We start from the raw sequence: 228203 nt of genomic DNA, 5'->3' as shown, positions 1-228203 counted from the left end.
CATGGATTTCGAAGCACCGATCATAGTCTTCCTGGCGGTGGTCGCGCCGATCTGGATCATTGCGCACTACGCGACGCGCTGGCGGGCCACCAAGTCGCTGTCGACCGACGAAGAGCAGCTGCTTGAAGAGCTCTGGAAGAGCGCCGAGCGCATGGAGCAGCGGATCAACTCATTGGAGCGCATCCTGGATGCGGAGGTAACGGACTGGAGGAAAAAGCTATGACCGGGTCGCCGCAGCGCCCCACCCGCCTCTATCGCAACCGCGCGCGCGGCAAGGTGACCGGGGTCTGCGCCGGTCTTGCCGACTACTTCGGCATCAGCACTTTCATAGTGCGGCTGGTCGCGGTGATGGCGCTTCTGATGTTCACCTTTCCGACCCTGGTCTGTTATTTCCTGGCGACGATCCTGATCGATCCCGCACCGGAATTCACCTATCATTCGGAAGAGGAAAAGGAGTTCTGGCGCCAGGTGCGCCTGAAGCCCAGCGAATCCCTCTCCCGCCTGCGGCACAAGTTCCGCGATCAGGAACAGCGCGTCCGCAGCATGGAGGCCTTCGTGACCTCCTCAGAGGCACGGCTCCACCGGGAGTTCCGGGAGCTTTGATAAAGGGCGCGCCGGCAAACGGCGCCGCCATCATCGGGAATGTATAGTCATGAGACGTCCAAGACGCGGCGGGGTCGCCGCCCTGGCGGTGATTCCGCTCAGCCTGCTGGCCCTGTTCGGATACTTCATCGCAACCTTCGAGGGGCCGCTCCTGCCGGGGGACGTGGCGCCCCCGGCGCCAGCGCCGGCCATCCGCCTGAGCGATGCCGATACGCAGCGCCTTGGCTGGGATCCGCGCGGCCTCGACGCCGCCTTCGGCTATACGGCCGGCTTGAGCAGCGATACCTTGATGATCGTCACCGAGGGTGAAACGGTCGCGGCCTTCGGCGATCTTGAAAAGCCGCGGCATCTTCATTCCATCCGCAAGGCCGTGCTGTCTGCCCTGGTCGGCCAGCATGCCGGGACAGGCGGCCAGCAGATTCCACTCACCGCGACACTGGCGGAACTGGGGATCGATGATCGCCCGCAGCCGCTGACCGCGTTGCAGAGCCAGGCTACCGTCCTGCACCTGCTGAAGTCCCTTTCAGGGATCAATCACGCCGCCGCGGCCGAAGAGGGGCTGCTGGCCGAGAAAAAGCGCCGCCTGGGCGAGGGCGAGAACCCGCCGGGAACGATCTGGGCCTACAACAACTGGGACACCAACGCCCTGACGACCATCTTCGAGGCGCGCACGGGGCTTTCGGTGGCCGAGGCTTTCGCGACCGGGATCGCCGAGCCGCTCGGCCTGCGCGACCATCGCGCCGGGGCGATTACCTATATCGCGGCGCCGGCGCTGTCGCAGCACCGGGCGGCGATGTTCCATATGTCCGCCCGCGATCTCGCGCGCTTCGGTGCGCTTTATCTCAACAAGGGTGTGGTCGACGGCACGCAGGTGCTGCCGGCAGCCTGGATCGAGCGCATCGCCGTCGATTTCACGGAAACCGGCAACGCGGGCCTGCGCCAGGGACACGGCTATCTATGGTGGGTTCCAGGGCCGGGAACGGATCTGCCAAAAGGCACGTTCTGGGCCTGGGGCTTTGGCCAGCAGGCGCTTTTCGTCGTGCCCGAATGGCGCAGCGTCATCGTGCATCAGGCTGATACGGATGAGCTTCTGAAACGCTTTTTCAGCCTGGTCAGGGATAAGAAGTTGAACCCGGAGACAGCGATCGGGCAGCTTGCGTTTTCCTGTCTTGAGCCGAATGACGGCAGCATCGAATTCTGTGCCGAGCACCGCCTCATACTGCGCCGCGAATTCGCGGAACTGATTTCGTTGATCGCCGCTGCCCGCCTTGGGCAGGAAGAGTCTCAGTCTTCGTCGGCGGCGTGGCGTACCAGGGAATAGACCAGGATCTGGCTGACGTTGGCGCCGTCTTCGGAAAGCGGCAGCAGGATCACGAACTCGCATCGCAAGGCGCCGCGGGGGGTTTTGAACTCAAGCAGTTCGAACAGGAAACGGCCTTCGCGGCGGACCAGCTCGTAGGTATCCGTGACGGCTTCCAGGCTGGGCCCGAAGTAACCCTCGCTTACCAGCTTCCCGGTCGGGTCGTGGCCGCGGATCTGGACCTCCTCGGTGCCCACCACGCGATACCGCAGAATACCGTTGCCCCGGTCATCGACACCTTCGACGTCGATCAACAGCAGGCTCGGCAGATGATGGACCACCTTGGCCGGATCGAAATCTGCCCGACAGGGCATGCGGCGGTCACCGCGCAGACCGTCCCAGTAGTGGAAAATCTCCGCAATCCGTTCCGGGCAATGGTCCAGGAAGGCGCGGCTTGTGCTGCGCGCCGGCAGACCGTGCCGGATTCTGTGAAAGTCCTCGTTTAAAGTCACGCCGCAACCGGCCTTTGCATGCTGCTCAAACGAAATCTCCGCCCTTGTTTCCTTTGCAAAGAGAAACGGATGTACCCGCCCCTATAAAGTGCAAGAAACAAACAAAAACACGCGTTGGATGAAATTATATATCCCTGGTGGATATAATCAGCCAACAAATACTCCCATAGGGAACTTATATCATCCGACCCTAAACACAGTTTCGCCACTACGGGAACTAATTGTCACCTGTTTTTGCTTTTGGCTCAAGAGTCGCTGCTGGAGAGGATTGTCAGGTGTTGTCCGCTTTGGAATCGGGAAGTCACAGGCGCCGGTGGGCATTTGCAAGGATTGCAGCGGGACCGCAACCGGGCCGGTCCTTTTTCTATCCCGGAAATGCCGCAAATCCGCCACAGTCGGCGATCAACCTGCCGGGACTGTCGCGCCGGTGCCGGGTTTCCTTTCACCGTTCCTTATCGGCGTTTTCTGTCGGGGGTTCCTTATGTCTTTGATCGCGCGGCTTGCTGTCCGCTTCGGGTTCTGCTTTGGTCCGCCGGGCTCTATGGTGTCTTCTGGAACAGGGCACTTTGCGCAGGGATCTGCTGGGGTGATCTGATTTAATGAACCAGATTGAACAATGGGACGCCTTATGGGCAGCTTTAACACGCTCTAGGCATTAAACAGGCACACGAACCATGCAAGAAACCATCGCCCTGGTGGACGATGACCGTAATATCCTGGCGTCGGTTTCCATCGCCCTGGAAGCCGAGGGCTTCAAGGTGCGCACCTATAACGACGGCGCAGAGGCGCTGCGCGGTATTGCCGCCAGCCCCGTCGATCTGGCCGTCCTGGACATCAAGATGCCGCGGATGGACGGCATGGAGCTGTTGGGCCACCTGCGTAAGGCCTCGAACCTGCCGGTGATCTTTCTGACCTCCAAGGACGATGAGATCGACGAGGTTCTCGGCCTGCGTATGGGGGCCGACGACTACATCACCAAGCCATTCTCGCAGCGTCTGCTGATCGAACGGATTCGCGCTCTGCTGCGCCGCGAGAAGGGTGGCGACGACGGCGTTCCGGGAAGCGCGGGGGCCGAGGCGCCGATCCTGCGCGGCGATCTGACGTTGGATCCGGCACGCCATCTCTGCACATGGAAGGAAGGGCGCGTCAATCTGACGGTGACGGAGTTCCTGATCCTGAAGGCACTGGCGCTGCGCCCGGGTCATGTGAAGAACCGCGATCAACTGATGGATGCCGCCTATGGCGAGTCGATCTATGTCGATGACCGCACCATCGACAGTCACATCAAGCGCCTGCGTAAGAAGTTCCGCGATGCCGACGACGACTTCCAACAGATAGAGACGCTCTATGGCGTCGGCTATCGCTACCGCGAGCAATAGCCCCGGCGTCTTGCCGGGCCGGGGCTTTCGGGCCCCCGGGCCGGGAAGAACCGGCCGGGCGGTAAGGCGAGCGCGCGCCTCGATGTGTTGTGTCCGACCCGGCCTGTGCCCATGACGGCGGAAAGCGAAGAGAAGCCGGGCCTCGGCCTCGGCCGCTGGTTCGCCAGAACAAAGCCGCGGCAGGCCTCGAAGGGCGTGGGGGCGGAAGCTACCGTTCCCCGGCCGCTGCCGCGCCGGCGGCGGCGTTGGCGCTCACCCCTCACAAGGCGCATTCTGACCATCAACGTCCTGGTGCTGCTGATACCGGTGCTCGGTCTTCTCCATCTCGACCAGTATCGCCAGAGCCTGATCGCCGCAGAGCTCGATGCGCTGCGGATTCAGGGCCGGGCCTTCTCCCTTTCCCTCGGCAGCACGGCGGTGGTCGCCACCCAGGTCGGCGACGAACAGCTGTTGCCGGAGGTGACGCGCAACCTGATGCGGGTGCTGCTGGTGGATACCGGGGTCCGGGCCAGGATCTTCGCCCGTTCCGGTGATCTGCTGGCGGACAGCTTTATCCTCAGCGGACCGGGCGGAAAGGTACAGGTCATGGCCCTGCCGCCGGAGAAAAAGGGCGGCCTCAGCCTGCTCGGCCGCCTTTATGAGGCCGCTTTGAAATGGGTCTCCGGCAACGACGACTTCCCGCCCTACCGCGAGGAGCGTGTCCAGAAGGCGGCGGACTATGGGGAGGTCGGCGGCGCCCTGGCCGGCGACAGCCCGGGCATGGTGCGGGCCGACCGCCAGGGACGGCTTGTCCTGTCGATTGCCGTGCCGGTGCAGCGCTATCGCCAGGTTCTGGGTGCTCTCATGCTGTCCAAGGACGGCGCCGACGTGGACGAGGCGGTCGACGACCGGCGCCGCGACATCCTGATCGTCTGCGGGCTGGCCTTTGCCGTGACGGTGCTGCTGTCGTTTTACCTGGCGGGTACCATCGCCCGGCCCATCCGCCGCCTCGCCCAGGCCGCGGACTTGGTGCGCTATGGCAAGGGGCGGCAGTACGAGATTCCCGACTTCCGGCGCCGCGGCGACGAGATCGGCGACCTCTCAGATGCCCTGCGCTCCATGACCGAAGCCTTATGGAACCGGATGGATGCGATCGAGGCCTTTGCCGCCGACGTGGCGCATGAGATCAAAAATCCCCTGACATCGCTGCGCAGCGCGGTGGAAACCGTGGCCCGGATCGAAGATCCGGATCAGCAGCGGCGCCTCATGTCGATCATCCTGGACGACGTCCACCGCCTCGACCGGCTGATCAGCGATATCTCCGATGCCTCGCGCCTGGATGCCGAACTGTCAAGAGCACAGACCGAATCGATCGATGTCGGTGAACTTCTGCGGGCACTTGTGTCGCTGCATCAAGCCGTGGATGCCGAGCAGGGGCCGCGATTTACGCTGGATTTATTGGATCACCAGGATCTGCGGGTCCCAGGGCTTGAGGATCGCCTCGGGCAGGTTTTCCGCAACCTGATCACCAATGCGATCACTTTTTCGCCGCCGGACGGCCAGATCAGACTGGCGGCGCAACGCCAGGGCGAGGATATCGAGGTTTCCATCTGCGACGACGGTCCGGGGATTCCCGAGGGCAAGCTGGAGGCGGTTTTCGAACGGTTTTACACCGAGCGTCCGGCGGGGGAGAAGTTCGGCACCCATTCCGGGCTTGGCCTGTCGATCTCGAAACAGATTGTCGAAGCCCATGGCGGCACCATCGAGGCGGAAAACCGGTGCGACCCCGACGGTACGGTGCGGGGTGCCTGCTTCGTGGTGACCTTGCCGGCCGAATAGTCCGGCCCGGCCGATTATCCGGACTGGTTCTGCTGTTGGGGATTAGGGGGCTGAGGAACCGATATGGCCGAAAACCTGCACGCCACCACCGTGGCCCTGGGCGACTGGGCCGTCGCCCTCTGCGGGCCGCCGGGGGCCGGCAAGTCCGAGCTGGCGCTGCGCCTCATCGATCAGGGCGCCGTGCTGGTCAGCGACGACCAGACCCTGTTGGAGCCAAGGGACGGCCGGGTGATCGCCTCTGCGCCGGAGAGCATTGCCGGCAAGCTCGAGGTTCGCGGCCTGGGGATTGTCGAAATGCCGTTCCGTGCCGCGGCGCCGCTTGCCCTGCTGGTTGACCTGCGCCCTGAAGCGCAGATCGATCGGCTGCCCGAAATAGAACGGCGCGCGGTCTGCGGCATCGGGCTTCGGCGTATCGCCCTGGACCCGGATAGTCTTTCCGCCCCTGAAAAGCTGCGGCTTGCCCTGCGCGATGAGGCTGCGCATATATTGCGCGCGGCAGCGGTTGAAACGCCGCCGCCGGACGCCTTCCCGAAAGCCGGCAAAGCGGAGACCGATCGACCTGTGAGTGAGGAAACGCTGATTGCGGCGGAGAGGGCGGAGACCGCCGGCCTGCGCCTGGTGCTGGTGACGGGCATGTCCGGGGCCGGGCGTTCGACGGCCCTGAAGGTTCTTGAGGACGAGGGCTACGAAGCGATCGACAACCTGCCTCTCAGTCTGCTCGATGCCGTCGTCGGAGAGGTCGGGCTGAAGCGCCCGATCGCCGTTGGGGTCGATATCCGCACCCGTGATTTCGCCGTCGCGCCGGTTCTCGAACAGCTCGATGCCCTGACCGGCGACCGGCGCTTCGCCACCACGCTGCTGTTCGTCGACTGTGAGGACGAAGTTCTCGGGCGGCGCTTTACCGAAACCCGACGGCGTCATCCCCTGGCCGAGGACCGCCCGGTTGCCGACGGCATTGCCGCGGAGCGACGCCTGGTCGCCCCCTTGCGCGAGCGCGCGGACCTGATGATCGATTCCTCGCGCCTGACCCCGGCGGACTTCCGGGCTCAGGTTTTGGGGCATCTCGATCTGGGTTCCGGCGGCGGCATGGCGGTTTTCGTGACGTCTTTTTCATTTCGCCAGGGCCTGCCGCGAGAGGCGGATCTGGTGTTTGACGTGCGCTTTCTGTCAAACCCGCACTACGACCCCGACCTGCGCCCCTTATCGGGCCGCGATGATGCCGTGGCCGCTTTTGTCGAGAAAGACCCGGGCTTTGCCCCCTTTTTCGATCATCTGACGGGGATGCTGGAACCTTTGCTGCCGCGCTATGAGCGGGAAGGCAAAAGCTATCTCACCATTGCCGTCGGCTGCACCGGCGGCAGACACCGTTCGGTTTTCACAGCAGAGCGGCTTGCCGCATGGTTGGGCGAACAGGACCGGCGGGTACATCTCGGTCACCGCGATATTGCGCGCGACCCGCAGCGCGCAGCCGGCAAGGCCTGAGCGGGTGGTGATACTTCAGGCAGCGCACGGGAAACTTGCGGTTGAGATAAAACGTTGACCGTGGCTTTGCTTCGGACCCTTATCATGACAATAAGGGGTGCATCGCCGGATACAAGCGGCGGCAGCAAGACGAAGCGGCACAGTTCGGCAGGGAGCAGAGGATGATCGGTCTTGTCTTGGTAACCCATGGGCGTCTCGCGGTGGAGTTCGTTCAGGCCCTGGAGCATGTCGTCGGTCCGCAGGACAACGTGGCGGCCATATGCATCGGCCCGGAGGACGATATGGAGCAGCGCCGCCAGGACATCATCGATGCGGTCGCCGCTGCTGAGCAGGGCGATGGCGTGGTGCTTTTGACGGACATGTTCGGCGGCACGCCGTCGAACCTTGCAATCTCCGTTCTCGACAAGGGCCGGGTGGAGGTCATCGCCGGTATCAACCTGCCGATGCTGATCAAATTGACCGGCCTGCGCAGCACCGCCAATCTGGCGGAGGCCGTGACCCAGGCCCAGCTTGCCGGCCGCAAGTACATCAACGTTGCCTCGCAGCTTTTGGAATCGGACAAAGACTGATGGACAAGCCGGCCCAGGCGCAGGGTATCCCCACGGCAGAGACCGTCCGGCGCCGCCTGACCATTCAAAACCAGAAAGGCCTGCACGCCCGGGCGGCGGCGAAGTTCGTCAAGCTTGCTGAGACCTTCGACGCCCAGATCACCGTCATCAAGAACGACACGCGGGTTTCCGGCTGTTCGATCATGGGGTTGATGATGCTGGCGGCCGGCCCCGGTTGCGATATCGATGTGGAGGCAGAGGGCTTTGGCGCCGTCAATGCGGTGGAAGCGCTGTCGCGCCTGATCGACGACAAGTTCGATGAAGACGGATAGCAAGAGCCGGCGGCGCGGCCAGGAACAGGTTTTCGAGGGACTGGGCGTCTCCCCCGGGGTCGGTATCGGCCCCGCCTATGTCCGTGAGGCCGGCGATCTGCATGTGCCGGAGTATCAGATTCCGGTCAGCCGCGTCAGCCGCGAGAAGAAGCGCTTTGCCGAGGCAACCGCCAAGGCGATCCGTCAGGTCGGCAAGCTCAAGGCCAAGTCCCTGGGCATCCATGGGCTGGCGGCCGAGGAGTTGGGCTACCTGCTGGATGCGCATCTGCAGATGCTGAAGTCGAGCCGCCTGATCGGCGGCATCGAAGCGCAGATCGGCAAGGACCGGCGCAATGCGGAATCGGCGGTGATGACCGAGATCTCGGCCATCGCGCAGGACTTCGCGGCGATGGAGGACGCTTATCTGAGCGCCCGGGCCGATGATGTGCGCGAGGTCGGCCACCGTATCCTGCGCAATCTGACCGACACCGCCTTCCGGGGTTTTACGGGCCTGGAAAGAGACAGCATTGTCATTTCGGAGGAGATTTCGCCGGCCGACACCGCCCTGATGGACCCCCGCGAGATCGCTGGGTTTGCCTGTATTCTGGGGGGCGCCGAAGGGCACACGGCGATCATGGCGCGCTCGCTGGGCCTGCCCGCGGTGCTCGGCGTGCCCGGTCTCATTCCGGCCATCAAGACGGGCGACGTGCTGATCGTCGACGGCAGCAACGGGTTGGTCATCGTCAATCCCACCGCCAAGCGCCAGGCCGCCTATCAGCGCCGCCTGAAGGACATGGCGCGCGAGGTGCGCTCGCTGGCGCGTCTCAGGGACATCCCGGCGGAGACCCGCGACGGCCAGCGCATCACGCTGGAGGTCAATCTGGAATTGCCCCGCGAGGTCGACCAGGCGGCCCTGGTCGGTGCCGAAGGGGTCGGACTGCTGCGCACCGAGTTCATGTACATGAACCGCGACGATCTGCCGGGCGAGGACGAACAGTACGCGGCCCTGGCGGAGATCGTCCGTACCATGCGGGGCCGCCCGGTTACGGTACGCACCCTGGATGTCGGCGGCGAGAAGCTTGCCTCATCGCTGGGTGATCACCTGGCTGAATCCCAGAACCCGGCGCTCGGTTTGCGGGCCATTCGGCTGTCGCTGAAGGAACCCAAGCTGCTGCGCACCCAGCTCGCGGCCATTTTGCGGGCCGGCGCCCACGGCCCGCTGCGCATCCTGCTGCCGATGATTTCCAATCCCGGCGAAGTCATTGCGGTGCGCAAGGAGCTCGACAAGACGGCCCGGCGCCTGCGCCGCCGTGACGTTTCCATTGCCGATCCCCTGCCGCCCCTGGGGGTGATGATCGAGGTGCCGGGCGCCGCCCTGGCGGCGGATTCCCTGGCCCAGACCTGTGACTTCTTTGCCATCGGCACCAATGACCTGACCATGTACACCCTGGCGATCGACCGCAGCGAGGAACAGGTCGCCTATCTCTACAATCCCCTGCATCCGGCGGTGTTGCGCCTCATCCAGTTTTCCGTGGAGGCGGCGCTTCATGCCAGAATCCCGGTTTCCGTCTGCGGTGAAATGGCGGGCGATCCACGCTTTGCAGCGCTGCTGGTCGGCCTTGGCGTGCGCGAGCTGTCGATGACCGCAAAGGCGCTGCCGCGTGTCAAAAGTCGGATCCTGGGTCTGGATATGCAGGCCGCCGGCCGCCGGGCGCGGATGATCATGGATCAGGTGGACAGCGGGCGCATCGCCACTCTGCTTGACGACTTCAACGATACGGTGGTGTGAGGCATCGCCGGGCGCATCGCTGGGTAGCTTTGCAACAGCTGCCGCGTGACCTTGCGGCGGCGTCCTTTCGCTGTTAAACGGACCGCTCTATTCGCCAGACAGCAGGTTGCTGGCTGTGCTTCGTCATGATTGGCGGAGCGGTTGCGGAGGGTGGCAGACGCCACTCTGGCATTTTACGAAGGCAAGCACGCAAGAAGGAAAGACAGCATGGCCGAATTCACCGATTACCAGGTGGCCGACATCTCTCTCGCAGACTGGGGCCGTAAGGAGCTGGATATTGCAGAGACCGAGATGCCGGGTCTCATGGCGCTGCGCGAGGAATATGGTGCGTCCCAGCCCCTGAAGGGCGCGCGGATCGCCGGTTCGCTGCACATGACCATCCAGACGGCGGCCCTGATCGAGACCCTGACGGCGCTGGGCGCCGATGTGCGCTGGGCTTCCTGCAACGTGTTCTCGACCCAGGACCATGCGGCTGCGGCCATCGCGGCCAGCGGCGTCCCGGTCTTTGCATTCAAGGGCGAAAGCCTTGAGGAATATTGGGAATTCTCCCATCGCATCTTCGAATGGGGCGACGGGGGCACGCCGAACATGATCCTGGACGACGGCGGCGACGCGACCTTGCTGATCCATCTCGGCATGAAGGCGGAAAAGGACATTTCCGTTCTCGACAATCCGGGCAACGAAGAAGAAGAGGCGCTGTTCGCCGCGATCAAGAAGCGGGTGGCGGAAAAGCCCGGCTGGTACAGCGCCCTCGGCGCCGCCATCCGCGGTGTGACCGAGGAAACGACGACGGGCGTACACCGCCTCTACGAGATGCAGAAGAGCGGCACCCTGCTGTTTCCGGCCATCAACGTGAATGACTCCGTCACCAAATCGAAGTTCGACAACAAGTACGGCTGCCGCGAAAGCCTGGTCGACGCCATCCGCCGGGGTACCGACGTGATGATGGCCGGCAAGGTCGCCGCCGTGGCCGGTTTCGGCGATGTCGGCAAGGGTTCGGCCGAATCCCTGCGCTCTGCCGGTTGCCGCGTGGTGGTGACCGAGGCCGACCCGATCTGCGCCCTGCAGGCGGCGATGGAGGGCTTTGAGGTCGTGACCATGGAGCAGGCCGCCCCCCAGGCCGACATCTTCGTCACCGCGACCGGCAATGTGGACGTCATCACCGTCGACCATATGCGCGAGATGAAGGACCGGGCCATCGTCTGCAACATCGGCCACTTCGATTCCGAGATTCAGGTCGGCGCGCTGCGCAACTTCAAGTGGGATAACATCAAACCCCAGGTGGATCAGATCGAATTCCCCGACGGCAAGAAGATCATCCTGCTGGCCGAAGGACGGTTGGTGAACCTGGGTGTCGCCACCGGCCATCCCAGCTTTGTCATGAGCGCCTCCTTCACCAACCAGGTGCTGGCGCAGATGGAGCTTTGGGCCAATGCCGAGAAATACGGCAAGACCGTCGCGGTCCTGCCCAAGCATCTCGACGAGAAGGTTGCGGCCCTGCATCTGGAGAAAGTCGGCGCCACGCTTACTAGGCTCTCGCAAAAGCAGGCCGACTACATCGGCGTCAATGTCGCCGGGCCGCACAAGCCGGAAGCCTATCGCTACTGACCTTCTGCCGATGGGCGGATTGGCGGGTGCCTTCACAGGGCGGCTTTGCGGCTTGCCTTGCCGCTCTGGCCGCTTGGGCTTAGACTCCCGTGCCGTGACAGGGGCCACGACAGTCCGCCGGCGCGTCCGGCCTAGCAGACATCCGATACGGGTCAGCCGAAATTCGGCGCCGCGCTGCCGGTTCCGTTCGACCTCGTGCAGAAAGCATTTTGGGTCCAGAGGGCGTTTTGGCTGAGTTTCTGGAAACGCTCTGGCCGGCGGTTGCGCTGGCCGTTGTGCTTGCGCTGGGGGCGGCTCTGGCGGCCAGCCTTTGGCAGCTTCGGCGCATACGCGGCCAGCTGGAAAACAGCCGGGCGACCGCGGATACAACCCGAAAACAGGTTGCGGCCCTGACCGCGGAGCTGTCCGCATCTCCCTGGCCGCGTCTTCTGCTGATGCCGCCGGGCGGCGCGGAGCAGCGCCAGCCCGATGCGGCGGCCGTGGCCACCTTGCTGGGCCTGGATGCGCAAAACCAGGTTGATCTGTCGTTGCTCCTCGAACGTCTGGAAGAGCTTTCCCGATCCAGGCTGGAGTCGGCCCTGGAGGACCTGGAGCGCCGGGGTACCGCGTTTGATTTCCGGGTGCGCTTGCGCGATACCGCGCGCCTGTTGCGCCTGCGGGGCCAGCAAGCTGTTTCGGCGGGGTCGGAGACTGAGCCCGCCTCGGTAATCTGGCTGGAAGACGTCACCGAGGTGGCGGGCCAGGAGGCGGCGGTGAAGGCGCGCGCCAAACACCTGCGTGCGGTTCTGGACGCTCTGCCTGTCGCCTTGTGGCTGCGCGACGAAAGCGGCACGCTGGTGAACTGCAACCGCGCCTATGCCACGGCCGTCGACCACAAGGTTGTGGAAGTGGTCGACAGCGGGGCTGAATTTCTGGGCAAGACTAAGGGCGCCGCGGCGCGGGCGCTGGCCGAACAGGCGCGCAGCTCCGGCGAGGCCTGCAGCGAAACCCACCATGTGGTGATCGATGGCGCGCGCCGCCTGATGGAGATCTGCGAGCTGCCGTTCGGCGAGAAGGGCACCCTCGGTTTTGCCGTCGACCGCACCCAGCTGGAGGAAGTGCAGGCCGAACTCGGCCGTTACATCCGGGTTCAGTCGGAAATGCTGGAGAATCTTTCAACCGCCATCGCGATCTACGGCCGCGATCTGCGTTTGATGTTCGCCAATACGGCTTATGCGCGGCTTTGGGACATTGACGAGGGCTTTCTGCAGAGCAATCCCCATCTCGGCGACGTGCTGGAAGCGCTGCGCGAGCGGCGGCGCTTCCCCGAATACCCTAACTTTCCCGCCTACAAACGCGAGATTCTGCAGAAGTACGCCACCCTGATCGCCCAGGAAGAGGAGTTGGTCCACCTGCCCGACGGCTCGACCCTGCGCATGGTGATCACCCCGCATCCCTTCGGCGGCGTCCTGACCTCCTATGAGGACGTGACCGACCGCCTGGCGCTGGAGCGCAGCTACAACACCCTGACGGAGGTGCAGCGCGAAACCATCGATAACCTGCACGAAGGCATTGCGGTCTATGGCGCCGACGGCCGCCTGAAGCTCTTCAATCCCGGCCTCTGCAGCATCTGGAACCTGGATCCCGATTACCTGCGTGGCGAACCGCATATCCGCGACGTGCTGCCCCAGGCCCGAGACCTCTTCCCGGTGGCCGACGAGGATTGGGACGACTTTGCCACCCGGGTCGTGGCCCGCACGACCGAACCCGATACCCGTAGCGGACGGCATGAACGCACCGACGGGGCGGTCGTTGACTGGGCCCAGGTGCCGCTTCCCGACGGCGGTGTGCTGTTCAGCTTCATCGACGTGACCGACACGATCCGGGTCGAGCGGGCGCTGATCGAACGTAACGAGGCGCTGGAGACCACCGACCGCCTGAAGTCGGAGTTCATTGCCAACATCTCCTACGAGCTGCGCACGCCCCTGAATGCGATTATCGGTTTCGCCGAGGTTTTGGAGAACCAGTTCTTCGGGGCCCTGAACGAACGCCAGATGGAATACAGCGAGGCGATCGTCAAATCCTCGCAGCAGCTGATCGCACTGATCAACGACATCCTCGACCTGGCGTCCATCGAAGCCGGCTACCTGCATCTCGACCTGCAGCCGACCAATGTCTTCACCCTGCTGGAATCGATCTTCACCCTGGGCCGCGAGCGGGCGCATAGCCGCGAAATAGATCTGCGTCTGGATTGCGCGGAAGATACCGGCGAGCTGCTGGCGGACGGGCGGCGCCTGCGTCAGGCGATGTTCAATCTGCTGTCCAATGCCCTGAAGTTCACCAAGGAAGGCGGCGTTGTCACCATTGCCGCGCGGCGCGAAGAAGGCGAGATGCTGTTTGTCGTGACCGACACCGGGATCGGTATCCCCCGCGAAGACCAGGAGCGGGTCTTCGGCAAGTTCGAACGCGGCACCCGCGACAACCGCCAGGCCGGCGCCGGGCTCGGCCTGTCTCTGGTGAAGAGCCTGATCGAACTGCATGGCGGTGAGATCGAAATGGAGTCCGAGGTCGGCGGCGGCACCAAGGTCACCTGCCATGTGCCCATCACCGATCCGCCCGTCGCCCCTTTGCCGACCCCTGACGACGGCGAGACAGCCCCCCGGGACGTCGCTTAAGCCGCTGGAGCGGGCCGGTGCCGCCTAAACCGAAAAGAGTCTAGCTTTGCGCGGACTGCGGAACGCCCCTGGTGGTCGAATACTCCCAATGCAGCGCTTCGTCCGGATAGACCAGGGGGCGGATGGCGTGCGCTGCCATGGCGGCTTCCGAAAAGCCGGAAAGAATAAGCTTCAGCTTGCCGGGATAGACGGCGATATCGCCGACCGCAAAGATCCCCTTGGCGGAAGTTTCGCTGGTCGCGGGTTCGACGGTGATATGCTGGTGATCCAAGTTCAGGCCCCAGTCCGCGATCGGCCCCAGGTTCATCGAGAGCCCGAAGAAAGGCAGCAGCACATCGGCGGGCAGCGCTTTCTTATGACCTTCCAGGTCGGCGACTTCGACCGCCGTCAGCTGACCCCCGCTGCCTTGGAGCCCCGCCAGCTGATAGGGGATGACCAGGTCCAGCTTTTCGCTCTCCGCCAGGCGGTGCAGGCGGTCGATGGACTCTGGCGCGGCGCGGAACTTGGGCCGTCGGTGCACGACATGGATCTTTTCCGCCAGCTCGGCGAGCGACAGGGCCCAATCCACCGCCGAATCCCCGCCGCCGGCGATGACGATGCGCTTGCCGCGAAAGTCCTCGCGGCGCTGCACCAGATAGTGGACCGATGTGCCCTCGTAATCCTCGATGCCGGTCAGGGGCGGGCGGTTGGGTCCGAAGGCGCCGCAGCCGGCGGCGATGATCACCGCCGCGGCGTCGATCTCGGTTCCCTTGGCGGTGGTCAGCCGCCAGCGGCCTGTCTCGCTCTGGCTGAGGGCGGTGACCTGCTGGCCAAGGTGATAAACCGGCTCAAAAGGCGCGGCCTGTTCCGTCAGGCGATCGATCAGTTCCTGCGCCATGACCCGGGGATAGCCGGGAATATCGTAGATCGGCTTTTCCGGATAGAGCGCCGCGCACTGGCCGCCGATGACATCCAGGCTGTCGACGACATGGCAGCGCATCTTCAGCATGCCGCACTCGAAAATCGCGAACAGGCCGACCGGCCCGGCGCCGATGATCGCCACATCCGTGGTTTGCAGGTTCGACGGCAAAGGGGTCTCCCGGTTGCGTCTGGGTGGGGGTGTTGCTTGTCGGCTAAGATGGCGGTCGCCCAACGGCTTGACAAGCGTTGCCGGGCGCTGGGTCCGCAAGGGGGGCGCGACGGTTGCCGCCGGCCACCGGGCTCGGTAAAAAGCGCCTCATGGTAACCGCGACTCCGCCTCTTTCCGTCCTGGATCTGCCGCTGCCGACGCCTGGCGACACCGAAGCGCTGGGGCGCCGCCTTGCGAAGCTGCTCCGCCAGGGTGACGTTCTGGCGCTGCACGGCGACCTGGGGGCCGGCAAGACCGCCCTGGCGCGGGCCCTGATCCGGGCCCTTCCCGGGCCCGAGGGTGCGGCGGACGAGGAGGTGCCGAGCCCGACCTTTACCCTGGTGCAGACCTACGACCGCAGCCCGGCAGCGGTCTGGCACTTCGATCTTTACCGGATCGAAAGCCCGGAAGAGGTCTATGAGCTGGGAATCGAAGAGGCCCTGGCGGAGGGAGTCACCGTGATCGAATGGCCGGAGCGTATGGGCGGGCTGCTGCCGAAGGATCGCCTGGATGTGACCCTGAGCTATCAGGCGGACGGTTCCGGCCGGAATGCCCGTCTGCAGGCCACCGGCGACTGGCCGGCGCGTCTGGCGGAGATGCAGCGATGAGCGATGCCCGGGAGGATCTTTGCCGGCGGTTTCTGGCCCAGGCCGGCTGGGATAGGGCCGAGCGCCGGGTCCTGGCGGCCGATGCCTCCTTTCGCCGCTACGACCGCCTGAACCGCGACGGAGAACCGGCGATTCTGATGGACGCGCCGCCGCCCCAGGAGGACGTGGGCGCGTTTCATCATATTGCCGGGTTACTGCTGGACATCGAGATGAGCGTGCCGCGCCCGCTTGCCTTGGATCGCGAGGCCGGTTTCCTGCTGCTGGAAGACTTCGGCGACCGCACCTTCACCCGGGCGCTTCAGGAGGGCGCGGACGAGGGCGAACTCTATCGCCTGGCGGTCGATACGCTGATCGCCCTGCACCAGCGCTGGTGGCCCGACGTTGCCGGCCTGCCGATCTACGATGAACAGCGTTTTCTCGATGAGGTGGCGCTGCTGACCGACTGGTATTTGCCGGCGGTGACCGGCAGGCAGACGCCCGCCGCGGTCCGCGACGCTTATCTGGAGATCTGGCGCGAACTGGTGCCGGTCATGCTGTCGGTCCCCCAGAGCCTCGTCCTGCGCGACTATCATGTCGACAATCTGATGATCCTGGAGGGCCGCGAGGGCGTGGCGCGCTGCGGTCTGCTGGACTTTCAGGACGCGGTCCTCGGCCCGGTGAGCTACGATCTGGTCTCGCTGCTGGAGGACGCGCGGCGCGATGTGTCGCCTGAACTGGCGGCGGAGATGCTGGCGCGCTACCGCGCCGCCTTCCGTCACATCGACCAATGGTCCTTTGCCGCCTCTTATGCCGCGCTCGGCGCCCAGCGCAACGCCAAGATCATCGGTATCTTTACCCGGCTCTGCCACCGCGACGGCAAGCCCCATTATCTGCATCACATTCCGCGGGTCTGGCGGTTGCTGGAGGGCGATCTTCAGCATCCCGCCCTGGCGCCGCTCAGCGACTGGTTCGCGCGCGAGATACCGTCTGACCTGCGGTCGGTTCCTGAGGAGAAGAAGACAGAATGACGGGCATAGCAGAATGACCGGCTTCCCCAAAACCGCCATGGTGCTGGCCGCGGGCCTGGGCCAGCGCATGCGCCCGATTACCGACACGCTGCCCAAGCCCCTGGTGCCGGTGCGCGGCCGGGCGATGCTGGATACCATTCTCGATCGCCTGGAAAACATCGGTATCGCCCAGGTCGTGATCAATCTCTACTATCTCGGCGAGATGATCGAACAGCACCTCAACGCGCGCAAATCCCCTCCGGCGGTGTTCTCCCATGAGGACGATCTTCTGGAAACCGGCGGCGGCGTGCGCAAGGCGCTGCCCCTGCTGGGCGGCGATGCATTCTTTGCCCTGAACGGCGATGTCTGCTGGCTCGACGGTCACACCCCGGCCCTGGAACGTCTGGCGGCGGCCTGGGACGAGGACGAGATGGATGCTCTGCTGCTGCTCCATCCTACCGCCTTTGCCCTGGGTTACGAGGGCGCCGGCGACTATGTGATGGACCCGGAGGGCCGGCTGCGCCGGCGGCGCGAGCGCGAAGTCGCGCCTTTCCTCTATGCCGGTATCCAGATCCTCCACCCGCGGCTGTTCGAGGGCGCGCCCGAAGGTTCCTTCTCGCTCAATAAGCTTTATGACAAAGCGCAGGAGGCGGGACGCCTCTGGGGCATCCGTCATGACGGCGAGTGGTATCATGTCGGCACGCCGGAGAGTCTGCGCGAGGTCGAGGACGCGCTGCATCACCTCGGCCGCTTCTCGGCACAGACCTGATCCGCTTTTCGACATGAAACCGCCCGGCCCTGCCGTCTTCACCATTCCGGCCGGGCAATCCTTTGTCGATGCTTTGGCGCAGGGCCTGCTCGCGCGCTTTGGCGGCCAGCCCGAGGGGCTTGCCGAGGCTACCGTCCTGCTGCCCACCCGCCGGGCCGCGCGGTCCCTGCAGGAGGCTTTCCTGCGCGCCTCCGGCGGGCGCCCGCTGTTGCTGCCACGGATGCTGCCCCTGGGCGACCTCGATCCCGATGAACTGCTGTTCGAGGCCGGCGCTGAAAGCGCCGGTGCCGGCGACGCGGCGCTGCCGCCGGCGATCTCCGGCCTTCAGCGTCAGCTTCTGCTCGCCGCCTGCATCCAGGTTCACAGCCGCAACCTGGCGGCAGACAGCGGCCTAACAGTCCTGAACGAGGACCAGGCGATCCGCCTGGCGGCGGAGCTTGCACGTCTGCTGGACCAGGTCGAGACCGAAGGTCTCGATTTCACCGCCCTGGCCGGATTGGTGCCGGAGGACTATGCCGCCCATTGGCAGATCACCCTGCAGTTCCTCACCATCGTCACCGAGCAGTGGCCGGCAATTCTGGAAGGGCTGGGCGCGATCGATCCCGCCGAGCGCCGCCGCCGCCTGGCGGAGCAGCAGGCCGCGGCCTGGCGTGCCAGGCCACCCGGCGCGCCGATCATTGCCGCCGGCTCGACCGGATCGATCCCGGCGACCGCGGAACTGCTGGCCGCCATTGCCGACCTGCCGCAGGGCGCGGTCGTGCTGCCCGGCCTGGATCTGGACAGCGATGCGGAGACCTGGGCCGAGATCCAGCGCGACGTCGGTCATCCGCAGTTCGGCCTCGCCCAGTTGCTGAACCGTCTGGCGCTGCCGCGCGAGGCTGTCGGTCTCTGGCAGGTGGCGGATGACGGCACAGCCGTGGGATCGAGCCCGGCGAGGGCGCGCTTCGCCAATCTGGCCCTGCGCCCGCCCGGCGGCACCGCCCGCTGGCACGAGGCCCTGCCGGGCAGCGAGCATGACGCTTTTTGCCAGGCCCTCGACGGGGTGGCGCGGATCGATTGCGCGGATCCCGGCGAGGAGGCCCTGGTCATCGCCCTGATCCTGCGCCGGGCGATCGAACAACCGGGCCGGACTGCCGCCCTGGTCACGCCGGACCGGGATCTGGCGCGCCGGGTTGCGGTCAATCTGCAGCGCTGGCGGGTGTCTGTGGACGATTCGGCGGGCATGGCCCTGGCGGCGACGACGCCGGGGCTGTTCCTGCGCCTGACCGCCCGGATGATGGCCGAGGAACTGGCGCCGGTGCCGCTGCTCGCCGCCCTGAAGCATCCTTTGGCGGCTTGCGGGGCCGACCCCGCCACCTTCCGCCGCCATTTGCGCGGCCTGGAGACGGCGGTGCTGCGCGGTGCGCGCCCGGCCCCCGGCCTGGCGGGCCTGCGCAAGGCCCTGGCGGCCAGCAAGGCCGGCGACGCGCTGCTGCCCTGGTTCGACGACCTGGCCGATCGTCTGGGCCCCCTGGCGGAAGCGATGCAGCATCGTGAGGCTTCCCTGGCCGATCTGGTCGAAGCCCACATGGCCGTTGCGGAGGCCCTCGCGGAGAGCGATGCGGAAAGCGGTGCCGAACGGCTCTGGGCCGGCGAGGCGGGTGAGGCCGCGGCGCTTTTTGCCGCCGAGCTGCAGGAGGCCGCCGCCGCGGCGCCGCCGCTGCGCCCGCGGCGCTATCCGGCGGCGCTCGAGGCATTGATGGCCGGCCGCGCGGTGCGGCCGCGCTTCGGCCTGCATCCGCGCCTCGCCATCCTGGGGCCCTTGGAGGCCCGGTTGCAGCATGCCGATGTGCTGGTACTGGGGGGGCTGAACGAAGGCACCTGGCCGGCGGAGGTGGAGGCCGGGCCCTGGCTCAGCCGCCCCATGCAGACCGCCTTCGGCCTGCCCCTGCCGGAGCGGCGCATCGGCCTGGCGGCGCACGATTTCTATCAGGGCTTCTGCGCCCGCCAAGTCTATCTGACCCGCGCCCAGCGCGTCGAGGGCACGCCCAGCGTGGCGGCGCGCTGGCTGCGCCGCATCGATGCGCTTTGCGACGGGCTCGAACTCGGCGTCGATCTGCATCGCGAGGAAGCCGCGCTGCGCGGCTGGGCCGCCGCCCTGGACGAACCGGCAGAGGTGGTGCGTATTGCAGAGCCCGCGCCGCGCCCGCCGCTGGCGGCGCGGCCGCGCAAGCTTTCGGTCACGCGGATCGAAACCTGGATGCGCGATCCCTATGCGCTCTATGCCCGGGAGATTCTGAAACTCCGCCCGCTCGATCCGCTGGATGCCGACCCCGGCGCGGCGGAGCGCGGCACCCTGGTTCATGAAGCGCTTGAGCAGTTTCTTCAGGCCTATCCGGGCCGCCTGCCCGCCGATGCGCTCGACAGCCTGCTGGAGATCGGCGCCCAGACCTTTCGCCCGATCAGCGCCAAGCCCGGCGCCTTTGCCTTCTGGTGGCCGCGCTTCGTCCGGGTGGCCGGCTGGTTTGTTGCAACAGAGTTGGAGCGCCGCGCCGATGTCCGCCAAAGCTTCGTCGAGACCGAAGGGCATCTGATCCTGGATGCGCCGGGCGGTGAGTTTCGTCTGACCGCCAAGGCAGACCGCATCGATCATCTGGGTGACGGCAGCCTGGTGATCATCGACTACAAGACCGGCGCGCCGCCCACGGCGAAGGCGGTGGAGGCCGGCTTCGCCCCGCAGTTGCCGTTGGAGGCCGCCATCGCCCTGCGGGGCGGTTTCGCGGCCCTGCCGCAGGTCTCGGTGAGTGCGCTGGCCTTCTGGCGGCTGTCCGGCGGCACCCCGGCGGGGGAAGTCCTCTCGGCGGGCCGGACCGATCCCCGGGTTCTGGCGGAAGCGGCGCTGGACGGCCTGACCGAACTGGTCGCCGCCTTCGACGACCCTGAGACGCCCTATGCCTGCAAGCCGCGGCCCGAACTGGCACCGCGCTTCAACGACTACGATCATCTGTCGCGCATCGCCGAGTGGTCGGTGGAAGCGGAGGGGTCATGACCCTCTCGGCGAAAGACCCCTTGGCCAAAGATATCGTCGCCCGGGCCTCGGCGGCACAGCAGCAGGCGGCGGACCCCGGCGCCTCGGTCTGGGTTTCCGCCTCCGCCGGCAGCGGCAAGACCAAGGTGCTGGTCGACCGGGTGCTGTCGCTGCTGCTGACCGGCAGCGAGCCCGGCAAGGTGCTCTGCCTCACTTTCACCAAGGCGGCGGCGGCGGAGATGGCCAACCGCCTGTCGGACCGCCTGGCCGGCTGGGTAACGGCGGAGGAGGGCGCGCTGCGCACGACGCTGGAAATCCTGCTGGGAAGCAAAGCAGATGACGCGATGCTGCTGCGCGCCCGCGCCCTCTTTGCCCGGGTGCTGGATACCCCCGGCGGTATCAAGATCCTCACCATCCATGCTTTTTGCCAGTCGCTGCTCGGGCGCTTTCCGCTGGAAGCCGCGGTGGCACCTCATGCGCAGGTTCTCGACGAGCATGAGGCGGCGGAGCTGTTGGAAAGCGCCCGTTTGGAAGTGTTGTCCCATGCGCTGGAGGGCCAGGGGCGCCTCGCCGATGCCATCGGCATTCTGACCGCCCACCTGCAGGAGGAGCGTTTCGGCGAAGTGCTCGGGCAGTTGATGCATGAGCGCGGCCGCCTGGCCGAACTGTTCGCCGCCAGGGGCGGCGTCGACCGCCTGATCGAAGCGATCTTCGGCTTTCTGGGGGTGGAGCCCGGCGAAACGCCTGACGCGGCGCAGGCCAGGGCCGCCGCCGAGGGCGCGTTTGACCGCAGCGGGCTGAGACTCGCGGCGGAGGCCTGGAGCAAGGGGACAGCGGCGGAGCAAAAAAAGGCGGCCCCGCTTTTCGCCTGGCTGGCGGCGGAGGATGCCCTGCGTGCCGAGACCTTTGAGGAACACTGCGGCCTCTTCCTCACCAAGGACGGCCAGCCGCGCCAGCGGCAGCTTACCAAGAAACCGGCGGAAGCTTTTCCCGGCGCGCTCGAAGCCCTGCAGAACGAAGCGGAACGTCTGGCCCTGGTGGCGCAGCACTGCAATGCCGTCACCGTGGCCCAGGCGACCGGCGCCCTTCTGATCCTGGGCGATGCGATCATCGCGGCCTACCAGCGCCACAAGCAGGCGCGCGTCCTGCTCGACTACGACGACCTGATCCACTTCAGCCTCCGGCTGCTGGAACGCCAGGGCGGCGTTTCCTGGGTGCTGTTCAAACTGGACGGCGGTCTCGACCATATCCTGGTGGACGAGGCGCAGGACACCAGCCCGGAACAGTGGCGTATCGTCGAATTGTTGACCGGCGATTTCTTCAGCGGCGCCGGCGCGCAGGATGAAGGTGATGCGCCGCCGCGCAGCGTCTTCGCCGTCGGCGACCCCAAGCAGTCGATCTATTCCTTCCAGCGCGCCGACCCCGCCGCCTTCCAGGCCATGCGCCTGTTGTTTCAGGAGCGCGCGCAGCAGGCCGAGCGGCGCTGGCGGCCGGTATCGCTGGCGGTTTCCTTCCGCTCGACCGAGGCGGTTCTGGGCCTGGTGGACGCCGTCTTCGCCAACCCGGCGGCGCAGGACGGCGTCCTGTTCGGCGAGAGTGAGATCCGCCATGCCGCCGCGCGTCATGGCCAGCCCGGCCTGGTCGAGGTCTGGCCGCCGGCCCCCCCGGCAGAGGAAGAGGAACTGGCACCCTGGTCGCTGCCGTTGCTGCGCGGCGGAGAGAGCCCGGCGCCCCTGCGTCTCGCCCGCCTCGTGGCCTATCGCATCTGGTACTGGACGCAGAGCGCGGAGGGCGCCACGGACCCGGCCTGCAGCCTCGCCGCCAAGGGTCGGCGCATACAGCCCGGCGACGTGATGATCCTCGTCAGGCGGCGCAACGCCTTTATCACCGAGCTGGTGCGCGAGCTGAAGAACCGCGGGGTTCCGGTCGCCGGCGTGGACCGCATGCGCCTCGGCGAGCAGCTGGCGGTGATGGACCTGGTGGCGCTTGGCCGGGTATTGCTGCTGCCGGAAGACGACCTGACCCTGGCCGCGGTGCTGAAGAGCCCGCTGGTCGGCCTCAACGAGGATCAGCTTTTCGCCCTGGCCCATGGTCGCGGCAAGGCGAGCCTTTGGGACCGGCTGCGCCGCTTTGCCGAGGGCGGAGCGCCTGACCCCGACCCGGCCTTTGCCCGGGCGCGCGATTTCCTGGCCGATCTTGCGGCGCGGGCCGATTTCGTTGCGCCCTTTGAACTCTACTCCGCGCTGCTGGGCGCCGGGCGCGGGCGCGAAAAACTGCTGGCGCGTCTGGGCCCCGACGCCGCCGACCCGATCGAGGAGTTTCTCTCGCTTGCGCTGGCTTACGAGCGCGAGAACACCGCCTCTCTGGAGGGCTTCCTTCACTGGCTGATGGCCGGCGATCTGGAAATCAAACGCGATCTGGAACAGGCCCAGGGGGCGGTGCGTCTGATGACGGTGCACGGCTCCAAAGGCCTGGAGGCCCCGGTGATCATTCTGCCCGATACCCTGCAACTGCCGCGCGGCGGCGACGGACTGCTCTGGGTGGACGACGGGGTGGCGGCGGCGCCCTTGTCGATCTGGCCGGTGAAGCGCGACTACGCCCTGGACGCGCTGGAGGCCGCCCGTAGCGAACAGCGGCTCGCGCGCGAACAGGAATACCGCCGGCTGCTCTATGTCGCCCTGACCCGCGCCGAGGATCGCTTGTATGTCTGCGGCTGGCAGACCAGGAAAGCGGCGCCGGACGGGAACTGGTTCCAGCTCGTGGCCTCTGCCATGGAGGTCCTGACCGATGGTGGTGCGACCGGCGGCGGTTCTGCCGAAGCCGTGGATTTCGACTTTACCGGTGAGGTCGACGAGGGATGGTCCGGGCCGGGCTGGCGCTACAGCCTTGGATCACCGGAGGCCCGATTGCCCGCAACGGCGGCGGCCGAGCCGCTGCTGGAATCAAAGGATGAACCCGCGCCTCTGCCTGCCTGGGCCCGCGAAGCCGCCCCGGTGGAGCCGGCGCCGCCGCAGCCGCTGGCGCCCTCGCGGCCCAGCGAAAGCGAACCGCCGGTGCGCTCCCCCCTGGTCGGATCCGGCGCTGAAAGGGACGATGGGCAGCGCTTCAAGCGGGGCCGGCTGATCCACCGTCTGCTGCAGACGCTGCCGGATCTGGCGGTGGCGGATCGCCCCGCTGCCGGCCAGCGTTTCCTGGCCAGCCCGCTGCACGACCTGGGTTCCGCCGAGGCCGAGACGATCCTGACCGAAACCCTTGCGGTGCTGGATGATCCGGCCCTGGCCCCGCTTTTCGGGCCTGGCAGCCGCGCCGAGGTCCCTCTGGCGGGCCTGGTCGAGGGCCTCGCCGGGCCGCAGGTGATTTCGGGGCAGGTGGATCGCCTTTTGATTGAAGATAGGACAATTTCCCTGGTCGACTTCAAAACCCAGCGGCCGTCGCCCCGGACACCCGAATCGGTGCCCCGGCTTTATCTCAGGCAAATGGCGGCTTACCGCGCGCTTTTGCAGAAAATCTATCCCGGTCGGGCGATCCTTAGTTACCTCTTGTGGACCGATCAACCTCGGCTCATGCAACTCAGCGATGCGCTGCTGAAGGGTCACGCGCCTTGACGCTCGGTCCTGTCGCTCCCTACATTGTCGGCCAAGGCAAAAGCGATTCCGGGGCCTCTAGAACGGTCCCGCCGCGTCACCGCTAAGGGGTGTTTCCATGACAACGACAACGACCACAACGATGACCAACGACGGGGCCTTCGAGCAGGATGTGCTACAGGCGCAAGGCCCTGTTCTTGTGGATTTCTGGGCCGAATGGTGCGGCCCCTGCAAGATGATTGCACCGGCGCTGGAGGAGATCGCCAGCGAAATGGATGGCCGCGTTACCGTTGCCAAGCTCAATATCGACGACAACCCGCATACGCCGCAGAAATACGGCGTTCGCGGTATCCCGACACTGATGCTGTTCAAGGACGGACAGGTCGCCGCGACCAAAGTTGGCGCGGTCGGCAAAAGTCAGTTGATGGAATGGGTTGAATCCGTCGTCTGACACCCTATCTGTATTGGAGTGTTAAAGAGACACGTTAAGCTCCCAAATACGGTTTTCCCAAGTGTACGTTCAGTGGCCCCGTCGTCCCCCCGGCGGGGCCACTTCTTTTGTGCACACCCTTTCTTCATCACCGGCGGGTCAGGTTGGCCTTGACAGCAAGCGGGGGAGTGACGAAGGTCCGCGCTCGCTTTTTGGGTTTCAGGATCAAGGGGTAAGGATCGGCCGTGGGGAAAGCCAAGTACGACTGTTTGAAATGTCCGGGCTATTGCTGTTCCTATCCGAACATTCATGTGAAGCCCAAAGACATCAAGCGGCTGGCCAAGCACTTCGACCTTTCCAAGGAAGAGGCGCACAAACGCTTCACCAAGAAGGGTTACAAGGAAGAGGGTCAGAAGAAGGCGCCGCGGGTGTTGCGCCACCAGAAGGAAGAGCACTTCGGCAGCATCTGCCGTTTCTTCGATACCGATGAGCGCCGCTGCACGGTCTATGAGGCACGGCCCGAGATCTGCCGCGACTTTCCCGGCCGCAAACGCTGTGGCTACTACGAATTTCTGAAGTTCGAGCGCGAAGCCCAGGAAGATCCCGACTTCATCGCGGTCACCAACAACAACGACTGAGCGTCTGTCGTGCTGCCTTGAAGCGCTGCCTCGAAGAGGGGCCGCGTTTCACCCAAGGCAACCACATCTTCCATCATCCCGGACTTGATCCGGGGTGACGCGTAGAGAGGTGACGGACGCCGTGCGACGAACAACAAATCAGTTGCTGCGCAGGACCTGTCCGCTGTCGGTCTCGGTGCGGGTGCCGTCGCGCAGGGCGAACTGGCCGTTCACCAGTACATGGGCGATGCCGCTGGCATAGCGCCGCGGCTCCGCCAGATCGAAGTGGCTGGCGATCGCCTGATCATCGAAAACCGTGATGTCGGCGAAGCTGCCCTTTGCCAGCCGGCCGCGGTCTTTCAGGCCCAGCCTGTCCGCCGGCAGGCCGGTGAGACGGCGCAACCCTTCTTCCAGTGACAGGACTTTCTCTTTGCGGACATAGTGCTGCAGGAAACGGGCGGCCCAGCCGTAACCGCTCAGCGAGCCGATGGAGTGTTTCAGGCAGCCGTAGGGCGCCAAGGCCAGGGTGTCGGAGATGACCGCGCAGTCGGTACCCGAAAGCGCCAGTTTGATGTCGTCGTCGGAAAAGGAATGCGAGGTCCACATCAGGTGGTTCATCGCCTCGCCCTCTTCCTCCAGAAGCAGGTCCAGCGCCGCATCGTAGGGGTCGCAGTTTCGCAGGCTGGCGATCTCCGCCAGGCTCCTGCCGACCAGGTCGTGGTTGGCTTCCGACTGCATCACAACGATCTCATCCCAAAGGCCGGCGCTGACCAGGCGCCACATCGGGCGCGGATTGCGTTTGATTTTCTCGCGGGTCTCGCGGTCCTTCAGCCGGCCGCGAACGGCCTCAAGCCCGCCTTCCTGCGCCCACTGCGGCAGGATGGCCAGGACGCGCGTATGCGACCAGTCGTGCGGAATGACGTCGCAGGCGACATCGACACCCTGGCGCCTGGCGCGCTCGATCATTTCCAGGCTGTGTTCCATCGCGTGATCGGGAGCGCCGTACTTGGGTTGGATGTGGGAGATCTGCAGCCGCGCGCCCGACACCCGCGCCGTTGCCATGGCTTCGCCGAAACCCAGGTCGTAGAAGATATCGCGGTTGCGCACATGGGTGGCATAGAGCAGGTCCTTGGCCGCCGCCTTCTCGCAGAGCCGGGCCAGTTGATCGGGCGTGGCCAGGCTGCCGGGCCAGTACTCGAGGCCCGAGGAGAAACCGTAGGCGCCCTCGTCGAGGCTCTGTTCCAGCAGCAGGGCCATGGCCTCGACCTCCTCGTCGCGGGCCGGCCGCAGGGCGTCGCCCAGCACCGCGCGGTGAATCGTACCATGGCCGACGAAGGCGGCCACGTTGACGCCCAGCGGTTTGCCGGCGAGGTGATCCAGGTATTCACCGAAACTCAGCCAGTCGGCCTCTACCGCGCCGGGCAGGAAGCCGGGAGACATCAGTTCGACGTCCCGGCGGCTGCGCGCGGGCGCGCAGGAAACGCCGCACTGGCCGACCACCTCTGTGGTGACGCCCTGGTGTACCTGGCTCTCGGCGCGGCCGTTGGCCGCCAGGGTGAAGTCGGAATGGGTATGCAGGTCGATGAAGCCGGGCGCAACCGCCAGGCCGGCGACGGAGATGCGTTGCGCGGCGGTGCTTCCCGAGAGATCGCCGATTTCGGCGATGCGCTCGCCGCGGATGCCGATGTCGGTTTCAACGCCGGCTTTGCCGTTGCCGTCGAAGACCAGGCCGCCTTCCAGAATCTTATCCAGCATCTCTAGGATTCTCTCATTGGTTCTTGCGCGCTCTTAGTAGGCTGCGACGCCGTAGACCGCATCGGGCAGCCAGAGGGTGGCCTCGGGAATGAAAATCATGAACAGCAGGCCCAGCACGTAGGCCAGGATGAACGGCAGGACCGCCACCGATATGCTTTCGATGCTGATCCCGGAGATCCGCGAGGCGACATTCAGGTTGCCGCCCAGCGGCGGGGTCAGGAAACCGATCTCGCAGGTCATCACGGTGAAGACCCCGAACAGCACCGGGTCGACCCCCAGGCTCTGAACCAGCGGCAGGAAGACCGCCGTGAAGAGAATGATCTGCGCCAGCGATTCCATGAAGGTGCCGATGATGATGTAGAAGATGCCGATGAACATCATGATCAGGATCGGACTGGAGGTGACGCTGGTGATCGCCGCTTCCACCGCCGTCGGCACGTCGTAGAAGGCCGAGAGCTGCCCGAAGGCAAGGGTGGGTGTCAGCAGGATCAGCAGGCCGGCCATCAGGGCGGTGAAGCGCAGGCTCTCCAGGATCTTTTTCGCGGTCAGTTCCTTGTAGACGAAGCGCCCGACGAAGAGGGCGTAGAACACGGCGACGGCGGCCGCTTCGGTCGGTGTGAAGGCGCCGCCGTAGATGCCGCCGAGGATCAGCACCGGCGCGCCGATGGCCCACTTGCCGGCCCAGAGCGCCTGCAGGAAGGGCGTCCAGGAAAAGGCGTCGCCCGAGCCGCCGTAACCCCTGCGCCGGGCGATGATGTAGGTGGTGATCATTAGGAAGATCGTCACCACGATGCCCGGAACGACGCCGGCGAGGAACAGGCGGGGGATCGAGGTTTCCGAGACCAGGCCGTAGATGATCATCAGGTTGCTGGGCGGGATCACGCTGCCCAGCGCCCCGGCGGAAGCGGCGATGGCAGCGGCAAAGGGCGTCGCGTAGCCGTCGCGCCGCATCGCCGGAATGGTGACCGAACCGATGGCCGCCGTGGTGGCCGGGCCGGAACCGGACAGCGCGGCGAACAGCATGCAGGCAAAGACCGTGACCAGGCCGAGGCTGCCGCGATAGGCGCCGACCAGGTTGGTGGCGATGGAAATCAGGCGCGTGGCCATGCCGCCGACCTCCATCAGGCGCCCGGCCAGCACGAACAGCGGAATGGTGAGCAGCGGAAAGGGCGTCAGGCTGGTGTAGCCGGTCTGCGCCATCAGGGTATAGGGGATGTCGATCAGGAACAGCGCCAGGATGGTGCTGACCCCGACGGCGGCGAACAGCGGCACGCCGATCACGGTGAGCACCGTGAAGACCAGGGCGATGATCAGCAGTTCGTTCATCGCCCGGGGCCCCCGGCGTTCAGCCCCTCTGGCGGTTTGTGATCATGCTCCGGTCGCATGCCCGGTACGCCGCGGCGTCCGCCGCGCCACCAGCCGATATAGAGCTGGATCAGCCGGACGATCATCAGCGTGTAGCCGATGAAGACGATGGACTGCGGATAGAACTCGTTGATGCCCAGGCGCGGTGTGGTCGAGGTATAGGTCCAGAGCACGCCGAGGTATTCGATGCTGATGTTCACCATGAAGAGCGAAAAGCCGAGCCAGATGGCATCGGCCAGAACCACGACCGCCGTCGCCGCCTTCACCGGCAACAGCATCACGCCGGCCATGATGCGGATGTGGAAGCGTTCGCGCACACACAGCACCGCGCCCATATAGACCGCCCAGACCATGGCGATGGCGGCAACTTCCTCCGACCACTGCAGGGCCGAGTTGAAACCGTAGCGCATGATGACCTGCAGGAAGACGCAGGACGCCATGACCGCGAGGCCGAGGCAGGAAAGCGCCTCTTCGAAATGCCGCTCGATGAGATGCAGGCCGCGTTTAATCACGCAGGTGCCTCCGCTCAGTCGCCCGTCAGTCGGGGATGAAACCGTTGTTCTGGAAAAGACGGGCGGGAGCGCCGAAGCGGCAATCCCGCCCGAGTTTCATCGACAGGGATACTATTGGGCCGCCGCCTGGATCTCGTCGACCAGGGCCTTGAACTCGTCACCCCGGTCGGCGGCGAACTGCTGCTGCACCTTCTGCGCCGCGGCGATGAAAGGCGCGCGGTCGGGCCGCGTGACCGTCATGCCGCCTTCGTTCGAGAGCCAGCTGCGGATCGACTCGATCTCTTCCAGCTTCACCTTGGTGTGGAACTCGCCGGCTTCCTTGGCGGCGCGCAGGACGGCGGCCTTCTGGTCGGCGTCGAGCTTTTCCATCAGGCGGTTGGAGGCGAAGATCGGTGCGAAGCCGGCGAAGTGATCCAGGATGATCAGGTGCTTGGCGAACTCGAAGAACTTCATCTCGCGGATCACCGAGGTGCCGTTGTCGCCACCGTCGATGGTGCCGGTCTGCAATGCCGTTGGGGTTTCCGACCAGGCCAGCGGCACCGGCTCGGCGCCGAAGGCCTCGAAGGTCGCCAGCATCACCTCGTTCTTGGGCACCCGCAGCTTCAGGCCGGCGAGATCCTCGATGGTGTTCACCGGGCGGCGGGAGTTGAACATGTCGCGATAGCCGGGCCCGCCGAAGGTCAGCAGGTGAACGCTGGTGTCGGCCTGCAGCTTGTCGCGGATCTTCTGGCCGACCGGGCCGCCGGCCACGGTCAGCAGGTGGTCGGTATTCTGGAAGATGTAGGGCAGAACGAAGACGTCCATCAGCGGCCAGTGCGGCGAGACGTTGTTCTGGGAAATGAAATAGGCGTCTACGGTGCCGAGCTGGAGGGCCTTGAAGGCATCGTCCTCGGTGCCGATCTGCGCGCAGCAGCGCAGTTTCACGTCGACGGAACCGTTGGAGTAGCTTTCGGTCAGTTCCTCGAATTTCTTGGCCAGGATACCGTAGTCGGAATCCAAAGGCGTCGCCCAACCCAGGTTCAGCGTGACCTTTTCAGCGGCCCGGGCCTTGTCGGCGGGCGCCAGAGCCAATACGGCAGCGGCCAGAGCGCCAAGCGTCGCGGCGCGCGTTAATCCCCTGATCATGATGATGCTCCCCGTTCTTTTTCAGGTTTATGACGAAAACCATAGCGGGGCTATGTTGCTGCGTATAATAGTAATCAGGCCTCTATTGATACCGGAATTGCATCATGCACATCGGGATGCGCCATATCCGCTACTTCGTCGCGGTTGCCGAGGAGCTGCATTTCCGGCGCGCGGCGGAGCGCCTGAACATCAGCCAGCCGGCCCTCAGCCGGGCGATCCGCCATATCGAGACCGAGGTCGGCGTGCAGTTGTTTGAGCGCAGCAACCGCCATGTCGCCCTGACCTATGCCGGGGCCAACTTCCTGCGCGGCTGTTCCACGGCTTTGACGTATATGGACGGCGCCATCGATCAGGCGCAGAAGGCGACGACGGGGGAGAAGGGCCACCTGGTGATCGGCTACACCGACATCGCCATCGCCGGGCGCCTGCCGCAGATCCTGAAGTCGTTCCGCCAGCGCTATCCGGAGGTGACGCTGGAGCCGCGCCACGACTATACCGAGGCCCAGTTGAAGGACCTGGAAGCCGGCGCGCTCGATTTCGGCTTCGTCACCGGGCCGATGCTGCAGCCGGGGCTCGACAGCCTGGCGGTGCAGCATGATGGCTTTATCGTGATCCTCTATGCGAGCCACCCCCTGGTGAAGGAGCGGGAGATCGCGCTGGACGCCCTGGCCGGCGAGCCCTTCGTCCTCGGCACCACCTCCAACTGGACCTACTACCACGACCACCTCTACCGCCTTTGCCGGGACGCCGGTTTTCAGCCCGACGTGGTGCAGACGGCGTCCAACAGCGAGGGGATTTTCGGCCTGATCGCCTGTGAGATGGGCATCTCGATCCAGGCCAAAGCCATCGAGAATTGCCTGCGCCGGGGCCTGGAAACCCGGCCCCTCAAAGACTGCGCCGTCACGGTGCCGACCCTGGCGGCCTGGAACCGCGAGACCCTGACCCCGGTGAAGCAACGCTTCATCGACCACCTGGCCGAACAGGCGGAAGACCTCGTCGGCTAAGGAACGGTTTTATCCAACAAGATACTTTTTTGGTCATCCCGGACTTGATCCGGGATCCATCGTTCCGTTTGCGTGGTCTTTGCCGGTCAGCACCGTGACGGTCGCCGGCATGGACCCAGGATCAAGTCCGGGGTGACGACCGGGGATAGTGGTCGCAACGGGGCCTTCTGAAAGCGTTCTAGCCGTTGTCGGCCAGGATCTTTCCTGCGAGATAGAGGGAGCCGCAGATCAGGATGCGGCCAGGTGCTTGCGCCGCGGCGACGATGGCGCTGAGCGCCTCGGTGACGGAGGTTGCCGGGACGGCTTCAAAACCCGCCGTCGCCGCATGCTGTGCCGCTGCCTCGGCGCTCAGGCTGGCCGCTTCGCCGGGGATCGTCACGGCCTGCAGGTTCGCGGCCAGGGGCGCCAGGGGCCGCAGGAAGCCTTCTGCGCCCTTGGTGTTCAACATGCCGTAGACCAGATGCAGGGGCCGGTCGCGCCAGCCCGCCAGCGCTTCTGCCAGGGCCGCCCCGGCAGCCGGGTTGTGGCCGCCGTCTAGCCAGACTTCCCAGCCCGGCGGCAGCATCGTCGCCAGCGGCCCCTCGGTCAGGCGTTGCAGGCGGCCGGGCCAGCTTGCCCCGGCGATCCCGGCGGCAAGGGCCCGGCCGTCCAGGCCGAAGCCGGGGAGCTGGCTGGCGCAGGCAACGGCCAGGGCGGCGTTGGCGATCTGATGCGGCCCGCGCAGGGACGGCGCCGGAAGGTGGCGAACGCCGTTCGCATCCTCAAAACGAAAGCCATCTTTGGTTGCTGCAAAGGTCCAGTCGCGGCCATGAATGTGCAGGGCTGCGCCGACCGCGGCCGCCCTTTCTTCGATGACCGCCAGGGCCTCGGCTTCCTGCGGGGCGACGACGCAGGTGACGCCGGGCTTCAGGATGCCGGCCTTTTCGCCGGCGATGGCGGCCAGGGTGTCGCCGAGAAACTGCTGGTGGTCGAGGGCGATGGGGGTGATCGCCGTAAGGGCCGGGCGGTCGATCATATTGGTGGCGTCCAGCCGCCCGCCGAGCCCGGTTTCCAGCAACAGGATATCGGCACCCTCTTCGTTGGCGGCATCTTCGGCGAAGGCCAGGAAGGCGGCGGCGGTGGTGACCTCGAAGAAGGTGATGGGTTCCGGTCCGTTGGCGGCCTCGCAGCGCTCCAGCAGGGCGATCAGCGCCGCCTCGTCGATGAGGCCGGACGCCAGCCGGATGCGCTCGTGGAAGCGCACCAGATGGGGTGATGTGTAGGCCTGCACGCGCTGGCCGCCGGCCTCCAGCATGGCCCGCAGGAAGGCCAGCAGCGATCCTTTGCCGTTGGTGCCGGCAACGTGGACCACCGGGGCCAACCGTTGTTCCGGATGGTCCAGACGTTCCAGCAGCCGCTCGATTCGACCGAGCGAGAGGTCGATGACCTTCGGGTGCAGCCGGGTCAGGCGTTCCAGGACCCTGTCGCTGGTTGTCATGTCACAGGTGATATCGGCGGGTCTTCGTACAGCGCAGCGTGCCGTCAGCTACGGGCGTCGCTGCCCTCTTCCGACGGCAGGGGCGGAATTTCGGGCGTGACCTCTTCCGCCGCCTCCGCACCCCCGCCGCGCGGCAGGACCACCACCTCGGCGCTTGGCGTCTTGTCGCGCAGCAACTTTATGATCCGTGTCAGGGTGTCGCGCAGTTCGGCGCGCGGCACCACCATATCCACCATGCCATGTTCCAGCAGGTACTCGGCGCGCTGGAAACCCTCGGGCAGGGATTCGCGGATGGTTTCCTCGATCACCCGCTGTCCGGCGAAGCCGACGATGGCGCCGGGTTCGGCCATGGCCACATCGCCCAGCATGGCGAATGAGGCGGAGACGCCGCCGGTGGTCGGGTCGGTCAGGATGACTAGGTAAGGCAGGCCCGCTTCCTTGACGATCTCAACCGCGGCGACCGAGCGCGGCATCTGCATGAGGGAGAGAATGCCCTCCTGCATGCGCGCGCCGCCGGAGGCGGGAACGACGATGAGGGTGGCTTCCTGCAGTACCGCCAGGCGCGCCGCCGCCAGCAGGCCTTCGCCCACGGCGATGCCCATGGAGCCGCCCATGAAGGCGAAGTTGAAGACCGCGATCACGCTGGGCTGGCCGCCGATATCACCGTGGGCGACGATGATGGCTTCGTCGCCGCCGTTCTTCGCCTGCGCCTCGCGCAGGCGGTCGGTATAGCGTTTGCGGTCGCGGAACTTCAGGGGATCCAGCGGCACGTCCGGCAGTTCGATGGTCTTGAAGGCCCCCTCGTCGAACAGCATTTCCAGGCGCCGGCGCGCCGGAATGCGCATGTGATAACCGCAGTGCGGGCAGACCCTGAGGTTCGATTCCAGCTCGCGATGAAAGATCATCTGGCTGCAGCTGCTGCACTTTTCCCAGAGGTTATCGGGCACGTCCGGCTTGGTGACCAGGGCGCGGATCTTGGGCCTGACGTAGTTGGTGATCCAGTTCACAAACGAACCCTCCAGACTGATGCGGCGTTAAGCCGCCCGGTTGCTGCGCACGCCGTTGGACAGCGATTCGACGAAAGCCAGGACCTTGGCGACCAGTCCCGGCTTGGCTTTGCCGTGGTCGTCCAGCTCCGCCTTGATGGCATCGACGATGGCGGAGCCGACAACGGCGGCGTCGCCGGCCTGGGATATCGCCGCTGCGGCTTCGGGCGTGCGGATGCCGAAGCCGACGGCGATCGGCAGATCGGTGTGGCGGCGCAGGCGCGCCACCGCCTCGCGGACATGATCCACCGGCACGGTCTTGGTGCCGGTGATGCCCATGATGGAGACATAGTAGACGAAGCCGCTGGTGTTGTTCAGCACCGTGGGCAGGCGCTTGTCGTCGGTGGTCGGCGTTGCCAGGCGGATCCAGTGGATACCGGCCTTCAGCGCCGGCAGGCAAAGCTCTTCGTCTTCCTCCGGCGGCAGGTCGACCATGATCAGGCCGTCGACGCCGGCTTCCTTGGCATCGCTGACGAAGCGCTCCACGCCATAGATGTAGATCGGGTTGTAGTAGCCCATCAGGATGATCGGCGTCGCATCATCGCCGGCGCGAAAGGCGCGCACCATGTCCAGGGTTTTGGCCAGGGTCATACCGGCGTTCAGGGCGCGCAGGCTGGAGGCCTGGATCGTCGGGCCCTCGGCCATGGGGTCGGAGAACGGCATGCCCAGTTCGATCAGGTCGGCTCCGGCGCCGGGCAGGCCCTTCACCAGTTCCAGCGCCGTTTCAGGGTCGGGATCGCCAGCGGTGACGAAGGTGACCAGGGCGCCGCGGCCCTCGGCCTTCAGGTCGGCGAAGCGCCGCTCGATCCGGCTTGGCGCGCTCACAGTTTGACCCCCAGCGCCTCGGCGACGGTGAAGACGTCCTTGTCGCCGCGCCCGCACATGTTCATGACCAGCAGCGCGTCGCGGTCCATCTGCGGCGCCAGCTTGCAGACATGGGCCAGGGCATGGGCCGGCTCCAGCGCCGGGATGATGCCCTCGATGCGAGAGCAGAGTTGAAAGGCTTCCAACGCCTCGCTATCGGTGGCGGAGACGTATTCGGCGCGGCCGGTATCGTGCAGCCAGGAATGCTCCGGGCCGATGCCGGGGTAGTCCAGCCCGGCGGAGATCGAATGAGCATCGGTGATCTGGCCGTCGTCGTTCTGCAGCAGGTAGGTGCGGTTGCCATGCAGCACGCCGGGCCGCCCGCCGGTCAGCGAAGCGGCGTGTTCGCCGGTCGGGATGCCGTGGCCGGCGGCTTCGACACCGACGATGCGCACATCCTTGTCGTCCAGGAAGGGATGGAACAGCCCGATGGCGTTGGAACCGCCGCCGATGCAGGCGACCAGCGCGTCGGGCAGGCGCCCTTCGGCCTCCATGATCTGCTCGCGCACCTCTTGGCCGATGATCGACTGGAAGTCGCGCACCATGGCCGGATAGGGGTGCGGCCCCGCCGCCGTGCCGATGATGTAGAAGGTGTTCTCGACGTTGGCGACCCAGTCGCGCAGGCCGTCGTTCATGGCGTCCTTCAGGGTGCCGGTGCCGCTGGTCACCGGCCTGACCTCGGCGCCCAGCAGTTTCATGCGGAACACGTTGGGGGCCTGGCGCTCGATATCGGTGGCGCCCATGTAGATCACGCAGGGCAGGTCGAAAAGGGCGCAGAATGTGGCGGTGGCGACGCCGTGCTGCCCTGCCCCGGTCTCGGCGATGATGCGGGTCTTGCCCATGCGCCGCGCCAGCAGGATCTGGCCGAGCACGTTGTTGGCCTTGTGGGAGCCGGTGTGGTTCAGCTCGTCGCGCTTGAAATAGACCTTCGCGCCCTTATCGTCCGCGGCGTCCTTGCGCAGCTCCGCGGTCAGGCGCTCGGCGAAATAGAGCGGGCTCGGCCGGCCGACATAATGCTTGGCGTAGTAGTCGTATTCCGCCTGATAGCTCGGGTCCTGGCGGGCGGCGGTATAGGCGCGCTCGACGTCCAGGATCAGCGGCATCAGGGTTTCGGCGACGAAACGGCCGCCGAAAAGGCCGAAATGGCCGGTCTCGTCCGGACCGGCGCGGAAGGTGTTCAGCGTTCCCATGGGGGACGTCCTGTCCTTGTTCGCGGAGTTTATCGTTGATTAAGGGCGGACTTTGCCCGATTAGCGCCGCCGCTGCAATGCCCCGCGCCGGGCGCCGGGCAGGCATATTGTCGCCCGACAAAGCCGCCTAGAGCGCCTTAGCGGCGGCCAGGAAAGCCCTGATTTTCTCAGGGTTTTTCCGGCCCGGCGCGTCTTCGACGCCGGAGGAGATGTCGAGTGCCGGGGCACCGGTCACCGCCACCGCCTCGGCCAGGTTGTCCGCCGTCAGGCCGCCGGCCAGCATCCACGGCAAAGGCCAGGTTTTGCCGGCCAGAATCGACCAGTCGAAGCTGAGGGCATTACCGCCGGGCAGGGTGTTTTTCATCTCCGCCGGCGGCTTGGCGTCGAACAGCAGGCGATCGACCACGCCGAGGTAGGGCTCGACCGCCGCCAGATCGCTTTCCTGGTGCAGTTTCAGCACCTTCATCACCCTGACGCCGAAGCGCGCCTTGATTGCCGCCGCCCGTTCCGGCGTTTCGCTGCCATGCAGCTGCAGCAGGTCCAGCGGCACCTCTTTCAGGATGGCTGCGATGGTGGCGTCGTCGGCATCGACCAGCAGGCCGGTCTTCACGATGCCCTCCGGCACCAGGGCGGCCAGGGGCGCGGCCTGCTCCGGCGTCACCGAGCGTGGGCTGGGCGGATAGAACACCAGGCCGACGAAGGCAGCCCCGCCCGTCACCGCGGCGCTCATCGCCGCCGGTGTCGAGATCCCGCAGATTTTCACATCAACGCTCATGGTCGCGGATTAGGGCGGGCGAGGGCTGGCAAGTCAATGGGAGTTAGTCGAAGCGCTCCAGGATTTTCTTTTGGTTAAGGGACCAGCCGGTCAGGTTGCTGAAGGCATGGACGAAGGCGGCGGAGCCGACGGCGTAGAAGATGTAGATCAGGGTCTGTTCGGCGACCAGACCGAACCAGAACGGCCCTCCTCCGGCCTCGGGGGTTTCGAGTTGGGTCAGCACATCCGGAAACATCGTAGCCGTGACGACGCTTCCGATGACGGCGATACCCAGAAACGGGGCGGCGACGATCATGACAACCGCGAGCAGACGAAGGCCATTGTCTTTGGTGCTACGCCAGGACTCCCCAAGGCGGCCGGTTTCATCGATCGCAATCCACAAGAACGCGAAGCCGAGACGGACGTTCAGATAAAGGGCGAAGATGTAGAGCAGAATGACCGCAGCCATTTGAGCCAAAAGCATTCCATGGGCGGTTGATGCGGTGTCCTCTGTGCCGGTCGGCTGTTCCAAGGTGAGCATTGCGGGAATGAAGGCGAGGCCCAGCAGCCATGCATAGCCCAGGTAGGCAAGTAGTCTTGCACCCGGTCGGGGTAACAGGCGAGGCCGGGTTTCGGCTGACTGCAGCATCAGGTGCCGATACCAGGCCAGCTCGAAGAGCGCGACGATCAGGATATCCAGTGCGCTGTGCAAGATCGTGAAGCCCTGCCCTTCCGGCGCATCGGCAAATGTGGCTGCGAGAAGCAGCGAAAGCGCAAAGGGCAGTGCCGCTGCCGTCAGAAAGGCCCTGAGATTGCGATAGGTTTCGCTGTATCCGGCCTTCGCGGTTTGCCAGATCGGCAGTTTGGTCGGGGGCGATAACTCGGTCGTCGACATGGTTACTCAAAGCGCTCGATGATGCGCCGGTCGGGGGCCGGGACCCAGCCGGTACAGCTGCGAAAGGCGATGGCGAGCAGGGCCAGGAAGGCGCCTTGATGCAGGAAGATCGAGAAGTGATAGAAGCAGAAGACGACGAGTTGCCAGAGCGGTTCGTCGGACCAGGCCGGACTGTAGTACCAGACCAGCCAGGGCCCCAGCACGGCGATGGCTGCGATGAGGAACAGCCGCCCGCCCTGGCTTTGGGTGTGGCGCCAGGCATCGGCGAAGCCGTAGGTCTCGTCCACCGCGATGGCCGGCAGCACGAAAGACAGCCTCAGCTGGATGTAGAACAGCGGCAGGTAGGCCATCCAGTAGATCAGGTCCGCGAAGGGGTTCTCTCCCGCCGCGGTGTCGTCGGCGAAGTCCGTGTTCTGTCCCTCGGCGCCGTTCGCGCCGCTGCCGGTCTCCAAAGCGTACTGCAGAAAGACCAGCGGCAGGGTGATGAGTGACAGCAACAGGCTGTATTTGAAAAAGCGGCGATGCCGTTCGTCGAAGTCGGAGAAAACCGCGAAAGGCGTCTTGTTGTCCCCCAGCAGCAGAAGGCGCAGCCAGGAGACCCCCAGCAGGGTCATCGGCAGGGCCAGGAAGAGGTACCAGAGAACATAGGCAAACAGGGGATGCAGCTGGCCGCCCGCCAGGAACAGGAAGAAGATCGAAATCACCGTCGGCAGGCCGAGGCGGACCGCCAGGCCCGAAGCCCGGCGATAAAGCGTGGCGTAGAGTTCAACGATGGTTGCCGAGACCGGCAGGGCGCCAACAGCCTCTTGCGGGGGTTCGTTACTGATCATTCAAAACGTTCCAGCACCTCCTGGCGCGGGCCGCCCCAGCCGCTCAACTGGGCGTAGGCCTTGGCGAAGGCTGCGACGATCAGCCCGAAGGTGACGTACTGAACCACGACCGAAAAAATCGTCGCCGGCGCGGCGATAAGGGCGAGGGTCACCAAATCCAGCCCGCCGTCAGCGGTGATCAACGACAGGCCCGGCTGGTCCAGGTTGGTGAACACAAGGCCACCCAGGAACGCACCGCCGATCATCACCGACACGATAACAGGAATAACGATCAGGATCATCGCGATGTAGAGCTTAAAGCCGCTGCCGCGGGTCAGGCGCCAGGAACCGAGCAGGCCCAGTTTCTGGTCCAGCGTCACGGCGGGGAACACCAGGGCCAGCCGGGCGGAGAAATATAGCAGGATCAGATAGAGCAGGAAGCTTGCGGGCAAAAGCCAGAGGACCTGTGTTGCGCCACTTTCCAGTTCCATACCGGGTGCGAAACCGCCGGTCAGGAATGCCGTTCCGACGGCGGCGATCACCAGACCCATGATCGGCAGCATGATCAGCAGCATATGGGCCAGGATATAGCCGAAATAGACTCCGGTCCGCCGGCCGAACAGCGGTTTCGGGATGGCGCCGCTCCTGGGCCCGACCAGCACGATGCGGCCCCAGGCAATCCCGAAGATCACCAGGGGAAGCAGACTGAGAAGCTGCACACCGATGTCCAGGACGACATGGGTGTCTGCAACGAACACGCCGAGTACGCCAATCACGAGGCTGAGGAAAAAAGGCAGGGCCGCTGCTTTGCAGAGCGGCCAGAACTGGCCGAAAACGGCGCGGTAGGCACTGCTTACGGTCGCCGCGATGCCCAAACCGGGCAAGGCAACCGCTGTTTCCTGATCGGACACCTTTGTCTTCCCCCGAAGATGCGCTTCTCCAACCAGAACGATAACAGGGGCACTCTCGTTCGACCAAGAGAAAGGAAACGGCGGCCGGTGCCGCTTCGACGTAAGTTGAAAAGACTCTAGTCGTCGTCTTCGCGCGGGGGCACGGCCATGGGAACGCTGCCCTGGGGCGGCACCCAGCCGGTGCAGGTGCGAAAAGCGATGCAGAGCAGCGAGAACAGCACCGCGAAGGAGAGGAAATTCGCTGCGGCCGAGATCAGGTTGAAGATGATCACGGCGATGGCGGAGGGGGCCTCTGCCGGGCTGCTGCCCGGCGCGGGCTCCGGCGGGAAGCTCTCGCCCGGTGCCGGCAGTTGCGGCATGAGCTCCGCGATGGAGATGCCGAAAAGGGTTTGGATCAGGAAGACGGTCAACATCAGCTGCGCCACGGCGATGGGCAGGCCGGCGGCAAAGAGGGCGGCGGTGATCCGAAAGCCCTGCCCCGCCGTGTGCTTCCACGACAGGCCGAGGCCATAGCCCTCCTCCGCCGCCACGGCGGGGAAGACGAAACCCAGCCGGGCCAGGACATAGAGAATGCCCAGGAAGACCAGCAGGAAAACCAGCGCGATCCCCGGTCCGACCTGATCCGGCGCGCGCACCAGACCCAGGATCGCGGCAAGAAAGGAACCGATGACGGTGAGCGGCAGCATCATCACGATCATAATCACGAAGATCATCAGGCCGTTGCCGAAGAAGCGCCAATGCACGTCGCCCCAGCCCAGGCTGCGCGTCGGCAGTCCCTGCGGGCCCAGCAGCATGACGCGACACCAGTTGACCCCGAAGTGGCTGGTGGCGGCGAGGCTGACGAGGATCATGAAGAAATTGACGAGACCGCTGTTCGGCAGGGCCAGGGAAATCAGGGAGGCCGCCAACAGCATGACGAAGGCGCCCTTGGCCGCCTGGGCGACCAGGCCGATCTGACCGAAGACCGAGGCGAAGCTGGCGACCACCGTGGCGGCAACCGGCAGGTCGGCCACGGCGCCGGTGGGCGGGCCCGAGGGAGAGGGGTGTTGAGACGTCATTGCTTAGTCTATCAGTGCCCCGCTCAGATCGCCGGCGATGCGCTGGGCGGCGGCCAGAGGGTCGTCCGCCGCGATAATCGGACGGCTGATGACCAGGTGGTCGGCGCCGGCGGCAACCGCTTCTTCCGGGGTCATCACCCGCTTCTGGTCGTCGCTTGTCGACCAGGACGGACGGATGCCCGGCACCACCAGCAGAAAATCGGGTCCGCAGGCCCGGCGCAGGGCCTCGATCTCCCGGGGCGAGCAGACCACGCCGTCCAGGCCGCTGTCCTGGGTCAGGCGGGCGAGACGCAGAACCTGTTCCCCGGCCGGGCCGCGCTGGCCGACTTCTTCCAGGTCCCGGGCGTCCAGGCTGGTCAGCACCGTGACGCCGATGACCTTGGGCCGTTCAGTCCCCAGATCCTCGGCGGCTTCCCGCGCGGCCTGGGCGGCGGCCTGCATCATGGCGCGCCCGCCGGAGGCATGGACGTTCAGGATGGCCGGGCGCAGGTGGACGGCGGCACGTACGGCGCCGGCCACGGTGTTGGGGATGTCGTGGAACTTGAGGTCCAGGAACAAGGGCGCACCGCCGGCCACCAGACGTACGCCGTCGGGCCCCTGGGCGGTGAACAGCTCCTTGCCGATCTTTATGCCGCCGACGGCGCCGGCGAGCGATTTCGCGAGCGCCGCGGCGCGTTCGATATCGGGGGTATCCAGGCCGACGAAGATGCGATCCTGCGGTGCGATGGTCTTGCGTGTCGTTTTCGTTGTCATGTTCGTTGTCATGGGGCTCTAACTAGCAGAGCCGGGGCGGCGCTACCAGAGGCAGGCGGGGATGATCGCGAACTTTGGCATCAGACCTCCGAAAGACCTTCCCGGCGGCCCTCGGCCCAGTCGCGAAAGTCCTCGTAGGGACGCTCCCCGATGGCCGTTTTGGCCAGTTCCTCGCCCATCAGGGCGCCGAATTTGAACATATGGCCGCTGCAGCCGCCGATCACCGTCACACCGCCGTTGCGCTCCGTCACGAAGCGATCATCGGGCGATACCGCATAGGGGCAGACCTGGCCCCGCAGAATCCTGTAGTCGTCGAAGTCTTTCAGCAGGGGCCGGAAGGCGGCGGCGACCTCGGCGGCCTCCGTCTCGCCCAGCGGGTCGAGACGGTCGGGGTCGCCGGGCCGGCGGTGCTTCCCGGCGCCGAACTTCAGTTCGGTACCGGCAACCGGCGGGGCGGCATAGATGTCGACCTCGTTCAGCAGGTGCACCATGGCCGGGGCGGCGGCCCAGGCCTCAGCCTGGCTCTCCGGCGGCTCCAGGTAGGCGACCACCTGGCGATGCGCCACCGCGCGGCGCGCCAGTTCGGGAAACAGCTTGGCGGTCCAGGCACCGGCGGTGACCACGATGGCCTCCGCCGACTCGCGATTGCCGTTTTCCAGGGTGACGCAGCCGGCGCCGGGATCGACGCTGACAATCCGGTGTTCCGCCCGCAGGCTGACCCCGCGATGCTGCAGATAGCGGACCAGCGCCTCGACGATGCGCGAGGCGAAGAGCAGGCCGCCGCGTTGGTTGAGCAGGCCCCAGGCCTGCGCCGGCACGGTCATGAAGGGGCAGCGCGCTTCAATTTCCTTGGCGTCCAGGGTTTCGTAGCCGAGCCCAAGCCGGTCCAAAGTGAGGCGCGAGAGGTCGGCCCAGTCGTTCGCGGCGGTGGAGACAGCCAGGCTGCCGATCTCGGCATAGTGGGATTCGCCCAGGTCGTCCCACAGCCGGCTCCAGGCCTTGAAGGCGTCGACCACCATGGCGCAGTAGCCCAGTTGGTCGGCATAGGGCAGGCGGATCAGGCGATGCTGGTCGTAGGAGGCGCCGGCCGTCTGCGGCAGGGGGCCCTGTTCGAGAAGGACCGGGTCGTGGCCCTGGCGGACCAGTGCCCAGGCGGTCGAAAGGCCCACTATTCCGCCGCCGACGATCAGGACTTTCATGACGGCTCCTCTTTACCGGCGTTCATAGACCAGTTGGGCGGCCGCCAGGTCTTCGATCGCCGTGCCCACTGACTTGAACAGGGTGATCTGGTCATAGTAGCGCCGTCCGCTGCGCTCCCCCCGGGTCAGTTCGAACAGATCGCCGGCGATATCCTCTTCGCTCAGGACGCCGGCCTCTATCGCCTGCAGGATGTCGCCGGCCTCGCTCATCCCGCCGGCGCGGGTGTCGACGAAGACGCGGGCCCGTTCCACTGCCCGGTCGTCGCTTTCGCGCATGTCCGGCCGGAAGGCCCCGACCAGATCGACGTGTTGGCCGGGCTGCAGCCAGTCGCCGCAAACCAGTGGCTGGTGGCTGAGGGTCGCACAGGAAATCACATGGGCGCCGCCGACGGCGGCTTCAAGGTCGTTGGTCGCTTCGACCCGAAAGTCGCGGCGGTTCAGGCGTTTGGCCAGCTTGTCGGCTTTGTCGAAGTCACGCCCCCAGATCAAAACGTTGCAGATCGGCCGCACCGCCGCATGGGCCATGATCAGTTGCGGCGACATGGCGCCGGTGCCGATCATCAGCAGCCGCTCGCTGTCCGGCCGCGACAGGTAGCTGGATGCCAGGGCCGAGGCTGCCGCGGTGCGCCTGACCGTCAGGGTCGGGCCGTCGATAAGTGCCAGGGGCGAGCCGGTCTTGCCGTCCAGCAGAACGTAGATGCCCATCACCGCCGGCAGGCTTTTTTCGCCGTTGTCGGGAAAGATGGTCACCATCTTGATCCCGATGTGACGATCGACCTGCCAGGCCGGCATCAGCAACAGGGTCGCGGTGCTCGCGCCGCCGGTTTCAACGTCGTGGTGGTGGCGCACCGGCACTTCGAAGTCCCGGCGAAAGGCCTGGCGCAGCCGTTCGATCAGGCTGGCATAGTCAAGCGCGGTCTCTACCTCCGCCGCGGAGATGATCCGCATCACCGTCCGCCGGAAGCGGCAGGCAGCCTTGGGGTCTGATCGGCCGATGTCGGGGCGCTCAGAGCCGGTGGTGGGTTGTGGCCCGCGGTGGTGTGGGGCCTTGCGGTGGCATGGCTGCGTTTGAGGCTTTCCAGCTCCCGCTCCAGAACCGCGGCGCGCTGTTCGGCATGGCGGGCCCGCGCCCGTGCCATACCAAAGCGCAGCCACATCAGGAATGCGCCGACGAGGAAACCAAACAAAAGGCTGAGGAGGACCACCAGGGAGAAGGGCAGCGACTGCTTGAGTTCGAACGGCCAGAAGTCAATCACCACAGGCGCGCGGTTGGCGACCGTAAAGATGATGAAAACCGCCGTCAGCGGCAATGTCAGGATCCAGAAAATGTACCGCACGTCAGCGCCACTCAGCAGGTTAGAACTGAAGTCGAATCAGATTAGACCAAGCGGCGCCGCTTCGCGAGGCTTGTTGTGACAGCCGTCCCGTCACCGGGAGCGGCACGGCCGGCGGCTGAGCTTGGCCTGGAGCAGATCCCGGTCGGATGGAATCGCCAGAGGCGATCCATCGACGGGGTGAATCTGCTCTAACTGTTTAATGTCGATCGGATTCACATGTTTTGACGCAACCACACAGTGGTTCCGTCAAAACATGATCCGATCTAGTCCTGCCGCCCGTTCAGGCGCTCGCGCAACTGCTTACCGGTTTTGAAGAAAGGAACGTGCTTCTCCGAGACGCTGACCGCGGTGCCGGTGCGCGGATTGCGTCCAACGCGCGCTTCGCGCTTTTTCACCGAGAAAGCGCCGAAGCCTCTGAGCTCTACCCTGTCCCCCCGGGACAGGGCTTCGGAAATCTCGTCAAAGATCGTCGTGACAATGCGTTCCACATCGCGGTGATAAAGATGCGGATTCAGATCGGCAATGTGCTGGATCAGTTCTGATTTTGTCATAGCGACATCGTTCCCCTCCCGACCTTGCTTCGATCGGGCGTCCCCTGTCCGTTTGCCTCCCGCAGCTCACCGACCCCCGCCGCTTGTGTCCCAGGGGCATCATTCCCGTTTCTGCCCCGGTGCGGCGGTTGGCCTGCGCTGCCCTTAATTGGCCGTAAAACGATGGTTCCGACCTCAAGTGCGGGAAACGTTGCCAGAGGAAGGCGCGGGCGTCAAGTGTAAGCCTTTCAGAACAAACGTTTTTTGCTTCGCCTTCCATTCTCTTTCCGGCGCTGAGAATCAGGCAACAAAAAACGGCCCGCCGAAAACTCGGCGGGCCGTATTCTGAAGACCTGAACAGTCGTTGCCGAAGCGGATCAGCTGTCCTTGTTTTCTTCCTGATCGTTGCCGTCATTGCCGTCGGTGTCACGCTGACGGGCGGCTTTGGAAAAGGCCGCGCCCAGGATATCGCCAAGGCTTGCACCGGACTCGGTGGAGCCGTACTCGGCCACCGCTTCCTTTTCTTCGGCGATCTCGCGCTGTTTGATCGACAGGGCGATCTTGCGGGTCTTCGGGTCGATCGCCGTGATCCTGGCGTCGATCTTCTCACCCACGGCAAAGCGGCCGGGCTGCTGCTCGCTGCGATCGCGTGACAGCTCGGCTTTGCGGATGAAGCCGATGGCGCCGTCGCCGATCTGGACTTCCATGCCGTTTTCCAGCACCTGATGAACGGTACAGGTGACGACATCGCCGCGCTTCAGGTTTTCGGTCGAACCGGCAAAAGGATCGTCGCCCAGCTGCTTGATGCCCAGGCTGACGCGCTCTTTGTCCACGTCGACGTCCAGCACCTTAACCTTCACGCTGTCGCCCTTGTTGTACTGCTTGACGGCGTCTTCGCCGGACAGGTTCCAGTCCAGATCGGACAGATGGACCATGCCGTCGATCTCGCCGGGCAGGCCGACGAACAGGCCGAACTCGGTGATGTTCTTGATCTCGCCTTCCAGCTCGCTGCCCACCGAGTGGTTTTCCAGGAAGCCTTCCCAGGGGTTGGAGCCGCACTGCTTCAGGCCCAGGCTGATGCGGCGCTTCTGCTCGTCCACGTCCAGAATCATGACCTCGACCTCCTGAGAGGTGGAGACGATCTTGCCCGGATGGACGTTTTTCTTGGTCCAGCTCATCTCGGAGACGTGGACCAGGCCCTCGATCCCGGCTTCCAGCTCCACAAAGGCGCCGTAGTCGGTGATGTTGGTGACGCGGCCGGTGAACTTGGTGCCCACCGGGTATTTGGCGGCAACGCCTTCCCAGGGGTCGGCTTCCAGCTGCTTCATGCCCAGGCTGATGCGCTGGGTTTCAGAGTTGAAGCGGATCACCTGCACATTGACCTGCTGGCCGATGGACAGCACCTCAGTCGGGTGATTGATGCGCTTCCAGGAGATATCGGTGACGTGCAGCAGGCCGTCGACGCCGCCGAGATCGACGAAGGCGCCGTAGTCGGTGATGTTCTTCACCACACCCTGGAGGACCTGGCCCTCCTTCAGGTTGGCGACCAGCTCAGAGCGCTGCTCGGCGCGGGTCTCTTCCAGCACGGCGCGGCGCGAAACCACAATATTGCCGCGGGAGCGGTCCATCTTGAGGATCTGGAAGGGCTGTGGCGTACCCATCAGGGGGCTGACGTCGCGTACCGGGCGAATGTCGACCTGGCTGCCGGGCAAAAAGGCCACGGCGCCGGAAAGGTCGACGGTGAAGCCGCCTTTGACGCGGCCGAAAATGGTTCCGGTGACCCGATCGTTGCTGTCGAAGGACTTGGCAAGCTGTGTCCAGGCCTCTTCGCGCTTTGCCTTCTCGCGGCTCAGCATGGCTTCGCCGTTCTTGTTCTCCATGCGCTCGAGGTAGACTTCCACCTCGTCGCCGGCCTTCAGCTCCGGCAACTGGCCGGCCTCGGCGAATTCTTTCAGGGCGACGCGCCCTTCCGACTTCAGGCCCACATCGACGACGGCGGTATCGCCTTCAATCGCGATGATGGTGCCACGAAGGACTTTGCCTTCAAGGGAGTCGTCAGTGCCAAGGGATTCATCTAGGAGGGCGGCAAAGCTCTCAGTCGCTGCCGCGGCGGTCTCGCTGGCCAATTCAGCCATTCGGGTCGTCCTTTCTCTATTTCTGCACTATCCAGGCCGGGCGGTTGTTCCGCCGGTCTTCCCGGGACCATCCCGGGCACTCAAAAAACAATCCTGCAGTCCCTGCCCCAAGCGATAGGGCTTTCTTTGTGATCCGGGCCCGCTATCCGGGCGGAGGTCTTTCGCCCGCTTGCTCGGGACTTACTCAGTCCCGCTCCCCGGGCCGCCCTGCCGGGCGATTTCCGCCATCGCGGTGGCAAAAACCCGATCCGCATCCATCTCGCTTGTATCGAGCCGCATCGCATCATCTGCGGCTTTCATCGGGGCGGTCACCCGCCCGCTGTCGCGGGCATCCCGCTCGCGCAAGTCCTGCAAAACGCGGGCGTATATACTCTCCTCGCCCCGTTCTAGCAACTCTTTATGGCGCCGCAGGGCCCGGGCTTCCATGGAAGCGGTTAGGAATAGTTTCACGTTGGCGGCGGGGCAGACCACTGTGCCGATGTCGCGGCCGTCCAATACCGCACCGGTCTTGCCGCCCGGGGGATGTTCGGCGAAGCGCCGCTGAAAGGCCAGCAAAACCTCTCTCACGGCTTGGTTTGCCGCCACTTTGGAGGCCGCCTGCCCAACATCCTCGCGGCGCAGGTCGCTGCGTTCCAGGTCCGCCGCCGCCAGGTCTTCGGCGGCCTGGATTGCCAGATCCCGGTCTTCCGGGTTGCCATTGCCGGCCAGAATCTTCGCCGCCACCGCCCGGTAAATCGACCCGGTATCCAGATAGGCAAAATCCAGGGCCTCGGCCAGGCGCCGTGCCAGGGTGCCCTTGCCGGCCGCCACCGGTCCGTCGACGGCGATGATCATGCGGCCGGCCTCCGGCCCGGCGTTTCGTCCCGGCCTGGCTTTTCGTCAAGGATGCCGAACTCAAAAATCGCTTCAGACATCGGTCAGTTTCGCGCCCAGGTCCTGCATCAGCTTGGTGAAGTCGGGAAAGGAAGTGGCGATGGGCGTGGCGTCGTCGATCTGTACCGGCCGTTCGCTGGCCATGCCGAGGACCAGGAAGCTCATGGCGATGCGGTGATCCAGTTCGGTCTGGATCGGCTGATTGTTGCCGCCGGGCGGGCGGCCGTTGACCCCCTCGACCGTCAGGCTGTCGGGCCCTTCTTCGATCTCGAGGCCGCAGAGATTGAGGCCTCTGGCGACGGTTGCCAGGCGGTCGCTTTCCTTCACCCGCAGCTCGCCCAGCCCCTTCATGACCGTGCGCCCCTTCGCGGCGGCGGCGGCCATGGCCAGGACCGGGTACTCGTCGATCATCGAGGGCGCGCGCGCCGCCGGGACCTCCACGCCCTCCAGCGGCCCGCCGCGCACCAGCAGGTCGGCGACCGGCTCGCCGCCCTCTTCGCGGGCATTGGTGATCTCGATATCGCCGCCCATTTCCTGAAGGGTGGTCAGCAGGCCGCTGCGCTGGGGGTTCATGCCGACGCCGATGAGCCGGGTTTGCGAGCCCGGCAGCAGCAGCGCGGCGACCAGCGGAAAGGCGGCCGAGGAAGGGTCTGCCGGTACCCTGACCGGACGCCCGGTCAGTTCCGGCTGTCCGCTGAGAACGATCTCGCTGGCCATGCAGCCCTCGATTTCGATCTCGCTACGCCGGATTGTGGCGCCGAAATAGGCCAGCATCCGCTCGCTGTGATCGCGCGTGGCCTCCCGCTCGACGACCCGCGTATCCCCGGGGGCGTTCAATCCGGCCAGCAGAACCGCCGACTTTACCTGGGCCGAGGGCACCGGGAGCTCATAGTCCAGGGGCAGGGGGTCGCGGCTGCCGACCACGGTCAATGGCAGGCGTCCGCCGGTTCGCGCGATGAATTCGGCGCCACAGGCGGCCAGCGGATCGGTCACCCGCGCCATGGGCCGCCCGCGCAGAGAGGCGTCGCCGGTCAGCACCGCGGTCAGCGGGTGGCTCGCCAGGATGCCCAGCAGCAGGCGCGCGCCGGTGCCCGAATTGCCCATGTCGATCACGTTGTCCGGTTCGCCCAGTCCACCGACACCGCGGCCCCAGACGTGCCACTGCCCGTTCTCGTCGCGCTCGATCTCGGCGCCCAGCGCGCGCATCGCCGCGGCGGTACAGAGGACGTCCTCACCCTCCAGCAGCCCGTCGATGGTGGTTTCACCGACAGCCAGTCCGCCCAGCATCAGCGCGCGATGTGAAATCGACTTGTCGCCGGGCAAACGTAGGGTACCGGACAGTGCCTCTGTCGGCTGGGCGGTCATGGGTTTCAAAAGGTTCGTTCCTTGCTTGCGATAAGTTCGGTGGCGCCGCTCCGCTTTAGCGCCAGCCGCCGGCCACCCAGGCCTCTCTATTACCGGGCCCTGACGAATTACCTTTTGACAGCGATGCACGATCATGGCAATTGCCAAGCCTTGGCCTATGAACATTAAGATCCTTGGAGGTTGCGCTGGTGGCTAATCCGAAATGGGGGACCAAGCGCATTTGCCAGAGTTGTGGAACCAAGTTCTACGACCTGATGAAGTCGCCGATCACCTGCCCGTCCTGTGCGGCGGTGTTTGATCCAGAAGCTCTGCTGAAATCACGCCGTCCGCGGGCTGCGGCAAAACCCGATCCGAAGCCGAAGCCTGTTGCCAAGCCGGCGCCGGCCGAAGAGGAGGACGCCAAGACTGAGGATGCCGAGATCGATGTGGAGGATGCCGAGGCCGACGCTCTGTTGAAGGAGGCCGCCGGCGACGACGATGACGATGACGTCATCGAAGACACCTCGGACCTGGGCGAAGACGATATGAGCGACGTCGTGGTCGAGAAGGAAAAAGACGACAGCTGAAGGCAGGAACGCGGTTTTTCCCGAGGCGCGGCGGCAGGCTGCGTTGTCCTGCCGGCCGCCGGGCGCCCGTGACTTTTTCCTTGCCTTGCGGGGGCGGGGTACCTAATTTCCCGCCGATCACCCCACCGGCGGCAGACGTGTCCGGGAATTCGGGGTTCCCTTTGGGGCCGTAGCTCAGTTGGGAGAGCGCTACAATGGCATTGTAGAGGTCGTCGGTTCGATTCCGTCCGGCTCCACCAGTTTTTCAAAACCCCCGGGTATCGCCCGGGGGTTTTGCTTTTTGGCGACCTCTAAGGCAGCGGAACCCTCAGGACCACCGAGAAAAGGCCGTAGAAACCCGCCAGCAGGGCGCCGCCGGCCAGCAGATGCAGGGCCAGCGCCTTCAGCCCCATGCGTTCGCGGTAGGTGATGACGCCGACGGCCAGCAGGCCCAGGGCGGCGGCGGGCATGAAACCCAGCGGTTTCAGCAGCAGCGCCCAGGCCAGCAGGGTGATCGACAGGCCGACAAGGCGTGGCCATTCAAGGCCGCTCCAGACGCTCTGCTGCTCCGCTGCTTTGCCGCCGCGCAGTACCACCCGCAGGGCCAGCGCCAGGGCCGCGATAATCAGGACGATGGCGGCGGTGGTCGGGAAGACCGCCCCCAGTTCGGACATCTCACCGGTCTGCGAGAGCGCATAGGCGCCGAGCGCCAGGGCGATGCCGGCGGCGATCAGGTTGCTGGTTCTGTTGCCCAAAGTCTCCATATCAGGTGGTTCCCGCCGCTGTCCGGCGCGCCCGCCAGGCCACGATGAAGGGCCAGCCCAGGGTCAGCAGGGTCAGGGCGATGATCGCGAGCGAGATCGGCCGCCCGAAGAACATCGCCGGGATGTTGCCCTGGGCGCCGCCGATCAGCCAGGCCTGCACGAAGCCGGCCTCGGCAATGGGCCCCAGGATCAGGCCGAGGACGATGGGCGAGGCCTGCAGGCCGATGCGCGCCAGCAGCCAGCCGACCAGGCCGAGCCCGACCATCATCAGCACGTGCACCGTATTGGCCTCGATGGCGTAGGCCCCGATCACGGTGAGCAGGGCGATGCCGGGCGCCAGGGCGGTCTTCGGCACGGAGATGATGAGGCGGAAGGCGTAGCGCCCGACCACCAGGCCGGTGGGCAGCATCAGGATGGTGGCGATGATAAGCCCGATGACGAAGGTGTAGACGATATCGGCCTGCTGGGTGAAGAGCTGCGGGCCGGTGCGGATGCCCTGAACCAGCAGGGCGCCGAGAATGATGGCGTCCGGCGGGGTTCCGGGAATGCCGAGCACCAGGGTGGGGATGAAGCCGCCCCCGACCGTGGCCGAATTGGCGGCTTCCGAGGCGATGACCCCGTCGGTCGCCCCCTTGCCGAATTGCTTGCTGTCTTTGGAGGTCCGTTTGGCCTCGGTGTAGGCGACGAGACCCGCGACCGAGCCGCCGGCCGCCGGCAGGATGCCGACGGCGGTGCCGATGACGGCGGAGCGCACCAGATTGAACTTCGAGCGCCAGACCGCGCCCAGCGCCTCGATCAGGCGGAAACCGGCGATCTGTTCGCTGCGGCGCTCCAGGTGCGCTTCCGGCCGGATCACAAGGTCGATCAGGACCGGAATGCAGTAGAGCCCGATCATCGCCGGGATGATCGGGATGCCGCCCAGCAACTGGGTCTGTCCGAAGGTGTAGCGCACGTCGCCGCCGACGACCGCCGATCCGACGGTGGAGAGCAGCAGGCCGATGCAGCCGCCCATGAGGCCCATCAGGGTGTGGCCCGCCGACAGGGTGGCGATCAGGGAGAGGCCGAAAATCGCCAGCCAGAAATACTCGACCGGCCCGAAGGCCAGCGCGATCTGCGACAGGGGTGGCGCCAGGAACAGCAGCGCCAGGGCACCGACCAGACCGCCGACGACCGAGGCGAGGCAGGAAAGCGTCACCGCCAGATCGCCGTCGCCGCGCTTGGCCATGGGAAAGCCGTCCATGGCGGTGGCGATGGCCGCCGGGGTGCCCGGGGTGTTCACCAGGATGGCGGCATAGGCGCCGCCGTAGATGGCCCCGGTATAGACCGCCCCCAGCGCGATCAGGCCGGAGGCCGGGTCCATGGTGAAGGTGAAGGGCACCAGAACGGCGACCGCCATGGTCGCCGAGAGGCCGGGCAGCGCGCCGATGATGGTTCCCGCCAAAACGCCGCAGAGGGCGAGGGCGAGATTCAGCGGCGACAGGGCCGCTATCAACGATTCCAGCATCGGCGCGCTTCCGGTGCTTCCCGGGTTCGGGACCGAAGGTTACTTGGCGGCCTTCAGTGCCTCAATCGCGGAAGCGTACTCCGCACGGCGGTCGGCGATGAACTGGTCGACCTTGTCGTGGGGGATGTCGGTCACGACGTAACCATTCTCCTCCAGCTTCTTCTTGAAGTCCGGATTGGCGTTGATCTGGCCGATGATGTCGGAAACCTTCTGGCGCACTTCCTGCGGCGCGTCCTTCGGCAGGGTGACCCCGCGATAGGCGCCGGCGACATAGTCGAAGCCCAGTTCCTTGAAGGTCGGGACGTCGGGATAGGCCGCCACCCGCTCTTCGGTGGCGATCGCCAGCACGCGCACCTGATCGCCGGCCTTGATGCCCTGGGTGGTGTAGCTCATGGCCGCCTTTACCTGGCCGCCGAGCAGCGCCGCCATGGACGGGGCCGAGCCCTTGAAGGGAATGTAGGTCGACTTGGTGCCCATCATCTGGTCGAAGCGCACGGTGGCGAGGTGATTGGCCGAGTTGGTGCCGGAGCCGGAGAAGGTGGTGGCGCCTGGGTTGGCCTTGGCGTCGTCGATCAGATCCTGCAACGTCTGGTAGGGGCTGTCGGCCCGCACCAGGATCGCGTCAGGTGTGTAGTGGAAGACGAAGGCGGGTTTCACGTCCTCGGTCTGATAGCCCACGTCCTTCATCGAGGGCTGCAGGATGGCGTGGGGAAAGTTCACGTTCATGATGGTGTAGCCGTCGGGCTCGTAGCCGTTCAACTGGGCCCAGGCCGTGGCGCCGCCGGCGCCGGGCTTGTACTGGATCACCACATCCTGTCCGGCGACATCCTTGAAATAGCCTTCCTGGAAGCGCGCGGTCACGTCGGACTCGCCACCGGGGTTGTAAGGAATGATGTAGGTAACCGCCTTCGTCGGATAGTCTGCGGCGTTGGCCGTCTGGACCGCGCCGAGAAGCACGACGGCCGATGCCGCCAGAGTCAAAAGTCGCTGCATTGCATAACCTCCCGTTTCATATGCCTTGTTGTTTTTCTGCGGCGAATGCTAGTGGGCAGGCGCTTGCAGATTGAGAAGAATTTATTGAACAATCACTTTGAAGAAAACAAGCCTTTCCGTTCCTTTCCCGGGTCATTCATTCATGGAACTTAAGCAATTGCGCATATTCCTGGCGGTCGCCGAGGAGCTGCACTTCGGCCGCGCCGCCGAGCGCCTGCACATGGCCCAACCGGCCCTTTCGGCCCAGGTGCGCGGCCTGGAGGATGAACTCGGCGTGCGCCTGTTCCTGCGCACCACCCGCCGGGTCAGCCTGACCCGCGCGGGGGAAAGTTTCCTGCCGGAGGCGCGGGCGACCCTGGCTCAGGCCGAAGCCGCCGCCGCCGCGGCCCGTGCGGTGGCCGGCGAGGGCGCGGAACTGCTGAAGGTCGGCGGTGTCGATTCGGCGACGGCGGGTCTTCTGCCGCAGGTGGTGCGGCGCTTCCGCCGCGACTATCCGGAGGTCGAGATAAAGGTCAATGAAATGCTCTCGGCCCCGGCGCTGCACGCTTTGTCGAACCGGCATCTGGACATCGCTTTTGTGCGGATCTGGCCGAAAGACAGTCATTTGAAGGCCCGCCATGTCCTGACCGAGCCTATTGTGGTGGCCCTGCCGGCCGACCATCGCCTGGCGTCGCGCAAGACGGTGCCGGTGGCGGAGATCGCCAAGGAACCTCTGGTGATCCCGGCCCGTTCCCACCGCCCGATCCTCTTCGATGTCATCCACGATTACTTCCGCAGCCGCGGGCACGAGCCGCGCATCCTGCAGGAAGCCAACGAACGGCATGTGATCATCGCCATGGTGGCGGCCGGGCTGGGTCTTTCCTTGGTGCCGCAGTGGGTTACTCAGTTTCAGCGCGACGACGTGGTCTATCGGCCACTGCAGGATGGCGGCCCGCTGGTCGAGGTCTACGTCGTCTGGCGCGACCGCGAGGTGATGCAGAGTGCTTTGGCCTTTCTGGACTACCTGCCCGGCCAATCCGCCGATTGATCACAATCCGCGATCAATCGCGGCGATTGGACAGACAGCCGGTCCTTCGCTACCCAGGAAGCATGTTTCCGGACTTCAAAGATTTCGACCTGCCCGGCGAGGGGGCGACGATCCACGGCGTCATCGGCGGGTCGGGCCCGGCGCTGCTGCTGCTGCACGGCAATCCCCAGACCCACGCCATGTGGCACAGGATCGCGCCGTGCCTGGCGCGCGACTTCGCCGTTGTGGCCACCGACCTGCGCGGCTACGGACGGTCTTCCAAACCGCCGAGCGATGCTGACCATGCCCCCTATTCCAAGCGCGCCATGGCGCAGGACATGGTCAGGGTGATGGAGCAGTTGGGCCATGAACGCTTTCTGATCGGCGCCCATGACCGCGGCGCCCGCGTTGCTCATCGCCTGGCGCTCGACTGGCCGGCGCGGGTGGAACGCCTGGCGCTGCTCGATATCGCGCCGACGCGCGAGATGTATCGCCGGACCGACGAGGCCTTCGCCCGCGCCTATTGGCACTGGTTCTTCATGATCCAGAAGGCGCCGCTGCCGGAACAGATGATGGCCGCCGATCCGGAGGCCTTCTGGCGCTGGCGCTGCGGGGCCGGCGCGGCGGGCATGACGCCTTTCACAGCAGAAGCGTTGGAAGATTATCTCGCGGCCTTTCGCGATCCGGCGACCATCCATGCGACCTGCGAGGATTATCGGGCCTCGGCCGGCATCGATATCCGTCATGACGACGAGGACGGCGGGCGCAGGCTCGCCTGTCCGCTGCTGGCCTTGTGGAGCGCCGAGGGTGCCGTCGACCGCTGTTTCGATGTGCTGGCGCTGTGGCGCGAGCGCGCCGAGGATGTCCGGGGCCGCGCCTTACCCGGCGGGCACTATCTGGCCGAAGAATGCCCCGATCTGGTCTATCAGGAACTCCATACTTTTTTCAGTGAGGCAGAGCGATGAGCGAGCGCAAATACCGCATTGCGGTGATCCCCGGCGACGGGATCGGTGGGGAAGTCATCCCGGTCGGTCAGCGGACCGCCGAGGCGGTGGCGGCCAAGCACGGCTTTGCCATCGAGTGGCAGGATTTCGACTGGTCCTGCCGGCGCTATGCCGAGACCGGGCGCATGATGCCGGAGGACGGCATCGCGCAGGTGAAGGGTTTCGATGCGATCTATCTCGGCGCCGTCGGCTGGCCCGGCGTCCCCGACCACGTCTCGCTCTGGGGCCTTTTGATCCCGCTGCGCCGGGAACTCGATCTCTACGCCAACGTGCGGCCCGTGCGCCTGCTGCGCGGCATGACCTCGCCGCTGGCCGGTCGCGGCCCGGAAGACATCGATTTCATCGTGGTGCGCGAAAACGTCGAGGGCGAGTACTCAGAGGTCGGCGGGCGTCTTTATGACGGCACCGACCACGAGATGGTCTCGCAGCTCTCGATCTTCACCCGCCGCGGCACCGACCGCATTCTCGACTATGCCTTCGAACTGGCGGCCAAACGCAAACGTAAGCACGTGACCTCGGCGACCAAGTCCAACGGCATCGTCCACACCATGCCCTATTGGGACGAGCGCTTCGCCGCCGCCTCCGCCCGACATCCCGACATCGCAACGGCGCAGTACCACATCGATATCCTGACCGCGCACTTCGTCCAGCACCCGGACTGGTTCGACGTGGTGGTCGCCTCCAACCTCTTCGGCGACATTCTCTCCGACCTCGGCCCGGCGGTCGCCGGCTCCATCGGCATCGCCCCGGCGGCCAACCTGAACCCGACCCGTGAATTCCCCTCGCTCTTCGAGCCGGTCCACGGCTCGGCGCCGGATATCGCCGGGCAGGATGTCGCCAACCCCATCGCCGCGGTCTGGACCGCCGCCATGATGCTGGACCACCTGGGCGAGGCGACGGCGGCGGCGGAATTGGAAGCGGCCATCGAGACGGCCCTGGAGGATCCCGCGACCCGTACCCGCGATCTCGGCGGCACCGCCGATACCGTGGCCTGCGGCGAGGCGGTGCTGAAGGCGCTGGCCTGACCATCCTGAACGGAGGGTTGTGTCGGTAGAATGGCGGCCGAACCTGTTTGGATCTTGACCTTCTAGCGGTGGGAAGCTCTAAGGAACTGACTGGTGATTGAGCAAGGCGGTGCGCCCCGGCGTGCCGTAGAACTGGGGGCCGGGCAACGCATGAAACTTCTTACATCGCTGCTGCGTGCCTTGGCATGCCTTGCCGTTGTCTTCGTGGCCGTTGTCTTCATGGTCGTTGCCGCCGATCCGGTTTTCGCCCACTCCAAGGGCCCGAAGGTCACCCCGGCCGACGGCAGCGAACTGGCCGTCGCGCCCGAGGTGCTGACCTTCTCTTTCCCTAAGGCGGTGCGTTTGACGGCGGTGCGTCTGTTCGACAGCGACGACAGCGAAATCACCCTGCCGGGCAAACGCGACATAAGCGCCGCCAGCGAGAGAAGCATCGCCCTGCCCGCGCTTGGCGCCGGGCGCTACCGGGTGCTGTGGCGGGCGCTTTCCGCCGATGGCCATCCGGTTGACGGTGAGTTCGGCTTCACCGTCGCGCCGGCCAACTGAGGTTGGTCGGGAAGCCGGTCGCGCAAGATGCCTGACTTCGCCCTTTCCCCGGTCGAGGGATTGAGTCTGGCAGCGAAGATCCTGAGTTATGCCTTCGCGCTGGCGGCGGTCGGCACACTCGCCTTCATCGATGCTTTTCGAGGCTTCCTTCTCGACCCTGAAGTCGCCACCTTGAAGCGGCACCTGACGGTGCTTGTTGCCGTTGCCTTGCTGGCTTCGCTTGCCGGCCTCTTTGCGACGGTGGCGTTGTTGAACGGCCTGGGCCTGGCCGGCGGGTTCGATGCCGAGCTCTGGTCCCTGGTGGCCGGCACGGCGGCGGGCGATGCTGTCTGGGTCCGGCTGTTGGGCCTCGCCGTCCTGCTGCCCGGCCTCGTGTTTGCGCGCCTGCGTCTGCCTGCCGCTGTGCTGGGTGGCCTTGCCGTGGCGGCGTCCTTCGGGTTTGTCGGTCATGTGCAGGATGATCAGCATTCCTTCCTGCTCCACGCGCTGCTTATGCTGCATCTGCTGGCCATCGCTTTTTGGATCGGCAGCCTCTGGCCGCTGTGGCGCCTGGCGGCAGCCCCGGACCGGGAACGGGTGGCGGCGGTGATGGAGCGTTTCGGCAGGCTGGGAGTCTATTTTGTGGCCTGCCTGCTTGCTGCCGGGATTGTGCTGACCTGGTTGCTGCTTGATGGATTCCTGCCGTTGTTCACCACGTCTTATGGCTTGATGCTCTTGGCCAAGCTGGCGCTGGTCGGCGGTCTGCTTCTGTTGGCGGCCTTGAACAAGTGGCGCCTTGTGCCCGTCCTGGCGGCTGCTGACGCAGGTGCCGGCGTCAGGCTGCGTCTCTCGATCACGGCTGAAATCTGCCTTGTCGCCGCGATCCTGTCGGTAACCGCTTTGCTGACCTCTGCTTTCTCGCTGGCCTGAAGAAGTCTTTTCAAGGCAAAGGCTTGACCTTCCCCCTGCTGGAAAGTGGAGCCTGCGGAGGTCGTTGCCGGTAAGTGGATGCGCGCTGTTATGCCGAAGGAAATCCGTTGGGTCGTTGTCGGTCTTGCCCTCATTTTGGGCGGTGTCGGCATGGCGGCGCCTTTGCTGTTCCAGGGCGGCGGCGAGGCTTCGGGTATCGATCCGGCGGACACCGCGAAGCTGGCGCTTGGTCGGCAGATCTATGACGCCCAGTGCGCTGTCTGCCACGGGGCCGGCCTGGAGGGACAGCCCGATTGGCGCCAAAGGCGCGCCGACGGGCGCCTGCCGGCGCCGCCGCATGATGAGACGGGCCACACCTGGCATCATCCCGACGCGCAGCTTTTTGCCCTCACCAAATACGGTCCCGCTGCGATAGCCGGCGGCAGCTATCAAAGCGACATGCCGGCCTATGAGGGCGTATTGAGCGACGATGAGATCTGGGCCGTGCTGTCCTACATCAAGAGCCGCTGGCCGCCGGCCGTTCAGGCCCGTCACGACCAGATCACTCAAGCGTCCCGGCAGTAAAGCACCCTTGCTGACCGATGCCGCCCGCCCGCGATATTTTGTTCCCCGCGACACCTTGTCCCGGTGAGCGGATCGGGTGCGGGGGTTAAACTCCCCTGGAACAGTGAGGAACGGGCGGCGGAAGGCCGCTCATCGGATCTTGCGATCCCTGGGTAATAAATGACGCTTGCGACAAGCAGCGCCCGGTCTTTGCGGCCGGCGCTTATCAAACGCCGTGCGGTGGCCGTCGTCGCGCTGTTGCTTGTCGTGCGCCTGCTGCTGCCGTGCTTTCCGGCGCAGGCCGGCACCGGCGGCGACGACGCCTTCTACATCCTCTGTACGCCCAACGGCTTTGTCGATCTGCGCAGTCTCTATCCGCAGGAGGACGGCTTTGCGCCGCAGACGCAGGAAGAGCGCCAGCAACCGACGCCAGCCGACGGCAATGTCTTCCAGGCCTGTTCCGGGTTCTGCGGACTGTCTGTCCCCTTACTGGCCGCCGAGCCTGCCTTTGCCTCGCGACCGCTTCTTGCAGGTCTGCAGCGTCTTGCGGTTCGCGACAGCGAAAACCTTCCAACCTTTGAGCGGGGTTATGATCTCGCCGCAAGGGCTCCTCCGGCTTTCCCCAGCTGATCTTTCATTCTCAAACACACATCAGCTTCGGCGGCCCCGGCTTTCGTCAAAGGGCCGCCGTCAAAGGAAAGTCCTCTCATGGAAAAAGCAGTCCCTGCACTGGGCCGTCCGCTGACAGCGGAAAAGTCCGATGAACCCGCTTCCTTCGCCAGGAAGTTCTATGTCGCCGCCTGGCGCTGGCACTTCTACGCCGGTCTCTTTGTCGTGCCCTTTCTTCTCATGCTTTCGATTACCGGCCTGATCATGGTCTATTTCAACTCGGTGGAGACGCGCTTTGGCGAGCGCCTCTATGTGATACCGCAGGGGGAGATGACCTCCGCCGTCGCCCAGGCCCAGGCCGCGGCGGCTCTCTATCCGACCGGGGCGGTTGCGCAGTACATGCCGCCCCCGGCGGCTGATCGCAGTGCCCTGATCAACGTAAAGGTCGACGGGGTCAGCATGATCGTCGCGGTCGATCCCTACACCAACATGGTCCTGAACGCGGTCGAAAAGGATTCGACCTGGTTTTACTTCGCCAGCGATATCCACGGCACCCTGCTGATCGGCGATCTCGGTGATCGCCTGATCGAAATCGCGGCGGGGCTGGCCATCGTTCTGATCGTCACCGGCCTCTATCTCTGGTGGCCACGTGACGGCAGCGGCTTTGCCCGTGTCCTGATCCCGCGGCTGAGCGCGCGGGGCCGCGCGCTCTGGAAGGAGCTTCACGTCACCCTCGGCTTCTACATCTCGATCGTGATGGTCTTCTTCCTGATCTCCGGCCTCGCCTGGGCCGGCATCTGGGGCGGCCAGTTCGTCCAGGCCTGGAGCACCTTCCCGGCCGAGAAATGGGACAACGTGCCCCTGTCGGACGAAACCCATGCGACCATGAATCACGGCGCCCTGAAAGAGGTACCCTGGGGCTTGGAGCAGACGCCGCTGCCGCTCTCCGGTTCCGAGGCCGGGGTGACCGGAATCCCGGAAGGCACGCCGGTCAACCTGACCAGTGTCGAGGGCCTGGCGCGGGCGATCGGTTTCGACAAGCAGTTCCGCATCAATCTGCCGGGCGATGCCACCGGGGTCTACACCGTCTCGGCGGATTCGATGGACGGCGATACCGAAACCCCGACCGGCGACCGCACGGTGCATATAGACCAGCATAGCGGCAAGGTCCTGGCAGAGGTCGGCTTCGAAGATTATGGGCTGGCGGCCAAGGCGATGGCGGTGGGCACCGCATTGCATCAGGGCGACATGGGGCTGTGGAACACGGCGCTGAATGCCCTGTTCTGCCTCAGCGTGATCTTCCTCTGTGTCAGCGGGGTGGTTATGTGGTGGATGCGCCGTCCCAGCGGTGTCCTGCGTCTCGCGGCGCCGCCGCTGCCCGCCAACCTGCCGCTATGGAAGGGGGCGGTTTTCATCATGCTGCTGCTGTCTCTCGCCTTCCCGCTGGTCGGCCTGACCCTGCTGGCGGTGCTGGCTTTCGACGTATTGATCCTGTCGAACATTCCGCCGCTCAAACGGGCATTGCAGTAGGTTCAGGCATGGGGCGGGCCTGGCGGTCCGCCCCGTCCTATCGCGATTTCCAGACGGCCAGGTCGTGGGCGGCGATTTCCGGGCCGCCGAGCAGGTAGTCCGCGCCTTCCGGCGCCGGGGCCGGCAACGGCCGGTCGCCGTAGTTGAAGGCGAAGGTGAGGTCACCGAGGCGGCGCAGGCGCAGGGCCTCGTCGAGACGCTGGATCGCCAGGCCGTTCTCCTCGGCCAGGGCGGCCAGGTAATCGGTGAGGAAGGCCTCCTCCGGCCAGAAGCCGAGATAGTGGCAGCGGTCCTGTGTCATCGCCGCCGCCTCGCCGTCCTGGAAGCTGGCGACGCTCTCGGCCGTCTTGCTCTCCAGGCGCTCGCGCCAGAGGCCGACGGGATAGGTCTTGTTGGCCCAGGTCAGTTGGTCCTGCACGCTGGGCGGCAGGCTCTCGACCCGGCTGACCTGCAGGTCGATGAGCGCACGCAGGTCGCCCGGCGGCAAACCGCCGGGTATCTGGAAGCTCGCGGTCTTGGAGCCGCTGCGCGGGCCGAGAACGACGGCGGCGCTGCTGGCCTTGAGAGCTGTCACCGCCGCCTCGCTGACGATCGGCAGGCTGGGGGCGACCACCAGGGCGTAGTCCTCCAGCGGCGCCCCTGCCGGCAGGATATCGACATCGAGGCCGAGGCGCCTGATGCAGCGGTAAAACATATGGGCCAGAGCCATATAGTCGAAGCCGCGCCCCTGGGGCTGGATCTGAAAGGTCCAGACCGCTTCGTAGTCGAACAGCAAGGCCACCGGCGCGCGCCGGCTTTTGGTGTGGTGTCCGTCGAGAACCGTCATCTCCCCGCTCACCTGCCGGGCTTCCTCGCCGCCCTGGTCGAGTGTTCCGTCGGGCCGGTTCAGGCCGGCGTGCATCTGCTCCTGCGCGAAGGGTGCCTGGCGCCAGCGAAAATAGGACACCACCTCGGCGCCGTGGGCGAGCGCCTCCCAGGTCCAGAGCCTGACCATGCCGGCGGCGGGCGCCGGGTTGAAGTCGGCCCAGTTCACCGGGCCGGGCTGCTGCTCCATCACCCACCAGCGCGCCGTTCCCATGCCGCGGCAGAGATCGTGATGAAACGCGGCAACGTCGGGCTGGCCGGAGCGCGCCCAGCGCGTCTTGTCTTCGGCGGGCATGGGCAGGCGCTGGTCGGTATGGCCCAGGGGATAGCTGTCCCAGGAGGCGACATCCACGTCCCGGGCGACGGCGTAGTGATCGAACTCGGTGAAGAAGCCCATAAAGTTGTGCGCCAGAAAACGGCCCGGCGAAAGGCGACGCAGGATCCCCACCTGCAGGCGGTTGTAGTCTGCCACCTGGTCGGAGGCGAAGCGGCGGTAGTCCAGCAGATGCGAGGGATTGGCCGGGGCGAGCGTCAGGATGGGCAGGTCGACTTCCGCGAAGCCGTTGTAGGTCTGGCTCCAGAAGGCCGTGCCCCAGGCGTCGTTCAGGGCCGCGATGGTGCCGTAGCGCTGTTGCAGCCATTGACGAAAGGCGGCCAGGCAGTGCGGTGTGTAGGACAGCACCGAGAGATGGCAGCCGTATTCGTTGTCGATCTGCCAGCCGGCGACGGCGGGGTGCTCGCCGTAGCGGTCCCCCATGGCCTCGACGATGCGCCGGGTTTCCTCCCGCCAGGCCGGACTTGAAAAGCAGTAGTGGCGGCGCGAACCGAAGCGCCGCACCCGGCCCTCTTCGTCGCTCGGCAGGATGTCCGGGCGCTCGTCGACCAGCCACTTGGGCGGCGTTGCCGTAGGGGTGCCGAGCACCACTTTCAGGCCGGCCGCCGCCAGGGTTTCGATGGCGCGGTCCAGCCAGCCCCAGTCGAAGGCGTCGCGCCGTGGCTCCATCAGGCTCCAGGCGAATTCGCCGATGCGCACATAGGTGATGCCGAGTGCCGCCATGGCGGCGGCGTCATCAGCCCAGACGTTCTCCGGCCAGTGTTCGGGGTAGTAGCAGACGCCAAGCATTTGCACTCAGACCTTTTCCAGATGTAACAGGGTTGTTTTCAGATGCAACGGGGCTATGGACCCTGCCTGTGATGGTCGAACAGGAAACTGCCGTCCGCGCCGTCCAGGCGGACAAAGGATTGCGGCATGGTCGTCGTCAGCCTTTTGTGGCGCCCAGGGTGAGCCCGGCGATGAAATGGCGCTGCATGGCAAAGAACATAATCACCGGCGGCAGGGCTGCAACCAGGGAGCCGGCGGAAATCAGCTGCCAGGACGCGACCCACTGTCCGCGCAGGGCCGCCAGGCCGACGGTGACGGGGCGGACCTCGTCGCTCTGCACCAGCACCAGCGCCCAGAAGTAGTCGTTCCAGATGAAGGTGAAGACCAGCACCGCCAGGGCGGCGCAGGCGGGGCGTACCAGCGGCATGACCACATGCCAGAAGACTTCGATCTCGGTGGCCCCTTCGACCCTGGCGGCTTCGATCAGCTCATGCGGCAGAGCCTGGATAAAATTGCGCATGAACAGCGTGCAGAAGCCGGTCTGAAAGGCGATGTGGAACAGGATCAGCGACCAGTAGGTGTCGTACATGCCAAGCTGCACCATCAGATCGCGCACCGGGATCATCAGGATCTGGAAGGGGATGAAGTTGCCGGCGATGAACATGGCGAAGAGCAATACGCTGCCCGGAAAGTTGTATTTGGCGAGCGCGAAACCGGCCATGGCCGAGATCGCCACGGTGATGGCCACCGTCGGCAGGGTGACGATGACGCTGTTCATCAGATAGAGGCCCATCGGCGTCGCGGTAAACACCGTGGTGTAGTTCTCCAGGATCTGCCACTCCGTCGGCAGGCCCCAGTAGTTGCCCTGGGTGATGTCGCTCAGCGAGCGCATGGACGTCAGCATCACGGCGGCCAGCGGCAGCAACCAGATGATAAGGGCGATCGGCAGGGAAATCCTGTAACCCCAGGCAACGGCGGGCGGTGCTTTCTGGATGGCGGTCGGGAACATCAGCCGCTCCTGCTCTCTTGTTTCAGCATGCGGTACAGGAAGAAGGCGATATAGACGTCCATGATCAGGAACAGGATCGTCGCCACCGCCGCGCCGTAACCCATGCGGTAATTGAACAATGACTGTTCGTACATGTAGTAGGCCAGGACGGTCGAACTGCCGAAAGGGCCGCCGGCGGTCATGATGGCCACCAGATCGAAGCTCCTGAGGGCCCCGATCACGGTCACCACCACGGCGATGAAGGTCGCCGGGCGCAGCTGCGGCAGGATGATGTGATAGAGCATCGACCAGCCCTTGGCGTTGTCGATGCGGGCGGCCTCGATCACCTCGCCGTTCAGGTTGTTGAGCCCGGTGAGGTAGAGGATCATGCAGTAGGCGGTCTGCGGCCAGAGCCCGGCGATGACGATGCCGTAGGTGACGTAGCGCTCGTCCGAGAGGACCGGTATCGGGTCGCCCCCGAACAGCGTGGTGATCTCGCTGAGCAGGCCGAAGCTGGGATCGTAGAACCAGGCAAAGACCAGGCCGACCACCACCTGGCTGATGACGAAGGGAAAGAAGAACAGCGATTTGACGAGACGGATGCCCCAGACCTTCTGGTTCAGGTAGAGCGCGATGGCGAGGCCGATGACCGGCGAGAGCATGAAGAGCGCCAGCCAGATGACGTTGTTCCAGAGCGCCACGTAGAACAGTTCGTCGTCGAAGAGTTCGACGTAGTTGGCCAGCCCGACCCAGACCTTGTCGCCCAGGCCGTCCCACTCGTGGAAGCTGACCCAGATGCTCTGGAGGATCGGATTGACCACGAAGAGCAGGAACATGAAAAAGGCCGGCGCCAGGAACAGAAAGGGCGCGATCTTCGTCTGGTTGCGATACCAGTAGGAACCTCTGCCACGAAGTTCGATCGGGTCTGCCTGGGCGCTCATTTCCCCCTCCACAGGCTGGGTAGGTTTGCGGCCGGGGCGGGTGTCGGGCCCGTCCCGGCCGAACAGGCTACTTCTTGAAGATCCGCTGCCGCGACTTTTCCAGTCGGGTCAGTATTCTGTCGAGACGGTCGGGCTTGACCATGAATTCCTGGAAGCCCTGCATGCCGAGCTTGGCCATCTCCGGGTCTGTGTCGCGGTCGTAGAACTGTGCCAGCCCCTCAGAGGCGGACAGCATCTTGAACCCGGCCTGCAGGAAGCGGTCGTCCTTTACCGTCGCGTCCTTGTTGGGCGGCAAGCGCTCCAGCACCTTGTTCATCGCCGTTTGATTGTCGGCCCGCGCAACGAAAGCCAGGAACTTGCGGGCGTCTTCCTTGTTCTGCGCGCGCGCCGGAATATGCACCGTGTCGATCGGTGCATCTTCATACATCGGTATATCCGGATTGATCACCGGGAACTGGAAGAAAGCCATCTTGTCGGCGATTTCCGGCGGGAAGAAAGGGACGAAGAAATTGCCGATGAGATACATCGCCGCCTTGCCCTGGAAGATGAAGGGCTGTGCCTCCTGCCAGGAATAGGTGGCGTGGTTCTCCAGGAAATGCCCGGCCTCCACCATCTCGCCCCACTTGGCGAAGACCGCGCGCACCCGGTCGTCGGTGTAGGGCACTTTGCCGTCGGTGAGTTCAAGATGGAAAGGCAGGCCGTTGACGCGCATGTTCAGGTAGTCGAACCAGCCGCCCGCCGTCCAAAGGTATTTGGTGCCGATGGCGATCGGCGTGATGCCGGCTTCTTTCAGCTTGCCGTTCACCACCATGAACTCGTCCCAGGTCGTCGGCGCGCTCAGGCCCAGGTCGTCGAAGATGTCTTTACGGTAGTAGACGCCCCACTGGTAGTAGCTCCAGGGCACGCCGTACTGCTTGCCCTCGATGGTCATCGCCGAGAGGCTGGAGGCCATCGCCTCCTTCAGGCCGTTGGTCTGCCAGACGTCGCTGACTTCCTCCAGCAGGCCGCGGTCGACGAAGGCCTTCATGCGGTTGCCGGCAAACCAGGTGATGACATCGGGCGCCTGGGAGGACAGGAAGTTGCGCACGGAGGTCTTGAAGCCTTCATGGTCGAAGACGTTCAGCTTGACTTCGACATCCGGGTTCTCCGCTTCGAAGCGCTCGATCAGTTCCTCGAAGGCTTGTTTGGGGGCCGGATCCGACGTTCCGGCATTGATCACCAGGGTTCCGGCCTCTGCCTGAAGCGGCTGGGCCAGAAGTGCGAAGTTGAGAGCGAGGGCGCCGACGAGAACCGCCAGCCGCCGCGAGAAGCATGTCACCTTAGTTCCTCCCAGTATTAATTTTTTTCCCGTGCCGCACCTCAGAGGGAGCCGGTTACGCGCAATGGTAGACTCTTAGCGAAGGCCTGCATATGGCCTTCTTGGTTTTTCCACAGGGGCGAATCTGTGGCATTGCGGCGCTTTTTCCCCCGTAAATCGCCGTTGGATCCCGACCAAATCTCTGACAAACAACGCTTCGCGGCTATCGTTCCACTTGAGTTCAGATACGTTTTCGCAAAGCCATCACAATTCCGTCACTTTCGCCAACTATCGTATGCGCAGCTTTGAAAGATTCGGGCTGTGGCCGGCGGATCGAGAACCCGGAACCGCACAGACCGAGGATGTGTTTTTCTGCCCGCGTGCCGTTCGGCGCGTGTTCGATCCCCTCCTTGCCGCCGATGGTTCGAGAGCGCGTTGCGCTGGTGGGTGGCGGTTGAGCATCCACCCTGTGAGCTTGCCCAACCTGTGAACTTGTACGGACCGGACCCACATTTGTGGCTCCGGTCTTTTTTTCCTTTGCCTTCTGTGGGACGCTTTGCGTCTTCATCGGCTTTCACGTTTGTTTTTTCCGGTCTGCCGCAGTGAGCCGAGGTCTTCCGGTGCAAAGAGCAGTGTCATGTCCCGCATAGTTGTCGACAGCAGCCCCTGGCAGACTGCGCCGCGTGCCCTGCCCAGGGGACAGGCGGTTTTTGCCATTGGCGATGTCCACGCCCATGCCGAGCACCTCTGGATGCTGCATGAGCGGATCAGCGGTATCATCGCGCTCGAACATGGTGACAGCGAAGTCTCGGTCGTCTGGCTTGGCGACTACATCGACCGCGGTTGGGAGCCGTTGCAAACCCTGGACCTGGTCGCCGCCGGCCTGGGCCAGCCCGGTGTCACGGAGATCAGGCTGATGGGCAACCATGAGCGCTACCTCATCGACGCGGTAACCGGCCTGGATCTTTCTCTACCGCGTATGCTCCATTGGTGGCGCTATGGCGGTGAAGAAACCCTGAAGTGTCTGGCGCCGGAGGCCGAGATCGAAAATCCCGAGTCTGTCGGTGCGGCCCTCAAGGAGTCCCTGGGAGAGGGGAGAATCAGGTTCCTTCAGGCATTGCCCCTGCAGCATCGCATCGGCGACTACGTTTTCGCCCATGCCGGACTGAATCCGGACCGTCGCCTTGACGAGCAGGAAGAAGAGGATCTGCTGTGGATCCGCGAACCCTTCCTGAGCGGCTTCGATTGGCCGCATCCGGTAACGGTCGTGCATGGCCATACGCCGGAAGGGCCGGTGGCCCTACCCCATCGTATCGGCATCGACAGTGGTGTCTTTGCCAGTGGGTCTCTTTCGGCGGTGGAGCTGCACGGAGATGGCCTGCGGTTCCTGACGACGCGCATAGAGCGCTAGCGGCGGCGCCGGTTCTCGCGGCCTGTCAGACGCCTGAAGCTCCCCTCCAGGTTGAGTTTGCCGACCGCAGCTCACTTTTTCTAATCGATTGTATTAAGCAAAGCCTAAGCATTGTCGGCATAGGATGACGGCAGATTACCGCTTGTGCGTCCGACCCCTCCCCGGCGGCCCGTACGGGCCCAGATACGGATCAGGAATCATCCGCGCTTCAGAAGGGCACCATGACCGAGGCAAAGCAGAAGCGTCAGGCTGAGATTCCGGCGGCGGAATCGGAAGCCCTCCGCGAACAGCGGGACCGCTTTCTGGCCTTCGCCTTCGCAGCTTCTGACCTGCTCTTGGAAATCGGTGACGACAGCCTTGTCCGCTACGCCCTTGGGGCCACCAACCAGCTGATCGGCGGATCGCCGCAGGACCTGATCGGCACAGGCTGGCTGGAACTCTTCGCCCCCGAAGACAGACCGGTTCTTGTCGCAAAGATCGGCAAGCTGACCTCCGGAAAGCGCTGTGGCCCGATTTTGGTTACGATCGTGCCTGGCCGGCGTCTTGCAAAGGCGGCGGACAGCAAGGCCCGCAAGCTGTCCAGCAGAGGCATCAAGGTGATCTTCAACGCCTGCCGCATTCCCGGGCGGGAGGAAGTTGTCTACTGCACCATTACCGTAGCCAATGCGGCTTTGGCCAAACAGGCGCGGGCGGCGGCAGCCCGCACAGAGAGCGGTCTGCTCGAACGCAAGGCCTTTGAGAGCGCTGCGATAGAAACCCTGGAGACCACCAAAGCGCTGGGCCAGGATGTCGAACTGACCTTCATCGAGTTTATCGATGCGGAGCTGTTCCGTGACCGGGTCGGTGTCGACCGTTGGCAGGCGTTTTGCGCCGACGCCGGTGCGGTCATGCGCGATGGCGCCATCGACAACGATGCCGCCGGTGCGATCACGGAGGACCGCTTTGGCATCGTTCACGAGGCCGGTGCGGCTGTCGGCACCGAAATCCGGCGCCAGCTGCAGGACCTCGCCCAGGCATTCGATCCCGCGGGCGGCGGCCTCGACGTCGAGCAGGCGACCATCGAGGCCGGCGATGGCGAGCTGACCAGCGAGGAAGCGGCCCAGGCCCTGGTCTACGCCATCAACAAGGTTGCCTCCCTTGGTGCTTCGAAGCTGACCTTCTCCGACCTTTCCGGCAGTTTCCAGGAACAGGTGTCGGAAACCCAGGAGCGGATCGCTGCCTTCAAGGCGGTGGTGGCGGAGAACAAGTTCGACTTCGCTTTCCAGCCGATCGTCGATCTGGAGAGCCGGGAGATCTCCCACTTTGAGGCGCTGGCCCGCTTCGCCAAGGGGGAATCGCCGTATCAGACAATCGTCTTTGCCGAAGAGGTCGGCCTGATTCAGGATTTCGACCTGGCCAGCAGCCGCCGCGCCATCACCTATCTCTCGCAGCAGAGCGCCGGCTCGCCGGTCAAGCTCGCGGTCAACCTCTCCGGACAGTCATTGCAGAACGATGCTTTTGTGGATGCCTTGATGGCCCTGGGCAAAGAAAACAGCGGTCTGGCGGGCCGCCTCATGTTCGAAGCCACGGAATCCTCTCGAATCCACGACCTGGACCGGGTCAGCCGGGTTTTCCAGGCGTTGAAGCAAATGGGTTTTTCGATGTGCCTGGACGACTTTGGCGCCGGCGCCGCGTCGTTCCAGTACCTCCGGGCGCTCGAGGTCGACTATGTGAAGATTGACGGAACCTACACCCGCCGTCTTCTGAGCTCCGACCGGGATTCCCTGCTGATCCGAAACCTCTGCGAGCTCTGCCGGGATCTCAAGATCAAAACCATTGCCGAGATGATCGAGCTTGAAGATCAGGTGACCGAGCTGAGCAGCCTCGGCGTCCATATGGGGCAGGGTTATCTGCTCGGAAAGCCTGCCCCGCAGCCGGTTTTCTCGAGGCCGGGCGGGTCGAGGTCCCGCCGCTGAGATAGGAACATAGTCAGAATTCAGGAGTCTTCGGGTTGATCGCAGCACTTCGTCACCCCAGATATAGTCAGGCGGTGCCACTGATGGGCCGCCGGACCGGGGAAGACCGACAAGGGTGCCCCAGGGTTCCGACCACAATCGCTGACCTTGCTCATGCATCGGAGGAGGAAAAGCAGCAGATGACACGCCTGTCGCTCTTCAACAGCCCGCTCCTGCTCGGTTTCGAGCAGTTCGAGCAGGCCATAGACCGCATTTCGAAAACCGCTGAAGGCTATCCGCCCTACAACGTCGAGCAACTCGCCGAACACCGGCTGCGGATTACCCTTGCGGTCGCCGGCTTTGCCGAAGAAGACCTCTCGGTTCAGATCGAGGACAACCAGCTGGTCATCCGCGGCAAGCAACAGGATGACGAGGAGCGCGCCTATCTCCACCGGGGCATCGCAGCGCGCCAGTTTCAGCGCAGTTTCGTTCTGGCCGACGGCATCGAAGTAACCGCCGCCGCACTCGCCAAGGGTTTGCTTCACATCGAGCTGGAGCGCGCCCTGGTGGAGCCGGCGGTTCGCAAAATCAAGATTGCTACCAGGGAGTCGCAGTCAGGGGAGTCGCCATCCATTCAGGCAATTCGAAAGGAGAGTCAGGCATGAACGAACAAACCGCCGTTCGCGAACTCTCGCCCCAGGACTTCCTCCTGCTGGGCATCAATGACCTTGCTTTTGTGAAAGCGGGCCGTCTTGAGGACAAGGACTGTTTCCTGGTCTTCTCCGCCGACGGAACCCAGATGGCGGCATTGGCCGACCGCGATGTCGCCTTTGCCGCGGTGCGCCAGAACGGTATGGAACCGCTCAGCGTTCACTGACGGCATCGAGGCCCCGCACGGATCGAAGGGTCGGTGACCTACCGGCCTCCCACTCACTGGGTCATGAAAGTAAAGAGGCGGCCCGCTTTGCAGCGGGCCGCCTCTTCTTTTTTGCTCGAAGGCCGGCAGGCCTTTCCCGTGCTTTTTCAGGCTGCGTGGCTGGTGGCGCCCTGGGTCAGCAAAGCATAAACCGCATCGGCACTGTCGGTGCCGCGCAGCTTGTCGCAGATCGCCCGGTCGCGGAACAGCCGGGAAACCCTGGCCAAAGCCTTCAGATGATCGGCGCCGGCGGTTTCCGGGGCCAGAAGGACGAAGATCAGATCCACAGGCTGCTCGTCGATCGCATCGAAGTCGATGGCGCTCTCCAGCCTGGCGAAAAGACCATAGAGGCGGTCCAGCTCCGGCAGCTTGCCATGAGGGATGCCGATCCCGTGGCCGACGCCGGTCGTGCCCAGGCGCTCGCGCTCGATCAGCACTTCAAAGACCGCCCGTTCGGGTTGGCCGGTGAGTTCCGCCGCCTTCTTCGCCAGCTCCTGAAGCGCTTGCTTCTTGCTGGTCACCCGAAGGTTTGGGACCACGTTTTCCGGTGCAATAAGATCGGATAGTTCCATGAGATACTCTTGAATGCTCGCCCGATTGCTCAGGGGGTCACGCCTTACGGTTACCGCGGGGATCAATCCAGCCGATGTTCGCGTCGCTGCGCCGATAGATCATGTTCAATCCTCCATGCGCCGAATTCCGGAACATCATTGCCGGAAGATCCCCAAGGTCCATATGCATGACGGCCTCACTGACCGTCAGCGTCGGGATCTCTGTTGTCATCTCTGCGACAACGACAGGTTGATTGTCGCCGCCGCTCTCTTCACCCTGCTGATCTTCGCCGTCGCCCGCAAGGATATATTGCTGGGCCGGCAAGGGTGCTCCATCCATATGGACCACTTTGTTGTTGTGGTCGCGCAATCGGCGCTTATAGCGCCGCAGTCTGGTCGACAGCCTCTCCGCTGCGGCATCGAAGGCCGGGTAGGGCTCGCTGGCCTCGCCCTGCGCCTCCAACTTGATGCCCCGGCCGACATGGGCCGAAACAACGGCGCGATAGAGGTGCGCCTCCCGCGACAATGTCACAGAACAATCAATCGCATCCCCGAAGTACTTGTCGAGAATGCGAGAGAGGCTTTCATCAACGTGTGTCCGCAGCGCGTCACCGACGTCAAGCTGCTGGCCCTTAACAGAGAGCTGCATAATCTCTTTTTTGGATTGTAACGAGGTGGTTGGCCACCGTCATAGCATAGCCCTTTCCTGAGGGCGGGCGCAACATAGAGACGGGCCAAGTCAGTGTCAATAGAGTCACAGAACCGCTTCGTCAGCCCACAGCGTCCGCTTATGTTTTATGCCGAATCAAATGGTTAATTTCCGTTAACGCTTCCAGGCTTTTCTCACCGCCGCTGTACGGAAGAGGGGATTGGCGTCGCGCCGCGGTCCCGCGCCGCCCTTCGGCTTTTCTTTGCGATCAAGGGGTTAATCCGTCGATCCTGCGGGGGAAACGCTGTGGCCGGCTTCCCGGTCCTGATCAAAGAATATCGCCGTCTCAGCGCCTTGGGATGCCTGCCTGAGAAGCCTGCCTGCTGGATTTTCGCAAACCGCCCCCGGGATTTTGTTGATCGGCGGTCTTGAAGCGGGAGAGGGGGCGTCCTCTCCAGGCGTCTACAGGCTTCTGGCCTGAGAGGATTTTTCCCGGCGCCGCTGAACGGAGGACGGTATCCGCATGGCTTCGCGGTACTTTGCTACCGTCCGGCGGGCGATATCGACGCCGTCCTGGCGCAGCAGGTTCACGATCGTATCGTCCGACAGGATCTTCTTCTGGTTTTCACCTTCGATCAGCAGCTTGATGCGATGGCGGACCGCCTCGGCCGAATGGGCCGTACCGTCGGCACCGGCGATCGAAGCGGTGAAGAAATACTTCAATTCGAAGGTGCCACGCGGTGTGGCGATGTATTTGTTGGAAGTGACCCGGCTCACGGTCGATTCGTGCATTTCTATTTCCGTCGCGATATCGCGCAGGGTCAGCGGTTTCATATGCTCGACCCCCTTGCGGAAGAAGGCATCCTGCTGTTTGACGATCTCATGCGACACTTTGAGGATGGTCGTGGCCCGCTGGTGCAAGGCCTTGACCAGCCAGTTGGCTGACTGCAGCCGGTCACTTAGGTATTCGCGCTCTTTCTTTGAGCGAAGCTGCGTGTGGATCTGGGCGTAGTAGTCGGAGTTGACCAGAAGCCGGGGCATGGTGTCGCTGTTCAGCTCGATCAGCCAGCCGCCTTTGCGGTCCGGCCGCATCAGGACGTCGGGGATAACCGGCTGCGCCACGTCCCCGTCGAAAGAAAGGGCCGGCCGTGGGTCCAGCGCTTTGATCTCCGCAACCATATCGGCCAGGTCCTCCTGGTCGACGCTGCAGATTTTTCTCAGGCGCGCCAAGTCGCCCTTGGCCAGTGTCTCCAGATTCTCGACCAGTGCCTGCATCGCCGGGTCGTAGCGATCTTTTTCCTGCAGTTGCAGCGCCAGGCATTCGGCCAGCGAACGCGCAAAGATGCCGCTCGGTTCAAAGCGCTGCAGCTTGGCCAACAGGCTTTCAATCTTTTCCAGCGGGCAACTCAGCTGCTCGGCCAGCCCCTGCAGCTCGACGGACAGATAGCCGCTGTCGTCGAGCAGGTCGATCAGGCAGGTGCCGATTGCCCGTTCGACCGGGTCGGTGACCGCAAGATGAAGCTGGTTCGAGAGATGCTGGCGCAGGGTGATGTCTTCGGAGAGGCGCTGCTCCAGCGAGAAGTCATTGTCGTCGCTGCGCCCGGCGCTCATCGGGCGGTTTGAAAAGGCCGCTTCGTCGGCGCCGCCCTCCCAGGAGGCACCGTTGGTGAAGACGTTGTCATAGTCGGTGTCGAGCGGCGCTTCGCCGGCAGCCGGCAGTCGCTCGGCATTGGCCTGGTCAAGGCTGTCGGTTACCGGGGGGTCGGCCATCGTGGCGTCGGCGAGGCCGCTGCCGCTATCCGGGCTACCGCTGTCCGGGCTTTCGCTTCCGGCAACCGCAGATGAAGAAGGGGGTTCTGCCGCAGGGTCGAATTCAGGATCCCGCTGGTCCACACTTGGTGTGTCCAGCGGGGTATCGCTGCTGCCGTCCTCGCGATCGAGCAGAGGATTCTGCTCGATTTCCCGGTCAACTTCCGCCGCCAATTCCAGGTTGGAAAGCTGCAGCAGCTTTATCGCCTGCTGCAGCTGCGGCGTCATGACCAGAGATTGGCGCTGACGCAGTTCCAATCTTTGTGTCGCCGCCATATTGCTTAACCTTTTAGAGGCTAAACCTTTCGCCCAGGTAAACGCGTCGGACGTCCTCGTGGGCGACGATGGCATCCGGTTCGCCTTCCATCAACACGACGCCATCGTGAATGATGTAGGCGCGGTCGACGATATCCAGCGTCTCACGAACATTATGATCGGTGATCAAGACGCCGATGCCGCGATCCTTGAGATGGGACACAAGATCGCGGATATCGCCCACGGCGATCGGGTCGATGCCGGCGAGCGGTTCGTCCAGCAGGATAAAGCTGGGCTGGGATGCCAGCGCCCGGGCAATCTCGACGCGCCGCCGCTCGCCACCGGAAAGCGCCACCGAAGGGGTGCGGCGCAGATGGGTGATGGAGAATTCTGCGAGCAGATTCTCCAACGCGACCTCGCGCTTCTCACGCACCGGTTCGATCACTTCCAGGACACTGCGGATGTTCTGTTCGACCGTCAGCCCGCGGAAGATCGATGCCTCCTGGGGCAGGTAACCGATGCCAAGGCGCGCGCGCCGGTACATCGGCATGTCGGTGATGTCGTGCCCGTCGAAGGTGACCCACCCATAGTCCGGTGAGATCAGCCCGGTCACGATGTAGAAGCAGGTGGTCTTGCCGGCGCCGTTGGGGCCGAGCAGGCCAACCGCCTCGCCGCGCTGAAGCGACAGAGTGACGCCGCGCAGAACCGGGCGCTTCTTGAAACTCTTGCCGATGTTCACGACCATCAGGCCGGTGTTGTCGGTAACGAGGCGCGGGCCATCGCCTGCCCCGTCGGCCTGCTCCGCCGCCGCCGGGGTTTCCCGAGGGCCTTGGCTCGAATTGCTCACCAGGATTCTTCCCTTAACCGATGCACCACCTTCCTGTTACACCAAGACGGGTGCCAGACCAAGGTTTCCATGGTGTGAGTCCTGCCTTTGATCACGAGCCGCCGGCGGAGGGCGATGCTTCTTCCGGTGCCTGCTCCGCGGGTTCTTCGGACTCGGATTTTGGTTTGGAGCGGGGCACCACGATCGCCGTAACCGGGGCCTGCGTCTGGCTGCCCGGTGCCGCGCCTTTCAGGTTGCTGATGCCGGTTGCCAGGTTGACCTCGGCATACTCGCCGTTCAGCTGGTTTTCTTCCTGGGTGATCTTCACGTCGCCGGTCAGGGTCGCGATTTCACGGTCCACATAGTAGACGCCTTCGTTGCCGGTGACGAACTCGCGCTGGGTGCGGATCTCGACGTTGCCCTCGGCATCGATGCGCTTCACCTCCATCTCGCTCTGGGCATTTTCGGTGAAGTTGGCGATCAGGACGTCAGCGCGGATGTGCTTGTCCTCGTGATAGGCATTGGCATCGCCGCGCGCCACGGCCTGCTGATTGGCTTCCCAATATTCCAGGCTGTCGCGGGCGGTGAGGCGGTCTTTTTCACCCTCAAGGCGCAGGTCCTCGCCGGTCATGATGAAGACCTGTTCGTCCAGCTTGTAGCGCCCCTTGTCGCCGTAGACGGTGCCTTCGGGGGCGTTGATCCGCACGTTGCCGGTTGCCTCCAGCAGGAAAATCTCACTGTCTCCTTCCGGCGACTCGCGGTAGTAGGCGGTGAGGACCTCGGCCAGCACCTCGACTTCGCCGCTGGCCGCCCGGGCGTTGCCGCGGGCGATATAGGTCTTGTCGTTGCGGTTCCATTCGATGCCGTCTTCGGCATTGATTTCCAGCGGTTCATCGCTTTCCTGCAGGTTGCCGATAGCTTGGCCGTTTGCCGGCAGCGGCAGGACCGCGGCGGCAAACAGCGCCAAGGCGGTCAGCAGGACGAATCGTGACGCGGGCCCGGTCGTCAGCCTGGCGGTCTTTGCGGCGGCGCTGCTCATTTCAGGCTCTCTTCTGCATTGGGTAGAATGAGCATCCGGCTTTTGCCGGTGAAAACAATGATCTGACCCTTCTCTCTCATTCGAAAGCCCTCGGCCTGGAGTTCGCCTGCCGGCCCCTGGCCGCTGACGGCAGAATCGCCGGCCGCCGTGCCTTCCTTCAGGTCGACGGTGGCGGCGTCGGTGGTCATCTCAAAGCCCTTGTCGTGGGTCAGATGAACCGTGCCGGTCAGGTTCAGGATTTCGACCTCCTGGTCAAAGTGGCCGAGACGGGCGGAAATGCCGATCCGGGCCCCCTCGGTGGTTTGCATCTTCGCCTTGGGGTGCTGCAACTCGACGACGTCTTCGTTGTCCGGGGTCTGGCTTGCCATGTCAGCGGTGATGTTGAAGGGCTGATTGTTTTCATCGACCCCGCTGAAGTGTGCGTTCAGCATGTTCAGGTTTTTCGCCTGATCCCGGGCGATCTTTGAAAAGTCCAGCCCAAGGCTGCGCTGGTCGGGGATGATCTGCGGCCAGGCGATCACCAGCAACACCAGGCCCGTCGCCAGGGCCGGCAGCAGGAATTTCATCGAGGTGACGAAAAGGCTATAGCTGTTGCGGCCGGAAAGGCGCGGCGGTTGCAGTGCTTTCTGGACGGGCACCGGGGAAGGCGCCTGCCGCCCTGGAGTACCGATGCCGTTGATCGCCGTGTCAGCCATGAGCGCCCATCATCCTATCAAGCCAGGCCTGCGCGCAGGCAGTCGTGCATGTGAAGGATCCCGACGGGCTGGTCGGCGGGCCCGGCTTCATCCACAACGAAGACGCAGAGGAACGGCGGCTGGCTGGTATTCATCAGGGCCACCGCTTCGGCCGCCAGCGCGTTGGCGCGGATGGTGTGCGGCGAGGCCGTCATGATATCGCCCGCTTTGCAGGTCAGCAGGGATTGGTCCATGTGGCGGCGCAGATCGCCGTCGGTGATGATGCCGAGCAGCCGGCGGTTCTCATCGACGATGCCGATGCAGCCGAAGCGACACTCGGTCATGATCAGGATCGCTTCGGACATGACGGTATCGGCGGTGCAGAGCGGCAGGGCCTTGCCGTCGTGCATCAGATCGCTGACCCGCAATAGGCGCTTGCCGATGGCTCCGCCCGGGTGGAGCAGTTGGAAATCGCTGGTGGAAAAGCCGCGCCGTTCCATCAAGGCAACCGCCAGGGCGTCACCCAGGGCCAGCATCATGGTGGTGGAGGTGGTCGGCGCCAGGCCCATGGGGCAGGCCTCCGGCGCGGCCGGCGGGATCAGCGGCACGGTCGCGGCTTCCGCCAAAGCGCTCTCGGTCTTTGCCGTGATGGCGATCAGCGGGATCGCGAAGCGCTTGGCATAAGTGATGATATCGCTCAATTCCAGCGTATTGCCGGAGTTGGACAGGGCGATGACCGCGTCGGCCGCGGTGATCATGCCCAGGTCGCCGTGGCTGGCCTCGCCCGGATGGACGAATTGGGCCGGCGTTCCGGTAGAGGCCAGGGTCGCGGTGATCTTGCGGGCGATATGGCCGCTTTTGCCCATGCCGGTCACAACCACACGCCCCTCGACGGCGGCCAGCCGGTCGATCGCTTCCACAAAGCGGTGATCGAGGCTCCGGGCGAGGGTTTCCAATGCCTCGGCTTCGACTTTCAATACACGGCGGGCCACCTCCAGATCGGCGGTCTGCACCGTGTCGCGGGCATTCAATTGAGCTTTCATGTCTTCATTTCTATCCGGTGGCGGCTCAAGCGCCGCGCAAGCCAGCGCGAACTGTTTCGGTGCAAGATGTCTTCACCCCCAAATGACGGCCTTTGCCGGATACTACGGCGAAAGGCATCGCAGCATCCCCCCTGATCCAGCGGTGCGGCGGAAAAACACGCCGGCACCAGCGATTCCAAGGGATAACACTCCTTTGTCACTTCTGCCAGCCCCGGCGCCGCTTTAAGCGGGCTCGGGCAACAAGCTTTAGTGAGCGAAGATGTCGACCTCGTTCCAGCCCGCCATGTCCAGGGCCGCCCTGGTCGGCAGGAACCGAAAACACGCCTGCGCCAGCGCCATGCGCCCCTCGCGCTCCAGCATCACATCCAATCTGGTCTTCAGCTGGTGCAGATACAAGACATCGGAGGCCGCATAGTTCAGCTGGTCCCGGCTCAGGGTTTCCGCGCCCCAGTCCGAGGATTGCTGCTGCTTGGAAATCTCGACGCCCAGCAGCTCGCGGCAGAGATCCTTCAGGCCGTGGCGGTCGGTATAGGTGCGCACCAGCTTGGACGCGATCTTGGTGCAATAGACCGGCGCGCAGTCAACCTCGAGGTAGCGCCGGATCGCTGCGACATCGAAGCGGGCGAAGTGAAAGAGCTTGGTGATTCCCGGATCGCCGAGCAAAGCCTTCAGGTTGGGCGCGTCGTACTGGCCCTTGGGGAACTGAACCAGGTGGCAGACCCCGTCGCCGCCGGAAAGCTGCAGCAGGCAGAGCCTGTCGCGCTTCAGGTCCAGTCCCATGGTTTCGCTGTCGATGGCAAGGGAATCGCCAAAGCTCAATCCGTCCGGCAGATCGCCGATATGAAGATGGATTTCAGGGTTCGCCGCTGCCATTGATGCTCCTTGTCGCTGGCCTAGTTGTTTACAGTAGACGCCGCTCTGCGGCAGGGCGGACAGCCGCTTCTCGGCGGGCCAGAAGTCCAACATAGGCGGTGATTTGAGGCTGTCAACTTGCGCGCGGGCTTTGTATAAATCCGCCTAGATATACGCCGCGCCATCCGCTTTCATGGTAAGCAAAGCGTGTGAATTTGCCGGCTTTGCAGCTTCGGGGCGCGCGGCGCGGCGGTGACGGCAAAGGGGATGACATGAGCAGCGGTATTGTCACGGTCTTCGGCGGCTCCGGCTTCATCGGCCGCTATCTGGTTCAGCGCCTGGCGCAGGACGGTTGGATGGTCCGGCTGGCGGTGCGTCATCCGGCCCGCGCCAACTTCCTGAAACCGCTCGGCGATATCGGCCAGATCACGCCGCTCTGCGTGCCGGTGCAGGACCCCGAGGCGGTGGCGGCGGCCCTGCACGGCGCCGATGCGGCGGTCAACCTGACCGGCCTTCTCTATGAGAGCGGCAAGCAGCGCTTTCAGGCCGTTCATGCCGAGGCTGCAAAGACGATTGCCGAGGTTGCAGCGGCCGAAGGCCTGAGCGCCCTGGTCCAGGTGTCGGCGATCGGCGCCGATCCTTCGGCGCAGGCCGCCTATGCCCGCACCAAGGGCGAAGGCGAGGCGGCGGTTCTGCAGGCCTTTCCCCAGGCGACGATCCTGCGGCCCAGCGTGGTTTTCGGACCGGAAGACGGATTCTTCAACCGCTTCGCCGAGATGGCGCGCTTCGCGCCGGCCCTGCCGCTGATCGGCGGCGGCAAAACGCGGTTCCAGCCGGTTTACGTGGACGACGTAGCCCGGGCCGCCGCCCTGGCGCTGAAGGACCCGGCCTGCCGGGGCAAGGTCTACGAATTGGGCGGCCCCAAAACATACAGCTTCAAGCAGCTTCTGGAGCTGCTGATGAAGACGACCGGGCGGCGGCGGATGCTGGTAAACCTGCCGTTCGGCATCGCACGCCTGCAGGCGGCTTTTCTGGAGCTGCTGCCGGTGCCGCCCCTGACCCGCGATCAGGTAACCTTGCTGCGCAGCGACAACGTGGTGAGCGAAGGCGCTCTGACCCTGCAGGATCTGGGGATCGAGGCGACTACGGTTGAATCGATCATCCCGACTTACCTGGACCAGTACCGCGTCGGCGGGCGCTTCGCCGACCGTAAGCTGTTCTAGAGTCTTTCTGGGTTTGACGGCACCGGCCCGCTCCCCCTCCCGGCCACCCATAGGATACTGGCGTTGGGTGGCCGGGAGGGGGAGCGGGCCGGAACCGATTCGACGTAAGTCGAAAACGCTATAGAGGATTTTCAGCTGCCGCTGTCCGGCGCGAAAAGGGCTTAGACTGCGTAGACCCACCAGAGCAGCACCCCGCCCAGCAGGATGCGATAAATCACGAAAGGCGTGAAGGAGGCGTGGCGGAGCCAGCCGACCATCAGGAGGATGGAGACCAGCGCCACGACGAAGGCCATAACGCCGCCGATCAGCGCCTCGTAACCAAGCTTGAGATTGCCGCTGGCATAGAGGTCGCAGCCGGCCAGGGTGCCCGCGCCCAGAATGGCGGGAATTGCCAGCAGCAGTGAAAAGCGCGCCGCCTCCACCCGCTCGAAGCCCAGGAAACGCGCCGCCGTCATGGTGATGCCGGAGCGGCTGGTACCGGGAATCAGGGCCAGCACCTGGGCCAGGCCGATCAGGATGCCGGAGCGGAAGGTCATGTGGTCGATGCGGCGCAGGGTCATGGCGCTGCGGTCCGCGACAAACAACAGTACCCCGAAGCCGATGGTCGCCCAACCGATCACCGCGGTGCTGCGCAGATGGGTCGAGATCTGGTCCTTGAACAAGCCGCCGACCAGAATCAGCGGCAAAGTGCCGACGACGATCATGACCGCTAGGCGGGCCCCCGGCGTCCAGCGCCCGACGGCCAGACGCCCAAGGCCGCCCAGCATCTGTCCGATTTCCCGCCAGGCATAGCAGCAGACCGCCAGCAGGGTGCCCACATGGACAGCAATATCCAGGGTCAGCCGGTCCTGTTCGGCCTGCTCGATGCCGTTCATGCCGATGGCATCGAAGCTGTGCCAGGCCAGGATCAGGTGCCCGGACGAGGAGATCGGAAGGAACTCCGTGATGCCCTGAACGACGGCCAGGATGACGATATGGAGCAGGGGCAAAGGCGTTCTTTCCGGTAAATCAGGCGGCGGCACGAAATCAGGCAAAGCGAAAGGCGCTCGGCGAACGATCAGCCAAGCACCTTGAACCTCAGAAGGGTTTCAACACAGTTAATCAAACGTGAAAAATCGGGCGGAGATGTGATTGCGGTCCTCGGTCAGCTGAATGGCCACGACTTGCAGGTGTTTCCCCTGGAACACGGGATCTCTCTTTCGGGTCGGCGTTTGAAACGCCCGTTGTTTGAAACGCCCGTCGGTCTTTTTGGACGGCTTCGCGCGGGCTTATAGCACCCCAGGGGCAGGCCTCCCAGTCCACAATCCGGGCGGCCCGGTGTCAGGTTTGGTCAATTGGTCTCATATCGGTACTATTGGAAACGGATGCGTGGAGCGGGCCGCTGAATTCTCGTGACTGAATCCGCTGCGTGAGGTATATAGGTCAGTATTGGTGACATAAATACCGGTTTTTCCTCGATCCGGCTGGCAGCTTCGTCTATAGACGGGCTCCGCAAAGCGGTAAGCCGGGATGAGGCCTTCTGTATCGGCAGGACGGCCGCAGTCTTGGAAAGCCTCTCCGTAAGGATGAGGCCAAAGAAAACCGAATACGGATTTGGGGAAGAGTCTGATGGCCAACAAAATGTTGAAGTTCGTCGATCTTGCGCGCGCCATGCCGGACAAGCGCACTGTCGATACGCGCCGCCAGGACTTTGGCGAGATCTACGAAGAATACGATCCGATTGCCGCCAAGGCGCAGGCCAGCCGCTGCTCGCAGTGCGGCGTCCCCTTCTGTCAGGTGCACTGCCCGCTTCACAACAACATCCCGGATTGGCTGATGCTGACGGCCGAGGGCCGCCTGCGCGAAGCCTATGAGATGTCCCAGTCGACCAACAATTTTCCCGAGATTTGTGGACGCATCTGCCCGCAGGACCGGCTCTGCGAGGGCAACTGCGTGATCGAGCAGGCCGGCCACGGCACGGTGACCATCGGGTCGGTCGAGAAGTACATCACCGACACGGCCTGGGAAGAGGGCTGGGTCGAGCCGGTGAAGCCGGTGAAGGAGCGCGGCGAATCGATCGGCATCGTCGGTGCCGGCCCGGCCGGACTGGCCGCCGCCGAGGAGCTTCGCCGCAAGGGCTATCAGGCCCATGTCTACGACCGTTACGACCGGGTCGGCGGTTTGATGATCTACGGCATCCCGAACTTCAAGCTGGAAAAGGAGATTGTCCAGCGGCGCAGCGATCTGCTGGAGCGCGGCGGGGTGCAGTTTCACCTCAACAGCGATGTCGGCGGCGCCCTCAGCTTTGCCGAGCTGCGCGAACGCCACGACGCGGTGCTGATCGCCACCGGCGTTTACAAGGCGCGCGACATCAAGGTGCCGGGCATCGGCCTGGATAACGTCTTCGCGGCGATGGACTTCCTGACCGCCTCCAACCGCAAGGGCCTGGGCGATTCGGTGCCGGCTTTCGACGACGGTACCCTGAATGCCGCCGGCAAGTCGGTGGTGGTGATCGGCGGCGGCGATACCGCCATGGACTGCGTGCGCACCGCCGTGCGCCAGGGCGCCAAGGCGGTGCGCTGCCTCTATCGCCGCGACCGCAAGAACATGCCGGGCTCCCAGCGCGAGGTCGCCAATGCGGAGGAAGAGGGGGTCGAATTCGTCTGGCTCTCCGCCCCGGAAGCGGTTCTCGGCGACGGCAAGGCGGAGGCCCTGCGGGCGCAGCGCGTGCATCTGGGCATGCCCGATGCGACCGGGCGGCAGACGCCGCAGATTCTGGAAGGCTCCAGCTTTTCGGTGGAGGCCGATATCGTGATCAAGGCGTTGGGCTTCGATCCCGAGGATCTGCCGCGGCTGTTCGATACGCCGGGCCTGGAGGTCACCCGCTGGGGGACCGTGAAAACCGACTTCTCGACCTTGATGACCAATCTGGATGGCGTCTTCGCCGCCGGCGACATCGTGCGCGGGGCGTCTCTGGTGGTCTGGGCGGTGCGCGACGGGCGCGACGCGGCAGAACAGATCCATCGCTACCTGCAGACCAAGCCGGCCGCCGCCGCCGTTGCGGCGGAATAGAGGCTGGGGGAACGAAAGATGACGACAGATTCACCGAAAAAAGATTCACCGAAAAACGATTTCGTTTCCGCCTGGCGCAGGAACGCCGAGCTTCTGAGCCGCGAGGGTCTCTACGACCCCGCCGACGAACACGACGCCTGCGGTGTCGGCTTGGTGGCCTCCATCGACGGCAAGCCGCGCCGCGAAGTGGTGGTGGCGGGCATCGAGGCCCTGAAAGCGGTCTGGCACCGCGGGGCCGTCGATGCCGACGGCAAGACCGGCGACGGCGCCGGCATCCACCTGCAGATCCCGCAGGACTTTTTCCGCGAGCACGTCGCGCGCACCGGCCACGAGCCCGGCGACGAGATGCTGGCCGTCGGCATGGTCTTCCTGCCGCGCACCGACTTCGGCGCGCAGGAGCGCTGCCGCGTTCTGGTGGAGCGGGAGATCCTGAATTTCGGTTATACGATCTTCGGCTGGCGCCAGGTGCCGGTAAACACCGAGATCGTCGGCGAGAAAGCCAATCTGACCCGGCCGGAAATCGAACAGGTCATGATCGCCAACTCGCGCGGCGTCAGCGACCAGCAGTTCGAGATCGACCTCTACATCATCCGCCGGCGCATCGAGAAGGCGGCGGAAGAAGAATCGATCCAGGACTTCTACATCTGCTCGCTGTCCTGCCGCTCGGTGATCTACAAGGGCATGTTCCTGGCCGAGCAGCTTTCCACCTTCTATCCCGATCTGCTGGACGAACGCTTCGCCTCGAACTTCGTCATCTTCCACCAGCGCTATTCGACCAACACCTTTCCGACCTGGCGTCTGGCCCAGCCTTTCCGCATCCTCGCCCACAACGGCGAGATCAATACCCTGAAGGGCAATGTCAACTGGATGCAGGCCCATGAGTGCCGCATGGCCTCGGAGACTTTTTCCGACCATGTCGAGGATCTGAAGCCGGTCATCGCCGCCGGGTCCTCGGATTCCTCGGCGCTGGATGCGGTGGCCGAGCTGATGGTGCGGGCGGGCCGCAACCTGCCGATGGTGAAGACCATGCTGATCCCCGAGGCCTGGGGGCAGGACCCCTCGATGCCGCAGGTCCACCGCGATCTCTACAGCTACTGCAATGCGGTGATGGAGCCCTGGGACGGGCCGGCGGCGGTCTGCGGTTTCGGTGGCCGCTGGGCGGTCGCGGGCATGGACCGTAACGGCCTCAGGCCGATGCGCTACACCATCACCGACGACGGCCTGCTGTTTGCCGGATCGGAAACCGGCATGGTGCGCATCGACGAACAGCGGATCATCGAAAAGGGCCGGCTGGGCCCGGGCCAGATGATCGCCGTCGACCTGGGGGCGGGCAAGCTCTACCACAACGACGAAATCAAGGCCCATCTCGCGGCGCAGAAACCCTTTGGCGAGTGGATCGTCAACGTGACCTCGATCGACGACCTGCTGCGTCCGGACCACGGCGAGCCGGTCCGTTGGGAGGGCGAGGCCCTGCGCCGGCGCCAGCTCAACTATGGCCTGACCATGGAGGATCTCGAACTGATCCTCCACCCGATGGTCGACGACGCCAAGGAATCCATCGGCTCCATGGGCGACGACACGCCCCTGGCGGTGCTTTCCGACCGCTACCGCGGCATGCACCACTTCTTCCGCCAGAACTTCAGCCAGGTGACCAACCCGCCGATCGATTCCCTGCGCGAACGCCGGGTCATGACCCTGAAGACGCGCCTGGGCAACCTGGGCAACATCCTGGATGAGGACGAGGCGCAGCTGCGCATGCTGCAGCTTGAATCGCCGGTGCTCTCCAACGCCGAATTCGATGCGCTGCTCGCCCACATGGGCGATACCGCCGCCAATATCGACTGCACCTTCGCCATCGCCGGCGGCGAGACAGCCTTGGCCGAGGCCCTGGACCGTATCCGCCATGAAGCGGAGAACGCGGTGCGCGCCGGTTGCGAGCATGTCGTGTTGAGCGATGAAGCCGTCTCGGCGGAGCGCGCCGCCATTCCCATGATCCTGGCCACCGGCGCGGTGCATACCCACCTGGTGCATCAGAAGCTCAGGACCTTCGTGTCGCTGAACGTGCGCTCCGGCGAATGCCTGGACGTGCACTACTTCGCCGTGCTGATCGGCGTCGGCGCCACCGCGGTGAACGCCTATCTGGCACAGGAATCGATCGCCGAGCGTCACCGCCGCGGCCTCTTCGGCGACCGCCCGCTGGAAGACTGCGTGCACCGCTACATCAAGGCGGTGGACGACGGCCTGTTGAAGATCATGTCCAAGATGGGTATCGCGGTGATCTCCTCCTACCGCGGCGGCTGCAACTTCGAGGCGGTCGGCCTGTCGCGCACCCTGGTGGACGAGTTCTTCATGCCGATGCCCAGCCGCCTTTCGGGCATTGGCCTTACCGGTATCCAGCAGAAGATTCTCGGCCTGCACGAGAAAGCCTGGAGCGAAGACTTTCTGACGCTGCCGGTGGGCGGTTTCTTCCGCTACCGCCGCGGCGGCGAGAGTCATGCCTGGGAAGCGGGGCTGATCCATACCCTGCAGGCGGCCGTGGCCAGCGATTCCTACACCACCTACCGCAAGTTCTCCGAAGGCGTGCACCGGCAGCCGCCGAGCAACCTGCGCGACCTTCTGGGCTTCAAGACCGAAGGCACCACGCCGGTGCCGATCGAAGAGGTCGAATCGATCACCGCGATCCGCAAGCGCTTCGTCACCCCGGGCATGTCCCTGGGCGCGCTCTCGCCGGAAGCCCACGGCACGCTCAACATCGCGATGAACCGGATCGGCGCCAAGTCGGACTCCGGCGAAGGCGGCGAAGACCCGGCACGCTTCACGCCGCATCCCAACGGCGACAACGAAAACTCCGCCATCAAGCAGGTCGCCTCCGGGCGTTTCGGGGTGACGGCGCAATATCTGAACCAGTGCCGCGAGATCGAAATCAAGGTGGCCCAGGGCGCCAAGCCCGGCGAGGGCGGACAGCTCCCGGGATTCAAGGTGACGGAGATGATCGCCAAGCTGCGTCACTCGACGCCCGGGGTCATGCTGATCTCGCCACCGCCGCATCACGACATCTATTCGATCGAGGATCTGGCGCAGCTCATTTACGATCTGAAGCAGATCAATCCGCAAGCCAAGGTCTGCGTGAAACTGGTTGCGCGCTCCGGCATCGGCACCATCGCCGCCGGCGTCGCCAAGGCCAAGGCGGACGTCATCCTGATTTCCGGCAACGTCGGGGGTACCGGCGCCTCGCCGCAGACCTCCATCAAGTTTGCCGGGGTACCCTGGGAAATGGGCATCAGCGAAGTGAACCAGGTGCTGACCCTGAACCGTCTGCGCCACAACGTGACCCTGCGCACCGACGGCGGCCTGAAGACCGGACGCGATATCGTCATCGCCGCCATGCTGGGCGCCGAGGAATTCGGTGTCGGCACCGCCTCGCTGGTGGCCATGGGCTGCATCATGGTGCGGCAGTGCCATTCCAATACCTGCCCGGTCGGCGTCTGCGTGCAGGACGAGGCGCTGAGGAAAAAGTTCACCGGCACGCCGGAGAAGGTGGTGAACCTCTTCAGCTTCATTGCCGAAGAGGTGCGCGAGATCCTGGCCGAGCTCGGCATGCGCAGCCTCAACGAGATCGTCGGCCGCACCGACCTGCTGATGCAGGTCAGCCGCGGCGCCGCCCATCTGGACGATCTGGATCTGAATCCACTGCTGGTGAAGGCCGATGCCGGTGACGATCCGACCTACTGCACCCTGGTCGGGCGCAACGAGGTGCCCGAAACCCTCGACGCCCAGATCATCGAAGACGCCGAGCCGCTGTTCAAGGACGGCGAGAAGATGCAGCTGCAGTATTCGATCCGCAACACCCACCGCGCCATCGGCACCAAGCTGTCGGCGATGATCACCCGCAAATACGGCATGGCCGGGCTCGATCCCGACCACGTGACCGTCCGCCTGCGCGGCTCGGCCGGCCAGTCCCTCGGTGCCTTTGCCGTCCAGGGCCTGAAGCTGGAAGTGTTCGGCGATGCCAACGACTACGTCGGCAAGGGCCTTTCCGGCGGTACCGTCGTCGTGCGGCCGCTGACCTCGACCCGTCTGGCGAGCAACGAGAACACCATCATCGGCAACACCGTGCTCTACGGCGCCACCGGCGGAAAGCTTTTCGCGGCCGGTCAGGCCGGTGAGCGCTTTTGCGTGCGCAACTCCGCCGCCGTCGCGGTGGTCGAGGGCTGCGGCTCCAACGGCTGCGAATACATGACCGGCGGCGTCGCCGTGATCCTGGGTTCGGTCGGGGCCAACTTCGGGGCCGGTATGTCCGGCGGCATGGCCTTTATCTATGACGTGGAAAACACGCTGCCGGAGCGCATCAACGAGGAGTCGGTGATCTTCCAGCGCCTGGAGACCGAGTATTGGGAGACCGAACTGCGCGAGCTGATTGGCGAGCACTGGCGCGAAACCCAGTCCGCTTTCGCCCAGCAGTTGCTGGTCGACTGGGAACACGAGAAGGGACATATCTGGCAGGTCGTGCCGAAGGAAATGATCGACCGCCTCGCCCATCCCGTCAGCCGCGAGGCGGAGGCGGCGCAACGCGCTTGAACGGCCGTTACCCTTAAACGTTACTGTTCAGGTGCGGGCGCGATCCTTATAGTCCGCGGCCATGCGTCAACTCTACCATCTTGCGATCGATCCGGGCTGCCGCGCCATCCGCGTCCTGCTTGCCGAAAAGGGTCTCGACTGCGAACTGAGGACTGAAAAGGTCTGGGAGCGGCGGGAGGTGTTTCTGCACCTCAACCCGGCCGGTCAGGTGCCGGTCTTCATCGACGAAGACGGCACCTCTGTTCCCGGCACGGCGGTGATCGCCGAGTACCTGGAAGAAGCCTACCCCGAGCCGTCGATGCTCGGCACCAGCCCCCTGGACCGGGCGGAGGTGCGCCGCCTTTCCAGCTGGTTTGCCGACAAGTTTCACAGCGAGGTGACGGTCAACCTGGTCGAAGAGAAGATCATGAAACGCTTTCTCGGCCTGGGGACCCCCAACTCGGGCGCGATCCGCGCCGGGCTGGCCAATATTCACTATCACCTGGAATACATCGGCTGGCTCTGCGACCGGCGCCGCTGGCTGGCCGGTGACAACTTCTCGCGCGCCGACATCGTGGCGGCCTGCGAGCTTTCCTCCGTCGACTATCTGGGCGACGTGCCCTGGTCGCAACATTCCGGCGCCAAGGACTGGTACGCCCGCATCAAGTCGCGGCCCAGCTTTCGCGCCATCCTGAGCGATCACATCTCCGGCGCCCGCCCCCCCAAGCACTACGCCGACCTGGATTTCTAAAGCGCGAAGAGGCGGTTGAAACGTCCTCCCCCTCACCCAGTTCCGGCTAAGGTTCGATCTTCGATCTCACCAAGCCTTCACAACCCTCTCCCACAAGGGGAGAGGGTTTTTGTTTGAGGCGGTTTGTTGTTTCCCTCTCCCCCCAGTGGGAGGGGCCCGCGAAGCGGGAGGGTGAGGGGCTTTGGGTCGCTCTACTCCACCTTCAGGTCGAGTTTGGCGATGTTGGCCTGGGCGGCGGCGGCGGTCTGGGTTTCCGGGGCCAGCCGCGCGGCCGCCACCCAGTCATCACGCGCGCCGGCATCGTCGCCCGCCAGGCGGCGCAGGTTGCCGCGCTCCAGATGGCCTTCGGCATTGCCCGGGTCCAGGGTCAGGGCCCGTTCCACATCGGCCAGGGCGCGGGCCTGCTGGTCGAGATAGCGGTAGGCGCTGGCGCGCAGCACCAGGATATCGGGCCGCTGCGGTGCGTTGGCCTGGGCCCGGCTGAGGTCCGACACCGCATCCTCGAAGTTGCCGACGGCGGCGGCGGTCATGCTGCGGTCGACCAGCAGATCGACGTTGTTCGGTTCGCGCGCCAGGGCCGCGGTCTGAATCGCGTGGGCACGATCCAGGTCTTCCGCCAGAAACCAGGCCTGTCCGGCCTGGATCAGAATGGGGATCTGCAGGAACACAAAGCCCGGCTCCAGGCTGGCGGCCAGGGTTTCCAGTTCCTGGCCGGCGGCGGCGTGGTGTCCAAGGCGCAGCAGGGCCACGGCGGCGCAGTGGCGCGCCGGGTCGCCGCCGCCCAGATCCGCCCAGGTCTGGGCCGATTCCAACGCCTGGTCGGGGTCGATCTCGATCAGGTCCATGCAGCCCGCGTAACGGGCCGCCTGCTCGCGGTCTTCGCTCTGCGCCCAGGCCGGGCCCGCGACCAGACCCGAGACCGGGCCGCCAAGACACAGGCCGAGCGCCAGCCCCCGCAAAAGCCCCGCCGTTCCGCGCAGATGCATCGTCTTGGTATTCCTTGCCGCCACGCTATGTCCTATATGCTTCTTCTCTCAACGTTGCCCGGCGCCAACTTAAGCGAGATGCCCTTTGGTGGAAACCGTCCCTTCGCCGTCAGATTCCGATCCCGCCGCCGGGCACCGCCTGTTCTGTTTCGGCCTTGGCTTCAGCGCCCTGGCGCTGGCGCGGCGCCTGAAGGGGCAGGGCTGGGCGCTGGCCGGCACCACCCGCTCGCCGGAAAAGGCCACCGCGCTGGCCGCCGAGGGGATCGAGGTCTTCCTCTTCGACCGCGACCGACCGCTGGCGGACCCCGCGGCGGCCCTGGCCGGGACGACTCATCTGCTGATCAGCATCGCGCCGGACGATCTGGGCGATCCGGTCCTCGATCTTCACGGCAGCCAGCTTGCCGCGCTGGGCGGTGTGCGCTGGGCCGGCTATCTCTCGACCACCGGGGTTTACGGCAGCCGCGACGGCGGCTGGGTGGATGAGGACTCGGAACTGCGGCCCTCCGCCGCGCGCAGCCGCCGGCGGGTCGCGGCGGAGGAGGCCTGGCTGCGGGCCTGGCGGGATCAGGCTTTGCCGGTCCACATTTTCCGCCTGGCGGGCATCTACGGGCCCGGCCGGTCCATGCTGGATACGGTCAGGGCCGGCAGGGCCAAGCGGATCGACAGCCCGGGACAGGTTTTCAGCCGCATCCATGTCGAAGACATCGCCACGGTGCTCCAGGCCTCCATGGCCGCCGCAAGGCCCGGGCGCGTCTACAACGTCTGCGACGACGATCCGGCCTCCCCGGCCGAGGTGACGGCCTATGCCTGCGGGCTTCTGGGGGTCGAGCCGCCGCCGCTGGTCCCTCTGGAAGAAGCCGGCCTTTCCCCCATGGGCCTCAGCTTCTGGGCCGACAACAAGCGGGTGTCCAACCGGCGCCTGCACGAGGAACTGGCGGTCGAACTGGCTTATCCGGGCTACAGGACCGGGCTGGATGCGCTTCTGGCCGAGGGATACTAAGCCTTTTTCATTAAGACGGCACCGGCCCGCACCCCCTCCCGGCCACCCATAGGATACTGACGTTGGGTGGCCGGGAGGGGGTGCGGGCTGGAACGGCCTTAGGATTCAGGCAGGCCCTGCGGATCGCTCAGCGCCGCCACCGTGCGCAGCAGCAGGTCGATCTCCGCGGGCTCTGAGAAGCGATGTCCGGCGTTTTTCACGATACTCAGCTCGACATCGCGGCTTTCCAGCAGTTCGCACAGCCGGACCGCCATCTGCCAGGGCACGTCGCTGTCCTGCATGCCGTAGAGCAGGCGTACCGGCGCCGTGATCGGGATCGGCCCCTTCAGCAGCAGGTGATTGCGCCCCTCCTCGATCAGGTCGTTGGTAATGGTGTAGGGCTCCTCGCTGTAGGCCGAGGGGTAGAGGATGTAGCCGTCTTGAGCCATCTTTTCGCGAAAGGCATCGGTGGTGCGCGGGCCGATGATCTCCTCGGTAAAGTCCGGGGCGGCGGCGATCCCGACCAGGCCGGCGATGCGTTCCGGCCGGGCCAGGGCGAGCAGCAGCATGATCCATCCGCCCATGGAGGACCCGACGACGATCTGCGGCCCTTCGGTGAGCCTGTCCAGAACTGCCAGGGCATCGGCCAGCCAGGTGCCGATGGTGCCATCGGTAAAGCGGCCTTCGGAGGCGCCGTGTCCACGATAGTCGAATCGCACAAAGGCCTGCCCACGCTTGCCGGCGAAGTCTTCCAGTGCCAGGGCCTTGCTGCCGGTCATATCGGACATGAAGCCGCCCAGGAACAGCAGGCCGGGTGCATCCGGGTGTCCCTCGGCACTGGCTTTTCCTGTCGCCGTCTTGTAATAGGCGAGGATGGTCCCGTCTTCGCAGGCTAAGGTTTGCGGCGGCTGGTCGGTCGGCGAATCGGGATTCGACATGATTTCTCTCAGGTTTACCGTCGTACTTCAGGCCTTATGGGCCCGACGGAGGGGTGTCGCGGGATGACTGCCGCGGAAGGTAACATCACGGCCACGCAGGTCAAAAGCGCGACCGGTGCGCAGGGGCCGGTCGTGCTCCAGGTGCTGCCGGCGCTGGTGACCGGCGGCGCGGAGCGCGGCACGGTGGACATCGCCGGTGCGATCATCGCCGACGGCGGTACCGCCATCGTCGCCTCCGAGGGCGGGCCGATGGAGAACGACCTGAAGCGGCTGGGTGCGCTGCACCTGAAGCTGCCGCTGGCGTCCAAGAACCCCCTGGTCATACACCGCAACGTCACCCGCCTTGCCCGGGTGATCGAGAGCTACAAAGTCGATCTGGTCCATGCCCGCTCGCGCGCGCCGGCCTGGTCGGCCCGGGCGGCGGCGCGGCGCACCGGCTGTCACTTCGTCACCACCTTTCACGCTCCCTACAATTTCTCGAACGCCTTGAAGAAGCGCTACAACGCGGTGATGGCCGACGGCGAGCGCGTCATTGCGATTTCGGAGTTCATCGCCGAACACGTCCGCACCAACTATAAGATTGACCCAAAGATGCTGCGGGTCATCCATCGCGGCGTCGATCTGGCGCGTTTCGATCCCGACAGGGTCAGCGCGGAACGCATGATCCAGCTGTCGACGCGCTGGCGTCTCGCGGACGGCCAACCTCTGATCCTCATGCCCGGACGGCTGACCCGCTGGAAGGGGCAGGCGGTGTTGTTGGAAGCGCTCAGCAAGCTGCGCGATATCGAATACCGCTGTGTCCTGGTCGGCTCCGACCAGGGACGCACGGCCTATCGCCGCGAGCTGGAGGAACTGATCAATCAGCACGGCCTGGCGGGCCGGGTCTCGCTGCTGGACGAATGCAGCGACATGCCGGCAGCCTATATGCTGTCCGACGTCGTGGTTTCCGCCTCGACCGACCCTGAGGGATTTGGCCGCATTGTCGGCGAGGCCCAGGCTTTGGGCCGCCCGGTGGTGGCGAGCGATCATGGCGGTGCGCGCGAACAACTGCTGGCCGAGCGGACCGGCTTTCTGTTTCCCTCCGGCAATGCCGAAGCCCTGGCCGGGTCTTTGCGCAAGGCCCTGGGCCTCTCGCCCGAAGCGCGGGCGCAGCTGCATGACGAGGCCATCGCCCGGGTGCGGCAGCACTTCTCCAAGGATCAGATGTGCGCCAAGACCCTGTCGCTCTATAAGGAAGTCCTGCGGGCCGGGGCCTGGGCGCCGGGCACCGATCCTTGACAGCAGTTGGAATCCTTCTAGAGTTGCGCCGCTTCGGGACCGGGTTTCCAGCCTGCGGGCTCCGCAACCCCTTGAAAACTGCGTGCAAAGCATCTCGATGGATCTGACGGAAGAAAAGCAAGTCTCGATCACCCTGCCTGACGGGTCCGCCCGCGCCTATGCGGGGCCGGTGACCGGTGCCGAGGTTGCCGCCAGCATTGGACCGGGCCTCGCCAAGGCGGCGCTGGCCGTCAAGGTGGGCGGCGTTCTGAAGGACCTTTCCGCGCCTATCGCAGAAGATGCCGCCATCGAGATCGTCACCGCGGGCCATGAAGACAGCCTGGAGCTGCTGCGCCATGACTGCGCCCATGTGCTGGCCGAGGCGGTGCAGGAGCTTTATCCCGATACCCAGGTGACCTTCGGGCCGGCCATCGAGAACGGCTTTTACTACGACTTTGCCCGGGCGGTGCCTTTCACGCCGGAAGACCTGGCGGCGATCGAAAAGCGCATGCACGAGATCGTCGACCGTGACGAAACCATCACCCGCGAGGTCTGGGAGCGCGATGACGCGATCCGGCACTTTTCGAAGATCGGCGAGAAGTACAAGGCCGAGCATATCGAAACGCTGGCCCGCGATGCGGAGATCTCGATCTACCGCCAGGGCGACTGGCTCGATCTCTGCATCGGCCCGCACCTGCCGTCGACCAGGAAGCTGGGCCATGCCTTCAAGCTGACCAAGGTTTCCGGGGCCTATTGGCGCGGCGACGCCAAGAACGAGCAGCTGCAGCGCGTCTATGGCACCTGCTGGGAAACCGAAAAGCAGCTGAAGGCCTATCTCACCATGGTTGAGGAGGCGGAGAAGCGCGACCACCGCCGCCTGGGCCGGGAGATGAACCTGTTCCACCTGCAGGAAGAGGCGGTGGGCTCGGTCTTCTGGCACCCCAAGGGCTGGACCCTCTACCGCACCGTCGAGGCCTACATGCGCCGGCGACAGGCGGCGGCGGGTTATGTGGAAGTGAAGACCCCGCAGCTGATCGACCGCTCGCTCTGGGAGGCCTCGGGCCACTGGGAGAAGTTCCACGAGCATATGTTCATCGCCGAATCAGAGGATCGCGTTCTGGCGGTGAAGCCGATGAACTGTCCCGGCCATGTGCAGATCTTCAAGCAGGGCATCACCAGTTACCGCGACCTGCCGCTGCGCATGGCGGAGTTCGGTTCCTGCCACCGCAACGAGCCCTCGGGCGCGCTGCACGGCCTGATGCGGGTGCGTGCCTTTACCCAGGACGATGGCCATATCTTCTCGATGCCGGAGCAGATCAACAGCGAGACGGTGATCTTCTGCGACCTGCTGCAGAGCATCTATCGGGATTTCGGTTTCGACGAGCTGGTGGTGAAATTCTCCGACCGCCCGCCGGTACGCGCCGGCGACGATGCCACCTGGGACCGGGCCGAGGCGGCGCTGAAGAACGCGGTGGAGGAAGCCGGCCTGACTTACAGCCTGAACCCGGGCGAGGGGGCTTTCTACGGGCCGAAGCTGGAATTCGTGCTGCGTGACGCCATCGGGCGCGACTGGCAGTGCGGCACCTTCCAGGTCGATTTTGTGGTGCCGGAGCGCCTTGGGGCGTCTTATGTCGGCGAAGATGGCGAGAAACACCGCCCGGTCATGCTGCACCGGGCAATCCTCGGATCTTTCGAGCGCTTCCTGGCGATCCTGATCGAGCAGCACGCCGGCCGTTTCCCGCTTTGGTTGGCGCCGTTGCAGGTTGTGGTTGCGACCATTACCTCTGATGCAGACGACTACGCCTCTCAGGTAAAAGAGAAACTGGCGGCTGCGGGGATCCGGGTCGAGGCCGATCTGCGCAACGAAAAAATCAACTACAAGGTGCGCGAACACTCCCTGGCCAAGGTGCCCGTCCTGGCGGTGGTCGGCCGCCGCGAGGCCGAAGAGGGCAAGGTTGCGCTCCGCCGTCTGGGCAGCAAGGAGCAAGAGAATCTTGCGCTTGACGACGCAGTGGCTAGGATTGAGGCGGAAGCAGCGGGTCCGGGCGCGTCAGCGCAGCCGGCCTCTTAGTCGTTGTGTCGGTCGGCGCTGCCTTGCAGCCCGCCTGATCCGGCAACCGGGAGACCGCAGGGCCTGCGCAAGCCGAGAGGGGAAGCCGCCGCCAGCCATGGCGGGGCATTTTTCGAAATTCAGTAGAGTGGTTACCCGCATATGGATGGAAACGAGGAGCCTAAACAATAGCACGCCCACCCTTTGACACTACGCCGTCCCGCGATGGGCCGCGCGTCAACGAACTCATCACCGTACCGCAGGTGCGCCTGGTCGACGAAAACGGCGAACAGGTCGGGGTTGTTTCGACAGTAGACGCGCTCAGCCGCGCCATGGCTGCCGGTATGGATCTGATGGAGGTCTCGCCCAACGCCGATCCGCCGGTTTGCAAGATCCTCGACTACGGGCGCTTCCGCTACGAAGCGCAGAAGAAAAAGAACGAGGCCCGCAAGAAGCAGAAGACGATCGACGTCAAGGAAATCAAGATGCGGCCCAACATCGATACCCATGACTATGAGGTGAAGATGCGCGCCATCCATCGTTTCATCGGCGAGGGCGACAAGGTCAAGGTGACCATGCGTTTCCGGGGCCGTGAAATGGTGCACCAGGAAATCGGCAAGAACGTCCTGGACCGGGTCCGTGAGGAGATGGAGGAAACCGCCAAAGTCGAGCAGTTTCCGAAACTCGAAGGCCGCCAGATGACCATGGTCATGGCGCCGCGCTAGGGGCGTCACCACCGTCCAGTCGTCAGGGGAATGGCGAAGTCACCCTGCTGAAATGCGATTTCCGCAGGGTGACCGGGCTTCTTCTTAAGCCGAAACCGCCGTCGCCGAGGCGCTAGGCGCCGAAACCACCGTCAATGGTATGCAGGGCGCCGGTCACGATGCCGGCTTCCGGACCCACCAGATAAGTCACCATGCCGGCGACTTCCGCCGGCGCGGCATGGCGTTTGATCGCCATGAAGGAATGCATGGCGTCTTTCATCGGCCCGTCGGCGGGGTTCATGTCGGTATCTACGGGCCCCGGCTGGACCGCATTGACGGTGATGCCGCGCGACCCGAAGTCGCGGGCGAGCCCCCGGACCAGCCCCTGCATGGCCGATTTGGTGAGTGCATAGGCCGCGCCGCCGGGAAACGGCATGCGGTCGCCGTTCACCGAGCCGATGACCACGATGCGACCGTCCTCGTTCATCTTACGCGCCGCCTCGATGGCGGCGTGATAGGGGCTGCGGACGTTGATGTCGATCATGCGGTCGACGGCATCGGGGTCGGTCTCCAGCGGGTCGCCCATCACCAGCACTCCGGCATTCACCACCAGGATGTCCAGCGGGCCCTGATCGGCGATCGTTTTGGTAAGGGCCTGGCGGTCGCCGGAATCGCTCTGGATCGCCTTTGCGCCGGATTTTCCGGCAAGGGCCGTTGCGGCCTCGGTCGAACCGGCATAGGTGAAGCGCGTCTCGGCGCCTTCCCGGGCAAAGCGTTCGACGATGGCGGCACCGATGCCACGGCTGCCACCGAGAACCAGGGCTTTCTTGTTGGAGAGGGAAGTCATGAAGCGGCTCCTGAATGAGGTTGGGGTTAAGTAAGATCGGGATCGTTGTGAGTTGAATTTTGTAGTGATCGTTAGATATAATCTTCAGAAGCGGTTGCAAGAGAAAAGTGTAATGACTGTTAAAAAAACAAAACCGACCCGAGGGCGACCCCGTGCCTTCGACCCCGAAGCGGCCGTGGAAACCGCCCTGGCGCTGTTCCATGAGCGCGGCTACGACGCGGTCGGCGTCGCCGAACTCAGCCAGGCGACCGGTGTGAAACCGCCCAGCCTGTATGCGGCTTTCGGCAGCAAACAAGGGCTTTTCGAGCGGGCGGTGGCGCTCTATCGCTCACGCGACGGGGCCGTGATCCAGGCTGCCTTGGCAGAAGAGGGACGCGTTGACGCGGTGATCCCCAGGCTCTTTATCCGCGCTGCAGAGGCCTATAGTGCCGATCCCGGGCGTCCGGGCTGCCTGATTCTGGACGGGGCCCGCAATTCCGCCGACCCGTCGGTCTGTGCCTTCATGGCGAGGCTGAAGGCGGCTTCCCGCCAGGGCATCGTCGACCGCCTGCGCCGCGATCTCCCGGAGCGGGACTATCCGGGCGGAGCCGGGCGCCTGGCCGACTTTGTCGGGGTGGTCCTTGCCGGCCTCTCGGCGGCGGCCCGCGACGGCATGCCCCGAGAGGCCCTGATCGAGGCCGCTGCCCTGGCCGGTACCGGCTTCCGCGCCGCCTGCCCGGACAGCCCCGGCTGAGCCCCCCCTGAAGCCCGGAATTCCGGGCCCGATGCGCCGTCTTGCATTCCGGCTTTGGGGCCGCTATAACCCCGCGTTCCTTACCGAGTGGTCCGGCGAAAGGGCATGCCCAGCCGCTCAAACAGTCTCGTTTCGTTCAGAAAGGATGCAAAATGCCCAAGCTGAAGAACAAGTCCGGGGCGAAGAAGCGCTTCCGGCTTACCGCCACTGGCAAAGTGCGCATGAACCAGGCGGGCAAACGCCACGGCATGCGCAAGCGCTCCCAGAAGATGATCCGCAACGCAAGGGGCTCCGCGCTGCTCTGCGACGCCGACGCCAAGGTCGTGCGGCGTAACTTCCTGCCCTACGCGAAGTAAGGAGAGGCACGCCATGGCAAGAGTAAAACGCGGCGTCACCACGCACGCCCGCCACCAGAAAGTCCTGAAGCGCGCCAAGGGTTACCGCGGCCGCGGCAAGAACGTCTTCACCGTTGCGATCGAGCGGGTCGAAAAAGGCCTGCAGTACGCCTACCGCGATCGCCGGGTCAGGAAGCGCAACTTCCGCTCGCTCTGGATCCAGCGCATCAACGCCGGCGCCCGCGAGCACGGCCTGACCTATTCCCAGTTCATGAACGGTATCCAGCTGGCTGGCATCGAGCTGGACCGCAAGGTTCTGTCTGACCTGGCGGTGCGTGAGCCCGAGGCCTTTAAGTCCCTGGTCGAACAGGCGAAGGCCGCAAGGGCCTGACGCCTCTCGTGGTCCGGTAGCGCGCCCCGCAAAGGCCGCCGCCGGACGGGACCCTGCCGGGTTGCCCCCATCGTTTGAAACGCGGGGCGACACGGCAAAGGCGGACAGAAGGCAGTCATGGATAGTCTGGAGCAGCTGCAAAGCAGTCTCATCGACCGGGTGGCCGCGGCGGGCGACCTGGAAACCCTTGAGCAGTTGCGCGTCCAGGCGCTCGGCAAGAAGGGCGAACTGACCCAGCGGCTGAAGACCCTGGGCAGCTTGTCGCCGGACGAGCGCAAGGAAGCCGGCCAGGGCCTCAACCGGGTGAAGGAAGCGCTCAACGCGGCAATCGAATCGCGCCGCGGCGATCTGGAAGAGACGGCGCTGGAGGCGCGGCTGGCAAAGGAAGCCATCGACGTCACCCTGCCGGCGCGTCCGGCCGAGGTGGGCCGGATCCATCCGATCAGCCAGACCTGGGAAGAACTGGTGGCGATCTTCGGCGAGATGGGTTTTTCGGTCGCCGAGGGCCCGCACATCGAGGACGACTTCCACAACTTCACGGCCTTGAACATCCACGAGTCGCATCCTGCCCGCCAGGATATGGATACCTTTTACCTGCGCCCGGCCGAGGACGGCTCGCGCAAGGTTTTGCGTACCCATACCTCGCCGGTGCAGATCCGCACCATGCTCTCCGAGAAGCCGCCGATCCGCATCATCGTGCCGGGCCGGACTTTCCGCGCGGATCACGACGCCACCCATTCGCCGATGTTCCATCAGGTCGAAGGGCTGGTGATCGACAAGAAGACGCATATGGGCCACCTGAAGGGCACCCTGACCGCCTTCTGCCGCGCCTATTTCGGCATCGACGATCTGCCGCTGCGCTTCCGGCCCAGCTATTTCCCCTTCACCGAGCCCTCGGCCGAGGTCGACATCGGCTGCAGCCGCGAGGGCGGCGAGCTGAAGATCGGGCCGGGCAAGGACTGGCTGGAAATCCTCGGTTCCGGCATGGTGCACCCCAAGGTGCTGGCCAACTGCGGCATCGACCCGGAGGTCTATCAGGGCTTTGCCTTCGGTATGGGCATCGAGCGCATCGCCATGCTGAAGTACGGCTTCCCCGATCTCAGGATCTTCTACGAGACCGATCTGCGCTGGCTGAAGCACTACGGTTTCGTGCCGCTCGAACTGCCGTCCCTGGTGCGGGGGAGCTGACGCGATGAAGTTCACCCTCGCCTGGCTGAAAGACCATCTGGAGACCGAAGCCTCCTTCAAGGAGATCACCGACACCCTGTCGATGATCGGCCTGGAAGTCGAAGGCATCGAAGACCGGGCCGAAGCCCTGAAGGCCTTCACCGTGGCGCGGGTCAAGGAAGCGCGCCAGCACCCCAATGCCGACCGTCTGAGGGTCTGCATCGTCGACACCGGCCGCGAAGAGGTCCAGGTGGTCTGCGGCGCGCCCAACGCCAAGACCGGCATGCTGGGCGTCTTCGCCCCCGTCGGCAGTTATGTCCCGGGGACGGAAATCACCCTGAAGGCCGGGAACATCCGCGGTGAAGAGTCCAACGGCATGCTGGTTTCCGAGCGCGAGATGGGCCTCTCCGACGACCACGAGGGCATCATCGAACTGAGCGAAGACGTGCCGCTGGGCACGCCTTTCGCCCGGGTTGCGGGCCTTGACGACCCGGTGATCGAGATCGCCATCACCCCGAACCGGGGCGACTGCCTGGGCGTGCGCGGCATCGCGCGCGATCTGGCCGCCGCCGGGCTCGGCACCTTGAAGCCGCTGGACGAGACGCCGGTTCCCGGCGTCTTCGAAAGCCCGATCAAATGGCGCCGGGATCTGCCTGAAGATCAGCAGCACCTCTGTCCCTTCGTGGCCGGGCGCAGCTTCCGCAATGTGAAGAACGGCCCCAGCCCGAAATGGATGCAGGATCGCCTGCGGGCCATCGGCCTGCGGCCGATCTCCGCGCTGGTCGATATCACCAACTACGTCACCTTCGGCCTGAACCGTCCGCTGCACGTTTTCGATGCCGACAAGGTAAAGGGCGATGTGGTGATGCGTCTGGCCAAGCCGGGCAGCGAGATCGTCGCCCTCGACGGCGATACCTATAGCCTCGACGAGACCATGGTGGTGATCGAGGACGACGCCGGGCCCGAAGGCATCGGCGGCATCATGGGCGGCGAGGTCTCCGGCTGCACCGAAGAGACCACCAACGTCTTCCTCGAAGCCGCCCTCTTCGATCCCGTGCGGGTGGCGGAGAGCGGGCGCAAGCTTGGCATCCACTCCGACGCGCGCTACCGCTTCGAGCGTGGCGTCGATCCGAACTTCGTGCTGCCTGCGGTCGAGGTGGCGAGCCGCCTGATCCTGGAACTTTGCGGTGGCGAGGCCAGCGCGGTGGTGACCGCCGGCGAACTGCCGGCCTGGGACCGTCAGGTCAGCCTGCGCCCGTCCCGCACGGCGACCCTCTGCGGCGTCGAAATCGCCGCCGACCGCCAGGGCGAGATCCTCGAGCGCCTCGGCTTTGCCGTCGGCCAAGACGGCGACAGGCTGACGGCGGCGGTGCCGTCCTGGCGCCCGGATATCGAGGGCGAGGCCTGTCTGGTCGAGGAGGTGTTGCGCATCCACGGCTATGACGCCATTCCCGAGGTCGACCTGCCGCGCGAGACCTACCTGCCCAAGGCGGCCTTGAGCCCGTCCCAGCGCCGGGTCGCGGCAACCCGTACGGCGCTCGCCTGGCGCGGCATGCTGGAGGGGGTGACCTTCTCTTTCGTCTCCAGCAAGGAGGCGGCTTTGTTCGGCGGCATGCCCGACGCGCTGCGTCTCGATAATCCGATTTCCGCCGACCTCGATGTCATGCGCCCGACCCCGCTGGCCAATCTGGCCTCCGCGGCGGTCCGCAATGCCGACCGTGGCTATGGCGACCTGGCGCTCTTCGAAGTTGGTCCGCAGTACCATGACGACAGCCCCAAGGGGCAGGCGACCGTGGCCGCCGGTATCCGGGCGGGCGAGAGCCAGGGGCGCAACTGGACCGCCGCGCCGCGCCCGGTCGATGCCTTCGACGCCAAAGGCGATGCCGAGGCGGTGCTGGCGGCCTGCGCGGCGCCGACCGGCAATCTGCAGGTCACGCCCGATGCGCCGGCCTGGTACCACCCCGGCCGCTCCGGCGTGCTCAGGCTCGGCCCCAACGTGCTGGCGCAGTTCGGTGAGCTGCATCCGCGGGTGCTGAAGGCGCTGGACCTGAAGGGGCCGGCGGTGGCCTTCGAGGTTTTCCTCGACCGCGTGCCCCTGCCGCGTGCCGGCAAGCAGAAGCCGGCCCTCCTGACGCTATCGGCCTTTCAGCCCGTATCGCGCGACTTCGCCTTCCTGGTCGATGAGGATGTGCCGGCGGAAAAACTGCTGCGCGCAGCCCGTGGGGCGGACAAGGCGCTCATCAGTGATGTCGCGCTGTTCGATGTCTATCGGGGCAAGGGCGTGGAGCCGGGCAAGAAGTCGCTGGCCATCGCGGTCACCCTGCAGCCGCGTGAGGCGACGCTGACCGATCAGGAGATCGAGGCGGTGGCCGAGAAGGTCGTGAAACAGGTCACCACGGCAACGGGCGGCGCTCTTCGCGCCTAAAAGACCGGGGCGCATTTAAAAGATTCGGGCGCGCCTAAAAGATCCGGGAAAGGTGTCGGGTGTCAGCGCGAGGCCAGACGGTCGCCGCCATCGCTGTTGCGTGCCCATAGCTCGTCGGCCCGTCGGGCTTTTGCGACCAATTCCTTGGCGAGCTTGATGTTACCCGCCGCTTCCGCGCGCGCGGCCAAGGCCCAATTCATGGCCGCGTACTCGCGCGCCTCGGCCTCGCTTATTCTGCGATCCATTGCCAGTTTTCCCTGCCCATCTCTCGGTATTCGAGAAAGGTGAGCGTCGACCGGGCATGGTTAACGAAAGGTTAAGATCGCCCTGACTGTGATAATCGCGCACTCACCTGTGGCAAGAGCGCAACGCTTTCGTCGTTTGGCCGTTGGCTGATTGTCGGCAGAATCAAGAAAGCCCGGTTCTGCGAACCGGGCTTTCTCTGAATCTCGATCAACTGGGTATCAGGTGGCGGCGGGCCTTTTCAGGCTCTGCGGCCGTCTCGTCTACACTCAGGTGCTGTACCACTGCATGCAAATGCGCGGCCCCTGATGCGCTTTGTTGCCCGCTGAAGTTTTCCGGATGGTCTTGTCGATGAAGCCTTCGAGCTCGCGCAGGTGATGTTCGGGCACGCCCAGCCGGATCAGCTTGGCGCGTGACTGGCGCGCATGCTTGTTGTGGGTGGCTGCGTTCTTGTTACCGAGCGCTTCGTATGCCTTCACCAAACAGTAGTTCTGCTGATACCAGCGCGCTTCGTTGCGCGCCGCTGCGGCGGGAGATGCCGAAGTTGCGAGGACGAACCCCGCTACTGCAATACAGGCGGCCATCCGCAGGCCGCTTCCCGCTGTCGTAATGATTTTGCCCATGAAACCTCTCCGCATCGTTCTTCCTCAGTGTCCTGTTGCGAGAACGCTGAGATCCCCCCGAATATTCCCCACCGGCGTTGAGATTCCGTGAAGAATTGAGACAATGCCACCCAAATCCCGAGTACTCTAGCAGTCTTAATCCTACTCTCAAAGATAGAAACCCTAGATCGGATCATGTTTTGACGGAACCACTTCGTGGTTTCGACAAAACATGTGAATCCGATCGACATCAAGTAGTTAGAGCAGATTCACCGGGTTGATGGATCGCTTTCAGCGATTCCATCCAACCCGGTTCTGCTCTAGGAGAGATGTCTTAATACTGGAAGAATCTTGGGTGCCCGGACCTGGGGGTCAAGACGCGGGTCGTGGCGCTTGCGGGCGGTTGCCAATGCAGTTCGACACCCTGATTCTCCAGAAAGGACTCGGCGGCCGCTCTGGCCTCCGCGTGGGTTCTTGCCGTGCCCTGCTCGTAGCGCAGGCCATCGCGTTCGAAGGTTACGGTCCAACGGAACAGCGATTCGCCGCGCTCATAGGTAAAGCTTGATGTCTCCCGCCAGGGTTCGATCAAGATATTGTGTCGCTTCAACATGTCCTCCATAGACCTACTGTTTGAGAGCTAACACAGCGTCTATCGCCGAGGGTGTGACGACTTCGGGACAAATATACCCTTTCTGGCGTATAGGCGGATGCTTATCCGCGCGCCGGCTGGGCTTCTTCGCCGGGCTTTTGGGTCTCTGCATCAAGGCGTTGAACAAGGCGCGTCTGGGCCCTATCTTCCAGCGCGCCGTGTTCTGTCTCCTGGCGGGCGGGCGCGGCACTTGCCATGGCTGGGCGCCCCAAGCTTGTTCCGGGGCGCGGTCCGGTCTGGCAAAGGTTCTCAAGCGGCTTTATCGCGATTTTATCAAGGCACCATGACCGAGCTCTCACACATCCGAAATTTTGCGATCATCGCCCATATCGATCATGGGAAATCGACCCTGGCCGACCGCCTGATTCAGCTTTGCGGGGCCTTGAGCGACCGGGAGATGAAGGAGCAGGTCCTGGACTCCATGGACCTGGAGCGTGAGCGCGGCATCACCATCAAGGCCCAGACCGTCCGCCTGAGCTACAAGGCCGGGGACGGCGAGACCTACGAACTGAACCTCATCGACACGCCGGGCCATGTCGACTTCTCCTACGAGGTCAGCCGCTCGCTGGCGGCCTGCGAAGGCTCCCTGCTGCTGGTCGATGCCAGCCAGGGGGTCGAAGCGCAGACCCTGGCCAACGTCTATCTGGCGATCGACAACGACCACGAGATCGTTCCGGTCCTGAACAAGGTCGACCTGCCGGCCGCGGAGCCGGAGCGCATCAAGGAGCAGATCGAGGAGGTGATCGGTATTGACGCCAGCGAAGCCCTGCCGATTTCGGCCAAGACCGGCGAAGGCGTGGATGCGGTGCTGGAAGCCCTGGTGAAACGCCTGCCGGCGCCCAAAGGCGATGCCGAGGCGCCGCTGAAGGCCCTGCTGGTCGATAGCTGGTACGACGCCTACCTTGGCGTCATCACCCTGGTGCGGGTGGTCGACGGCACCCTGAAGCCGGGTATGAAGATCCGCATGATGGGCAGCAAGTCGACCCATCTGGTGGAGAAGGTCGGCGCTTTCACCCCGAAGATGGCCAGCCTGCCGCTGCTCGGCCCCGGGGAGATCGGTTTCCTTACCGCCAGCATCAAGTCGGTGGCGGATACCAACGTCGGCGACACCATCACCGAGGAGAAGCGCCTTGCCGCGGCGCCCTTGCCCGGTTTCAAGCCCTCCGTGCCGGTGGTCTTCTGCGGTCTGTTCCCGGTCGACGCGGCGGAATACGAAACGCTGCGGGATTCGCTCGGTAAACTGGCGCTCAACGACTCGTCCTTCCAGTTCGAGGCGGAAACCTCGGCGGCCCTGGGTTTCGGCTTCCGCTGCGGCTTTCTGGGGCTGCTGCACCTGGAGATCGTGCAGGAGCGCCTGGAGCGCGAGTTCAATCTCGACCTGATTACCACGGCGCCCTCCGTGGTTTATAAAATCCATCTGACCAAGGGCGAGATGATCGAGCTGCACAACCCGGCCGACATGCCCGACGTCATGAAGATCGCCAAGATCGAAGAGCCCTGGATCAAGGCCACGATCCTGGTGCCCGACGAGTTTCTGGGGCCGATCCTGAAGCTCTGCGAGGATCGCCGCGGCGAACAGATCGACCTTACCTATGCCGGCAGCCGCGCCATGCTGGTCTACCGCCTGCCGCTCAACGAGGTGGTGTTCGACTTTTACGACCGGCTGAAATCGGTGTCCCGCGGCTATGCCAGTTTCGACTACCAGATCGAGGAATACCGCGAGAGCGACCTGGTGAAGGTCTCTGTCCTGGTCAACCAGGAGCCTGTCGATTCCCTGGCGATCATCGTGCACCGTGCCCAGGCGGAGCCGCGCGGCCGCGTCCTCTGTGAACGCCTGAAGGACCTGATTCCGCGCCAGCTCTTCAAGATCGCCATTCAGGCGGCGATCGGCGGCAAGGTCATCGCGCGGGAAACCATCTCGGCCCTGCGCAAGGATGTGACGGCCAAGTGCTACGGCGGTGACGTTTCCAGAAAGCGCAAGCTGTTGGAAAAACAGAAGGCCGGCAAGAAGCGCATGCGCCAGGTCGGCAATGTGGAGATTCCGCAGTCGGCCTTCCTGGCCGCCCTCAAGATGGGTGACGGCTAACCGCTCTCGGAAAGTGGTTTTTTAGAACGTTTTCGACTTACGTCGAAGCGGTTCCAGCCCGCTCCCCCTCCCGGCCACCCATAGGATACTGGCGTTGGGTGGCCGGGAGGGGGAGCGGGCCGGTGCCGCCTAAATCAAAAAGACTCTAGCGGCGGCCCGAGAAGCGTTTGTGTTGGCGTTCGCCGCCCCAGCGCCGGAACAGCAGCACCAGGACAGCCCCGGGGACGAAGAACACCAGCCAGGCCCACCACTGCAGCAGGGGCGTGAAGATATTGTCCCAAAGATCCACCGAGATCCTGCGCTCGATCCCGGCCTGAAGGATGTTCAGGCTGGCACCGCCCATTGCCTGATCGATTTCGAACCAGCGCTGGCCGAGCACGGCAAAGCGCCATTCGCCGCTGCTCAACGACGACACCCCATCCCAGCCAAGCAATACCAGCGCTGCGAAGAGAAAGAACCAGCCGAGAACGCGGCCAACAATCATGAGTCCCCCAAATTACCGCCTCCTGCACCGTCCGGATCTTTGATCGCTAACGGTCCGGGATTCGTCAGGGCGGCGACCGGGGGATATTAGCAGCCTCCGATGGTTGCAGCCAACCGGCAGGCCGCTTTTTTTGGGCCCGGGGATATCGGGGGTGGCCGGGAGGGGGCGTGGGCTGGTGCCGTCTAAGCCCAGAAAGACCCTAAGGCCCTTCCGGGCGGCGGCCCGCATCAAGACATTGCATCCGGGCCCGCCCTCGGCTAGTTTCGCGCCGCTGGCTGCCCCTGGCTGTGCCGCCGACCCGCTTCCCGGTTTATCTTTGGGAAATGGGAATGCGGTAGAACAGGGATTGCCGCGCTGAAGGAGAGGTGGCCGAGTGGCTTAAGGCGCACGCCTGGAACGCGTGTGGGCGGGAAACCGCCTCGTGGGTTCGAATCCCACCCTCTCCGCCATCTGCCATATTTAAACTACTGATAATTATTAGTATTCTGGTCGACATGAATGCTCGGCCCCACAATGGGCCCCACAGTGCGTCACTGCTTGCCGTGGAATTCGAGTGGCGAAACGGGATATGGTGGGATTAGCCGGAATGAGGCGGGACGGGCCAGCGCATTCGGCACCCTCCAGGAAGTCTGGTCCCTTGAGTTCCGCCAAAGATAACTAAGGATGGGGCACTTAGAGGGAGGCTGATACCGCCAAGCTTCTGGAGCGCCCCTCGAAGACCTTAAGATATTCGGCAGCACGCACGTCATGCTCGTACATGCAGTATAGCAGCCAGATTCTTTGCCAGAGTTCGTCTTCAGACTGAAGGTGCTCGACATTGAGGCCAAGCTGGGACGCCTCTCGATGATCTATGGCTGAGCCATGGGAGAAATAGGTATTTCCTGTAGCAAGCTTCTCAACCACCTCAGCAATATGTTGTGGATCTTTGCCATTCATCATGCCTGTGGTGAGAAGGGCGCTTGCTAATTTCTTTGACTGCTGGAGGGCCCGGATCGCCAGTTGCTGAAGCGCAAAGTTTGGCTGTGCCACTTCGGGCATAGACCAGATAGTGCAGGGCACGCCGTTGATCTGTGGATCAATTGGCCCCAGTTCGCTTGGCGGTCCCATTACGATGCCTTTTGCCGCCAAGCAGATGAGGGTGCCGTTGCTCTTGGCCGCGTTTGCGACCACCACACGAAAGTCACTGCTCAATGACTGGATCAAAGAGACGACCGCTTCTGTCGAATCTGTTGACCCACCGTTAGTCTCAAGCATCAAGTCCACGGGCTCGTCACCGACGTCGCCGAACAATTCAGTCAAATAGACAGGGTCGCCCGCATCGATGTTGGCTTCTGGCTTCAGGCGATTGGCAAACCAAACGATCAGTCTGCGCCCGGTTGTCGCCTCAATGTCCCTAATCAGGATTTGCCGAAGGTAGCGATCCTTCTGCCCAACCCAAAATAAGGGGGACTGGGTTGGTAATTCCCTTCCGCGCGGAAACCGCTCTTTAGACTCTTCGGTGCTCACTTGATGCGGCGATGCCTTTATGTGCATTCTCTTGGTGCTCACCCTCAAGCAAGCGGCGCATTTTCTCGTAGTCTGGCTTCGGCTCTAGCGCCGGTTTCACAACGTGCGTATTGATTGGCCGCCCAGCCGACTTCGTTTGTGTGATGTCGTCAGGCCGTGTCGCTGCCACGATATCCATGCGATATCTCCTAGTTCCCCCTACCCCAGTGCCGTCATTCGAATCCTTCGCACACAGGTTGTCAATAGTCTATTAAGACGCACCCTGTTGCGGCCTGTAGAGCAGGGGGTAATTGGGTTAATGCCGGGGTGCGGTCCCTGCCCTCAAAGATACAGATGGTGGCTATGAGACGAGTAATGCAAGCCATTCTGATCAATGAAACTGACACTCTGCCGATACTACCTCGTTGACTTCAGCGTTCTTCAACGGGCTAAGCCGCCTCGGCCAGGGCCTCCTGCTTCTCTGGCGCTGGCTTGGGGATGCACAGCCCATGATGCTGGTCACAGTAGATCCCCCCCTCGTCTGTCGGCGCACCGCATTTGCAGGAGTCATCCGTGGAAGGCTCCCCGGCGATGTACTGGCAGGATTTAAAGCGGGTATGTTTCGATTGCGCCCGAAGCATGAAAACTGCGTTCTGCTTTTGCAGGACTTCGGCGGTCTGTTGAAAGGACGCGACTAACTCCGGCTCCGGGCCATCGGTATCGAACAGCATCGACCTTGCTCCTAAGGTGCATTGCAGGGGTGCTGTTCATTCCATATCCGAAATGAATAATGGTCAAGTGGATTGACGTTCTGTGCTTTCACAGACGCAGGCACCGTGCAGATAGCGCAGTTAGTGCAGTTAGGTCGGTTGCGAGCGCTTCTAGAGAACGCGCCCGATTAAAAAGCAAAGCCTTGATTGGTCGCATACATCAATGATCGGCTCTACCAGACTTTGAGGCCTAGCCGCCCATCCAACTTGATGAATTGCCCATGCTCCGCCGCCGCTTTTTGGGCTTCCTGGGCTTGGCCACTTCGCCCGATGCCCAGGCATAGACAACCGCGTCTCCCTCGTCCGGGGAACGGCCAAGGCGCTTAATGATATCGTCCTTGTTCTCGACATAGATTTTCGGTGGCTGGCCGGGCCGGACTGAATAAGTCGGGGCGGTTAGATCGGCTTGCAAGCCTCTGTCTGGCGGCAGGGCGATATTGATTCCATAATCGGGGTCCAGGGCCTCCCGCAGTTTCCACCACATTTCAGAGCGCTTGGTTACAAAGCCGAATTTATCGTCTCTGGTCAGGGCGTCACTGCGCTCTGCCCCATTCAGCGGGACATAGGTCAGATTTGCTGATTTGAGGTGATCCTGTACCGATCCACCAACACCGATGGAATCGAGGTTGATGCAAGCGCCGTCTCTCTGGTGCTGAACTGCTAAAGCAACCACGCTAGGGCCGTCCGGGGTGAGCTTGCCGGGAACAGAGATCAACTCGGCAAACCACTTATCAAAGCGCGGGGCCACCACTGTGTTGTCACGGCCACCCCTGGCAACGTCTAGCCCCATTGACGTCATGGGCACATTTTCAGGCTTCCCCTTATGCCAGCGTTCAATGGCCGCAACTACCCAGGCGGTAGGAATAACCTGATAGGCCGAATCCTCTCTGGCCGTCATGAAATTGCCATCACGGATTGCAGAGCGCAGAGGTTCCGGTAGTCCGTCCAAGGACGCCTGATAGTTGGTCCGGGCTAAGGTGGGATTGTCGCGGAGCTGAGCGGGAATGAAGGTGCGGGACAGCGGCTTGTAAACCTTGCCGTTGAACTGTCGGCAGTCGTCGGGACCGTCTACCTCTAGATCCTTACCGTCTGGATCAATGATGAAGTGGCGCAACTCGCCATTTCGCGCTGGCTTCGGGTGTGTCGGGTCCAGCCAGGGCCGGAACATGCCGATGATATAATCACCCTCCGGGCCAAGGGGCGGATTGGTCGCCAGGACGGTACGGCACCGCTGATCAATATCCGCCTCGCTCCGGGGGCGGTTCCAGCCCATCAGAAACCGGATCTGCAACTCGATGAACTGGGTTGCTTCATCTATCCCGATAAAGTCATGGGCATGGCCTTGCCAGTGCTGTTCATCGCCAAGTTTGGCCGCTGCGCCGAAGTCGATAAGTCTGCCGTCTGCCGTCCTCAGCTTGGGAGGGGGCGAACCATTGTAACCCTGCCGCGATCCGTTGATTTCTAGGGTCCGGTCGATCATCGCGCCAAGGTCGGTATATTGCCGACGCATCAGCAGGCTATTTTTATGCTGGGTAAGAGCCAGCCCGGCCAGAAGATCACTCTTACCGCCACCCCCTTGGCCACCGTACAACAGCAAATCCGCTTCGCTGAAATACCCCTCAGTCTGGGGGCCGGGATTGGGAACCCACTTACTCTTAACCAGATCGGCAACCTGATCGGCTACATGCCGTTGCTGATCTGTCGGCAGATTGTTGAAATGGGAAAGAACCTCATCGAAGCTAGCCGCCTTCATTGACCTGTCCTTGAGTTAGCGCGAAAGCAAGACGGCGGGCGATTTCCATATTCGACATTTCCGGCCCGGTATCCACTTCGCCACTATGCTCGATTTCCTGCCTGGGCTTGCCGTCCAGCCTGTCGAAGATTTCCTTAGCTGCCACCATGTCACCATCAAGGGCTTTACTCACCACCTTGTCAGCGAGTAACGCCAGCTTCTTCGTTGGCTTGCCTTCTGCGTCCTGGGCCTCCCGGTTGACGGCGACCATAAGGGCGTCTCTGACCAGCTTTTCAGGCTTACTGCCCTTCGACGGGTTTCGATTTCCTTTAGCCATTACTCACCACCTCCGGCGCTGGCAAAGACCACGCCAATCGCTCCATCTTGATTGACCATAGAAACGCCAGCGTCACTGAAGGATCTGAGGATGCCTTGCAGGGTGCCCCTTTGTACCGACAAGGGGCCGTTGCCCCTCTCTAGCTTCATGACTGTTCGCTGGCTGATTCCGGCTCGCTCGGCAAGGTCATGTTGCCGCCAATATAGGAGGCCTCTGGCGGCCCTTACCTGGGCCTTGGTGATGCTGGTATACGCAACGCTATGGTTCATTTGTCAGTCCTCTATCGCTGGGACAATTCTACCACAGTCGAAACATGAATGCACATTATAGGAAGTTTCCAGCCACCCCAGAAAGAGGAGAGCCCCCTGCTACAGTTGCTACATTGCTACATTTTGGGAAGACGGTCCCATTGTCTAATCATGGCGACCACTGAAAGACGGACGCGGCGAAAGGCGTCAATCAGGTCAGAACACTAGGCGCTGATCGACCGCAAGCCGGATGGTTTCCTGTCCGTCTTCATCCCCGATAACCGATACACGGCCTGAAACAGGAAGCCCTGTAAGAACGTCTATCAGGTAAGTGCCCTTGACATGATATGACACGCCGCGATGCTCCGGCGATTGATCAAGGGTCACGACCACAACATCACGCCCCTGGTAGACACTCCGGCCCGCAACAGTTCCCTGCATCGTGGGGGATGCAATTGGATCAAGACCGGACAGAAAATCGGAAAGGCTGAATTCCATGACAGTCTGCCCCTGCCTTAGAGTCATGCCGCCAAGGTGAGATTGAGCTATGAGCCTGCCAGTTATGGCGACTCGCGTACCGCCAATGTTTACCGCCCTGCCGTCTTTGACCATGCCCTGCCGCACCCGGCCTGTAACCAAGTCGCGGCGGTAAAGCAGCGTAACGCCCTCTAGGCCCCGAAACACATCAATGTTGCCAACGGCGGACTCTTGAACGCCCTCTGATTTGGTGTCGGCTCCGGTGAACAGAAGCTCCACCGAAACCTCACTACCCGACTTTGACGCATCCAAGAGTGCCCTTGTTTCAAGGGTCAATCGCCCCTGTTTGCCGTAGCGGCCAAATGCGGTAACGGTCTGGCGTTCGGTCCGGGTAGCGCGGCGCACTGGTGCGCGTCCAATCTCCACCGCCTGCGCTATTGGAACTGCGACAACCTCGGTCGCCTGGGGTGGGCTTGATCCCGGTGCGGAGGCACAGCCAGATAGCGCGGCCAGCGCCAGCACAACAACAGCACAGCGAAACATCGGAGCCCTTCCCGCCCGCCGTCTCTCATCAGCGGGTCAATCAGAATGAAGCAGGCTCCTATATGCCGATGCTAGGCCGTATCCGTCAATGAAAGCGGCGGAGAGCCTTCCCTCCCGCTTGGCCTAATGCACCTTCATGGAGGCCGGGGTCTCTAACTGCTTACCAGATATCCAGATCGCTGGCATTGCCGCTGAGAAATAGGACGAAGAAAGACGAGAAATCGCAGAAAGAACGCTTCATCGAACAACCGCTTCCAGGCGGCGTTTTCAGTCCAGCCAGCCTTGTCAGCGATCTCTGAAAGGCGGTCTATGCCCCTGTCCTTTCGCATTTTCTCCCAGCGCGCCCACTTGTCTCTAAGAGCCACGGTCATCGCCTCCCGGCAGGCGCGGCCCGCCTTCGGATAGACAAGCATATGTGCTTCGGTGACTTTCAGAATTTCTCTTTCGTCTGAGAGAAACAATGGTTGCTTGTCGCCAGCCTCATCACGATAGACGCCATATTGGACACGCGGCCAGGGTGATCCGAATTCAGCTTCCATCGCAGTCTCAGCAGCGGTCACTGCCTGAGCGCAACGGATCGCCTCGCTACTCGCCTGCCGCCATGCTTCGTACAGCGCCGGTACTGGATCGGCTTTGGTGGAAGCCACCGCAGCCACGGAAACAGGAGAGGCCAACGTAGCGGCCCCGGCAACCACCACGGCGCGGCGGGTTAAGGTTGCGGTCATGGCTGCCCCCAATCCATGCGAGCATCACTAAACCGCGCCATATCTGCGCAAAGCCAATCAATGCTTATGTCGCAGCCGTCGCGGTCAACTTCTGTCGCGTATGCCTTTGCCGCAACGTCGGCCAACGTGAATGAGGGTTCCCAGACCAGGGCAACATAGGCTGCAAAGCTCGCATCTAGGGCGGCATTGACGGCCAAGTTTGTTGGCGATGCGTCTTCCTCTGCGAATGTTCCGCTGAACGTTGCGCAGTGGTGATCCGACGACGCCAGAAAGGCCGCGTGCTTGTTCCGCCAGTCGGTGAACAACTCCGCAATGCGTGGTGACATTTCTTCCCTGGCGGTCGCGGCGGCTGGCGCGCTGGCCGCTACCGACACAGCAGCCGCACCGGTCAGAACGCGGCGGCGGCTGAGGGTGTTGTTCTGGGGTTTCATGCCTCACCCCTCCTCTGGGAAAATAGCCAGCCGGTCGATGTCCTGATAAATCGGGCCTATGTCCCGTTCTTCCAGGCAACATCCATCCATCTGGATGCGAAGGGCGTGTGCCTTGGCGGCAATGTCCATCAGGGTTACAGACGGCTCCTGTAGCAACGCCTGAAAGGCCGCGAAGCTAGCGGCGCAGTAATCATCCATGATGCTGATATCGTCCGTATCGCAAGCGTCGCCGTAGCCTGCCCAGACCTTCCGCCATTCTTGGAACAGCTTACCAATCCGGGGCGATACACCTTCCGGGCTTGCGGAGGCCGTGACGGGCAGTGCTGCAACGGGTGCAACAGCAACCCCGGCCAGGACGCGCCGACGACTGAGGATTGTTGAAATGCTCTTATGCATCTGCGTCACTCCTCGCAATGGCAATGGTGATGCGGGCAACAGCGGCGTCCATCAGATCGGCGGTGGCCTTCATGGCTTCGCGGGTGTTGGCGATGCCTTCCATCGATCCGCAGAACAATTCCGGGTTTGCCTTTACGGCCTCTGTCAGTTCATCGGAGCCCAGCCTCAGGGAAGCCAGCGCCAGGGCGCAGAACTGCCGGTAGCTTTCCCAGCGCTCTCCATCCGCAACGTTCTCTTTGATAAACGTCGGCTCAAAATCAAACTGGCTAATGGTGTCCTGCCCCAACTCCGCAAGGGCGTTTTCCTGTCCTGCCATGTCTATCTCCCGATCCATGCGCCGCCGTGGGCTTCACCACTGGCGCGTTTAATCTGTCCGTTTTCGATTCGGGCCAGCAGAGCGGCGAAGGCATCGGCTCCGGCCTGCTTGACGCGGGCGGCCTGGTCCTCGGTAAGGTCGACTTCCTGGGGCTCCCACCACTGCTTGCCTTTGACGTTCATTGGGCTGCTCCCGATTTCTATCCTTGAGGTATGACCTTCTGTACCTTAGATATAGGATATCGATTCAAGGTATTCAATACCTAAAGGCTGGAAAACTATCTCTAAGGGTTATATTTTATGCTCACAGGACCACAGGTAAGGGCCGCTAGGGGCCTGATCGGGATGAAGCAAACTGAGCTTGCGGAGGCCTCGGGGGTGTCAACGCCAACGGTAAAGGCCGTCGAAGCGCAAAAAGGAACAGTATCGGCCCACACTAGAACCGCAGACGCCATTCAGAGGGCCCTAGAGGCCGCTGGTGTTGTCTTCCTGCCTGAGAACGGCAATGGGCCGGGTGTAGCCCTGAGGAAGGACTAAACCCCGTGCCATTAGTGCCAATAGTGCCGTTAGGCCGGGCCAGGGCGAGGTGGTTGTTGACTGCCGGGGCTCTTCGGCGCTTTCATGGGGCCATGAAGAACAAGGCGCGGATACATCTATGGGGCGGGTCCAGCGCCGCTGGCACGGTCATCCTGGCGCACCTGCTGGGACCAGAGGGCGTAGCCTACTGGCTTCTCTTCCTCGTCTTTGCGTTTGGCAGCATTTGGATATGGACCGGTGAATGCCCGATCTCCTACCGGCCCACCGAAGACGACAAACGGGAGTTTCGGGATAACCCTTTCGGCATGGCCTCAGAGCGCCCGCCGGAAGAGGATCATTTCTGGGATAGCTTCAAGCGCGGTAAGCGGCCCTGGGAGAATGCCGACTAACGGCGCGGTGCCCCCAGGTCACGCAACGTCAACGGGGGCGGCTTTTCTTCCGGCAGACGGTCAACCGCAGTGGCCCCGACAGCACCCCCAAGCCCAGGCACCCCCGGCGACGGCAGACGCGGAATGTTCCCCGCCGTCGATCTCGTCAGTTCCCTCATTGCAGCGCCCCGCCGCGATCCTGCCAGCACGTTGGCGACATAGCCCTGTACCCTTCGCCCAAGCGGGCCGAAAGCATCCGTCAGGCGGGCCGCAAAGGCCGTGCCTGAGGGGTTCGCATTGGCAGCAATGGCCGGGGTGGTGTTCATGTTGATAGCGGTACGGCTGAGAGTCCGCATAAGGGCCTTTTCCTGATTCGAAAACAGCACCCGCATGGCCGCCGAACTGTCGGTCAATGCCTTGGTCAGTTCCTTTGAAAAGGCCTGGGCATTGAACACGCCACCGGCCTCTAGGCTTGGCTGATTACGGAACAGCCGCAAGAAAGCCTCTTCGCGGATTGCGTTCCATTCGGCGCTGTCCGGGCCAAGGGTATCGCGGAGCTTCACAAGGTCACGCTCAAGGCCCTTCTTGGCCCCGATACCGGACCGCCCAAAGACGTAGTTTACCGCGTCGTCAGGACCAACGGCCAAACGCCTGGAACCGTCGCGCATCGGGGCGGTAAGCTCCTTTACAACGTCGTCTTGTTCGAATATCTGGCCAAAGCGGGACCGGGCAGAGCGGGCCGTTTTCCAAAGCTGGATCGTCGCCTCATCCCCGGATAGGAGGGCGTCCTTTAGCTGGCCTTCCAGGGCGTCGTCATACTGCCGGATCATGGCTCGGATGCCAGCGGCCTCTTGTTTACTGGCCGCTCCACCGGCAGAGGTCGTGGCCCGTCGCCGCCAAGCTTCAAGGGCATTCAGGTTGACACCGGAAACCCGCGTGCCGGGGGCGGCCTTGGTAATCTGATCAAAGCTTTTCAGCAGATTGGCCATGTTGGCGAACTGCTGCGGGTCGTAGCTCTGGACGGCTTGGCGCATGGTGCGCCCCAGATCACTGACGGCCTGACCGCCGAAGAATGCCGGGGCCGTTTCACTGGCAGCCCTGGCCGTGTCGTAAGCCTGATCGACACCGCGCCGGGCTGCTTCCCGCTGTGCAACCAGGGAATCCTGTACGCCTGCCGCGCCTTGGCCGGGCTGTGCCACCTGAGCCTGCCCACCGGAAAGCCTGCTTTGGATAGCGGGAATATTGCCCCTCAGGGCCGCTTGCTGCTGGGCCTGGGTATCAAGCAAGAGGCTCTGGGCTTCCTGTCCGAGAACACCCTTCTTCGCTTCACCCTCAAGCGCCATAGCGGTGGGATTGCGGGCGGCCTGGGCACCGGTCAGGGAAACGGGATTGGGCAAGGTCTGCGCCTCTGCCTGCCGGGCAGCCGCCGCAACGTCATCGGTTTGCCGGGCGATGGCTGAAAGTTGGTCAGCCATGGCCGGGGAAATCTCATCCGGGTTGATGCCGCTATCCCGAAGGATATTCCGGCCCCGGTCTGTAAGGCCGCTCCCTTGCCGGTAAAGCGCGGGGCTGCCAAACACGGCCCGAAGCCCAGGAATGCGCTGCAAGGCCATCAGGGCCCCCTCAAAGCCCATACCGGTAGCGCCGGTCATCGCGGCCCTGCCCAGGTCCACTTGCTGCCCGGAGCCCGCGCCCCTGGCCGCCAAGTCCTGCACCACAGAGCCCGCGAAACCGCCCGCGCCAGCGCCGGTCAGTCGGCCAATGCCGCCAGCGACAACGCCACCGGCCCTTGCGGCTGGGTTCATGGTGCCTGCCAGGATTCCGCCCTCGGCAATCAGGCCGCGTGCATCCTGGCCGGAGAAGCCGGAGCGGTTGACATAAAACCGTTCATCGCCAATACGGACTATGGGATTGCCGAAACGATCCTCAGAAAAGCGGGCTTCAGGAAACTGCTCTCTGATAATGTTTATCTGCCCCTGAGGATCGCGCGCCAGTGCGAGGCCGGAGACTACCGTCTCCATCTTCGCGCGCTGATCAAGAGGGTACTGCTTGCCTGTGCGGTCGCTGGGGTTGGCGACACCGCCCAACATGGTGCGGTTGCCAAAGACTGTGCCCAGCTCCGGCAGGTCGAATTCTGATTGGCCCTCAAAGGCATCGGCGACACCGCCAGCGAAATCCTTGGCGCGATCAAGGAGCGGCCTGTCAGTCCTCAAAACAATGCCGTCTTCCGGCTCTCTTGACCTTGCTGTTTCCTGCCGCGCCGCCTCTATGCGTTGCTCCAGAGTCTGCGGACCAACGGGTGGGGCGCTTCCACCACCACCGGCCCGCGCTGCGTTCATCCTCTCTTCAAGGCTTGCCATCGGTCAGTATCCAAACCGCTCTAGCGCACGGCCTACCTCTTCACGTTGACGCGGGGTAAGGGCCTCCAAGTCTAGTGAAGTCAGATCCTCTAAGCTCATCTTGGAGAATCTTCCGCCGCCCATGGGCTCCCCATATTTGGCAGTATCGCCCGGCTTGATTCCCACATTGACGATATCGGAATAAATCCGCTGGACGCGCCGAAGGTTGAAAATGAATTGCTCTTTTGTCTGCGCCTGATCCAGGCTACCGATAGTGGCTTGAAGCAGTCTGTTTTCAAACTCTGACACCTGACCAAGCGCCCCGCCAGTTGGGGAGGCATCTCGCATCTGCTGCAATCGGTCAAAGCCGATGTTTGCCTTAACGCCATCAAGCAACAGAGCGGTATCGCTTGCCCCCGTACCTCGGATGACAGAAAGGTATGAGCCAGCACCGCTAACGGGGAATCTAGAGTTTTCCACCAGATCGATAATCCGGTCGATATCCTGCGTCACCACGTCGGCATAGATTGCCTTCTGCTTGTCTCCCGCCGCTCCGGCCTGCTCGGCGTCTTCGATCTTCCTGGCTGCCGGGCCGCCCGCAATAGGCACCGCAACCGGCGTCCGGTATCCTTGCGAGTTTTCTTCAAGTAAAACGCTGCCGTCTGGATTCCGTGCCCAAACATGATCCTTGGGAGCAACGCCATAAACGGGGTCTTTAGCGCCGCCAAAAGTCACTGTGTTAATGTTCCGTCCCGCCTGCTTAAGATCGATCTGCTGCGCCAATTCCTCAGGTGTTAGCAGCTTGCTTTGCCGAGGCTTGTTGGGCGCGGTGAAAATCGGCTGGCCGGTCAGCGGGTCAACAAGGCTGCTTCCCGGCGCGACGGACATTGGTTTGTTTTCCATCTGCATCGCAAAGCGCGCGGCTTGTACCACCATGTTGTTCCGGGCCTGACCGAACTCGGGATCGAACTCGGGCGGTATGTCTGAAATGTCGCCGCCCATAGATGCAAACGCCTGCCGTGCCCGGCTATGACTCTCCTGATCGTTTACCCCCTCGAAGGCCGACACAATCATCGGAGCCTCTAGCTTCTGCCGGGCTAGTCTTGCTTCGCTCTGGCCCTGATAAAAGCTCTGCCAGTCCTTACCGGCCTGGGGGTCAATTACAGCCGCCTGCCGAGTGAATTCTTCATCACTCATAGCGGGACCGCCGCCGGGGGCCTGTCGTCCGGTTTCCCAGGTAATGCCCTTCTGCTGGTCAAAGCCGCCATGCTTCAGAGCGGCCAAGCTTTGCAGTTGGGTAGCCTTTTCGCGGGCCTGATCCCTCGCCAAGGCCTCATCCTGAAGGCTCTTGAGCGTCAGGCCTTTCTTGAGCGAGCCCGCTACATCGACTGGTGTCACTGCCATTATGAAAACCACTTTCTGAGCGAATAACTTGGTCCGCCGGGAATCTCGCTCGAAGCAAGGAGATTATTCAGGGTGGTGTTGAATGCAGAGCCTACGCCCTCATAACCTGATCGCCGGGCGGCGGCGGCGTCGGTGTTCGCCCCACCGACATTGACCATCAGATTGTTGGCCGCTGTGTTGTCCTGTGCCACAGCACCGGAACCGAGCCCTGCCAGCGAAGTCATTCGATTGAAACCGCGATCATACTCAGCAGAGCCGATATCCTGGCCGAAGCGGGTAAGGGCCTTTGCCTGCCCACCGGAGTTCAAGCGCCCTCGCGCAGCCGCCGAGCGATCAAGCGCCTTCACACCCTCGCCAACGCGGAAGTCATAGCCGGGGGAAGTCCTGAAATCCTTATCCCCGGTAATGTAAGTGTCGCGAAGGTTGGAAAGCGCCAGATTGGCCGTCTGCCGGTAAGGCGCGGTATCCGCACGCTGCTGCTTGTAAATGTCATAACTGAAGTCGCGGTTCTTGTCGGCGGCCTTGCGCGCTTCTCTGGCACCGAGATATGAGGCACCTGCTTGAATTCCGCCGCCGATAAATGAAGCTACATCACCAAATAAGCTCATTGATCGTTCCCTTAGTCTCGCTGCGAGCGGTCGCGACCGCCCCGGCTGCTGCCGCTGCCACCACCTCCACGGCCACCACCGCGCCCGCCTCGGCCTCCACGGTCGCCGCCACGATCACCAGCAGCAGAAGCGCCACCAAGTGAAGCAAGGCTACCGTTGCCGCCCACAACCTCATCACCGAAGAACCCCAATGGACCAACACGGCCCACCGCTCGCTCCTTTGCAATTCCAGGATCAAACGCCCCGCGATAACCGCCACCTAATTCTTCTGCTGATCGGCCCTCATACTGTGACGGCAACCGCCCGGCCTCGCCAAGCTGGCCCTGGAAGGTGTCCAGCTCATTGCCCAATGTGCCCACCCCCAGATCATTGAGGCCTAGCACCGCCATAGCGTTTTCCCAGAACCCAACACCCGGAAGCCCTTCTGCTCTGAGTCGCTGATCCAAGATTGACGCATTAGCTCCCCGCGCACCCCCTTTCATAAGGGCCGCGAATGCGCCGAACGGCTGCGGGCCAAAACCGGCCACATCCAAAACGTCGCCGTACAATCCATCTAGTGGTGTGTACTCGTCGTGAATTCCCACCGGATCGCCGAAGCCCCGATCAAACGAACCACCCCCGCCGAAACCTCTATCTGAGCCCCTGTCACCCAGGAAACCAAGGCTCTCAATATCCTCTTCCCCCGACAGTCCCGGCCCCGGCAGGCCAACGTCAGCCGCACCGGATGAACCGCCCCCGGAGCCACCGCCGCCAAGGCTTGCGAGGCTCATCGGATTAGGCGCGGCGGCATCATCAGCACCACCGCCCTGGCCCTCACCAATGCCGGAGGGGCCGCGCCTGCCCTGGCCCGCCTCAATGGCATAGAGCCAAGGAATATCAGCCGTGTCGGCCTGCCCGGAGTAAGCAAAGTCGCGCTTCTGCCGGTTCTGGGCCGCATAGGGGTCGCGAAGATCAGCGAGGCTTGGCATGAATCGGTTTTCCTTTTAACTAACTGCGTAAGCGTCACAAGCATGAAAGGCCTGCATAAGTCCTGCCCAGGCTTCATCGCGTTTTCGCAACACTGCGTCGGTTTGTTCGCCGTCCGCTTCCGCCAGCGTTTCCGCATAGGATCGCCCAAGCACTTCGGCACTGGCAGCCACGGCGTAGGGTGAAACACCAAAGCCGAAGTGGACAACTACCGGCCCGCCCGGATAGACGTGGCTGGCAGGCAGAGAGTATGAATCCCACGTCCGACCGGCGTCCTTTAAATCTCCGAAGAGGCTCAATTGCAGTGTCCTTTCATGGCTGAAAGACTACCACGGAACGGGCCGTTTTTCTATTCAGTTACAGTGGGTTAAGGTGACGTGTCACGGCGGAATTCAGCAGAGCTTCGATTCTGTTTCGACCGCCGCATCGCTCATCTTGGAAGTTGTCTCAACAGCCCTGTCTCGCATCAGGGATTCGGTTTCAAGCACGTCTCGCATAACAGAGGTTGTTTCGACTGCTGCATCGCTCATTGCGGAGGACACGGCAACCGCTGTATCGCGCATCAGGGATAGGGTGTCTTCAAAACACTGCTGCGCTGCGGTCAGGATTTGAAATGAAACATCGCTGCCCGTCAAAACATACGCGCCCGGCGACGCGGTAAGCCGGTGATTCCATAGTGTCGCTACCGCCGTGCCCGTCAGGCTGTAGTTGCCTGCCTCTGCGTTTACCCGCTTACCGACTGTCGTCTGGGCTGCTACTCCGGTGAGACTGTAAGCCCCGGCCTCTGCGGTCAGGGTGTCGCCAAGCAGTAAGCCCGCGTCGCTACCAGTGAGCGTGTAACTACCGGTCTGCGCGTCCAGGTGATAACCGATCAGCGTGGCGGCATCCTGGCCGGTTAGGGCATAAGCGCCCGCATCAGCTATGAGCCGATGCGCAACAAGCGTGTTCGCGGCGTTGCCGGTGACAGAGTAGCTGCCAGATTCGGCAGTTACCGAAGCTCCGGCAGCCGGGCGGATTACGATCCCTTGAGCGAGCCATGTCTCTGTGCTTGCGCCGGTAAAGGCACTCGGATCATCGCTTGCGGCGTTTAATTGCCTCCATGCAGAGCCAATTTCGCATCCCGAGTTAAAACCCGCGCCGCTGACAGTAAAGCTGCCGCCGGTATAGTTGGTTGGATAACCAGTAAAGGCGACATCATCATCGGTGGCACCGGCCATGGCGATGAACAGATTGTCAGCAGCACCCCAACTGGCCGTTATGTTGCCTGGGTCCCAACTGGTTCCAAAGGTGGCTGACCCTAGTACGCCTGCCTCGACACCGGCTATTGCCCCGAACCATCCGGTAACACGGAAAACATGGGCAACAGCCTCTTCGGCTGCCCCCGTTGCAACGTTAACGGCGGTCCCGTCTTCTGTGCCATCCGCCACCTTGGCATGAATGGTAAGGCGAACAGGGGCGGTCGCGCCTATTGTATTGTCTGCCAGTAATGTCCAGCCACTCGGATTTGTAACTGCGGCATTACCGTTTGCAGTAAACCCGATAACCAGAAGATCGCCAGAATCAACAACAGCGGGCATAGCCACGTTGTGCGTTGTGTTGGCTGAACTAAACGCGGTCGCCGTTGGCGCTGCTGTTGCGGGAAATGCCATATCTTACACCGGGGAAAACAACTCTATGGCCGCTCGCCAACTTGCTTACCCAGGCCCCGCGCCAGGAACGCACGCTCCATATCCAGATCGCTCAGGGCGGGCCGCTCGATAGCCTTGATCTGATCCTTGATCGGACGTAGCTGCGCCTGCAGCTCACCGATCTGTTGGCGCAAAGTGTCATACTGCCCGCGAAGCCCAGCGGCCTTAGCCTCGATGGCTTCTTTCTCTGCCGTGGCTTCCCAGAAGCGCAGCCGGGACTCTTCTTTCGAGAACATCATTTCCATTCTCCTACGCCAGCCCGAACAGGCCGTTGGTACCATCGAAATCAACCGTCAAAGTCTCGCCATTGGCCAGCGTTACGTTACTGCCGTGGTCGTAGTAGCCGATCAATGGGTCAGCCGGAGTGGTGGGCGTGTCGTTGTAAATCACGATGTAGCGGAACGTCGCCACCGCACCCGAGGCCGTGAGCGTCAGGTCTGCAAGGATAGGCCTATAGGTGCCCGACGTTTGGCCACCGCTGGACGTGGTGATAAGGCGCGAAGAGAGATTCGCATAGTTGATCTGTGTGATATCGGCCAGCACGGCATCAAGGCTCACGCTGGGCGCGCCAGCCATCAAAGCCACCACCAACTGATCCGTTTCCAGATCATGAACGCCGTGGGCCAGATCCTCCACGAACTGCTGGAATTTTACATATGTTGCCATCCGTTACCGGGCTCCGCTTACTGTGTGAATCACGCCCAAATATAACAGGACCGGGGGTGTTTTTACATTGCAACACAGTCGTTTAGCGTGACACGTCACTGCTCTGTTGCCGTCTATACGAAGCGGCGCAGTCATACAAAAACCAATCCAAGGCCTTCTGAATCTTCCTCCGGTCTCCCACATGGCCCGGTAACAGATAGTCGCGATCTATCAGCCATTGCACCATCGGCTTATCCACTTGCACCGGAATTGATCGGATACCCATGAGCCTGCGTTCACGCCATCGGCGCGTCCTGTCGCGGCTTGTCTGGCGAAACTTGGTAGCAGGTGGCGATCCTTGGTCATCGCCTTGTTGACGCCGTGTCGGCGTCGTCCCTGTGACGTGAAGATCCGGGGTCTTCGCCTCAATGGAGTGCTCATCGTTCATCGCACCAACTCCCAAAGTGGGAGGCTATGAGGCAGAGGCTTACGCCCATATCGCTGGCGGTGCCCATGGGCCATCATAATCGCATGATCGTTGTGTAATTCCACAACACTGCGCCGCCGGGCTCCGCAGAGCATCGGGCACAGCCCCCAGGCTCCTATCCGCTCATAGGGTGCAGCAGGATCAAGCCCGAACAATTCCGGGGCCGTCCATCCGAGATCAGCGGCCTTGTGCCCCCAGGCCTCTAAAAAGCCGATTGAGGCGGCCTGCAAATCCCCCCACCACTCGGCAGTGATTCCGCGCGGGGGCAAGGTGCGCCGAAGGGCCTCGATGCGGTCGCGCCAAACTATCGGCTCCGGTTTCGCGTCAAAGTGACGCGAAACCTGCTCGGGTTCTTCTTGCGCCAGCCGCTCGGCTTCCTGCCGGGGTAGCTCCCCGCAGAATTCCATGATTGCGGCCCGCTCCTCTCGGTCGCCGACATTCTCATAGGCCGTGCCATTAGTGCCATTAGTGCCGATAGCTAAACCATCAGGTGCAGCAAAGGGGGCGGCGGTCACTTCTGATTGACCTAACTGCGCTATTGGCACTAATGGCACGGGGGGAGTGGTTTCCAGCCTTGCGGCCATGTCGGACCATCTACCCATCGGAATGCACCCTCGGATTCACCGTATAATCCGATGATTGCCGCCCCGGAGTGTCCCCCGCCCGGCTTCCAGCTTCGAACAACCAATAGGCATCTTCCAGAACGCTAATTGCCTCTCTCACGTCTTCGGAAGTTTTGAGGCCCGGCACTCGCCATTCACGGCGGATAACCCTGGCGTTCACCGTCTGGATTTTCTCTTTGCGAATTCGTCTGGCGATATAGGAGGCTGCGCGCTCGGCTGGCGAAAGGCTCGCTTCGCCGTACACCCTCCGGGCCATCGGGCGTGCATACTCTTCAATGAAGTCGCAGGCATGGCCGACAGCATCGGCGGATATTTCAGAGGGGGATTCATCATCCCCAGCCGCCCAATTCATCAGCGACGAAACCAGCGCCAGCCGCAGGACGTAGCTGCCGAACTTCCCGACGTGAGAGCCATACAGCCCAACGGCATCGCTATCCTGGTCATAGGCGGCACCCTGCCACCGATAGAGGATATCCGCAGCGGCATCGGTAATGGAGAGAACGATGGGCGTTTTCCGCCCCTCTTCATCGGTCGCCAGATCCAGGCTAAGCAGTCTGCGGAAGGCCCTTAGAACGGGCTCGTTATCAACTTCGCCAGTCGGGGCCGTTGGGCGGATCGTGTGCGGCATGGTAAGCAGGAATCGGCTGGACAGCCCATCATCATCGCCGGTCATCAGGAGTGTATTCACCCGGTCAGGCTGTATGCCTCCGGTAATACTGACCGCCAAGTTTTCGATGATTACAGGCTCCGGCTTACTTGCCCGGTCAATCGTGTAGGACCGCCCGCCAAAGGCCTCAATCCACAAGGCCCGATCACTGCCGCCGCCGCTCTTATAGCGGTCGAATGACGACAGGAAACCGGATAACTCATCCCTCACACACAGCAGGCCACGGCGGTTTGCGCTGAGTAACTGCGTCAGTGCCTCCGGTGTCGTGTCGTTCGCGATAATGCGGGGCCGGGCCGGTTTGTCGGGCTCTACGGCAGTAGGGGGCATAAGAGGCGGCGGGGTTTCGTTCTTCGTCGCCGTCTTCACCTCGGCCTGCCAAGATTCTTTCTTGGCCTTCGCCCATTCCCTATCAGTTTCCCACTGGCGCACAACTTCGCTGTAGTCCGCCGACAAGTCCCGTTCGACTTCGGAGAGGGGTGACTTCGCTATATCGACGGCGGGTGACTTCCGGCTGCTTGGCCCGCCGATGATCCCCGACCAGATAACGCAAGGCTCATCCCACTTTCCGCGCGCCTTGATCCGTCTGGCATTGCCAACCAGTGAGGCGGCACAAGACAACAGGGGGTAGGCAACATAATCAATTGGAACGCTCACGCATTCGGCTCGTGAAGTAATCCAGTCCTTCCAGAAGGGATTGAACATATCCAGGGGAAGCGCCGGTGGGGGAAGCCTGCCCCCGTCCAGTACCGCCATATCGGGCAGGCTGAGAGCGGGCTCAAAGCTCACGATTTTTCCATCATCCATTAGGCCGCACTCCCCAAAAGAACGTCGTTGAAGTCAGTCTTTGGAGTAGTTGGCATATGGATTTTCACTTTCTTTCCTTGCGCCAACCAGCCATCGGCGGCCTTCTGCGCGGCCTCTAGGCCTGGGTTGAATTCGGTGCCGTCTGGCTTTTTGCTTTGGTCGTGGTCGCAGTAGATATCTACCCGCCTGACCTCATCAGGCAGGACTAGGCCGCGAATGCCGGAAGTGGACAATCCCGCCCATGTTGGCATCTCGAAACGCTGCTGAACGGATAAGCCGGTTTCGATGCCCTCGCAGACCGCCAGATGGTCGACAACCTGGGCAAGGCGAACCGCCCCGCCCGTACAGGGGCCGATCATCATCTTGGATTGCGTCACCGGGGCCTGCGTCCAACCTTCCCGGCCACCGGCCAGGAATGTGCGGTGCAGGCCGACAACATCGCGGGAAGGCGAAACGGCCACCGCCGCCAGCATCGCGGGAAGGTAAGCCCCGGTAGGGCCATGTTTCAGGCTGGGGGTGAATCGCAAAGTCTCTGGGAAGGGTCCACGCAATCCGCGCTCTCTCAGATACCGCTCTGCCGGGGTGTCCGCGATAGGCTGCCCCTGCCGCCAGATTTTGCGGGCGTAGTCTATCCTGCCCCGCTTCTCGGCTTCGGCCTGTTCGCGAATCTTGCGAAGGTCTGCCAAGCTTGGCGGGTGGTAATCCCGTTTCCGGCCCGCCAGCAAACCGCGTGAAATTGAAACGTCCAGAATGTCTCTGAAGGTACAATTCCTGAAGCAGGTCAGTAAAAGCCTGCCGTCGTCGGCCTCACAAATAGAGAGACTTTCGCCGCTGCCTTCGCAGACCGGGCACTGCGCCCGGCCGCGCCTGCCTGCCCAGTGCCCGCCAAGGCCTTTGGTGAGGGTTTCGGCTTCATGCCGCATGGTCGGGGCCCTCCTCGTCGCTGTCAGGCTCCCAAATGTCGGTAATCATGCCGTAGCGGGTGAAGAAGATTTCCCCACCTATGCCAGCGGTGCCCCAGATGATCGCCCGCTCGGTATCGTTGCAGCAGAGCCACACCATGGCCCGCTGCTCTGGGGTGAGACGTGACCACCGCTGTCGGTCGCCGCCAAAGGTGACGGCCTGAATGGTGCAGTCAACATCCGCAGATGAAAGGAGGCGGCTTGCCCTGGCTATAAAGCTACTGACGAATTCGTGGGGGCGGGTGAAGGCTACCCGCAACACTTCAGCCGCCCGGACGATGGCGGCGGCCTGCGCCGGTTCCCAGGCCACAAATCGCCCGCCATATGGTTCCAGGCCAAGCGCCTGAAGGTCCGGTAAGAAGACGGGCAATTCGCCGACACCCCGAGGGCGTCGGCGCTCGGTTGTCAGGAACGGAAGGAAGTCGATAATCTCCGCGCTCATTGGTCTTCACCCTCCGCATCCAAGGCATCGATGAAGGTTTCGAGCCAATCCTTGACGCTGGCATATAGCTCCCCCACGTCGTTGCGCTCGTCCACCGGGATATGCTTGGCGTACTTGCCGGGGTCGTTGGCGGAACAGAAGCCAGCGAAGCCCAGGACAATGCGGAACGGCTGGGAAACACCAGCGCCACCCTGTTGGGGAGGGTCAAAGTCATGGTCGATTCCATGGGTAGCTATCTGGTCGCGAAACCACTGTTGCGCATCGGGCGGGGCGTCGGCCCAAGCCGCCTTCATCTCATCAGCCCACTTGTCGTAGCCGTCATCGGGGCCCACGGGTGGTGAAGCCTCGGCAGCGTCGGACTTGTCGGGGGCCTGGGTCTTCGGCGGAGGTGCCGGTCTGGGTTTCGGTTCAGCCAACAGCCGGTTGACCTGCCGCTTGGACATGCCGGTTTTTTCAGCAGTATCGGCGGCGAAGCCCTTCTGGTGCTGGGGGGCCGCGCGTCGACCATCAGCGAGGCTGGTGGGACATGGCGTCCCACCTGTCTCTGCCTGCTGCTGTTCCCAAAGCTCCTTCCGGCGCTTCAGGTGCTCCCGCTTTTGGTCGGTGGTTAAATCTTGGCGGGCTAGGTTCTCGTCGACCTCCCACAACGCGGCTTCAAGCGGATCGTCACCGTCTTGAACTAGACATTCAATATAGCCCCAGCCGAGCCGCCGGGCGGCCTCTAGGCGGTGCGCACCGGCCACCAGCACGGGCACCTTGACGTAATGTTCTCCATCGATCTCCATTTCGTCGACGTAGCGGACCGAGGGCGGGGTTTTCAGGCCCAAATCCTCAATGGACTTCACCAGCACCTTGACCGCGGCCTCGTCAATCGGGCGGCGTTCTCCGATCACCTGAATGTGTGAGACATTCAGACATTCGATTTTCGTCTTCATGCCCCCTCTCCCAACGCTATGCGGGGCTCGATACCGAAGACGGCCAGCCGTTCCGCAGCCAGCGCCAGAGCTTCAAGCCTGTCGGCGTCACCGGGACTGGTGAGGGCGACGGCCAGGAAGTTCCGGCAATGCTGGATGGCCTTTTGCTGCTCGGGCGGAAGGTGCCTTACGCGGGGTGCGGAAGCCCTGAGGGCAACCACTCCGGGGCCTGCTTCGCGGAGGATGGGATATCGCCGTCGACCATCGGGCCGTCGCTCGGGGAGCCGGTAGATATTTACGTCGTCGGATCTTGTCATGCTGCTGTCCTTTTTTCGGGACGCAGCTACTTGTTCTTGAACCCTCGCTGAATTCTGCGTATATCTTGGAGGCCAACTCCGCATACGCAAAAATCAGATAGCGCCTTCGACCAAGCAGCCGCTCGGTTGGGGGCGTTTTCTATTCAGCGCCCTGTTCTGCTACACGTCGGATTGACGTCATGGTGATGAAGGTGCGACTGCCGATCTTCCGAACTTCAAGCGCACCCCTGTTGGTCAACCGCCATACTGAGGTATCGCTGATACCGCCAAGCAATTGCCGGGTCTGGGGGATAGACGCCAGAAGGGGCTCGCCGTGTTCAGCGGTCGCCTGGGGGCCGTCCTCGATGCTCTGGGTAGCTTCCATCTTTCTTTCCCTCTCTCGGCACCGCCTGGAAAGGCCGTGCACCGTTGCGGTAGGGATAGAAAAACAGAGGAAAAATTCGCGGCAAAATTACGCAAATTCCGCCGCTGACGATTGCGGCGGAATTAAACCGGCGGAGTTTTTTGGCTTGTTGTGCTGGGTCGCCCCACCCTGTCCTTGGTGGCCTTCCCTTCCACGTTCTTGGCCCCCCTTACCAGCCGCCTAGGGGCACCGGGGAATTTCGCCTTCAGGGCAGCCCAGTCGTCGTCTTCAGTGGTTTTGATGCCGTGGGACACCAAGAAGGGATAAAGGCCCTCCTTCAGCCACCGGGAGGCCTTGGCCTCACTATAACGGGGGGCGGAGTCTGCGGATTGATCAGCAGGTGTTGTGGCTTCACTCCACTCGGATGCGGGTAGGTCATGGGCGGCGGGCGGCGTGGCCGACTTGGAAGGGCCAAGCCAGCGAGCCAGACCAATCCACGATACGTCGACTTCGGTTATCTCATACTCGACCCACCTACCGCACTTCCTAAGCGTGCTGCGCCGCCAGTCCGCCTTAGCGTCATCCCAGGCGATGGCCTTCAACTCGGTTTTCGTGTCGTGACCATGCCATTCCTTGGAGCGGCCCCGCGTTCTTATTTGGCGGTCGCGAAAGGCCCGCTCCAGCGCCTCGGCACCGCCTTCCGCCTCTATGCCCTGGCTATCCAGAAATTCCAGAACCTCGGGCAGGGTGAGCCAGTCCGGTGGCGGTAAGGTGATCTTGCCGTCTGTCATGCTCCGCACCCTCCTATAGGCGCTCCTAGTTTTGGTGTGACGGCAACCCGGCTAGGATTTCCAGGCTTTCGGGAGCTACCCTAGCCGCCACGTCTCAAGGTTACTTCGCCCGCCTGATCGGTGTCACGTTGCCAGCGGCCCGGCGCTCGCTGAAACAGAAGGTTTCCCAGGCGGTCATCAATTCCCGCCGCCGGTCGAACAGGTCGCCGCGCTGATAAGCTGCTTCGGTTTTGTCCCTGACAGCATGGGCCAGGGCCTTCTCAGCCAGACGGGCGGGGTAGCTGGTCGATTCCTCGCACCAGTCACGGAAAGAGCTTCTAAAGCCGTGTGGAGTGCAGCTAAGCCCGGCCCGCCGTAGAATCTGAGTCAGGGTCATATCGGACATTGGATTGCCTTCTGTGCGCCCTTCGAACACCAGGGCGCTGGCTTTCTTCGTCCTTCGTAACTCCTGCATCCTCTCTAGAATGGCAACGGCCCGGTCGCACAGCGGGACACGATGTAACCGCCGCCCCTTCATGCGCTTGGCGGGGATAGTCCAAGTCTTTTCCTTCAGATCGATTTCAGACCATCGCACCCCCCGGCTTTCGCCGGAACGGCAGGCGGTAAGGATTGTGAATTCAAGGCATAGCCGGGTTGTCTCTGTCGCGGACAGATCCTCCAAGCCTGCAAAGAAGCCCGGAACGTCAGCCCAAGGCATCGCCTCGAAGTGCTTCTCTTCTTCGGGCCGTTCCGGCTGCTTGGGCAATCCTGCCTTGATCGACCTGAGAGGCGTTTCGATCTCCCGCCAGCCCTTGGAATGCCCGTAGTCCAGCACCTTACAGATACGCTGTAGGACGCGGCGGGCCGTCTCGGGCACCGTCAGCCAGATATCGGACACCACGTCCCGAACGTCTGGGCCGGTGATTTCGTTTATCGGGGTGTCGCCAAGCTTGGGGAAGGCATAGGCTTCAAGCGATGAAAGCCACTGCGCCCGGTGCTTGTCGTTCTTCCAGGCCTTCGTATGCTCGATATGGACAGCCTCAGCGGCGACGCGGAATGTCGGTGCGGGCTTTTTCTTCCGCTCCGCTACGGGGTTCTCTCCCCGCTTGAAAGCCTTTCGCATATCGGTTGCCAAGTCCCTGGCCTCCGACAGCGTGACGTCAGCCGCAGAGCCCAGACCGATATCCCGGCGCTTCCCCTTCACCTGAATTCGCAGAATCCATTTCCGCGCCTTGGCACTGGAAACCACCAGCATAAGCCCCTGGCCGTCGATATGACTGCCCGGCTTGGCGTGTTCCACTTTCTTGGCTGTCAGCTTCCCCACAGGATACCCCTTTGTGCCCGGCCCCACACTTGGCCCCACAAAAAATGTGGGGCTTGGGGAAAGGCTATGCAATACCCTGAAATGAAAGAAGGGGGTTTTCTTCAGGAATTCTGCGCCCTGTGGAGGGTTCGGAAAGGCCCTGAAATGCCTGTTATGAAGACACCCTCTCCGCCACAGGCTTTTCGCAAGGCGAAAAGCCGCCGACATCCAGCCGAGATCGCTGAGCGGCAGTCGTTTCGAAGAAATGACGAGAGCGTCTAGAGTTCGGACTTTCTCTCAGCAGGCCCGCCATTTTTCCTTTTTTCAGAATTACTTCTGGTCTTCCAGCAGCCGCCTGGCCGTGTCCCAGGGGCCGTAGTTGCGCGGGTGTGTGGTGTGAATGCCCCTCCTCAGGAGCTTTCTCTGCGGTTCAAAGTGGTTCTCGGAGGTAAAGGGGCCGCAAAAAAGCTCCGGCGTGGCAAGGTCTTCTCTCACGAAGAAGGCGTTGACCCCGGAAATCGAACAGCCGACCAGCAGATAGCCGCGCTCTTTGAGGAGATGTTCGTAGGCCTTCAGGGACGCCCCGAAGTAGTCCGTGCCATCCCATCTGTGTGCGGCGTTGTAGGCAATCACCCAATCGATCGTCGGACCTTTGCGGGCATTGTATTCGACAACGATCACACGCGGGTTTATGCAGCTGATTTCCTTCAGGACATGAAAGTCGTTGCCGTCGATGTCGACGGAGAGGAGATCAATTTCACCCTCGAAATACTCACCGATCAGACCGTTGATGTTGTGCGGATCAAGAAGCGCCAGCCTGATGTGGAGTCTATCCTGCGCAACGACATCGGCGAACTGCCGCTCTGCGCTGGCTATTTGTGACTCGTTGGCATCCATCCAAAGGCCGCGCCAGCCGTCCAGGATCAGCGCATGGGTGTTGTTTTCCAGCCCATTGCCGCAGCCGAATTCGACGAAGGTTCTCGGGCCGACACCGATGCGCTTGAAGATTTCGGCCAGGATACCGTCTTCGTCGGCCTGGGAGTAGAGAGCATAGCCAAAGGCGTTGAGCCGCTTTGTGTCACTGAATTTGTCCGACTCGATCAACGACCTGTACTCGCTGCGCAGGACTGACCACAGCAGGATCTCCTGGTCCCTGCGCAGTCGATAAAGATCCCTTTGCCCATCCTTGATGGCCCAAACGAGTTGACGCAGTTTCTGGAGCATCGGGATTGCCTCTGAAAGTAAGACCCAAGGCAGCGCTTGCCGCCCGGCCCGCCGACCGGCAGGGTTGTTTCATAGGCTCAGAAAAGGCGTGACAGTTGTGTGGGAAATCCAATATCACCCAGCCCGCGTTTGTTCTGCCACCGCCGGACAGAGGCCTCTAGCTAGCGGGGCAGGGCTTCGGCACCGCCCCTTATCCGCTCGGCATGGTGGCAGGCGACGAGGCGGTCCGAAAGCACTGAGCGCAGCGCCGGGGCCTGCGTGCAGGCGGTATCGGCGTAGGGGCAGCGTGGGGCGAAGTGGCAGCCCGGCGGCGGCGATAGAGGCGAAGGGATCTCGCCGCTGATCGGCTCGAAGCGCACCAGTGCGTCGTCTTCCAGCACCAGCTTCGGCACCGATGCCAGAAGTGCCGCCGTATAGGGGTGCGCCGGGTCGTCGAAAACCGCTGCGGTCTCTCCTTCCTCCACGATACGGCCGAGATACATCACCGCCATCCGGTCGCTGACATGACGCACCACCGAGAGATCATGACTGATGAACAGGCAGGTCAGGTCCAGGTCCCGGCGCAGATCCAGAAAGAGATTGATGACCTGGGCCTGGATCGACACGTCGAGAGAGGCAACCGGCTCGTCGCAGATCAGCAGGTCAGGTTGCATGGCAAGCGCCCGGGCGATGGCGATCCGCTGGCGCTGTCCGCCGGAGAACTGGTGCGGATAGCGTTCGGCGAAATCAGGGTCCAGTCCCACCCGCGCGAACCATTCGGCGACATAAGCCTTCGCCTTGTCGTGCTCCACCAGGCCGTGGCTGATGGGTCCCTCGGCAACGGCCTTGCCGACCTTCATGCGGGGGTCGAGCGAGGCGAAGGGGTCCTGAAACACCGTCTGAATCCGCGTCGTGGCCTTGCTGCCGTTCTGCATCACCGGCGCGCCGTCCAGCAGGACCGTTCCCTTGGTGGTCTGCAGGATGCCGGCGACGACACGGCCGAGGGTCGACTTCCCGCAGCCGGACTCGCCGACCACGCCGAGCGTACGCCCTTTCTCCAAGGACAGGGTAACGTCGTCCACGGCCCTGACCGGGCGCATGTCGACCGATGCGCCCAGCCTGGCGGCGATGCGGCCGCCCAGGGTGGGGGTCGGACGGAATTCCCGCGACACCCGGTCGATCTGCAGGAAGGTCGTCATGCCCCTGCCCCGGCGAGGTTCAGGGGGTGGTGGCAGCGCCACATCCGCTCTGCGTTTTGCTCTCTGGGCGGTTCCGCCTGACAGGCCGGATCGGCGTGCGGACAGCGCGGTGCGAAGGCACAGCCCGGCGGCAGCGACAGGAGGGAGGGGGTGGTGCCGGGAATTTGAACCAGGGCAGCGCCCGGCCGTGCCGTGGCCGGCAGCGAGGCGATCAGCCCTTTGGTATAGGGATGCCTGGGATCGCGCAGCACGCGGGCCACCGGACCTTCCTCCACAACCCGGCCCGCGTACATGACCAGCAGGCGGCTGGCGAGGCTCGATACCGTTGCCAGATCGTGGCTGATCCAGATCATCGCCGTGCCGGTCTGCTTTGCCAGCGCCCGCATCTCGTAGAGGATCTGCGATTGGATCGACACATCGAGCGCGGTGGTCGGCTCGTCCGCCACCACGACCGCCGGGTCGTGCAGCAGGGCGATGGCGATGGCCACGCGCTGGCGCATGCCGCCGGAGAACTGATGCGGATAGGCGTTCAGCCGGGCGGCCGGTTCGGGCAGGCCGACCTTCTGCAGCATCTCGACACAGCGGGCCTCCATCGCCTCGGCCGAAAGCCGGCGATGCGCTTCCAGCGCCATGAACATCTGCTGCCGGATGGTAAGTAGCGGGTTCAGGGTCGCGATCGGGTCCTGAAAGACCATGGCGATCTCGCGCCCGCGCCGGCGTCTCAATTCCTTCCCGGAGAGGCCGACCAGTTCCGTCCCGTTCAGGCGAATGCTGCCGCCGACGATGCGGCCGGGCTGATCCACCAGTCCCAGCAGCGAAAAGCCGGTGACGCTCTTGCCGGAACCTGATTCGCCGACCAGGCCGATGATCTCCCCCGGGTGCAGGGTGAAGCTGACGCCGTCCACCGCCTTCACCACGCCGTCGCGGGTGTCGAAGTGGGTGCAGAGATCGCGCACCTCGAGAACGGCGGTCATTTGCGCAGTCTCGGATTGAACTGGTCGCGGATCTGGTCGCCGACGAGGTTGATGGCAATGATCAGGATGATCAGGGCCACGCCGGGATAGACCGAAATCCAATAGCGCCCGCTCATCATGTAGGGAAAACCATTGGAAATAAGCATGCCCAGGCTCGGTTCGGTCACCGGCAGGCCAAGACCGAGAAAGCTGAGTGTCGCCTCCAGCGAAATCGCATAGGCGATCTGAACCGTCGCCACCACGATCAACGGCGGCAGGCAGTTCGGCAGCAGATGGCGCAGCACGACCTGGGCGCTGCTCAGCGGTGTCGCCAGCGCCGCTTCGATGTATTCCTTATGGCGTTCCCCTCTGGCCGCGCCATAGGCGGTGCGGGCGAAGTAGGCATACTGGGCCGCGACCAGTGCCGCGATCAACTGGCCCTTGCCCTGCCCCAGCAAGGCGACCAGGATCAGCGCCAGCAGGATGGGCGGAAAGGAAAGCTGCAGGTCGATTACCCGCATCAGCGCCGCTTCGATGCGTCCGCCCTTGTAGGCGGCGAAGATGCCGACGGAGGTTCCCAGAACCAGGCCCACGGCGCCGGCCGTCAGGCCGATCATGATCGAAATCCTGAGGCCGTAGAGAATCGCCGACAGCAGGTCGCGTCCCTGGGGGTCTGTCCCAAGAAGATGCGTATAGCCGCCGGAGCCGACGAAACCCGGGGGGCGGCGGGCGTCCAGGAAGGAAAGGTGCTCCAGGTCGTAAGGGTCCTGAGGCACGATAAAGGGGGCCAGGAGCGCCAGCAGGGCCATGAGGATGGCCACCGCCAGCGCGATGACGGCAATGCGGTTCTCGCAGTACTCGCTCCAGAAACGGCGTAACGGCGACTGCACGGGCGACTGCAGGGTGGACATCAGGCCCCCCTCGTGCGGATGCGCGGGTCGATCAGGGCGTAGACCACATCGACCGTCAGATTGATGAGCACGAAGAGCAGGGCGATCAGGATCAGATAGGCGACCATGACGGGCCGGTCGAGCACCGTGATGCTGTCGATGATCAGCTTGCCGACCCCGGGCCAGGAGAAAATCGTTTCCGTCACCACCGCGAAGGCCAGGGTCGATCCCAGCTCCAGCCCGAAGACGGTGACGATCGGAATGGAGATCAGCTTCAGGACATGGCGGCGCAGAATGCGGCCTTCTGAAATGCCGGCCGCGCGCGCGAACTTGATGGTGTCGGTCAACATGATCTCGCGGGTCCCGGCACGCGCCAGCCGGATCATCATCGCCAGCTTGAAAAAGGCGAGGTTCAGGGCCGGCAGCAGAATATGCGACAGACCGTCAAGGGTCAGGAAACTCCATTCCACGCCCAGGACCGTTACCACCTGGCCGCGGCTGCCGGCGGGCAGCCAGCCCAGGTTGACCGCGAAGGTCAGGATGAGAATCAGTCCGACCCAGAAAGAGGGAACGGAGAAACCGAGCACCGAGACCGCCATGATGGTTTTCGATATCCAGCTGTCGGGGCGATAGCCGGCATAGATGCCCAGGCCGACCCCCAGCACGGTGGCTGAGACGATGGAAATGAGCACCAGTTCCAGGGTCGCCGGCAAGCGCCCGGCAATCAGTTCCAGAACCGGCACGTTGTAGATGAAGGACCGCCCGAAATCGCCCTGGACGAGGTTCGCGACGAAGATGAAGTACTGCTCCCAGAGCGGCAGGTCCAGGCCGAGGCGGCGAATGACCTCGGCGCGGATTTCCTGCGTCGCGTCCGGCGGAATGATGATCTCAACGGGGTTGCCGATGGCATAGACGCCGACAAAGACAATGACCGACATGACGGCCATCACCACGCTTGCCTGAAGGATACGCTGGATGATGAAACCGAGCATGACGGCCCTAACCTAAGGCGGGGAAAGCAAGAGCCGGGGCCAGAGGCCCCGGCTCCGGTCTCACCTCTGGCCGCTCAGCTCTTCGGCTTGATGAAGAACGCCAGGGTATCCTCATCGAAACGCGGTGCAAAGGTCACACTGTTGGCCTTGGTGGCCCAAACCGTCTGCAGCTGGACCACCGGGATGTAGACCCGGTCGGCCATGGTTTCGACCATCGCCTGCTCATAGAGCTTGCGGCGGGGGTCGGCCTCCAGGGTCTTGGCCCCGGCCTGCATCAGTTCGTCGACCTTGTCGTTCTTGTATTCGACGCGGTTGAAGGCGCCCATCTTCACGTCCGGGTCGTTGGAATGGGCGAGGGAACCGAGCGTGTAGGAGGCTTCACCCGTCAGGGTACCCCAGCCATTCATGAACACCGAGTACTCGAGACGGGCCTGCGCCGGAAAGTAGACCGTCTTTGAAATGGCATTCACGTTGGTCTTGATGCCGATCTGGGTGAACATCTGCCCCAGGCCCTGACAGATCGAGCCGTCGCCCGGCAGGCGGTCCGAAGTGCAGTAGAGATCGATCTGGAAGCCGTCCGGATAGCCGGCCTCGGCCAGCAAGGCTTTGGCGCGCTCCACGTTGTGCTCGCGCGCCGGAATGTCTTCGCTGGAGCCGAAGAAGCCCGGCGGCATCATCTGGTTGGCCGGCTTGCCGAGACCTTCGAGAACGATGTCGACCATGGTCCCGCGGTCGATGGCCAGATCGAAGGCTTCACGCACCTTGGGGTCGCGCAGCGGGTTCTTATCCAGCTTGGCGCCGTCCTTGGCGCGGACCAGCGGGGTCTCTGCGCGCTGATCCAGCTGCAGGTTCATGATGTAGACGCTGTCGCCGACCGTGGCATCGATGGCCGGATCGCGCTGCAGGGCCTGATAGTCGATGGAGGAGACATAGTTGATGACATCGACCTGACCGGCCTTCAAAGCCGCCAGCCGGGAACTGTCGTTCGGGATCTCCTTGCGGATGACTTTTTCCCAGGCGCCCTTGCCGCGCCAGTAAGCGTCGAAGCGCTCCAGGACCAGGTCCCCTTTGGGTTCCCAGCTCACCAGTTTGTAAGGCCCGGTGCCGACCGCTGCCGGGCCGCCGTTGAAGCCTTCCGCCGCGGTCTCCGGCGTGGAGTAGTCCTTGGCCGCGTCCGAGCTGACAATGAAGAGACGCACGAAGTCGTAGGGCAGGGTCGCCGCCGGTCCGTTGGTCTTGATGTGGATGGTGAGGGGATCGATGATCTCGACCGTGGCCACGCGGCGCACATAGATGGTCGTCGTTGTCGGGCCGCTGACCACCGGAATGCGCTCGATGGAGAACTTCACGTCCTCGGCGTCGAAAGCCGAGCCGTCGTGGAAGGTCACGCCTTCGCGGAGTTTGAACTCCCAGGTCGTGTCGTCCAACGGCTTCCAGCTTGTCGCCAGACCGGGCTCGATCTGCAGATCGTCGCCGGACCACACGAGCGTGTCGTAGATGTGCTTGGCAGCCTCGGCATGGCTGCCCAGGGCGGAAAAGTGCGGGTCCAATGACTCCGGGCCACCCCGCACGCCGACGGTCAGCGTCTGGGACGAGGCAGCCCCCGCCGACAGCACCACACCCAGGGCGACAGCCGCGGATGCGAACAGTTGTCTCGTGTTCATCGTATCCCCCTCTCCCAGTTTTTGTAGAAACACCAACATAGTTCCTTATGGAACTTGTATAGCCAACGATGTTATGGAATATTCCATGTGTCAAGTTCTATGTGGAACTATATTACCGGTGACAAGATTGCCCATGACCAGTGAGAGCAGGCCCCATGCCGACTCGTAGCGATTTCACCGCGCCGACAAATCCGGGCGGCGTTTCAGGTCTGAACAGAATGACCGAGGCCAAGCTGTGGCGGAATCCCTGTCCCTTTGCTTTTCGCCTGAACAATCTGGCGCTGCACTACAATACGGCCTGCTACGACTGGGTGCAGCAGACGGAAGGGCTGAGCCGGATCGAATATGTCGTGATCTATTCCCTGGCCCTCTGCGAGGGCGGTCAGGCGCGCGACATCGCCCAGTCCTCGGGCTTTCCGAAAAACAGCCTATCGCGGGCCATCGCCGGTCTGGAAAAGTCCGGCCTGATCGTGCGCCGCCGCGATCCTGCCGACGGCCGCTCCCAGGCGCTCTACCTGACCGAGGCGGGCCAGGCCCTGTTTCAGCGCACCCTGCCGGCCTTCGAGCGGCGCGAGCGGGAAATGCTGAATGGCTTGAGCGCGGACGAGCAGTGCAGGCTGTCCAATCTGCTGGCCAAGGTGGTGCTGAACTGCACCCCTTTATCGGGCGAACTGCCCAATGAATCCTCTCCCAATGAATCCTCCAGTGAACCCGGTGCGTCGAATCCCAGGCGTCCGACAGGGAGTGAACGGGCATGATGATTTCCGAGATGAACTGGATGGACGTGGAGCGTCAGGTGGCCCGCGACACGCGCTGTGTGCTGCCGATCGGCTCCACCGAGCAGCACGCGCAGCTCTCCCTCTGCGTCGACATGATCCTGGCCGAACGGGTTGCCCGGGAGGCGGCGGAGCCGCTCAAGGTGCCGGTCTACCCGGTTATTCCCTACGGCCTGACCCCCTATTTCAGCGCTTATCCCGGCACCGTCACCCTGCGGGTCGAAACCCTGATGGCCCTGATGCGCGATATCATCACATCTCTGCGCCGCAGCGGCTTTCGCGAAATCCTGATCGTAAACGGCCACGGCGGTAACAACCCGGTCGGCGCCCTGGGACAGGAACTGATGGCGGAGTTCGGCGACATCTCGGTGCGCCTGCACAACTGGTGGGCCGCGCCGCAGACCATGGCGAAGGTCAAGGAGATCCACCCGCTCGGCAGCCATGCCAACTGGATGGAGAACTTTCCCTGGACCCGTCTGGCCCACGCGCCGGCGCCGGAGGGTGAAAAACTGCCCGCGGATTTCGACAGGGTGAGGGCCTCGACGCCGCAGGGCGCCAAGGAGCTGCTCGGCGACGGTAGTTTCGGCGGCCCCTGGCAGCTGCCCGACGATGCCGTGCTGGAGGTCTGGAAGGCCGGGGTCGAGGAAACCCGCGCCGCCATCGAAGGCCCCTGGCCGAACTGGGACGACTGATCATGAGCGAAGGTCCGGTCATGGCGGAAGAACCGGTTCTGATCTGGGGCGCCGGCGCGATCGGCGGCATTCTGGGTGCCTATTGGGCGAGAGCCGGGCGCGCGGTTGAGATGGTCGACATCGAAGCGGCGCATGCCCGGACCTGTTCCATCGAGGGGCTGCAGATCGAGGGCCCGGTGGAAGAGTTCCGTCAGGTCGTGAAGACCGTGACGCCCGGCGAAGTGAAAGGCCGCTACCGCCGTATCGTCTTGGCGGTGAAGGCGCAGGCCACGAAGTCCGCCATGACCCTGCTGCTGCCGCATCTGGCGGAGGACGGCTATGTGCTGTCGGCGCAGAACGGCCTGAACGAACGCCTCATCGCCGATATGGCCGGGCCGGGGCGTACCATGGGGGCCTTCGTCAACTACGGCAGCGACTGGCAGGAGCCGGGGCGCATTCTCTTCGGCAACCGCGGCGCGGTGGTGATCGGCGAGATCGACGGCAAGATCCGCCCGCGCACCCGGGAGATGCACGAATGGCTGCAGGTCTTCGAGCCCGAGGCGGTGCTGACCGAAGACATCTGGGCCTATCTCTGGGGCAAGCTGGGCTATGGCGCGATGCTTTTTGCGACGGCGCTGACGCCGGACAGCATGAGCGCCAACTTCGCCGACCCGGCGCGCATTCCAACGCTCATCGCCCTCGGCCGCGAAGTGATGGCCGTCGCGGAGGCCGAGAAGGTGACGCCGCGCGGCTTCAACGGCTTCGATCCGAAAGCCTATGCCCCGGGTGCCGACGAAGCGGCCGCCCGGGCCTCCATCGCCGCGCTTGCCGACTTCACCGCCCAAACCGCAAAGACCCATTCCGGAATCTGGCGCGATCTTGCGGTGCGTCGGCGCAAGACGGAGGTCGATCCGCAGATCGGCGTTATCGCGCAGATCGCGCAGTCCCATGGGATCGCCACGCCGGCGTTGACCCGGCTGGTCGCCCTGATCCACGATATTGAAGAGGGCCGGCGGCCGCAGTCCGGGGAAACCTTTGCCGTCCTTTCGGAAGCGCTCGGCCCTGAAGTGCCCGGCGCCGAAGTACCAAGCTCTGGAGTGGCCTGAATGACGCTTGCCCTTGTCACGGGTATCGTCGGCGGGATCGGCGCGGCCATCGCCCGCCGCCTGGCGGACGACGGTTTCGATGTGGTGGTCAGCGACCGCCCCGGCACGGCTTTCGATGATGCCGCCGCCGCGCTCGGCCTGCCCGCCTATGCGGCCGATCTGGGCAGGCGGGCGGACGTGGAGCGGCTGGTCGCGGCCATCACCCAGGCCCAGGGCGCGCCGGGCGTGCTGGTCAACTCCGCCGGCGGTGTCTGTGGTCAGGTCCATCAGGCAGTGGACAAGGTTTCGGAAGAGGACTGGCGTGCCGTCTTTGCCGCCAACACCGATAGTGCTTTCTTCCTGGCCCAGGCCCTGGCGCCGGCCATGCGGGCCCAGGGCAGTGGGCGAATCGTGACCATCAGCTCCGGCGCGGGCCTGAAGCCGAGCCTGACCGGTATCCAGGCTTACACCGCCGCCAAGCATGCGCTGGTCGGCCTGACCAGGCAACTGGCGCTGGAACTGGGCCCGGCGGGGATCACCGTGAATTCCGTGGCGCCCGGCTTCGTACTCTCCAACGACGCCACCCGGCGGCAGTGGGACAGTTACGGCGAAGCGGGACAGCAGGCGATGGTCGGGCGCATCCACCTGCGCCGCCTCGGCCAGCCTGAAGATATCGCCGGCGCGGTCTCCTTCCTCGCCGGCGCGGATGCGGCCTGGATCACCGGACAGGTGCTTTGCGTCGATGGAGGTCACACATGATTGATCCGGATATGACCGATCCTGTTCTTGTCCATTGCCAGGCTGGCCGCGACGCTTTCTTCCAGCGCTTAAGCCGCTATCTCGCCTGTCCCTCGGTCAGCACCGACCCGGCCTACCGCGAAGGGATGGCCGAGGCCCGCGCTTTCCTGAAGACGCTGCTTGCGGACTTTGGTTTCGCCAATTTCCAGGAACTGGATGGCGGCATCGGCGGCCATCCGGCCCTCTTCTGCGAATGGAACGGCGCGGCGGGCAAGCCCACCCTGCTGGTCTACGGCCACTACGACGTGCAGCCGCCGGACCCCCTGGAACTCTGGGACAGCCCGCCTTTCGAGGCGACGGAACGCGATGGCAGGCTCTATGCCCGCGGTATTTCCGACGACAAGGGCCCCAGCATGATCGCCTTGGAGGTGCTGGGCGCCTTTCTGGCGGTTGAAGGCCGGCTGCCGGTCAATGTGAAGATCCTGCTGGAGGGTGAAGAGGAGACAGGCTCGCCCTCTCTGCCCAATATCCTTGCAAAAAACAAGGTGCTGTTGACGGCGGATGCGATTCTCTCCGCCGACGGCGCGCGCTGGCGCGCGGACCTGCCCTCGGTGAATGTCGGTTCACGCGGCAACGGCGGTTTCGAGATCACGCTGCGCACGGCTGACATGGATCTGCACTCCGGGCGCTACGGCGGCGCGGTGCCCAACGCCCTGCATGAAATGGCAGCGCTCGTCGCCAGCCTGCACGACGGCGACTCCCGGGTCACCGTTCCGGGCTTCTACGACGGGATCGAGATGCCCGATGCGGCGACCCGGGCGGCGCTTGCCACCCTGCCTTTTAACGGTGCTGACTGGGCCGATGATGTGGGCACTTGCGAGAAGGGCGAGGCGGGCTATGCCACCCTGGAACGCCTTTGGGACCGGCCAACCTTGGAGGTCAACGGCCTCTGGGGCGGTTATCAGGGGGCCGGCGCCAAGACCATTGTTCCTAACGAGGCGCATGCCAAGTTCACCTTGCGTCTGGTTCCCGGCCAGGACCCGCACCATATCCGCAAACTGGTGCAGGACTATCTTATACGCCTCTGCCCGCGCTGCGTGACCCTGTCCATTGGCGGCGACCGCAGTTGGACCAAGGCCTACCGTGTGCCGCCGTCGCACCCCTTGCTGCTGGCCGCGGAGGCGGCGTTGACCGAGACGCTGGGCAGCAAGCCGCTGCGCGTGCGGATCGGGGCGACCCTGCCCCTGTCGGATCTGGTGGCGGAAATACTCGGCATCGACACGGTGATGTTTTCCTTCTCGACAGCGGATGAACGTTTCCATGCGCCCAACGAATTCCTGCGGCTCTCCGCTGTCGACGAGGGCATCGCGGCCTGGGTCACGATCCTGCGCAAGGTCGGGGCGCAATCGCCGGATGCCTACGCAGCTTATCGAAGGACTTGAGGGGTGGCTGGAACCGATTCGATGTAAGTCGAAAACGCTCTAGGCGCACCGCCCCAGGGCCTTTAGCAAACGCCCGGCGAGATCCTGTGGTTCCACGTTCAGCCAGGTCTCGTTGATCTTTACAGGCAGACAGTCAGCGCTGGGCGGCGGCAGCTTAAGTGCCTGTGAAAGGCCGGCGGCTTTGACTTTGTCTCCGTCCAGTACGGCACCCGGCAGGCGCAGCCGCACGATGTTGGTGCCGTCGGGAATGTGTTCCACGGTGACCGGGCCCTGATCTTCGACAAGTGCGAGAACGGCCTCGGCGGCGCTGCGTGTCCGGTGCCACCGCTCGGCATAGCCGGCAAGGGCATCCTTGGCCAGCAGCGCCGCCGGCCACATCTGATAGAGACTGCCGCCGAAGCGCCGCCGGTCATGAAACACGCCGTCGAGCATCGCAGCGGAGCCCGCCAGAACGCAGCCGAAAGGCGCGCCGAGGTATTTGTAGAGGGAGAGATAGACGATATCGAAAGGCGCGGCCATGTCAGCCGGCCGTTGGCCGCTATAGGCGCATTCGATCAGCATGCGGGCGCCGTCCAGAAAGAGAGGAATGCCGCGGTTCCCGGCCAGCCCGGTAATCGCCTTGATATCGGCCTGGGCAAAGCGTTGACCGAGGAGGCGGCGGTTCGGGCTTTCCATGGCGATGCAGCCGACGCGGCTTGCGACACGGGCGTCGGCGGTGCGGTCGAGCTCGGCCGCCACATCGTCAGCCGAAAAGCCGGCGCCCTCGCCCTCAAGCGGAACCATGGTGAAGCCGCCGAGGAGGGAGAGGTTGTCGCCGCTGTCGTTGAAGAGGTGGCTGTGGCGATGCACGACGACCCGCGCGCCGTCCGGTCCGGCAAGCAGGCGCAGGGCGATCAGATTGGCAAGGGTACCGGTTGGAAACATGACGGCGCGTTCCTTGCCCAGGAGGCGCGCGGCCTCTGCCTCCAGTTCCGTGACGGCGCCGCCGTTTCCGTAGTAGTCGGCTTCGATGGCGGTTTCCTGCGTCAGCCGTTGCAGGCGTGCGGCCATCTCCTTCGGCGCGGGAATATCGCCGTCATCGGCGAGGGAAACCAGGAACTGCGTGTCTTTTGACATGGAAGGTCATCCACTCTCTTTACGTTTGGCCGAGACCCAGGGGCGTCAGGCTTTGCTCATGGCGTCCGTGTAGCATAGAGGCAGCGGCCGACCGCTACCTTGCGGTCGCCGCCGTCGAACACCGTGACATCGGCGACACCGACGCTGCGGCCGCAGCGGACGATTTCCGCCGAGGCCCTGACCGTACCGCGCGACGGCCTCAGATAATCGGTGCGCAGGTCGATGGTCGGAACGAAGTAGCCAAGCTGGACGGCAAGAACATAATCCCCGGCGATGTCGATCAGGGAGGCGAGTACCCCGCCATGAAGCTGATCGTCGCCGGCCTGGCGCGCCAGCGATGGCTGGAAGGGTAGGCGGAAATCGATTCGCGGCGCCTCCAGGTCCAGGTGTTCGACCTCGATCCCGAGGAAGTGCTGAAACGGCGAGCGGTCGAGCGCGGCCTGCAGCCCTTCCGGGGATCTCAAGTCGGTCATGGCTCAAGAATAACCTTGCCGAAGACGCTGCGGTCTTCGATCAAGGCTTCCGCCTCGCGCGCCTGCTCGAGCGGCAGGACCTTGCTGATAACGGGCTTGATGCTGCCCCTGCGCACGCCGTCGAGCATGATCCGGATGTCTTCTGTCGACCATCCGTCGGAGCCGAGGATGTTGAGTTCGCGGACCCATATGTAGCGAATGTCGGTCTTTGGATCGAAACCCGCCGTGGCGCCGCAGGTCAGCAGGCGCCCGTTCTTGCGTAGACAGCGCAACGACGGCGCCCAGCTGTCACCGCCGGTGAAATTGACCGCGACATCGACGCCGCGCTTGCCGGTGATCCGCCAGGTCTCTGCGCTGAAGTCCTGTTCCTTGTAGTTGATCAGGTGATCCGCGCCGAGTTCGCGCAGGCGCTCCAGCTTGTCGGCGTCGCCGGCGGCGGCGATCACCGTGGCGCCGAGGTTGCGGGCGATCTGTACGCAGGCGTTGCCGACGCCGCCGCTGGCACCGAGTACGAGAATCGTCTCGCCCGACTGAAGCTTGCCGCGGCTGACCAGCATGCGCTGCGCCGTGCCATAGGCGACCGGCAGGCAGGCCGCCTCGCGATAGGACACCGCGTCGGGAATCATGATCGCATGGTCCGCCGGTACGGCGACTTTCTGCGCCATCCCCCCGGGCAGCTGTTCGCCCAGCATGCCCTTGGGGGTCGAGGGATTGATCAGAACCCGGTCGCCGAGGGCGAACCCGCTGACGCCGTCGCCGATTTCCGCGACCTCGCCGGCGATGTCGCCCCCGGATATGAAGGGCAGCGGCACCGGAAAGCCGGGCATGCCCCGGCGCACGAAGATGTCGAGGTGATTGAGCCCGCAGGCGTGGACGCGCACCACCAGCTCCCCGGCCCCCGCAACGGGGTCCGGCCAGTCCCGGTAAACCAGACCTTCGAGGCCGCCTTGCTTTTCGATGACCGCGGCCTTCATTGCCCGGACTCCTCTAGGGTGGACTGGATGAATTCGATGACCGCACCGCAGCCGGTCTCGGACCCGACGCGAAGGCAGCCGTTGTTCGTGGACAGCAGGGGCACATCGTTCTGCACCAACCAGTCTTCGGTCTGCCGGAGGCTGCGCACCCCGATTGCCGTGGCAACGACGCAGGGCAATGCGCCGGGCGGGGCGCAGTCCGGCAGGCGGTCCGCCAGATCCTTCGCCGATATGATCGCGAGAACGCCGGGCGTGAGATCGAAACGCCCGTTGCGTGGGCCGCCGAGAGCGGGCGTCAGGCGCGCAACGAGATCATCCGGATCGCTGCAGCAAAGGGTAACGGATTCCAACGAGAGGGCACCGTTGGGGTGCTCCATAAGCGCCGGCTGCCAGAGCACGCCGCGCGTCTGTTGCTCGATCACGATGAAGTCGGCCTCGGGATAGAGCGCCTCATCCAGGTTGGCGATGCTGAATTTTCCGGGCCGCGTTCCCTCGCCATAAGGGACGTCGCGGCCAAGCTGTGCCGGGGCGCTGATCCGGACGCCCTTGGCGCCCAGGGCCGCTGCCGTCGTGCCGGCGTCGTCGGTGCCGAAGGCGATGAGATGCAGGCCCTCATAGCGCGCAAGGCGCCTGTCGATATGGGCCTTGTAGAGATCCGCGTCGGTAATCCCCAGCAGTTCCAGATATCCCTGCCGGAACATCGCGCAGTGATTGCCGCTGCCCCAGGGGCCGATCTCACCATCCGGCGCCACCGGCCCCTTGTGGGAGCTGCGCGGGGTCAGTTGAAACCCGAGCCTGGTGTAGTTCCGCTCCGCCCTGTCGAGGTCGCCGACCACGACGGCGACGTGGTCCAGGTCCATCTCGCTGGTCATTTCACGCTGTCTCCTTGGCGCCAAAGCGTTCGTCGAGGTCGCGCTCAACGACGGTGCGGTCGTTCTTGCCTGCACCGTTCAGGGGGATCTGTTCGACGATCACGACATGGCGCGGATGGGCATAGGCCGGACCGTTGTCCAGGCAGTACTGCTTCAGGGCCGCTTCGTCGGCGGCCTCGGCCCGGGCGAGCATCACCATCGCCGCGGGGACATGACCCTTGAAGCTGTGGCGGATGGGAACCACGCAGGCATCGACGACGGCGGTATGGCTGAGCAGAAGGTTCTCGACCTCCTTGGGGTAGATGCTCTCTCCGGAGGATTTGAACATGTCGTCGGTGCGGCCACGGAAGTAGTAGAAGCCATCGCCGTCGCAAGCAAAGACGTCGCCGGTCTTCAGCCAGCCGTCGACGATCCGCTCGGCATTGACGGCGGGCAGATTGTGGTAACCCGGCGTCACGCCGGGATTGCGCACCCACAGCTCGCCGAAGCCGCCTTGGGTGACCCCATTGCTGTCGACCAGCTTCACCTCGCCCTCGGGCCAGGCGACGCCGCAACTGCCAAAGGGAACCGCGCGACCGTCGAGGGGCGGGCCGATCATGACCGGCCCGCCTTCGGTCAGGCCGTAGCTCTCGCTGACATCGACGCCGAAGGCCGACTGGATCTGTTCCATCAACTCCTCGGAGACCGGTGCAGAGCCGATCGACAGGGACTGCAGGGCGGAGAAGTCGAGACTCTCGATGAGGTCGCGGTGCTGAAGCAGGACCGAGAAGACCGACGGCACCGCGCCGGTCTTGGTGATGCGGTAGTCGGCCAGAGTCTGCAGGAAACGCCGGGGTTCGAAGTCGGGCAGAATGACCACCGTCGCGCCGACATTCAGCTTCGGCTTGATGGCCCCGGCCATGGCGTTCTTGTGATAGAGCGGCACGGCGGCCAGCACCCGGGCATCGGGATCGTAGGGCCAGTATTTCTTGAGGCAGTCAATCCACCAGAGTTGGCCGGCGTGGGTCAGGACGACACCCTTGGGCCGGCCCGTCGAACCCGATGTGTAGGGCTGGAAAGAGGGATGGTCGTCGGCGATGACCGGGGGCGCGAACTCGGCCGGCGTGCTCATCAGGGCGGGCTCATAGGCGCCCCAACCCTCGGGCGGGCTGTCCAGGGCCAGCCGGACCGGAAGCGCGGCGCTGTCGACCACCGCCACTATGACGCTGTTGACGGCCGGGTCGATCACGGCGCCCCGGCAGCCGGCATCGCGGATGGTGTAGTCCAGCGTATCGGCGCCGAGCTTGGTGTTCAGGGGCACCGGCACGATCCCGACGCGCATGGCCCCGTACATGATCTCGACGAACTCGAAGCGATTGCCGATGGACATTGCCAAGCGGTCGCCGGGCTGCAGGCCGAGCCCGGTGATCAGGGCGGCGAAACGGTCGAGGCGTGCCTCCAGCTCCGCGTAAGGAACCTGGCGTTCGGCGGCACCGGAAAGATCGATCATCGCGATCCGCTCAGGCCCGTCCAGGGCCGCCAGATGCGACCAGTATCCGAGGTTGTTGGCGCGGGGGTCGCCGGCCTCAAAACTTCCTATGCCCATTTTCGATTTTCTCCCTGGCCGCAGGTTGCGGCGTTGCGCCCGGCGATCTCGCCGCCGATGAAGCATTCCGCCAGGTTGCCGCCCGACATGTAGAGGTGGCCGAAAAGGCTGCCGCACTCACCCGCCGCGTAGAGGCCGGTGATCGGCTGACCGAAGGGATCGACGACCCTTTGCTGGGCGTCGTGTTCCGGACCGCCCTGGGTGTTCGAGACTATGGGGTGGACTTCGGCGACGTAGAAAGGCGGTTCGATGAGGGCATGAAGCGAGCTTGACGGGCGGCCGAAGTCGCGGTCGCTGCCGGCGTCGCAGGCCGCGTTCCAGCGGGCGATGCCGCCTTCGACCTGCTGCCTTTCAGCGCCGATCAGCGCCGCGAGAGAGGCGATGTCGCGGGCCGGCCGGAACAGTCCGCTGACGACCTCGTCCAGGTTGTCGGGGCTCCAGTCGTACTGCACCTCGGGATCGTTGCGGGTCGGTTTGCCGAGCGGGTAGAGGCTGCGCCCGGCGTTATCGGTGATCAGATAGGCGGGGTTGCGCGGGAATCCCTGGCGGCCGGGATCGAAAGCCGCCAGGGGCCGCGCGCCGGTATCCTGAACGTAGGGTTCGTACTCGTTCATGAATCGCCGGCCGTCCTGATCCAGCAGGATCCAGGCCATGAGCGGCAGGTCTTCCGCTGTGCTGCCGTCCGGGCCGGGTTGCCAGTCCGGCAGGCGCTTGACCCGCACGCCATAAGGATAAGCGGGATCGGGCAGGCGATAACCGTAGGAGCCGTGGTAGTGCCACATGTGCCAGAGCGCCGCGCCGGCGGCCTGGGCCATGCGGATGCCGTCACCGGTATTGTGTTTATAGGCGGCGTTCAGCGCCGGCCCGCCCGGCCAGTATTGCGACTGCAGTTCGGGCGACCCTTCAAAGCCGCCGCAGGCCAGGACGACGCCGCAACGGGCATGGACCGCTTGACCGTCAGCCAGAACCACGCCGTCGACGGTACCCTTCGAGCGCGTCAGGCGGCCGACCGGACTGCCCAGAGACACGGTGATCTGTTGCGCCTTCGCGGCGACGTTGTCCTCAAGGACCTTGAACAGCATCGCCCCCTGGGGTGCGCCGCGGACATGAGGGTAGCTGTCGCCGGGATCGAAGCCGGGGATCGCCTCGACATAGGCGAAGCCGAAGGTTTCGGCACCGGGGAGCGGATAGTTGCCGGGGGAGGAACGTTCCTCGACCGCCGCCCCGTTGATTCTGGCGAGATTGTGCAATCGGTCCGCCAGGCTGGTCATACCCTCGGCAAAGGCCCGCAGGACGCTGTCCGGGGTTTTGCCGCCGCAGGTGGACTGCAGGTAGGCGAAGGCCAGCTTCGCATCGCTGGCGATTCTCAACCCCCCGGCGGAGCAGATGGAGATGCCGCCGGGGCTCGATGCTTTTTCCAACAGCAGGACCTCGGCGCCGGCATCGGCGGCGGCGAGCGCCGCAACCGCGCCGGCATAGCCATAGCCGACAACGATCACATCATAGCTCTGAGCGATCGCATCGGTCATGACGATATCGAAACCGCGTCGGGAAAGAGGGCGCGCAGACCGTCCACCAGATCGGCGGTGATGGCGTCCAGCGCCTCTTCGCCTTTTTCCCTGGTGGCGAGCGTCGGGTCGCCGCGCACGCCGGTCTGGCTGAAGTCGATTCCCGCGCCGGCTTCCCCGCTGAAGACGGCGGGAAGGTAGAAGACGGTTTTCGGTGCCTCGATCATGTTGCCGTAATCCGGCACGGCCTTTTCCGCGCGCAGCCGCGCCGGGTCTATGGCCATGATCATGGCGGTTTCGTGTTCGTCGCCGTGGCCGCCCAACTTCTGCTCGAAGAGGACGTCGGCGGCGCGGCCGAGGTTGCTGATATGGGCCCCGGCGATGCGCACGCCGGTGGTTTCATAGAGCTCACGCAATTGAACGTTCACCAACGGTTCGGTGGAGACCCCGGTATTGAGGACGGCGAGGTTGCGAACCCCCTGATCGATGAACCCGCCCAGCAGGTCTTTCAGCAAGGCCGAGAATGTCTCCGGCGAGAGATGCTGGCTGCCGGGGTAGTGCCGGAACGCCGGGTAGTATCCGAAAGGCAGGATCGGCGCGACGACCACCGGCAGCACCGCCGCCAGGCGCTCTGCCATGGCGCGGGCCAGAAGATAGTCGGTGCAGAGCGGCAGATGGTGGCCGTGCTCCTTCGATGCGGCGCCGATCGGCAGCACCACGACAGCGCCGCGGTCGAACCATTCTTTGGCCTCGGGCCAGGTCAGGTCTTCCAGCCATACACCTTTCACGGTCGTTCCCTTCATCAAAGCCAGCGGTCGAGAAATCGGCGCACGTCCGGCCCCCAGATCGCCGCACCCTGACCGTAGAGAAAATGCCCCTCGTCGTTGGTCAGGCCGAAAGCGGGATAGACCCGGTGTTCGACCACCTTGTCGGTTCCCTTGAGCGAGGCGGCGAGTTCCACGGTGGGGCGGGTGCTGTAGTCGTTCGCGGCCTGCAGGAAGTAGATCGGCTGGGTCAGCTTGGTGGCGGCTGCAAGCATGGTCTCGCGCAGGCCGGGGGCTTTCTCCCAGTTTATCGCCGCACCGGCGAACTCCACGGCGCAGCGGAAACGGGCGCAGCGGGCCGCCGCCAGTAGCGTCACCGTGCCGCCGAAAGAGCTGCCCATCACGCCGATGTGCCGGCTGTCGATTTCCGGCAGGCCTTCGACATGCTCCAGTGCCGCAATCACGTCGTCGCTCTCGTCCGAGAGGCGCTTGGCAAGTTGGGCGTCATAGACCTCCGTGCCGTAGTCGGCGTGGACGTCATCGCGCCACGGTATTCCCGGCGAATTGCCGTAGCCGCGCCGATGCGGCAGGAAAGAAGCGATCCCCCAACTCATCAGCACCGCCGCGGTGCCCGGCCGGCAGACATCGGAAGTGCCTTGATGGATGCTGCTGCCGTGATTGGTGATCAGGCAGGGGAAGGGGCCGGCCCCCGGCGGTGTGTAGAGGTATCCCTTGAGATCCAGGTCGCTGCTTCTGAAGGCCGTCTCGGCCGGGACAATAGGAACACCGTCCAGCGACAGACTGCGCAGAACCGATTCCCGTTGTTCCGCCTGCCTGACGATGGCGCGGTTGAAGTTCGCGATCAGGGTCTGCATTTCCGCACGGACTTCGCTGAAGCGGGGGCTGTCATCGCGGCGCGCCAGGTCGCTTGCCTGTTCCGCCTCGCTCTCGAAGCGGCATTCCCAGTGGACGATCCTGCCGTCTACCTGGTTTCCGTCATCGTTGTGCGGGCACTCGACAAAGATCTCGCCGGTTTTCAGGCCCAGCTCCTCCCGGACGGAGTTGGCTTTGCGCCGGGTGCCCAGGACGTCTTCAAAGCGGCCCGGTTTGGGGTGATAGCTCGTGCGTTCGAAGATCATTGGCGAAAGGTCCCTTCTAACCGGGGAAATGGCAGGCAACGCTGTGGCGCGGCGCTATGCCTTGAAGTTTCGGGGCCGCATTGCGGCATTGTTCCTGTGCTTTGGGGCAGCGCAGATGAAACGGGCAACCGGGCGGCGGATCGATTGGGCTGGGAATATCCCCTTCCAGTACCTGCCGTTGGCCGCGTCTGCTGACATCGGGCTCGGGAATGGCTGAGATCAGGGCGCGGGTATAGGGATGCTGCGGAGCATCGAAGAGCGCTGCCTCCGGGGCGAGTTCCACGATGCGCCCGAGGTACATCACCGCCACGCGGTGACTGAGGAAGCGGATGACGCCGAGATTGTGGGAGATGAATACCAGGGTGACATTGGTCTGGCGTTGGATGTCGCTCAGCAGGTTGAGGATCTGGGCCTGCACCGACACATCCAAGGCCGAGACCGCTTCGTCGCAGACGATGAGCTTGGGTTTCAGCGCAAGCGCCCGGGCGATGCCGATGCGCTGGCGCTGACCGCCGCTGAAGGCATGGGGGTAGCGGTCGGCATAAGCGATCGGCAGCTTCACGATGTCCATGACTTCATCGACGCGGGCCTGTATCTCCCTTCGGCCGGCGCCAAAGTTCTCAAGCGGCTCGGCAATGATGTCGCGCACCTTCATGCGCGGATTGAGGGAGGAGTAGGGGTCCTGAAAAACAATCTGGATTTCGCGGCGCAGGTCGCGCATCTGGCCCGGCGGCAGCCGGGTGATGTCGCGGCCCTGGAATTCGATACGCCCCTCTGTGGCCTGGGTCAGGCGCAGGATGAGGCGGCCCAGGGTCGTTTTTCCGCAACCACTCTCTCCGACGATGCCGAGGGTCTCGCCCGGCATCACTTCAAGGGTCACATCGTTTACCGCGCGCAGCGAGGAAAGCACCTTGCCGAAGGCGCTGGATGTGACGGTGAAGTCCTTCGTCACGCCCTGAAGCTTGAGGATCGGAGCCACGGTCATAACGCGACCCCCAGGCCGGCATCGAGCAGGCTGTAGTCCTCATCCAGGCGTTTGCAGCGGGCGGCATGATTCGACCCGACCGTCTGAAGAGACGGGGTGCCGTCGCGGCAGAGGTCTGCCGCGATCGGGCAGCGGGGATGGAAGCGGCAGCCGCCCGGCAGATCGGTCGGCGGCGGGGTCGTCCCTTCGATCATCGGCAATACGGCCTGCTTGCTGCGTGCCGAGGGAATCGACCGCAGCAGCAGGCGGGTATAGGGATGCAGGGGATGCTGGAACAGGCTGTCGGCCGGCGACTGCTCGACGACCTGCCCGGCGTACATGACGATGACCCGGTCGGCCATTTCCGCAATGACGCCCATGTCGTGGGTGATCAGCAGAACCGCCATGCCGTAGTCGTTGCGCAGGTCCGAGATCAGGCTGAGAATCTGGGCCTGGATGGTGACGTCCAGCGCGGTGGTCGGCTCGTCGGCGATCAGAAGCTTCGAGCGGCAGGCCAGCGCCATGGCGATCATGATGCGCTGCTTCATGCCGCCGGAGAGTTGGTGGGGATAGTCATCCGCCCGCGATCCGGCCGCCGGAATGCCGACGCGGTCCATGAGTGCGATGGCTTTTTTGCGCGCTTCGGCCGCGCTTGTATCGAAATGCTCGGTCAGGACCTCGGCGATCTGGAAGCCGACCGGAAGAACCGGGTTCAGGCTGGTGCTCGGCTCCTGGAAGATCATGGCGACATCGCGGCCGCGCACACCCCGCATCTCCTTGTGGGTGAGCGCCGTAAGGTCGGCGCCGTCCAGCACGATGCGGCCGCTGTCGATCTTCCCCTGGGCCCCCAGAAGACCCATGACCGCCAGGGAGGTGACGGACTTGCCGGAGCCGCTTTCGCCCACGATGCCGACGATTTCGCCCGATCCGATGGTGAAGTTGATGTCGTCCAGAACCTGCACCGGTCCATGCAGGCCGTCGAAGGAGACCGAGACCCCCTCGACCGTCAGCAGGTTGGTTTGTCCCCGGGCGGTCATCGGTCACGCACGCGCGGATCGAGGATATCGCGCAGGCCGTCGCCGAGCAGATTGAAACCGACCATGGTGATCCCCAGCGCCAGGCTGGCGTAGAGGGCCAGGTGCGGGTCGGTGCGCAATTGCGAGAGGCCGTCGCGGATCATGCCGCCCCAGGTCGGCTCGGGTTCCTGAACGCCGATGCCCAGGAAGCTCAAGGTTGCCTCCGCCATGATGATGAAGCCTACGCCGATCGACGCGCGAACGATCAGCGGGGCGATGATGTTGGGCAGAAAGTGACGCCGCATGATCCTGTGCACCGGCGTTCCCGAAGCGATCGCCGCTTCGACGAACAGCTCCGACTTCAATGAAAGCACGAGGGACCGTGTCAGCCGGGCGATGCCGGGCCACCATACGATCGATAGCGCGATAATGACGGTGAGCTTGCCGGGCCCCAGCATTGCCGCGATCAGGATGGCAAAGATAAGCTCGGGAAAGGCGAAGATGATATCGACAGTGCGCATGATCACCGTATCGACCCAGCCGCCGAAGTAGGCGGCGCACATGCCCAGTATGGTTCCTACCGTCAGGGTGATCGCCAATACCGAAACGGCAACCAGGAGGGATACCCGCGCACCGACGATCACCCGGCTGAAGACGTCGCGCCCCAGGGCGTCGGCGCCGAACCAGAAATCCTCGCCGGGCGGTTCCCAGACCGTCAGCATGTTTACCTTCTCGACATCATAGGGAACGATCCAGGGCGCCAGCAGGGCCGCCGCGACGACAAGGGCGACGATGATCGAGCCGATCATGGCGTTGCGGTTGCGGCGGAAGCGGATGATGAATTCGGACTGAGGTCTCTCCGGTCCGCTTGCGCTCTCTCCGGCCATGGCTCAGCTTTCCCCCGCGTCAAGGCGGATGCGCGGGTCCAGGGCGGCATAGAGCAGGTCGATGATCAGATTGATGAGCGAATAAAAGACCGTGAACAGCAGCACGATCGACATCGTGACCGGATAGTCGCGGGCGAAGATCGACTCAATCGCCATGCGGCCGAGGCCGGGAATGTTGAAGATGGTCTCCACCACGAAGGTGCCGGAGAGCAGCCCGCCGAAGATGATGCCGATGGTCGTCAGCAAGGGCACCAGCGTGTTGCGCAGCGCATGGCGGTAGATCACCAGGCGCTCGCGCACCCCCTTGGCTCGCGCGGTGCGGATGTAGTCCTGCTGCAGCACCTCCAGCATGTAGGTACGGGTCAGCCGGGCGATATAGGCGGTCGGCGGGATGACCAGAATGGTCACCGGCAGGATTAGCTGGTCGGCGCCGCCCCAGCCCGCAACCGGTACCAGGCCCAGCTTGATGGAAAACAGATAGACGAGGAAAGCAGCCATCGCGAAGTTCGGCACCGAGATACCGGCGACCAGGATCAGGATGACCAGCGTATCGGCCCAGGTGTTCTGGCGGATCGCCACGAAGACGCCGAGGCTGACGCCAAGCGGCACGGCGATAGCGATGGATACCAAGGCGAGGACCGGACTGATGGTCAGGCCCCCGGCGATGACGTCGATCACCGGCGTGCCGGCGAAGCGGAACGAGAGACCGAAGGTTCCGTTGGCGATGTTCCCGAGGTAGTCGAGAAACTGGACCCAGAGGGCCCTGTCGAGCCCGTACTCGGCACGCAGACGCGCTTCGAGGACCGGATCGCCGGAGCGGTCGCTGAGCAGCGCCAGGATCGGGTCGCCGGGCACGAACTGCACGGCAATGAAGGTCAGGAGGACGGCGATGAACCACACCGCCACCAGGCCAAGTATGCGTCGCATGGCATAGCCGACCATGGTTTCCCCCGGACCTCCTTGTCGAGCAGCAGAACCCCTATCGTCTGGAAGTTACCGGTTTACGGCAACCTCATTAAAAGGCAGGAAGCGGAAGGGGATCAGATTCACCCCGGATACATACGGCTTCTTCAAGGCGACCTGCATGCGCACGGTCGTCGGGCAGGTACCCCAATCGTCCAGCAGGATCTGCTCGGCCTTGTTGTAGAGCGCGTAGCGGGACTTTTCATCCGCGGTCTTCTGCGACTCCTCGATCAGCTTGTCGAAATCGTCGTTCTGCCAGCGCGAGCGATTGTACTTGCTCGGGCCATACCAGACCTGGCTGAGGAAGTAGAGGGCGTCCGGATAGCCGGCCGACCAGCCCCAGGGGAAGAACGCCACTTCGCCGGCATTCATTTTCTTGATGTGGCTGCCGCGCTCGACGACCTCCACCTCGACCGGCATGCCCAGAACGTCCTTGAGCTGGCTGGCGAAGTAGGCGATGTCGTTCTTGTTGGGCTCGGTGCTGGTGACCTTGATGGGGGGCAGACCCTTGCCGCCCGGATAGCCGGCCTCGGCCAACAGTTTCTTCGCCGTATCCGGGTCGTAGGGAATCGGCTTCAGGTCGGGATTGTATCCCGCTACACCCGGGGTGACCTGGCCGTAGAGCGGGAAGGCGGCGCCGCCGTAAAGCCCCTTGGCCATGGCATCCCGGTCAAAGGCAATGCACACCGCCTGGCGGACACGGATGTCCTTGAAGGGTTCGTACTGGGTCTGGTTCATGCCCAGGTAGCGGATCTGCGCCGCCGGTGCGGTGATCCGCTGCCCCTCGAACTGATCGTCTTTCAGGATGCGGCGTATCGTGCCCTGATCGGCATAGACGAGATCGAGCTCGCCTGCTTCATACATCGAAACCGCTGTGTCGCCGCTCGGTACGACAAGAAAACGGACGCCTTCGGTTTTGGGGCTGCCGTCCCAGTAGTCCTTATGGGCGGCGAGCTGGACTTCCTGTCCGCGCTTCCAGGCGACGAATTTGAAAGGCCCGGTTCCGGCGGAGGCCTTGGTCGCCCAATCGGCGCCATGTTCCGCCACGATGCCGCTGTCCATGAAGAAGAACGGATAGATCGGGAACAGAACGTCCGGGCTGGTGAAGCGCACATCCAGCGTGTGTTCGTCTACGGCCTTCACCCCTTCAAGCGTCGTCGTCTTGCCCTCCTTGACGGCATCGGCACCGACGATGCCGTCAAGATACTCGGAGTTCAATCCGCCCTTGTTGCCCGGAATGAGCAGTTGCTCGAAAGTGTATTTGACGTCTTTCGCGGTGAAGTCTCGTCCACTGTGAAACTTGACACCTTTGCGCAGCTCGAAGCGGAAGCCGAGGTTGTCGTCATGGGCCTTCCAGCCGGTGGCCAGGGCCGGCACGACATTGCCGTCCTTGTCCAGGCCGACGAAACCCTCATAGATATTCATCAGGATGTCGCCCGAGATCAGCTCCGAATAAGTGATCGGATCGACCATGGACGGATCGGCGTTGATGTTGGTTCTGAGTTCGGCGGCGCTGCCCGGGCTCGATATCATCGTCGCCAAGGCCAGTGAGGCCGCACCGATAATCGTTGGGACCGTGTAAACCCTCATTGCTCAACTCCCCTGTTCACCTGGCGGCGCCGTTTTTTACGGAAGCCATCAGGTACGCCAGGGCAGTGAAATCATCACCGATCCCTGGCCGTGCGTGATTTTCGCACCGGAAACCGTCTTATCGACGGGCTTCTTGGCAGTTCACCGGTTAAATCTGTTGATCCGGTGTAAGAAATGATCTTATGGAAGACTATCTGGACAGTTTGCCGGGAGACAACCCGGCGAAACGCCGAAAGATGCGGGCTTGCCCGTTGATTTGGGGGGGAACCATTGATGAAACGTCGCCATGACCGAACCGACCGCGAGCTGCTGGCTCTGCTGAAAGCGAACGCACGCGAGCCGACGGCATCGCTGGCCCGCAAGCTCGATCTTTCCCGCTCCGCCATTCAGGAACGCATTTCGCGTCTGGAGCGCGAAGGGGTGATCGCCGGCTATACCATACGTTTGGGTGAGGAGATCGCCGGCAGCCGCCTGCAGGCCATCGTGCGCTTCACGATGGACCCGAAGTATACGCCGGAGGTGGTGAAGGAGCTGCGCCGCTATCCCGAGGCCGAGGCCTGCTATTCGGTCAGCGGCGCCTTCGATCTGGTTGTCGTTGTCGGCGCCGAGACCGCGGTGCGGCTGCATCAGGTCTTGCAGGAGTTCGGCGACATGCGCGGCGTCGAGCGCACCACCTCATCCATCGTCCTGGTGACCGAGTTCGATCACCGATAAGGCCGGTTTGACGCGATAGTTGCGTCACCGGTACGGCGTCCGGCCCTACTGGGCCGCCACGGTCGCGCCCGGTAGCCAGGACTTGCCGGGCACCGCGTCCAGCAGCGCCTTGGTGTAGTCGTCCTGCGGGTCGGCGAAGACGGCGGCGGTCGGACCTTCCTCGACCACCTTACCGTAGCGCATCACCGCAAGCCGGTCGCAGACCTGGGCCGCGACCCTCAGGTCGTGGGTGATGAACACCATGGAGAGGTTCATCCGCTCCCGGATCTCATCGAGCAGTTTCAGGATCTGGTCCTGGATCGAGACGTCGAGGGCCGAAACCGGTTCGTCCGCCACCAGCACTTCAGGTTCGAGTGCCAGCGCGCGGGCAACACCGATGCGCTGGCGCTGGCCGCCGGAAAATTCATGCGGGAAGCGGTCATAGGCGCGCTCGTCCAGGCCGACGATACCCAGAAGCTCACGCGCCTTTGCCTCTGCCTCGGCGGCATCCATGCCCTGGATCATCGGGCCCTGGGCGATAATCCTGCCGACGCGGGTGCGGGGGTTGAGGGAGGCATAGGGGTCCTGAAACACCATCTGGATCTTCGCCCGGTGGGGCCGCATGGCCGCGCGCGCCAGGGGCCGAAGGTCGACGCCGTCGAGCAGGATCTCGCCGCTGTCCGCGTCGTTCAGCCTGACGATGCAGCGCGCGACGGTGGACTTGCCGGAGCCGCTTTCGCCGACGATCCCCAGGGTTTCGCCGCGCCTGAGATCCAGGGTCACGTCCGCCGCCGCTTTTACGATGCGCGCGGGCGCCCCGAGGCCGAAGAAACCGCCGCCACCGCGGTAGGTCTTGGTGAGGCCTTTGACCTCCAGCACCCGTTCCTCCGAGCGCGGGCGGGCGGGGCGCGGCGTCAGGCTCGGGACCGCGGCCATCAGGGATTTTGTGTAGGCGTGTTGCGGTGCGTTCAGCACCTCGGCCGCCGGTCCCGTCTCCACCACCAGGCCGTTCTGCATCACGGCGACCCGGTCGGCGATATCGGCGACGACGCCGAAGTCATGGGTGATGAAGAGCACCCCGGTGTTGTGCGCCGCCTGCATTTCCTTGATCAGTTTCAGGATCTGGGCCTGGGTCGTGACGTCGAGCGCGGTTGTCGGCTCATCGGCGATCAGGATCTTGGGGTCGAGGGCGAGCGCCATGGCGATCATCGCGCGCTGGCGCTGGCCGCCGGAGAGCTCATGCGGGTAGGCGCGGACAATCTGCGCCGGGTTCGGCAAGTGAACGTCGGCGAGCAGGGCGAGTGCGCGGTCGCGGCGCTCGCGCCCCGGCATTTTGGCGTGGAAGCGGAAGACTTCGTCGATCTGGCGGCCGATGGTCATCACCGGGTTCAGGGCGGTCATCGGCTCCTGAAAGATCATCGAAATCTCTGAACCGCGGATCTGGCGCAGCCGCGCGTCGGATACGGCGGTCAGGTCCTCACCCAGAAAGTCGATGGCGCCCTTTGCGACCCTGACGTGGGGTTTGGGGAGCAGACCCATGAGCGCGCGCGCGGTCAGCGACTTGCCCGATCCGCTCTCGCCCACCACGCAGAGGATCTCGTTCGGGGCGAGTTGGAGGTCCGCCGCCTCCACCGCATAGGGGCGCTGCGATCCCTCGGGCAGCGCGATATGAAGGTCGCGGATGTCGAGCAGCGCGTTCATGTGCGCTCCCTCAGGCGCGGGTTCAGCGCGTCGTTCAGGCCCTCGCCGACCAGGTTGATCGCCAGCACGGTGATGAGGATCGCGATGCCGGGAAAGGTACAGACCCACCAGGCGGAGCGCAGCAGCGTGCGCCCGGCGCCGATCTGAAATCCCCAACTCATGATGTTCGGATCGCCGAGACCGAGAAAGGCAAGGCCGCTTTCGATCAGGATGGCGGTAGCGACCATGAGCGAGCCGATCACGATGATCGGGCTCAGACAGTTCGGCAGGATCTCGCCCAGCATGATCCTGAAGTCGCCCATGCCCAGGGTGTGGCAGGCCTGGACGAACTCGCGGTTCTTGAGTGAGAGAAACTCGCCGCGCACCAGCCGCGCGACGGCGGGCCAGGAGACGACGGCGATAGCGATCACGATGCTTTCGATCGAAGGTTTCATGATCGCGACCAGAAGGATGGCGAAGACGAAAGACGGGATGGTCTGGAACATCTCCGTCGTGCGCATCAGCAGGTCGTCGACCCAGCCGCCGTAGTAGCCCGCCAGCGCGCCCATGAGAACGCCGGTGACGACGGCGACGAAGGTGGCCAGGAGACCGATCAGCAGCGATGTCTTGGCCCCATGGGCGATTCCCGCCGCGATGTCGCGCCCCAGGCTGTCGGAACCCAGCAGGAAGCCTGCCGCGCCCGGCGGCGACATGGACTTGCCGGCCAGACGGAAGGGATCGTCGGGAAAGAAAAGGTGTGCTGTCGCGGCGACGGCGAACACCAGCAGCAGGATGGCAAGGCCGAGAACGGCGGAGAGATTGCGGCGATAGAGTTTCCAGAACGCCAACATCTCAGGAAACCTCGATCCGTGGATCGAGGGTCGAGTAGATGATATCGACCACCAGGTTGACCGCCACCACCAGCAGCGCCGAGAGCAGGAAGATGCCGAGCAGCAGGTTGAGGTCGCGGGCGAAGAGCGCTTCGAAGGCCAGCATGCCGAGGCCGGGCCAGGCAAAGACACTCTCGACAATGACCGAGCCGCCGATCAGGGCGCCGACCTGTACGCCGGCCATGGTCACAACCGGCAGAAGGGCGTTGCGCAGGACGTGGACGAACATGATCCGCCGCTCCGTCAGGCCCTTGGCCCGGGCGGTGGTGACGTAATCCTGTCCCGCCTGTTCCAGCATCGAGGCGCGCATCAGCCGGGTGTAGAGCGCGAGGTAAAACAGCGACAGCGTGATCGTCGGCAGCACCAGGTGGTGCGCGATATCGACGACCCGGTCCCAGCCCTCGTGGAAGGCGGCGATGTTCTCCATGCCGGAGGTCGGGAACCAGCCGAGGGTGAGCGAGAAAACCACGATCAGCATCAGCCCGACCCAGAACAGCGGCGTCGCATAGGTGATCAGTGCAAAGATCGAGATCGCCGTATCGCGCCAGGTGTTGAGGCCCGTTGCGGCCAGGAGGCCGAGCAGCACGCCGAAACCGACGGCGAGCAGAATGGTGGAGACCATCAAGAGGACGGTGGCGAAAAAACGGTCCAGCACCAGATCCAGCACCGGCATCTCATGGCGGAAGGAATAACCCAGATCGAAGCTGGCGATATTTTTCAGGTAGAGCACGAGCTGCACGGGGAGCGGTTGGTCGAGGCCGAATTTGGCCCTGAGTTCGGCCATGTACTCGGGCGTGGCCGAGCCTGCTTCGCCGGCCAGCACATCGACGGCATCGCCTTCGGCGAGCTGGAGGAGGAAGAAGTTCATGACAATGATCGCGAGGACGATCGGGACCGCCTGCAAAAGCCGCTTGAGGACGTAGCGTATGCGTCTGGTGAAGTGGTCCATGGGGCTCCACGCCACTAGAGAGCGGTCGCTCTCTAATTTACAGAGAGAGAGCCTGATTCGCGCGCCGTTTCCGGCTCAAAACAAAACGATCAGGCCCGGGGAGGCGCCGGCGGCGGACCGCCGGCGCCATCGTCGAAGGCTACTGTTCGAGCCAGGCGCGGTCGAAGGGGCCGTAAGCGCCCAGCGCCGAGGTCGCGTGATCCTTCAGTTTGTCGCTATAGACCGTCAGGAACTGCATCTCGAAGAGGTTCACGACCGGCATATCCTCGGCGAGGATCTTCTGGATATCGCCGTAGATCTCGCCGCGCTTGCCTGCGTCGGCCTCCATCGCGCCGGCGGCCAGCAGACTGTCGAGCTTGGGGTTGGAATAGCGCGAGGAGTTGACGAAATGCGTGCCCTGGCGGATCTGGTCGGTGCCGTAGTGGCGGTGAACGCCCAGCACCGGGTCCGGCAGCTGGTAAAAATAGTTCACGTTCATCGCGAAGTCGTAGTCGGCATAGACCCGCTTCAGCCAGGTCGGCACGTCCTCGTAGCGCAGCTCGAGTTCGATCCCGACGTCACCGAGAGCCTGCTTCATGTATTCCCCGGCCCGGCGCCAGTCTTCGCCATAGGGGATCAGGTCGAGCACCGCCTTGGCCCTGATACCGTCGGCATCGGGTTTGAGGCCGGCTTCGTCCAGCAACGCCTTGGCCGCGGCGACATCGGCATTGGCGGGATAGTTCGGCAGGCCTTTCGCATAGAGCCCGGTCGCGGAGAAGTTGGTCGACAGTGCGCTGGTCGCGGGCTTGCCGTAGCCGAACCAGATGTTCTCGATCAGAAACTTCCGGTCCAACGCCAGCGAAACCGCCTTGCGGATTGCCGGGTTGTCGAAAGGCGCCTTGGTCGTGTCGAACTCGATCAGCGACATCGGGTTGATCATCGAATAGCCGTCCGTGGTGACGGAAATGCCATCCATATCCCTGAGCCGCACGGCATCGATATTGGGAATCGCACCGTAAGCCCCGTACATCACCTCGCCATTCTCCATGGCCGCGGTGCGGGTGGAGGCGTCGGGGATGAAGCGCCCGACGAGGCGGTCGAGATAGGGCAGGCCCGGCTTCCAGTAGTTCTCGTTTTTGTCGAGACGGACATACTGGCCCTTCTTCCACTCGACGAACTTGTAAGCGCCGGTGCCGACCGGCTTGTTGGCGAGGTCGGCGCTGCGCGGATCCTGCCCTTCCAGCAGGTGCTTCGGCACCATGGGGCTCTCATAGCCTGAGAGGGCGCGGAGCATATAGGGCGCGGGATTCTCAAGATTGAAGATCGCGGTATGGGCATCCGGCGTGTCGATCGACACCACTTCGCGGAAGGAGTTGGGGCCGCGCGGATGCACCTTCTTCAGGATCTCCATCACGCTGAACTGCACGTCGGCAGAGGTGAAGGGCGCGCCGTCATGCCAGGTGACGCCCTGGCGAAGGTTGAAGGTGATGGTCTTGCCGTCAGCGCTTATCGCGTAGCTTTCAGCGAGGGCGGGCACGATGTTCAGATCATTGTCATACTCGAAAAGTCCGTCGTAGATCTTCGGCGCCACAAGGCCGATGGGGCCGGATGTAGACAAATAGGATGCGAGCGACGGCGGCTCGGGCTGAACGATGTACACAAACGTGCCACCGGATTGCTGGGCAGCGGCAGAAAAACCGCCAACCAGAACACCGGCCACCACGACGGCCTGGCCGATCCACTTTGAAATTCGCATCATTATCTCCCTGTTTTCTGCCCGATACCCTGCGGGAACTCCTCCAGTCCCATTCCTTTATTGTTGCAAAGCGTGCCCCAGAACTCTTCTGCTCACAAGTAACTTGTTCTGCGGCGGATGACAGGCGCCCGCCGCGATGGCCGACGCCCTTGCCGCACCCCTCTTGCCGCTTTCCCTGAGAGCCGGAAAACTGGAGAAAGCCCGGGCGCCGGGTCGATCTGGGGATGAGCGGTCCTGGGCGCGCCTGGAAGATGATCCGATCTAGTGAACGTCCGAACTGAGGATCTGGTCGAGGAACAGCTGCGCGCGCCGGGTTTGCGGTGACGAGAAGAAAATCTCAGGGGGCGCCTCTTCGACGATCCTGCCTTCATCCATGAAGATGATCCGGTCCGCGACCTTGCGCGCGAAGCCCATTTCGTGGGTTACGCAGATCATCGTCATGCCGTCCTCGGCGAGCGAGACCATGACATCGAGGACTTCCTTGATCATCTCCGGGTCGAGCGCGGATGTCGGCTCGTCGAAAAGCATGGTGCCGGGTTTCATACAGAGCGCCCGGGCGATTGCCGCCCGCTGCTGCTGACCGCCGGAAAGCTGGCTTGGAAACTTGCCGGCCTGGTCGATGATTTTCACCCGCGCGAGGTAGTGCCGGGCGATCTCGACCGCTTCTTCCTTGCTGCGCTTTTGGGCGCGCACCTGTGCCAGAGTGCAGTTCTGCAGCACGCTGAGGTGGGGGAACAGGTTGAAACTCTGAAAGACCATGCCGATGCTGCGGCGAATCTCCAGGTTGTTCTTCCCGGGCGCCAGCGCCCGGCCGTTCACGCGGATCTGTCCTTGTTGGCAGGTTTCCAGACCGTTCAGGCAGCGGATCAAGGTCGACTTTCCGGACCCGGAGGGCCCGCAGATAACGATCCTCTCGCCACGGCGCACCTGAAGGTCGACATCCCTGAGCGCCTGGAACTTTTTGAACCACTTGCACAGGCCGCTGGCTTCGACCGCCAGGTTTTGGTCCGCTGGCGGCAATCCTTCGGTCAAGCGCTGATCCTCCAAGTCCAGTGTTTTGCCGGATGCCCGATTGAATTCACCGGTTGTGTGCGGCGTTCAGGCGCGTCTCCAGCAGCCTGACGAGCTGGGCTATCGAAATCGCGAGGAAGAGAAAGATGATCCCCACGACAACCAGCGGTTCGGCATATCTGAAGGTATCGGAAGCGATATCGAAACCGCTGCCCAGCATTTCCGGCACCGCAATAACGGCGAGGTAGGGTGTCGCCTTCAGGACGGAGACGAAGTAGTTGCCCATCGGTGCCGCGATGTTCCGCAACATCTGCGGCGCGATCACGAAGATGATGGTGTCGAAGCCGCTGAGGCCAAGTGCCTTGGCGGCATCCCACTGACCCCTGTGGATGGCGTCTATCCCCGCCTTGAACACCTCAGCGAGGTAGCCGCTGTAGTAGATGCTCAAGCCCAGTACGCCGACGACCATGGCCGGCAGCGTGATCCCGTAAAACGGCAGTACGAAGAACAGGAAATACAGCTGGGCCAGGACCGGCGTCGAGCGGATGAAGTCGATGACAAAGCGCATTGCATAGCCGGCCAGGCGCCCGGACCGGCGGGTCACCTCCAGCGTGAAACCGATTGCTGCGGCGCCGATGCTGCTGAGGACCGCGACAAGCAGGGTGGTGTGAAGCGCTTGCAGGATCGTGGGTACGATCTCTATGGCAAAGGCGTGATTAAAGTCCATGTGCCTGCCCTTCCCCGACGCCGACGCGGCGCTCAAGCCATCTTCCGATCACGGTCACCGGATAGCAGACGATGAAGTATGCCAGCAGCAGGCCGGAATAGATGCCGACCGGGTTGTATTCGATCTGGGCGATCTCTTTTGCCCGGAACGTCATGTCCCCGAGGGTGACAAGCGAGACGAGAGCGGTTCCCTTGACGAGCTGTATGACCAGGTTCATGAGGGTCGGCATCATCATGGCGATGGCCTGGGGAAGTTCAATCAGCAGGAGAATGCGGCTGCGCCGCAGCCCGAGCGCCAGGCCGGCTTCCACTTGGCCGGGATCGAGCGCCTGCAGCGCGGCCCTTACGGCCTGGCTGCCGTATCCGCCGATGTTCAGGCCGAGGACCAATGCGCTGACGGTCATGGCCGACATCACGACGCCGAAGATCGGTAGCGCGTAGTAAAAGACGAACAGCAGGATGATGACCGGGGAACTACGCCAGAACTCGATGACGGCGGTCACCAGAAAACGGAGGATGCCCCGCGTAAAGTGCTGCAGGATGCCGAAAACAAGGGCGAAGGGAACCGCAAACAGAAGGCCGTAGAAGACGACGGCGGCTGTTATACGGAACCCTTCGAAAATTCCGACCAGTATTTCAGGAAAGCTCATGAGACAGGGGTCTGCGGGCGCGAGGCGCTATCACAGTTCGCCGCTGCAGAGCTGGCTGAAACTGATATCGGGCGCTTTTTCCATCTTTGAAAACCCGTTCTTTTCCATGATCAGATCAAACGTGCCGTCGGCCCGCAACTCGGCAAGGCGCTCGTTGTACAAGTCCCTCAGGTCCTCGTCGTTCTGGCGAAAGGCCACCGCCGAATGGCCGACCTTCTCCTTTCCGTTTCCGAGAATGAGGCCGGTGAAAGGCGAGGCCCGTTCGATACCGTCGATATTCGGGTCGCTGACGACCTTGGAGGCTGTGGCGGCGGAGAAGGCAATGGCATCGACGCGGCCCGATGTCAGCGCCGCGATGGTCGACTCTGTATTCTGGAACAACAACATCTGGCTTTCCGGTATGCCTGCCGCTGCGGCATTCTTGCCTTGCACGCTGCCGCGGGTTGCGCCGAACTTCAGGTCTTCATTCGCTGCGATATCGCTGTAGCTCTTGATGCCCTTCGGGTTTCCCGCGGCCACCAGGGCCGCGTCGGCAAGCCGCAGGTCCGGATTGCTGAAGGCCACGAGTTCGCAGCGCTTCGGCGTGATGTACAAGCCCGATGCGATGGCATCGAAGCGGCTGGCAACCAACCCCGGGATCAGGGCGCCGAAATCCGCGATAACGAGTTCGACCTTCGTCACCCCCAGCGGTTCGAAGATGGCGCGGACCAGATCGGGATGAAAGCCGGCCGGATTGCCATTCTGGTCACGATAGCCCCAGGGGGCCTTGTTGTGCACGCCGATCACGATCGTTTTTTCACTCAGGACCCGCTCGCGCGTTGTTTCGGCGGATGCCGGCGATGCCAGGCTGAAAGCGACCGCCAAGCCGCAGGCGAGCTTGAGGGTATTCTTTCCGAGAGCTTTGTTTTTCAAAGCCATTTCTGCCTCCTGTATTTCGGGCATCGATAACACCAGTGCCCTTGACAACCAGACGGTATGCTAGGTATACCTAGTATGTCAATAAGATGATTGATCGTGAAGCCGCAGGATGAAGAACGGACAGCCTGCGCTGCGGTAGGCCGTGGATCGGCAAGAGCAGCCGAGCGGGTTGCGGCGGTCGAGAGTGTAAGCTGGGACCTCAGGCTCAGGAACGGGGAAGAGAAAACGAACATGCGCGCCAGAAAATCAGGCAATGCGTTACATGAGGCCGTGCGGGAGGAGATCGCCCGCCGGGTGCAGTCCGGCGAGTTCGATCCGGAGGTGCCGCTTCCCTCGGCTGCGTCTCTGGCCGAAGAGTTCAATGTCAGCCTGATCACGACCAAACGCGCGCTGCGGGACCTTCAGTCGGCCGGCATTCTAAGATCGGTTCCCGGCTTGGGCACATTCGTTCGTGAGCAGCGCCGCTTTATCCGCAACCTCGATCTCTCGCTGACCTCGATGGACGATGCCCGGCGCCTGGGGTTCACACCATCGATCCAGCTTATCTCCATCACCCGGGAGAAGATGAAGGATCTGTCCTTCGATGTGCTTTCGATTCCCTCGGAGCCTATGCTTTGCGTGCGCAAACTGGTTCTCGCCGATGACATACCGATCATGTTCGATACCGCTTTCATCACCAAGCCGCTCAGCGATTCCGTCGTCGATGAGTTCGGAACGAAATTCATTTACCAGGCCCTGGCCGACAACGATTCGCCAGTTACGGCGACCCGGCTGATGATCGATGCCGCGCCCGCATCGCCGGAGGTGCAGCAGCACTTCGCTGTTCCGAACGGATATCCGGCGCTTCGCCGCGCCTATGAATTCAAGACCAGCGATCCGTCCCTGAAAGTCTTCGGCTGTGCGGAATCTCCCTTCGACCGTTTGGCCTGCACCTTTGATCTGCCCCCGGCCGATTGAAGTGTCGGAGGCGATCCTCTCCTGCGCCCGGCCTTCGCCGGTGCCGCCCGGCGAGCTTGCGGCCCGTCTGGCTGCGATCCGCGGTGAAATGCGCCGTGAGGGCATAGCCTTTGTTGCTCTGACAGACAGGGAGAACATTCTCTACGTCACCGACTATCAAACGCTGACCTGGGCCTATAACGCGCGGCCGCTTTTCGTCGTCATCGGCCAGGACGACCTCCTTCTCGTCGCGAGCAGAACCGATTCCCGAAACATCGAGAGTTGCGAGCGCGGTTTTGTGCCGGCCTATTACGACGGCTACCTCTCAGAGGCCGTCGATACCGTGTTGCGGGAGATATCGGCCAGAGACCGAACCGGCCGGGCGGCAACGGCCATCGACTACGGCCAGGACATGTTCGGGCGCGGTTCCCTCGAACTCATTGACGGCCTGAGGTCACGGGCGGATGGCGCGTCCCTCGGCAGCGCCTCGGACCTGATCTGGCGGGTCCGGGTGGTGAAGTCGGAATACGAGGCCGGGCTGAAGCGCACGGCCTTTCAGATCGTCAACAGCGCATTCGACGCCGTCATCGGAGAGGCGCATCTCGGCATGACCGAATTTGCGCTGTACCAGCGCATGCAGGCCCGGATCTTCATGGCGGGTGCCGAGCGGGCCGACCCCATCGCGATGGCTTTCGGCCGGGGCGATTTCATCTACAACCGACCGCCGGGCCCAAAAGCCCTGGCGGCCGGCGACTACATCTGGACGGATTTCCGCTCGACCTATGGCGGCTATCCAGCGGACCGGAACCGGATCGCACGGGCTGGCGTGCCGGAACCATGGGAATGTGAGCTCTACGGCAAAACCCGGGAAATCACGGTGGCGGTCGCAAGCGGCATCCGCGCCGGCATGACTTGTGGGGAGGTCTTTGCATCCTACGAACGGCTATGGGCGGGCGCCGGCCTTGGGGCGCCTTATGGCTTGCTGTCGCGTATCGGTCACGGCGGCGGCTTGGGGGTGACCGAGCCGCCCTCGATCTCGCGCGGCAATCCGGAGGTGATCAAGGCGGGAATGATCCTTCACATCGAACCCAAGCTTGAGCGCGGCGGCGGGGTCTTTCAGTTCGAAGAAATCGTTTACGTAACGGACAGCGGCATCGAGTTTCTCAGCGAACTGGCGCCGGCGCAGATTCCGGTCGTCGATGCGCATCCTGTGTGAGGCAGACTGAGCGGATGGGGAACACTCTCGAAGAACTCGCTGACTTTGCCTCTGGAGGTGGCCGGGGCGCGCTTCCGCAATCCGCCCTTTCCGCGGCCGAGCTGGCCGTTCTGGATACCATTGCCGCGGCGCTTGGCGGCGTTGGAACCAGGAACGCCGCGGTCTCCCGCGATGCGGCGCAAGAGGTTTTTGGAGAGGGTGATTCCCCTGTCTGGTTTGCGCCGGTAAGGCTGCGCAAGCCCGGTGCCGTCTTTGCGAACTGCGCAGCGGCCAGCGCCCTGGATGTTGATGACGGTCATCGCGGCGCTTCCGGGCATCCGGGGGCAGCCATCGTTCCGGCGGTTCTGGCCGAGGCGCGGCAGAGCGGGGCAGGTGGGCTGGAAATTCTGACGGCGGTCGCCGTCGGCTACGATGTGGCACTTCGGATTGCCTCCGCCAGACGGCAGGCTGCGGCCATAAGCTACGCCAGTGGCCGCTGGACCGGTTATGGCGTAGCGGCGGCGATAGGATCGCTGCGCCGGCTGCCGGCCGATTTGGTTGCGCAGGCCATGGCGATTGCCGGTGCCGAAGCGCCGCAGAACCTGCCGCAGGGGGATTCCCGGACGGTCAGTTCGGTAAAGGGCAGCAACCCCTGGTCGACCGTAACGGCCATCGCCGCGGTGGCGCGCGCCGAACGCGGCGCGACGGGGCCGGTCGACATGCTCGACCGGGCACAGGTTTACGATGTTCCGGCGATTACCGATGAATTGGCTACGCGCTGGTTCATCAAGGAAACCTACCTGAAGCCCTATGCGTGCTGCCGTTACACCCACCCTGCCCTGGATGCGGTTTTCGCCCTCACCCAGGGGCGGGCGCTTGCCGGTTCGTCGATCGAGCGTCTTGTTGTGGAGATCTTCCCCGAGGCGCGGAAAATTGCCAACGAGACCGCGCCGCAAACACTCGAAGGCGCTCAATTCAGCCTGCCGTTCACGATCGCTCTGGCGGCGCTGCGCGGACCTTCCGTCTTGCGGCCCCTGGCTGAGCCAAGTCTGCGGGACCAGGAGGTGTTGGCCCTCTCGCGGCGTATCGAAGTCATCTATGCCGACGACTTTGCCGGGGCTTTCCCGAAGCAGACTCCGGCGCGGGTCAGCCTGTTCTCCGCCGGCGAAAAGCAAAGCAAGACCGTGATGCATCCCTGGGGGGACCCGGCGAACCCGATGGACAGGCCTTCGGTCGCCCGGAAGCTGCGCGATCTTGGCAAGGGTGTCCTCGATGACGAGGCTGTGGATCGTCTGATTACAGTTGTCTCCGCGCTGAAGGGCGGTGATGCACGCAGCCTGCTTTGCGTGCTTTCGCAACCCACGGGCCTGCCTGTCGATGCCGGACCGGAACCCTCCGTCCTCACATGATTTTCTTTCGAAAAGACTAGCGGTTCACATCGATGCTAAGCGAAACCAGAGTCTGGTCGAAGATCGATCTTTCGAAGGACGGCAAACAGGCCGACTGTCTGCGCCTGCCGTATTCCTCCAATCTCTCCGCCTATGGATGGCTGCCGGTCCCGATTGTCTGCATCAAGAACGGCGAAGGCCCGACGGCCCTGCTGGTTGCCGGCAATCATGGAGACGAATACGAGGGTCAGGTCGCGCTTCTAAATCTTGCCCGCAGGCTTGGGCCGGGGGATGTCCGGGGCCGGATCATCGTTCTTCCAGCACTCAATGCGCCGGCGGCTGCCGCAGGAACGCGCAACTCGCCGGTCGACGGCGGCAACCTTAACCGATCATTCCCCGGCGATCCCTACGGGCAGCCGACGGCGATGCTGGCACACTACGTTGACGAAGTGCTGTTCCCGACCGTCGACATTGCAGTGGATCTCCACTCCGGCGGCCGCTCTCTGGAATTTCTCCCCTGCGCCCTCATGCGGCCCGGCCGAACCCCGGCCGAGAATCGCGTGCTGAAAGATGCTTTGAGAGCCTTCGCTGCGCCGATCAGCTACATCACCAGCGGCAAGGGCGGCGGCGGCCCGACGACGCTGGCCGCTGCTGCCGAGCGTTATGACGTGCCGACCATCATGACAGAGCTTGGCGGCGGTGAAACGATCTCCCGGGACGGCCTGCGGCTGGCGGAGGAGGGACTTCAGAGACTGTTGGTCCAACAGGGAATCCTGATAGCCGGGGATCTGCCGCCGGGGCCGGAAACCCGGTTCATGGAGGTGGCGGGGCCGCACTACTTCGTCTATGCCCCCGAAGACGGCCTGTTCGAGCCGCTGGTTGCCCTGGGGGATACGGTCGTACCCGGGCAGACTGCCGGGCGGCTGCACTTCCCGAACGCACCCTTGAAAGAGCCGGTGACGGTGCCGTTCGACGCCGCCGGCCTGGTCGCCTGTCGCCGCGTTCCATCGATAGCCCAGCACGGCGACTGCCTGTTCCACCTTTTGTCGGACGCTGTAGACTAGAAAGGACCGGCGGCCTGCAAGCCGTCAGGACCGCATGACCGCGATGCTTCTTCTGAAGCGGGCGGCTGCGAAGGCAAAGAACAGGCTGCCGATCACCGTCACGAGGGCAAACTGCGGCCAGACGATATCGATGCCGGCGCCGCGGTAGAGAATAGCCTGCGCAAAGCTGACGAAATGGGTCGAGGGCACGGCCTGCATGATCGCCTGCAGCAGCGCCGGCTGGCTTTCGATCGGCGTCTCGCCGCCGGACAGCAGGTTCATCGGCAGGAAGACCATCATGAACAAGAGGCCAAACTGGGGCATCGAACGCGCGATGGTGGCGAGAAAGATGCCCAGTGCCGTGGCGAAGAACAGATAGAGCCCCGTTCCGGCGAGAAAGAGCGCTTTTGAACCGGCGATCGGCACCTGCAGCAGTGTTTCGACCACCAGCCATAGCGACAGGCCGGAAGCGAAGAGAATGACCAGGCCGTTTGCCCAGACCTTGGCCACCATGATTTCGATCGGGGTCAGCGGCATGACCAGCAGGTGTTCGATGGTGCCGTGCTCGCGCTCCCGGATTAAGGCGGCGCCGGTCAGAACGATGGCCAGCATGGTGACGTTGTTGATGATCTCCGTGACACTGGTGAACCAGGCGCTGGTTATGTTCGGATTGAAGGCGTAGCGCGCCTTCAGTTCAACGGGATAAGCCGTCGTAGGGGTTCCCAGGAAGGTGTTGATCTCCTGCGCCAGGATATTGGTGATATAGCCGTCGCCGATGCCCGCCTGCATCATGGCCGTGGCGTCGATGTTGACCTGCAGCGCCGGCCGGCGCCCGGCCAGGACATCGGCCTGGAAGCCGTGGGGGATCACCAGCACGAAGGTGTAGCGTCCGGAATCCATGCCGGGATCGATTTCCCTGAAGGAAATCAACTTCGGTTCCTTGAAGTAGGGCGGCAGGAAAGCCTCGCGAAAGCGCGCCGAGAGTTGGGAGCGATCTTCGTCGACGATGGCGATGGCGCCGTTTTTCAGCTCATGGGACATCCCGGTGGCGGCGGTGTAGACGGCGAAGGAGAAGGCCCAGACGATGAGCGCAAGCAGTACTGTATCGCGCCGCAGGCTGAACAGCTCTTTGACGCCGAGGCGGTAGATGTTCTCGAGACGCCGCATGGTCAGCGCTCCTGTTTGTTCAGCAACAGCATGCTGAGGATCGTCAGGATGGGTATGAACGCGGCCAGGGCCAGGAAATCTCGATAGAGATCGGCAAAACCGAGCGCCTTGGTGAAGGTCCCGACGCTGATGGTCATGAAGTAACCGGTCGGAAAGCCTTGCCCGATGACGGCTGCACTGCCGTCGAGTGAGGCGACCGGCTGCATCATGCCGGAGAACATGACCGCCGGCACCGTGGTTGCGATGGCCGTGGCGAACAGAGCGGCGATCTGGGTCTTGGTGAAGGAGGAGATGAACAGGCCGAGCCCGGTCGTCGCCGTCACGTAGAGGAGGGCGCCGAAGCTTAGCGCGAGGAAACTGCCGCTCACCGGAACGCCGAACAGAAAGACCGCCAGCGCGCACATCAGGAAGAAGTTGATCATCCCCAGGGCGATGTAGGGAAGTTGCTTGCCGAACAGGAACTCCAGCCGACTGACCGGCGTCACATAGAGGTTGGTGATCGATCCCAGTTCCTTCTCCCGCACCACGCCCAGGGCCATCAGGATCGCCGGGATGAAGACCAGCATCAGGGCGATGACCGTGGGCACCATGGCAAAGAGGCTCTTGAAGTCCTGGTTATAGCGGTAGCGGGACTCGATCTCTGCCGGCAGAAAGACCGGGTCTTCGCCATGGTTTCGCCGCGAAAGCTCTATCAGATAGTGTTGATGCAGGCCTTCCAGGTATCCGCGTGTCGTCTCTGCCGCGAAGGGCATGGAACCGTCGATCCAGGCGGCGACCTCCGGCGTTCGGCCTTGCAGCAGGTCCTTGCCGAAGCCGGGCGGTATCTCGATCGCCAGTGCGATCTCGCCGCTTTTGAGACGATGATCCATTTCGCGGTGAGTCGCGAGCGCCGGTTGCTCCAAGAAATATCGGGAGCCGGCAAGCCCCTCGAGATAGCTGCGGCTCTCGGGCGTCCGGTCGCGGTCAAGCACGGCGTAGGTCAGGTCTTCGACGTCGAAGCTGATACCGTACCCAAAGACGAGCATGAGGAAGGCGGTCCCAAGCAGCGCGACGGTCAATCGGATCGGATCGCGCAGCAGCTCCATGGATTCCCGAAGGCTGTAGGCGAGAAGTCGGCGCGAACTGAACCATTGCGTGGTGCTCTGCGATGGGTTGTGGGTCCGGGACGGCGGCACCGCGGGGCGGTGTTTGGCATCGGCGGCGGTCCGACCGTTTGTCTGTTGCCCACTTGCCTCTTGCCCGGTTGCCTTTTGGAGGTAGGCGATAAAAGCTTCTTCCAGCGTTTCCGCGCCGCACTGTCTCACCAGCGCTGCAGGTGTATCGCTGGCCAGCACCTGCCCGGCATGCATCAGCGAGATCCGGTCGCAGCGCATCGCCTCGTTCATGAAATGGGTCGAGATGAAGATCGTAACGCCCTGATTGCGCGACAGGTCGATCAGAAGTTCCCAGAAGCTGTCGCGGGCAATCGGATCGACCCCGGAGGTCGGCTCGTCCAGGATAAGCATCTCCGGCTCGTGAATAGTGGCCACCGCAAGGGACAGGCGCTGGCGAACGCCCAGGGGCAAGGTTGCCGCCAGGACCTCGGCATAGACGGTGAGTCCGAAGCGTTCGAGCAGTTCTTCGATCCGCCCGGGGATGCTCTGGCGCGGCAGGTGGAACAGTCTGGCGTGTAGATCAAGATTTTGCTGTACGGTGAGTTCGGCATAGAGCGAGAAGGCCTGGGACATATACCCGACCCGCTTGCGGGTTTCGAGGTCGTGGGCCTTGGTTTCCTCGCCGAAAAGCCAGGCCTTGCCCTCGGAGGCCGGCAGCAATCCGGTCAGGACTTTCATGGTCGTGGTTTTGCCGCAGCCGTTGGAGCCCAGGAAGCCGAAGATCTCCCCCCTTTCGATCTCGAAGCTGACCCGGTCGACGGCCGTGAAGTCGCCGAAGCGGCGCGTCAATCCTTCGGCAACGATGGCGGGGGGCCCGCCGTGATCCCGGCTTGGCTGGATCGTCAGATTCCGATGTCCGCGCCGCTCATCCTCCGGCAAGAGCGCAATAAAGGCCTCTTCAAGGGTTTCTGCGCCCACCCTGGCCTTGATCTGCGCCGGACTGCCGGTCGCGAGGATCGCGCCGTCGTTCATGGCGACCAGGAAATCGAAGCGCTCGGCTTCGTCCATATAGGCGGTGGCGACGAGCACGCCCATGTCGGGCCTTTGCCGTCGAATGCGGTCGATCAGGTCCCAGAACTGACGGCGCGACAGCGGGTCGACGCCGGTCGTCGGCTCGTCGAGGATCAGAAGGTCCGGATCGTGGATCAGCGCGCAGCATAGCCCGAGCTTCTGCTTCATACCGCCCGACAGCTTCCCCGCCGGCCTGTCGGGGAAGGGATCGAGGCCGGTGCTTCTCAGCAGGTCCGTGATGCGTTCGTGGCGTTCTTTCCGGTCCTGGCCGAACAGGCGTCCGAAGAACTCCAGGTTCTCGAACACCGTCAGATCCATGTAGAGGTTCTTGCCCAGTCCCTGCGGCATATAGGCGATCCGCGGACAAACGCGGCGTCGGTGCCGCGGGTCGGCCATGTCGCCGCCCAGCGCCGTTACCGCGCCGCTTTGTATCTTTCGCGCCCCGGCGACCAGCGCCAGCAAGGTCGATTTGCCGACGCCGTCCGGGCCGATAAAGCCCACCGTCCGGCCCGCCGGCAGGTCAAGTGCGACCCGGTCGAGGGCCACAGTGTCGCCGTAACGATGGCGCAGGGCTTCCAGCCGAACCGCAGGTGCCGGCTCTGCCGTCATCGCCCCGGCCGTCATTGCCCCGGCGCCGGGGGCAGCCTTACGCCGAGGTGGGCCGGCCAGTCGACATCGGAACCGAGCAGGACGTATGCCTCGCCCGGCAGGCCGGTCTTCACCTTCTCGACATGGGCGCGCAGAAGCGCAGGATCGATCTTGACCTTGACGCGGAACATGAGCTTCTCGCGTTCGCTGCGGGTCTCCACTTCTCGCGGCGTGAACTGCGCGTTGGCGGCGACGAAGGAAACCTTTGCCGGAATGACGAATTCGGGCACCGCATCCAGAATAATGCGCGCCTGCGAACCGACGAAGACGCGTCCGACCTGGGATGTTGGAAGGAAGATCGTCATATATACATCGCTCAGGTCCAGCAGCGTGACGACCTTTCCGCCGTCAGCCAGAACCTCCCCGGGCTCTGCAAGCCGGTATTGAATCCGGCCTTCGCGCGGCGCCTTCAGAACCGAATCGTCGATCTGGGCCTCTATCCGCCGTGCTTCCGCCGCTGCGGATTCCACGGCGCGCTGAGTGCTGAACAGGCGGGCGCCGGCGGCGTCGAGAACCGCCCTGGCGGTGTCTCTCTCTGTTTGACGCCGCTCGAGATGCTCTTTGGAAACATGGCCCTTCTGGACGAGAAAAATCGCGCGCCCCAGTTCCTGTTCGGCAAAACTGAGCTCACTCTCGCGTTGGGCGATCTGGGCCCGCGCCTCGGCGACCGCTTCCTGAGCCTGGGCGATATCCGCCTTTGCCCTCGCGAAGCTTGCGTCCAGTTCAGCTGTGTCCATACGCGCCAGAACGTCGCCCGCATCCACCATATCACCTTCGCGGGCGAGGACCTCGGAAACCCGGCCGGCATACTTGGCGGCGACATGAACTTCTTCAGCTTCGATACGGCCATTGCCGGTCGCGATATGTGCCGGCAGTTGATTGTTCTGCTGCTGCCACCAGTAGTAGGCGCCCGCCGCCGCGCCGACAGCGAGAACGCAAACAACGAGGATGGTTCGGAGTCTCATCATCATCACTTTTCGGGCTACTGCAGCCGGATCCGGAGTCGTCAAAGATCTTTTGTTACGACAGGCCAAACGGCCCCACGCCTCGGAAAGTACCGAGGCGAGGACACAAGGAAAGGAGACGGCATCAGCGCTCTGACGGATCGCTCCCCAGGTAGCTCACCGCGCTCTCCGGCCCTGTCCCGTCTCGTAGATCGGACAATGAAAGCGCAGCACAGAGGAGCAGCGTGAAGCACAAGGTTTCTTGTCTCACAAACCGTCAACCCGCTGTATGACCTAAATCAAGCCTTTGCTGGCCCAGCGATACGCATTCTGAGCCAATAAGGCCGAACCTGCCAAGGAAAGTTGGACAGTCCGGGCGCGAGAGAGGTTCTGCGCCCGGACCCATACCTGTTGTCGAAAAATCAGAAGGTGAACAGTTTTGTATCTTCCGCCAGAAGCGCGGCTGCGATCGCCGGCGGCTTGGCGACCCCGACGCCGGCGATCAGGTCTGCCGGCGACTTGCCTTCATTGGGCAGATAAATGGCACAGACCTGTGGTTTCACACCCATGTCGATGAGTGTCGTGAGCATTCCCTGAGGTGTCACATCGCGCGGCTTCAGAACCGTTTGCGGGGCGTCCTTCAACGCGATATCGCCCCCCGGGCCGCATAGCAGCATTTGTACTTCTGCGCCTTGCTTGAGGGCCTGGATGGAAAGCACCATGGCCATGCCCTGGGTTTGCGGCTCCGGTGAGGTGACTACGACAAAAAGGCTTGGCTGCTCTTCGCTGGCGGCCGCCATGCCGGCGCCGAAGGCGGTGATCACCGCCGCTGCGAGAACCAAGAGCAATCGTTTCATTCAGTTTTCTCCTTTGTCTGGATGAGTTTCTGTTTATTCGGCGAGGTACATCTTTTCCCTGTTGAGGCCGTAGCCCCATGGCAACCCGGCGTTCTTCCATCCGTCCTTCAGGCGCCAGTTCTTTCTGGGTCCTTCCTTGACCGTGCTGCCTTCGAAGCCGTCGACCACGACATAGACCTGCTTGTATCCCTTGCCCCAAAGCGCCACGGCGGAGGGGGCGCCGCGCGTACCGCCGGAGCGGCACATGAGGATCACCGGTGTTTCCTTCGTCAGACCCCTGTCCGCGAGCGCCCGGGCGATCAGTGGCTCGAAGGCCGGGTTCTTCTCCATCGCAAAGTTCGGCTTGGAGGGGTGCCACTTGCCGCGATTGGCGATGAGAAACGGCACATTGACGTCGACGGCATCGGTGAAGCCGGTGAACATGATTTCGATGGGGTCGCGCACGTCGACGAAGAGAACCTGATCGCCGTTCTGCATTTTCATTTCATAGGCACCCTTGGCGTCGAGATAGAGATGCCAGGGGGTCTGTTTCTTCGGGTCCTGCGGTTCGGGGGCCGCTGTCGCGGAGATCGGCAGCGCCAGGGCCAAGACCAGGGCGAAGGCCAGGACCAGCGCGAGGGAGAGCTTTCCCAACGCCTGTTGCCGGCGCTGACGGCCCTGCGCCCCTCGTGGTGTTATCGCGGCGGTCATGCGGCAAGATCCTTTTTGCAGAAATACCAATCGGTGCAGTCGTAACCCTGGGCGGCCCGCTTCTCGGCCTCTTCCGTGGTGGCGGGTGGCGGGACGATCACTTTTCCCCCCCGGCGCCAGTTTTCCGGCGTCGCGACAGCGTGCTCGTCACTGGTTTGGAGCGCCTCGAGCAGGCGGAGGAACTCGTCGACCGAACGGCCGTTGCTCATGGGGTAGTAGACCATGGCCCGGAGCTTGCCTTCCGGGTCGATCAGGAAGGTTGCGCGAACCGCCGAGGTATCGCTGGCGCCCGGCTGGATCATGCCGTAGGCAGCCGCCACTTTCATCGAAAGGTCCTCGATGATGGGAAAGGAAATCTCGACACCGAACTTTTCCTTGATGTTCCGGACCCAGGCGATATGCGCGAAGTTGCTGTCGATCGAAAGCCCGAGCAGATCACAGTCAAGGGCCTGAAACCTGTCGTGGGCTTTGGCGAAGGCGATGAATTCGGTGGTACAGACCGGCGTGAAGTCGGCCGGATGCGAGAAGAGGATCAGCCATCGGCCTTTGTAGTCTTCCAGCTTCCTCGGGCCGGCGGTGGTCTTCGCCTCGAAATTCGGGGCCGGCTTGTTCAACTGCGGCATCATGGACCGCATTTCTGTCTGTTCTGTTTCCATCGGTGCTGTCCTTCCAGGGATTGACTGCGGCTGTCTTGCCGGGGGGCGTCCAGCCAACGGGGCGCAACCTACCTCCTGGCGCGCTGACTATCGGTGACAAGGTCACCGTTCTTTATCAGCGATGCGGTGGTACCATCCCGACGATCAATTTCATGACTTAGATCAAGGTCCGGCTGTCTCACATGTGTACACTGCATCACATCCACCGCTTCCAATGCAGAACCGTTCCGCTGCGTCGTCATGTCGCGATGCCTTGAGACACCGGGATGGAAATTGTCCGACCCTGCTGACCGGCCCGCCGACGCGGAGCGATTGGGCAATACGGACGCTTGAAAAGAGGGAGCGGCCGCCGCGACGCGGCGGTTCGAACTGAAGAGGAGCCCTCTCTTGGTGAGCGATTCGCCCAAACCTGCACCGCGCTTCAAGTTCCCGACCGCCTATACAATCCTCTTTGGATTGATCGTCATCGTCGCCGGGCTCACCTGGATCGTTCCCGCCGGGGAGTATGACCAGGTTTTCAATGAAACATTGGGTAAGGAAGTGCCGGTTCCGGGCACTTACAAGGAAGTTGCGCCGAACCCGCAAGGTTTCGGTGCCGTCATCCTGGCCCCCATCGCCGGGTTCTATGATCCGGTCAGCTATGAAGCCAATGCCATTGACGTGGCGCTCTTCGTGCTGGTGCTTGGCGGGTTCATCGGCGTCGTCGCCAAAACCGGAGCGATCAGCGCCGGTATCACCGGCACCATGAGAGCGCTTAGGGGGCGGGAAAAGTGGATGATCCCGATCCTCATGTCACTCTTTGCCGCCGGCGGCACGACCTACGGCATGGCTGAGGAAACCCTGGCCTTCTACACCATCGTCATCCCCATCATGATTGCGGCCGGTTACGACACCATGACCGGTGTCGCGATCATACTGATCGGTGCGGCGATGGGTGTGTTGGGGTCGACCGTGAACGCTTTTGCCACGGTCATCGCCGCCGATGCGGCGGGCATTCCCTTCACCGAGGGGATCGTTCTGCGTCTGGTCATCCTCGGCGTCGGCTGGCTGATCTGCGTTGCCTATGTCATGCGCTACGCCGAAAGGGTCCGGCGCGATCCCTCCAAGTCGATCGTGGCCGACCGCAAAGAGGCCAATGAGGTGCATTTCCTGAAGGGTGGAAGCGCCTCGGAAGCCGTCGAGTTTACGCTTAGACGAAAAATCATCCTGCTTATCTTCGCGGGCACCTTCGCCGTCATGGTCTGGGGCGTTGCGGCCGGCGGTTGGTGGATGGCGGAGATGTCGGGCCTTTTCCTGGTCTCGGCGATCCTTGTCGGCGTGATCGACCGCCTGGGCGAGGAGGGTTTTACGACGGCCTTTGTGGAGGGTGCCAAGGAACTGCTCGGTGTCGCGCTCATTATCGGGGTCGCCCGCGGCATCGTTGTCGTGATGGACGCCGGACATCTGACTGACACGATCCTTTTCCATTCCGCCCAGGCCATGGACGGTCTGTCACCTGTTGTTTTCATCAACACGATGTACTGGCTTGAAGTGGCGCTGTCGTTCTTCGTGCCGTCGTCGTCCGGCCTGGCGGTCCTGACCATGCCGATCATGGCACCGCTTGCCGACTTTGCCGGCGTCGGCCGCGATCTCGTGGTCACCGCCTATCAGTCGGCCAACGGCCTGGTGAATTTCTTCAACCCGACCTTTGCCGTCGTCATGGGCGCCCTGGCCATCGGCCGCATACCCTATGAGCGCTGGCTCCGCTTCGTGTTGCCGCTCTGTGGAGTCCTCACGGTCATGATCATGGCGACACTCAGCCTTGGGGTCGCGATCGGATGAAAGGTGGAAATGGACATCGAGATACAAGCGTGATCGCAGATTATGGTGTTCATTCCGAAGTGGGGAAGCTGCGCAAAGTCCTGGTTTGTCAGCCGGGCAAAGCCCATGAGCGCCTGACCCCGGAGAACTGCCAGGAGCTGCTCTTCGACGATGTCTTCTGGGTCCAGCAGGCCAAGACCGATCACTACGACTTCCGCTCCAAGATGGAGGAGCGCGGGGTCGACGTCCTGGAGATGCATGAGCTGCTCGCGGCGACCATGGCCATCCCCGAAGCGCGGGCCTGGGTCCTCGACCGCAAGATCACCGAGAACCAGGTCGGGGTTGGCCTCCGTGCCGAACTACGCGCCTGGCTCGGCGAGGTGCCGGCCAAAGAGCTGGCCGACTACCTGATCGGCGGCATCGCCGCCGGTGAACTGCCGTTTGATCCGAAAGGAATGTTCGGCCGCTATCTTGGCCCGAACGGCTTCGTGTTGCCGCCTCTGCCGAACACCATCTTTACACGGGATACGACCTGCTGGATTTATGGCGGCGTGACGGTCAACCCGATGTTCTGGCCGGCCCGGCGGCAGGAGACGCTGCTGACCACCGCGATCTACAAATTCCATCCCGCGTTTCAGGAAACGGCGTTGAAGGTCTGGTGGGGCGATCCGGATGTCGATCACGGGTTGGCGACGCTTGAAGGCGGGGACGTCATGCCCATTGGTGCGGGCGCCGTCCTCATCGGCATGGGGGAACGCACGACACCCCAGGCCGTCGGTCAGGTCGCGCGGTCGTTGTTCAACCATGGCGCCGCGCAGCGGGTTGTCGCCTGCCAGATGCCGCGATCCCGAGCGGCGATGCATCTGGATACCGTGTTCTCGTTCTGCGACCGTGATCTGGCGACCGCCTATAAGGCGGTCTGCGACGAGATCGTCTGCTACAGCCTGAGACCGGGTGACAAGGCAGGCGAGATCGACTTCCGCCGGGAGAAACAACACCTTTTCACCGTCGTCGCGGGCTGTTTGGGCATCGATGAGCTGCGGGTTATCTTCACCGGCGGCGACGCCTATGAGCGCGAGCGTGAACAGTGGGACGACGGCAACAACGTCGTCGCGCTCGAACCCGGCGTGGTCATCGCCTACGCCCGCAACACCTACACGAACACCCAACTGCGCAAGGCCGGGGTCGAGGTCATTACGATCCGCGGGTCGGAGCTCGGCCGCGGTCGCGGCGGCGGCCACTGTCTGACTTGCCCGCTGCTGCGCGATCCGGCCTGAAACGATTGTTCACCCTTCTCCACGGGAAGGGCGCTTTGAATTGCTTCATGGAGAGAGCCCATGCCGATCAATCTGAGGGGGCGGAGTTTTCTCACTCTGCTCGACTTTACGCCGGATGAGATCCGCTATCTGCTTCGCTTGGCCGGCGATCTCAAGGCCGCGAAAGCCGCCGGCTACGAACAGCGGCGCCTGAACGGCAAGAACATCGCCCTCATTTTCGAGAAGGCGTCGACCCGCACCCGCACCGGCTTCGAGGTGGCGGCCTATGATCAGGGGGCCCAGGTCACCTATCTCGGCCCCTCGGGCAGCCACATCGGCCACAAGGAGACCATGAAGGATACCGCCCGGGTACTGGGCCGCATCTATGATGGCATCGAATACCGGGGCTTTGGCCAGTCGAACGCCGAGGATCTGGCGCACTTCGCCGGCGTCCCGGTTTGGAACGGCCTTACCGACAGCTTCCATCCGACCCAGATTCTCGCCGATTTCCTGACGATGCGCGAGTTCACGCATAAACATCTCTCCGATGTCAGCTTCTGCTTCCTGGGCGATGCCGGCAGCAATATGGGCGATTCGCTGATGATCGGCGCCGCCAAGCTAGGCATGCATATCCGGATGGCCGCGCCTGAGACGCTGTGGCCGAACCGGGATCTGATAGAGCGCTGCCAGGCCCTGGCGGAGAAAACCCGGGCGCAGATCACGCTGACGGAGGATGTCGAAGAAGCCGTCCAGGGCTGCGACTACGTCTACACCGATGTCTGGCTCTCCATGGGCGAGCCGGCGGATCTCTGGCGTCAGCGGATCGAACTTCTCAAGCCCTATCAGGTGACCCAAGAGGTCATGGAGATGACCGGCAATCGTCACGCCAAGTTCATGCACTGCCTGCCGGCCTTCCACAATGCGGAGACTGTCGTGGGCAAAGAGATCCGGGACGACTACGGCCTTGATGCCATGGAAGTGACCGAAGAGGTCTTCGAGTCCGAGCGCTCCATCGTCTTCGATCAGGCGGAGAACCGCATGCACACCATCAAGGCCGTCCTGGTCGCGACGATCGGGGCCTGAGCCATGCGCATCGTCATCGCCCTCGGCGGCAATGCGCTGCTGCGCCGCGGCCAGGCCCTGACGGCCGAAAACCAGCGCGCGAATGTTCGCGCTGCGGCAGCGGCGATGGCGCCGCTGGCGGGCGAGCACGCACTTGTCATTTCTCACGGTAACGGCCCGCAGGTCGGTCTGCTTGCCCTGCAGGGGGCCGCCTACAAGCCGGACGAGGCCTATCCGCTGGACGTTCTGGGGGCGCAGACCGAAGGCATGATCGGCTACATGATCGAGCAGGAGATGGCCAACCTGCTGCCCGACGAAATGTCCTTCGCAACCATGTTGACGATGATCGAGGTGGACCCAGAAGACCCTGCCTTCGAAAACCCGACCAAGTTCATCGGCCCGGTCTATGGGGCGGCTGAGGCGCGCAAGCTCGCCGAAGAAAAGAACTGGTCGATCAAGCCGGACGGTGACAACTGGCGCCGTGTCGTCGCCTCACCCCAGCCCAAGCGGATCTTCGACATCCGGCCGATCCGCTGGCTACTGGAACAGCGGACAATCGTCATCTGCGCCGGTGGCGGCGGTATTCCCACGGTCTATGACGCGGACCGCAAGCTGACCGGTGCCGAGGCGGTGATCGACAAGGACCTTGCCAGTGAGTTGTTGGCCCGTGAGCTTGAGGCCGATTTCTTCGTCATGGCGACGGACGTGGACGCCGCCTATGTCGGCTGGGGCGGGCCCGAGGCTCGGGCGATCAAGCAGGCGACGCCCAAGGCCCTCCGGGCCTATGACTTTCCCGCCGGCTCCATGGGGCCGAAGGTCGAGGCAGCCTGCCGTTTCGCCGAGCGCACGGGAAAGACCGCGGCGATCGGGGCTCTGGCCGATCTCGCCCAGATTATCCAGGGAACCGCGGGAACGACAGTGACCCAGGAAGCCGGCGACCTCGCCTGGCACGGGCCTGCGGGTGGCGCTGGCAGGCAGGTGGTTGTTGATTGACCTCTCGCGGTGTGCGGTGAGGCGATAGAGGAGATCGAAGACATGGGCGTTCGAAAGCTTGGTCGATTTGCCGCACTTTGCGGGACGTTTATTCTGGCTCTGGGACTCACGCTTGGATCGGTGGGTGCCCAGGTTTCGGATGTTGGGGTGTCGACGGATGACCGTGTCAAAGCGCTGGAAGAGCAATTGAATCTGATGATGCAACAGATGCAGGCGGTCCAGCGTGAACTGGCGGAGACCCGTGCCGACGTCGAGCGCGCGCGCACCGCCGCCCGGGCGGCGCAGGAACAGGCCGGTACGGTGAAGCAGGCGCAGGATGCAGCGGCACCGGATCAGGCGAGCGAACAGGCAACCGTAACCTCGGGCCAACCCAGGGTGAAGCTGGCCATCTCCGGCCAGGTGAACCGCGCCGTCAACGTGGTGAACGACGGCAATGAGACGGATGCCTTCTTCGTCGACAACGACACGTCGAATTCGCGGATCCGCTTCGTGGGAACCGGCGATCTGGGCGAGGGCACGACCCTGGGCACCCGGATAGAGATTGCCGTGTCGCCGAACAATTCCTTTGACGTCAGCCAGGACGACGAGGATTCCGGCGATTTCTTTGACCAGAGAAAGGTCGAGATCTTTGCGCGCAACGATGACTACGGCCAGTTCTCTCTCGGCAAGGGAAACACAGCTTCCGAAGACACGGCGGAATATGACCTGTCGTTGGTCGCCGGTCCGATCATGTATTCGGGTGTTTCCGATATTGTCGGCGGTTTGCAGTTCACCGACGGTGACAGCCTGACCGGGATCACGCTGGGCGATGCCTTCTTCAACTTCGACGGCAACGGCCGGAAAAACCGGGTTCTCTATGATTCTCCGGTCTTCGGCCCGGGCGTTCAGTTCTCCGCCTCGGCGGCCTCCGATGATCGTTTTGACCTGGCGGCGACCTGGGGTGGGAACTACGGGGATTGGACCGGTGTCGAGATCGGTGATTTCCTGACTCTTGGCGCTGTTGCCATCTCCGACCCCAACGTCGACGACGTCGACTATCGGCTCAACGGCTCTGCGTCGGTGCTGCACATGCCGACTGGCCTCAGTCTGACGTTCTCCGGAGGGATGGACGAAGCTGATGAAGACAATCCCTACAACCTCTATGCCAAGCTGGGTTGGGACACCGAGTTCTTCAGCTTCGGGCCCACCGGTTTCGGCGTCGACTTTACCCACAGCGAGAATGTCTGTGCCGACTGTGATGAGGGCCGCTCCGCCGGTATCGCCGCGGTGCAGGTCGTGGAAGACTGGGGGCTGGAACTCTACTCGCAGCTGCGTTGGTTTTCGCTGGATACCGAAGCGGGCGTGCCGGACACCGATGATGTGTTCGCCTTCACGCTCGGCAGCCGGGCGAAGTTCTGATGGCGCGCTTCTGGATTGTCCCGGCGGCGCTTGCATTAGGCCTTGCCGTGACCGCTTGCAGCGGTGTCACCATGAAGCCGGGCGATCAACTGCGCAACAACCGCGAGATTCGTCCGGGCCCCGGGTTCCTCACCGGTCCCGAGGGCGAGTTCGTCATATTCCGTGTGGAAGGCGAGGAAGCGGCGGCACAGGCAGATCCGCAGGCAGGGTCCGAAAACCATACAGCATCGGAGTGAGGTGACCGTAAGCCGTTTCGGCAGAGATGGGGTTGCCGTTTGCTGCCGTCAGAACAGGCGGGTCAGGTGATTCAGGATACCTTCGCGCAGATTGTCCATATGGGTCTTCATGGCGCTCTGCGCACGCTCAGGATCGCCGGAAACGATGCCGTCGATGATGGCGATGTGTTCATGACAGCCGGGCTCAAAGCGTTCGGGGATGCTGCCCTTGTCGAAGATGCGTGTTTTCAGCTTCAGGTCCGAGATCAGGGTCTCGAGAAGCCGGGAGCCCGACATGATCGCAATGCGCTCGTGAAGTTCATCGTCGGCGGCAAGATGGGCCGCCGCGTCGGGACGCTCCCCGGACAGGAAGGCTTCGAACACGCCGCGCAGTTTCAACAAGGCGTCGCGGCCCGACGCGCCGGCGGCCTGTCGCGCGGCCTCGACTTCCAGAAGACGGCGGACATGAAGGATTTCGACGATTTCATCGGTGGAGATGCGATGGACCACCGGGGTGCCGCCTTCGGGACGGCGCACAAGCCCCTCGCTGGTGAGCCGGCCGATCGCCTCACGGACCGGCGTCCGCGATATGCCCAGACGCGTGGCGCAGTCGTTTTCCAGAACGCGTGCACCCGCTGAGAGTTCACCGTTGACGATCATCTGGCGCAACCGCTGATAGGCGGTGTCGCCAAGGCTCGCCCGAGGCAGCTTCGTCCTCATACCGCACCCCTCGCCCTATGGAACCCGTGACTGACAGTCTGCATAAACCTTGTATACGCTGACGCCTGACTTCCGCAATCTATATCTAAGCAAACGAGATCGCGATGTCGATCTGTGAGGGGATCTAATCCGTAGAGCTCGGTTTGTGGTGATTTGGGCATCGGTCACGGCAATAGGTTTTTGCAACCTGAAGTTCCATAACTATCTAAAATAATTGAATTTATTTTCCAGGCGTCCAGCCTGCCGCTGCAGGAAAGCGGGCCGCCGCATCACCGGGTCGCCCAGCGCGCGCCAGTCGCATCAAGCGAATCCATTTGACATACATCCTGTATACGCTGGAGTATCGGTTGCCTGAATTCATGCCGGTTGCGGTGACGACCGGCCTTTGGGGGCAAGTGTCGATGAGCGAAGACGCTGCAGATCCTAAGCGTCCAGATGAAGGGCGGCTGGAACTTGCGATCACGTTTCTCTATTACCGCGACCTTCCGGCGGCGATGCGCTTCTACGAAGAGGTGATAGGTTTCACCCTGGCCATAGACCAGGGCTGGTCGAAAATCTACCGGATGACCGGGCAGGCGCATGTCGGCCTGGTCGATGAGAGTCGCGGGATGCACCGCGCGCACGATGTAAAGCCGGTGCAACTGTGCATTCGCGTGCCGGATGTCGACGCCTGGCACGCCTATCTCTCGGCCCTGGGCATCGAGAGCCTGGGCAAGGTTTCGTCGAGCGAGCAGCTTGGCATCAGGGCCTTCGTTCTCGACGATCCCGAGGGCTATCAGATCGAAGTGCAGTCCGCTCTGACATGAGCGCAGTCAGAAAACCTCAATAACAAAGTGTCATTCAACACGGGAGATAAAGAGATGTCTGTATTGCCAAGGGGCCGGTCGATCCGGGGACTTCTGGCTGGTGCCTGCACGGTGGCGGTGCTGCTGCCCGGCGCGGTGCTGGCGGAAGGAAAGTCGGTCACCATCGGACTGACCGCCGACCCGAGCCATCTTTACCCGCTTGCGGGCGAGGAACTGTCCTCGAACATCATGTACTATCATCTCTACGATCCCCTGGTGAAGCGCAGCGCCGATCTGTCGTTCGGCCCCGGCCTGGCGGAAAGCTGGGAAGTGGTGGACGACACCACCTGGCGCTTCAAGCTGCGCGAGGGCGTGACCTTCCATAACGGCAATGCCCTGACGGCCGACGACGTGGTCTTCACGGTGGAACATGCCAGGAAGTCGATCCGGCCGGATCTGGTGGCGAATATTGCCTCGGCCACGGCGATCGACGACCTGACCGTCGAACTGAAGACGCCTCAACCCTACGCCGTGCTGGCCATGGATCTGGCCGAACTGCTGATCCTGGACCGGGAATACACCAGCGCCACCGGCGACGAGCAGATGGACCTGAAGCCGGTAGGGACCGGTCCCTACAAGCTGGGCGAATGGATCAAGGAAGAGAAACTGGTTCTGGAAGCCTTTGACGGCTACTGGGCCGGCAAGGCCGGGATCGACACGGTGACCTTCCGTCCGATCACCAACCCCGCCACCCGCACAGCCGCCTTGCTGACCGGTGAAGTCGACGTGATCCAGGATCTCGCGGTGCGCGACGTGGAACGGGTCAAGCGGGACGGAGACTTCAAGGTCCTGACACGGCCGAGCCTGCTGAACGTGGTTCTCGCGATGGATACGCGGTCGAAATCCCCGACCATCGACCTCGACAAGAATCCGTTGACCGACCAGCGGGTGCGCGAAGCGATCGCAAGGTCGATCGATGTGGATGCCATCAACAAGATCGTGATGAACGGCCTGGCCACGCCCAGCGACCAATACGTGCCGTCCTCGCACATCGGCTATGTGGACGGGGCGAGCTTTCGCGAGATGTATCCCCATGACGTGGAGAAAGGCCTGGCGCTGATGGCCGAGGCGGGTTTTGCGGACGGCTTCACCATGACGCTTGACGCGACCAACAATCGCTACGTCAACGATGCCCAGATCGCCCAGGCCCTGGCCTCCATGCTGGCCAAGATCAAGGTCGATCTGAAACTCAACATCATGCCGAAGTCGAATTTCTGGGGCTACATCCGGGTTCCGACGGAGCAGTCGAGCTTCATCATGAGCGGTTGGGATGTTCCCTCGGGCGATGCCGGCTCCATGTACGGTGCGCTGTTCTATTCGCGCGACAAAAAGGAAGGCTACGGCCAGGTCAACCGGGGCAGCTACTCCAACCCGGAAGTCGATGCGCTGATCGACAAGGCGGACAGCACATCGAAGATCGAGGAACGGGACGGCTATCTCCAGCAGGCGACGAAGATCCTGCTGAAGGATATTCCGATGGTTCCGGTTCACTACGAACAGGATATCTACGCCGTGCGCAACGGCGTGACCCTGGAGCCGCGGGTGGATAAGTTCCTCTGGGCCTATGAAATGGACGTCAATTAAACGTATCCGAAGTCTAACGCGACATGGCGCTCCATCGGGGGCGCCGTGCCCGTTCCCGCAGACCCTTAACCTGTAGCGTCGTGTCGTCCCGATGATCGGTTATCTGCTGAAACGCTTGATCCAGATGACCATCGTTCTTTGGATCGTCTCGGTCATCGTCTTCCTGATGATGAGCTTCACCGGCGACCCCGTCTTTATGGTGGTGCCGATTGATGCGACCGACGCAGAGATCGCCCAGGCCCGCCGCATACTGGGCCTCGATCAATCGCTGTTCGTCCAGTACGCGAAATTTCTGGCCAGCCTTGTCGAGGGTGACTTCGGGCGTTCCTACGTGTTTCGCCAGCCGGCGCTTGATCTGATCCTGGAGCGTATGCCCGCCACCGTCGAGATGGTGGCGGTGGCGATGGTCCTCGCGGTTGCCGTCTCTATCCCGCTGGGCGTCTATGCCGGCGCCCATCCGGAAAGCCGGATCAGCAGGATCATCATGGCCGGCTCGCTGCTCGGCATATCGCTGCCCGGCTTCTGGGTCGGGATGATGCTGATCTATCTGCTGGCGGTGCAGTGGGGCCTGTTTCCCTCGTCCGGGCGCGGCGATACCGTCGCGTTCCTGGGCATGCGTCTCAGCCTGCTGACCGCCGACGGCTGGCAGCACATTATCCTGCCGGCGTTCACACTGTCGCTGGCGACCATGGCGATCATTCTGCGCATCACCCGCGCCGGGATGATGGAGGTGGGACGCCAGGACTACATGAAATTCGCCCGCGCCAAGGGCGCTGCGCCGCGCGACGTTCTCTACCGCCACGGGCTGAAGAATGCGCTGATCCCGGTGGTGACGATCTTCGGGCTGCAGCTCGGCGACCTGATCGCTTTTGCCACGATTACCGAGACGATCTTTTCCTGGCCGGGGATGGGCAAGCTGTTGATCGACTCGATCTATCGCGCCGACCGGCCGGTTATCGTGGTCTATCTGATGCTGGTGGCGCTGATCTTCGTGGTCATCAATTTCCTGGTCGATCTGCTCTATACGCTGATCGATCCCCGCATCACGTTGAAATGAGGCGCCGGATGCAGGGTTTTCTAAAGTCGGAATTCTTCTTCAACTACCGCCGTAGCGCCTCGGCGATTATCGGCAGCGCGCTGATGCTGCTGTTCGCCGTCTACGTAGCCTTCGGGCCCTGGCTGGTGGCGCAGAACCCCCATGACATCGCGTCGTTGGAACTGCTGGACAGTTTCAAGCCGCCGGCCTGGCTGCCCGGTGGCGATCCGCGCTATCCGCTGGGCACCGACGGGCAGGGCCGCGACATGCTGGCCAGCATCGTCTATGGCGCACGCATCTCTGTCATGATCGGCGTGGTGGCGATGCTGTGTTCCTGCTTCATCGGCACGGCGCTCGGTCTGCTTGCCGGGTTCTACCGTGGCGCGGTCGACTCCTTCATCATGCGGGTTGCCGATATCCAGCTTTCCTTCCCCTCGATCCTCATTGCCCTGTTCCTGATGTCCGCCGTGGGCACCGGTATCGACAAGGTGTTGATCGCCCTGACGGCGGTCGGCTGGGTGGTCTATGCCCGCACCGTGCGCGGCTCGACCCTCAGCGAGATCGAGAAAGAATATGTTCAGGCGGCGCGTGTCGCCGGATTGCCCGACCGCAAGATCATCCTGAAGCACGTCCTGCCGAACGTGCTGACCCCGCTGATCGTCATTGCCACCATCCAGGTCGGCACCTTCGTGCTGATCGAGGCGTCGCTCAGCTTTCTCGGCGTCGGCGTGCCGATCACCCAGCCCTCGCTCGGCCTGCTGGTGAAGAACGGTTTTGACGTGCTGTTCAGCGGCCTTTGGTGGACCTCGGCCTTTCCCGGCCTGGCGATCATGATTCTGGTCTTCGGCATAAATCTGTTTGGCGACTTCCTGCGCGACGAACTGAATCCGAGGCTGAAATGAGCGCCGCCGGCCAACCCCTGCTGGATGTGCGTGGGCTTGAGACCCGCTTCTACACCTTCGCGGGCGTGGTGAACGCGGTCGATGGCGTCAGCTTCACGGTGGGGCGCGGCGAAATTCTGGGTCTGGTCGGCGAAAGCGGCGGCGGCAAGTCGGTGATCGGCTTCTCGATCCTCGGCCTGATCGACAGCCCGGGAAAAGTTGACGGTGGAGAGATCCTCTTCGACGGCGATGACTTGGCCGGAAAGTCCGAAAGCGAGCTACAGCGCATTCGCGGCCGCGAGATCGCCATGGTGTTCCAGGACCCGATGACTTCGCTGAACCCGCTGCAGACCATCGGGCAACAGATGGACGAGATGCTGCGGCTGCACAGCGACCTGGACGGCCGGGCGCGGCGGGCGCGCTGCATCGAGATGCTGAACGATGTCGGCATTTCCGAAGCCGAGCGCCGCCTGAAGAACTATCCGCACCAGTTCTCCGGCGGCATGCGCCAGCGCGTCGTCATTGCCATTGCGATGATCGCCGGGCCGCGCCTCATCATCGCCGATGAGCCGACCACTGCGCTGGATGTGACGATCCAATCGCAGATCCTGAAGCTGATGCGCCGCCAGGTGCGTGAGCGCGATGCCTCGATGATCCTCATCACCCACGACCTGGCCGTTGTCTCGCAGATGGCCGATCAGATTGTCGTGCTTTATTGCGGCCGCGTGGTGGAACAGGGTCCGAAAGAGGCGCTGATCCGCAAGCCGGCGCATCCCTATACGCAAGGGCTGCTCGGCTCGATCCCCAAGCTGCATGGCCGTCAGGCGCGGCTGACCCAGATCCCCGGCGCGGTGCCCGATGTGCGCAACCTGCCCAAGGGCTGCAACTTCCGGGAACGCTGTCCCTTCGCGCAGGCCCGCTGCGCGGAGGAGGAGCCGCAGCAGCGCGCCCTCGGGGCGGGGCGCTCGGTTGCTTGCCACTTTCCTCTGGAAGAGGGGACCGAAGCATGACGGCTTTTCTCGAAGTCGAGAACCTTGAGCAGCGGTTCGATGTCAGTGGTGGTCCGCTGGATCGCCTGCGCTTCGAAAACGGCCTGCCGACCATGGCGCGGCGCATCGTTCACGCGGTCAACGGCGTCAGCTTCACCATTCAGCGCGGCGAGGTTCTGGGGCTGGTCGGCGAAAGCGGATGCGGCAAGTCCACCGTCGCCAAGACCATCGCCCGCATCTATCGCCCGACCGGCGGTGCGATCCGGATCGATGGCGAGGATATCTCGCAGCACGATTATCGCCGCATGCTGCCGGTGCGGCGCAAGCTGCAGATGATCTTCCAGGACCCCTTTGCCTCACTCAACCCGCGCCAGAGGGTGCGCAACATCATCATGGAGCCGATGCTCCAGCACGCCGAGCCCGGCGACAAGACGGTGGAGAAGCGGGCGCTGGAACTGCTCGACCGTGTCGGGCTGCGCCCGGAGCATGGCGACCGCTATCCCCACCAGTTCTCCGGTGGCCAGCGCCAGCGGATCGGCATTGCCAGGGCGCTTTCGGTAAACCCCCAACTGGTGATCGCGGACGAGCCCGTCTCGGCACTGGACGTTTCGATCCAGGCGCAGATCCTCAACCTGATGATGGATCTGCGCGACGAGTTCGGCCTGTCCTACCTCTTCATCACCCACGATCTCTCCGTGGTGCGCCATATCAGCGACCGCATCGGCGTCATGTATCTCGGCTTCATGGTTGAAACCGCGCCCCGCGACGCGCTCTTCGATGCGCCGCAGCATCCCTACACCCGGGCACTGCTGTCCGCCGCGCCCGCCATCGACCCGGACCCCGACGCCGAGGAGGAGATCGAGCTGACGGGGGAGGTGCCCAACGCCTTTGACTTGCCGAGCGGCTGTTGTTTTCGCACCCGCTGTCCTTTCGCCTTCGAGCGCTGCGCGCAGGAGCGGCCGGTACTGAAGGAGGCTGCGAGCGGCCATCAGGTCGCCTGCCACCTGCTGGACGAGGATTCCCGATGAGTTATACGCGGATCGCGCAGGCCCGGCTGAGCCTGGATGACCCCCATAACTGCACCGACGTGAACGACACGCTGACGGTGCTGGAGGCGCTTTACGATGCCCTGGTGCGGCGCGGTGAAACGGAAGGTTTCGCGCCGGGGCTGGCGAGCGCCTGGGAGGTCGCGGATAAGGGGCGTTCTTGGCTGTTTCATCTGCGCGAAGGGGTGCGCTTCCATGACGGATCGCCGCTCGACGCCGGTGCGGTCATCGCCTCGCTGGCGCGTATGGCGCGGCCCGATATGGGGGTGACGCTCGGTGCGCCGGGCGTCTATTCGCAGTACCTGACCGGGGCCAACTTCGAAGCGCCGACACCCTCCAGCGTCCGCATCGTGCTGGCGGAGCCGATGGCCGATCTTCTCGATCTGCTGGTCTATGGCTACATCGTCGCGCCCTCGGTGCTCGACGATCCGCTGGCCCGGCCCTGCGGCACCGGGCCCTACATCTTCGAGCGCGCGGGCGACGGCTATTTCCGGGCGCGTGCCAATCCCGATCACTTTGGCGGCCCGCCCGCCCATGAAGGGATCGAATGGCGGCGCGTTTCCGCGGCGAAGGATCGTCTCGCGGCGCTGGAGGGCGGCGATACCGAGGTGGCCAACACGCTACCTTTCGGCGTCGAGCCCACAGGAGCGACGGCTCAGACCTACCTGTCGCCGACGACCATCATCTATCTGTTCAACGCGGCGGCGGGCCCACTGCGCGACGGCCGTATTCGCCGCGCGCTCAATCTGGCGCTGGATCGTGATGCTTTGATTGCCGATGTGCTGGGCGGGGCCGGCGCCGCGTTGCACGGGTTTCTCAGCCCGGCCCATAGCGGTTACGTGGCCGAGGGCCAGCCAGCGCCTCGCCCCGACGAAGCGCGTGCCCTGCTCAGGGAGGCCGGGGTCGAGCGCGGGCTGATGCTCGACGTCGATTGTCCGACCAGCCTGCCCAACGAGGCCGAAGCCCTGACCGCCGCCATCGCGGCGCAGCTGGCATCCTTCGGCGTCGTCCTGAATGTGAAGATTCATGAAGACCGTGAAGCCTATGCTCATCGCGTTCGGCGCAGCGAAATCGCCGATATGTGCGTGTTTGATTCCAGTCCCCTCAGCACCTTCCGGGTGCTTTGCGAGAAGATCGATTCGCGCGTTCAGGGCTCCTGGTGGCTGGGCTATGCCAACCCGGCGGTCGAGAGGCTGATCGATAGCGCCCGGGTCATGATCGATGATGCCGCGCGGGCGGAGATCTTTCGTGAGTGTCACCAGCTGCTCAGCGACGACCCGCCCTGGCTTTTTGTCTACAACCATCTGCGCAGGGTGGCGCTGAGAGGTGCACATCCGGACTGGCGGACGCGCCGCGACGGCGTGCTGGACGTGCGGAGCCTGCCCCGCTTCGGAGCCTCCACCGATGGCTGACCTGATCGTCTTCGGTGGCACCGTGATCCCCATGGATCCCGCCCGCCGGATCATCGAAGACGGAGCGGTGGCGATCGCCGGCGACCGCGTGGTGGCCGTGGGATCGACGGCCGAGGTTCTGGCTGCACACCCGGCGCCGCGTAAAATCGATGCGGCGCGCAAGCTTGTGCTGCCCGGGTTGATCGACGTCCATGCCCACGCCGGCCACGGGCTCATTAAGTCCATGGGGGCGAACCGGCCCGGCGCCTGGGAGGAACTCTGCGGGGAAGTCTATACCACCGCCTCGACGCCCGCCTTCTGGCGCGCCGAGGCCGAGCTGGCGGCGCTGGAGCGGCTGCGCTTCGGCGTCACCACAGGCGTTTCCCTGCTGGGCGGTGGCGATACGGTCATGCGCTCCGACGATCCGGCCCATGCGGCGGCGCACTGCGAGGGCGTGCTGGCGGTCGGCATCCGCGCTGTGCTGGCCATCGGCCCGACACGCCCGCCGCATCCGCGTCTCTATGCCGACTGGAACGGCGATGAACGCTACGATAAACAGATCGATTTCGAAACCCAGCTCGCCACCTCGGCGCGTGTGGTCGCGGATTGGCACGGCAGCCATGAGGGCCGCATCGCCATCGCCCTGCTGACCCCCGTGCTGCGCGACGAGCATGTCGGTGAGCTCGGGCCTGCGCTGTTAGGCGAGGCAATGGAGCAGACCCGTCGGGTGCGCCGCCTGTCGCGCGACACCGGGACGGTCTTCACCCAGGACGGCCATTGGCGCGGCTCGGTCGTCAGGGCCCAGGAAATGGGGATTCTCGGGCCCGATGCCCTGTTGAGTCACGCCATCGATCTCAGCGAGACGGAGATCGCGCTCTGCGCCGAAACCGATACCCGGATCGCCCACAACCCCAGCGCCATCGCCTCGGTGATGGGCCGCTGTCCCGTGACCGAGTTGATGGCGGCCGGGGTTACCGTCGCGCTGGGGTCCGACGCCACCGCGCCGGATCGTTCGGCGGATATGTTTCGGCACATGCAGCAATGCATGCACTATCATCGCACCCACTTTCGCGATCCCGACATTCTGCCGCCGGGCCAGGTACTGGCGATGGCAACCATCGATGCCGCCCGCGCCCTGGGCATGGAAAGCGAGATCGGTTCCCTGGAACCGGGTAAGAAAGCGGACCTGATCTTGCTCGACCTGGCGCGCCCGCATCTTTATCCGCTTAACATGCCTGCCTACCGCGCTGTCTGTTTCGCCAACGGCAATGACGTTCACAGCGTTGTCGTCAACGGCGAGGTGGTTCTGGAGAATCGCCGTGCGGCGAAGGTCGACGAGACAGCGGTCCTCGAAGCCGCGCAGCTTGAATGCGAACGGATGATCGCGCGGACCGGCGCACACGACCTGCTCGGCATGCCGGCTGACTTCTTCGGCGCCCGCCAATCCTTGCAGGATAGCTGATCGATGACGCTGCTAAGTCCCATAGCATGAGGAAACGTTAAAATGACCGAGTTCACGGAAGCCGCGCGGGGCGTCTACGTCATCGCGCCGACGCCTTTCACCAAGGACGGGGCGGTGGACATGGAGAGCACCGACCGTATGGTCGATTTCTTCCTTGAACGGGGCGCGGACGGGCTCACTGTGCTCGGCATGATGGGTGAGGCCCCGAAGCTGACCCTTGAAGAGTCCCGCGCCTTCGTGCAGCGGATTCTTGAGCGGGTGAAGGAACGGGTTCCGGTGATTGTCGGTGTTTCCGCCCCGGGCTTTGCCCAGATGGGGGCGCTCAGCGAGATGGTTATGGGCGACGGCGCCACCGGGGTGATGGTCGCACCGCCCTCATCGCTGCGCTCGGACGACCAGATTCTGGGATACTACCGCCAGGTCGCCGAAACGCTGGGCGATGCGACACCCTTCGTGCTGCAGGATTTTCCCCTTGTCACCAATGTCGTGGTGCCGGTCCCGGTGATCCTGAACATCGTGAAGGAGCTGCCGAGCTGTGTCTGCTTGAAGCACGAGGACTGGCCGGGCCTGGCCAAGATCGCCGCCCTGCGCGCAGCAAGTGACGGCGGCGCACGGCGCATCTCCATCCTCTGCGGCAACGGCGGGCTGTTCCTGCCCGAGGAACTGGCGCGCGGGGCGGATGGCGCCATGACCGGCTTCGCCTATCCGGAAATGATGATCGAGGTCTGCCGCCTGCATACCGCAGGAGAGGAGCAGCGCGCCCGCGATGTCTTCGATGCCTACCTGCCGCTCGCCCGCTATGAACAGCAGCCCGGGCTGGGCCTTGCCCTGCGCAAATATACGCTGGCGAAACGCGGCATTATCGCTGAGCCCAAGCTGCGGCGTCCCGGGCCCAGCCTGAGCGCCGCCGATATCGCCGACCTGGAAAGCCTGATCGCCCGCCAGACAGCGCGGCTGAACGAGATCGCCTGACGGATCTCGGTCCGCTCAGGAAAAACGCTGAAAGAGCAGCAGGTTTCAAAATCTTAGGGGAGCTTCCGCGGCTGCCCGCGCAGCAATGGCGGTTGCGGCGGTTGGCGCCTTGCGTCGATGCGGGTTAGGCTGTCCGCCTGTTCCTCATCCTCGTCTGTTCCCCAACGGAGTAAGGCGCATGAAATCGATGTCCCCCGCCGCATCCCCTGCCGTCGCGTCCCCCATCGCCGTATTCGCGCTTCTCGGCTTCGCCCTCATCGCCGCTGGAGCTGCCGAAGCGGCCGACAAGGTGAAGCTGCGGCTGATGGAAACCGCCGACATCCACATGCATATCGTGGACTACGATTACTATCGTGACAGCCAGTCCGATACCGTCGGGCTGGCCAAGGTATCCAGCCTGGTGAAGGCCGCCCGTGCGGAGGTGAAGAACAGTCTGTTCTTCGATAACGGCGACCTGATCCAGGGCAATCCCCTGGGCGATTACATGGCCCAGCGCCGCGGCCTCAAAGCGGGTGAGACCCATCCGATCTACAAGGCCATGAACCTGCTGGACTACGACGCCGGCAACATCGGCAATCACGAGTTCAACTACGGCCTCGACTTCCTGATGAAGACGATCGCCGGCGCCGACTTCCCCTACACACTTTCCAATGTCTATCTGCTGGACGATGACAGCGATCCGGATAACGACAAGCCCCTCTTCACGCCCTATCTGATCCTGGACCGGGAACTGGAAGCCGAAGGCGGCGCCCGTCACGCCATCAAGGTCGGCGTCATCGGTTTCACGCCACCGCAGATCATGCTCTGGGACAAAACCAACCTGGAGGGCAGGCTGCGGGTCGAAGACATTGTCGACTCTGCCGAGAAGTACATTCCGCAAATGCGGGCGGCCGGGGCCGATATCGTTGTTGCCTTGCCCCATTCCTCGATCTCGCCCAACCCGCGCAAGGCCATGGCGGAGAATGCCGTCTACCACCTGACCGAAGTGGAGGGGATCGACGCCATCCTTTTCGGACATGGGCATTCCGAGTTTCCCTCCGCCAAGTTCGAAGGCTTTCCGAATGCCGATCTCGCTAAAGGCACCGTCAACGGCGTGCCCGCCGTGATGCCCGGATTCTGGGGCTCCCATCTCGGCGTTGTCGATCTCGATCTCGAAGTGGCCGATGGCCGCTGGAGCGTGGTCGATGGCCGGGGCTCGCTGCGCGCCATTTACAAACGCGAGGGCCGCAAGCGCATTCCCCTGGTCGAGGCCGACAAGGCGATCGTCGATGCGGTGCGCGAAGAACATCAGGCGACCATCGACTATATGAACGAAGGCGTGGGGGAGACCACGGCGGCGATCAACTCCTACTTCGCCCTGGTCGCGGACGACCCCTCCATACAGATCGTGACCAACGCCCAGAAATGGTACGTCGAAAAGATCGTTCAGGGGACGGAATACGAAGGCATTCCGATCCTTTCCGCCGGCGCCCCCTTCAAGGCCGGCGGGCGCCAGGGTGCCGATTACTACACGGTTCTGGAGCCGGGCGATATCGCCCTGAAGAATGTGGCCGACCTCTATATCTATCCCAACACCCTGCGTGTCGTGAAGCTGAACGGGACCGAGGTGCGCGAGTGGCTGGAGATGTCCGCCGGACAGTTCAACCGGATCGATCCGACCGCCGCCGGGGAGCAGGAACTGGTGAACACCAGCTTTCCGTCCTACAACTTCGATGTCATCGACGGTGTGACCTACCAGATCGATGTCACCAAGCCGGCGCGCTATAACAAGGACGGCGAGATTGTATCGCAGGACCACCGCATCGTCGGGCTGACCTTCGAAGACAAACCGGTGACGGAGGAGATGGAATTCCTTGTCGCCACCAACAACTACCGTGCCGGGGGTGGTGGCAACTTCCCAGGGCTGGACGGCGCCTCCATCATCATTGAAGCCCCGGACGAGAACCGCACGGTCCTTGCCAACTACATCTTCGACCAGAAGGCCATCAATCCGGCGGCGGACAACAACTGGTCCTTCGCGCCCCTCGGCGGCGAGGCCAAGGTGACCTTCACCTCCAGCCCGGCTGCCCGGGAGGCTGCCGAAGAACTGGGCTTTACCCTGCTGGGCGACGCCGAAGGGGGCTTTGCCATCTACGTCATCGACCTGGAATAAACCGGTGGCGGAGTGGCCCGTGGCCGTTTTTCCACAAGGCTTGCCCCCGGCGGCGCGCGCGCCTAGGCTCCCCTTTCGCCGCAGGAAACGATAAGCTGGATTTCGCGAGATGACTTTGCGTAACGGGCGGGAATTCCTCGCTATTCCGGGCCCGACCACGGTGCCCGACGAAGTGCTGCAGGCCATGCACCGGCCGGCCATAGAGATCTATTCCGGCACGCTTTTGGACACCACCATGCGCTGCCTGGACGATCTGCGCGGTATCTTCGCGACCGAGGGCCGGACCTACATCTATGCCGCCAACGGTCACGGCGCCTGGGAAGCCGCGCTCAGCAATACCCTGTCGCGCGGCGAAAAGGTGCTGGTGCTCGGCTCCGGCCTCTTCGCGCCGGCCTGGGGCGAGATGGCGGCGATGCAGGGCATTGTCGTGGAGGAACTGCCCGCCAGCTACCGCCATGCAGTGGACCCTGCCGCCGTAGAGGAACGCCTGCGCGCCGACACGGCGGGGGAGATCAAGGCGGTCCTGGTGGTCCAGGTCGATACCGCCTCCAGCATCGTGAACGACATTCCGGCGATCCGCCGCGCCATCGATGCGGCCGGACACGGCGCGCTCTTCATGGTCGATGCGATCGCTTCGCTTGCGACCATGCCTTTCGAAATGGATGGCTGGGGCATCGATGTCGCCGTGAGCGGTTGCCAGAAGGGGTTGATGACCCCGCCGGGCCTCAGCTTCGTTGCGGCCGGCAAGCGCGCCCTGGAAGCGCATGAGAAGGCCGACCTGCGCACCTTTTACTGGGACTGGACCCAGCGCGAGGGGCCGCGCCACTACAACAAGTACTGCGGCACCCCGCCGGAACACCTGCTGTTCGGTCTGCGCAAGGCCATGGACATGTTGCTCGAGGAGGGTCTGCCGGCGGTTTTTGAGCGCCACCGCATTCTGGCTGAAGCGACGCGGCGTGCGGTCGCCGTCTGGGCCGAGGGTGGGGCGTTGGCTTTCAATGTGCTGGAGCCTCGGGCCCGGGCCAATTCGGTGACCACCATCCGCCTTGAGGGGCACGAACCGGCAGAGCTGATCGGCTATGCCGACAAGATGCTTGGTGTCGTGTTGGGTATCGGGATCGGCGATCTCACCGGTCAGGCCTTCCGCATCGCCCATATGGGTCATGTGAACGCACCGATGATGCTGGGCACGCTGGCGATTGTGGAGTCCAGCTTGGCGACGCTCGGCATCGCTCATGGCAAGGGCGGCATCCAGGCCGCCGTCGACTGGATCGCCGAGGCGGCGCCGGCGACAGTCCAGGCGGCCGGGGCCGAAACCCTGGCCGGTCCGCGCGCTGCCGCCCCAGGCGAATAGGCTGGCCTACCCTACCAACTGCCGCCACCGCCCCCACCACCGCCGCCGCCGGATGAGCCACTGCTCGAGAAGCCGCTGGAGAGGCTGCTGCGTGGCGGGGTCGAAGCGCTTGAAAGCGTGCTGGTGAGGCCGCTCGACAGGCTGGAGGTCAGGTTGCCGACGCCCCGGTAGCTTCGGTGTGTATGGTGCCAGCGCCGGGGCTGCTCAGCCTGGCTGAGCACGGCGGCCCCGGCACTTGCCGTAAAGCGGCTCGTCCATCGCCTTTCCACGTCCAAGGCCATCGCATAGGGCAGGTGGTGCTCGAAGACGTCCAGGGTCATCTCGGGTTCGCCGGTCAGAAGGTTCAGGCGCTCGCCCTCAGCCACTGAAAGATAGAGGCGGTAGCCTTCGATCTGTTCGACCACCCGGCGTCCCAGCCGTGTCGGTGCTTTGAGGAGATACCAGTAGACAAGCACCAGAAGGAAGAAAGCGCAGCAGAGGGCGAAGGTCGCCGGCCCGAACTGGTCAAAGACCAGATAGAGCCCGCCGAGCAAAGGCAGGTTTCCGATTCCGGCGAACGGCATGGAGAGCAGGAATATGATGATCTTTTTGGGGTGGCGGTCCTTGAGGGCCAGGAAGAACCCTCTCGTCACCTTTTCCTGCAACAGCATGGCGGGGATGAAGAGCGAATACGCCAGAAGGACGGCGAAGACGATGGCGAAGGCGGTGACGATTGCGCCGAAGGAGGCGGTCATGCTTACGGCCACGCTCACCAGGCCCAGCACCGCACCGAGCATCCAAAACCGCCTGTTGTTGCGGAAGTAGACGTCGTCGTATTCGCGTTGCAGCACCCACTGCAAGGCACTGACGGCGGTGGTGATGACGGCTGAGGGCTCTTGCTCGACGACGAGCCTGCCGGTGCCGTCTGGAAACAGCTTCTGCATGACCGTCGCTTCCCCCGGCGGCAACTTACCGGAAGGCGCCGACTTCGCTGTCAGGACGAAGCTCTTGTCGTCCCTCTCCTCAATGGTCAGCAGGCCCTTGATCGCCAGGCTGGTGAGCGCCACCGTAAAGGCCTGTGCCGCGTTAGTATCCTGGTCGCGGGACAGATTCCAGATGAACCCGGTGGCCGCCGGCGACAGCCCTTCCGGGGCATCGAAAAGCGGGACAATGACACCCTTGTCCGGGTCGCGGCCGACCCGCATCCATTGCCAATGGAAGTAACCGAAGGTGATCAGCAGACCCGCCAGACCGGCGAGCAGGCGGAAATTGTCGGCGACAACAAGCCCGAGGTCGTCCGGGCGCTTGGCCGGTGTGACATAGCCCTTGGGCCAGGAGACGGCGATCGTCAGGCCGTAGCCGGGGTGAAGCGGTTCGGTCGTGGCGAAGCGGATGCTGCCGTCTGCCGCTGTGTCCTGCGTGAAATCTCTCTGCTGGCTGCCTTCGTAGCCGGTATAGGCGGTAATGCCGATGGGCTCGGCACCGGCCGGAAGACGCACCAGCGCCTCCGCCCTTTCGATGGTGTGGGCCCAGTCGTTGCCGGTCACATTCCAGTAGAGTTCGTCGGCATCTTCTTGAAACAGGAGCTGCCGGTCGGTGCGGTAGACCAAGCGGTAGCGATGCACGCCTTCGTGCAGGAAGAGCGCTTCCCGGCCGATGCGCACTCTTGTGCCGGCGGCGAAGGGCTCGAGGACATAGGGCTCCGGACGCCCGTTGCGGCTTACCTTCAGCACTTCGAAACCCACCCGCTTGATGAGCCCGAAGCTGTCGCGATAGGTCGTCGGAAAGTCACGGAAGATACCGCGCTTGCGGCTGCCGGGTGAGACCAGGAAATCGATCTCCTCGGTAACCAGCAGGTCGCCGTTTTCCTTGATCTTGATGCCGGCGGCAAAGCGCGGGATGCGGTCGTCGTCCGCCGTAGACTGCGCGGTGGCTGTGCCGGTGGTCAGCAAAGCCGAGATGATCGCGGCCCCGAGGCAGCACAGGAACTCCCGCAACCTCATGTAACTTTACCCTGGCTGACTTTTGGCAGAGTCCGATCCGCGGCCGAGTCGACCTCGTAGTAGTTCGCCTTGCGAAAACCGAAGGGTCCGGCCACCAGGTTGCTGGGAAAGGAATCGATCAGGGTGTTCAGGTTACGCACCGCCCCGTTGTAGTAACGCCGGGCCATCTGGATCTGGTCTTCGATCTCGTTCAGGCTCTCCTGAAGTGCGAGATAGTTCTGGTTTGCTTTGAGGTCGGGGTAGTTTTCGGCAACGGCGAAGAGGTTCATCAGGGCGCCGCTCAGTTGATCTTCCAGGTTCGCGCGTGCCCCGGCAGGTTCACCTTCCGCCACCACCGCGCGATGGCGCAGCTCGGTCACGCTCTCCAGGATATCGCGCTCGTGACTGGCGTAGGTTTGCACCGTCTCCACCAGATTGGGAATCAGGTTGGTGCGCCGTTTCAACTGTACGTCGATGCCGCTCCAGCCTTCCTTCGTCTGCTGGCGGCGCGCGACCAGGCGGTTGTAGATCAGGACCGCCCAGATAAGCGGCAGCGCTACGAGCGCAGCGATAATGACGAGGTTCTGCATGATTTCATCCCTGGTTTACCGGTTTTCTTAGTCGCAGCGGAGCCCTGGAAGGTTCAACCCCTGCGGCTTTCTTGCGGGCCGAAGGATCGGGACGTGCCGTGGTGCGTGGCCCGGTAAAGCGCCGCCCAAAGAGTGTGGAGAACGCCGCCAGAAATTTCGATTATCGTACTCAATTGGCCGCAGGAAGTACGGGTGAGCGGTCAGCGCGCCAAGGGCGGCTGCGCAAGGCGAGTAGGTCAGTTCTTGTCGTGTTTTCGGCGGTAGTTGACGACCCGGTTCCAGGCCCAATCAGGTTGCCCTGTGAAAATGGTGAGCAGATCGCCTGCCTCGGCGATCTCGAGGCCCCGGTCTGTTGCCTCCTTATCCGAGTCGACGACTGTCACGTTTGCTGGATCGAGGCGGTGGCCGAGCAGGGCTGTGGCCAGGCGTTTGGGAATGTCCTGTGAGGGGAAGCCTCTGAGCGGTTCCAGGTCATCGCTCCGTCTCACGTTGCGTGAGCAGATGAAGCTGTCGAACTTATCGGCAACCATATCGGCGACCTCCTGTATGTGCTCGCCATGCCAATGACCGAAGGCGGCCAGGACGCAGATGCGGCGGCCATCGGTCTTCAACGATCGCAGAGTGTCGCAGACGGCGCCAAGGCCATCGGGGTTGTGGGCGTAATCGATGACGACCTTAAAGGGATGACCGTCAAAGACATTTAAACGGCCGGGATTGCAGTTATGGTCGCTGTCGAAACTGGCCAGGGCCGCGGCAATATTTTCCCGCCGGATACCCAGGCCAAGTGCAAGCCCCACTGCGGCCATGGCATTCTCGACATTGTGCCGCGCCGCGCCGCCCAGGGTGGCCGGTATTTCGGCGACGGGGATCACGGTATCGCTCGATGTTGCTTTGTGCAGGACAAGGGCGAGCCCCCTGCTTTGTTCTTCCAGGCTGATTGCCAAACCGCCCTTGTCGATATGCTGTCGCAGGGTATCGCGGAGGCCCCCTGCAGTGAACAGACAGACCTGCTGTGGTTGTTTTTTCGCCGCAAGGGCAAGACAGCGGGTGTCGTCTGCATTCAGCACCACCAGGCTGCGGGCTGCCTCCACGACCTTGCTTTTGAGGGTCGCCATCTCGTCCAGGGTCTCGATGCCGTCGTAGCCGAGGTGATCCGCCCTCACGTTCAGGACGGCGCCGACATCGCACCAGTCGAAGGCCATGCCGCTTTTGATGATCCCGCCTCTCGAGGTTTCCAACACGGCAACCTCCACCGCAGGGTCGCGGAGCACCACGCGGGCGCCGGTGCCGCCGGCGAAATCGCCCTGCGCGACCAGGTCGCCGTCGATATGCACGCCGTCGGTGGTGACCAGGCCGACCGATCTGACGTCAATCTCAGCACCGGCGATGCGAAGGATATGCGCCAGCATGCGCGATGTCGTGGTTTTACCGTTGGTGCCGGTAATGGCCGCAATGGGGATGCGGCCGTTGTGCTTTTCGGGAAACAGCATATCGATAATGGGGCCCACCACATCGCGGGGCGGCCCCTCGGCGATCTGATGAGGACGCAGGCCGGGGGAGCTGTTGATTTCGCATATGGCGCCGCCGACCTCCCGGTAGGAGCGCCCGATATCCGGAGTAAGGAAGTCGATACCGACCACATCCAACCCCGACACGCGGGCGGCTCTTTCCAGCATTGACCGATTCTCGGGGTGGACCTTGTCCGTCACGTCAATGGAAGTCCCGCCGGTGGAGATGTTGGCAGTACCGCGCAGCTCGACCAGCTTTCCTGTGTCTGGAATGCTGTCGGCTGTGTAGCCGCGTTTCCCCAGCATCCGTTCGGTTTCATCGTCAAGCTCGATACGGTTCATCAGCTTGGCGAAGCCGATACCGCGCCTTGGATCCTTGTTTTTCTCCGCCACCAATTGGGTGATGGTGCTCTTTCCGTCGCCGGTCACGGCCGCAGGGAGACGGAGGGCGGCAGCGAGGATCTTGCCGCTGACCACCAGGACCCGGTGATCGCTTCCATTTATATAGCTTTCGACGGCCACCAGTTCGCAGTGCTGCCGGGCAAGGTTGAATGCGGAACGGATGGCCTCATCGCCCGTCGGCCGGACAGTGATTCCTCGCCCCTTGCTGCCGTCCAGTGGTTTAACGACCACAGCCGTACCCATCTGGTGTGCAGCCCGCACAGCCGCTTCCGGATCGCGGACGACCGCCTGCCTTGGCACCGGAAGGTGAACCGAGGCGAAGAGCCGGTGCGTCGACGCCTTGTCACGTTGAATCATCGCCGAGATCTGGGGCGTGGTGTCCGTTACGGTCTCGCGGATGCGGCGCAGGTGGCGGCCTTGGCCGAACTGCACCATATGCCTCGCCCGGTCGAGGACGAACCAGGGAATCTCGCGGCGCTCAGCCTCCGCGATCAGAGCCAGGGCCGTCTGATCCAGCGCCATGGCCTGCGATCGGCTTTGAAAGGCGGTCAGTACCTGCTCGGGGCTGAGGGAGTCAGGAAGGGTGTTGGCTGGGCGCGCGTCGGGTGGCAGCAGCGAAAGCACAATACTGATCGCCGCTTGTCCGGCCCAAAGGCCGATGTCCGGATCGTGATAGTGAAAGAAAATGTCGGCCGTTCGGCTGCCGTCCTTGCGTCTTAGGCCGACCGGGTTTGTGCTGCTGCGATCCAGACCCTGCAGTTCGACGGCGACGCGGGCTGCGATATGGCCGAGCGGCGGGCCCTTTGCGGTTGCTAGATCCGACGCGAAGCCGTTGGGCTGATTCGACTGTCCGGGATGGCCGGTCAGGCCGGGCATCAGCTTCAGTAACGCATCCGCGCAGGATCGGCCAATATCGCCGTCGGGCCAGCACTCAGGCCCGTCGATTTCAACAGACAGATGCACCAGAGGCGTCGGCGCAATGATGTTTGGTCCGACATAGGCACGTGCCTTGATGATCTTCATGCAACAGTCAACTCAAGTGTTCCTGACAGGCGCACAGCATAGCGACTGCTGGCCTGTCCGGCCAAGAGCCGTGACGGGCGTCAGCCCGCCTGCGGTGTCACTCTACGGGATTGTTCGGCCAGTCGGGCCAGGGCGGCGGCGGCGAGGCAGTAGAGCGCGGAGCCGGCGGCAATGCTCTCCATGGCGACGCCCTGGTCGATCAGCAAACCCATGAAGGCCGGGGCCAGGCCTGAGGAAAACACCATGGCGGCCTGGCCGAAGGAGCGGATCGCGCCGAGATGGGTGACCCCGTAGAGTTCCGCCCAGAGGGCGCCGAGGATGACGCCCGCAATCCCGGCGTTCATGCCCATCAGCCCCAGGAAAAGCGGTGCCGTGATGACGGCGTCGCTGCTGACCAGTACCAGGCAGGCCAGCGCCAGGGGCGCCAGGAACAGGGTGACGAGCCGACGGGCGCTGAAGCGGTCGACCAGCAGGCCGCCGACCATGAGGGCGGCCAGGGAGGCGAAGGCGAAGACCAGGTAGGAACCGGCGAGGAGCGACAGCGGCCAGCCTTTGGTCTCGGCCAGGTGGACCTGGTGGAAGATCAGTCCGGTAAAGATGAAGGAGGGCGCCAGCAGGGCGGGCAGCCGCAACCACAGGCCGGGATCGCGCAGCACCGCAGCCAGCCGCCAGTCTTGCGCGGCGGTGCCGCTGCCGCCTGCCGTGCGCGCGCTGCTGAGCGCTGCGTCGCGCGCGCGCTGGCCCTTCAACAGGATAAAGACGATCGGTGTGAGGGCGAGCAGGGCGAGGCCGGCACCGGTCCAGATATCCTGCCAGGCGGCGATTGTCAGGGCGGCGACGACAAGCCCCGGCAGGACGGCGTCCCCCAGGGTATGGCCGAGGGAGGCCAGGGAGACCACGCGGCCGCGCTCAGCGGTGAAATATCGCCCCATGGCCACAATGGCCGCGTGACTGGAGAGGCCCTGGCCGAAGAGGCGCAGGCCGAAGATGGCCGGCAGCAGGATCGCAGCGCCCCACCCGGCCGTACCCAGACCGCCGGCCAGCGACCCGGCCATGCCCATGAAGAGGCACATGGCCGCCAGTCCGACCAGGGTCGCGGCGGCGAAAACCGCCAGGGGCAGCCGGTCGATCAAACGGCCGAGCCAGACCAGCACCGCAGCGCTGATCAGGGTTCCCGCCGAATAGATGGCGCCGAAGTCGCCGTCGCTCAGCCCGAAGCTCCGGCGGATCTCGCCGCCGAAAAGCGCGATGAAAAAGGTCTGTCCCAGGCTGGAGCAGAAACACATGAAAAACCCGAAGGCGAGCAGCCGGCCATGGGCGCGGAGAAAGGACAGGGGAAGCATTCGGCTCTTCTACGCCGATCCTTAAGGCAAGGGAAGGGCGCGCGCCGTAAGGCTTTCCTGGGTGCCGGAGTACAGAAAGGTGCGACTCTGGACCCGGTTCCAGCGGTTCATTGGCAAACAAGTGGGGTCTCGTCCTCCTGATGCCCAGCGCACCGACTGCGGAGGAACCGGTTCCCTTTGCCCCGTGGATTGCGACCAAGGCGTGCAAATCTCCAGGGCACTCTCAGTGACGGGGAAAACATAGGTAATTCAATTGCTTCGTGTCTCTTGAAGAGAAAACGACCTTGACCATTACCTCTCGTTTGATGTATCTGGGGTTGATCAAATGCACCGTAATTGTGTCTTTGAGTTTGTTCGCCGACTGCAGCCCGAGAGTGGCTGCTGCATCATCAATCTGCAGGTGAAACGGCGAACCAGTCTTATGAAATTGTTTGAATCCAGCACTGGGAACGACGCCACCGCTTCGGGCTCTTTGTTGCGCATTGAGGCCATTACCAATGCCGCATTCCTGATCACCCTTGCAGACGGTCGGACGATACTGACCGACCCCTGGTTCAGCGACGGTATCTACTACGGCAGTTGGTATAACTTCCCGCCTTTGTCGGAAGCGCAGAAAAAACGCTATCATTCGCTGAGGCCGGATTTCATCTACATCAGCCATCTGCATCCAGATCACATGGACGCACGGACACTCGCGCACTATGACAGCGCGACGCCCCTGCTCATCGGGGCACTGCCGATGCCTCATCTGGAACGCAATCTCAAGGATATGGGTTTCAGTGATATAAGGGTGCTGCCGTTGGATGAAACGGTCGCTATCGAAGGGATCACAATCACCATTCTCGGTCAGTTCGAAGGTACCAGCAGCGGCGATGTCAGTGATGTCGACTACGAAATGGACACTTCACTGGTTCTTGAGAGCGGCGGCCGGCGACTGTTGAATGTCGTCGATAATCCGATCAAGGAACACGATGCGGTGCGGATCGTAGAACGCTTTGGTTCTTTTGATACGGCGATCATTCCCTATGGCGGGGCCAGTTTCTATCCCCACGCCTTTCCTCAGTTCGACGCGGCGGAGAAGGCGCGCCGCCGCGATGCGCTGACTGAGCGCATGCTGGACCAATTTGTTGAAATCGCGGGAATTCTAAAGGCATCCAAGACGATTCCCGCGGCCGGGTCCTATGTTATGGGCGGCCGGATCGCCGAGTTTTCAGAGTACCTGCATCAGGCGGCTCCCGGTCAGATCCGTGCCCGCTGGGCGGCGGCGGGGAACTCGCCCGAAGCGCTCTCCATTCTGGGGCCTGGCGACTCGCTTGATGTTGCAAGCGGGGCCATCGAGATGCTGGGTGGTGCCCTCAGTTTCAACTCCGAGGACCGGCTTGCCTATGCCAGGACACTGCGTAACAGACCGCTGGATCAGGATCTGATCTCGGTGCCCCGCGGCTTCAAGATACCCTGGAAACGCATGCTTCAGCGTGCACGCGCTGTGCTATGGGGCTATCAGCAGCGCTTTTCGGCCTGTCCTGAGCACGATGTGATACTGGTGATCACCCCGGGTAAAGGCATTGCTCTGCCAGAAGACAGATCGATCTGCGTCTCAATATCTCTGGACAGCGAGGAGTTGCGATTCGAAGCCGCCGCCCCTGTGCCAGGGCGGCCTTGGTCGCAGTTCACTCTGGATGCAGCGATGATGCTGATGCTGCTGATCCAGGCGGCAAACTGGAACAACGTCGAGATTGCGGCGCTTGTCGAACTGGAACGCGAGCCGGACCGGTACGATCCAACGCTTCACACCTTGATGAATTTCTTTTTCATTTAGATGCTGATGCGGTGATGTTGCCAGCGGCACGCAACGCCGGGTGCCGCCAAAGAACCTTTGGAGAGAGCACAGGTTTTCTGCGCCCCGGTCTTGATGGACTCTTGCCGAAGCAACTGGCCTACTGAACGGGACAACAACGGAGGTGCGAGTGGTTGACCGCGATGGAAAATCCTGGCCGGCATGGCAATTGGTTGATACGCCCGATGGATTTCGCGCTATATCCCCGCGTCCTTCGCCCGAAGATTTGAAGAGGCACTATAATGACCTCTACTTCGTGAAAGGCGGCGCGGCCAATCAATACACCTATGAATACACGGCAGCAGAACTGCGGCACAAAGACTTGGCTTTTGCGGAAGCAGCGGCCCTCGTGCAGCCCGACAGCGGGTTTTATCTCGATCTGGGGTTTGGCGAGGGTTTCGGGCTGGCGTACTTTCGCGACCTCGGATGGGAAGTCACCGGGGTGGATTTCACGACGACGGGGATCGATCAGTACTTTCCCGAGTTGGCGGATCAGGTGATCGTTGGCGATCTCTTTGAGGAGATCGACAATCTGGTCGATGCCGGAAAGCGCTACGACCTCGTTGTCGTCAACAACGTCCTTGAACACGTGCTGGATCCGGGCGTCATGGCGGCGTCGATCCGCAAGCTTTTGACCCCTAACGGTATCGCCAGAATTGCTGTCCCGAATGATGGTAGCTGGCTGCACGAACTATTGATCGGCAGTGGCCGGGCCAATCCGGATTTCTATGTGAGTCCACCGGGTCACCTACAGTACTTCACCATTGCCTCTTTGACCCGTTTCCTCGAACGTCACGGCCTCGCTGTGGTGGACATGATGGGTGAATTCCCCATCGATATTTTTCCGCTCAATGAAGACAGTAACTACCTGCGCCACCCTCCGAAGGGGCGGAACTGCCATTTCGCCCGCGTTGAATTCGAACTGGGTCTTTGGGATCAAGGCATTGATGCGCTCATCGCCTTTCGCCGCGGGTGTGCCGCTGGGGGCGTCGGACGCAACCTTGCCGCCTATGTGAAAGCCCAAACCTGACGCCGGTTTCTTTCCGGCTGTTCGTTCTCGCCTGAAGGCGGTTTACCCTTGGCTGTTTTCATGTTTGGGCAAGTCATCGTTCAGACGCACCCAGGGCAGCCTTTCCGCCCAGTGAACATGGAAGTCGGGCACGAAATCCTCCGGCTTCTCCAAGCTGGCGGCGTAGAAATGGGTTTCCTCCGGCCAGCGGTCGCTCTCATAGGCGACGGGCGCGCCGCAGTTTGCGCAGAACAGCCGCCGCACGCCGGGTGAGGACTCGTAAACCGCCGGGGCTTTGCCGGTATAGCGGTAGGCCGTCTTGGGGACGCCGAAGAAGGTGGTGAAGGGTGACGAGGTGTTGCGGCGGCAGGACTCGCAATGGCAGTGGCCGCGCCAGTTCTCCGGTCCTTCGTACTCAAATGAGATTTCACCGCAGAGGCAGCGCCCTCTTTTCGGGTCCATCGCGCTTCTCCTTCGATAACAGTCTTGCGGCCAAAAGGTGATCCTATCCCTTGCCCGGCAAGATGGGTAAGCTCCTTACGCTGGCAGGCAACAAGGGAAACGATCATGCGGCACGTCAGGCGAGTTATCGGCACCCTCATCTGCGCTCTGGTCTGGACCTCGTTTTTGGTTTCGGTATCCGCCCGGGCCCAGGAGCAGTCGACCCCGGAACGGGTGGATCTGGAACTGGTGCTCCTCGCCGATGCATCGGGCTCCATCGACGACGGCGAGATCTTCTTCCAGCGCCGGGGCTATGCCGAGGCGATCACCGACCCGGACATCCTGGCGGCTATTTCCCTGGGACAGGACGGCCGCATCGCCGTCACCTATGTGGAATGGGGGAGTGCCGAATCCCAGGAGGTGGTCGTGCCCTGGACCATCATCGACGGCGAGGCTTCCGCGGCGGCCTTTGCCGAGCGGCTGCTGGCGGTGCCGCGTCTGGCCTTTGGGCGCAATGCCATCGGCTCGGCGCTGGCCGCGGGGCTTGCCCTCATCGAAGGCAACGCCATCGACGGCTACCGCAAGATCATCGACTTCTCCGGCGACAGCGCCAACAACTGGGGCGGCCTCCCGATCGAGGTGGCACGCCAGGCGGCTCTGGCCGCCGATGTCTCGATCAACGGCCTGGCCATTCTCTGCCGTGCCTGCGAATCGGGTCGCCCCGTCTCCTATGATCTGGAAGAAGCTTTCGAGCAGGAGATCATTGCCGGCCCGGCGGCCTTCGTGGTGACGGTCGACGGCGATCAGAGCTTTGCCGCCGCCGTGCGCCGCAAGCTGCTGCTGGAAATCGCCGGGGTGCCGGATGAGCGCAGTTTTCGCCAGCGTTTGGCGGCTGTCCGAGAAATCGACTAAGCGTTACGGCGCCGGTGGAACGGCGACGCCGTGGGCGGCGATCATGCGGTCGATCTCGGCCAGGGCGAAACCGGCGAGGGCCTGTTGATCGGCCTGGACCTGGGGGTCTTCTTCGCTCAGTTCCCCGATCAGCAGGATGTTCTCGTCGTTCAGCCGATTGGCCGGGTCGGTGTAGTTGAAGCTGCCCGCGATGATCAGCGAAGAATCGATCACCATCAACTTGTGGTGCAGCTTGCCCAGGCCGTTCCTGCGCGATGCCAGAAATGCTTCGCCGCCGGCGTTGGCGACCAGCCGGGTCGCGGCCCAATCGCGGTTGCCCTGGCCGGAATCGAAGATGCCGCGGATTGCAATACCGCCGTGCGACATGGCGACCAGAGCGTCGTCGATGCCGGAGGACTTGGAGAAGGTGAAGATCGCGAAGTCGACCCGCTCGCGCGCCTTCAGGATCTGTTTCATGATCTCCATCTCCGGCGCGTGATCCGGCGCGAAGAGCGCACGGACCCGCACGCCGGCCACCCGGTTGTTGCGCGGCGAGGGTTCGTGGCGGTTGCGCTTGCGCCCGAAGGTGCCGGTCCAGATTTCCTCGAACTCCAGGTCGTATTCGTTGCAGACCCGCTGATCGTGCAGGATCACCACGTGATTGAGGTTCCGCCCGACCCCGGTGGGGGTGAAGTTGGTGGAGCCGGTCAGCAGCGCGCGTCTGGTCTCGCCGCTGTCGCGGATGATGAATTTCTGATGGAAGATGTCCGGGTTGTAGTCGGCCCGGGCGTCGATGTTGGCGCGCAGCATGGCGGCGAAGAGGGCGCGGTTTTCTTCGTCTTCCGCCTCGCCGATGTCAAAGGGGTCGGGTGGCGGCTTGCCGGCGCGCAGATAGTCCTGTTCCAGCACGATGCGCACGCGCACGCCGCGCTGTTTGGCGCGCACGAAGGCCTCGGTGATGGCGCGGGACTCGACCTCCTGCACGGCGGCGTCCAGGCTCACCTTCGCCCGGTCGATGAAGCCGACGATGGCGGCTTCCAGGTCGTCCGGCGCGCCGATGGCGCTCGGTCCCATGTGCAGTTCGATACGGTTCTTCAGGTTAAAAGGCATGGTCGCAACCCCGCTGGTGACCGGACAGGCCGTAACAGCCTAACCCGCCGGGCGTTACAGCCCAAAGACGATTCCCCAAAAGAAAACACGCAAAAGGGGTGTGCTGCGGCACACTGGGCCGGCACGATAGGGCAGTCTTGTCCTCCCGCGCGTCGTCGCTAAGCTGCGGGACTTTTTCCCGGCAACGAGGTCCAGAGCATGCAGGCATTTGATTTGAGCGGAAAGGTGGCGCTGGTCACCGGCGGCAACGGCGGCATCGGCCTGGGTATTGCGCGCGGGCTTGCCAAGGCCGGTGCGGCGCTGGCCATCGTCGGGCGCAGCCCGGAAAAACTCGCAGCGGCGACGGCGGAACTGGAGCGCCTGGCGGCAAAGGGCGCAAAGGTCATGGGGCTTGCCTGCGACGTCTCCGACGAAGCTGCCGTGGCCGCCATGGTCGAAGAGATTGCCGCCGGGCTCGGCCGCCTCGACATCCTGGTGAACAACGCCGGCACCAACATCCGCAAGCGCCCGGAGGACCTGGCGGCGGACGAATGGCACAGGGTGATGGACGCCAATCTCACCAGCACTTTTCTGTGCTCGAAGGCCTGCTATCCGCAGATGAAGGCGGCCGGTGGCGGCAAGATCCTCAACAACGGCTCCATGCTGTCGATCTTCGGCGCGCCCTGGAGCCCCGCCTACGGCGCCAGCAAGGGGGGCGTGGTGCAGCTCACCAGGTCCCTGGCGGCGGCCTGGGCGAGGGACAACATCCAGGTCAACTGCATGCTGCCGGGCTGGATCGACACCGACCTGACCCAGCGTGCCCGCAGCGAGATCGAAGGGCTGAACGAACACGTGCTGCAGCGCACCCCGGCCAAGCGCTGGGGCCGGCCGGCGGATTTCGAGGGCCTGGCCGCCTTCTTCGCCGGGCCGGCCTCGGACTTCATCACCGGCGCGGCCTTGCCGGTCGACGGCGGCTTCTCCATTTCGCTATAAACACCGCAACGGAGCCGCGCCATCGAAAGGATCCCCCAGCCCGTGAGCGATTTCATCTCCGCCCTGCCGAAAGCCGAACTGCATATCCACATCGAAGGCTCGCTGGAGCCGGAGATGATGTTCGCCCTGGCCGGACGCAACGGCGTCAAGCTGCCCTACGATTCCGTGGAGGCCGTGCGGGCCGCCTACAGCTTCGCCAACCTGCAGGAGTTCCTGGATCTCTACTACCAGGGCATGTCGGTGCTGCTGCGCGAGGAAGACTTCTACGACCTGACCCTGGCCTACCTGCGCCGTTCGGCGGCCGATGGGGTGAAGCACACGGAGATCTTCTTCGATCCCCAAGGCCACACCAGCCGCGGCGTCGCCTTCGCCACGGTCTTCAACGGCATTCATCGAGCGTTGCAGGACGGTGAGCGGGAGTTGGGCATCACCTCGAAACTCATCCTCTGTTTCCTGCGCCACCTGCCTGCCGAAGACGCCATGGCGACCCTGGAGGCGGCGATGGACTACCGCGAACATATCGTCGGCGTCGGCCTGGATTCCTCCGAGAACGGCCATCCGCCGGAGCTCTTCACCGCGGTCTTTGCCAAGGCCCGCGAAGCCGGCTTTCTGGCCGTCGCCCATGCCGGCGAGGAGGGGCCGCCGGCCTATGTCTGGGGCGCCCTCAACGCGCTTGCCGTCGACCGCATCGACCACGGCAACCGGGCGCTGGAAGATCCGGCGCTGGTGGCCGAACTGGCCGCGCGGTCAATGCCGCTGACGGTCTGCCCGCTGTCCAATCTCTGTCTCGGCGGGGTCACCGACCTGGCCGACCACCCCCTGCGGGCCATGCTGGATCACGGTCTCTTCGTCACCTTGAACTCCGACGATCCGGCCTACTTCGGCGGCTACGTGAACGAGAACTACCGCGCCATGCAGCAGGCCCTCGGCCTCAGCGATACCGTGCTCGGCCAGATCGCCCGCAACTCCTTCGCCGCCTCTTTCCTCGACGATGAAACCAAGGCTGCCCGCATCGCCGAAGTCGACCGCTATGTGAACGGTGGATAGGCGGCGATGGCTCACAAAGGCTGATAGAAAATGATGACCGAAGCGGCCCTGGCCAGTTTCCTGGCGGCGCTCTTTTCGATGATGAATCCCATCGGCAATGTCGGTGTCTTCGCCGGCATGACGGCGGAGCGCACGGCGGCCCAGGCAAGAACCATCGCCTGGACCTGTGCCCTGGCCAGCGCCATCACGCTGCTGGTGGTGACATGGAGCGGCTCTTTGTTGCTCGATCTCTTCGGCATCACCGTCGATACGCTGCGCGCCGCGGGCGGTGTTATCGTGCTTCTTATCGGCCTGCACATGCTCTCCAACAACAACCAGCATCGTCATTCCCCGGCGGAGCGCGAGGACGCGAGCGCGCGGGCGTCCGTCGCCGTGGTGCCGCTGGCCATTCCTATTGTCGCCGGGCCGGGCACCATGGCGACGGTTCTGGTCGCCAGTCAGCAGCACCCCTCGATCCTGGAAAAGGGTGAGATTTCGCTCGCCATCCTCGCGCTTTCGGTGCTGACCGGTCTGTTGTTCAGTTTCGCGGGGCCGATCGCTGGCAAGCTGGGCGAGGCCGGTATGGGCGTGGTCACACGGGTGATGGGCATGGTGCTGGCGGCCATCGCCATGGGCATGCTGGCCGAAGGCCTGAAGGGGCTCTTCCCCGGGCTGGCGGGCTAGACGAAACCGACGCAAAAAAGTTCGGCCGGAGAGCCTGGACAGCCACCCCGGAGGAACGGAAGGGGTGTCCAAGATCTCCGGCCTGGAGGTTGCCGGCCCGCGGTGCCGTAAGAGGGGGTTGCGGGGCCCGCGGACCGGCGGGGTAAAGGGGTCGTCCTATTCCGCGGCCTGCACCGCGATATCAACGCCCAGGGCCTTGGCGACGCCGGCGCCGTAAGCCGGATCGGCGGCGCTGAAGTGGGCGAGCTGCTTCTGCACGATGAAGTCCGGCACGCCGCCCATGGCCGCGGCGATGTTCGCGAACAGCCGTTCTTTCTGGGCGTCGTCGAAGAGACGGAACAGATCGCCGGCCTGGGTGTAGTCGTCGTTGCCGTCGCGGTGGTTGTAGCGGTCCGCATCGCCGGAGATCTTCAGCGGCGGTTCGGCATACTCGGGCGCCTGGGCCGGGCCGTTGAAGGAGTTCGGCTCGTAGTAGGCATCCGGGTTCGGGTTATTGGCGAAGAAACGCATCGGCCCGTCCTTGTGGTAGTGGTGCACCGGGCATTTCGGCGCATTCACCGGCAGCGCTTCGTAGTGGGTGCCCAGGCGGTAACGGTGCGCATCGGCGTAGGAGAAGATGCGCGCCTGCAGGACCTTGTCCGGCGAGAAGCCGATGCCCGGCACGATGTTGGAGGGCGAGAAGGCGGCCTGCTCGATCTCCGCGAAGTAGTTGTCCGGGTTGCGGTTCAGCTCCATCACGCCGACGTCGATCAGCGGGTAGTCGGCGTGGGGCCAGACCTTGGTCAGGTCGAAGGGGTTATAGGGCGTCTTCTCGGCATCTTCCTCCGGCATGATCTGCACCTTCAGGTCCCAGAGCGGGAAGTCGCCGCCCTCGATGGCGCCGAAGAGATCCTCCTGATAGGTCTCGCGGCTCTCGCCGATCACCTTGTTGGATTCCGCGTTGGTCAGGAACTTGTGGCCCTGGCGGGTCTTGAAGTGGAACTTCACCCAGAAGCGTTCGTTGTCCGCGTTGATGAAGGAAAAGGTGTGGGAGCCGTAGCCGTTCATGAAACGCGGGCTGGGCGGAATGCCGCGGTCCGACATCAGGATGGTGATCTGATGCAGTGCCTCGGGCGACTGGGACCAGTAATCCCACATCGCGGTGCCGCTGCGCAGATGGGTCCGGGGATGGCGCTTCTGCGTATGGATGAAGTCCGGGAACTTCTGCGGATCGCGGATGAAGAAGACCGGCGTGTTGTTGCCGACCATGTCCCAGTTGCCTTCCTCGGTATAGAACTTCACCGAGAAGCCGCGCACGTCGCGCTCGGCATCGGCGGCGCCCAGCTCACCGGCGACGGTGGAGAAGCGCGCGATGATATCGGTCTTCTTGCCGACCTCGGAAAAGAGCTTGGCGCGGGTGTATTTGGAAATGTCGTGGGTTACGGTGAAGGTCCCCAGCGCGCCCCAACCCTTGGCGTGGACCACGCGCTCGGGGATGCGCTCGCGGTTCTGGTGCGCCAGCTTCTCGATCAACTGATAGTCCTGCATCAGGATCGGGCCGCGCGCGCCCGCGGTCAGGGAATTCTGATTGTCGGTGATCGGTGCGCCCGCCGTGGTCGTCATCACCGGGCAGCCGGTGGTTTTCTTGTCTGTCATGATTATCCTCCTAGAGCCTGCGTGTGAGCCCCTCTTCGGGTTCCGCCGCCGTCCCGGGCTAAGCCTTGGTGATCGGCGACCCCCCAAAGATGGCTTGTTTCCGGCAATCCGTGAAATCGATTGTTTCAATTGTAATGATCGGCTTAGACTATGATTCGTGTAACTACCCGGCGGCCAGGAGATTTTCAGCCATGAACCTCAGGGATCTGCGTTACATCGTTGCCGTCGCCGAGGAGCGGCATTTCGGCCGTGCCGCCGAGCGCTGCAACGTCAGCCAGCCGACCCTCAGCGGGCAGGTTCGCAAGCTGGAGGACTATCTGGGCGTGACATTATTCGAGCGCACCAACCGCTCGGTCGTGACCACGCCCCTGGGTGAGACCATCGCCCGGCACGCCCGCCTGGCGCTGGAGCAGGCCGAGCTGATCGAAGGCGTCGCCCGTGCCCGCCAGGACCCGATGACCGGCCGGCTGCGCTTGGGGGTGATCCCCACCATCTCGCCCTATCTGATGCCGCTGGTGCTGCGCCGCCTGATCGGCGCTTATCCCGGGTTGACGCCGGTTCTCTCCGAAGAAGTGACCGAGCGCCTGCTGGAACGGCTGGCCAATCACGAGATCGATGCCGCCCTGCTGGCGACCACGCCGGAGGCGCCGGAGCTGGCCAGCCTGCCGCTTTTCGAGGAGCCTTTCTGGGTTGCCTATCCGCGCGATCACCCGCTGGCCGAACTCGATGAAATCACCGAGGCGGATCTGGCCGCCGTCGATCTGCTGCTGCTGACCGACGGCCACTGCCTGCGCGATCAGGTCCTTCAGGTCTGCACCCCTGCCGGGGGTGGGAACGGCAGTACGACCTCCGCGCTGGGCGACCTGCGCGCGTCCAGCCTGGAGACCCTGCTGAACATGGTGGCCGCCGGTTTCGGCTGCACCCTGGTGCCGGCGCTTGCGGTGCGCGGGCCCTGGATGACCGATATGGGGATCGTCGCCCGTCCGGTCGCCCTGGCCTCGGCGGCGCGGCCCGTTGCGCTGTGGTACCGCCGCAGCTTCCCGCAGCCCCGGATGATCGAGGCCGTGGCCGACGTGATGATGGCAGGCCTGCCCAACACCGTCCGGCCCCTGCGTCAGACCCCCGAAGCTTGAGGTTTCAACCGGGTTCGCTGGCGTCGAAGGCGGTCTGCGAGACTGCCGATACCGCCAGCAACCATTGGCGAAAGGCGCGGACCGCAGCGGCCTTTTCGCGTTTCTTCGGACTGACAAGATAGATCTGATGGGCGAAAGGGCGGCGCAGGGCGAGCAGCCGGACCAGGCGCCCGGCTTCCAGGTCATCCCAGACCGGCGCGCTGCGCGCCAGGGCCACCCCCTGCCCGTCGATGGCCGCCTGCAGGGCCATGTTCGTATTCGGGAAGCGCACGCCGCGCTGCAGGGCCGGGCCAAAGACCGGCTCCGCCACTTCGGCGCCTTTGAACCAGAGCTGCCATTCCGGTGCGCCCTTGTTGTTTTCGGTGCGCAGCAACAGGGGATAGCGGCAGAGGGCAACCGGATCTTCCGGTGCTCCGCCCATCTCTTTCAGGAATTCCGGGCTGGCCACGGGGAACACATATTCCTGCATCATTGGCCAGCAGCGTTGTGAGGTCCTGTTGTCCGGGCCGAACTGCAGGGCGGCATCGAAGCCGTCGGCGTGGCGGACGCGGGCGTCGGCCTGCGTCTTGATCCAGACGTCCACTTGCGGATGTGCCTTGCGAAAGTCCGGCAGGCGGGGGACCAGCCACTTCAGAGCGATGGAGGGGGGCACCAGGACCCGCAACTGAGCGACCGCCCCGCCCTCTCTGACCGTCGCCAGGGTGCTGTCGAGGTCGCGGAAAAACGTGCGGGCCAATTGGGACAGGGCGCTGCCGGCCTCGGTCAGTTCGAGACGGCGCGTCAGGCGGACGAAGAGCTTCACCTGCCACAGGGCTTCCAGGTGTTTGATCTGGTGGCTGACCGCGCTCTGGCTTACGTGCAGTTCTTCCGCCGCTTTGGTGAAGCTCAGGTGGCGGGCGGCGGCATCGAGCGCGCGCAGGGCGGTGGTCGGCGGAAGCCGCATCGGGGGGCGCCTTTCATGCATGAGTATTTGTTCATGCATAACATGATGAGCGATCTTTTGTCAGCCCCGCCGCGGCGTTCTAGAAATCCTTGCCCGGCAGTGGTCCGGCGCTTACCGCGCGGGGGGCCCGAAGACCTGCAAAATTTCATCAGCGGCAAGGCACGTCAGATGGTTCCCTATCTTCCGAGCGAAGAGCCTCTGTTCTTCGTCGTTGCCGCTGCAGCGGTGCTGGCCATCGGCATTTCCAAGAGCGGTTTTTCCGGCGGCATCGGCGTGCTGGCGGTTCCGCTGATGGCGGTTTTCATTTCCCCGCTTGCCGCCGCCGCCATCATGCTGCCGATCCTCTGCGTGATGGATGCCCTGAGCATCTGGGCCTACCGGCGGCACTGGCACCGCCGCAATCTGCTGTTGCTGCTTCCCGGTGCGTTTGTCGGGCTTGCCGCCGGGGCGCTGACGTTTCGCTATGTCGACGAAGCGATGATCCGCCTTGTGCTGGGTCTGCTCACCCTGGGTTTCGGGCTGCATGCCTTCGCCGCTGCAGGCGATCGCGCTGAGGCGCGGCCCGGCAGGGCCGCAACGGGAATTGTCTGCGGTGCGTTGTCCGGTTTCACCAGCTTCGTCGCCCATGCCGGCGGGCCGCCGGCGAAGTTCTTCCTGCTGCGCCAGCATCTCGACAAGACGGTGTTCGTCGGCACCAATGTCGTGTTTTTCTTCCTGATCAACCAGGCGAAGGTCCTGCCCTACGCATGGCTGGGCCAGTTCTCCCCCGACAACCTGATGGCGTCGCTGCTGCTGGCGCCCCTGGCGCCGCTCGGCATCTGGTTGGGCCTGCGGCTGCACCGCCATGTGCCCCAGGACATCTTCTATCGGATCAGCTACCTGCTGATGATCCTGGCCGGAACCAAGCTGTTGCTGGATGGCGGGCTTGCCCTGCTCTTTTAGATAGGTCTGGGTCGGAAAAGAAAAGGCGCCCCCGCCGTGGGAGCGCCCTCTCGAAGCGCATGGCCGTCGGCTATGCGCCGGCGGCTTCCAGGGTGACGGTATAGAGCGCCTTGTCGTTCAGGTCTTTCAGGGTCACGGTCATGGCTTCGGTCTCGCCGTCGATCTTCACGTGGCCGAAGAACTGCAGCTCCGAACTGGGCGGCAGGTTGGGCTCGCCGCCCGGGTCCTTGGAATACATCACCTGCGGTCCGAAGGTGTTGTCCATCTCGCCCGGCCCGAAGGACCCGGCGTGTACGGGGCCGGAGACGAACTCCCAGAACGGGTTGAAGTCGCGGAACTGGGCCTTGCTCGGGTCGTAATAGTGGGCCGCGGTATAATGGACGTCGGCGGTAAAGAAGACCGTTTGTTTTATGTCGTTGTGCTTGATGAAGCGCAGCAGGTCGGCGATGTCGTGTTCGCGTCCCAGTACCGGCCCATTGCCATTGGCGCCGTTTTCGAAGGTGCTCTTGTCGCGCCAGTTGTCATACACGATCAGTCCCAGCGGCATGTCGCTGGCGATGACCTTCCAGGTCGCCTTGGACGCCAGCATTTCCTGCTTCAGCCAGCGCAGCTGCTGCGGACCTAGGAAGTCGGTATCGCGGCTTGCCGTCGCCTGGTCGTTGGCGCTGTTGGGGCCGCGATAGCTGCGCAGGTCCAGGAAGAAGATGTCGAGCATCGGCCCGTAGGCGATCTTGCGGTAGATGCGTTCCCGGTCGCTGGCATGCTGGCGGATCGGCATGTACTCCAGGAAGGCTTTGTTCGCCCGGCTGGCCAGCAGGGAAGCGCTCTTCACCTTGTAGCGGTCGTCGGAGATCAGCATCTCGCCGGGGTACCAGTTGTTGACCACTTCGTGGTCGTCCCACTGGGCGAGCATCGGCACTTCGGCGTTGAAGCGCTTCACGTTCTCGTCCATCAGATTGTATTTGTAGTTGCCGCGGAACTCGGCCAGCGTCTCGGCGACCTTGGATTTTTCTTCGGTCACGACGTTCTTCCAGATGCTGCCGTCGGGTTGCGTCTGCTCGGCCTGGATCGGCCCGTCGGCGTAAATCGTATCGCCGGAATGGATGAAGAAATCCGGGCGGTTGCCGCGCATGGTCTCGTAGCAGCGCATGCCGCCCCAATCCAGGTTGATACCCCAGCCCTGGCCGCAGGTATCGCCGGTCCAGACGAAGGTGATGTCGCGCTTGTCGCCCGGCCCGGTGCGGAACCGGCCGACCGTCGGTTCGCTCAACAGGTTCACATCAGCCAGATCCTGCCACTGCAAGCGATAGAAGATGTCCTGTCCTGCCGGCAGGTCGGTCAGATCCATCTTGGCGGCGAAATCGTTGGCGGCGATGGTCGCCGGGCCGCGCAGCCGCTGTGCAGAGCCGAAAGAATCGCTGGTCGCCACTTCCACCAACAGGCGCGACGGGCGGTCGGCGCGGGCCCAGATCATGCCGCTGTTGGTTGTAACGTCGCCACTTTGAACGCCATGGGTGAAAACCGGGCGGTTGGATTGCGCGATGGCGGGAAAGCCGAGCAGACCGGCCCCCACCAGGCCGGCGCCGGCAGCGCCGCCGCGCAGAACCTTGCGCCGGGAATAGAGGGCGGGTGATCGGGAGGGGCGCGGAAGCGGCATGATCTTCTCCTTGGTTTGCCCGGCACCTGTGACCGGTGGTTCCGCATTTGAACCCCGGGCCGTGGTGCCGATACTTCGGTGAATCGAATTGTTGTTAACGAATTCGATAACGCCTGGGCATTGCCGGGCGATGTCGGTTGCGCTTCAGTTTAATGACGCCTTTGTCATTGTCGTGTTTATCGCGAAAACGATTGGATTTCTGGCGAATCCTAACTGATCTTCAACGTCTATTAACCGTTCTCTGATGAACTTTAACACTGTCCTGAAAAGAACTGGAGAGGATGCCGGTCCTTGCCCACAAAGGCTGAGTTGACCGAAGAGCTTGCGCGGCTCAGGCAACGTGTCGAGGAGGTAGAAAGCCTTGAGGCGGAGCGAGCCAAGGCCGAAGACGCTTTGCGCGAGAGCGAAGAGCGCTTGCGCGACTTTGCGGCTGCCGCCTCCGACTGGTTCTGGGAAATGGATGCCGAACTGCGCGTGTGTTATCTCTCGGAGCGCCTGCGCGAGGTGACCGGTGTCGATCCTGACGAAGTGATCGGCAAATCCCGTCTCGAACTGGGGGCCGGCGATACCGACAGCGAAAAATGGGAAGCCCATCTGGCCGACCTGAACGCACGCCGCCCCTTTCGCGATTTCCGTTATGTCTATATCGCCGCCGATGGTGGCCGGCAATACTGGTCGATCAGCGGTGTCCCGCTCTTTGAGGAAGATGGACTTTTTCTCGGTTACCGGGGAACAGGCCGTAACCTGACCGATGAATACCATGCGCGTCGCATGGCCTTTGAGGCACAGGACCTTCTGCTTCAGGCGGTTGAGTCTTTCACCGCGGCGGTGGCTCTCTTCGACGCCGATGACCGGCTGCTGCTCTTCAATCAGAGCTATCTGGATTTCCACCGCTATTCCTCCGAGACCATCGGTCCCGGCATGCCCTTTGAGGAGTTGCTCCGCACCCAGATCAAGCACGGTTTGATCCCTGCGGCCTTCGGCCGTGAGGAAGACTGGCTGGCCGAGCGGATGGAGCGTCACAGGAACCCGGGTGAAGAGTTCGAGGTCGAACGCTCCGACGGCAGCTGGTTGCGGGTACGTGAGGAGCGGACGGCGAACGGCGGCATCTTTTTCACGGCAACCGACGTCACCGAAACCAAGGCCATCGAGCGGGCCGAGCGGGAAATCCGCGACCGCCTGCGCGCGGTGATCGACCACCTGCCCGCCGGCCTGACCATGAAGGATCAGGACGGGTGCTACATGCTGGTCAATCAGCAGTTCCAGGATCTTTATGGACTTCAGGAGCGCAAGCTGCTGGGCGATACGGACTTCAAGCATTTCAGGCAGAGCGAAGCGGAAGTTTTCAACGCCCAGGACAGGAACGTCCTGAAGACCGGCGTTCCCATGGACGTGGAGATGGAGGTCACGCGGGCGGATGGCGATATGATGTTCGCTATGATCACCCGTTTTCCCGTTCTTGATTCCGTCGGCGAGGCGATCGGTGTCGGCGGCATCCATGTCGACATCACCGAGTTGAAGGAAAAAGAACAGCAGCTTCGCATCGCCCGCGACGAGGCAGAGCGGGCCAACCGCGCGAAGTCAGCCTTTCTGGCCAATATGAGTCATGAACTGCGCACGCCCCTCAATGCGATTATCGGATTCTCCGAGATCATGGAGCAGGGGCTGTTCGGCCCTCTGGGCAATCCGCACTACAGTGAATACGCCGAGGACATCCGCCGTTCCGCCAGCCATCTGCTGTCGCTCATCAGTGACATCCTCGATCTCTCGAAGATCGAAGCCGGCCGCATGGAGCTGCATGAGGAATCGATCGACGTTGCCGCGGTGGTGCAGTCCTGTCTGACCATCGTGAAGGAGTCCGCGTCCAACGGCAGCCTGGAGCTGGAGGCGGATCTACCCGATAGCCTTCCCCAGCTGCATGCCGACAAGCGCTCGATCCGTCAGATCCTTTTGAACCTTCTGTCCAACGCCATCAAGTTCACGCCGGCGGGCGGCCTGGTCCGCGCTGAAGCCTTCGTCGAGCCGAGCGGTGAGTTCGCGCTGGTCGTGCACGACAACGGTATCGGCATGGCGGAGGAGGACATCGAGATCGTGCTGCAGCCCTTTGGCCAGGTCGAGGGCGCCCATACCCGCAGCCATGACGGAACCGGCCTCGGCCTGCCGATCACCAAGTCGCTGGCCGAGATGCACGGCGGCAAGATGATCGTCCAGAGTAAGGTCGGCGAAGGCACCGCGATCACACTGCGCTTCCCTGCAGAGCGGGTGGTGAAGCGCACCTCGGGGGATGACGTTCCCTCGCGCCGCTCGGCCTGATACGGCGGGGCTTGGGCGGACGCCTGAAGCCTCACAGCGGCCAGACCAGCAGGATCATCGGTACGGCCACCATGATCACCAGGATCTCCAGAGGCAGGCCCATCCGCCAGTAGTCGCCGAAGCGATAGCCGCCGGGGCCGAGAATCAGGGCGTTGTTCTGATGCCCGATCGGCGTCAGGAAGGCGCAGGACGCCGCAACCGCGGTCGCCATGAGAAACGGATCGGCGTTGACGCCCAGCCGCTCCGCAATGGTGGCGGCGATCGGCGCCATAACGACGGCGGTGGCCGCGTTGTTCAGGATATCCGACAGGGTCATGGTCACGACCATGACGACAACCAGCACCACGACGGCGGAAAGGCCGGCGGTCGCCAGCAGCAGGCCATCGGCGATCAGGGTCGTCGCCCCGGTCGTCTGTAGCGCGCCACCCACGGGAATCAGTGAGGCGAGCAGGACGATGACCGGCCAGTCGATCCCGTCGTAGAGTTCGCGCACCTGCAGAAAGCCGCCTACCACCAGAACGGCGACGGCGATTCCAAAGGCGATCTGGATGGGAACCAGCCCCAGGCTGGCGGCGGCAATGGCGGCGGCGAAGATGGCGATGACCGCCGGGCCCTGCTTTCGCTTGCCGAAGTGCAGCTCGCGTTCGGCCAGCGGCAGGCAGCCGAGGCTCGGCACCAGGTCCGCCAACTGTTCGGTTTCGCCGTGAAGCAGCAGCACGTCGCCGGGCCTTATGCGGAAGGAGCGCAAGCGCCCGCGAAAGGGTTTGCCCTGGCGCGATACCGCAAGGATCATGATACCGCGCCGCGCGAAGAGCCTCAGGGAGCCGACCAGGCGGCCCTCCAGGCGTGAGCCCGGCGCCACCACCGCTTCCATCAAGGTTGCGTCTTCCGTCTTCTTGGCTTTTTTCCCCGCGCTGTCTTCGCTGCCGATTTCCAGGCCCAGTTTGGTGACGAACTTGTCGATCTCCTCCGGTGCCGCCTCGATCTTCAGGATATCGCCCGCCTGAAGCTGTTTGCGGGTTGCGGCCGGATAGACGCGGTCGTTGCGGATCTGGTCCATGATCACGGCATCGATGTCTTTGGTCAGCTCGTCGATTTCGCTCAGGGTCTTGCCGATGTGCGGATTGTCGGCGGGAACCGCGACCTCGGTAATGTAGTTCTCGATGTCGAAAAGATCGCCGCCTGCGGCCTGGCTGGCGCCGCGATCGGGAACCAGCCGCCAGCCGATCAGGGCGACGAAGATGAGGCCCGCGGCAGCGACGGCCAGCCCCACCGGGGCGTAGTCGAACATGGCGAAAGGTTCGCCGGTTACCTCCTCGCGGTAGGTGGCGATGATGATGTTCGGCGGCGTGCCGATCAGGGTGATCAGGCCGCCGAGGATCGACCCGAAGGAAAGCGGCATCAGCAGCTTTGCCGGCGCGCGCGCCGCCTTGCGCGCAGACTGCAGGGCCATGGGCAGCAGGATGCCCAGGGCACCCACGTTGTTCATCATCGTGGACATGGCGGCGCCCAGCCCGGCCAGGATGCCGGCATGGCCGGTCGTGGATCCCATTGCCGGGCGAATCAGGCGGGCCAGCAGATCAATGGCCCCGGAACCGGAAAGAACGCGGCTGAGGATCAGCACGGCGGCAACGGTGATGGTCGCCGGGTGGCCGAAGCCGCTAAAGGCCTGGTTGATCGGCACCAGGCCCGTCACTACCGTCACCATCAGGCAGGCGAAGGCCACCACGTCATAGCGCCAGCGACCCCAGACCAGAAGGCCGAAGAGCCCGGCCAGGATGGCAAAGATCAGCATTTGTTGTTCGGTCATATGCTTCTCTGCAATTGGGGTCAGGGGATGTCAGGGCGGCGCCCGTTTCAGGGCTGCGGCGGCGGCCTTTCGGCGGGGATTGTGGCATTACCTTTGAATCACCGCCAGAGTTAAGCGTTGAACGGATATCGAAGGTTTCCCTCCTTCGCTTCGAAAGCTAAGGTGGCCGCCTCATGTGATCTGGGGTGCCCGCCTTGCCGCGGGCTGAGAGAGTCCCATCGAACCTGATCTGGGTCATGCCAGCGAAGGGAGTTGTCACCGGAATGACCAACAGCCTCGTTCAGTCGTTTGCGGTTTCGGTTCCCTCGAGAACAAAGGGAGTTGAACGTGCAGATCGACGATGTCGCGCCTTATCTCAATGCCGTGCGCGAGCAAAGACCGCTGATTCACTGCATCACCAATGATGTAACCCAGGCGATCACCGCAAACGCCCTTCTGGCGCTGGGCGCCTCGCCGGTAATGGCGCGCGATGCGGCGGAGGTCGAGGAGGTGGTGCGCCGCGCCGCTGCCCTGGTGATCAATCTGGGCACCCCGACGCCGGCGCGGATCGACGCCTCGGTGAAGGCGGCCGAGGTGGCGCGGGCTCTGGGGATTCCCTGGGTGCTTGATCCGGTCGGCGTGGGCGCTTCGGCGCTGCGCCGCGACGCGGCGGCGGCACTGCTGACCAAGGGCCCCGCGGTGATTCGCGGCAATGCGGCGGAAGCCGCTTGTCTGTCCGGGCAGACAACGACAGTGGTTCCGGGTGTGGATGCCGTGGGCGCGGTTCCAACTGCCCGCGATGCAGCGGTTGATTTGGCCGCGGTCCGGGATTCGGTGGTGGCCGTAACGGCCGCGCGCGATTGCATCGCCGACAGGACCCGGGCGCTGGAGATCGACAACGGTGTGGTCATGATGACGCGGGTGACCGGGCTCGGCTGCTGCACCACGGCGCTGGTCGCGGCCTTTCTGGCGGTGAGCGAAGACGCTTTCGGCGCGGCGGTGGCGGCGCTCACCATCATGGGTATCGCCGGCGAGCGGGCCGCCGGGACGGCGCGCGGGCCGGGAAGCCTGGAGCCGGCACTGCTGGACAGCCTCTACGACATCGGCCCGGCGGACCTTGTGCGAGAGGCCAGGTGGCACCCGCTTTCAACCCCGGCGGCAGAGGGGGTGGCGCTGTGACCCGCTTCTCGGAAACCGCCTGGCAGTCGATCGCGCCGCTCTATGGCAAGATCGCGGATCTGCCGTTCAACCGCGAGCTGGCGGCGGGCAGCCTGTCGCCGGAGCGTTTCCGCTTTTACATTCTTCAGGACTCGCTCTACCTCGCGGCTTACGCGCGGGCGCTGTCGCTGGCTGCCGCCCGGGCGCCGGATGGTGAAGCCGCCACCATCTTCACCCGCTCGGCCCAGGGCGCGATCGAGGTCGAGCAGGCACTCCACGGTGGTATCCTGGAACGTTTCGGGGTCGATCGGCCGACGGCTGAAAAGACGGAAGCCTCGCCGACCTGTTTTGCCTACACCAACTTTCTTTTGGCGGCGGCGCAGAAAGAGTCCTTTGAGGTGCTGGCGGCCGCGATCCTGCCCTGCTTTTGGATCTACTGGAAAATCGGCTGCGGCATCAGCGAGGCGGCCAGGCCGGAGAACCCTTACGCCGAATGGATCGCCACCTACTCGGACCCGGCCTTCGGCGCGGCGACGCAGTCGGTTGTCGATCTCTGCGACCGGGCTGCCCTGGCGGCCGGTTCGGCGGAGCGGGCGCGGATGTTAACGGCCTTTATACAGTCGAGCCGCTATGAGTGGATGTTCTGGGATAGTGCCTATCGCCAGGAAGGTTGGCCGGTCTGAACGGGCCGGGGGGCCCGAATCCGGGTTTATCATGGCTTCGTCCCTTGATTAACCGTACCCGATGGGCCCCAATAGTACCGATAAAGAGGGATTCCGGCGGTCAAGTGGCCGTAACGAAGGGTCACATCCCTGTGACAGGCCTTTCGGTGGGTCTGCGCCTTCCCATTTGACTTGAAAGCGAAACGCCCGGACAGGGGACTTGGCGGGCGTTCGAGTTCCAGGTCAGGGGATCATTAGACGGACTGCGACCCCGTTACAGCGAGCCCCTTACAGCGATACGGAGAAAGCATCATGAAAAAAGTTCTGCTGACGACTGCCTCCCTTGCTGCCGGGGCTCTGGCCTTTGGTATCGCTTCCGCTTCGGCCCAGGAGGCCCAGGTTATCGAGCTGACCCAGACGGCCTGCCAGTTCGTCGAGATCGAGGACGGCGGCGATCATGGCTATACCTCCAAGAGCAAGGCCGACTGCGACGCGATCAATGCCGAATCCGGACCGGCCCGTCTGGCCAGCGCCAAGGTGCTGAACCTGAAGCCCGGCAAGTACATCTTTCGCGTCACCAACCAGAACGTGCCCTACGACCTCGGTTTCTGGGTTCGTGAGCACGACTATGACTGGCGCAACCCGCTGCACAAGCTGAGCAAGACCTCGGTCTCCGGTGGCGGTCTCAGCACCGGGTCTACGAAGGACTATGAGGTTACGCTGGAAGCGGGTGAATACATCTACAGCTGCCCGCTGAACCCGACGCCGGATTACAAGATTGTCGTCGAAGGATAGGCAACGAGCCTCAGCCCGGCGGTGTCCGCCTGGGCTGTTTCTCCAGAACAAGGAAGAATGAGATGGCCAAGACCATCCAAGCGGATATCTGCGTCATCGGCGGCGGCTCCGGCGGTCTCTCGGTGGCGGCCGGCGCATCGCAAATGGGTGCCAAGGTGGTTCTGCTCGAAAAGGGCAAGATGGGCGGTGACTGCCTGAACTACGGCTGCGTTCCTTCCAAGGCGCTGATCGCTGCGGGCCATGCCGCGGATACGGTTCGTCATGCCGGTAAGTTCGGTGTCAACGGGCATGAACCGGAGGTCGACTTCCTGGGCGTGCGCGACCACGTGCGCGGCGTCATCGCAGCCATCGCCCCGCATGATTCGGTGGAGCGCTTCGAAGAACTCGGCGTTACCGTGATCGAAGCGGCCGGCAGTTTCACCGGACCGGGCGAAATGATCGCCGGCGATACCCGGATCAAGGCCAAGCGCTTCGTTATTGCAACGGGCTCTTCCGCCGCTGTGCCGCCGATCCCGGGGCTCGACCATGTGCCCTTTCTGACCAACGAGACCGTCTTCGACCTGGCCGAGCGGCCCGAGCATCTCATCGTCATCGGCGGTGGGCCCATTGGCGCGGAGTTGGCCCAGGCGCAGCGCCGTCTCGGCGCCCGGGTGTCGCTGCTGGAAATGTTCACCGTTCTCGGCAAGGACGATCCCGACGTGACCGCCTTCGCCCGCAAGCGTCTGGTCGAGGACGGTATCGAGATTCACGAGGGGATCGCCATCAAGGAGATCGCTCAGGACGGCAACGGTATTGCGGTGTCGATCGAGGTCGACGGCAAGCCGCAGCGGATCGTCGGCTCCCACCTTCTGGTGGCGGCCGGCCGCCGGGCCAACGTCAACGGCTTGAACCTGGAAGCGGCCGGTGTGACCTATTCTGCAAAAGGCATCGAAGTCGACGCGCGGCTGCGCACGACCAACAAGAAAATTTTCGCGATCGGCGACGTTGCCGGCGGTTATCAGTTCACGCACATGGCCGGTTATCACGCCGGTATCGTGATCCGCAATGTGCTGTTCAAGCTGCCCGCCAAGGTCGACTATAAAGCGGTGCCCTGGGTGACCTTCACCGATCCCGAGATCGCCCATGTCGGCCTGACCGAGGCCCAGGCGCGCGAACAGTTCGGCGACAAGGTCCGGGCGCTGAAGTGGTCCTTTGAAGAGAACGACCGCGCCCAGGCGGAGCGCGCGACCGAAGGCCTGGTGAAGGTGGTGGTCGGCGCGCGCGGCAAGATCCTGGGCGCCTCCATTGCCGGCCTGCATGCGGGCGAGCTTCTCCAACCCTGGGTCCTGGCGATCAGCCAGGGCATGAAGATCGGGGCCATGGCGAATCTCATCGCGCCTTATCCGACCTTGGGCGAGGTCAACAAGCGGGCGGCCGGAAGCTACTACACGCCCAGTCTGTTCAGCGAGAGAACCCGCAAGATCGTTCGGTTTTTGCAGCGATTCTAGCGCAGTGACAAGCGGCCGCCCGGTGGCGGCCAGACGAGTTTAATCTCAGAAAACGCAACCCACCTCCCGCGCAGAGCCGCGGGCGCAAAGCCCGGAGTTTGCCATGACCGACCATACTTCGACCGACCCGATGGGCGCCCCTGACCAGATGCCGCAGGCGGCAAACGCAGGCAGGAAGGCTTCGATCGCCAAGCGCTTTCTGCCGCTCGCGGTTCTGCTGGGGGCCATCGGCACCGCCTTTGCGTTGGGTCTGCACGAGCATCTTTCCATCGATACCCTGCGTGAACATCGCGCCGTGTTGAACGCCTTCGTCGCCGACAACGCGCTTCTCGCCGGTCTGGCCTTCATTGCTGTTTATGCGCTTTCGACGGCTCTCTCGCTGCCCGGTGGGGTCATCCTCACCGTTGCCGGCGGCTTCCTCTTCGGGGTGACCTTCGGGGTCGCCTACGTGCTGGTGGCCGCGACCCTGGGCGCCACCGCCGTTTTCCTGATCGCCCGCTCCGCGCTGGGATCGGCGCTGCGGGATCGCGCGGGCCCCTTTCTCCAACGTATGGAAGAAGGTTTCCGGGAGAATGCGCTCAGTTACCTGCTGGTCCTCAGACTGATTCCGCTGTTTCCTTTTTTCATCGTCAATCTGGTGCCCGCCTTCCTGGGCGTTTCGCTACGCACCTATGTCTTCGCCACCTTCGTCGGGATCATTCCCGGTACTGTGGTTTTCATCCTGGCGGGCGCCGGGCTCGGCTCGGTCTTCGATCAGGGCGGCGACTTCACCGTCGGCTCGGTGCTGACGCCGGAGATTATTGCCGGTCTGGTCGGGCTCTCGCTGTTGTCGCTGCTGCCGGTCGCCTATAAGCGCTTCAAGGCGAAGCGCGCGGCCTGATGCGGAGACGAGGGGCGCCTGGGTGAAATAGGGGGCGGCCCTGGCGCGTGCCGCGCCGTCTTGATATACCTAGGGCGACGCAATCGCCGGGTCAGGGCCCGGCCTTGAGGAAGAGGCGCTCATGCTTCGCCGCGCTTGGAGCCCCTTGAAGGGGTTCGGGACTCTCTGCTTTCTGGCTCTCCTGCCGCTGCTGCTCGTCGGCACGGCGGCTTTGGTTTCCGCCCAGGACATCCGATTCTTCAGGGTCGGCACCGGGTCCACGGCGGGCACCTATTTTCCGGTCGGCGGGATCATCGCCAGCGCCATCTCGTCACCGCCCGGCAGCCGCGGTTGCGATCGCGGCGGCAGTTGCGGGGTTCCCGGCCTGGTGGCGGTCGCGCAGTCGACGCGCGGCTCCGTCGATAATGTCCGCCAAATTCGCGACGGTAATATCGAGTCCGGCTTCAGCCAGTCCGACATCGCCTTCTGGGCTTTTCGCGGTGAAGAAATTTTCCAGGAGGAAGGCGCCGTGACCAGTTTGCGCGCCATCGCCAATCTCTACCCCGAGACGATGCATCTGGTCGTGCGGTTCGATTCCGAAATCAAATCCCTGGCCGACATCAAGGGCAAGCGGCTTTCGTTGGACCGCAAGGGTTCCGGCACCAGGGTCGATGCGCTGCTGGTCCTGAAAGCCTTCGGCATCGCCGTCGGCGACCTTGAGATTGTCGAGCTTGGCTCCGGTGCGGCTGCCGATGCGCTGCGCGAGGGCGAGATCGACGGCTTCTTCTTCGTTGCCGGCACGCCGGCCGCTGCGGTGCAGGAACTGGCTGAAGAGGCCTTGGTCGAACTGGTTCCCATAGCGGGGCCCGGGGCAGAGGTCTTGTTGAGTGATTCGCCCTTCTTCGCCAGGCAGGTGCTGGCGGCGGGTACCTATCCGGGGATCGGTGAGACCGCGACCGTCTCGGTCGGGGCCCAATGGCTGGTCGCCGAGACGGTTCCCGAAGAGACGGTCTACGAGATCACCCGCTCGCTCTGGCATCCCAGCACCCGCCAACTGCTCGACAAAGGCCACCCCAAGGGCCGGCAGATCGTCATCGAGCAGGCGCTGGAGGGCTTGGGTGTTCCCCTGCACCCCGGCGCCGAGCGCTACTACCGGGAAATGGGCGCCCTGCAGTAGCTGCCGCTGCGGCGCTCAGTCGAAGACGATGACCTCTTTTTCCTCTGCGGCTTCTGCAACCCATTGCTGCATCAGGGGCCAGTCGGCGATGCTCGCGCAGTAGGCTTCGGCGGTTTTGCCCAGGGCCACGTCGTAGCCGCGAAAACGAACCACCACAGGGGCGAAAAAGGCGTCGGCGATGCCGGCTTCGCCGAACAGGAAGTCGCCCGAGCTACCGAACTGCCGGCGGCAGTTTTCCCAGATCTCTTCGATACGGGCGATGTCCGCCTTGACCTCCGGACTCAGGACATGGCCGGGATAGCGCTTGTTCAGGTCCATGGGCAGGGCGCTGCGCAGGGCCGGAAAACCGGCATGCATCTCCGCTACAACCGAGCGGGCCGTTGATCGTGCAAGGGGATCCTGCGGCCAGAGCCCCTGACCGGGAAAGCGCTCCGCGAGGTGTTCGCCGATGGCCAGGCTGTCCCAGATGACGCGGTCGTCTTCGATCAGGGTGGGCACCTTGCCCGCCGGGCTGTATGCCAGGATCCTTGCTTTCGTATCGGCCTTGCGCAGGAAGATCACCACCTCTTCGAAGGAAATGCCGGCCAGCCTGACGATCAACCAGCCACGCAACGACCAGGACGAATAGGTCTTGTTGCCAAGGATCAGTTTGTAAGCGGGCATACCGGGGTCACCTCCATCTCGACAGCGCGGCGATTTAGCGCAAAGATGCGCGCGCTGTGCAAGCCGTTCGTGGCCTTTCGCGACCCCTCGTATCCGGGCGTGTCCGGGCTGCGGGTCCCTGGCGAAATCCTTCCCCGTTGTTTTCCGGAGCCTTCTCCCTTGGCAAAGACATCCTATCTCGTTTCCGACGACCCTGCGGCCAAGCCGATCACCGCGCTGACCCGCGATACCTTCGATGCCTGGCTGAAGGCGCAAAGCGCAGAGCGCCGCCGCTGGGTGACCCAGAGCGGCTTCAAGGCCAATCCGGGCAGCTTCTGCCTGTTGCCCGGCCCGCAGGGCGAGCTGGAGGAGGTTTTGCTGCTGGTTGACGCGCAGGAGCCGACCTGGTCCTACGGTGCCCTACCCACCGCCCTGCCGCCGGGCAGCTACTACCTGTCCCAGGCATTACGCCCTACAGCGGCCAGCGCCGCCGCGCTGGGCTGGTGGCTGGGCACCTATAACTTCGCGCGCTACAAGACGAACGGCCGTGACTACGCCCGCCTGGTCTGGCCCAAGGCGGCGGATCAGGATCTGGTGACCCATACCGCCGAGGCGATCTTTTTGACCCGCGACCTGATCAACACGCCGGCCAACGATATGGGGCCGACGGCTCTGGCGGAGGCGGCCAAGGCCCTGGCCAAGCGCCACCGCGCGAAGTGCAGCGTCATCGTCGGCGATGCGCTGCTGCGCAAGAACTATCCGGCCATCCATGCGGTCGGCCGGGCCAGCGACGACGATCCGCGCCTCATCGATCTGCGTTGGGGGACGCGCGGGCCCAAGGTGACGCTGGTGGGCAAGGGCGTCTGCTTCGATTCCGGCGGGCTGGACCTGAAACCGGCCTCCGGCATGAAGATGATGAAAAAGGATATGGGCGGGGCGGCCCATGTGCTGGGGCTGGCGGCGCTGATCATGGCGCAGAAACTACCGCTGCGTCTGCGGGTTCTGGTCCCGGCGGTGGAAAACGCCGTTTCCGGCAATGCTTTTCGGCCCTTGGACGTGCTGCAGACCCGCAAGGGCCTGACGGTGGAGGTTGGGAACACCGATGCCGAGGGCCGCTTGGTTCTTTGTGACGCCCTGGCCGAGGCCGATAGCGAGAAGCCGGATCTGCTGGTCGACTTCGCCACCCTGACCGGCGCGGCGCGGGTTGCGCTGGGTACCGACCTGCCGGCTTTCTTCAGCAACGACGACAAGCTGGCCGGTGCGGTGTTGCGCCAGGGTACGGTGGAGGGCGATCCGGTCTGGCGCCTGCCCCTGCACCAGCCTTACCGCCAGGGGCTGGAGAGCAAGGTTGCCGATCTCAACAACATCTCCAACAGCCCCTACGGCGGGGCCATCGTTGCCGCGCTCTTCCTGGAGCAGTTTGTCAGTCCGACGACCCGCTGGGCCCATTTCGACATCATGGCCTGGAATCTTGCGGGCCGTCCGGGGCGTCCCGAGGGCGGCGAAGCCATGGGCCTGCGCGCCGTCTACGCCGTGATTGCCGAACTCATCCGGCGCGCACCGAGCCGCAAGCGTTGAGGCAAAACCAAGGGCTGAGGCAAAACAGTGGCAGGGCTTGCGTTAGCCCCGGGGCTTCTGCAGAATTCGTTTCGCATCTGTAACGAGACGAGGCGCCCTTCATGGCCGCCATGCCGCCGCTCAAGCCGGGACAGGCGCTTGCCCTTTGGCACGGCGTCATGGTTGCCGCGCTCAACCGCTCCCTGCCGGATCTGACGGCCCGGCAGTTCGCGCTTTGCCTGCATGTCTACCAGGCGCCGCCGCCCCATACCGTGCGGGGGCTGGCGGCGACCCTGAACATGTCCAAACCGGCGGTCACCCGTGCGCTCGACCGCCTGGAAGGGCTGGAGTTCCTGCGCCGCAAGGCCGACGAGGCGGATCGCCGTTCGATCCTGGTGCAACGCACGGTCAAGGGTTCGGTTTTTCTGCGTGAATTCGCCGACCTTGCCGCCGAAGCGGCCCGCAAACTGAACAACGGTTAGTAGCGTTTGCGTCTGTAACCGGATGGCCCGCAGCGTTTTCACTTCCGTAGGCTGTCACCCTTGGGCTTGTCCCGAGGGTCCATGGTACAGCGTCTCGGTTTGATGGAGTGCCCAACCCGCTCCACCCGGCAGGACCTTGGTGATCCAGGCCCTCGACATGGCAGGTCGATGGATGCTCGGGACAAGCCCACTGGTGTCCGGTTTAGATTTGGTGGACTGAGCGCACGGTGTTGATTCTACTGGTGTCCAAGCGTTTGGCGACGTCCTGGGACACGAGAAAGGAACAACACCGTGCGCCACCACAATAGCGTTTT

General features: G+C 63.7%; 209 protein-coding genes, 2 tRNA genes and 1 riboswitch. Of the genes, 94 read left to right on the top strand and 117 right to left on the bottom strand.

Going from position 1 to position 228203, the window contains the following annotated elements; translation table 11 throughout:
* Window position 1: 1 nt before the first annotated feature.
* Genes pspB through HBA54_RS05375 form a run of 3 tightly spaced genes read left to right on the top strand, consistent with a single transcriptional unit; the run spans window position 2 to window position 1924 of the window.
* Window positions 2-223, top strand: coding sequence for an envelope stress response membrane protein PspB (gene pspB, locus HBA54_RS05385; protein ID WP_167222150.1), 222 nt, complete (start codon window positions 2-4; stop codon window positions 221-223).
* A complete protein-coding gene (pspC, locus tag HBA54_RS05380) occupies window positions 220-603 on the top strand; it encodes an envelope stress response membrane protein PspC (RefSeq protein ID WP_167222148.1) in 384 nt (127 codons plus the stop codon). Before pspB ends, pspC begins: the two co-directional genes overlap by 4 nt.
* 49 nt (window positions 604-652) lie before the next feature.
* Window positions 653-1924, top strand: coding sequence for a serine hydrolase domain-containing protein (locus HBA54_RS05375; RefSeq protein ID WP_167222145.1), 1272 nt, complete (start codon window positions 653-655; stop codon window positions 1922-1924).
* Here HBA54_RS05375 and HBA54_RS05370 read toward each other — a convergent pair.
* Complete coding sequence (locus HBA54_RS05370; RefSeq protein ID WP_167222143.1) at window positions 1888-2415, bottom strand: PAS domain-containing protein; 528 nt, start codon at window positions 2413-2415, stop codon at window positions 1888-1890. The genes HBA54_RS05375 and HBA54_RS05370 overlap by 37 nt on opposite strands.
* 674 nt (window positions 2416-3089) lie before the next feature.
* Between HBA54_RS05370 and HBA54_RS05365 the strand changes: the two genes are divergently transcribed.
* From HBA54_RS05365 to HBA54_RS05325, 8 genes are all read left to right on the top strand, one after another.
* Entirely contained in the window at window positions 3090-3794 is a 705-nt protein-coding gene (locus HBA54_RS05365; RefSeq protein ID WP_167222141.1) for a response regulator transcription factor, read from the top strand.
* Window positions 3795-3905: 111 nt separating this feature from the next.
* Complete coding sequence (locus HBA54_RS05360; RefSeq protein WP_167222139.1) at window positions 3906-5612, top strand: sensor histidine kinase; 1707 nt, start codon at window positions 3906-3908, stop codon at window positions 5610-5612.
* A 63-nt stretch (window positions 5613-5675) separates the two neighbouring features.
* Window positions 5676-7094 carry an RNase adapter RapZ gene (rapZ, locus tag HBA54_RS05350; RefSeq protein WP_240932519.1) on the top strand — a complete coding sequence of 473 codons (1419 nt, stop codon included), beginning with the start codon at window positions 5676-5678 and terminating at the stop codon, window positions 7092-7094.
* Between the two features lie 161 nt (window positions 7095-7255).
* Window positions 7256-7663 carry a PTS sugar transporter subunit IIA gene (locus HBA54_RS05345; RefSeq protein WP_167222136.1) on the top strand — a complete coding sequence of 136 codons (408 nt, stop codon included), beginning with the start codon at window positions 7256-7258 and terminating at the stop codon, window positions 7661-7663.
* On the top strand, window positions 7663-7974 hold the full coding sequence (locus tag HBA54_RS05340; protein ID WP_167222134.1) for an HPr family phosphocarrier protein: 312 nt from the start codon (window positions 7663-7665) through the stop codon (window positions 7972-7974). Before HBA54_RS05345 ends, HBA54_RS05340 begins: the two co-directional genes overlap by 1 nt.
* On the top strand, window positions 7961-9742 hold the full coding sequence (gene ptsP, locus HBA54_RS05335; RefSeq protein WP_167222131.1) for a phosphoenolpyruvate--protein phosphotransferase: 1782 nt from the start codon (window positions 7961-7963) through the stop codon (window positions 9740-9742). The genes HBA54_RS05340 and ptsP overlap by 14 nt, the downstream gene beginning before the upstream one ends.
* Window positions 9743-9949: 207 nt before the next feature.
* Complete coding sequence (ahcY, locus tag HBA54_RS05330) at window positions 9950-11350, top strand: adenosylhomocysteinase (protein WP_167222129.1); 1401 nt, start codon at window positions 9950-9952, stop codon at window positions 11348-11350.
* 227 nt (window positions 11351-11577) lie between these two features.
* A complete protein-coding gene (locus HBA54_RS05325; protein WP_240932518.1) occupies window positions 11578-14004 on the top strand; it encodes a PAS domain-containing sensor histidine kinase in 2427 nt (808 codons plus the stop codon).
* Between the two features lie 40 nt (window positions 14005-14044).
* Here HBA54_RS05325 and HBA54_RS05320 read toward each other — a convergent pair whose 3' ends face one another.
* Complete coding sequence (locus HBA54_RS05320; protein WP_167222127.1) at window positions 14045-15073, bottom strand: NAD(P)/FAD-dependent oxidoreductase; 1029 nt, start codon at window positions 15071-15073, stop codon at window positions 14045-14047.
* 149 nt (window positions 15074-15222) lie between these two features.
* Between HBA54_RS05320 and tsaE the strand changes: the two genes are divergently transcribed.
* The 7 genes from tsaE to HBA54_RS05285 all read left to right on the top strand — a co-directional run bounded on the left by tsaE (window position 15223) and on the right by HBA54_RS05285 (window position 25134).
* On the top strand, window positions 15223-15720 hold the full coding sequence (gene tsaE, locus HBA54_RS05315; protein WP_167222125.1) for a tRNA (adenosine(37)-N6)-threonylcarbamoyltransferase complex ATPase subunit type 1 TsaE: 498 nt from the start codon (window positions 15223-15225) through the stop codon (window positions 15718-15720).
* Window positions 15717-16727 carry an aminoglycoside phosphotransferase family protein gene (locus HBA54_RS05310; RefSeq protein ID WP_167222117.1) on the top strand — a complete coding sequence of 337 codons (1011 nt, stop codon included), beginning with the start codon at window positions 15717-15719 and terminating at the stop codon, window positions 16725-16727. The genes tsaE and HBA54_RS05310 overlap by 4 nt, the downstream gene beginning before the upstream one ends.
* A 13-nt stretch (window positions 16728-16740) precedes the next feature.
* The gene (locus HBA54_RS05305; protein WP_167222115.1) at window positions 16741-17475 is read left to right on the top strand and encodes a nucleotidyltransferase family protein; all 735 of its coding nucleotides are present in this window, start codon (window positions 16741-16743) and stop codon (window positions 17473-17475) included.
* A 13-nt stretch (window positions 17476-17488) separates the two neighbouring features.
* Window positions 17489-20503 (top strand): double-strand break repair protein AddB, encoded by a 3015-nt coding sequence (gene addB, locus HBA54_RS05300; protein ID WP_167222113.1) that lies wholly within the window; start codon window positions 17489-17491, stop codon window positions 20501-20503.
* Window positions 20500-24087, top strand: coding sequence for a double-strand break repair helicase AddA (gene addA, locus HBA54_RS05295; RefSeq protein ID WP_167222111.1), 3588 nt, complete (start codon window positions 20500-20502; stop codon window positions 24085-24087). The genes addB and addA overlap by 4 nt, the downstream gene beginning before the upstream one ends.
* Before the next feature lie 97 nt (window positions 24088-24184).
* Complete coding sequence (gene trxA, locus HBA54_RS05290; protein ID WP_322095979.1) at window positions 24185-24517, top strand: thioredoxin TrxA; 333 nt, start codon at window positions 24185-24187, stop codon at window positions 24515-24517.
* 224 nt (window positions 24518-24741) lie between these two features.
* Window positions 24742-25134 carry a YkgJ family cysteine cluster protein gene (locus HBA54_RS05285; protein ID WP_205944427.1) on the top strand — a complete coding sequence of 131 codons (393 nt, stop codon included), beginning with the start codon at window positions 24742-24744 and terminating at the stop codon, window positions 25132-25134.
* Window positions 25135-25272: 138 nt separating this feature from the next.
* Here HBA54_RS05285 and HBA54_RS05280 read toward each other — a convergent pair whose 3' ends face one another.
* The 4 genes from HBA54_RS05280 to HBA54_RS05265 form a co-directional block, all read right to left on the bottom strand.
* The gene (locus HBA54_RS05280; RefSeq protein WP_167222109.1) at window positions 25273-26868 is read right to left on the bottom strand and encodes an N-acyl-D-amino-acid deacylase family protein; all 1596 of its coding nucleotides are present in this window, start codon (window positions 26866-26868) and stop codon (window positions 25273-25275) included.
* 33 nt (window positions 26869-26901) lie between these two features.
* Window positions 26902-28194: a TRAP transporter large permease gene (locus HBA54_RS05275; protein WP_167222107.1), complete on the bottom strand. Its 1293-nt coding sequence runs from the start codon at window positions 28192-28194 to the stop codon at window positions 26902-26904.
* Entirely contained in the window at window positions 28191-28745 is a 555-nt protein-coding gene (locus HBA54_RS05270) for a TRAP transporter small permease (protein WP_205944426.1), read from the bottom strand. Before HBA54_RS05270 ends, HBA54_RS05275 begins: the two co-directional genes overlap by 4 nt.
* Before the next feature lie 111 nt (window positions 28746-28856).
* Window positions 28857-29870, bottom strand: coding sequence for a TRAP transporter substrate-binding protein (locus HBA54_RS05265; protein WP_167222105.1), 1014 nt, complete (start codon window positions 29868-29870; stop codon window positions 28857-28859).
* A gap of 104 nt (window positions 29871-29974) precedes the next feature.
* On the opposite strand from HBA54_RS05265, the gene HBA54_RS05260 reads away from it, so the two are divergent.
* Window positions 29975-30874 carry a LysR family transcriptional regulator gene (locus tag HBA54_RS05260; protein ID WP_167222103.1) on the top strand — a complete coding sequence of 300 codons (900 nt, stop codon included), beginning with the start codon at window positions 29975-29977 and terminating at the stop codon, window positions 30872-30874.
* Window positions 30875-31052: 178 nt separating this feature from the next.
* Here HBA54_RS05260 and HBA54_RS05255 read toward each other — a convergent pair whose 3' ends face one another.
* The 17 genes from HBA54_RS05255 to aroA all read right to left on the bottom strand — a co-directional run bounded on the left by HBA54_RS05255 (window position 31053) and on the right by aroA (window position 48070).
* On the bottom strand, window positions 31053-32351 hold the full coding sequence (locus HBA54_RS05255) for a bifunctional folylpolyglutamate synthase/dihydrofolate synthase (protein ID WP_205944425.1): 1299 nt from the start codon (window positions 32349-32351) through the stop codon (window positions 31053-31055).
* Between the two features lie 44 nt (window positions 32352-32395).
* Window positions 32396-33358, bottom strand: a complete 963-nt coding sequence (gene accD, locus HBA54_RS05250) for an acetyl-CoA carboxylase, carboxyltransferase subunit beta (RefSeq protein ID WP_167222101.1) — start codon at window positions 33356-33358, stop codon at window positions 32396-32398.
* 27 nt (window positions 33359-33385) lie between these two features.
* Window positions 33386-34222, bottom strand: coding sequence for a tryptophan synthase subunit alpha (gene trpA / locus HBA54_RS05245; protein ID WP_322095978.1), 837 nt, complete (start codon window positions 34220-34222; stop codon window positions 33386-33388).
* Window positions 34219-35451, bottom strand: a complete 1233-nt coding sequence (trpB, locus tag HBA54_RS05240; protein ID WP_167222099.1) for a tryptophan synthase subunit beta — start codon at window positions 35449-35451, stop codon at window positions 34219-34221. The genes trpA and trpB overlap by 4 nt, the downstream gene beginning before the upstream one ends.
* A gap of 127 nt (window positions 35452-35578) precedes the next feature.
* Complete coding sequence (locus tag HBA54_RS05235) at window positions 35579-36226, bottom strand: phosphoribosylanthranilate isomerase (protein WP_167222097.1); 648 nt, start codon at window positions 36224-36226, stop codon at window positions 35579-35581.
* Window positions 36227-36269: 43 nt separating this feature from the next.
* Window positions 36270-37100, bottom strand: a complete 831-nt coding sequence (locus tag HBA54_RS05230; protein WP_167222095.1) for a hypothetical protein — start codon at window positions 37098-37100, stop codon at window positions 36270-36272.
* Between the two features lie 2 nt (window positions 37101-37102).
* Complete coding sequence (locus HBA54_RS05225) at window positions 37103-37930, bottom strand: hypothetical protein (RefSeq protein ID WP_167222093.1); 828 nt, start codon at window positions 37928-37930, stop codon at window positions 37103-37105.
* The gene (locus HBA54_RS05220) at window positions 37927-38820 is read right to left on the bottom strand and encodes a hypothetical protein (RefSeq protein ID WP_167222091.1); all 894 of its coding nucleotides are present in this window, start codon (window positions 38818-38820) and stop codon (window positions 37927-37929) included. The genes HBA54_RS05225 and HBA54_RS05220 overlap by 4 nt, the downstream gene beginning before the upstream one ends.
* A gap of 116 nt (window positions 38821-38936) precedes the next feature.
* Window positions 38937-39878 (bottom strand): hypothetical protein, encoded by a 942-nt coding sequence (locus HBA54_RS05215; protein ID WP_167222089.1) that lies wholly within the window; start codon window positions 39876-39878, stop codon window positions 38937-38939.
* A gap of 3 nt (window positions 39879-39881) precedes the next feature.
* Entirely contained in the window at window positions 39882-40631 is a 750-nt protein-coding gene (pyrF, locus tag HBA54_RS05210; RefSeq protein WP_167222087.1) for an orotidine-5'-phosphate decarboxylase, read from the bottom strand.
* An 80-nt stretch (window positions 40632-40711) separates the two neighbouring features.
* Window positions 40712-41830, bottom strand: a complete 1119-nt coding sequence (locus HBA54_RS05205) for an NAD(P)/FAD-dependent oxidoreductase (RefSeq protein WP_167222085.1) — start codon at window positions 41828-41830, stop codon at window positions 40712-40714.
* 12 nt (window positions 41831-41842) lie between these two features.
* On the bottom strand, window positions 41843-42778 hold the full coding sequence (gene lhpI / locus HBA54_RS05200) for a bifunctional Delta(1)-pyrroline-2-carboxylate/Delta(1)-piperideine-2-carboxylate reductase (RefSeq protein ID WP_167222083.1): 936 nt from the start codon (window positions 42776-42778) through the stop codon (window positions 41843-41845).
* Window positions 42778-43167: a lipopolysaccharide assembly protein LapA domain-containing protein gene (locus HBA54_RS05195; protein WP_167222081.1), complete on the bottom strand. Its 390-nt coding sequence runs from the start codon at window positions 43165-43167 to the stop codon at window positions 42778-42780. The genes lhpI and HBA54_RS05195 overlap by 1 nt, the downstream gene beginning before the upstream one ends.
* A 263-nt stretch (window positions 43168-43430) precedes the next feature.
* Window positions 43431-43718, bottom strand: coding sequence for an integration host factor subunit beta (gene ihfB, locus HBA54_RS05190; RefSeq protein WP_167222079.1), 288 nt, complete (start codon window positions 43716-43718; stop codon window positions 43431-43433).
* Between the two features lie 356 nt (window positions 43719-44074).
* Window positions 44075-45832, bottom strand: a complete 1758-nt coding sequence (rpsA, locus tag HBA54_RS05185; protein WP_167222077.1) for a 30S ribosomal protein S1 — start codon at window positions 45830-45832, stop codon at window positions 44075-44077.
* Window positions 45833-46012: 180 nt separating this feature from the next.
* Window positions 46013-46666 carry a (d)CMP kinase gene (gene cmk / locus HBA54_RS05180; RefSeq protein ID WP_167222075.1) on the bottom strand — a complete coding sequence of 218 codons (654 nt, stop codon included), beginning with the start codon at window positions 46664-46666 and terminating at the stop codon, window positions 46013-46015.
* 72 nt (window positions 46667-46738) lie between these two features.
* Window positions 46739-48070: a 3-phosphoshikimate 1-carboxyvinyltransferase gene (gene aroA, locus HBA54_RS05175; RefSeq protein WP_167222387.1), complete on the bottom strand. Its 1332-nt coding sequence runs from the start codon at window positions 48068-48070 to the stop codon at window positions 46739-46741.
* 188 nt (window positions 48071-48258) lie between these two features.
* On the opposite strand from aroA, the gene HBA54_RS05170 reads away from it, so the two are divergent.
* Window positions 48259-48636, top strand: a complete 378-nt coding sequence (locus tag HBA54_RS05170; protein WP_167222073.1) for a TIGR02300 family protein — start codon at window positions 48259-48261, stop codon at window positions 48634-48636.
* A gap of 163 nt (window positions 48637-48799) precedes the next feature.
* Window positions 48800-48875 (top strand) — tRNA-Ala (locus tag HBA54_RS05165).
* 51 nt (window positions 48876-48926) lie between these two features.
* On the opposite strand, the gene HBA54_RS05160 is transcribed toward HBA54_RS05165, so the two are convergent.
* The 3 genes from HBA54_RS05160 to HBA54_RS05150 are packed head-to-tail and all read right to left on the bottom strand — an operon-like array spanning window position 48927 to window position 51876.
* Window positions 48927-49379: a tripartite tricarboxylate transporter TctB family protein gene (locus tag HBA54_RS05160; RefSeq protein ID WP_167222071.1), complete on the bottom strand. Its 453-nt coding sequence runs from the start codon at window positions 49377-49379 to the stop codon at window positions 48927-48929.
* A gap of 1 nt (window position 49380) precedes the next feature.
* Complete coding sequence (locus HBA54_RS05155; RefSeq protein ID WP_167222068.1) at window positions 49381-50883, bottom strand: tripartite tricarboxylate transporter permease; 1503 nt, start codon at window positions 50881-50883, stop codon at window positions 49381-49383.
* A 39-nt stretch (window positions 50884-50922) separates the two neighbouring features.
* A complete protein-coding gene (locus tag HBA54_RS05150; RefSeq protein WP_167222066.1) occupies window positions 50923-51876 on the bottom strand; it encodes a tripartite tricarboxylate transporter substrate binding protein in 954 nt (317 codons plus the stop codon).
* 142 nt (window positions 51877-52018) lie between these two features.
* Here HBA54_RS05150 and HBA54_RS05145 point away from each other — a divergent pair, with 142 nt between their 5' ends.
* From HBA54_RS05145 to HBA54_RS05110, 8 genes are all read left to right on the top strand, one after another.
* Entirely contained in the window at window positions 52019-52903 is an 885-nt protein-coding gene (locus HBA54_RS05145) for a LysR family transcriptional regulator (RefSeq protein ID WP_167222064.1), read from the top strand.
* Between the two features lie 62 nt (window positions 52904-52965).
* Complete coding sequence (locus HBA54_RS05140) at window positions 52966-53847, top strand: alpha/beta fold hydrolase (protein ID WP_167222062.1); 882 nt, start codon at window positions 52966-52968, stop codon at window positions 53845-53847.
* Window positions 53844-54911, top strand: coding sequence for a tartrate dehydrogenase (locus tag HBA54_RS05135; protein ID WP_167222060.1), 1068 nt, complete (start codon window positions 53844-53846; stop codon window positions 54909-54911). The genes HBA54_RS05140 and HBA54_RS05135 overlap by 4 nt, the downstream gene beginning before the upstream one ends.
* A 93-nt stretch (window positions 54912-55004) precedes the next feature.
* Window positions 55005-55454, top strand: coding sequence for a copper resistance CopC family protein (locus HBA54_RS05130; protein ID WP_167222058.1), 450 nt, complete (start codon window positions 55005-55007; stop codon window positions 55452-55454).
* A gap of 27 nt (window positions 55455-55481) precedes the next feature.
* Window positions 55482-56363: a CopD family protein gene (locus HBA54_RS05125; RefSeq protein WP_167222056.1), complete on the top strand. Its 882-nt coding sequence runs from the start codon at window positions 55482-55484 to the stop codon at window positions 56361-56363.
* A 90-nt stretch (window positions 56364-56453) separates the two neighbouring features.
* On the top strand, window positions 56454-56927 hold the full coding sequence (locus HBA54_RS05120) for a c-type cytochrome (RefSeq protein ID WP_167222054.1): 474 nt from the start codon (window positions 56454-56456) through the stop codon (window positions 56925-56927).
* Window positions 56928-57086: 159 nt separating this feature from the next.
* Complete coding sequence (locus HBA54_RS05115) at window positions 57087-57536, top strand: hypothetical protein (protein WP_167222052.1); 450 nt, start codon at window positions 57087-57089, stop codon at window positions 57534-57536.
* A gap of 78 nt (window positions 57537-57614) precedes the next feature.
* Entirely contained in the window at window positions 57615-59045 is a 1431-nt protein-coding gene (locus HBA54_RS05110; RefSeq protein ID WP_167222050.1) for a PepSY-associated TM helix domain-containing protein, read from the top strand.
* Between the two features lie 37 nt (window positions 59046-59082).
* Here HBA54_RS05110 and HBA54_RS05105 read toward each other — a convergent pair whose 3' ends face one another.
* The 4 genes from HBA54_RS05105 to HBA54_RS05090 form a co-directional block, all read right to left on the bottom strand.
* Window positions 59083-61032, bottom strand: coding sequence for a beta-galactosidase (locus HBA54_RS05105; protein ID WP_167222385.1), 1950 nt, complete (start codon window positions 61030-61032; stop codon window positions 59083-59085).
* Between the two features lie 136 nt (window positions 61033-61168).
* The gene (locus HBA54_RS05100; protein ID WP_167222048.1) at window positions 61169-62020 is read right to left on the bottom strand and encodes a carbohydrate ABC transporter permease; all 852 of its coding nucleotides are present in this window, start codon (window positions 62018-62020) and stop codon (window positions 61169-61171) included.
* A complete protein-coding gene (locus HBA54_RS05095; RefSeq protein ID WP_167222045.1) occupies window positions 62020-62940 on the bottom strand; it encodes a carbohydrate ABC transporter permease in 921 nt (306 codons plus the stop codon). Before HBA54_RS05095 ends, HBA54_RS05100 begins: the two co-directional genes overlap by 1 nt.
* 67 nt (window positions 62941-63007) lie before the next feature.
* Entirely contained in the window at window positions 63008-64258 is a 1251-nt protein-coding gene (locus tag HBA54_RS05090; RefSeq protein ID WP_205944423.1) for an ABC transporter substrate-binding protein, read from the bottom strand.
* 616 nt (window positions 64259-64874) lie between these two features.
* On the opposite strand from HBA54_RS05090, the gene HBA54_RS05085 reads away from it, so the two are divergent.
* From HBA54_RS05085 to HBA54_RS05070, 4 genes are all read left to right on the top strand, one after another.
* A complete protein-coding gene (locus HBA54_RS05085; protein ID WP_167222043.1) occupies window positions 64875-65648 on the top strand; it encodes a metallophosphoesterase in 774 nt (257 codons plus the stop codon).
* 221 nt (window positions 65649-65869) lie between these two features.
* Window positions 65870-67603 (top strand): EAL domain-containing protein, encoded by a 1734-nt coding sequence (locus tag HBA54_RS05080; RefSeq protein WP_167222041.1) that lies wholly within the window; start codon window positions 65870-65872, stop codon window positions 67601-67603.
* Between the two features lie 179 nt (window positions 67604-67782).
* Window positions 67783-68247, top strand: a complete 465-nt coding sequence (locus tag HBA54_RS05075; RefSeq protein WP_167222039.1) for an Hsp20 family protein — start codon at window positions 67783-67785, stop codon at window positions 68245-68247.
* Window positions 68244-68459 (top strand): DUF1150 family protein, encoded by a 216-nt coding sequence (locus HBA54_RS05070; protein WP_167222037.1) that lies wholly within the window; start codon window positions 68244-68246, stop codon window positions 68457-68459. The genes HBA54_RS05075 and HBA54_RS05070 overlap by 4 nt, the downstream gene beginning before the upstream one ends.
* A gap of 146 nt (window positions 68460-68605) precedes the next feature.
* On the opposite strand, the gene ptsN is transcribed toward HBA54_RS05070, so the two are convergent.
* From ptsN to HBA54_RS05030, 8 genes are all read right to left on the bottom strand, one after another.
* Window positions 68606-69070 carry a PTS IIA-like nitrogen regulatory protein PtsN gene (ptsN, locus tag HBA54_RS05065; RefSeq protein ID WP_167222035.1) on the bottom strand — a complete coding sequence of 155 codons (465 nt, stop codon included), beginning with the start codon at window positions 69068-69070 and terminating at the stop codon, window positions 68606-68608.
* Between the two features lie 37 nt (window positions 69071-69107).
* Window positions 69108-69698 carry a ribosome hibernation-promoting factor, HPF/YfiA family gene (gene hpf, locus HBA54_RS05060; RefSeq protein ID WP_167222033.1) on the bottom strand — a complete coding sequence of 197 codons (591 nt, stop codon included), beginning with the start codon at window positions 69696-69698 and terminating at the stop codon, window positions 69108-69110.
* A 462-nt stretch (window positions 69699-70160) separates the two neighbouring features.
* Window positions 70161-71783 (bottom strand): RNA polymerase factor sigma-54, encoded by a 1623-nt coding sequence (gene rpoN / locus HBA54_RS05055; protein WP_167222031.1) that lies wholly within the window; start codon window positions 71781-71783, stop codon window positions 70161-70163.
* A 13-nt stretch (window positions 71784-71796) separates the two neighbouring features.
* Complete coding sequence (gene lptB, locus HBA54_RS05050) at window positions 71797-72609, bottom strand: LPS export ABC transporter ATP-binding protein (protein WP_322095977.1); 813 nt, start codon at window positions 72607-72609, stop codon at window positions 71797-71799.
* A gap of 91 nt (window positions 72610-72700) precedes the next feature.
* Window positions 72701-73627, bottom strand: a complete 927-nt coding sequence (locus HBA54_RS05045) for an LptA/OstA family protein (protein WP_167222029.1) — start codon at window positions 73625-73627, stop codon at window positions 72701-72703.
* Complete coding sequence (gene lptC / locus HBA54_RS05040; RefSeq protein WP_167222027.1) at window positions 73624-74322, bottom strand: LPS export ABC transporter periplasmic protein LptC; 699 nt, start codon at window positions 74320-74322, stop codon at window positions 73624-73626. The genes HBA54_RS05045 and lptC overlap by 4 nt, the downstream gene beginning before the upstream one ends.
* Before the next feature lie 17 nt (window positions 74323-74339).
* Complete coding sequence (locus tag HBA54_RS05035; protein WP_167222025.1) at window positions 74340-75344, bottom strand: KpsF/GutQ family sugar-phosphate isomerase; 1005 nt, start codon at window positions 75342-75344, stop codon at window positions 74340-74342.
* Window positions 75345-75590: 246 nt separating this feature from the next.
* Entirely contained in the window at window positions 75591-76217 is a 627-nt protein-coding gene (locus HBA54_RS05030) for a ribonuclease D (RefSeq protein WP_167222023.1), read from the bottom strand.
* Window positions 76218-76468: 251 nt separating this feature from the next.
* On the opposite strand from HBA54_RS05030, the gene HBA54_RS05025 reads away from it, so the two are divergent.
* Window positions 76469-77419: a complex I NDUFA9 subunit family protein gene (locus tag HBA54_RS05025; protein WP_167222021.1), complete on the top strand. Its 951-nt coding sequence runs from the start codon at window positions 76469-76471 to the stop codon at window positions 77417-77419.
* A gap of 161 nt (window positions 77420-77580) precedes the next feature.
* Here HBA54_RS05025 and HBA54_RS05020 read toward each other — a convergent pair whose 3' ends face one another.
* The gene (locus HBA54_RS05020) at window positions 77581-78408 is read right to left on the bottom strand and encodes an undecaprenyl-diphosphate phosphatase (protein ID WP_167222019.1); all 828 of its coding nucleotides are present in this window, start codon (window positions 78406-78408) and stop codon (window positions 77581-77583) included.
* 619 nt (window positions 78409-79027) lie between these two features.
* Here HBA54_RS05020 and HBA54_RS05015 point away from each other — a divergent pair.
* The 3 genes from HBA54_RS05015 to HBA54_RS05005 all read left to right on the top strand — a co-directional run bounded on the left by HBA54_RS05015 (window position 79028) and on the right by HBA54_RS05005 (window position 85778).
* Entirely contained in the window at window positions 79028-80470 is a 1443-nt protein-coding gene (locus HBA54_RS05015; protein ID WP_167222017.1) for an NAD(P)-dependent oxidoreductase, read from the top strand.
* Between the two features lie 18 nt (window positions 80471-80488).
* Window positions 80489-85048: a glutamate synthase large subunit gene (gene gltB / locus HBA54_RS05010; protein WP_167222015.1), complete on the top strand. Its 4560-nt coding sequence runs from the start codon at window positions 80489-80491 to the stop codon at window positions 85046-85048.
* 61 nt (window positions 85049-85109) lie between these two features.
* Window positions 85110-85778 carry a glutathione S-transferase family protein gene (locus tag HBA54_RS05005; RefSeq protein ID WP_167222013.1) on the top strand — a complete coding sequence of 223 codons (669 nt, stop codon included), beginning with the start codon at window positions 85110-85112 and terminating at the stop codon, window positions 85776-85778.
* Between the two features lie 191 nt (window positions 85779-85969).
* Here HBA54_RS05005 and HBA54_RS05000 read toward each other — a convergent pair whose 3' ends face one another.
* Window positions 85970-86788 carry a tetratricopeptide repeat protein gene (locus tag HBA54_RS05000; protein WP_167222011.1) on the bottom strand — a complete coding sequence of 273 codons (819 nt, stop codon included), beginning with the start codon at window positions 86786-86788 and terminating at the stop codon, window positions 85970-85972.
* 64 nt (window positions 86789-86852) lie between these two features.
* Between HBA54_RS05000 and HBA54_RS04995 the strand changes: the two genes are divergently transcribed.
* Window positions 86853-87764: an SDR family oxidoreductase gene (locus HBA54_RS04995; protein ID WP_167222009.1), complete on the top strand. Its 912-nt coding sequence runs from the start codon at window positions 86853-86855 to the stop codon at window positions 87762-87764.
* A 98-nt stretch (window positions 87765-87862) separates the two neighbouring features.
* On the opposite strand, the gene HBA54_RS04990 is transcribed toward HBA54_RS04995, so the two are convergent.
* The gene (locus tag HBA54_RS04990; protein WP_167222007.1) at window positions 87863-88681 is read right to left on the bottom strand and encodes an alpha/beta fold hydrolase; all 819 of its coding nucleotides are present in this window, start codon (window positions 88679-88681) and stop codon (window positions 87863-87865) included.
* A gap of 63 nt (window positions 88682-88744) precedes the next feature.
* Between HBA54_RS04990 and HBA54_RS04985 the strand changes: the two genes are divergently transcribed.
* The 3 genes from HBA54_RS04985 (at window position 88745) to infC (ending at window position 92713) form a co-directional block, all read left to right on the top strand.
* Complete coding sequence (locus HBA54_RS04985) at window positions 88745-89959, top strand: glycosyltransferase family 4 protein (RefSeq protein WP_167222005.1); 1215 nt, start codon at window positions 88745-88747, stop codon at window positions 89957-89959.
* 97 nt (window positions 89960-90056) lie between these two features.
* A complete protein-coding gene (gene thrS / locus HBA54_RS04980; RefSeq protein ID WP_167222003.1) occupies window positions 90057-92009 on the top strand; it encodes a threonine--tRNA ligase in 1953 nt (650 codons plus the stop codon).
* 167 nt (window positions 92010-92176) lie between these two features.
* Window positions 92177-92713: a translation initiation factor IF-3 gene (gene infC, locus HBA54_RS04975; protein WP_167222379.1), complete on the top strand. Its 537-nt coding sequence runs from the start codon at window positions 92177-92179 to the stop codon at window positions 92711-92713.
* Between the two features lie 112 nt (window positions 92714-92825).
* Here infC and bdcA read toward each other — a convergent pair whose 3' ends face one another.
* The gene (gene bdcA / locus HBA54_RS04970; protein ID WP_167222001.1) at window positions 92826-93539 is read right to left on the bottom strand and encodes an SDR family oxidoreductase; all 714 of its coding nucleotides are present in this window, start codon (window positions 93537-93539) and stop codon (window positions 92826-92828) included.
* Between the two features lie 112 nt (window positions 93540-93651).
* On the opposite strand from bdcA, the gene HBA54_RS04965 reads away from it, so the two are divergent.
* The 5 genes from HBA54_RS04965 to pheT all read left to right on the top strand — a co-directional run bounded on the left by HBA54_RS04965 (window position 93652) and on the right by pheT (window position 98590).
* The gene (locus HBA54_RS04965) at window positions 93652-94272 is read left to right on the top strand and encodes a TetR/AcrR family transcriptional regulator (RefSeq protein WP_167221999.1); all 621 of its coding nucleotides are present in this window, start codon (window positions 93652-93654) and stop codon (window positions 94270-94272) included.
* Window positions 94273-94424: 152 nt separating this feature from the next.
* Window positions 94425-94628 carry a 50S ribosomal protein L35 gene (gene rpmI, locus HBA54_RS04960; protein WP_167221997.1) on the top strand — a complete coding sequence of 68 codons (204 nt, stop codon included), beginning with the start codon at window positions 94425-94427 and terminating at the stop codon, window positions 94626-94628.
* Window positions 94629-94641: 13 nt separating this feature from the next.
* A complete protein-coding gene (gene rplT / locus HBA54_RS04955; RefSeq protein ID WP_167221995.1) occupies window positions 94642-94998 on the top strand; it encodes a 50S ribosomal protein L20 in 357 nt (118 codons plus the stop codon).
* Window positions 94999-95115: 117 nt separating this feature from the next.
* Window positions 95116-96186 carry a phenylalanine--tRNA ligase subunit alpha gene (pheS, locus tag HBA54_RS04950; protein ID WP_167221993.1) on the top strand — a complete coding sequence of 357 codons (1071 nt, stop codon included), beginning with the start codon at window positions 95116-95118 and terminating at the stop codon, window positions 96184-96186.
* A 4-nt stretch (window positions 96187-96190) separates the two neighbouring features.
* Window positions 96191-98590, top strand: coding sequence for a phenylalanine--tRNA ligase subunit beta (gene pheT, locus HBA54_RS04945; protein WP_167221991.1), 2400 nt, complete (start codon window positions 96191-96193; stop codon window positions 98588-98590).
* A 62-nt stretch (window positions 98591-98652) separates the two neighbouring features.
* Here the strand turns inward: pheT and HBA54_RS04940 are convergent, their stop codons facing one another.
* The 3 genes from HBA54_RS04940 to HBA54_RS04930 all read right to left on the bottom strand — a co-directional run bounded on the left by HBA54_RS04940 (window position 98653) and on the right by HBA54_RS04930 (window position 100045).
* Complete coding sequence (locus tag HBA54_RS04940) at window positions 98653-98835, bottom strand: hypothetical protein (protein ID WP_167221989.1); 183 nt, start codon at window positions 98833-98835, stop codon at window positions 98653-98655.
* A gap of 267 nt (window positions 98836-99102) precedes the next feature.
* On the bottom strand, window positions 99103-99456 hold the full coding sequence (locus HBA54_RS04935; protein WP_167221987.1) for a hypothetical protein: 354 nt from the start codon (window positions 99454-99456) through the stop codon (window positions 99103-99105).
* Between the two features lie 313 nt (window positions 99457-99769).
* Entirely contained in the window at window positions 99770-100045 is a 276-nt protein-coding gene (locus HBA54_RS04930) for a hypothetical protein (protein WP_167221985.1), read from the bottom strand.
* A gap of 322 nt (window positions 100046-100367) precedes the next feature.
* On the opposite strand from HBA54_RS04930, the gene lepA reads away from it, so the two are divergent.
* Window positions 100368-102170 carry a translation elongation factor 4 gene (lepA, locus tag HBA54_RS04925; protein ID WP_167221983.1) on the top strand — a complete coding sequence of 601 codons (1803 nt, stop codon included), beginning with the start codon at window positions 100368-100370 and terminating at the stop codon, window positions 102168-102170.
* Between the two features lie 145 nt (window positions 102171-102315).
* Here the strand turns inward: lepA and HBA54_RS04920 are convergent, their stop codons facing one another.
* The gene (locus tag HBA54_RS04920) at window positions 102316-102654 is read right to left on the bottom strand and encodes a hypothetical protein (RefSeq protein ID WP_167221981.1); all 339 of its coding nucleotides are present in this window, start codon (window positions 102652-102654) and stop codon (window positions 102316-102318) included.
* A 359-nt stretch (window positions 102655-103013) separates the two neighbouring features.
* Between HBA54_RS04920 and HBA54_RS04915 the strand changes: the two genes are divergently transcribed.
* Window positions 103014-103103, top strand: a tRNA-Ser gene (locus HBA54_RS04915).
* A gap of 223 nt (window positions 103104-103326) precedes the next feature.
* Here HBA54_RS04915 and HBA54_RS04910 read toward each other — a convergent pair.
* From HBA54_RS04910 to HBA54_RS04860, 11 genes are all read right to left on the bottom strand, one after another.
* Window positions 103327-104160: an SDH family Clp fold serine proteinase gene (locus tag HBA54_RS04910; RefSeq protein WP_205944421.1), complete on the bottom strand. Its 834-nt coding sequence runs from the start codon at window positions 104158-104160 to the stop codon at window positions 103327-103329.
* Between the two features lie 428 nt (window positions 104161-104588).
* Window positions 104589-104870, bottom strand: coding sequence for a hypothetical protein (locus HBA54_RS04905; protein WP_167221977.1), 282 nt, complete (start codon window positions 104868-104870; stop codon window positions 104589-104591).
* Window positions 104871-105099: 229 nt separating this feature from the next.
* Window positions 105100-106662 carry a terminase gene (locus HBA54_RS04900; protein WP_167221975.1) on the bottom strand — a complete coding sequence of 521 codons (1563 nt, stop codon included), beginning with the start codon at window positions 106660-106662 and terminating at the stop codon, window positions 105100-105102.
* Complete coding sequence (locus HBA54_RS04895; protein ID WP_167221973.1) at window positions 106649-106978, bottom strand: hypothetical protein; 330 nt, start codon at window positions 106976-106978, stop codon at window positions 106649-106651. The genes HBA54_RS04900 and HBA54_RS04895 overlap by 14 nt, the downstream gene beginning before the upstream one ends.
* Window positions 106978-107247, bottom strand: a complete 270-nt coding sequence (locus HBA54_RS29845; RefSeq protein WP_167221971.1) for a helix-turn-helix domain-containing protein — start codon at window positions 107245-107247, stop codon at window positions 106978-106980. Before HBA54_RS29845 ends, HBA54_RS04895 begins: the two co-directional genes overlap by 1 nt.
* 195 nt (window positions 107248-107442) lie before the next feature.
* Window positions 107443-108246: a hypothetical protein gene (locus HBA54_RS04885; protein ID WP_167221969.1), complete on the bottom strand. Its 804-nt coding sequence runs from the start codon at window positions 108244-108246 to the stop codon at window positions 107443-107445.
* 152 nt (window positions 108247-108398) lie between these two features.
* Entirely contained in the window at window positions 108399-108971 is a 573-nt protein-coding gene (locus HBA54_RS04880) for a hypothetical protein (RefSeq protein WP_167221967.1), read from the bottom strand.
* Complete coding sequence (locus tag HBA54_RS04875; protein ID WP_167221965.1) at window positions 108968-109402, bottom strand: hypothetical protein; 435 nt, start codon at window positions 109400-109402, stop codon at window positions 108968-108970. Before HBA54_RS04875 ends, HBA54_RS04880 begins: the two co-directional genes overlap by 4 nt.
* Before the next feature lie 3 nt (window positions 109403-109405).
* Entirely contained in the window at window positions 109406-109798 is a 393-nt protein-coding gene (locus HBA54_RS04870; RefSeq protein ID WP_167221963.1) for a hypothetical protein, read from the bottom strand.
* A complete protein-coding gene (locus HBA54_RS04865) occupies window positions 109791-110114 on the bottom strand; it encodes a hypothetical protein (RefSeq protein ID WP_167221962.1) in 324 nt (107 codons plus the stop codon). Before HBA54_RS04865 ends, HBA54_RS04870 begins: the two co-directional genes overlap by 8 nt.
* 2 nt (window positions 110115-110116) lie before the next feature.
* On the bottom strand, window positions 110117-110296 hold the full coding sequence (locus HBA54_RS04860; protein ID WP_167221961.1) for a hypothetical protein: 180 nt from the start codon (window positions 110294-110296) through the stop codon (window positions 110117-110119).
* A gap of 117 nt (window positions 110297-110413) precedes the next feature.
* Between HBA54_RS04860 and HBA54_RS04855 the strand changes: the two genes are divergently transcribed.
* Both HBA54_RS04855 and HBA54_RS04850 read left to right on the top strand, forming a co-directional pair.
* On the top strand, window positions 110414-110650 hold the full coding sequence (locus HBA54_RS04855; RefSeq protein ID WP_167221960.1) for a helix-turn-helix transcriptional regulator: 237 nt from the start codon (window positions 110414-110416) through the stop codon (window positions 110648-110650).
* Window positions 110651-110706: 56 nt separating this feature from the next.
* A complete protein-coding gene (locus HBA54_RS04850; RefSeq protein WP_167221959.1) occupies window positions 110707-111039 on the top strand; it encodes a hypothetical protein in 333 nt (110 codons plus the stop codon).
* On the opposite strand, the gene HBA54_RS04845 is transcribed toward HBA54_RS04850, so the two are convergent.
* The 21 genes from HBA54_RS04845 to HBA54_RS04745 form a co-directional block, all read right to left on the bottom strand.
* A complete protein-coding gene (locus HBA54_RS04845; RefSeq protein WP_167221958.1) occupies window positions 111036-113378 on the bottom strand; it encodes a hypothetical protein in 2343 nt (780 codons plus the stop codon). The two genes, HBA54_RS04850 and HBA54_RS04845, sit on opposite strands and share 4 nt — an antisense overlap.
* A gap of 3 nt (window positions 113379-113381) precedes the next feature.
* Window positions 113382-114761, bottom strand: a complete 1380-nt coding sequence (locus HBA54_RS04840) for a hypothetical protein (protein ID WP_167221957.1) — start codon at window positions 114759-114761, stop codon at window positions 113382-113384.
* A complete protein-coding gene (locus tag HBA54_RS04835) occupies window positions 114761-115369 on the bottom strand; it encodes a hypothetical protein (RefSeq protein WP_167221956.1) in 609 nt (202 codons plus the stop codon). Before HBA54_RS04835 ends, HBA54_RS04840 begins: the two co-directional genes overlap by 1 nt.
* A gap of 11 nt (window positions 115370-115380) precedes the next feature.
* A complete protein-coding gene (locus tag HBA54_RS04830; RefSeq protein WP_167221954.1) occupies window positions 115381-116337 on the bottom strand; it encodes a hypothetical protein in 957 nt (318 codons plus the stop codon).
* 390 nt (window positions 116338-116727) lie between these two features.
* Window positions 116728-117984: a hypothetical protein gene (locus HBA54_RS04825; RefSeq protein ID WP_167221952.1), complete on the bottom strand. Its 1257-nt coding sequence runs from the start codon at window positions 117982-117984 to the stop codon at window positions 116728-116730.
* A gap of 23 nt (window positions 117985-118007) precedes the next feature.
* Window positions 118008-118262 (bottom strand): hypothetical protein, encoded by a 255-nt coding sequence (locus HBA54_RS04820; RefSeq protein ID WP_167221951.1) that lies wholly within the window; start codon window positions 118260-118262, stop codon window positions 118008-118010.
* A gap of 10 nt (window positions 118263-118272) precedes the next feature.
* The gene (locus HBA54_RS04815) at window positions 118273-118689 is read right to left on the bottom strand and encodes a hypothetical protein (RefSeq protein ID WP_167221949.1); all 417 of its coding nucleotides are present in this window, start codon (window positions 118687-118689) and stop codon (window positions 118273-118275) included.
* Window positions 118690-119112: 423 nt separating this feature from the next.
* A complete protein-coding gene (locus HBA54_RS04810; protein ID WP_167221947.1) occupies window positions 119113-119739 on the bottom strand; it encodes a hypothetical protein in 627 nt (208 codons plus the stop codon).
* Between the two features lie 10 nt (window positions 119740-119749).
* Window positions 119750-121249: a YfjI family protein gene (locus tag HBA54_RS04805; RefSeq protein ID WP_167221945.1), complete on the bottom strand. Its 1500-nt coding sequence runs from the start codon at window positions 121247-121249 to the stop codon at window positions 119750-119752.
* Window positions 121249-122172: a DUF7146 domain-containing protein gene (locus HBA54_RS04800; RefSeq protein ID WP_167221943.1), complete on the bottom strand. Its 924-nt coding sequence runs from the start codon at window positions 122170-122172 to the stop codon at window positions 121249-121251. The genes HBA54_RS04805 and HBA54_RS04800 overlap by 1 nt, the downstream gene beginning before the upstream one ends.
* Window positions 122162-122653, bottom strand: a complete 492-nt coding sequence (locus HBA54_RS04795) for a hypothetical protein (protein WP_167221941.1) — start codon at window positions 122651-122653, stop codon at window positions 122162-122164. The genes HBA54_RS04800 and HBA54_RS04795 overlap by 11 nt, the downstream gene beginning before the upstream one ends.
* Entirely contained in the window at window positions 122650-123588 is a 939-nt protein-coding gene (locus HBA54_RS04790; RefSeq protein WP_167221939.1) for a ParB N-terminal domain-containing protein, read from the bottom strand. The genes HBA54_RS04795 and HBA54_RS04790 overlap by 4 nt, the downstream gene beginning before the upstream one ends.
* 435 nt (window positions 123589-124023) lie before the next feature.
* Window positions 124024-124248 (bottom strand): helix-turn-helix domain-containing protein, encoded by a 225-nt coding sequence (locus HBA54_RS04785; RefSeq protein WP_205944420.1) that lies wholly within the window; start codon window positions 124246-124248, stop codon window positions 124024-124026.
* Between the two features lie 122 nt (window positions 124249-124370).
* The gene (locus tag HBA54_RS04780; RefSeq protein ID WP_167221937.1) at window positions 124371-125018 is read right to left on the bottom strand and encodes a hypothetical protein; all 648 of its coding nucleotides are present in this window, start codon (window positions 125016-125018) and stop codon (window positions 124371-124373) included.
* A gap of 100 nt (window positions 125019-125118) precedes the next feature.
* A complete protein-coding gene (locus tag HBA54_RS04775) occupies window positions 125119-126321 on the bottom strand; it encodes a tyrosine-type recombinase/integrase (protein ID WP_322095976.1) in 1203 nt (400 codons plus the stop codon).
* A gap of 309 nt (window positions 126322-126630) precedes the next feature.
* Window positions 126631-127524, bottom strand: a complete 894-nt coding sequence (locus tag HBA54_RS04770; RefSeq protein WP_167221933.1) for an FkbM family methyltransferase — start codon at window positions 127522-127524, stop codon at window positions 126631-126633.
* Window positions 127525-127685: 161 nt separating this feature from the next.
* Window positions 127686-128702: an ABC transporter ATP-binding protein gene (locus HBA54_RS04765; protein WP_167221931.1), complete on the bottom strand. Its 1017-nt coding sequence runs from the start codon at window positions 128700-128702 to the stop codon at window positions 127686-127688.
* Entirely contained in the window at window positions 128699-129676 is a 978-nt protein-coding gene (locus HBA54_RS04760) for an ABC transporter ATP-binding protein (protein WP_167221929.1), read from the bottom strand. The genes HBA54_RS04765 and HBA54_RS04760 overlap by 4 nt, the downstream gene beginning before the upstream one ends.
* The gene (locus HBA54_RS04755; RefSeq protein WP_167221927.1) at window positions 129673-130566 is read right to left on the bottom strand and encodes an ABC transporter permease; all 894 of its coding nucleotides are present in this window, start codon (window positions 130564-130566) and stop codon (window positions 129673-129675) included. Before HBA54_RS04755 ends, HBA54_RS04760 begins: the two co-directional genes overlap by 4 nt.
* Window positions 130566-131537 carry an ABC transporter permease gene (locus HBA54_RS04750; RefSeq protein WP_167221925.1) on the bottom strand — a complete coding sequence of 324 codons (972 nt, stop codon included), beginning with the start codon at window positions 131535-131537 and terminating at the stop codon, window positions 130566-130568. The genes HBA54_RS04755 and HBA54_RS04750 overlap by 1 nt, the downstream gene beginning before the upstream one ends.
* A gap of 74 nt (window positions 131538-131611) precedes the next feature.
* Window positions 131612-133201: an ABC transporter substrate-binding protein gene (locus HBA54_RS04745; protein WP_167221923.1), complete on the bottom strand. Its 1590-nt coding sequence runs from the start codon at window positions 133199-133201 to the stop codon at window positions 131612-131614.
* A 155-nt stretch (window positions 133202-133356) separates the two neighbouring features.
* On the opposite strand from HBA54_RS04745, the gene HBA54_RS04740 reads away from it, so the two are divergent.
* The 5 genes from HBA54_RS04740 to HBA54_RS04720 are packed head-to-tail and all read left to right on the top strand — an operon-like array spanning window position 133357 to window position 137913.
* Window positions 133357-133959 carry a MarR family winged helix-turn-helix transcriptional regulator gene (locus tag HBA54_RS04740; RefSeq protein WP_167221921.1) on the top strand — a complete coding sequence of 201 codons (603 nt, stop codon included), beginning with the start codon at window positions 133357-133359 and terminating at the stop codon, window positions 133957-133959.
* On the top strand, window positions 133956-134669 hold the full coding sequence (locus tag HBA54_RS04735) for a creatininase family protein (RefSeq protein WP_167221919.1): 714 nt from the start codon (window positions 133956-133958) through the stop codon (window positions 134667-134669). Before HBA54_RS04740 ends, HBA54_RS04735 begins: the two co-directional genes overlap by 4 nt.
* A 2-nt stretch (window positions 134670-134671) precedes the next feature.
* A complete protein-coding gene (locus HBA54_RS04730) occupies window positions 134672-135754 on the top strand; it encodes a ketopantoate reductase family protein (protein ID WP_240932516.1) in 1083 nt (360 codons plus the stop codon).
* Window positions 135755-136492, top strand: coding sequence for an SDR family NAD(P)-dependent oxidoreductase (locus HBA54_RS04725; protein ID WP_167221916.1), 738 nt, complete (start codon window positions 135755-135757; stop codon window positions 136490-136492). It begins immediately after the preceding gene.
* A complete protein-coding gene (locus tag HBA54_RS04720) occupies window positions 136489-137913 on the top strand; it encodes a M20/M25/M40 family metallo-hydrolase (RefSeq protein WP_240932515.1) in 1425 nt (474 codons plus the stop codon). Before HBA54_RS04725 ends, HBA54_RS04720 begins: the two co-directional genes overlap by 4 nt.
* Window positions 137914-137952: 39 nt before the next feature.
* On the opposite strand, the gene HBA54_RS04715 is transcribed toward HBA54_RS04720, so the two are convergent.
* Genes HBA54_RS04715 through HBA54_RS04655 form a run of 13 tightly spaced genes read right to left on the bottom strand, consistent with a single transcriptional unit; the run spans window position 137953 to window position 151764 of the window.
* Window positions 137953-139029, bottom strand: coding sequence for a threonine aldolase family protein (locus tag HBA54_RS04715; RefSeq protein WP_167221914.1), 1077 nt, complete (start codon window positions 139027-139029; stop codon window positions 137953-137955).
* 56 nt (window positions 139030-139085) lie between these two features.
* Window positions 139086-139502 carry a PaaI family thioesterase gene (locus HBA54_RS04710; RefSeq protein ID WP_167221912.1) on the bottom strand — a complete coding sequence of 139 codons (417 nt, stop codon included), beginning with the start codon at window positions 139500-139502 and terminating at the stop codon, window positions 139086-139088.
* Entirely contained in the window at window positions 139499-140476 is a 978-nt protein-coding gene (locus tag HBA54_RS04705) for a zinc-binding dehydrogenase (protein WP_167221910.1), read from the bottom strand. The genes HBA54_RS04710 and HBA54_RS04705 overlap by 4 nt, the downstream gene beginning before the upstream one ends.
* Entirely contained in the window at window positions 140473-141348 is an 876-nt protein-coding gene (locus HBA54_RS04700) for a VOC family protein (protein ID WP_167221907.1), read from the bottom strand. The genes HBA54_RS04705 and HBA54_RS04700 overlap by 4 nt, the downstream gene beginning before the upstream one ends.
* Window position 141349: 1 nt before the next feature.
* Window positions 141350-142933, bottom strand: a complete 1584-nt coding sequence (locus tag HBA54_RS04695) for a class I adenylate-forming enzyme family protein (protein ID WP_167221905.1) — start codon at window positions 142931-142933, stop codon at window positions 141350-141352.
* A complete protein-coding gene (locus HBA54_RS04690; RefSeq protein WP_167221902.1) occupies window positions 142924-144462 on the bottom strand; it encodes an FAD-dependent oxidoreductase in 1539 nt (512 codons plus the stop codon). Before HBA54_RS04690 ends, HBA54_RS04695 begins: the two co-directional genes overlap by 10 nt.
* Window positions 144459-145229, bottom strand: coding sequence for a creatininase family protein (locus HBA54_RS04685; protein ID WP_167221900.1), 771 nt, complete (start codon window positions 145227-145229; stop codon window positions 144459-144461). The genes HBA54_RS04690 and HBA54_RS04685 overlap by 4 nt, the downstream gene beginning before the upstream one ends.
* 14 nt (window positions 145230-145243) lie before the next feature.
* Window positions 145244-146344, bottom strand: a complete 1101-nt coding sequence (locus tag HBA54_RS04680; RefSeq protein WP_167221898.1) for an alpha/beta hydrolase family protein — start codon at window positions 146342-146344, stop codon at window positions 145244-145246.
* Between the two features lie 16 nt (window positions 146345-146360).
* On the bottom strand, window positions 146361-147329 hold the full coding sequence (locus tag HBA54_RS04675) for an ABC transporter ATP-binding protein (protein ID WP_167221896.1): 969 nt from the start codon (window positions 147327-147329) through the stop codon (window positions 146361-146363).
* Window positions 147326-148345 carry an ABC transporter ATP-binding protein gene (locus HBA54_RS04670; RefSeq protein WP_167221894.1) on the bottom strand — a complete coding sequence of 340 codons (1020 nt, stop codon included), beginning with the start codon at window positions 148343-148345 and terminating at the stop codon, window positions 147326-147328. Before HBA54_RS04670 ends, HBA54_RS04675 begins: the two co-directional genes overlap by 4 nt.
* Window positions 148342-149211 carry an ABC transporter permease gene (locus tag HBA54_RS04665; protein WP_167221892.1) on the bottom strand — a complete coding sequence of 290 codons (870 nt, stop codon included), beginning with the start codon at window positions 149209-149211 and terminating at the stop codon, window positions 148342-148344. Before HBA54_RS04665 ends, HBA54_RS04670 begins: the two co-directional genes overlap by 4 nt.
* Window positions 149212-149214: 3 nt before the next feature.
* Entirely contained in the window at window positions 149215-150153 is a 939-nt protein-coding gene (locus HBA54_RS04660; protein ID WP_167221890.1) for an ABC transporter permease, read from the bottom strand.
* A gap of 51 nt (window positions 150154-150204) precedes the next feature.
* Entirely contained in the window at window positions 150205-151764 is a 1560-nt protein-coding gene (locus HBA54_RS04655; protein WP_167221888.1) for an ABC transporter substrate-binding protein, read from the bottom strand.
* A 273-nt stretch (window positions 151765-152037) separates the two neighbouring features.
* Between HBA54_RS04655 and HBA54_RS04650 the strand changes: the two genes are divergently transcribed.
* Window positions 152038-152478: an Lrp/AsnC family transcriptional regulator gene (locus HBA54_RS04650; protein ID WP_167221886.1), complete on the top strand. Its 441-nt coding sequence runs from the start codon at window positions 152038-152040 to the stop codon at window positions 152476-152478.
* A 45-nt stretch (window positions 152479-152523) separates the two neighbouring features.
* Here HBA54_RS04650 and HBA54_RS04645 read toward each other — a convergent pair whose 3' ends face one another.
* From HBA54_RS04645 to ehuB, 8 genes are all read right to left on the bottom strand, one after another.
* A complete protein-coding gene (locus HBA54_RS04645; RefSeq protein ID WP_167221884.1) occupies window positions 152524-154158 on the bottom strand; it encodes an ABC transporter ATP-binding protein in 1635 nt (544 codons plus the stop codon).
* Entirely contained in the window at window positions 154155-154988 is an 834-nt protein-coding gene (locus tag HBA54_RS04640; protein ID WP_205944418.1) for an ABC transporter permease, read from the bottom strand. Before HBA54_RS04640 ends, HBA54_RS04645 begins: the two co-directional genes overlap by 4 nt.
* A 1-nt stretch (window position 154989) precedes the next feature.
* Window positions 154990-155976, bottom strand: a complete 987-nt coding sequence (locus HBA54_RS04635) for an ABC transporter permease (RefSeq protein WP_167221882.1) — start codon at window positions 155974-155976, stop codon at window positions 154990-154992.
* A 139-nt stretch (window positions 155977-156115) separates the two neighbouring features.
* Entirely contained in the window at window positions 156116-157714 is a 1599-nt protein-coding gene (locus HBA54_RS04630) for an ABC transporter substrate-binding protein (protein ID WP_167221880.1), read from the bottom strand.
* A gap of 258 nt (window positions 157715-157972) precedes the next feature.
* A complete protein-coding gene (locus HBA54_RS04625) occupies window positions 157973-158743 on the bottom strand; it encodes an amino acid ABC transporter ATP-binding protein (RefSeq protein ID WP_167221878.1) in 771 nt (256 codons plus the stop codon).
* A gap of 46 nt (window positions 158744-158789) precedes the next feature.
* Window positions 158790-159449, bottom strand: coding sequence for an ectoine/hydroxyectoine ABC transporter permease subunit EhuD (ehuD, locus tag HBA54_RS04620; protein WP_167221876.1), 660 nt, complete (start codon window positions 159447-159449; stop codon window positions 158790-158792).
* The gene (locus HBA54_RS04615; protein ID WP_167221874.1) at window positions 159439-160098 is read right to left on the bottom strand and encodes an amino acid ABC transporter permease; all 660 of its coding nucleotides are present in this window, start codon (window positions 160096-160098) and stop codon (window positions 159439-159441) included. The genes ehuD and HBA54_RS04615 overlap by 11 nt, the downstream gene beginning before the upstream one ends.
* A 30-nt stretch (window positions 160099-160128) precedes the next feature.
* On the bottom strand, window positions 160129-161016 hold the full coding sequence (gene ehuB, locus HBA54_RS04610; RefSeq protein ID WP_167221871.1) for an ectoine/hydroxyectoine ABC transporter substrate-binding protein EhuB: 888 nt from the start codon (window positions 161014-161016) through the stop codon (window positions 160129-160131).
* A gap of 231 nt (window positions 161017-161247) precedes the next feature.
* Here ehuB and HBA54_RS04605 point away from each other — a divergent pair, with 231 nt between their 5' ends.
* Genes HBA54_RS04605 through HBA54_RS04590 form a run of 4 tightly spaced genes read left to right on the top strand, consistent with a single transcriptional unit; the run spans window position 161248 to window position 165599 of the window.
* Window positions 161248-161973 carry a GntR family transcriptional regulator gene (locus HBA54_RS04605; protein WP_167221869.1) on the top strand — a complete coding sequence of 242 codons (726 nt, stop codon included), beginning with the start codon at window positions 161248-161250 and terminating at the stop codon, window positions 161971-161973.
* Window position 161974: 1 nt separating this feature from the next.
* Window positions 161975-163168 (top strand): M24 family metallopeptidase, encoded by a 1194-nt coding sequence (locus HBA54_RS04600; RefSeq protein ID WP_205944417.1) that lies wholly within the window; start codon window positions 161975-161977, stop codon window positions 163166-163168.
* Between the two features lie 14 nt (window positions 163169-163182).
* Window positions 163183-164556 (top strand): MmgE/PrpD family protein, encoded by a 1374-nt coding sequence (locus HBA54_RS04595; RefSeq protein ID WP_167221867.1) that lies wholly within the window; start codon window positions 163183-163185, stop codon window positions 164554-164556.
* A gap of 32 nt (window positions 164557-164588) precedes the next feature.
* A complete protein-coding gene (locus tag HBA54_RS04590) occupies window positions 164589-165599 on the top strand; it encodes a succinylglutamate desuccinylase/aspartoacylase family protein (protein WP_167221865.1) in 1011 nt (336 codons plus the stop codon).
* A 24-nt stretch (window positions 165600-165623) separates the two neighbouring features.
* On the opposite strand, the gene HBA54_RS04585 is transcribed toward HBA54_RS04590, so the two are convergent.
* From HBA54_RS04585 to HBA54_RS04560, 6 genes are all read right to left on the bottom strand, one after another.
* Window positions 165624-166745, bottom strand: coding sequence for an ABC transporter permease (locus HBA54_RS04585; protein WP_167221863.1), 1122 nt, complete (start codon window positions 166743-166745; stop codon window positions 165624-165626).
* 2 nt (window positions 166746-166747) lie between these two features.
* Window positions 166748-169534 carry a ribosome-associated ATPase/putative transporter RbbA gene (gene rbbA, locus HBA54_RS04580; RefSeq protein WP_322095975.1) on the bottom strand — a complete coding sequence of 929 codons (2787 nt, stop codon included), beginning with the start codon at window positions 169532-169534 and terminating at the stop codon, window positions 166748-166750.
* The gene (locus HBA54_RS04575; protein ID WP_167222365.1) at window positions 169531-170526 is read right to left on the bottom strand and encodes an HlyD family secretion protein; all 996 of its coding nucleotides are present in this window, start codon (window positions 170524-170526) and stop codon (window positions 169531-169533) included. Before HBA54_RS04575 ends, rbbA begins: the two co-directional genes overlap by 4 nt.
* Before the next feature lie 398 nt (window positions 170527-170924).
* On the bottom strand, window positions 170925-171359 hold the full coding sequence (locus HBA54_RS04570; RefSeq protein ID WP_167221861.1) for a DsrE family protein: 435 nt from the start codon (window positions 171357-171359) through the stop codon (window positions 170925-170927).
* 33 nt (window positions 171360-171392) lie between these two features.
* On the bottom strand, window positions 171393-172049 hold the full coding sequence (locus HBA54_RS04565) for a rhodanese-like domain-containing protein (protein ID WP_205944416.1): 657 nt from the start codon (window positions 172047-172049) through the stop codon (window positions 171393-171395).
* On the bottom strand, window positions 172046-172705 hold the full coding sequence (locus HBA54_RS04560) for a peroxiredoxin (protein WP_167221859.1): 660 nt from the start codon (window positions 172703-172705) through the stop codon (window positions 172046-172048). The genes HBA54_RS04565 and HBA54_RS04560 overlap by 4 nt, the downstream gene beginning before the upstream one ends.
* A gap of 390 nt (window positions 172706-173095) precedes the next feature.
* On the opposite strand from HBA54_RS04560, the gene HBA54_RS04555 reads away from it, so the two are divergent.
* From HBA54_RS04555 to HBA54_RS04530, 6 genes are read left to right on the top strand one after another with little or no spacing between them, the layout of a single operon-like run.
* Window positions 173096-174526, top strand: a complete 1431-nt coding sequence (locus HBA54_RS04555) for a YfcC family protein (protein ID WP_205944415.1) — start codon at window positions 173096-173098, stop codon at window positions 174524-174526.
* Between the two features lie 29 nt (window positions 174527-174555).
* On the top strand, window positions 174556-175782 hold the full coding sequence (gene arcA / locus HBA54_RS04550; RefSeq protein ID WP_322095974.1) for an arginine deiminase: 1227 nt from the start codon (window positions 174556-174558) through the stop codon (window positions 175780-175782).
* Window positions 175783-175842: 60 nt separating this feature from the next.
* Entirely contained in the window at window positions 175843-176844 is a 1002-nt protein-coding gene (argF, locus tag HBA54_RS04545) for an ornithine carbamoyltransferase (RefSeq protein WP_167221855.1), read from the top strand.
* 3 nt (window positions 176845-176847) lie between these two features.
* Window positions 176848-177816 carry a carbamate kinase gene (gene arcC / locus HBA54_RS04540; protein ID WP_167221853.1) on the top strand — a complete coding sequence of 323 codons (969 nt, stop codon included), beginning with the start codon at window positions 176848-176850 and terminating at the stop codon, window positions 177814-177816.
* A 42-nt stretch (window positions 177817-177858) separates the two neighbouring features.
* On the top strand, window positions 177859-179214 hold the full coding sequence (locus tag HBA54_RS04535; protein ID WP_167221851.1) for a porin: 1356 nt from the start codon (window positions 177859-177861) through the stop codon (window positions 179212-179214).
* Window positions 179214-179450 carry a hypothetical protein gene (locus HBA54_RS04530; RefSeq protein WP_167221849.1) on the top strand — a complete coding sequence of 79 codons (237 nt, stop codon included), beginning with the start codon at window positions 179214-179216 and terminating at the stop codon, window positions 179448-179450. Before HBA54_RS04535 ends, HBA54_RS04530 begins: the two co-directional genes overlap by 1 nt.
* 48 nt (window positions 179451-179498) lie before the next feature.
* On the opposite strand, the gene HBA54_RS04525 is transcribed toward HBA54_RS04530, so the two are convergent.
* The gene (locus tag HBA54_RS04525) at window positions 179499-180149 is read right to left on the bottom strand and encodes a GntR family transcriptional regulator (protein ID WP_167221847.1); all 651 of its coding nucleotides are present in this window, start codon (window positions 180147-180149) and stop codon (window positions 179499-179501) included.
* A gap of 347 nt (window positions 180150-180496) precedes the next feature.
* Between HBA54_RS04525 and HBA54_RS04520 the strand changes: the two genes are divergently transcribed.
* From HBA54_RS04520 to HBA54_RS04470, 11 genes are all read left to right on the top strand, one after another.
* On the top strand, window positions 180497-180955 hold the full coding sequence (locus tag HBA54_RS04520) for a VOC family protein (protein WP_205944413.1): 459 nt from the start codon (window positions 180497-180499) through the stop codon (window positions 180953-180955).
* A 54-nt stretch (window positions 180956-181009) separates the two neighbouring features.
* Window positions 181010-182578, top strand: coding sequence for an ABC transporter substrate-binding protein (locus HBA54_RS04515; RefSeq protein ID WP_167221845.1), 1569 nt, complete (start codon window positions 181010-181012; stop codon window positions 182576-182578).
* Between the two features lie 91 nt (window positions 182579-182669).
* Window positions 182670-183635, top strand: a complete 966-nt coding sequence (locus HBA54_RS04510; protein WP_167221843.1) for an ABC transporter permease — start codon at window positions 182670-182672, stop codon at window positions 183633-183635.
* Between the two features lie 8 nt (window positions 183636-183643).
* Entirely contained in the window at window positions 183644-184516 is an 873-nt protein-coding gene (locus HBA54_RS04505) for an ABC transporter permease (RefSeq protein WP_167221841.1), read from the top strand.
* Window positions 184513-185505, top strand: coding sequence for an ABC transporter ATP-binding protein (locus HBA54_RS04500; protein ID WP_167221839.1), 993 nt, complete (start codon window positions 184513-184515; stop codon window positions 185503-185505). Before HBA54_RS04505 ends, HBA54_RS04500 begins: the two co-directional genes overlap by 4 nt.
* Entirely contained in the window at window positions 185502-186512 is a 1011-nt protein-coding gene (locus HBA54_RS04495; RefSeq protein WP_167221837.1) for an ABC transporter ATP-binding protein, read from the top strand. The genes HBA54_RS04500 and HBA54_RS04495 overlap by 4 nt, the downstream gene beginning before the upstream one ends.
* Complete coding sequence (locus tag HBA54_RS04490; protein ID WP_167221835.1) at window positions 186509-187942, top strand: ABC transporter substrate-binding protein; 1434 nt, start codon at window positions 186509-186511, stop codon at window positions 187940-187942. The genes HBA54_RS04495 and HBA54_RS04490 overlap by 4 nt, the downstream gene beginning before the upstream one ends.
* Window positions 187935-189383 carry an amidohydrolase family protein gene (locus tag HBA54_RS04485; RefSeq protein ID WP_167221833.1) on the top strand — a complete coding sequence of 483 codons (1449 nt, stop codon included), beginning with the start codon at window positions 187935-187937 and terminating at the stop codon, window positions 189381-189383. Before HBA54_RS04490 ends, HBA54_RS04485 begins: the two co-directional genes overlap by 8 nt.
* Window positions 189384-189425: 42 nt before the next feature.
* Window positions 189426-190355, top strand: a complete 930-nt coding sequence (locus HBA54_RS04480) for a dihydrodipicolinate synthase family protein (protein WP_167221831.1) — start codon at window positions 189426-189428, stop codon at window positions 190353-190355.
* Between the two features lie 178 nt (window positions 190356-190533).
* The gene (locus tag HBA54_RS04475) at window positions 190534-192507 is read left to right on the top strand and encodes a bifunctional 2',3'-cyclic-nucleotide 2'-phosphodiesterase/3'-nucleotidase (protein ID WP_205944412.1); all 1974 of its coding nucleotides are present in this window, start codon (window positions 190534-190536) and stop codon (window positions 192505-192507) included.
* Between the two features lie 109 nt (window positions 192508-192616).
* On the top strand, window positions 192617-193861 hold the full coding sequence (locus tag HBA54_RS04470) for a pyridoxal-phosphate-dependent aminotransferase family protein (RefSeq protein WP_167221830.1): 1245 nt from the start codon (window positions 192617-192619) through the stop codon (window positions 193859-193861).
* A gap of 11 nt (window positions 193862-193872) precedes the next feature.
* Here HBA54_RS04470 and HBA54_RS04465 read toward each other — a convergent pair whose 3' ends face one another.
* The 4 genes from HBA54_RS04465 to HBA54_RS04450 all read right to left on the bottom strand — a co-directional run bounded on the left by HBA54_RS04465 (window position 193873) and on the right by HBA54_RS04450 (window position 200688).
* Window positions 193873-195843, bottom strand: a complete 1971-nt coding sequence (locus HBA54_RS04465; RefSeq protein ID WP_167221828.1) for a DUF2207 domain-containing protein — start codon at window positions 195841-195843, stop codon at window positions 193873-193875.
* Window positions 195840-196412, bottom strand: coding sequence for a LemA family protein (locus HBA54_RS04460; protein WP_167221825.1), 573 nt, complete (start codon window positions 196410-196412; stop codon window positions 195840-195842). Before HBA54_RS04460 ends, HBA54_RS04465 begins: the two co-directional genes overlap by 4 nt.
* Window positions 196413-196648: 236 nt before the next feature.
* Window positions 196649-199345 (bottom strand): Mur ligase family protein, encoded by a 2697-nt coding sequence (locus HBA54_RS04455; RefSeq protein WP_167221823.1) that lies wholly within the window; start codon window positions 199343-199345, stop codon window positions 196649-196651.
* Between the two features lie 80 nt (window positions 199346-199425).
* Complete coding sequence (locus tag HBA54_RS04450) at window positions 199426-200688, bottom strand: MFS transporter (protein ID WP_167221821.1); 1263 nt, start codon at window positions 200686-200688, stop codon at window positions 199426-199428.
* 400 nt (window positions 200689-201088) lie between these two features.
* Between HBA54_RS04450 and HBA54_RS04445 the strand changes: the two genes are divergently transcribed.
* A complete protein-coding gene (locus tag HBA54_RS04445; protein WP_167221819.1) occupies window positions 201089-202507 on the top strand; it encodes an MBL fold metallo-hydrolase in 1419 nt (472 codons plus the stop codon).
* A gap of 148 nt (window positions 202508-202655) precedes the next feature.
* Window positions 202656-203555 (top strand): class I SAM-dependent methyltransferase, encoded by a 900-nt coding sequence (locus tag HBA54_RS04440; protein WP_167221817.1) that lies wholly within the window; start codon window positions 202656-202658, stop codon window positions 203553-203555.
* A 42-nt stretch (window positions 203556-203597) separates the two neighbouring features.
* Here HBA54_RS04440 and HBA54_RS04435 read toward each other — a convergent pair whose 3' ends face one another.
* Window positions 203598-203996 carry a GFA family protein gene (locus HBA54_RS04435; RefSeq protein WP_167221815.1) on the bottom strand — a complete coding sequence of 133 codons (399 nt, stop codon included), beginning with the start codon at window positions 203994-203996 and terminating at the stop codon, window positions 203598-203600.
* Between the two features lie 105 nt (window positions 203997-204101).
* On the opposite strand from HBA54_RS04435, the gene HBA54_RS04430 reads away from it, so the two are divergent.
* Window positions 204102-204887, top strand: coding sequence for a DUF1194 domain-containing protein (locus HBA54_RS04430; protein WP_167221813.1), 786 nt, complete (start codon window positions 204102-204104; stop codon window positions 204885-204887).
* 3 nt (window positions 204888-204890) lie between these two features.
* Here HBA54_RS04430 and HBA54_RS04425 read toward each other — a convergent pair whose 3' ends face one another.
* Window positions 204891-205976: a phospholipase D-like domain-containing protein gene (locus HBA54_RS04425; protein WP_167221811.1), complete on the bottom strand. Its 1086-nt coding sequence runs from the start codon at window positions 205974-205976 to the stop codon at window positions 204891-204893.
* Between the two features lie 198 nt (window positions 205977-206174).
* Between HBA54_RS04425 and HBA54_RS04420 the strand changes: the two genes are divergently transcribed.
* Genes HBA54_RS04420 through HBA54_RS04410 form a run of 3 tightly spaced genes read left to right on the top strand, consistent with a single transcriptional unit; the run spans window position 206175 to window position 208658 of the window.
* Complete coding sequence (locus HBA54_RS04420; protein ID WP_167221809.1) at window positions 206175-206948, top strand: SDR family NAD(P)-dependent oxidoreductase; 774 nt, start codon at window positions 206175-206177, stop codon at window positions 206946-206948.
* Between the two features lie 42 nt (window positions 206949-206990).
* The gene (locus HBA54_RS04415; RefSeq protein ID WP_167221807.1) at window positions 206991-207995 is read left to right on the top strand and encodes an adenosine deaminase; all 1005 of its coding nucleotides are present in this window, start codon (window positions 206991-206993) and stop codon (window positions 207993-207995) included.
* Window positions 207996-208025: 30 nt separating this feature from the next.
* Entirely contained in the window at window positions 208026-208658 is a 633-nt protein-coding gene (locus tag HBA54_RS04410; protein ID WP_167221805.1) for a MarC family protein, read from the top strand.
* Window positions 208659-208814: 156 nt separating this feature from the next.
* Here the strand turns inward: HBA54_RS04410 and HBA54_RS04405 are convergent, their stop codons facing one another.
* Window positions 208815-210293 carry a catalase gene (locus tag HBA54_RS04405; protein WP_167221803.1) on the bottom strand — a complete coding sequence of 493 codons (1479 nt, stop codon included), beginning with the start codon at window positions 210291-210293 and terminating at the stop codon, window positions 208815-208817.
* Between the two features lie 191 nt (window positions 210294-210484).
* Here HBA54_RS04405 and HBA54_RS04400 point away from each other — a divergent pair, with 191 nt between their 5' ends.
* The gene (locus HBA54_RS04400) at window positions 210485-211426 is read left to right on the top strand and encodes a LysR substrate-binding domain-containing protein (RefSeq protein WP_167221801.1); all 942 of its coding nucleotides are present in this window, start codon (window positions 210485-210487) and stop codon (window positions 211424-211426) included.
* 4 nt (window positions 211427-211430) lie between these two features.
* On the opposite strand, the gene HBA54_RS04395 is transcribed toward HBA54_RS04400, so the two are convergent.
* Window positions 211431-212369, bottom strand: a complete 939-nt coding sequence (locus HBA54_RS04395) for a LysR substrate-binding domain-containing protein (RefSeq protein WP_167221799.1) — start codon at window positions 212367-212369, stop codon at window positions 211431-211433.
* A gap of 168 nt (window positions 212370-212537) precedes the next feature.
* On the opposite strand from HBA54_RS04395, the gene HBA54_RS04390 reads away from it, so the two are divergent.
* Window positions 212538-213311 (top strand): sulfite exporter TauE/SafE family protein, encoded by a 774-nt coding sequence (locus tag HBA54_RS04390; protein WP_167221797.1) that lies wholly within the window; start codon window positions 212538-212540, stop codon window positions 213309-213311.
* 70 nt (window positions 213312-213381) lie between these two features.
* Here HBA54_RS04390 and HBA54_RS04385 read toward each other — a convergent pair whose 3' ends face one another.
* On the bottom strand, window positions 213382-214968 hold the full coding sequence (locus tag HBA54_RS04385; protein WP_167221795.1) for an alkaline phosphatase D family protein: 1587 nt from the start codon (window positions 214966-214968) through the stop codon (window positions 213382-213384).
* Window positions 214969-215259: 291 nt separating this feature from the next.
* Between HBA54_RS04385 and HBA54_RS04380 the strand changes: the two genes are divergently transcribed.
* Window positions 215260-217281, top strand: coding sequence for a PAS domain-containing sensor histidine kinase (locus HBA54_RS04380; RefSeq protein WP_167221793.1), 2022 nt, complete (start codon window positions 215260-215262; stop codon window positions 217279-217281).
* 31 nt (window positions 217282-217312) lie between these two features.
* Here HBA54_RS04380 and HBA54_RS04375 read toward each other — a convergent pair whose 3' ends face one another.
* Window positions 217313-219091 carry an SLC13 family permease gene (locus HBA54_RS04375; protein ID WP_167221791.1) on the bottom strand — a complete coding sequence of 593 codons (1779 nt, stop codon included), beginning with the start codon at window positions 219089-219091 and terminating at the stop codon, window positions 217313-217315.
* Between the two features lie 171 nt (window positions 219092-219262).
* Window positions 219263-219359: riboswitch (TPP riboswitch) on the top strand.
* 59 nt (window positions 219360-219418) lie between these two features.
* Here HBA54_RS04375 and thiM point away from each other — a divergent pair.
* The 6 genes from thiM to HBA54_RS04345 all read left to right on the top strand — a co-directional run bounded on the left by thiM (window position 219419) and on the right by HBA54_RS04345 (window position 225208).
* The gene (gene thiM, locus HBA54_RS04370; RefSeq protein ID WP_167221789.1) at window positions 219419-220249 is read left to right on the top strand and encodes a hydroxyethylthiazole kinase; all 831 of its coding nucleotides are present in this window, start codon (window positions 219419-219421) and stop codon (window positions 220247-220249) included.
* Window positions 220246-220911, top strand: a complete 666-nt coding sequence (tenA, locus tag HBA54_RS04365; protein ID WP_167221787.1) for a thiaminase II — start codon at window positions 220246-220248, stop codon at window positions 220909-220911. Before thiM ends, tenA begins: the two co-directional genes overlap by 4 nt.
* A 291-nt stretch (window positions 220912-221202) precedes the next feature.
* The gene (locus HBA54_RS04360) at window positions 221203-221685 is read left to right on the top strand and encodes a hypothetical protein (RefSeq protein ID WP_167221785.1); all 483 of its coding nucleotides are present in this window, start codon (window positions 221203-221205) and stop codon (window positions 221683-221685) included.
* Window positions 221686-221747: 62 nt separating this feature from the next.
* Window positions 221748-223172: a dihydrolipoyl dehydrogenase family protein gene (locus HBA54_RS04355; RefSeq protein ID WP_167221783.1), complete on the top strand. Its 1425-nt coding sequence runs from the start codon at window positions 221748-221750 to the stop codon at window positions 223170-223172.
* Window positions 223173-223275: 103 nt separating this feature from the next.
* Entirely contained in the window at window positions 223276-224052 is a 777-nt protein-coding gene (locus HBA54_RS04350) for a TVP38/TMEM64 family protein (protein ID WP_240932512.1), read from the top strand.
* 121 nt (window positions 224053-224173) lie between these two features.
* Window positions 224174-225208, top strand: a complete 1035-nt coding sequence (locus HBA54_RS04345) for a TAXI family TRAP transporter solute-binding subunit (RefSeq protein WP_167221781.1) — start codon at window positions 224174-224176, stop codon at window positions 225206-225208.
* 15 nt (window positions 225209-225223) lie between these two features.
* On the opposite strand, the gene HBA54_RS04340 is transcribed toward HBA54_RS04345, so the two are convergent.
* Entirely contained in the window at window positions 225224-225871 is a 648-nt protein-coding gene (locus HBA54_RS04340) for a glutathione S-transferase family protein (RefSeq protein ID WP_167221779.1), read from the bottom strand.
* A 159-nt stretch (window positions 225872-226030) separates the two neighbouring features.
* On the opposite strand from HBA54_RS04340, the gene HBA54_RS04335 reads away from it, so the two are divergent.
* Together HBA54_RS04335 and HBA54_RS04330 are read left to right on the top strand one after the other, a co-directional pair.
* Window positions 226031-227428, top strand: a complete 1398-nt coding sequence (locus HBA54_RS04335; protein WP_240932511.1) for a leucyl aminopeptidase family protein — start codon at window positions 226031-226033, stop codon at window positions 227426-227428.
* 101 nt (window positions 227429-227529) lie between these two features.
* The gene (locus HBA54_RS04330) at window positions 227530-227889 is read left to right on the top strand and encodes a MarR family transcriptional regulator (protein WP_437126172.1); all 360 of its coding nucleotides are present in this window, start codon (window positions 227530-227532) and stop codon (window positions 227887-227889) included.
* The last annotated feature ends 314 nt before the right edge of the window (window positions 227890-228203 follow it).

It is taken from the genome of Pelagibius litoralis (genome assembly GCF_011683915.1).
GTDB lineage: Bacteria > Pseudomonadota > Alphaproteobacteria > Kiloniellales > Kiloniellaceae > Pelagibius > Pelagibius litoralis.
The sequence above is the reverse complement of the archived record's forward strand: the minus strand, read 5'-3'. Positions and strand labels throughout refer to the sequence as shown.

Bases quoted from the DNA above. Each gene is read 5' to 3' on its own strand.
- pspB (WP_167222150.1), top strand. From the start codon at position 2: ATGGATTTCGAAGCACCGATCATAGTCTTCCTGGCGGTGGTCGCGCCG.
- pspC (WP_167222148.1), top strand. From the start codon at position 220: ATGACCGGGTCGCCGCAGCGCCCCACCCGCCTCTATCGCAACCGCGCG.
- HBA54_RS05375 (WP_167222145.1), top strand. From the start codon at position 653: ATGAGACGTCCAAGACGCGGCGGGGTCGCCGCCCTGGCGGTGATTCCG.
- HBA54_RS05365 (WP_167222141.1), top strand. From the start codon at position 3,090: ATGCAAGAAACCATCGCCCTGGTGGACGATGACCGTAATATCCTGGCG.
- HBA54_RS05360 (WP_167222139.1), top strand. From the start codon at position 3,906: ATGACGGCGGAAAGCGAAGAGAAGCCGGGCCTCGGCCTCGGCCGCTGG.
- rapZ (WP_240932519.1), top strand. From the start codon at position 5,676: ATGGCCGAAAACCTGCACGCCACCACCGTGGCCCTGGGCGACTGGGCC.
- HBA54_RS05345 (WP_167222136.1), top strand. From the start codon at position 7,256: ATGATCGGTCTTGTCTTGGTAACCCATGGGCGTCTCGCGGTGGAGTTC.
- HBA54_RS05340 (WP_167222134.1), top strand. From the start codon at position 7,663: ATGGACAAGCCGGCCCAGGCGCAGGGTATCCCCACGGCAGAGACCGTC.
- ptsP (WP_167222131.1), top strand. From the start codon at position 7,961: ATGAAGACGGATAGCAAGAGCCGGCGGCGCGGCCAGGAACAGGTTTTC.
- ahcY (WP_167222129.1), top strand. From the start codon at position 9,950: ATGGCCGAATTCACCGATTACCAGGTGGCCGACATCTCTCTCGCAGAC.
- tsaE (WP_167222125.1), top strand. From the start codon at position 15,223: ATGGTAACCGCGACTCCGCCTCTTTCCGTCCTGGATCTGCCGCTGCCG.
- HBA54_RS05310 (WP_167222117.1), top strand. From the start codon at position 15,717: ATGAGCGATGCCCGGGAGGATCTTTGCCGGCGGTTTCTGGCCCAGGCC.
- HBA54_RS05305 (WP_167222115.1), top strand. From the start codon at position 16,741: ATGACCGGCTTCCCCAAAACCGCCATGGTGCTGGCCGCGGGCCTGGGC.
- addB (WP_167222113.1), top strand. From the start codon at position 17,489: ATGAAACCGCCCGGCCCTGCCGTCTTCACCATTCCGGCCGGGCAATCC.
- addA (WP_167222111.1), top strand. From the start codon at position 20,500: ATGACCCTCTCGGCGAAAGACCCCTTGGCCAAAGATATCGTCGCCCGG.
- trxA (WP_322095979.1), top strand. From the start codon at position 24,185: ATGACAACGACAACGACCACAACGATGACCAACGACGGGGCCTTCGAG.
- HBA54_RS05280 (WP_167222109.1), bottom strand. From the start codon at position 26,868: ATGCTGGATAAGATTCTGGAAGGCGGCCTGGTCTTCGACGGCAACGGC.
- HBA54_RS05275 (WP_167222107.1), bottom strand. From the start codon at position 28,194: ATGAACGAACTGCTGATCATCGCCCTGGTCTTCACGGTGCTCACCGTG.
- HBA54_RS05265 (WP_167222105.1), bottom strand. From the start codon at position 29,870: ATGATCAGGGGATTAACGCGCGCCGCGACGCTTGGCGCTCTGGCCGCT.
- HBA54_RS05260 (WP_167222103.1), top strand. From the start codon at position 29,975: ATGCACATCGGGATGCGCCATATCCGCTACTTCGTCGCGGTTGCCGAG.
- HBA54_RS05255 (WP_205944425.1), bottom strand. From the start codon at position 32,351: ATGACAACCAGCGACAGGGTCCTGGAACGCCTGACCCGGCTGCACCCG.
- trpB (WP_167222099.1), bottom strand. From the start codon at position 35,451: ATGGGAACGCTGAACACCTTCCGCGCCGGTCCGGACGAGACCGGCCAT.
- HBA54_RS05235 (WP_167222097.1), bottom strand. From the start codon at position 36,226: ATGAGCGTTGATGTGAAAATCTGCGGGATCTCGACACCGGCGGCGATG.
- HBA54_RS05230 (WP_167222095.1), bottom strand. From the start codon at position 37,100: ATGTCGACGACCGAGTTATCGCCCCCGACCAAACTGCCGATCTGGCAA.
- HBA54_RS05225 (WP_167222093.1), bottom strand. From the start codon at position 37,930: ATGATCAGTAACGAACCCCCGCAAGAGGCTGTTGGCGCCCTGCCGGTC.
- HBA54_RS05215 (WP_167222089.1), bottom strand. From the start codon at position 39,878: ATGACGTCTCAACACCCCTCTCCCTCGGGCCCGCCCACCGGCGCCGTG.
- pyrF (WP_167222087.1), bottom strand. From the start codon at position 40,631: ATGACAACGAAAACGACACGCAAGACCATCGCACCGCAGGATCGCATC.
- HBA54_RS05205 (WP_167222085.1), bottom strand. From the start codon at position 41,830: ATGAAAGTCCTGATCGTCGGCGGCGGAATAGTGGGCCTTTCGACCGCC.
- lhpI (WP_167222083.1), bottom strand. From the start codon at position 42,778: ATGCGGATCATCTCCGCGGCGGAGGTAGAGACCGCGCTTGACTATGCC.
- ihfB (WP_167222079.1), bottom strand. From the start codon at position 43,718: ATGACAAAATCAGAACTGATCCAGCACATTGCCGATCTGAATCCGCAT.
- rpsA (WP_167222077.1), bottom strand. From the start codon at position 45,832: ATGGCTGAATTGGCCAGCGAGACCGCCGCGGCAGCGACTGAGAGCTTT.
- cmk (WP_167222075.1), bottom strand. From the start codon at position 46,666: ATGATCATCGCCGTCGACGGACCGGTGGCGGCCGGCAAGGGCACCCTG.
- aroA (WP_167222387.1), bottom strand. From the start codon at position 48,070: ATGACCGCCCAGCCGACAGAGGCACTGTCCGGTACCCTACGTTTGCCC.
- HBA54_RS05160 (WP_167222071.1), bottom strand. From the start codon at position 49,379: ATGGAGACTTTGGGCAACAGAACCAGCAACCTGATCGCCGCCGGCATC.
- HBA54_RS05155 (WP_167222068.1), bottom strand. From the start codon at position 50,883: ATGCTGGAATCGTTGATAGCGGCCCTGTCGCCGCTGAATCTCGCCCTC.
- HBA54_RS05150 (WP_167222066.1), bottom strand. From the start codon at position 51,876: ATGCAGCGACTTTTGACTCTGGCGGCATCGGCCGTCGTGCTTCTCGGC.
- HBA54_RS05145 (WP_167222064.1), top strand. From the start codon at position 52,019: ATGGAACTTAAGCAATTGCGCATATTCCTGGCGGTCGCCGAGGAGCTG.
- HBA54_RS05140 (WP_167222062.1), top strand. From the start codon at position 52,966: ATGTTTCCGGACTTCAAAGATTTCGACCTGCCCGGCGAGGGGGCGACG.
- HBA54_RS05135 (WP_167222060.1), top strand. From the start codon at position 53,844: ATGAGCGAGCGCAAATACCGCATTGCGGTGATCCCCGGCGACGGGATC.
- HBA54_RS05125 (WP_167222056.1), top strand. From the start codon at position 55,482: ATGCCTGACTTCGCCCTTTCCCCGGTCGAGGGATTGAGTCTGGCAGCG.
- HBA54_RS05120 (WP_167222054.1), top strand. From the start codon at position 56,454: ATGCCGAAGGAAATCCGTTGGGTCGTTGTCGGTCTTGCCCTCATTTTG.
- HBA54_RS05115 (WP_167222052.1), top strand. From the start codon at position 57,087: ATGACGCTTGCGACAAGCAGCGCCCGGTCTTTGCGGCCGGCGCTTATC.
- HBA54_RS05110 (WP_167222050.1), top strand. From the start codon at position 57,615: ATGGAAAAAGCAGTCCCTGCACTGGGCCGTCCGCTGACAGCGGAAAAG.
- HBA54_RS05105 (WP_167222385.1), bottom strand. From the start codon at position 61,032: ATGCTTGGCGTCTGCTACTACCCCGAACACTGGCCGGAGAACGTCTGG.
- HBA54_RS05100 (WP_167222048.1), bottom strand. From the start codon at position 62,020: ATGTTCCCGACCGCCATCCAGAAAGCACCGCCCGCCGTTGCCTGGGGT.
- HBA54_RS05095 (WP_167222045.1), bottom strand. From the start codon at position 62,940: ATGAGCGCCCAGGCAGACCCGATCGAACTTCGTGGCAGAGGTTCCTAC.
- HBA54_RS05085 (WP_167222043.1), top strand. From the start codon at position 64,875: ATGTCCCGCATAGTTGTCGACAGCAGCCCCTGGCAGACTGCGCCGCGT.
- HBA54_RS05080 (WP_167222041.1), top strand. From the start codon at position 65,870: ATGACCGAGGCAAAGCAGAAGCGTCAGGCTGAGATTCCGGCGGCGGAA.
- HBA54_RS05075 (WP_167222039.1), top strand. From the start codon at position 67,783: ATGACACGCCTGTCGCTCTTCAACAGCCCGCTCCTGCTCGGTTTCGAG.
- HBA54_RS05070 (WP_167222037.1), top strand. From the start codon at position 68,244: ATGAACGAACAAACCGCCGTTCGCGAACTCTCGCCCCAGGACTTCCTC.
- ptsN (WP_167222035.1), bottom strand. From the start codon at position 69,070: ATGGAACTATCCGATCTTATTGCACCGGAAAACGTGGTCCCAAACCTT.
- hpf (WP_167222033.1), bottom strand. From the start codon at position 69,698: ATGCAGCTCTCTGTTAAGGGCCAGCAGCTTGACGTCGGTGACGCGCTG.
- rpoN (WP_167222031.1), bottom strand. From the start codon at position 71,783: ATGGCGGCGACACAAAGATTGGAACTGCGTCAGCGCCAATCTCTGGTC.
- HBA54_RS05045 (WP_167222029.1), bottom strand. From the start codon at position 73,627: ATGAGCAGCGCCGCCGCAAAGACCGCCAGGCTGACGACCGGGCCCGCG.
- lptC (WP_167222027.1), bottom strand. From the start codon at position 74,322: ATGGCTGACACGGCGATCAACGGCATCGGTACTCCAGGGCGGCAGGCG.
- HBA54_RS05035 (WP_167222025.1), bottom strand. From the start codon at position 75,344: ATGAAAGCTCAATTGAATGCCCGCGACACGGTGCAGACCGCCGATCTG.
- HBA54_RS05030 (WP_167222023.1), bottom strand. From the start codon at position 76,217: ATGGCAGCGGCGAACCCTGAAATCCATCTTCATATCGGCGATCTGCCG.
- HBA54_RS05025 (WP_167222021.1), top strand. From the start codon at position 76,469: ATGAGCAGCGGTATTGTCACGGTCTTCGGCGGCTCCGGCTTCATCGGC.
- HBA54_RS05015 (WP_167222017.1), top strand. From the start codon at position 79,028: ATGGCCAACAAAATGTTGAAGTTCGTCGATCTTGCGCGCGCCATGCCG.
- gltB (WP_167222015.1), top strand. From the start codon at position 80,489: ATGACGACAGATTCACCGAAAAAAGATTCACCGAAAAACGATTTCGTT.
- HBA54_RS05005 (WP_167222013.1), top strand. From the start codon at position 85,110: ATGCGTCAACTCTACCATCTTGCGATCGATCCGGGCTGCCGCGCCATC.
- HBA54_RS04990 (WP_167222007.1), bottom strand. From the start codon at position 88,681: ATGTCGAATCCCGATTCGCCGACCGACCAGCCGCCGCAAACCTTAGCC.
- HBA54_RS04985 (WP_167222005.1), top strand. From the start codon at position 88,745: ATGACTGCCGCGGAAGGTAACATCACGGCCACGCAGGTCAAAAGCGCG.
- thrS (WP_167222003.1), top strand. From the start codon at position 90,057: ATGGATCTGACGGAAGAAAAGCAAGTCTCGATCACCCTGCCTGACGGG.
- bdcA (WP_167222001.1), bottom strand. From the start codon at position 93,539: ATGACTTCCCTCTCCAACAAGAAAGCCCTGGTTCTCGGTGGCAGCCGT.
- HBA54_RS04965 (WP_167221999.1), top strand. From the start codon at position 93,652: ATGACTGTTAAAAAAACAAAACCGACCCGAGGGCGACCCCGTGCCTTC.
- rpmI (WP_167221997.1), top strand. From the start codon at position 94,425: ATGCCCAAGCTGAAGAACAAGTCCGGGGCGAAGAAGCGCTTCCGGCTT.
- rplT (WP_167221995.1), top strand. From the start codon at position 94,642: ATGGCAAGAGTAAAACGCGGCGTCACCACGCACGCCCGCCACCAGAAA.
- pheS (WP_167221993.1), top strand. From the start codon at position 95,116: ATGGATAGTCTGGAGCAGCTGCAAAGCAGTCTCATCGACCGGGTGGCC.
- pheT (WP_167221991.1), top strand. From the start codon at position 96,191: ATGAAGTTCACCCTCGCCTGGCTGAAAGACCATCTGGAGACCGAAGCC.
- HBA54_RS04940 (WP_167221989.1), bottom strand. From the start codon at position 98,835: ATGGATCGCAGAATAAGCGAGGCCGAGGCGCGCGAGTACGCGGCCATG.
- HBA54_RS04935 (WP_167221987.1), bottom strand. From the start codon at position 99,456: ATGGGCAAAATCATTACGACAGCGGGAAGCGGCCTGCGGATGGCCGCC.
- HBA54_RS04930 (WP_167221985.1), bottom strand. From the start codon at position 100,045: ATGTTGAAGCGACACAATATCTTGATCGAACCCTGGCGGGAGACATCA.
- lepA (WP_167221983.1), top strand. From the start codon at position 100,368: ATGACCGAGCTCTCACACATCCGAAATTTTGCGATCATCGCCCATATC.
- HBA54_RS04920 (WP_167221981.1), bottom strand. From the start codon at position 102,654: ATGATTGTTGGCCGCGTTCTCGGCTGGTTCTTTCTCTTCGCAGCGCTG.
- HBA54_RS04905 (WP_167221977.1), bottom strand. From the start codon at position 104,870: ATGCTGTTCGATACCGATGGCCCGGAGCCGGAGTTAGTCGCGTCCTTT.
- HBA54_RS04900 (WP_167221975.1), bottom strand. From the start codon at position 106,662: ATGAAGGCGGCTAGCTTCGATGAGGTTCTTTCCCATTTCAACAATCTG.
- HBA54_RS04895 (WP_167221973.1), bottom strand. From the start codon at position 106,978: ATGGCTAAAGGAAATCGAAACCCGTCGAAGGGCAGTAAGCCTGAAAAG.
- HBA54_RS29845 (WP_167221971.1), bottom strand. From the start codon at position 107,247: ATGAACCATAGCGTTGCGTATACCAGCATCACCAAGGCCCAGGTAAGG.
- HBA54_RS04885 (WP_167221969.1), bottom strand. From the start codon at position 108,246: ATGTTTCGCTGTGCTGTTGTTGTGCTGGCGCTGGCCGCGCTATCTGGC.
- HBA54_RS04880 (WP_167221967.1), bottom strand. From the start codon at position 108,971: ATGACCGCAACCTTAACCCGCCGCGCCGTGGTGGTTGCCGGGGCCGCT.
- HBA54_RS04875 (WP_167221965.1), bottom strand. From the start codon at position 109,402: ATGAAACCCCAGAACAACACCCTCAGCCGCCGCCGCGTTCTGACCGGT.
- HBA54_RS04870 (WP_167221963.1), bottom strand. From the start codon at position 109,798: ATGCATAAGAGCATTTCAACAATCCTCAGTCGTCGGCGCGTCCTGGCC.
- HBA54_RS04865 (WP_167221962.1), bottom strand. From the start codon at position 110,114: ATGGCAGGACAGGAAAACGCCCTTGCGGAGTTGGGGCAGGACACCATT.
- HBA54_RS04860 (WP_167221961.1), bottom strand. From the start codon at position 110,296: ATGAACGTCAAAGGCAAGCAGTGGTGGGAGCCCCAGGAAGTCGACCTT.
- HBA54_RS04855 (WP_167221960.1), top strand. From the start codon at position 110,414: ATGCTCACAGGACCACAGGTAAGGGCCGCTAGGGGCCTGATCGGGATG.
- HBA54_RS04845 (WP_167221958.1), bottom strand. From the start codon at position 113,378: ATGGCAAGCCTTGAAGAGAGGATGAACGCAGCGCGGGCCGGTGGTGGT.
- HBA54_RS04840 (WP_167221957.1), bottom strand. From the start codon at position 114,761: ATGGCAGTGACACCAGTCGATGTAGCGGGCTCGCTCAAGAAAGGCCTG.
- HBA54_RS04835 (WP_167221956.1), bottom strand. From the start codon at position 115,369: ATGAGCTTATTTGGTGATGTAGCTTCATTTATCGGCGGCGGAATTCAA.
- HBA54_RS04830 (WP_167221954.1), bottom strand. From the start codon at position 116,337: ATGCCAAGCCTCGCTGATCTTCGCGACCCCTATGCGGCCCAGAACCGG.
- HBA54_RS04825 (WP_167221952.1), bottom strand. From the start codon at position 117,984: ATGGCATTTCCCGCAACAGCAGCGCCAACGGCGACCGCGTTTAGTTCA.
- HBA54_RS04820 (WP_167221951.1), bottom strand. From the start codon at position 118,262: ATGATGTTCTCGAAAGAAGAGTCCCGGCTGCGCTTCTGGGAAGCCACG.
- HBA54_RS04815 (WP_167221949.1), bottom strand. From the start codon at position 118,689: ATGGCAACATATGTAAAATTCCAGCAGTTCGTGGAGGATCTGGCCCAC.
- HBA54_RS04810 (WP_167221947.1), bottom strand. From the start codon at position 119,739: ATGGCCGCAAGGCTGGAAACCACTCCCCCCGTGCCATTAGTGCCAATA.
- HBA54_RS04805 (WP_167221945.1), bottom strand. From the start codon at position 121,249: ATGGATGATGGAAAAATCGTGAGCTTTGAGCCCGCTCTCAGCCTGCCC.
- HBA54_RS04800 (WP_167221943.1), bottom strand. From the start codon at position 122,172: ATGCGGCATGAAGCCGAAACCCTCACCAAAGGCCTTGGCGGGCACTGG.
- HBA54_RS04795 (WP_167221941.1), bottom strand. From the start codon at position 122,653: ATGAGCGCGGAGATTATCGACTTCCTTCCGTTCCTGACAACCGAGCGC.
- HBA54_RS04790 (WP_167221939.1), bottom strand. From the start codon at position 123,588: ATGAAGACGAAAATCGAATGTCTGAATGTCTCACACATTCAGGTGATC.
- HBA54_RS04785 (WP_205944420.1), bottom strand. From the start codon at position 124,248: ATGGAAGCTACCCAGAGCATCGAGGACGGCCCCCAGGCGACCGCTGAA.
- HBA54_RS04780 (WP_167221937.1), bottom strand. From the start codon at position 125,018: ATGACAGACGGCAAGATCACCTTACCGCCACCGGACTGGCTCACCCTG.
- HBA54_RS04770 (WP_167221933.1), bottom strand. From the start codon at position 127,524: ATGCTCCAGAAACTGCGTCAACTCGTTTGGGCCATCAAGGATGGGCAA.
- HBA54_RS04765 (WP_167221931.1), bottom strand. From the start codon at position 128,702: ATGACGACCTTCCTGCAGATCGACCGGGTGTCGCGGGAATTCCGTCCG.
- HBA54_RS04760 (WP_167221929.1), bottom strand. From the start codon at position 129,676: ATGACCGCCGTTCTCGAGGTGCGCGATCTCTGCACCCACTTCGACACC.
- HBA54_RS04755 (WP_167221927.1), bottom strand. From the start codon at position 130,566: ATGTCCACCCTGCAGTCGCCCGTGCAGTCGCCGTTACGCCGTTTCTGG.
- HBA54_RS04750 (WP_167221925.1), bottom strand. From the start codon at position 131,537: ATGCTCGGTTTCATCATCCAGCGTATCCTTCAGGCAAGCGTGGTGATG.
- HBA54_RS04745 (WP_167221923.1), bottom strand. From the start codon at position 133,201: ATGAACACGAGACAACTGTTCGCATCCGCGGCTGTCGCCCTGGGTGTG.
- HBA54_RS04740 (WP_167221921.1), top strand. From the start codon at position 133,357: ATGCCGACTCGTAGCGATTTCACCGCGCCGACAAATCCGGGCGGCGTT.
- HBA54_RS04735 (WP_167221919.1), top strand. From the start codon at position 133,956: ATGATGATTTCCGAGATGAACTGGATGGACGTGGAGCGTCAGGTGGCC.
- HBA54_RS04730 (WP_240932516.1), top strand. From the start codon at position 134,672: ATGAGCGAAGGTCCGGTCATGGCGGAAGAACCGGTTCTGATCTGGGGC.
- HBA54_RS04725 (WP_167221916.1), top strand. From the start codon at position 135,755: ATGACGCTTGCCCTTGTCACGGGTATCGTCGGCGGGATCGGCGCGGCC.
- HBA54_RS04720 (WP_240932515.1), top strand. From the start codon at position 136,489: ATGATTGATCCGGATATGACCGATCCTGTTCTTGTCCATTGCCAGGCT.
- HBA54_RS04715 (WP_167221914.1), bottom strand. From the start codon at position 139,029: ATGTCAAAAGACACGCAGTTCCTGGTTTCCCTCGCCGATGACGGCGAT.
- HBA54_RS04710 (WP_167221912.1), bottom strand. From the start codon at position 139,502: ATGACCGACTTGAGATCCCCGGAAGGGCTGCAGGCCGCGCTCGACCGC.
- HBA54_RS04705 (WP_167221910.1), bottom strand. From the start codon at position 140,476: ATGAAGGCCGCGGTCATCGAAAAGCAAGGCGGCCTCGAAGGTCTGGTT.
- HBA54_RS04700 (WP_167221907.1), bottom strand. From the start codon at position 141,348: ATGACCAGCGAGATGGACCTGGACCACGTCGCCGTCGTGGTCGGCGAC.
- HBA54_RS04695 (WP_167221905.1), bottom strand. From the start codon at position 142,933: ATGGGCATAGGAAGTTTTGAGGCCGGCGACCCCCGCGCCAACAACCTC.
- HBA54_RS04690 (WP_167221902.1), bottom strand. From the start codon at position 144,462: ATGACCGATGCGATCGCTCAGAGCTATGATGTGATCGTTGTCGGCTAT.
- HBA54_RS04680 (WP_167221898.1), bottom strand. From the start codon at position 146,344: ATGATCTTCGAACGCACGAGCTATCACCCCAAACCGGGCCGCTTTGAA.
- HBA54_RS04675 (WP_167221896.1), bottom strand. From the start codon at position 147,329: ATGACCGTGGCTCCGATCCTCAAGCTTCAGGGCGTGACGAAGGACTTC.
- HBA54_RS04670 (WP_167221894.1), bottom strand. From the start codon at position 148,345: ATGACCGCCCGGGGACAAACCAACCTGCTGACGGTCGAGGGGGTCTCG.
- HBA54_RS04665 (WP_167221892.1), bottom strand. From the start codon at position 149,211: ATGGCCGGAGAGAGCGCAAGCGGACCGGAGAGACCTCAGTCCGAATTC.
- HBA54_RS04660 (WP_167221890.1), bottom strand. From the start codon at position 150,153: ATGGTCGGCTATGCCATGCGACGCATACTTGGCCTGGTGGCGGTGTGG.
- HBA54_RS04655 (WP_167221888.1), bottom strand. From the start codon at position 151,764: ATGAGGGTTTACACGGTCCCAACGATTATCGGTGCGGCCTCACTGGCC.
- HBA54_RS04650 (WP_167221886.1), top strand. From the start codon at position 152,038: ATGAAACGTCGCCATGACCGAACCGACCGCGAGCTGCTGGCTCTGCTG.
- HBA54_RS04645 (WP_167221884.1), bottom strand. From the start codon at position 154,158: ATGAACGCGCTGCTCGACATCCGCGACCTTCATATCGCGCTGCCCGAG.
- HBA54_RS04640 (WP_205944418.1), bottom strand. From the start codon at position 154,988: ATGTTGGCGTTCTGGAAACTCTATCGCCGCAATCTCTCCGCCGTTCTC.
- HBA54_RS04635 (WP_167221882.1), bottom strand. From the start codon at position 155,976: ATGGACCACTTCACCAGACGCATACGCTACGTCCTCAAGCGGCTTTTG.
- HBA54_RS04630 (WP_167221880.1), bottom strand. From the start codon at position 157,714: ATGATGCGAATTTCAAAGTGGATCGGCCAGGCCGTCGTGGTGGCCGGT.
- ehuD (WP_167221876.1), bottom strand. From the start codon at position 159,449: ATGGACTTTAATCACGCCTTTGCCATAGAGATCGTACCCACGATCCTG.
- HBA54_RS04615 (WP_167221874.1), bottom strand. From the start codon at position 160,098: ATGAGCTTTCCTGAAATACTGGTCGGAATTTTCGAAGGGTTCCGTATA.
- ehuB (WP_167221871.1), bottom strand. From the start codon at position 161,016: ATGGCTTTGAAAAACAAAGCTCTCGGAAAGAATACCCTCAAGCTCGCC.
- HBA54_RS04605 (WP_167221869.1), top strand. From the start codon at position 161,248: ATGCGCGCCAGAAAATCAGGCAATGCGTTACATGAGGCCGTGCGGGAG.
- HBA54_RS04595 (WP_167221867.1), top strand. From the start codon at position 163,183: ATGGGGAACACTCTCGAAGAACTCGCTGACTTTGCCTCTGGAGGTGGC.
- HBA54_RS04590 (WP_167221865.1), top strand. From the start codon at position 164,589: ATGCTAAGCGAAACCAGAGTCTGGTCGAAGATCGATCTTTCGAAGGAC.
- HBA54_RS04585 (WP_167221863.1), bottom strand. From the start codon at position 166,745: ATGCGGCGTCTCGAGAACATCTACCGCCTCGGCGTCAAAGAGCTGTTC.
- rbbA (WP_322095975.1), bottom strand. From the start codon at position 169,534: ATGACGGCCGGGGCGATGACGGCAGAGCCGGCACCTGCGGTTCGGCTG.
- HBA54_RS04575 (WP_167222365.1), bottom strand. From the start codon at position 170,526: ATGATGAGACTCCGAACCATCCTCGTTGTTTGCGTTCTCGCTGTCGGC.
- HBA54_RS04570 (WP_167221861.1), bottom strand. From the start codon at position 171,359: ATGAAACGATTGCTCTTGGTTCTCGCAGCGGCGGTGATCACCGCCTTC.
- HBA54_RS04565 (WP_205944416.1), bottom strand. From the start codon at position 172,049: ATGACCGCCGCGATAACACCACGAGGGGCGCAGGGCCGTCAGCGCCGG.
- HBA54_RS04560 (WP_167221859.1), bottom strand. From the start codon at position 172,705: ATGGAAACAGAACAGACAGAAATGCGGTCCATGATGCCGCAGTTGAAC.
- argF (WP_167221855.1), top strand. From the start codon at position 175,843: ATGCCGATCAATCTGAGGGGGCGGAGTTTTCTCACTCTGCTCGACTTT.
- arcC (WP_167221853.1), top strand. From the start codon at position 176,848: ATGCGCATCGTCATCGCCCTCGGCGGCAATGCGCTGCTGCGCCGCGGC.
- HBA54_RS04535 (WP_167221851.1), top strand. From the start codon at position 177,859: ATGGGCGTTCGAAAGCTTGGTCGATTTGCCGCACTTTGCGGGACGTTT.
- HBA54_RS04530 (WP_167221849.1), top strand. From the start codon at position 179,214: ATGGCGCGCTTCTGGATTGTCCCGGCGGCGCTTGCATTAGGCCTTGCC.
- HBA54_RS04525 (WP_167221847.1), bottom strand. From the start codon at position 180,149: ATGAGGACGAAGCTGCCTCGGGCGAGCCTTGGCGACACCGCCTATCAG.
- HBA54_RS04515 (WP_167221845.1), top strand. From the start codon at position 181,010: ATGTCTGTATTGCCAAGGGGCCGGTCGATCCGGGGACTTCTGGCTGGT.
- HBA54_RS04510 (WP_167221843.1), top strand. From the start codon at position 182,670: ATGATCGGTTATCTGCTGAAACGCTTGATCCAGATGACCATCGTTCTT.
- HBA54_RS04505 (WP_167221841.1), top strand. From the start codon at position 183,644: ATGCAGGGTTTTCTAAAGTCGGAATTCTTCTTCAACTACCGCCGTAGC.
- HBA54_RS04500 (WP_167221839.1), top strand. From the start codon at position 184,513: ATGAGCGCCGCCGGCCAACCCCTGCTGGATGTGCGTGGGCTTGAGACC.
- HBA54_RS04495 (WP_167221837.1), top strand. From the start codon at position 185,502: ATGACGGCTTTTCTCGAAGTCGAGAACCTTGAGCAGCGGTTCGATGTC.
- HBA54_RS04490 (WP_167221835.1), top strand. From the start codon at position 186,509: ATGAGTTATACGCGGATCGCGCAGGCCCGGCTGAGCCTGGATGACCCC.
- HBA54_RS04485 (WP_167221833.1), top strand. From the start codon at position 187,935: ATGGCTGACCTGATCGTCTTCGGTGGCACCGTGATCCCCATGGATCCC.
- HBA54_RS04480 (WP_167221831.1), top strand. From the start codon at position 189,426: ATGACCGAGTTCACGGAAGCCGCGCGGGGCGTCTACGTCATCGCGCCG.
- HBA54_RS04475 (WP_205944412.1), top strand. From the start codon at position 190,534: ATGAAATCGATGTCCCCCGCCGCATCCCCTGCCGTCGCGTCCCCCATC.
- HBA54_RS04470 (WP_167221830.1), top strand. From the start codon at position 192,617: ATGACTTTGCGTAACGGGCGGGAATTCCTCGCTATTCCGGGCCCGACC.
- HBA54_RS04465 (WP_167221828.1), bottom strand. From the start codon at position 195,843: ATGAGGTTGCGGGAGTTCCTGTGCTGCCTCGGGGCCGCGATCATCTCG.
- HBA54_RS04460 (WP_167221825.1), bottom strand. From the start codon at position 196,412: ATGCAGAACCTCGTCATTATCGCTGCGCTCGTAGCGCTGCCGCTTATC.
- HBA54_RS04455 (WP_167221823.1), bottom strand. From the start codon at position 199,345: ATGAAGATCATCAAGGCACGTGCCTATGTCGGACCAAACATCATTGCG.
- HBA54_RS04450 (WP_167221821.1), bottom strand. From the start codon at position 200,688: ATGCTTCCCCTGTCCTTTCTCCGCGCCCATGGCCGGCTGCTCGCCTTC.
- HBA54_RS04435 (WP_167221815.1), bottom strand. From the start codon at position 203,996: ATGGACCCGAAAAGAGGGCGCTGCCTCTGCGGTGAAATCTCATTTGAG.
- HBA54_RS04430 (WP_167221813.1), top strand. From the start codon at position 204,102: ATGCGGCACGTCAGGCGAGTTATCGGCACCCTCATCTGCGCTCTGGTC.
- HBA54_RS04425 (WP_167221811.1), bottom strand. From the start codon at position 205,976: ATGCCTTTTAACCTGAAGAACCGTATCGAACTGCACATGGGACCGAGC.
- HBA54_RS04420 (WP_167221809.1), top strand. From the start codon at position 206,175: ATGCAGGCATTTGATTTGAGCGGAAAGGTGGCGCTGGTCACCGGCGGC.
- HBA54_RS04410 (WP_167221805.1), top strand. From the start codon at position 208,026: ATGATGACCGAAGCGGCCCTGGCCAGTTTCCTGGCGGCGCTCTTTTCG.
- HBA54_RS04405 (WP_167221803.1), bottom strand. From the start codon at position 210,293: ATGACAGACAAGAAAACCACCGGCTGCCCGGTGATGACGACCACGGCG.
- HBA54_RS04400 (WP_167221801.1), top strand. From the start codon at position 210,485: ATGAACCTCAGGGATCTGCGTTACATCGTTGCCGTCGCCGAGGAGCGG.
- HBA54_RS04395 (WP_167221799.1), bottom strand. From the start codon at position 212,369: ATGCGGCTTCCGCCGACCACCGCCCTGCGCGCGCTCGATGCCGCCGCC.
- HBA54_RS04390 (WP_167221797.1), top strand. From the start codon at position 212,538: ATGGTTCCCTATCTTCCGAGCGAAGAGCCTCTGTTCTTCGTCGTTGCC.
- HBA54_RS04385 (WP_167221795.1), bottom strand. From the start codon at position 214,968: ATGCCGCTTCCGCGCCCCTCCCGATCACCCGCCCTCTATTCCCGGCGC.
- HBA54_RS04375 (WP_167221791.1), bottom strand. From the start codon at position 219,091: ATGACCGAACAACAAATGCTGATCTTTGCCATCCTGGCCGGGCTCTTC.
- HBA54_RS04360 (WP_167221785.1), top strand. From the start codon at position 221,203: ATGAAAAAAGTTCTGCTGACGACTGCCTCCCTTGCTGCCGGGGCTCTG.
- HBA54_RS04355 (WP_167221783.1), top strand. From the start codon at position 221,748: ATGGCCAAGACCATCCAAGCGGATATCTGCGTCATCGGCGGCGGCTCC.
- HBA54_RS04350 (WP_240932512.1), top strand. From the start codon at position 223,276: ATGACCGACCATACTTCGACCGACCCGATGGGCGCCCCTGACCAGATG.
- HBA54_RS04345 (WP_167221781.1), top strand. From the start codon at position 224,174: ATGCTTCGCCGCGCTTGGAGCCCCTTGAAGGGGTTCGGGACTCTCTGC.
- HBA54_RS04340 (WP_167221779.1), bottom strand. From the start codon at position 225,871: ATGCCCGCTTACAAACTGATCCTTGGCAACAAGACCTATTCGTCCTGG.
- HBA54_RS04330 (WP_437126172.1), top strand. From the start codon at position 227,530: ATGGCCGCCATGCCGCCGCTCAAGCCGGGACAGGCGCTTGCCCTTTGG.